The 230,686-nt window shown below is 67.8% G+C and carries 187 protein-coding genes and 3 pseudogenes (1 of these 190 only partly in view); 121 read left to right on the top strand and 69 right to left on the bottom strand.

The genetic code is table 11. The features are described 5' to 3' along the window. From ACWF99_RS14540 to ACWF99_RS14525, 4 genes are all read left to right on the top strand, one after another. Window positions 1-2,336, top strand: the 3' portion of a protein-coding gene (locus tag ACWF99_RS14540; protein ID WP_452536222.1) for an amino acid adenylation domain-containing protein. 5,179 nt of this gene lie to the left of the window's left edge; only the last 2,336 of its 7,515 coding nucleotides appear in the window; its start codon lies beyond the left edge, outside the window; its stop codon occupies window positions 2,334-2,336. 122 nt (window positions 2,337-2,458) lie between these two features. Continuing rightward, window positions 2,459-19,411 (top strand): amino acid adenylation domain-containing protein, encoded by a 16,953-nt coding sequence (locus ACWF99_RS14535; protein ID WP_452536220.1) that lies wholly within the window; start codon window positions 2,459-2,461, stop codon window positions 19,409-19,411. Window positions 19,412-19,679: 268 nt separating this feature from the next. Beyond that, on the top strand, window positions 19,680-20,702 hold the full coding sequence (locus tag ACWF99_RS14530; RefSeq protein ID WP_378632461.1) for an alpha/beta hydrolase: 1,023 nt from the start codon (window positions 19,680-19,682) through the stop codon (window positions 20,700-20,702). Between the two features lie 145 nt (window positions 20,703-20,847). Next, window positions 20,848-22,086 carry a TetR/AcrR family transcriptional regulator gene (locus tag ACWF99_RS14525; RefSeq protein WP_452536218.1) on the top strand — a complete coding sequence of 413 codons (1,239 nt, stop codon included), beginning with the start codon at window positions 20,848-20,850 and terminating at the stop codon, window positions 22,084-22,086. A gap of 4 nt (window positions 22,087-22,090) precedes the next feature. On the opposite strand, the gene ACWF99_RS14520 is transcribed toward ACWF99_RS14525, so the two are convergent. Then, window positions 22,091-23,602 carry an aldehyde dehydrogenase family protein gene (locus tag ACWF99_RS14520; protein WP_452536215.1) on the bottom strand — a complete coding sequence of 504 codons (1,512 nt, stop codon included), beginning with the start codon at window positions 23,600-23,602 and terminating at the stop codon, window positions 22,091-22,093. 311 nt (window positions 23,603-23,913) lie between these two features. Between ACWF99_RS14520 and ACWF99_RS14515 the strand changes: the two genes are divergently transcribed. Genes ACWF99_RS14515 through ACWF99_RS14505 form a run of 3 tightly spaced genes read left to right on the top strand, consistent with a single transcriptional unit; the run spans window position 23,914 to window position 26,566 of the window. Beyond that, window positions 23,914-24,915, top strand: a complete 1,002-nt coding sequence (locus ACWF99_RS14515) for an ATP-binding cassette domain-containing protein (protein ID WP_378632144.1) — start codon at window positions 23,914-23,916, stop codon at window positions 24,913-24,915. Next, window positions 24,915-25,724, top strand: coding sequence for an ABC transporter permease (locus ACWF99_RS14510; RefSeq protein WP_378632147.1), 810 nt, complete (start codon window positions 24,915-24,917; stop codon window positions 25,722-25,724). The genes ACWF99_RS14515 and ACWF99_RS14510 overlap by 1 nt, the downstream gene beginning before the upstream one ends. Next, a complete protein-coding gene (locus tag ACWF99_RS14505) occupies window positions 25,721-26,566 on the top strand; it encodes an ABC transporter permease (RefSeq protein WP_378632149.1) in 846 nt (281 codons plus the stop codon). The genes ACWF99_RS14510 and ACWF99_RS14505 overlap by 4 nt, the downstream gene beginning before the upstream one ends. A gap of 58 nt (window positions 26,567-26,624) precedes the next feature. Here the strand turns inward: ACWF99_RS14505 and ACWF99_RS14500 are convergent, their stop codons facing one another. The 4 genes from ACWF99_RS14500 to ACWF99_RS14485 all read right to left on the bottom strand — a co-directional run bounded on the left by ACWF99_RS14500 (window position 26,625) and on the right by ACWF99_RS14485 (window position 30,552). Continuing rightward, a complete protein-coding gene (locus ACWF99_RS14500) occupies window positions 26,625-27,809 on the bottom strand; it encodes a lycopene cyclase family protein (protein WP_452536212.1) in 1,185 nt (394 codons plus the stop codon). A 79-nt stretch (window positions 27,810-27,888) separates the two neighbouring features. Further along, the gene (locus tag ACWF99_RS14495; protein WP_452536210.1) at window positions 27,889-29,058 is read right to left on the bottom strand and encodes an ABC transporter permease; all 1,170 of its coding nucleotides are present in this window, start codon (window positions 29,056-29,058) and stop codon (window positions 27,889-27,891) included. A 70-nt stretch (window positions 29,059-29,128) separates the two neighbouring features. Next, entirely contained in the window at window positions 29,129-30,010 is an 882-nt protein-coding gene (locus tag ACWF99_RS14490) for an ABC transporter ATP-binding protein (RefSeq protein WP_452536208.1), read from the bottom strand. 65 nt (window positions 30,011-30,075) lie between these two features. After that, the gene (locus ACWF99_RS14485; protein WP_378656580.1) at window positions 30,076-30,552 is read right to left on the bottom strand and encodes a hotdog fold domain-containing protein; all 477 of its coding nucleotides are present in this window, start codon (window positions 30,550-30,552) and stop codon (window positions 30,076-30,078) included. A gap of 558 nt (window positions 30,553-31,110) precedes the next feature. On the opposite strand from ACWF99_RS14485, the gene rpsJ reads away from it, so the two are divergent. The 13 genes from rpsJ (at window position 31,111) to ACWF99_RS14420 (ending at window position 37,128) form a co-directional block, all read left to right on the top strand. Continuing rightward, complete coding sequence (rpsJ, locus tag ACWF99_RS14480; RefSeq protein ID WP_040804197.1) at window positions 31,111-31,416, top strand: 30S ribosomal protein S10; 306 nt, start codon at window positions 31,111-31,113, stop codon at window positions 31,414-31,416. Between the two features lie 14 nt (window positions 31,417-31,430). Further along, window positions 31,431-32,096, top strand: coding sequence for a 50S ribosomal protein L3 (rplC, locus tag ACWF99_RS14475; RefSeq protein WP_378915814.1), 666 nt, complete (start codon window positions 31,431-31,433; stop codon window positions 32,094-32,096). Continuing rightward, entirely contained in the window at window positions 32,093-32,767 is a 675-nt protein-coding gene (rplD, locus tag ACWF99_RS14470) for a 50S ribosomal protein L4 (RefSeq protein WP_101464455.1), read from the top strand. The genes rplC and rplD overlap by 4 nt, the downstream gene beginning before the upstream one ends. Then, entirely contained in the window at window positions 32,764-33,069 is a 306-nt protein-coding gene (gene rplW, locus ACWF99_RS14465; RefSeq protein ID WP_056818486.1) for a 50S ribosomal protein L23, read from the top strand. Before rplD ends, rplW begins: the two co-directional genes overlap by 4 nt. 32 nt (window positions 33,070-33,101) lie before the next feature. Then, window positions 33,102-33,938 carry a 50S ribosomal protein L2 gene (gene rplB / locus ACWF99_RS14460; protein WP_056818484.1) on the top strand — a complete coding sequence of 279 codons (837 nt, stop codon included), beginning with the start codon at window positions 33,102-33,104 and terminating at the stop codon, window positions 33,936-33,938. Between the two features lie 14 nt (window positions 33,939-33,952). Then, window positions 33,953-34,234, top strand: a complete 282-nt coding sequence (gene rpsS, locus ACWF99_RS14455) for a 30S ribosomal protein S19 (RefSeq protein ID WP_056818481.1) — start codon at window positions 33,953-33,955, stop codon at window positions 34,232-34,234. Next, complete coding sequence (rplV, locus tag ACWF99_RS14450) at window positions 34,231-34,632, top strand: 50S ribosomal protein L22 (RefSeq protein WP_067448312.1); 402 nt, start codon at window positions 34,231-34,233, stop codon at window positions 34,630-34,632. The genes rpsS and rplV overlap by 4 nt, the downstream gene beginning before the upstream one ends. Beyond that, the gene (rpsC, locus tag ACWF99_RS14445; protein WP_378632162.1) at window positions 34,633-35,427 is read left to right on the top strand and encodes a 30S ribosomal protein S3; all 795 of its coding nucleotides are present in this window, start codon (window positions 34,633-34,635) and stop codon (window positions 35,425-35,427) included. 3 nt (window positions 35,428-35,430) lie between these two features. After that, the gene (gene rplP, locus ACWF99_RS14440) at window positions 35,431-35,847 is read left to right on the top strand and encodes a 50S ribosomal protein L16 (protein ID WP_056818475.1); all 417 of its coding nucleotides are present in this window, start codon (window positions 35,431-35,433) and stop codon (window positions 35,845-35,847) included. Then, window positions 35,847-36,086, top strand: coding sequence for a 50S ribosomal protein L29 (rpmC, locus tag ACWF99_RS14435; RefSeq protein ID WP_056818473.1), 240 nt, complete (start codon window positions 35,847-35,849; stop codon window positions 36,084-36,086). The genes rplP and rpmC overlap by 1 nt, the downstream gene beginning before the upstream one ends. Then, window positions 36,083-36,352 (top strand): 30S ribosomal protein S17, encoded by a 270-nt coding sequence (gene rpsQ / locus ACWF99_RS14430; protein WP_056818470.1) that lies wholly within the window; start codon window positions 36,083-36,085, stop codon window positions 36,350-36,352. The genes rpmC and rpsQ overlap by 4 nt, the downstream gene beginning before the upstream one ends. A gap of 117 nt (window positions 36,353-36,469) precedes the next feature. Then, the gene (locus ACWF99_RS14425; protein ID WP_452536205.1) at window positions 36,470-36,694 is read left to right on the top strand and encodes a ribbon-helix-helix protein, CopG family; all 225 of its coding nucleotides are present in this window, start codon (window positions 36,470-36,472) and stop codon (window positions 36,692-36,694) included. Beyond that, complete coding sequence (locus tag ACWF99_RS14420; protein ID WP_452536203.1) at window positions 36,691-37,128, top strand: PIN domain-containing protein; 438 nt, start codon at window positions 36,691-36,693, stop codon at window positions 37,126-37,128. Before ACWF99_RS14425 ends, ACWF99_RS14420 begins: the two co-directional genes overlap by 4 nt. 27 nt (window positions 37,129-37,155) lie before the next feature. Here ACWF99_RS14420 and ACWF99_RS14415 read toward each other — a convergent pair whose 3' ends face one another. The 5 genes from ACWF99_RS14415 to ACWF99_RS14395 form a co-directional block, all read right to left on the bottom strand. Continuing rightward, a complete protein-coding gene (locus tag ACWF99_RS14415; protein WP_452536201.1) occupies window positions 37,156-39,183 on the bottom strand; it encodes a hypothetical protein in 2,028 nt (675 codons plus the stop codon). 135 nt (window positions 39,184-39,318) lie between these two features. Then, window positions 39,319-40,155 carry an SDR family oxidoreductase gene (locus tag ACWF99_RS14410; protein WP_452536199.1) on the bottom strand — a complete coding sequence of 279 codons (837 nt, stop codon included), beginning with the start codon at window positions 40,153-40,155 and terminating at the stop codon, window positions 39,319-39,321. 192 nt (window positions 40,156-40,347) lie between these two features. Next, window positions 40,348-41,082 (bottom strand): CPBP family intramembrane glutamic endopeptidase, encoded by a 735-nt coding sequence (locus ACWF99_RS14405; RefSeq protein WP_378632174.1) that lies wholly within the window; start codon window positions 41,080-41,082, stop codon window positions 40,348-40,350. 126 nt (window positions 41,083-41,208) lie between these two features. Further along, complete coding sequence (locus tag ACWF99_RS14400; protein ID WP_452536197.1) at window positions 41,209-42,150, bottom strand: RluA family pseudouridine synthase; 942 nt, start codon at window positions 42,148-42,150, stop codon at window positions 41,209-41,211. Between the two features lie 70 nt (window positions 42,151-42,220). Next, complete coding sequence (locus ACWF99_RS14395) at window positions 42,221-42,796, bottom strand: putative glycolipid-binding domain-containing protein (RefSeq protein WP_378632179.1); 576 nt, start codon at window positions 42,794-42,796, stop codon at window positions 42,221-42,223. Window positions 42,797-43,203: 407 nt separating this feature from the next. On the opposite strand from ACWF99_RS14395, the gene ACWF99_RS14390 reads away from it, so the two are divergent. After that, a complete protein-coding gene (locus tag ACWF99_RS14390; RefSeq protein WP_452536194.1) occupies window positions 43,204-45,036 on the top strand; it encodes an ABC transporter ATP-binding protein in 1,833 nt (610 codons plus the stop codon). Further along, complete coding sequence (locus tag ACWF99_RS14385) at window positions 45,033-46,769, top strand: ABC transporter ATP-binding protein (protein WP_452536192.1); 1,737 nt, start codon at window positions 45,033-45,035, stop codon at window positions 46,767-46,769. Before ACWF99_RS14390 ends, ACWF99_RS14385 begins: the two co-directional genes overlap by 4 nt. Window positions 46,770-46,812: 43 nt before the next feature. On the opposite strand, the gene ACWF99_RS14380 is transcribed toward ACWF99_RS14385, so the two are convergent. The 3 genes from ACWF99_RS14380 to ACWF99_RS14370 all read right to left on the bottom strand — a co-directional run bounded on the left by ACWF99_RS14380 (window position 46,813) and on the right by ACWF99_RS14370 (window position 49,316). Further along, complete coding sequence (locus ACWF99_RS14380; RefSeq protein WP_378632188.1) at window positions 46,813-48,024, bottom strand: pyridoxal phosphate-dependent aminotransferase; 1,212 nt, start codon at window positions 48,022-48,024, stop codon at window positions 46,813-46,815. Window positions 48,025-48,098: 74 nt separating this feature from the next. Further along, window positions 48,099-48,518: a TIGR03667 family PPOX class F420-dependent oxidoreductase gene (locus tag ACWF99_RS14375; protein WP_452536190.1), complete on the bottom strand. Its 420-nt coding sequence runs from the start codon at window positions 48,516-48,518 to the stop codon at window positions 48,099-48,101. 90 nt (window positions 48,519-48,608) lie between these two features. Beyond that, the gene (locus ACWF99_RS14370; RefSeq protein WP_378656609.1) at window positions 48,609-49,316 is read right to left on the bottom strand and encodes a siderophore-interacting protein; all 708 of its coding nucleotides are present in this window, start codon (window positions 49,314-49,316) and stop codon (window positions 48,609-48,611) included. A 105-nt stretch (window positions 49,317-49,421) separates the two neighbouring features. On the opposite strand from ACWF99_RS14370, the gene ACWF99_RS14365 reads away from it, so the two are divergent. Next, on the top strand, window positions 49,422-50,693 hold the full coding sequence (locus tag ACWF99_RS14365) for a SidA/IucD/PvdA family monooxygenase (RefSeq protein WP_378632462.1): 1,272 nt from the start codon (window positions 49,422-49,424) through the stop codon (window positions 50,691-50,693). Window positions 50,694-50,753: 60 nt separating this feature from the next. Here ACWF99_RS14365 and ACWF99_RS14360 read toward each other — a convergent pair whose 3' ends face one another. Further along, window positions 50,754-51,416: a GNAT family N-acetyltransferase gene (locus ACWF99_RS14360; RefSeq protein ID WP_452536188.1), complete on the bottom strand. Its 663-nt coding sequence runs from the start codon at window positions 51,414-51,416 to the stop codon at window positions 50,754-50,756. Between the two features lie 256 nt (window positions 51,417-51,672). Here ACWF99_RS14360 and ACWF99_RS14355 point away from each other — a divergent pair, with 256 nt between their 5' ends. The 5 genes from ACWF99_RS14355 to ACWF99_RS14335 are packed head-to-tail and all read left to right on the top strand — an operon-like array spanning window position 51,673 to window position 66,686. Beyond that, a complete protein-coding gene (locus tag ACWF99_RS14355) occupies window positions 51,673-52,425 on the top strand; it encodes a thioesterase II family protein (protein ID WP_378656614.1) in 753 nt (250 codons plus the stop codon). Next, window positions 52,422-53,735: a beta-ketoacyl [acyl carrier protein] synthase domain-containing protein gene (locus tag ACWF99_RS14350; RefSeq protein WP_452536185.1), complete on the top strand. Its 1,314-nt coding sequence runs from the start codon at window positions 52,422-52,424 to the stop codon at window positions 53,733-53,735. Before ACWF99_RS14355 ends, ACWF99_RS14350 begins: the two co-directional genes overlap by 4 nt. After that, the gene (gene nbtC / locus ACWF99_RS14345) at window positions 53,728-56,868 is read left to right on the top strand and encodes a nocobactin polyketide synthase NbtC (protein WP_452536183.1); all 3,141 of its coding nucleotides are present in this window, start codon (window positions 53,728-53,730) and stop codon (window positions 56,866-56,868) included. The genes ACWF99_RS14350 and nbtC overlap by 8 nt, the downstream gene beginning before the upstream one ends. 13 nt (window positions 56,869-56,881) lie before the next feature. Further along, entirely contained in the window at window positions 56,882-62,026 is a 5,145-nt protein-coding gene (locus tag ACWF99_RS14340; RefSeq protein WP_452536181.1) for an amino acid adenylation domain-containing protein, read from the top strand. A gap of 43 nt (window positions 62,027-62,069) precedes the next feature. Then, entirely contained in the window at window positions 62,070-66,686 is a 4,617-nt protein-coding gene (locus tag ACWF99_RS14335; protein WP_452536179.1) for an amino acid adenylation domain-containing protein, read from the top strand. Between the two features lie 94 nt (window positions 66,687-66,780). Here the strand turns inward: ACWF99_RS14335 and ACWF99_RS14330 are convergent, their stop codons facing one another. Beyond that, a complete protein-coding gene (locus ACWF99_RS14330) occupies window positions 66,781-67,659 on the bottom strand; it encodes an NAD(P)-dependent oxidoreductase (protein WP_452536177.1) in 879 nt (292 codons plus the stop codon). A gap of 49 nt (window positions 67,660-67,708) precedes the next feature. Between ACWF99_RS14330 and ACWF99_RS14325 the strand changes: the two genes are divergently transcribed. Next, window positions 67,709-68,110, top strand: coding sequence for a MerR family transcriptional regulator (locus ACWF99_RS14325; RefSeq protein WP_378632214.1), 402 nt, complete (start codon window positions 67,709-67,711; stop codon window positions 68,108-68,110). A gap of 49 nt (window positions 68,111-68,159) precedes the next feature. Here ACWF99_RS14325 and ACWF99_RS14320 read toward each other — a convergent pair. From ACWF99_RS14320 to ACWF99_RS14300, 5 genes and pseudogenes are all read right to left on the bottom strand, one after another. Then, window positions 68,160-68,542 (bottom strand): annotated as a pseudogene (locus ACWF99_RS14320) (VOC family protein). A 152-nt stretch (window positions 68,543-68,694) separates the two neighbouring features. After that, window positions 68,695-69,183 (bottom strand): SMI1/KNR4 family protein, encoded by a 489-nt coding sequence (locus ACWF99_RS14315; protein ID WP_452536174.1) that lies wholly within the window; start codon window positions 69,181-69,183, stop codon window positions 68,695-68,697. Window positions 69,184-69,203: 20 nt separating this feature from the next. Further along, on the bottom strand, window positions 69,204-71,471 hold the full coding sequence (locus ACWF99_RS14310; protein ID WP_452536617.1) for a toxin glutamine deamidase domain-containing protein: 2,268 nt from the start codon (window positions 71,469-71,471) through the stop codon (window positions 69,204-69,206). Window positions 71,472-71,839: 368 nt separating this feature from the next. Then, window positions 71,840-72,367: a hypothetical protein gene (locus ACWF99_RS14305; RefSeq protein ID WP_452536172.1), complete on the bottom strand. Its 528-nt coding sequence runs from the start codon at window positions 72,365-72,367 to the stop codon at window positions 71,840-71,842. A 100-nt stretch (window positions 72,368-72,467) separates the two neighbouring features. Then, window positions 72,468-73,019, bottom strand: a pseudogene (locus ACWF99_RS14300) (toxin glutamine deamidase domain-containing protein); the annotation flags it as partial. Here ACWF99_RS14300 and ACWF99_RS14295 point away from each other — a divergent pair. The 4 genes from ACWF99_RS14295 to ACWF99_RS14280 all read left to right on the top strand — a co-directional run bounded on the left by ACWF99_RS14295 (window position 72,906) and on the right by ACWF99_RS14280 (window position 75,323). Further along, window positions 72,906-73,331 carry a hypothetical protein gene (locus tag ACWF99_RS14295; RefSeq protein ID WP_452536170.1) on the top strand — a complete coding sequence of 142 codons (426 nt, stop codon included), beginning with the start codon at window positions 72,906-72,908 and terminating at the stop codon, window positions 73,329-73,331. The pseudogene ACWF99_RS14300 and the gene ACWF99_RS14295 sit on opposite strands and share 114 nt — an antisense overlap. Before the next feature lie 211 nt (window positions 73,332-73,542). After that, complete coding sequence (locus ACWF99_RS14290) at window positions 73,543-73,998, top strand: hypothetical protein (protein WP_452536168.1); 456 nt, start codon at window positions 73,543-73,545, stop codon at window positions 73,996-73,998. Between the two features lie 327 nt (window positions 73,999-74,325). Continuing rightward, window positions 74,326-74,826 (top strand): hypothetical protein, encoded by a 501-nt coding sequence (locus tag ACWF99_RS14285; protein WP_452536166.1) that lies wholly within the window; start codon window positions 74,326-74,328, stop codon window positions 74,824-74,826. Between the two features lie 92 nt (window positions 74,827-74,918). After that, the gene (locus ACWF99_RS14280; protein ID WP_452536164.1) at window positions 74,919-75,323 is read left to right on the top strand and encodes a hypothetical protein; all 405 of its coding nucleotides are present in this window, start codon (window positions 74,919-74,921) and stop codon (window positions 75,321-75,323) included. A 72-nt stretch (window positions 75,324-75,395) separates the two neighbouring features. Here ACWF99_RS14280 and ACWF99_RS14275 read toward each other — a convergent pair. The 7 genes and pseudogenes from ACWF99_RS14275 to ACWF99_RS14245 form a co-directional block, all read right to left on the bottom strand. Further along, window positions 75,396-75,845: pseudogene (locus tag ACWF99_RS14275) on the bottom strand (WXG100-like domain-containing protein); the annotation flags it as partial. Then, window positions 75,845-76,165: a hypothetical protein gene (locus ACWF99_RS14270; RefSeq protein WP_378656646.1), complete on the bottom strand. Its 321-nt coding sequence runs from the start codon at window positions 76,163-76,165 to the stop codon at window positions 75,845-75,847. The pseudogene ACWF99_RS14275 and the gene ACWF99_RS14270, both read right to left, overlap by 1 nt. Beyond that, window positions 76,162-76,677 carry a YbaB/EbfC family DNA-binding protein gene (locus ACWF99_RS14265; protein ID WP_378632231.1) on the bottom strand — a complete coding sequence of 172 codons (516 nt, stop codon included), beginning with the start codon at window positions 76,675-76,677 and terminating at the stop codon, window positions 76,162-76,164. The genes ACWF99_RS14270 and ACWF99_RS14265 overlap by 4 nt, the downstream gene beginning before the upstream one ends. Before the next feature lie 88 nt (window positions 76,678-76,765). Continuing rightward, on the bottom strand, window positions 76,766-78,115 hold the full coding sequence (locus tag ACWF99_RS14260) for a SagB family peptide dehydrogenase (protein WP_378632234.1): 1,350 nt from the start codon (window positions 78,113-78,115) through the stop codon (window positions 76,766-76,768). 39 nt (window positions 78,116-78,154) lie between these two features. Further along, window positions 78,155-79,132, bottom strand: a complete 978-nt coding sequence (locus ACWF99_RS14255) for an ABC transporter substrate-binding protein (protein ID WP_378656651.1) — start codon at window positions 79,130-79,132, stop codon at window positions 78,155-78,157. Window positions 79,133-79,213: 81 nt separating this feature from the next. Then, window positions 79,214-81,250: a M13 family metallopeptidase gene (locus ACWF99_RS14250; protein ID WP_452536162.1), complete on the bottom strand. Its 2,037-nt coding sequence runs from the start codon at window positions 81,248-81,250 to the stop codon at window positions 79,214-79,216. A gap of 98 nt (window positions 81,251-81,348) precedes the next feature. Further along, window positions 81,349-81,792, bottom strand: a complete 444-nt coding sequence (locus tag ACWF99_RS14245; protein WP_452536160.1) for a hypothetical protein — start codon at window positions 81,790-81,792, stop codon at window positions 81,349-81,351. Window positions 81,793-82,059: 267 nt separating this feature from the next. On the opposite strand from ACWF99_RS14245, the gene rplN reads away from it, so the two are divergent. The 4 genes from rplN to ACWF99_RS14225 are packed head-to-tail and all read left to right on the top strand — an operon-like array spanning window position 82,060 to window position 83,503. Continuing rightward, window positions 82,060-82,428 carry a 50S ribosomal protein L14 gene (gene rplN, locus ACWF99_RS14240; RefSeq protein ID WP_056818394.1) on the top strand — a complete coding sequence of 123 codons (369 nt, stop codon included), beginning with the start codon at window positions 82,060-82,062 and terminating at the stop codon, window positions 82,426-82,428. Between the two features lie 2 nt (window positions 82,429-82,430). Beyond that, window positions 82,431-82,748, top strand: a complete 318-nt coding sequence (gene rplX / locus ACWF99_RS14235; RefSeq protein ID WP_056818391.1) for a 50S ribosomal protein L24 — start codon at window positions 82,431-82,433, stop codon at window positions 82,746-82,748. 1 nt (window position 82,749) lies between these two features. Continuing rightward, window positions 82,750-83,313: a 50S ribosomal protein L5 gene (gene rplE / locus ACWF99_RS14230; RefSeq protein WP_056818389.1), complete on the top strand. Its 564-nt coding sequence runs from the start codon at window positions 82,750-82,752 to the stop codon at window positions 83,311-83,313. Between the two features lie 4 nt (window positions 83,314-83,317). Next, window positions 83,318-83,503: a type Z 30S ribosomal protein S14 gene (locus ACWF99_RS14225; RefSeq protein ID WP_056818387.1), complete on the top strand. Its 186-nt coding sequence runs from the start codon at window positions 83,318-83,320 to the stop codon at window positions 83,501-83,503. Window positions 83,504-83,533: 30 nt separating this feature from the next. On the opposite strand, the gene ACWF99_RS14220 is transcribed toward ACWF99_RS14225, so the two are convergent. The 5 genes from ACWF99_RS14220 to ACWF99_RS14200 all read right to left on the bottom strand — a co-directional run bounded on the left by ACWF99_RS14220 (window position 83,534) and on the right by ACWF99_RS14200 (window position 87,892). Further along, window positions 83,534-83,749, bottom strand: coding sequence for a hypothetical protein (locus tag ACWF99_RS14220; RefSeq protein ID WP_378632244.1), 216 nt, complete (start codon window positions 83,747-83,749; stop codon window positions 83,534-83,536). 13 nt (window positions 83,750-83,762) lie between these two features. Then, window positions 83,763-84,422, bottom strand: a complete 660-nt coding sequence (locus tag ACWF99_RS14215; RefSeq protein ID WP_378632246.1) for a Uma2 family endonuclease — start codon at window positions 84,420-84,422, stop codon at window positions 83,763-83,765. A gap of 79 nt (window positions 84,423-84,501) precedes the next feature. Next, the gene (locus ACWF99_RS14210; RefSeq protein WP_452536158.1) at window positions 84,502-86,067 is read right to left on the bottom strand and encodes a protein kinase domain-containing protein; all 1,566 of its coding nucleotides are present in this window, start codon (window positions 86,065-86,067) and stop codon (window positions 84,502-84,504) included. After that, complete coding sequence (locus ACWF99_RS14205) at window positions 86,064-86,594, bottom strand: sensor histidine kinase (RefSeq protein WP_452536615.1); 531 nt, start codon at window positions 86,592-86,594, stop codon at window positions 86,064-86,066. The genes ACWF99_RS14210 and ACWF99_RS14205 overlap by 4 nt, the downstream gene beginning before the upstream one ends. After that, complete coding sequence (locus ACWF99_RS14200; RefSeq protein WP_452536157.1) at window positions 86,522-87,892, bottom strand: hypothetical protein; 1,371 nt, start codon at window positions 87,890-87,892, stop codon at window positions 86,522-86,524. The genes ACWF99_RS14205 and ACWF99_RS14200 overlap by 73 nt, the downstream gene beginning before the upstream one ends. A gap of 212 nt (window positions 87,893-88,104) precedes the next feature. Between ACWF99_RS14200 and ACWF99_RS14195 the strand changes: the two genes are divergently transcribed. After that, complete coding sequence (locus tag ACWF99_RS14195; protein ID WP_452536155.1) at window positions 88,105-88,893, top strand: pentapeptide repeat-containing protein; 789 nt, start codon at window positions 88,105-88,107, stop codon at window positions 88,891-88,893. Window positions 88,894-89,073: 180 nt separating this feature from the next. Next, complete coding sequence (locus ACWF99_RS14190; protein ID WP_378632256.1) at window positions 89,074-89,286, top strand: hypothetical protein; 213 nt, start codon at window positions 89,074-89,076, stop codon at window positions 89,284-89,286. On the opposite strand, the gene ACWF99_RS14185 is transcribed toward ACWF99_RS14190, so the two are convergent. Further along, on the bottom strand, window positions 89,279-90,838 hold the full coding sequence (locus tag ACWF99_RS14185; protein ID WP_452536154.1) for an alpha/beta hydrolase: 1,560 nt from the start codon (window positions 90,836-90,838) through the stop codon (window positions 89,279-89,281). The two genes, ACWF99_RS14190 and ACWF99_RS14185, sit on opposite strands and share 8 nt — an antisense overlap. A gap of 458 nt (window positions 90,839-91,296) precedes the next feature. On the opposite strand from ACWF99_RS14185, the gene ACWF99_RS14180 reads away from it, so the two are divergent. The 14 genes from ACWF99_RS14180 (at window position 91,297) to ACWF99_RS14115 (ending at window position 103,013) form a co-directional block, all read left to right on the top strand. Beyond that, the gene (locus ACWF99_RS14180; RefSeq protein WP_452536613.1) at window positions 91,297-91,953 is read left to right on the top strand and encodes a YoaK family protein; all 657 of its coding nucleotides are present in this window, start codon (window positions 91,297-91,299) and stop codon (window positions 91,951-91,953) included. Window positions 91,954-92,220: 267 nt separating this feature from the next. Next, window positions 92,221-92,619, top strand: coding sequence for a 30S ribosomal protein S8 (gene rpsH / locus ACWF99_RS14175; RefSeq protein WP_056818383.1), 399 nt, complete (start codon window positions 92,221-92,223; stop codon window positions 92,617-92,619). Between the two features lie 15 nt (window positions 92,620-92,634). Then, window positions 92,635-93,174, top strand: a complete 540-nt coding sequence (gene rplF / locus ACWF99_RS14170) for a 50S ribosomal protein L6 (protein ID WP_378632260.1) — start codon at window positions 92,635-92,637, stop codon at window positions 93,172-93,174. Window positions 93,175-93,176: 2 nt separating this feature from the next. Then, a complete protein-coding gene (rplR, locus tag ACWF99_RS14165; protein WP_266296784.1) occupies window positions 93,177-93,584 on the top strand; it encodes a 50S ribosomal protein L18 in 408 nt (135 codons plus the stop codon). Between the two features lie 31 nt (window positions 93,585-93,615). Next, window positions 93,616-94,275: a 30S ribosomal protein S5 gene (rpsE, locus tag ACWF99_RS14160; RefSeq protein ID WP_378632262.1), complete on the top strand. Its 660-nt coding sequence runs from the start codon at window positions 93,616-93,618 to the stop codon at window positions 94,273-94,275. A 1-nt stretch (window position 94,276) separates the two neighbouring features. Then, window positions 94,277-94,456, top strand: coding sequence for a 50S ribosomal protein L30 (rpmD, locus tag ACWF99_RS14155; protein ID WP_056819257.1), 180 nt, complete (start codon window positions 94,277-94,279; stop codon window positions 94,454-94,456). 2 nt (window positions 94,457-94,458) lie between these two features. Beyond that, window positions 94,459-94,902 carry a 50S ribosomal protein L15 gene (rplO, locus tag ACWF99_RS14150; protein WP_101464424.1) on the top strand — a complete coding sequence of 148 codons (444 nt, stop codon included), beginning with the start codon at window positions 94,459-94,461 and terminating at the stop codon, window positions 94,900-94,902. 164 nt (window positions 94,903-95,066) lie between these two features. Then, window positions 95,067-96,389 (top strand): preprotein translocase subunit SecY, encoded by a 1,323-nt coding sequence (gene secY, locus ACWF99_RS14145; protein ID WP_378632265.1) that lies wholly within the window; start codon window positions 95,067-95,069, stop codon window positions 96,387-96,389. Then, complete coding sequence (locus ACWF99_RS14140) at window positions 96,386-96,931, top strand: adenylate kinase (protein ID WP_378632266.1); 546 nt, start codon at window positions 96,386-96,388, stop codon at window positions 96,929-96,931. Before secY ends, ACWF99_RS14140 begins: the two co-directional genes overlap by 4 nt. A gap of 26 nt (window positions 96,932-96,957) precedes the next feature. Continuing rightward, window positions 96,958-97,755, top strand: coding sequence for a type I methionyl aminopeptidase (gene map / locus ACWF99_RS14135; RefSeq protein WP_378632268.1), 798 nt, complete (start codon window positions 96,958-96,960; stop codon window positions 97,753-97,755). Between the two features lie 74 nt (window positions 97,756-97,829). Continuing rightward, window positions 97,830-98,915: a BMP family lipoprotein gene (locus tag ACWF99_RS14130; RefSeq protein ID WP_452536152.1), complete on the top strand. Its 1,086-nt coding sequence runs from the start codon at window positions 97,830-97,832 to the stop codon at window positions 98,913-98,915. A gap of 11 nt (window positions 98,916-98,926) precedes the next feature. After that, complete coding sequence (locus ACWF99_RS14125; protein WP_452536151.1) at window positions 98,927-100,444, top strand: ABC transporter ATP-binding protein; 1,518 nt, start codon at window positions 98,927-98,929, stop codon at window positions 100,442-100,444. Between the two features lie 8 nt (window positions 100,445-100,452). After that, complete coding sequence (locus ACWF99_RS14120; RefSeq protein WP_452536150.1) at window positions 100,453-101,730, top strand: ABC transporter permease; 1,278 nt, start codon at window positions 100,453-100,455, stop codon at window positions 101,728-101,730. Continuing rightward, the gene (locus ACWF99_RS14115; protein WP_452536148.1) at window positions 101,727-103,013 is read left to right on the top strand and encodes an ABC transporter permease; all 1,287 of its coding nucleotides are present in this window, start codon (window positions 101,727-101,729) and stop codon (window positions 103,011-103,013) included. Before ACWF99_RS14120 ends, ACWF99_RS14115 begins: the two co-directional genes overlap by 4 nt. On the opposite strand, the gene dtd is transcribed toward ACWF99_RS14115, so the two are convergent. Together dtd and ACWF99_RS14105 are read right to left on the bottom strand one after the other, a co-directional pair. Then, window positions 103,014-103,457: a D-aminoacyl-tRNA deacylase gene (gene dtd / locus ACWF99_RS14110; RefSeq protein ID WP_378656724.1), complete on the bottom strand. Its 444-nt coding sequence runs from the start codon at window positions 103,455-103,457 to the stop codon at window positions 103,014-103,016. A gap of 97 nt (window positions 103,458-103,554) precedes the next feature. Then, window positions 103,555-105,090, bottom strand: coding sequence for a hypothetical protein (locus ACWF99_RS14105; RefSeq protein WP_378656679.1), 1,536 nt, complete (start codon window positions 105,088-105,090; stop codon window positions 103,555-103,557). 220 nt (window positions 105,091-105,310) lie between these two features. Between ACWF99_RS14105 and ACWF99_RS14100 the strand changes: the two genes are divergently transcribed. The 3 genes from ACWF99_RS14100 to ACWF99_RS14090 all read left to right on the top strand — a co-directional run bounded on the left by ACWF99_RS14100 (window position 105,311) and on the right by ACWF99_RS14090 (window position 108,493). Continuing rightward, the gene (locus ACWF99_RS14100; protein ID WP_452536146.1) at window positions 105,311-107,251 is read left to right on the top strand and encodes a hypothetical protein; all 1,941 of its coding nucleotides are present in this window, start codon (window positions 105,311-105,313) and stop codon (window positions 107,249-107,251) included. Continuing rightward, on the top strand, window positions 107,248-108,048 hold the full coding sequence (locus ACWF99_RS14095; RefSeq protein ID WP_452536145.1) for an ESX secretion-associated protein EspG: 801 nt from the start codon (window positions 107,248-107,250) through the stop codon (window positions 108,046-108,048). Before ACWF99_RS14100 ends, ACWF99_RS14095 begins: the two co-directional genes overlap by 4 nt. A 124-nt stretch (window positions 108,049-108,172) precedes the next feature. Further along, complete coding sequence (locus ACWF99_RS14090; protein ID WP_378632285.1) at window positions 108,173-108,493, top strand: WXG100 family type VII secretion target; 321 nt, start codon at window positions 108,173-108,175, stop codon at window positions 108,491-108,493. 12 nt (window positions 108,494-108,505) lie between these two features. Here ACWF99_RS14090 and ACWF99_RS14085 read toward each other — a convergent pair whose 3' ends face one another. From ACWF99_RS14085 to ACWF99_RS14070, 4 genes are read right to left on the bottom strand one after another with little or no spacing between them, the layout of a single operon-like run. After that, complete coding sequence (locus ACWF99_RS14085; RefSeq protein WP_452536144.1) at window positions 108,506-108,952, bottom strand: TY-Chap domain-containing protein; 447 nt, start codon at window positions 108,950-108,952, stop codon at window positions 108,506-108,508. Further along, complete coding sequence (locus ACWF99_RS14080) at window positions 108,949-109,434, bottom strand: DUF6301 family protein (RefSeq protein ID WP_378632291.1); 486 nt, start codon at window positions 109,432-109,434, stop codon at window positions 108,949-108,951. The genes ACWF99_RS14085 and ACWF99_RS14080 overlap by 4 nt, the downstream gene beginning before the upstream one ends. Then, complete coding sequence (locus ACWF99_RS14075) at window positions 109,431-110,540, bottom strand: hypothetical protein (RefSeq protein ID WP_452536142.1); 1,110 nt, start codon at window positions 110,538-110,540, stop codon at window positions 109,431-109,433. Before ACWF99_RS14075 ends, ACWF99_RS14080 begins: the two co-directional genes overlap by 4 nt. A 28-nt stretch (window positions 110,541-110,568) precedes the next feature. Next, the gene (locus ACWF99_RS14070) at window positions 110,569-110,952 is read right to left on the bottom strand and encodes a hypothetical protein (protein WP_378632296.1); all 384 of its coding nucleotides are present in this window, start codon (window positions 110,950-110,952) and stop codon (window positions 110,569-110,571) included. Between the two features lie 315 nt (window positions 110,953-111,267). On the opposite strand from ACWF99_RS14070, the gene ACWF99_RS14065 reads away from it, so the two are divergent. From ACWF99_RS14065 to ACWF99_RS13995, 15 genes are all read left to right on the top strand, one after another. Next, complete coding sequence (locus ACWF99_RS14065; RefSeq protein ID WP_452536140.1) at window positions 111,268-127,698, top strand: WXG100-like domain-containing protein; 16,431 nt, start codon at window positions 111,268-111,270, stop codon at window positions 127,696-127,698. Between the two features lie 22 nt (window positions 127,699-127,720). Then, window positions 127,721-128,470 carry a toxin-antitoxin system YwqK family antitoxin gene (locus ACWF99_RS14060; protein WP_378632301.1) on the top strand — a complete coding sequence of 250 codons (750 nt, stop codon included), beginning with the start codon at window positions 127,721-127,723 and terminating at the stop codon, window positions 128,468-128,470. A gap of 16 nt (window positions 128,471-128,486) precedes the next feature. Beyond that, entirely contained in the window at window positions 128,487-129,686 is a 1,200-nt protein-coding gene (locus ACWF99_RS14055) for a hypothetical protein (protein WP_378632304.1), read from the top strand. A 97-nt stretch (window positions 129,687-129,783) separates the two neighbouring features. Continuing rightward, window positions 129,784-130,260: a YbaB/EbfC family nucleoid-associated protein gene (locus ACWF99_RS14050; protein WP_101464408.1), complete on the top strand. Its 477-nt coding sequence runs from the start codon at window positions 129,784-129,786 to the stop codon at window positions 130,258-130,260. 175 nt (window positions 130,261-130,435) lie between these two features. Then, window positions 130,436-132,193, top strand: a complete 1,758-nt coding sequence (locus tag ACWF99_RS14045) for a hypothetical protein (protein ID WP_378632309.1) — start codon at window positions 130,436-130,438, stop codon at window positions 132,191-132,193. After that, complete coding sequence (locus ACWF99_RS14040; protein WP_378632312.1) at window positions 132,190-132,972, top strand: ESX secretion-associated protein EspG; 783 nt, start codon at window positions 132,190-132,192, stop codon at window positions 132,970-132,972. The genes ACWF99_RS14045 and ACWF99_RS14040 overlap by 4 nt, the downstream gene beginning before the upstream one ends. A 29-nt stretch (window positions 132,973-133,001) precedes the next feature. Further along, on the top strand, window positions 133,002-133,334 hold the full coding sequence (locus ACWF99_RS14035; RefSeq protein ID WP_378632314.1) for a hypothetical protein: 333 nt from the start codon (window positions 133,002-133,004) through the stop codon (window positions 133,332-133,334). A 25-nt stretch (window positions 133,335-133,359) separates the two neighbouring features. Beyond that, window positions 133,360-133,656, top strand: coding sequence for a YbaB/EbfC family nucleoid-associated protein (locus ACWF99_RS14030; RefSeq protein ID WP_378632317.1), 297 nt, complete (start codon window positions 133,360-133,362; stop codon window positions 133,654-133,656). A gap of 100 nt (window positions 133,657-133,756) precedes the next feature. Continuing rightward, window positions 133,757-134,068: a type VII secretion target gene (locus tag ACWF99_RS14025; protein WP_378632320.1), complete on the top strand. Its 312-nt coding sequence runs from the start codon at window positions 133,757-133,759 to the stop codon at window positions 134,066-134,068. 32 nt (window positions 134,069-134,100) lie between these two features. Further along, the gene (locus tag ACWF99_RS14020) at window positions 134,101-135,435 is read left to right on the top strand and encodes a hypothetical protein (protein WP_452536136.1); all 1,335 of its coding nucleotides are present in this window, start codon (window positions 134,101-134,103) and stop codon (window positions 135,433-135,435) included. Between the two features lie 28 nt (window positions 135,436-135,463). Next, on the top strand, window positions 135,464-135,766 hold the full coding sequence (locus tag ACWF99_RS14015) for a PE family protein (protein WP_358062216.1): 303 nt from the start codon (window positions 135,464-135,466) through the stop codon (window positions 135,764-135,766). Beyond that, window positions 135,766-136,746, top strand: a complete 981-nt coding sequence (locus ACWF99_RS14010) for a PPE domain-containing protein (RefSeq protein ID WP_378656712.1) — start codon at window positions 135,766-135,768, stop codon at window positions 136,744-136,746. Before ACWF99_RS14015 ends, ACWF99_RS14010 begins: the two co-directional genes overlap by 1 nt. Then, window positions 136,743-137,534, top strand: a complete 792-nt coding sequence (locus ACWF99_RS14005) for an ESX secretion-associated protein EspG (RefSeq protein WP_378632328.1) — start codon at window positions 136,743-136,745, stop codon at window positions 137,532-137,534. Before ACWF99_RS14010 ends, ACWF99_RS14005 begins: the two co-directional genes overlap by 4 nt. 42 nt (window positions 137,535-137,576) lie before the next feature. Further along, a complete protein-coding gene (locus ACWF99_RS14000) occupies window positions 137,577-137,906 on the top strand; it encodes a WXG100 family type VII secretion target (RefSeq protein WP_101464399.1) in 330 nt (109 codons plus the stop codon). Between the two features lie 32 nt (window positions 137,907-137,938). Beyond that, entirely contained in the window at window positions 137,939-138,232 is a 294-nt protein-coding gene (locus ACWF99_RS13995; RefSeq protein WP_378632332.1) for a WXG100 family type VII secretion target, read from the top strand. 307 nt (window positions 138,233-138,539) lie between these two features. Here ACWF99_RS13995 and eccE (ACWF99_RS13990) read toward each other — a convergent pair whose 3' ends face one another. Next, window positions 138,540-140,279, bottom strand: coding sequence for a type VII secretion protein EccE (gene eccE, locus ACWF99_RS13990; RefSeq protein WP_452536134.1), 1,740 nt, complete (start codon window positions 140,277-140,279; stop codon window positions 138,540-138,542). Window positions 140,280-140,397: 118 nt separating this feature from the next. Between eccE (ACWF99_RS13990) and eccB (ACWF99_RS13985) the strand changes: the two genes are divergently transcribed. Further along, window positions 140,398-141,906, top strand: coding sequence for a type VII secretion protein EccB (gene eccB / locus ACWF99_RS13985; RefSeq protein WP_378632335.1), 1,509 nt, complete (start codon window positions 140,398-140,400; stop codon window positions 141,904-141,906). Between the two features lie 49 nt (window positions 141,907-141,955). On the opposite strand, the gene eccA is transcribed toward eccB (ACWF99_RS13985), so the two are convergent. After that, window positions 141,956-143,797, bottom strand: a complete 1,842-nt coding sequence (eccA, locus tag ACWF99_RS13980; RefSeq protein ID WP_378632337.1) for a type VII secretion AAA-ATPase EccA — start codon at window positions 143,795-143,797, stop codon at window positions 141,956-141,958. A gap of 157 nt (window positions 143,798-143,954) precedes the next feature. Between eccA and eccD (ACWF99_RS13975) the strand changes: the two genes are divergently transcribed. From eccD (ACWF99_RS13975) to eccCa (ACWF99_RS13965), 3 genes are read left to right on the top strand one after another with little or no spacing between them, the layout of a single operon-like run. After that, window positions 143,955-145,415 (top strand): type VII secretion integral membrane protein EccD, encoded by a 1,461-nt coding sequence (gene eccD / locus ACWF99_RS13975; protein ID WP_378632338.1) that lies wholly within the window; start codon window positions 143,955-143,957, stop codon window positions 145,413-145,415. Next, window positions 145,412-146,824 (top strand): type VII secretion-associated serine protease mycosin, encoded by a 1,413-nt coding sequence (mycP, locus tag ACWF99_RS13970; protein WP_378632340.1) that lies wholly within the window; start codon window positions 145,412-145,414, stop codon window positions 146,822-146,824. The genes eccD (ACWF99_RS13975) and mycP (ACWF99_RS13970) overlap by 4 nt, the downstream gene beginning before the upstream one ends. Before the next feature lie 8 nt (window positions 146,825-146,832). Beyond that, window positions 146,833-150,900, top strand: coding sequence for a type VII secretion protein EccCa (eccCa, locus tag ACWF99_RS13965; protein ID WP_452536132.1), 4,068 nt, complete (start codon window positions 146,833-146,835; stop codon window positions 150,898-150,900). 8 nt (window positions 150,901-150,908) lie between these two features. On the opposite strand, the gene ACWF99_RS13960 is transcribed toward eccCa (ACWF99_RS13965), so the two are convergent. Then, on the bottom strand, window positions 150,909-151,508 hold the full coding sequence (locus tag ACWF99_RS13960) for a GNAT family N-acetyltransferase (protein WP_378632343.1): 600 nt from the start codon (window positions 151,506-151,508) through the stop codon (window positions 150,909-150,911). Continuing rightward, window positions 151,505-152,314: a GntR family transcriptional regulator gene (locus ACWF99_RS13955; RefSeq protein ID WP_378632344.1), complete on the bottom strand. Its 810-nt coding sequence runs from the start codon at window positions 152,312-152,314 to the stop codon at window positions 151,505-151,507. The genes ACWF99_RS13960 and ACWF99_RS13955 overlap by 4 nt, the downstream gene beginning before the upstream one ends. A gap of 281 nt (window positions 152,315-152,595) precedes the next feature. Here ACWF99_RS13955 and ACWF99_RS13950 point away from each other — a divergent pair, with 281 nt between their 5' ends. Beyond that, complete coding sequence (locus ACWF99_RS13950) at window positions 152,596-152,988, top strand: DUF4254 domain-containing protein (protein ID WP_378632346.1); 393 nt, start codon at window positions 152,596-152,598, stop codon at window positions 152,986-152,988. Window positions 152,989-153,041: 53 nt separating this feature from the next. On the opposite strand, the gene ACWF99_RS13945 is transcribed toward ACWF99_RS13950, so the two are convergent. Next, on the bottom strand, window positions 153,042-156,107 hold the full coding sequence (locus ACWF99_RS13945) for a nucleotide-binding protein (RefSeq protein ID WP_452536128.1): 3,066 nt from the start codon (window positions 156,105-156,107) through the stop codon (window positions 153,042-153,044). A gap of 337 nt (window positions 156,108-156,444) precedes the next feature. Here ACWF99_RS13945 and infA point away from each other — a divergent pair, with 337 nt between their 5' ends. From infA to ACWF99_RS13890, 11 genes are all read left to right on the top strand, one after another. Beyond that, entirely contained in the window at window positions 156,445-156,666 is a 222-nt protein-coding gene (gene infA, locus ACWF99_RS13940) for a translation initiation factor IF-1 (protein ID WP_003418601.1), read from the top strand. A gap of 145 nt (window positions 156,667-156,811) precedes the next feature. After that, the gene (rpmJ, locus tag ACWF99_RS13935) at window positions 156,812-156,925 is read left to right on the top strand and encodes a 50S ribosomal protein L36 (RefSeq protein WP_056818299.1); all 114 of its coding nucleotides are present in this window, start codon (window positions 156,812-156,814) and stop codon (window positions 156,923-156,925) included. A gap of 180 nt (window positions 156,926-157,105) precedes the next feature. After that, window positions 157,106-157,477, top strand: a complete 372-nt coding sequence (gene rpsM, locus ACWF99_RS13930; protein WP_067448181.1) for a 30S ribosomal protein S13 — start codon at window positions 157,106-157,108, stop codon at window positions 157,475-157,477. Window positions 157,478-157,486: 9 nt separating this feature from the next. Beyond that, window positions 157,487-157,900: a 30S ribosomal protein S11 gene (gene rpsK, locus ACWF99_RS13925; protein WP_019045110.1), complete on the top strand. Its 414-nt coding sequence runs from the start codon at window positions 157,487-157,489 to the stop codon at window positions 157,898-157,900. Window positions 157,901-157,924: 24 nt separating this feature from the next. Further along, window positions 157,925-158,530 (top strand): 30S ribosomal protein S4, encoded by a 606-nt coding sequence (gene rpsD, locus ACWF99_RS13920; RefSeq protein ID WP_378632347.1) that lies wholly within the window; start codon window positions 157,925-157,927, stop codon window positions 158,528-158,530. 91 nt (window positions 158,531-158,621) lie between these two features. Next, complete coding sequence (locus tag ACWF99_RS13915; protein WP_056818293.1) at window positions 158,622-159,680, top strand: DNA-directed RNA polymerase subunit alpha; 1,059 nt, start codon at window positions 158,622-158,624, stop codon at window positions 159,678-159,680. Between the two features lie 21 nt (window positions 159,681-159,701). Then, window positions 159,702-160,214, top strand: coding sequence for a 50S ribosomal protein L17 (gene rplQ / locus ACWF99_RS13910; protein ID WP_378661942.1), 513 nt, complete (start codon window positions 159,702-159,704; stop codon window positions 160,212-160,214). A 91-nt stretch (window positions 160,215-160,305) separates the two neighbouring features. Beyond that, the gene (gene truA / locus ACWF99_RS13905) at window positions 160,306-161,118 is read left to right on the top strand and encodes a tRNA pseudouridine(38-40) synthase TruA (protein WP_378632471.1); all 813 of its coding nucleotides are present in this window, start codon (window positions 160,306-160,308) and stop codon (window positions 161,116-161,118) included. A gap of 304 nt (window positions 161,119-161,422) precedes the next feature. Then, on the top strand, window positions 161,423-162,400 hold the full coding sequence (locus ACWF99_RS13900; RefSeq protein WP_378632350.1) for an AraC-like ligand-binding domain-containing protein: 978 nt from the start codon (window positions 161,423-161,425) through the stop codon (window positions 162,398-162,400). A gap of 246 nt (window positions 162,401-162,646) precedes the next feature. Next, a complete protein-coding gene (locus tag ACWF99_RS13895) occupies window positions 162,647-163,597 on the top strand; it encodes an AraC-like ligand-binding domain-containing protein (RefSeq protein ID WP_378632352.1) in 951 nt (316 codons plus the stop codon). A 168-nt stretch (window positions 163,598-163,765) separates the two neighbouring features. Beyond that, window positions 163,766-164,713 (top strand): nitrilase-related carbon-nitrogen hydrolase, encoded by a 948-nt coding sequence (locus ACWF99_RS13890; protein ID WP_452536126.1) that lies wholly within the window; start codon window positions 163,766-163,768, stop codon window positions 164,711-164,713. 38 nt (window positions 164,714-164,751) lie between these two features. Here the strand turns inward: ACWF99_RS13890 and ACWF99_RS13885 are convergent, their stop codons facing one another. Beyond that, on the bottom strand, window positions 164,752-166,128 hold the full coding sequence (locus ACWF99_RS13885) for an ATP-binding protein (protein ID WP_452536124.1): 1,377 nt from the start codon (window positions 166,126-166,128) through the stop codon (window positions 164,752-164,754). A gap of 279 nt (window positions 166,129-166,407) precedes the next feature. Between ACWF99_RS13885 and ACWF99_RS13880 the strand changes: the two genes are divergently transcribed. Next, on the top strand, window positions 166,408-167,373 hold the full coding sequence (locus ACWF99_RS13880; RefSeq protein WP_452536122.1) for a helix-turn-helix domain-containing protein: 966 nt from the start codon (window positions 166,408-166,410) through the stop codon (window positions 167,371-167,373). Between the two features lie 406 nt (window positions 167,374-167,779). Here the strand turns inward: ACWF99_RS13880 and ACWF99_RS13875 are convergent, their stop codons facing one another. Continuing rightward, the gene (locus ACWF99_RS13875) at window positions 167,780-168,115 is read right to left on the bottom strand and encodes a metal-sensitive transcriptional regulator (RefSeq protein ID WP_378632361.1); all 336 of its coding nucleotides are present in this window, start codon (window positions 168,113-168,115) and stop codon (window positions 167,780-167,782) included. Between the two features lie 134 nt (window positions 168,116-168,249). Here ACWF99_RS13875 and ACWF99_RS13870 point away from each other — a divergent pair, with 134 nt between their 5' ends. Beyond that, window positions 168,250-169,056 (top strand): S-methyl-5'-thioadenosine phosphorylase, encoded by an 807-nt coding sequence (locus tag ACWF99_RS13870; protein ID WP_378661961.1) that lies wholly within the window; start codon window positions 168,250-168,252, stop codon window positions 169,054-169,056. On the opposite strand, the gene ACWF99_RS13865 is transcribed toward ACWF99_RS13870, so the two are convergent. Continuing rightward, entirely contained in the window at window positions 169,057-170,013 is a 957-nt protein-coding gene (locus tag ACWF99_RS13865) for a GAF domain-containing protein (RefSeq protein ID WP_452536610.1), read from the bottom strand. A gap of 130 nt (window positions 170,014-170,143) precedes the next feature. On the opposite strand from ACWF99_RS13865, the gene ACWF99_RS13860 reads away from it, so the two are divergent. Further along, on the top strand, window positions 170,144-170,704 hold the full coding sequence (locus ACWF99_RS13860; RefSeq protein ID WP_378661967.1) for an NADPH-dependent FMN reductase: 561 nt from the start codon (window positions 170,144-170,146) through the stop codon (window positions 170,702-170,704). 48 nt (window positions 170,705-170,752) lie between these two features. Here the strand turns inward: ACWF99_RS13860 and eccE (ACWF99_RS13855) are convergent, their stop codons facing one another. After that, window positions 170,753-172,396, bottom strand: a complete 1,644-nt coding sequence (gene eccE, locus ACWF99_RS13855) for a type VII secretion protein EccE (RefSeq protein WP_378661969.1) — start codon at window positions 172,394-172,396, stop codon at window positions 170,753-170,755. A gap of 113 nt (window positions 172,397-172,509) precedes the next feature. On the opposite strand from eccE (ACWF99_RS13855), the gene eccB (ACWF99_RS13850) reads away from it, so the two are divergent. Beyond that, window positions 172,510-173,988: a type VII secretion protein EccB gene (eccB, locus tag ACWF99_RS13850; protein ID WP_378632370.1), complete on the top strand. Its 1,479-nt coding sequence runs from the start codon at window positions 172,510-172,512 to the stop codon at window positions 173,986-173,988. Here eccB (ACWF99_RS13850) and ACWF99_RS13845 read toward each other — a convergent pair. The 3 genes from ACWF99_RS13845 to eccD (ACWF99_RS13835) form a co-directional block, all read right to left on the bottom strand. Continuing rightward, the gene (locus tag ACWF99_RS13845) at window positions 173,985-174,752 is read right to left on the bottom strand and encodes a potassium channel family protein (protein WP_378632372.1); all 768 of its coding nucleotides are present in this window, start codon (window positions 174,750-174,752) and stop codon (window positions 173,985-173,987) included. The genes eccB (ACWF99_RS13850) and ACWF99_RS13845 overlap by 4 nt on opposite strands. Window positions 174,753-174,814: 62 nt before the next feature. Beyond that, window positions 174,815-176,233, bottom strand: a complete 1,419-nt coding sequence (gene mycP, locus ACWF99_RS13840; RefSeq protein ID WP_378632373.1) for a type VII secretion-associated serine protease mycosin — start codon at window positions 176,231-176,233, stop codon at window positions 174,815-174,817. Continuing rightward, window positions 176,230-177,696, bottom strand: coding sequence for a type VII secretion integral membrane protein EccD (gene eccD, locus ACWF99_RS13835; protein ID WP_378632375.1), 1,467 nt, complete (start codon window positions 177,694-177,696; stop codon window positions 176,230-176,232). Before eccD (ACWF99_RS13835) ends, mycP (ACWF99_RS13840) begins: the two co-directional genes overlap by 4 nt. Window positions 177,697-177,882: 186 nt before the next feature. On the opposite strand from eccD (ACWF99_RS13835), the gene eccCa (ACWF99_RS13830) reads away from it, so the two are divergent. The 4 genes from eccCa (ACWF99_RS13830) (at window position 177,883) to ACWF99_RS13815 (ending at window position 184,846) form a co-directional block, all read left to right on the top strand. Further along, a complete protein-coding gene (gene eccCa / locus ACWF99_RS13830; RefSeq protein WP_378632377.1) occupies window positions 177,883-181,920 on the top strand; it encodes a type VII secretion protein EccCa in 4,038 nt (1,345 codons plus the stop codon). After that, window positions 181,917-183,347, top strand: coding sequence for a type VII secretion-associated protein (locus tag ACWF99_RS13825; RefSeq protein WP_452536120.1), 1,431 nt, complete (start codon window positions 181,917-181,919; stop codon window positions 183,345-183,347). Before eccCa (ACWF99_RS13830) ends, ACWF99_RS13825 begins: the two co-directional genes overlap by 4 nt. Then, window positions 183,344-183,904: a hypothetical protein gene (locus ACWF99_RS13820; RefSeq protein ID WP_378632381.1), complete on the top strand. Its 561-nt coding sequence runs from the start codon at window positions 183,344-183,346 to the stop codon at window positions 183,902-183,904. Before ACWF99_RS13825 ends, ACWF99_RS13820 begins: the two co-directional genes overlap by 4 nt. 96 nt (window positions 183,905-184,000) lie before the next feature. After that, on the top strand, window positions 184,001-184,846 hold the full coding sequence (locus tag ACWF99_RS13815) for a hypothetical protein (RefSeq protein ID WP_452536118.1): 846 nt from the start codon (window positions 184,001-184,003) through the stop codon (window positions 184,844-184,846). A gap of 125 nt (window positions 184,847-184,971) precedes the next feature. Here ACWF99_RS13815 and ACWF99_RS13810 read toward each other — a convergent pair whose 3' ends face one another. The 8 genes from ACWF99_RS13810 to ACWF99_RS13775 form a co-directional block, all read right to left on the bottom strand. After that, the gene (locus ACWF99_RS13810; protein ID WP_378632386.1) at window positions 184,972-185,262 is read right to left on the bottom strand and encodes a WXG100 family type VII secretion target; all 291 of its coding nucleotides are present in this window, start codon (window positions 185,260-185,262) and stop codon (window positions 184,972-184,974) included. 38 nt (window positions 185,263-185,300) lie between these two features. Continuing rightward, window positions 185,301-185,624, bottom strand: a complete 324-nt coding sequence (locus ACWF99_RS13805; RefSeq protein ID WP_067448143.1) for a WXG100 family type VII secretion target — start codon at window positions 185,622-185,624, stop codon at window positions 185,301-185,303. Between the two features lie 379 nt (window positions 185,625-186,003). Next, on the bottom strand, window positions 186,004-187,566 hold the full coding sequence (locus ACWF99_RS13800; protein WP_452536116.1) for a serine/threonine-protein kinase: 1,563 nt from the start codon (window positions 187,564-187,566) through the stop codon (window positions 186,004-186,006). A gap of 78 nt (window positions 187,567-187,644) precedes the next feature. Then, window positions 187,645-188,835: a DUF7373 family lipoprotein gene (locus ACWF99_RS13795; RefSeq protein ID WP_378632391.1), complete on the bottom strand. Its 1,191-nt coding sequence runs from the start codon at window positions 188,833-188,835 to the stop codon at window positions 187,645-187,647. A gap of 58 nt (window positions 188,836-188,893) precedes the next feature. After that, a complete protein-coding gene (locus ACWF99_RS13790; protein ID WP_452536115.1) occupies window positions 188,894-190,120 on the bottom strand; it encodes a DUF7373 family lipoprotein in 1,227 nt (408 codons plus the stop codon). Between the two features lie 196 nt (window positions 190,121-190,316). Continuing rightward, window positions 190,317-191,549: a DUF7373 family lipoprotein gene (locus ACWF99_RS13785; RefSeq protein ID WP_452536113.1), complete on the bottom strand. Its 1,233-nt coding sequence runs from the start codon at window positions 191,547-191,549 to the stop codon at window positions 190,317-190,319. Then, window positions 191,546-192,739 carry a DUF7373 family lipoprotein gene (locus ACWF99_RS13780; RefSeq protein WP_452536111.1) on the bottom strand — a complete coding sequence of 398 codons (1,194 nt, stop codon included), beginning with the start codon at window positions 192,737-192,739 and terminating at the stop codon, window positions 191,546-191,548. Before ACWF99_RS13780 ends, ACWF99_RS13785 begins: the two co-directional genes overlap by 4 nt. 71 nt (window positions 192,740-192,810) lie before the next feature. Further along, window positions 192,811-194,010, bottom strand: coding sequence for a DUF7373 family lipoprotein (locus tag ACWF99_RS13775; RefSeq protein ID WP_452536110.1), 1,200 nt, complete (start codon window positions 194,008-194,010; stop codon window positions 192,811-192,813). A 143-nt stretch (window positions 194,011-194,153) separates the two neighbouring features. Between ACWF99_RS13775 and ACWF99_RS13770 the strand changes: the two genes are divergently transcribed. Then, the gene (locus ACWF99_RS13770; protein ID WP_452536109.1) at window positions 194,154-195,476 is read left to right on the top strand and encodes an FHA domain-containing protein; all 1,323 of its coding nucleotides are present in this window, start codon (window positions 194,154-194,156) and stop codon (window positions 195,474-195,476) included. Window positions 195,477-195,591: 115 nt separating this feature from the next. Here the strand turns inward: ACWF99_RS13770 and ACWF99_RS13765 are convergent, their stop codons facing one another. Further along, the gene (locus tag ACWF99_RS13765; RefSeq protein WP_378632407.1) at window positions 195,592-197,037 is read right to left on the bottom strand and encodes a neutral zinc metallopeptidase; all 1,446 of its coding nucleotides are present in this window, start codon (window positions 197,035-197,037) and stop codon (window positions 195,592-195,594) included. Between the two features lie 107 nt (window positions 197,038-197,144). Here ACWF99_RS13765 and ACWF99_RS13760 point away from each other — a divergent pair, with 107 nt between their 5' ends. The 6 genes from ACWF99_RS13760 (at window position 197,145) to ACWF99_RS13735 (ending at window position 204,354) form a co-directional block, all read left to right on the top strand. After that, window positions 197,145-199,700, top strand: a complete 2,556-nt coding sequence (locus tag ACWF99_RS13760) for an ATP-binding cassette domain-containing protein (protein ID WP_452536107.1) — start codon at window positions 197,145-197,147, stop codon at window positions 199,698-199,700. A 145-nt stretch (window positions 199,701-199,845) separates the two neighbouring features. Beyond that, window positions 199,846-201,204: a hypothetical protein gene (locus tag ACWF99_RS13755; protein ID WP_452536105.1), complete on the top strand. Its 1,359-nt coding sequence runs from the start codon at window positions 199,846-199,848 to the stop codon at window positions 201,202-201,204. 176 nt (window positions 201,205-201,380) lie between these two features. Further along, window positions 201,381-201,824: a 50S ribosomal protein L13 gene (gene rplM / locus ACWF99_RS13750; protein WP_194825954.1), complete on the top strand. Its 444-nt coding sequence runs from the start codon at window positions 201,381-201,383 to the stop codon at window positions 201,822-201,824. Further along, complete coding sequence (gene rpsI / locus ACWF99_RS13745; protein WP_378632416.1) at window positions 201,821-202,345, top strand: 30S ribosomal protein S9; 525 nt, start codon at window positions 201,821-201,823, stop codon at window positions 202,343-202,345. Before rplM ends, rpsI begins: the two co-directional genes overlap by 4 nt. 142 nt (window positions 202,346-202,487) lie before the next feature. Further along, window positions 202,488-203,825: a phosphoglucosamine mutase gene (glmM, locus tag ACWF99_RS13740; RefSeq protein ID WP_378632418.1), complete on the top strand. Its 1,338-nt coding sequence runs from the start codon at window positions 202,488-202,490 to the stop codon at window positions 203,823-203,825. 166 nt (window positions 203,826-203,991) lie between these two features. Next, window positions 203,992-204,354, top strand: a complete 363-nt coding sequence (locus ACWF99_RS13735; RefSeq protein WP_378662011.1) for a hypothetical protein — start codon at window positions 203,992-203,994, stop codon at window positions 204,352-204,354. On the opposite strand, the gene ACWF99_RS13730 is transcribed toward ACWF99_RS13735, so the two are convergent. Further along, complete coding sequence (locus tag ACWF99_RS13730; RefSeq protein ID WP_378662014.1) at window positions 204,351-204,776, bottom strand: hypothetical protein; 426 nt, start codon at window positions 204,774-204,776, stop codon at window positions 204,351-204,353. The two genes, ACWF99_RS13735 and ACWF99_RS13730, sit on opposite strands and share 4 nt — an antisense overlap. Window positions 204,777-204,779: 3 nt before the next feature. Beyond that, a complete protein-coding gene (locus ACWF99_RS13725; protein ID WP_452536608.1) occupies window positions 204,780-206,366 on the bottom strand; it encodes an ABC-F family ATP-binding cassette domain-containing protein in 1,587 nt (528 codons plus the stop codon). 198 nt (window positions 206,367-206,564) lie between these two features. Here ACWF99_RS13725 and ACWF99_RS13720 point away from each other — a divergent pair, with 198 nt between their 5' ends. The 5 genes from ACWF99_RS13720 (at window position 206,565) to ACWF99_RS13700 (ending at window position 209,612) form a co-directional block, all read left to right on the top strand. Then, window positions 206,565-206,756: a PspC domain-containing protein gene (locus tag ACWF99_RS13720; RefSeq protein ID WP_063057023.1), complete on the top strand. Its 192-nt coding sequence runs from the start codon at window positions 206,565-206,567 to the stop codon at window positions 206,754-206,756. Between the two features lie 91 nt (window positions 206,757-206,847). After that, window positions 206,848-207,156: a DUF6802 family protein gene (locus ACWF99_RS13715; protein WP_056818233.1), complete on the top strand. Its 309-nt coding sequence runs from the start codon at window positions 206,848-206,850 to the stop codon at window positions 207,154-207,156. Between the two features lie 130 nt (window positions 207,157-207,286). Then, window positions 207,287-207,601, top strand: a complete 315-nt coding sequence (locus ACWF99_RS13710; protein ID WP_067448407.1) for a type VII secretion target — start codon at window positions 207,287-207,289, stop codon at window positions 207,599-207,601. A gap of 48 nt (window positions 207,602-207,649) precedes the next feature. After that, window positions 207,650-209,245, top strand: coding sequence for a hypothetical protein (locus ACWF99_RS13705; RefSeq protein WP_452536102.1), 1,596 nt, complete (start codon window positions 207,650-207,652; stop codon window positions 209,243-209,245). A gap of 73 nt (window positions 209,246-209,318) precedes the next feature. Further along, complete coding sequence (locus ACWF99_RS13700) at window positions 209,319-209,612, top strand: hypothetical protein (protein ID WP_452536101.1); 294 nt, start codon at window positions 209,319-209,321, stop codon at window positions 209,610-209,612. A 77-nt stretch (window positions 209,613-209,689) separates the two neighbouring features. Here ACWF99_RS13700 and ACWF99_RS13695 read toward each other — a convergent pair whose 3' ends face one another. Beyond that, the gene (locus tag ACWF99_RS13695; RefSeq protein ID WP_452536100.1) at window positions 209,690-210,544 is read right to left on the bottom strand and encodes a poly(ethylene terephthalate) hydrolase family protein; all 855 of its coding nucleotides are present in this window, start codon (window positions 210,542-210,544) and stop codon (window positions 209,690-209,692) included. Window positions 210,545-210,580: 36 nt separating this feature from the next. On the opposite strand from ACWF99_RS13695, the gene glmS reads away from it, so the two are divergent. Next, complete coding sequence (gene glmS / locus ACWF99_RS13690; RefSeq protein WP_378635306.1) at window positions 210,581-212,461, top strand: glutamine--fructose-6-phosphate transaminase (isomerizing); 1,881 nt, start codon at window positions 210,581-210,583, stop codon at window positions 212,459-212,461. 36 nt (window positions 212,462-212,497) lie between these two features. On the opposite strand, the gene ACWF99_RS13685 is transcribed toward glmS, so the two are convergent. Continuing rightward, window positions 212,498-212,920 (bottom strand): plastocyanin/azurin family copper-binding protein, encoded by a 423-nt coding sequence (locus ACWF99_RS13685; RefSeq protein ID WP_378635309.1) that lies wholly within the window; start codon window positions 212,918-212,920, stop codon window positions 212,498-212,500. A 71-nt stretch (window positions 212,921-212,991) separates the two neighbouring features. On the opposite strand from ACWF99_RS13685, the gene ACWF99_RS13680 reads away from it, so the two are divergent. The 7 genes from ACWF99_RS13680 to tsaD all read left to right on the top strand — a co-directional run bounded on the left by ACWF99_RS13680 (window position 212,992) and on the right by tsaD (window position 219,470). After that, on the top strand, window positions 212,992-214,440 hold the full coding sequence (locus ACWF99_RS13680) for a bifunctional ADP-dependent NAD(P)H-hydrate dehydratase/NAD(P)H-hydrate epimerase (protein ID WP_452536097.1): 1,449 nt from the start codon (window positions 212,992-212,994) through the stop codon (window positions 214,438-214,440). A 20-nt stretch (window positions 214,441-214,460) separates the two neighbouring features. Further along, window positions 214,461-215,624 carry an alanine racemase gene (alr, locus tag ACWF99_RS13675; protein WP_452536096.1) on the top strand — a complete coding sequence of 388 codons (1,164 nt, stop codon included), beginning with the start codon at window positions 214,461-214,463 and terminating at the stop codon, window positions 215,622-215,624. Beyond that, the gene (locus tag ACWF99_RS13670) at window positions 215,621-216,697 is read left to right on the top strand and encodes an alpha/beta fold hydrolase (protein ID WP_452536094.1); all 1,077 of its coding nucleotides are present in this window, start codon (window positions 215,621-215,623) and stop codon (window positions 216,695-216,697) included. Before alr ends, ACWF99_RS13670 begins: the two co-directional genes overlap by 4 nt. Beyond that, window positions 216,690-217,145, top strand: coding sequence for a tRNA (adenosine(37)-N6)-threonylcarbamoyltransferase complex ATPase subunit type 1 TsaE (gene tsaE / locus ACWF99_RS13665; RefSeq protein ID WP_452536092.1), 456 nt, complete (start codon window positions 216,690-216,692; stop codon window positions 217,143-217,145). The genes ACWF99_RS13670 and tsaE overlap by 8 nt, the downstream gene beginning before the upstream one ends. A 65-nt stretch (window positions 217,146-217,210) precedes the next feature. Continuing rightward, entirely contained in the window at window positions 217,211-217,903 is a 693-nt protein-coding gene (gene tsaB, locus ACWF99_RS13660) for a tRNA (adenosine(37)-N6)-threonylcarbamoyltransferase complex dimerization subunit type 1 TsaB (RefSeq protein ID WP_452536090.1), read from the top strand. Between the two features lie 29 nt (window positions 217,904-217,932). Continuing rightward, entirely contained in the window at window positions 217,933-218,427 is a 495-nt protein-coding gene (gene rimI / locus ACWF99_RS13655; protein WP_101468212.1) for a ribosomal protein S18-alanine N-acetyltransferase, read from the top strand. Further along, window positions 218,424-219,470 carry a tRNA (adenosine(37)-N6)-threonylcarbamoyltransferase complex transferase subunit TsaD gene (gene tsaD, locus ACWF99_RS13650; protein ID WP_378635322.1) on the top strand — a complete coding sequence of 349 codons (1,047 nt, stop codon included), beginning with the start codon at window positions 218,424-218,426 and terminating at the stop codon, window positions 219,468-219,470. Before rimI ends, tsaD begins: the two co-directional genes overlap by 4 nt. Window positions 219,471-219,540: 70 nt before the next feature. On the opposite strand, the gene ACWF99_RS13645 is transcribed toward tsaD, so the two are convergent. Then, window positions 219,541-221,022: an Hsp70 family protein gene (locus ACWF99_RS13645; protein WP_452536089.1), complete on the bottom strand. Its 1,482-nt coding sequence runs from the start codon at window positions 221,020-221,022 to the stop codon at window positions 219,541-219,543. 351 nt (window positions 221,023-221,373) lie between these two features. On the opposite strand from ACWF99_RS13645, the gene groES reads away from it, so the two are divergent. After that, window positions 221,374-221,673, top strand: coding sequence for a co-chaperone GroES (gene groES / locus ACWF99_RS13640; protein ID WP_056818214.1), 300 nt, complete (start codon window positions 221,374-221,376; stop codon window positions 221,671-221,673). An 84-nt stretch (window positions 221,674-221,757) separates the two neighbouring features. Further along, window positions 221,758-223,368, top strand: a complete 1,611-nt coding sequence (gene groL / locus ACWF99_RS13635) for a chaperonin GroEL (protein WP_378635326.1) — start codon at window positions 221,758-221,760, stop codon at window positions 223,366-223,368. Window positions 223,369-223,489: 121 nt separating this feature from the next. On the opposite strand, the gene ACWF99_RS13630 is transcribed toward groL, so the two are convergent. The 3 genes from ACWF99_RS13630 to ACWF99_RS13620 all read right to left on the bottom strand — a co-directional run bounded on the left by ACWF99_RS13630 (window position 223,490) and on the right by ACWF99_RS13620 (window position 224,800). Continuing rightward, window positions 223,490-223,741 carry an RskA family anti-sigma factor gene (locus tag ACWF99_RS13630; protein ID WP_378635329.1) on the bottom strand — a complete coding sequence of 84 codons (252 nt, stop codon included), beginning with the start codon at window positions 223,739-223,741 and terminating at the stop codon, window positions 223,490-223,492. A gap of 1 nt (window position 223,742) precedes the next feature. Further along, entirely contained in the window at window positions 223,743-224,360 is a 618-nt protein-coding gene (locus ACWF99_RS13625) for a sigma-70 family RNA polymerase sigma factor (protein ID WP_378635331.1), read from the bottom strand. 146 nt (window positions 224,361-224,506) lie between these two features. Then, window positions 224,507-224,800 (bottom strand): WhiB family transcriptional regulator, encoded by a 294-nt coding sequence (locus ACWF99_RS13620; RefSeq protein WP_022567299.1) that lies wholly within the window; start codon window positions 224,798-224,800, stop codon window positions 224,507-224,509. Between the two features lie 620 nt (window positions 224,801-225,420). On the opposite strand from ACWF99_RS13620, the gene ACWF99_RS13615 reads away from it, so the two are divergent. The 3 genes from ACWF99_RS13615 (at window position 225,421) to ACWF99_RS13605 (ending at window position 228,089) form a co-directional block, all read left to right on the top strand. Further along, a complete protein-coding gene (locus tag ACWF99_RS13615; RefSeq protein WP_452536087.1) occupies window positions 225,421-226,254 on the top strand; it encodes a hypothetical protein in 834 nt (277 codons plus the stop codon). Window positions 226,255-226,411: 157 nt separating this feature from the next. After that, complete coding sequence (locus ACWF99_RS13610; RefSeq protein WP_056818204.1) at window positions 226,412-226,990, top strand: sigma-70 family RNA polymerase sigma factor; 579 nt, start codon at window positions 226,412-226,414, stop codon at window positions 226,988-226,990. Next, the gene (locus ACWF99_RS13605; protein WP_378635336.1) at window positions 226,983-228,089 is read left to right on the top strand and encodes an anti-sigma-D factor RsdA; all 1,107 of its coding nucleotides are present in this window, start codon (window positions 226,983-226,985) and stop codon (window positions 228,087-228,089) included. Before ACWF99_RS13610 ends, ACWF99_RS13605 begins: the two co-directional genes overlap by 8 nt. 169 nt (window positions 228,090-228,258) lie before the next feature. Here the strand turns inward: ACWF99_RS13605 and ACWF99_RS13600 are convergent, their stop codons facing one another. Continuing rightward, on the bottom strand, window positions 228,259-228,672 hold the full coding sequence (locus ACWF99_RS13600; RefSeq protein WP_022567296.1) for a DUF5319 domain-containing protein: 414 nt from the start codon (window positions 228,670-228,672) through the stop codon (window positions 228,259-228,261). 221 nt (window positions 228,673-228,893) lie between these two features. Here ACWF99_RS13600 and guaB point away from each other — a divergent pair, with 221 nt between their 5' ends. Beyond that, window positions 228,894-230,438, top strand: coding sequence for an IMP dehydrogenase (gene guaB, locus ACWF99_RS13595; RefSeq protein WP_378635339.1), 1,545 nt, complete (start codon window positions 228,894-228,896; stop codon window positions 230,436-230,438). Window positions 230,439-230,686: the final 248 nt, after the last annotated feature.

Genomic DNA, 230,686 nt, shown 5'->3' with positions numbered 1-230,686 from the left:
AGGCACTGAGCACCGACCTGGTGGTCCGTGACCTGTTCGAGGCGCCGACCGTCGGCTCGCTCGCGGCCCGCGTGCGTCCCGGTTCGGTGGCCGCGCCACGACCACCGCTGATTCCGGCGCAGGACCGTGGCGTCGTTCCGCTCTCGCCCGCGCAGCAGCGGATGTGGTTGCTCAACCGCATCGACCCCGACTCTCCGGCGTACAACATCCCGCTGGTCCTGCGGTTGCGCGGGGCGCTCGATACCTCCGCGCTGCGCTACGCCGTCGCCGATGTGCTCGAACGGCACGAGGCGTTGCGCACCCGTTTCCCGGCCGATGACGCCGACGCTGTTCCGTATCAGGAGATCCTGCCCGTCAGCGCGGTTCTGCCGACCGGCCTCGCGCTGGAGGAATGCGACGATCCACGTGACCGGGTGATGCGTTTGCTCGCGAGCGGTTTCGATGTCGCCGAGCGAGTTCCCTTGCGCGCCGGGCTGTTCACCTCGCCCGCAGACGACCCGCTGGCGGAGGAAGAGTACGTGCTCGCCGTGGTGGTGCAGCACATCATCGCCGACGGTGCCTCGCTCGCGCCGCTGGCCCGTGACCTCGTGATCGCCTATCGGGCCCGTGTCGAGGGACGCTCACCCGCCTGGTCGCCACTGCCCGTGCAGTACGCCGACTACGCGCTGTGGCAGCGCGAGGTGCTCGGCTCGGAAACCGACGAGAATTCCACCGCCGCGCGGCAGCTGGAGTTCTGGCGGCGCACACTGTCGGGGCAGGCGGGCACGGTCGAGCTGCCGCACGACCATCCGCGCCCCTCGCACGCCTCGCTGCGCGGCGCCGATGTGAGCACCACCCTGACCGCCGACGTTCATGTCCGCCTCGCCGAGATCGCCCGCAGGCACAACGCGTCGCTGTTCATGGTCGTGCACGCGGCACTGGCCGTGCTGCTCGCCCGGATCTCCGGCAGCACCGATATCGCGATCGGCACCCCGATCGCCGGCCGGGGTGAACCCGAGCTCGACGACCTGGTCGGCATGTTCGTCAACACCCTCACCCTGCGCACCGAGGTCGACCCGAGCCGCGGCTTCGACGAATTGGTCAGCACCGCACGCGAAGTCGGCCTCGCCGCCTTCGCCAACGCCGACCTGCCGTTCGAGCGCGTGGTCGAGGAGGTGGCCCCGACCGGCACCGTGTCGCACAACCCGCTGTTCCAGGTGGTGCTCTCCTTCCACAACAACGAGACCCCCGTGCTGCGCCTGCCCGGCCTCACCATCGAGGCGATGGACCTCGCGGCCCGGCCCGCCAAGTTCGACCTGCAGGTCAACATCGAACCGCGCCTGTCGGAGACCGGCGAACCCGATGAGATCGGCGTCGTCTTCACCTACGCCACCGACCTTTTCGACGAACACACCGTCGCCGCCTTCGCGCGCGGGCTCACCGAGATCGTCACCGCGGTCGCCGCCGATCCCACGGTGCGTGTCGGCGATATCGACCTGCGCGACGCCGGCGAACGCGAACGCGAACTGACGGCCGCGGCCTATGCCCCCGTGCCGTCGGCCAACGGTGCCGCGCTGGCGCAGGAGCTGGCCTCGGCCGTGGAGGAAGACCCGGACGCGCCTGCGCTCGAACTGGGCGAAGCGGCGATCGCCTATGCCGAATTCGATGCCCGCTCATCCCAATTGGCGCGTTCGCTGATCGCCCGCGGCGCCGGTCCGGGTACGGGAGTCGCGGTGCGGCTCGACCGAGGGGTGGACGCGGCGATCGCGACCTGGGCGGTGCTCAAGGCAGGCGCGGCGGTGGTGCCGCTGATGACGATGGACGCGCGCCCGCCGGGCAGCAACCTCGAGGTGAAACTCGGCCTGACCATCGACATCCTCGACGCCCCCGACGGGCTGGACTGGTACGACCTGGCCGACCCCGCGCTGCGCGCCGAACTGGCCGCGGAATCACCTCGTCCGATCGGCTACGCGCACCGCACCCGCGCCCTGCGCGGCGACGACGTGGCCTTCGTCGGCGGCGGTCGCACGCTGAGCTACGACGAGCTGGCGACCGCGGCCGAGCAGGTGGCCGAGCGCGCCGGGCTCAACTTCGAATCACGCACGCGAGCGGCGGGCCGACCTGATTCGGTGGCGGGCGTGCTCGAGATCGTCGCGGCCGCGATCGCGGGCGCGACGCTGGTGATGGGGGCAGACCAGGGGGGTGCGGACGAGGTGAGCCATGTGTTCACCGAGTCCGCGGTGGCCGTTGCCGAACCCGGCGACGGGACAGGTGCGAGGATTGTCGCGCTCAGTGAGATGATCGGCAACACCGGGCAGCCGCACGAGCGGCGCGCGGTGGTCGGGATGGATGGATAGGTGGAACGAACACTGGCTGGTCCGCTCGCGGTGCGGATGAGTGGCAGTGCGCGTCTGTATCGGTACGAGGTGTGCATGACCGGGCAACGGCAAGTCGACTCCGTCGATCGGACGGAACTGTCGTGACCCGGGCGAACCGGGCGTCCGGCGCCCGCGCCCGGCAGCGCGGGAAGTCGCTGCCGCAACTGCTGTCCGTGGCGGTGGAATCCAACCCCGGTGGGCTCGCGCTGTCGTGGGACGACGGCGTGTCCGCGCCGGTGCGCTGGACCTACGCCGAGCTCGACGAACGGTCCAACCGGCTGGCCCGGCTGCTGATCGCCCGCGGCGTCGGCCCCGAGGACGTGGTGGCCGTCGGTATTCCGCGTTCACCGGAATCGGTGCTGGCGATGTGGGCGGTGACCAAGACGGGCGCGGCGTTCCTGCCCGTCGACCCGAACTATCCACCTGCTCGGGTGAGTCACATGCTGGGCGATTCCGGTGCGGTGCTCGGGGTCGCGGTCGGCACGGCGATGGACCGGCTGCCCGGTGCGCTCGAGTGGTTGTGCCTCGATGACCAGGCCGTCCGGCGCGCTACCGACGACCAGCCCGGTGATCCGGTGACCTTCGCCGACCGGGTCCGTCCGCTGCGGCTCCAGCACCCCGCCTACATCGTGTACACCTCCGGTTCCACGGGTCTGCCCAAGGGCGTGGTGGTGACGCACGCCGGGCTGGCCGGGTACTGCGCCGAACAGCGCGCGCACTACGCGATCGAGCCGACCTCGCGCACGCTGCACTTCGCGTCGCCCTCGTTCGACGCGGCCGTGCTCGAACTGCTGATGGCGGTGGGCGCCGGAGCCGCCATGGTGCTCGTGCCCGCGAGCATTCTCGGCGGCGCCGAGCTGGCCGACGTGCTGCGTCGCGAAGCCGTCACGCACATGTTCATCACCACCGCCGCGCTGGCATCGCTGGATCCCGCGGGGCTCGACGCGCTGGCCGTGGTCACCACCGGTGGCGAGGCGTGCCCGCCGGACCTGATCCGGCGCTGGGCCACCGATACCCGCCGGTTCCACGACTGTTACGGGCCGACCGAGACCACCATCGTGACCAATATCAGCGCGCCGCTGGTGGTCGGCGACACGATGAACATCGGGGCGCCGCTGCGTGGGGTGACCGAGTACGTGCTCGACGAGCGCCTGGTCCGGGTGCCCGACGGGATGATCGGCGAGCTCTACATCGCCGGTCACGGGTTGGCGCGTGGCTATCACCGTCAGCCGGGTCTCACGGCGTCGCGCTTCGTCGCCGATCCCTTCGCCGGGGCCGAGGATCGGATGTACCGCACCGGCGACCTGGTGCGCCGCCGGGTGGACGGTGCGATCGAGTTCGTGGGACGCAACGACTTCCAGGTGAAGGTGCGTGGGTTCCGGATCGAACTGGGTGAGATCGACACCGTGCTCACCGCGCACGACACCGTCGACTTCGCGGTGACCGTGGGTCATGAACTCGACAACGGCACCACGATTCTCGCCGCGTACGTCCACGCCGCGCCCGGCGCGCGCATCGAGACCGAGCAGCTGTTCGAGCACGCCAAGGCCGGGCTGCCCGCGCACATGGTGCCGACCGCGCTGACCGTGCTCGACACCATTCCCCTGACTCCGGTCGGCAAACTCGATCGCACCGCCCTGCCCGTGCCCACCCTGCGTGCCGAGGAGTTCCGGGCGCCCTCGGGTGCGATGGAAGAGCTGGTGGCGCATGTCTTCACCGAATTGCTCGCACCCGAGAACCCGGTGGGCGCCGATGACGACTTCTTCGCCCTCGGCGGCAATTCGCTGCTCGCCACGCGAGCCGCCGCGCGCCTCGGAGCGGAGCTCTCGGCTCGGGTGCCCGCCGGCCACGTCTTCGAGAGTCCCACTGTCGCCGGTCTCGCCGCGCTGCTCGAACCGCTGAAGGGTGCGGGCGGCCACGCGCCCCTGGCACCGCGCGAACGCCCCGAGCTGATCCCGCTCTCGCCCGCGCAACAGCGGATGTGGTTCCTCAACCAGTTCGATCCGGGTTCGACCGCCGAGACGATCCCGTTCGCGCTGCGCCTGTCCGGACCGTTCGACGCGCGCGCCCTGCACGCGGCGCTGTCGGACCTGGTCGCCCGGCACGAATCCCTGCGCACCCTGTACCCGGTCCACACCGCCGAGGGGTACGAGGGAGGTGCCGACGGTGCGGTGGTGGACGGCGTCGGCCACCAGGTGGTGTTGCCGATGGCAGAAGCCGTACCCGATGTGCTGGTCGACTCGCTCACCGAGGACGAATTGCCGCTGTGGCTGGGCGAATTCGCCGCCACCGGGTTCGATGTCGCCGCCGGTGTGCCGTTCCGGGTGGCGCTGGCCGAACTCGGGCCGCACGATCACGTGCTCGCCGTGGCCTTGCACCACATCACCGCCGACGGCGCCTCGGTCGCACCGCTGCTGCGTGACCTGCTCGGCGCCTACCTCGCCCGCCGCAACCGATCGCGACCCCGATGGCAGCCGCTGCCGGTGCAGTACGTCGATTACACGCTGTGGCACCGCGAGCTCCTCGGCGCCGAAGACGACCCGGATTCGGTTGCCGCCGCCCAGATCTCGCACTGGCGCACGGCGCTGGCGGGACTGCCCGACCGACTCGACCTGCCGACCGATCGCCCACGCCCGCCCGTCTTCACCGGTCGCGGCGCCGAATTCGGGTTCCAGATCCCGGCGTCGGTGCACACGGCACTCGCCGCGCTCGCCCAGCGCAGCGGTGCCTCCGAATTCATGGTCGTCCACGCGGCCTTCGCGGTGCTGCTGGGCCGGCTCGCGCACACCGACGACATCGCCATCGGTACCCCGGTGGCCGGTCGCGGCGCCAGGGAACTCGACGACCTGATCGGCATGTTCGTCAACACGCTCGTCCTGCGCACGCACCTCGACCCGCGCGCGAGCTTCGCGGAGCTGCTGCGCGCGACCAAGCGCGCCGACCTCGCCGCTTTCGCCCATGCCGACCTGCCGTTCGAGCGCCTGGTAGAACTGCTCGATCCAGTTCGCTCGCAAGCCCATCACCCGCTGTTCCAGGTTGCCCTGTTCTTCCAGAATCTGGACCTGCCGAACCTGCGCCTGCCCGGCCTCGACGCCACCCCCGTCGAATTCGGCGGTGCGGTAGCGCGTTTCGACCTACAGCTCACGATCGTGCCGGGTGCGGATCCGACCGAGCCGATGGCCGCGTCGTTCAACTACGCCACCGATCTGTTCGATGCGGCCACCATCGAAATCCTGGCGGCCCGGTTCACCCGCCTGCTCGACGCGGTCGCCACCGACGCTGATCTCGCGATCGCCGAGATCGACCTGCTCACCGAGGTCGAGCGGGAGCAGAGCCTGGTGAGCTGGAACGAAACCCGGCATCCGGTGCCGCCGGAGCCGATGCTCGACGCGTATCGCCGTGCGGTGCAGACGCATCCGGATGCCACCGCGCTGGTCTACGAGGACACCGAGCTGACCTACCGGCAGTTCGACGAGCGCGTGAATGCCCTCGCCCGGCTGCTGATCGACCAGGGCGTCGGTCCCGAAAGCCTGGTCGGCCTGGCCATCCGGCGATCGCCCGACCTGGTGATCGGGATGTACGCGGTGCTCACCGCGGGTGGCGCCTACGTGCCGCTGGATCCCGGCCATCCGGCCGATCGCATCGCCTACATCCTCGACACCGCCCGCCCGGCCTGCGTGCTGAGCACCCGTGCCGACGCCGTCGAAGTCCCGCCCGGCACCTCACTGCTGTTGCTCGACGAGCTCGATGTCGCCGGCGTACCGGGTGATCCCGTCCTTCCGCCGGAGTTGCGCGCACCGCTGCACCCCGACCACCCGGCCTACGTCATCTTCACCTCGGGTTCCACGGGCAAGCCCAAGGGTGTCGCGATCTCGCACGCCGCCATCCACAACCAGCTCGTCTGGATGCTGGCGAAATACCCACTCGCACTGGGCGATGTGTACCTGCAGAAGACCGCGACCACCTTCGACGTGTCGCTGTGGGGCTACTTCATGCCGCTGCGGGTCGGCGCGAAACTGGTGCTGGCCACCCCGGACGGCCACCGCGACCCTGCCTATCTGATCGACCTGATCGGCAAGCACAAGGTCACCGTCACCGACTTCGTCCCGTCGATGCTCACGATGTTCGCCACCCAGGCGGCAGCTGTCGGTACGGACTCCGCGTCCGAAGGCAATGCCGACCTGGAGTCGCTGCGCGAGATCTTCGTCATCGGTGAGGCGCTGCCCGCGGAGACCGTCGACGCCATGGCCGCGGTCAGCTCGGCCAGGTTGCACAATCTGTACGGGCCGACCGAAGCCGCTGTTTCGGTGACGTACTGGCCGGCCCGCCCGGGTGAGCGCTCGGTGCCGATCGGCTTGCCGCAGTGGAACTCCCGCGTGTACGTTCTCGACGATCGGTTGCGGCCGGTGCCACCCGGTATCGCGGGCGAGCTCTATCTCGCCGGCGATCAGCTCGCGCGCGGGTATGTCGCGCGACCCGGTCTCACCGCCGATCGATTCGTCGCCGACCCCTTCGCCCCGGCATCCGGCATCGCCGCGGCGGGCGCTCGCATGTACCGCACCGGTGACCTGGTGGTGTGGCGTCGGCCCACGGCGAATGCCCCGCACCGGCTGGACTACCTGGGGCGCATCGACTTCCAGGTGAAATTCCGCGGACAGCGGATCGAACTCGGCGAGATCGAGACCGCGCTGCTCGCGCACGACTCCGTCAGCCAGGCAGTGGCATTGGTCGCGGCGACCGAGCTCGGTGACCAGTTGGTCGCCTACGTGGTGCCCGCGCCCGGCCACGCCGCCGAGCCCGACCGGCTCCAAGCCGCTGTCTCGAAGTCCTTGCCGGTCTACATGGTTCCGGCGTCGATCACCGTGCTCGACGAACTGCCGCTCAATCCCAGCGGCAAGCTCGACCGCAAGGCGCTGCCCGCGCCGAGCTTCACCACCCGTGCGTTCCGCGCGCCGAGCACCACGCAGGAGCGGCTCGTCGCCGATCTGTTCGGGGAAGTGCTCGGCCGCACCGACATCGGCGCCGACGACGACTTCTTCGTACTCGGTGGCAACTCGCTGATCGCCACCCGGCTGGTCGCCCGCCTCGGCGCCGCCACCGGTGGCCGCATCGCGGTGCGCACCCTCTTCGAAACCCCGACCGTCGCCGGGCTCGCGGCGGTGCTCGACCCCGGCGCGGCGGCGGAGCCGACCAGTGGCCTCGGCACCCTGCCCCGCCCCGACGAGCTACCGCTGTCGCCCGCCCAGCGCCGGATGTGGTTCCTCAACCGCTTCGACCAGGGCGTCGACGACGGAGCCGCCGCCTACAACCTGCCCTTCGCACTACGGCTGACCGGCGCCCTCGACGTCGCGGCCCTCACCACCGCGCTGCGCGACGTACTGGCCCGCCACGAGGTCCTGCGCACGGTCTACCCCGATACCGCCGACGGCCCGATTCAGCTGGTTCTCCCCGCTGACCAGGTCGACCTCGACGTCACTGCGCACCGGATCGGCGCCGGGCAGCCGACGGCAGGTGCGGCCGGATCCCCTGACTCCGCGAGCGCGCTGATCGCCGAGGTGACCGCGCTCGCGTCGACCGCGTTCGACGTGACCACCGAGGTTCCGTTGCGGGTCCGGCTGCTCGACATCACGGGGAGCGAACCCGACGCGCCCACGGAGTACGTGCTGGCCGTGGTGGTGCACCACATCGCCGCCGACGCCTCCTCGATGGCGCCGCTGGTGCGCGATGTGACCACCGCCTACCTCGCACGGGCCGCCGGACATGCCCCGGAGTGGGCAGCACTGCCGGTGCAGTACGCCGACTACGCGCTGTGGCAGCTGGATCGGCTGGGTGCCGAGGACGAGACGGATTCGGCGGCTGCCCGGCAGCTCTCGTTCTGGCGCTCCGAACTCGCCGACCTGCCGGATCTGCTCGAACTGCCCGCCGACTACCCGCGTCCCGCCGTCGCCTCCCTCGCGGGTGGACGGGTGCCGGTGCGCATCGACGCCGAGACGCACGCCGCCCTCGCGGCGCTCGCGCGCGACAGCGGCGCCACGGTGTTCATGGTGTTGCACACCGCTTTCGCCGTCCTGCTGGCCCGGCTGTCCGGTGCCGCGGACGTGGCGGTGGGCACTCCCGTCGCCGGACGCGGAGAGCGCGAACTCGACGAGCTGATCGGCATGTTCGTCAACACGGTCGTTCTGCGCACCCGCTACGACGGTGGCGCCACGTTCACCGAGCTGCTCGCCGCCCAGCGCACGAGCGATCTGGCCGCCTTCGCCGCGGCTGATGTTCCGTTCGAGCGACTGGTCGAGGTGCTCGATCCGCCGCGTTCCACCGCACGTCATCCGCTGTTCCAGGTCGGTCTGTCCTTCCAGAACATCGACCGTGCCGCACTGGAACTGCCCGGCCTGCGGATCGCGCCGGTGTCGGCGGAACTCGCTGTGTCGCAATTCGATCTGCATCTGATCGTCGGCGACGGTTACGACGCGAACGGGGCGCCCGCCGGCATCGAGGGTTTCTTCACCTACGCCACCGATCTCTTCGACGCCGCGACGGTGGCGGCCTTCGCCGACCGGCTGATGTTGCTGCTCGACGCGGTGGTGCGCGAGCCCGCCGTGGTGGTCGGTGATGTCGATCTGCGTACCGCCGAGGAACGCGCGACCGAAATCGTCAGTGGTGCTGCCGATCTCGCTGTGCCCGGCGGCACCCTCGCCGATCTGCCGTCGGTCGCCAGGCCCGAAGCTGTCGCACTCGTGGCCGATCTGCCCGAGGGTCGACTCGAACTCACCTACGCCGAGTTCGAATCACGGGTGAACAGGCTCGCGCGGCATCTGATCTCGATCGGGGTCGGCCCGGAGTCGCTGGTCGCGCTCGCGCTGCCACGGTCGATCGATCTCGTCGTCGCCATGTACGCGGTGACCAGGTCGGGCGGCGCGTACGTGCCGATCGACCCCGATCAGCCCGCCGACCGCACCGACTACATCCTGCACACCGCCGCGCCGATCTGCGTGCTCACCAACGGTTTCCGTACCGACGCCGCGCCGGTGGTGCGGGTAGACCACCCGGTGATCGCCTCCGCTGATCCCAGCCCGGTCACCGACGCCGACCGCCGCGCGCCGCTGCGGCCGGACAACACCGCCTACGTCATCTTCACCTCCGGCTCCACCGGCCGCCCCAAGGGCGTGGCGGTGCCACACGCGGCGGTGATCAACCAGTTGCAGTGGCTACGCGGTGAATTCGGCACGGACGCAGCCGATGTGTTCCTGCTGAAGACTCCCGCCACGTTCGACCTGTCCGTCTGGGAATTCTGGTCCGCCGCCGTCTGCGGTGGCCGCCTGGTGATCGCCGCCCCCGACGGGCACCGCGACCCCGCCTACCTGGACGCCCTGATCACCGACGCGGGCGTCACCACCCTGACGGCGGTGCCGTCGCTGCTCGACGCGCTGTCCGGGTACTGGGAGTCGTCCGCGCACGACGAGAACAACGGGCCGAGCCGGGTCGTGTCGTTGACCCGCATCCTCGCGATCGGCGAGTCCCTGCCCGCCGCGCTGGCCCAGCGCCTGCTGAAGACGCTGCCCGACACCAGGATCGACAACCTGTACGGCCCCACCGAGGCCGCCGTGTCGATCACCGACCACCGTGTCGGCCCCGCCGACGTGCTGACCGTGCCGATCGGCGCGCCCGAATGGAACAGCCGCGTCTACGTTCTCGACGAGCGCTTGCGGCCCGTAGCCCCCGGCATCAGAGGCGAGCTGTATCTCGGCGGCGTCCAGCTGGCTCGCGGTTACCTGCGCAAAGCGGCCCAGACCGCCGACCGCTTCGTCGCCGATCCTTTCGAGCCCGGTGCTCGCATGTACCGCACCGGTGACCTGGTCGCGCGCACCCCGCTGACCGAGGTGCCGGACAGCCTGATCCCAGCCGGTCGCGCCACTGCGGGACGCGGTGCGGGCGGTGGGCTGATCTACCTGGGCCGCAGCGACTTCCAGGTGAAGATCCGCGGATTCCGGGTGGAGCCCGGCGAGGTGGAAGCTGTGCTGCTCGGGCTGCCCGCGGTGACCCAGGCCGCGGTGCTCGCCCGGACCGACGCCCATTTCGGTGATCGACTGGTCGCCTATGTGGTCGGCGCGGATATCGATGTCGCACAGCTGAAGTCCGCGCTGGGGGACAAGCTGCCGATCTATCTGGTGCCCGACGCTTTCGTCGTCCTCGGGGAACTGCCGTACACCGTCAACGGCAAGCTGGATCGAAAGGCGTTGCCCGCGCCGGTCTTCGAAGCCGCCACCTTCCGCGCCCCGGCGACCCCGACCGAACAGGTGGTCGCCGAGGTCTACGGCGAGATCCTCGGCGTCGCCTCCGTCGGCGCCGACGACGACTTCTTCGCCCTCGGCGGCAACTCGCTGCTCGCCACCAGGGCGGCGGCCCGGATCGGGACGGCGCTCGATCGCGCGGTCGGCGTCCGATTGCTGTTCGAAGCGCCGACGGTGGCCGATCTCGCCCTGCGCGTGCACCGGTCGGACGAGGCCACCGCACCACGGCTGCTCCCCGGGCCGCGCCCGCAGCGGGTGCCGCTGTCGCTGGCACAGCAGCGGATGTGGCTGCTCAACCGGCTCGACCCCGACGCGACCGTCTACAACATCCCGGCCGCGATCCGCCTCACCGGTGCCCTCGACCTGGCAGCCCTCGGCCTTGCCGTCGCCGATCTGTTCGCCCGGCACGAGGTGCTGCGCACCCGCTACCCGGCGCGCGGGGACACGGCGGTCCAGGATGTGCTCGCGCCCGACGCGGTGCGCGTCGACCTGACCCCGGTCGAGGTCGCCCCCGACCATCTCACCGACGAGGTGCGCCGGATCGTCGCCACCGGGTTCGACGTCACCGCCGAGCCGCCGGTCCGCGTGCGGCTGCTGCGCCTCGGCGCCGACGATCACGTCCTGGTGTTCGTCGCCCACCACATCAGCGCCGACGGTTTCTCGATGGGGCCGCTCACCCGCGACCTGGTCCTCGCCTATACCGCGCGCACGGCAGGCTCGCCGCCCGCGTGGTCGCCGCTGCCCCTGCAATACGCCGATTACGCGGTGTGGCAACGCGACTCACTCGGCGACGAAGCCGACCCCACCTCCACGGCCGCCGCCCAGCTGGCCTACTGGCACGACGAGCTCGCCGGCCTGCCCGAGGAGATCGCGCTCCCCGCCGACCGTCCGCGCCCGGCGGTGCAGTCCTTCGCGGGCGCCACCAGCACCTTCGAGATCGACGCCGCACTGCACGCCGAGCTCGCCGGACTGGCCCGCGCGCAGGGCGTCACGGTGTTCATGGTCGTGCAGGCCGCGCTCGCGGTGCTGCTCGCCCGGCTCAGCGGCACCGGCGACGTCGCCATCGGGACCCCGATCGCGGGCCGTGGCGCCCGTGAGCTCGACGATCTGGTCGGCATGTTCGTCAACACCCTGGTGCTGCGCAGCCGGATCACCGAGAGCGATCCGTTCACCGCGCTGCTCGCGCGGACTCGCGACACCGACCTGCGCGCCTTCGCCCACGCCGACGTCCCGTTCGAGCGGGTGGTCGATGCGCTCCAACCCGCACGGTCGGCGGGCAGACACCCGCTGTTCCAGGTGGCGCTGTCGTTCGAGAACCTCGCCCCGGTCGCCTTCGAACTGCCGGGAATCACGGTCGGCGCGCTCGACGCCCGCACCGCCGAGGCCAAGTTCGACCTGTTGCTCACCGTGCGTGAGCAGCAGGACAACGGCGGCATGCACGCCGAATTCGCCTACGCGACAGACCTGTTCGATGCCGAGACCGTGCGGAGCTTCGGTGCGCGCTTCGTCCGTCTGCTCGCCGCCGTGGCCGCCGACCCCGATCTCGCCGTCGGTGATATCGACCTGCTCGACCCCGCCGAATTCCTCGCGAACATCACCTTCGCCGGCCCGGCGGCCGAGCCGGAACGCACCCTCGCCCAGCTGATGGACGAGGCGGTGCGCGCCGATCCGACCGGCATCGCCCTGCGCGGTGACGGGCGCGGATTCACCTACACCGAGCTCGATGCCGCCGCCAACCAGCTGGCGCGCGGTCTGATCGCCCGTGGCGCCGGACCGGAAGTCGCTGTCGCCGTGGCGATTCGGCGCTCGGTCGAATCGGTGCTCGCGGTCTGGGCGATCGCGCGCACCGGCGCGGTGATCGTCCCGATCGACCCCGGCTACCCGGCCGAGCGGATCAGCCACATGGTCACCGACTCGGGCGCGGTCTTCGGCATCACCCTCGCCGCCGAACTCGCCGGGTTGCCCACGCTGCCCGGCGACGGCGGCTGGGTGGCGCTCGACGATCGGGCGTTCACCGCCGAGATCGCCGGCTGTGCCACCGTGGGCCTGCGCGAGATCGAACTGCTCACCCCGCCGAGCACCGGCAACGCCGCGTACATGATCTACACCTCCGGTTCGACCGGACTGCCCAAGGGCGTCGTTGTCACCCATGCCGGGCTCGCCAACTTCTGCGCCGAGCAGAAACAGCGCTACCGCCTCGACTCCGCCACGCGCGCACTGGCTTTCGCCTCCCCGTCGTTCGACGCGTCGGTGCTGGAGCTGCTGCTCGCCATCGGCGGCGCGGGCACCCTGGTGGTCGCTCCGGCCGGATCCGTCGGCGGCACCGAGCTCGCCGAGCTGATCCGCACGGAGGGCGTCACCCACACCTTCCTGACCCCCTCGGTGCTGGCCACCCTCGACCCCGACGGCGTTCCCGGTCTGCGCGTCCTGATCGTCGGTGGCGAGCACGTACCCGCCGACCTGGCCGCCCGCTGGAACACGCTGCCCCAGCGGCACTTCCACAACGGGTACGGTCCCACCGAGACCACCGTCATGACCGCCATCAGCGACCCGCTGCAGCCGGGCGATCCCGTTCACATGGGCGGCCCGATCCGCGGCATCCGCGCCCTGGTCCTCGACGAACGCCTTCGTCCGGTCCCCGAAGGCGTCACCGGCGAGCTCTACCTCGGCGGCATCCAACTCGCCCGCGGCTACCACCAGCGCCCCGCTCTCACGGCAGCGCGCTTCATCGCCGACCCGTTCGGCCCCGAGGGCGCCCGCCTCTACCGCACCGGCGACCTCGTTCGTCGACGTGGCGATGTCCTGGAGTTCCAGGGCCGCAACGACTTCCAGGTCAAGATCCGTGGACTGCGCATCGAGCTCGGCGAGATCGACGCCGTGCTGGCCGCCGCACCCGGAGTCTCCTGGGTCGCCACGCTCGGCCGCGACAACGGCGCCGGCTCGACGATGCTGGTGTCCTACGTCCTGGCCGACGAGGGCCGAGCGCTCGATACCGCCGAACTCACCGCGCTCGCCGCGCAGGTGCTGCCCGACTACATGGTGCCCGCCGCGATCATCGTCCTCGACGAGATTCCGCTGACCCCCGTGGGCAAGCTGGATCGGCGCGCGCTGCCGGACCCGCTTGCCGCTCGCGGCGAATACCGCCCGCCCCGTACCGCCGCCGAGAAGACCATCGCCCGGGTCGTCGCCGATGTCCTCGGCCACGACCGGGTCGGTCTCGACGACGACTTCTTCGCTCTCGGCGGCGACAGCATCACCGCCATCCAGGTCGTGTCGCGGGCCTCGGCCGCCGGAGTGGTCCTGCGCCCGCGCGACCTGTTCGACGCGCGCACCGTCGCCGCGCTCGCCGGACGCGCCGACGTCGCCGTCGCACCGAGTGCGCCGTCGGCCACGCTCCCGCTCACCGCCACCGCCGCCCAGCTCACCGAAGCGGGCGAGGCCGCGGTCGAACCCCGCGCGGTACTGCTCGAAGTACCGGCGGACTGCCCGGACGAGGCCGTCGCGGCCGCCGCGGCCGCGGTGATGAACCAGCACCCGATGCTGTGGGCGCTGCTCGACCGCACCGGCGACACCCCGGTGCTGCGCATCCCGCCGCCCGACGAACGCATCGGCGGCGCCTTCCGCAGGCTCGACAACGAAGACGGTGAGTCCTCGCTGCCCGTCGACGACATCGTGGCCGCGGCCTCGGCAGCGCTCGATCCGGACGAGGGTCGCAATATCCACTTCGTCCTCACCGGCGACGCCGGTAGCTCGGCCACCCTGGTCGTTGTCGCCAATGCCCTCGTGCTGGACGAGAATTCGTGGCGCGCGGTGGTCGACCAGCTGACCACGGCCTGGAGCCGCGGCCGCCACGCCGCACCCGCCGCACCCGATGCCGGACTCGGCGACCTGGTACGCCATCTCGCGGAATACCCCTCCACCGCCGCCGCGCGGGCCGAACGCGCCTACTGGCATCGCGCGATCCGGTCCAGGGCAGGCGAATCCGCCGATCTGCACCTGCGCAACCGGGTCTCGCTGAGCATCACCGGCGAGGGCACCACCGCGGTGCGCACCGTCGCCGACGCCTACCGCGCCACCGTCGACGAGGTGCTGCTCACCGCCGTCGCGCTGGCCCTGCACACGGCCGCCGACACCGCCGCGGCACGGGCGATCGGCACGGTGGTGCGGCTGCGCGCCGACCAGCGCCTGCTCGGCCGGCCCGATGCGGAGAACGTCGTCGGCGGGTTCACCACCGACTACCCGCTCGCGCTGCGCCTGGACGGCATCGACGTCGCCGACGCGCTCGTCGGCGGTCCCGCCGCGGGAACGGCCCTGGCCCAGATCAAGGAACTGCGCCGCGCGGTTCCGGCCCGCGGTGCCGGTTTCGGCCTGCTCCGCTACCTCGACACCGAGACCGCCGACAGCGTGCGCACACTGGATCGCGGCCGATTCGCCGTCCGTCTGCGCGACCTGCGCCCCGCGCGCGTGCACACCGATGTGGCCGCCGACGACCTCGCCCTGGTGCTCACGGTCGACGCGACCGATGACGGCTTGGTCGCCCGATTCGACTACGCCACCGCCGTACTCACCGCGGACGCGGTCAAGACCTTCGCCGAACACTGGATCCGCGCGCTCGGCGGACTCGCCGAACACGGATTGCAGCCCGGCGCGGGCGGATTCACGCCGTCGGACTTCCCGCTGGTGCGACTCGGTCAAACCGAGCTGACGCGTCTGGTCCGCCGCTATCCGCTGCTCAGCGACGTGTGGCCGGTGACGCCGCTGCAATCGGGCATGCTGTTCCACGCGCTGCTCGCCGAGAACTCGGTCGACCCCTACATCACCCAGTTCGTTCTCGACCTCGATCTGTCCGTGGACGACGAGAAACTGCACGAGGCGGCACAGGCCGTGCTCGACCGGCACGACAACCTGCGCGTCGCGTTCGCCACCGATGCCGCGGGCACCCCGCTACAGGTGGTGCTCGACGACATCGACGTGCCGTGGCAGGTCATCGACACAGTGCTCGATGGCGCCCCTCCCGAGGGCCCTGCGCGCTCCGGTGCCGCCTCCGGGCCCGCCGGTCGGGGCGCGGAAGACGCCGTCTACCAGCGCATCCGCGCCGCCGATCTGGCCGCGCACTTCGACATGGCCACCGCGCCGCTGCTGCGGTTCACGCTGGTGCGCACCGCCGAGACCGCGCACCTGCTCGTCACCAGCCACCACATCCTGATCGACGGCTGGTCGACCCCGCTGCTGCTACAGGAACTGCTCACCGCGTATGTGGTCGGCGGTCGGAGCAGGCGCCTGCCCAAGGTCGCGCCCTACCGCGACTACCTGGCCTGGCTCATCGACCAGGATCTCGAGGCCGCCAGGACGGCATGGCGTACCGCGCTCACCGGCCTGGCCGAGCCCACTCCGCTCGCACCCGTCGATCAGGGCCGCGAGATCGCCACGGGCACAGGAGAAACCGGGTTCGCGCTCTCCCCGGCGGACACCGCCGCGCTGAGCGAGCTGGCCGCGAGCCTGGGCGTCACGGTGAACACCGTGGTCCAGGCGGCGTGGGGCCTGCTCATCGCACGGCTGGTGGATCGCGACGACGTGGTGTTCGGCGCCACCGTCTCGGGCAGGCCGGCCGAGCTCGACGGCGTGGAACGGATGGTCGGGCTGTTCCTCAACGCGATTCCCGTTCGCGTGCGGTTGCGTCCCGGCGATACCGTCGCCGAGCTGCTGCGCACACTGCAGGACGAGCAAGCCGCGCTGCTCGATCACCACTATCTGGGACTCGGTGAGATCCAGGAGATCGCGGGCATCGACGCGCTGTTCGACTCGCTCGTCGTCTTCGAGTCCTTCCCGGTCGACCGAGAAGGGCTGGCACAGGCCGCGTCCGGATCGGCCGCCGTCACCGGGATGGACGCCGCCAACGGCACCCACTACCCGCTCACCGTGCAGGTGGTCGCCGACGGGCAGCTCCGGGTCTCGGTGAAGTACCTGCGCGATGTGTTCGGCGAGGACACCGCCAACGCGCTGGCGCAACGCTTTTCGATGCTGCTGGCGAGGTTCGTCGCGAGCCCGCAGGCCAGGATCGCCGAGATCGATGTGCTGCTCGCGGAGGAACGCGCGACCCTGGCGGCCGTCAACGCCACCGACGCGCCCGAACTGCTCGACGAGGCGACCCTGCTGTCGCTGTTCGACGCGCAGGTCAGGCGCACGCCGCAGGCCACCGCACTGATCGACGGTGAAACCACCTATACCTACGCGGAATTCGACGAACGCGTGCGCGAACTCGCCGGTTTCCTCCGTGCGCAAGGCGCCCGGCCCGAGACGCTCGTCGCGGTCGCGATGCGGCGCGGCATCGACCTGGTGACCGCGATCTACGCGGTGCTGCGGACCGGTGCGGCGTACGTACCGGTCGACCCGGACCACCCGGCCGAACGGACCGAACGGGTGCTGGCTTCGGCCGCGCCGATCTGCGTGCTCGCCACGGCCGGTTTCACCACCGCCTCCGACATTCCCGTCATCGAGCTGGGCACTGTCAGTGGCGAAGCGGCGGAGCTCGAGCTGCCGAAGGCCGACAATCTCGCCTACGTCATCCACACCTCCGGGTCCACCGGCACGCCCAAGGGCGTCATGCTGACGCACCGGCAGCTGGTCAACCAGTTCCGCTGGGCGCAGCGCACCTACCCGCACGGCCCCGGCGACGTGGTCCTGCACAAGACCCCGGTCACCTTCGACATCTCCACCTGGGAGTTGCTGTGGCCGTTGCAGACCGGTGCCACGGTGGTGATCGCCGCCCCCGACGGTCACCGCGACCCGGCCTACCTGGCCGAGGTGATCACCGAACGCGCCGTCACCACCGTGCATTTCGTGCCGTCGATGCTGGATGCCTTCCTCGCCGACCGTGACACGGGTGAATTCCCCTCGCTGCGACGGGTGTTCGCGGCGGGCGAGGCGCTGACGTCCTCGACCGCCCGCCGGTGCGCCCAGGTGCTGCCCGCGGCGACACTGGTCAACTGGTACGGCCCCGCCGAAGCCGCCGTGGTGACCGCGGCGCAGGTAGAAGCTGGTCCCGCCGTGGGTATCTCGATCGGCATACCGGTCGCCAACACGCGCGTCCACGTGCTCGATCGGCAACTGCGACCCGTCCCGCTCGGTACCGCGGGGGAGCTGTACCTGGAAGGGGTGCAGCTGGCCCGCGGCTACCTCGGCGCGCCCACCCTCACGGCCGAACGCTTCGTCGCCCATCCCGGCGGCGGCAGGCTCTACCGCACCGGCGACGTCGTGCGCTGGACCACCGACGAGAGCCTGGAATACCTGGGCCGCAGCGACTTCCAGGTGAAGCTGCGCGGGCAGCGCATCGAGCTCGGTGAGGTCGAGGCGGTCCTGCGCGATCATCACAGTGTCCGGCATGCCGCCGTCGCGCTCGTCCACGGCCCGACGGGAGACCGCCTGGTCGGCTACGTGGTGCCGGTCGAACCGCCGGTCGAGGAAGCTCCCGCGTCGGCTCGACCGGAGGGCTATTCGATCGAAAGTGGCACCACTACCGCCGGTTTCGATCAAGTCGCCTTGCTCACCCACGCCAGGGCGGCGCTCCCGTCGTACATGGTTCCGGCGACCGTGGTGATCCTGAGTTCGCTGCCGCTCAACGCCAGCGGCAAGCTCGACCGCAAGGCCCTGCCCGTCCCCGCCTTCACCACTCGCGCCTACCGCCCGCCGACCACGCCGTTGCAGCGTGCCGTCGCCGAGGTCTACGCGGAGGTGCTCGGCGCGGGCAAGGTCGGTCTCGACGACGACTTCTTCGAACTCGGCGGCAACTCCCTGATCGCCACCAAGGCGATCAGCCGCCTGCGCACCAGGGTGGGCGCCGAGGTGCGGGTGCAGTGGTTCTTCACCGACGCCACTGTCGCCGCGCTGGCCGAACGGATCGACGCCACCCAGTCCGCCGGCGGCGATCGCGACCTCACCTCCGACCTCGAATCCGACGACGCCCTCGGCGTCCTGCTGGCCATCCGCAACCGGGTGCCGCACGGCACGGAGGCGGGCGGCGCGCTGTTCTGCATCCACCCGATGTACGGGCTGTCCTGGTGCTACGCCGGGCTGGCGCAGTACATTCCGGCGCGGCGGCCGATCTTCGGGCTCCAGTCGCCCGCGCTGAGCGAGGCGGGCTACCTGCCGGGCACGCTCGCCGAGATGGCGCGCCGCTACGCCGCCGAGATCAGGACCCAGCAGCCGCACGGCCCGTACCGGCTGATGGGCTGGTCGCTGGGCGGTGTGCTCGCCCACGCCGTAGCCACCGAACTCCAGGCGGCGGGGGAGCAGGTGTCGCTGCTGGCGATGCTGGATTCGCATCCCGACATCGATGTCCCCGATTTCCACACGGCCGTCCGCGACGCGCTCGCCGAACTCGGCGTCGACATCAGCACGGCGCTGCCCGCCGCGGGGGTGCGCGAACTCAGCGAGGACGCACTGGCCGCGCTGCACGCGATCATTCCCGCCAACATGGCCGTACTCACCCCCGAACGGGTGCGCCGGATCTATCGCAGCGCGGTGCGCTCGGCCGAGCTCATCGCCGAACACCGGCCCGCGGTGTTCCGCGGCAGGCTCGAGTACTTCAGCGCGCTCGGACACGAGGCGGCGGCGGCCAATTGGGCCCCGTATGTCGACGGCGCGGTGCGCGATCGGCCGGTCGCGGTGGTGCATGATCAGATGACCTCGCCGCAGGCACTGGCGGAGATCGGTCCGCGATTGGCGGAGCTGCTCGACGCCGGCGACCGCGCGGCCGGGGCGCGGTGACACAAACGCTGGTGCGCGGTGACACAAACGCTGGTGCGTGGCGACATGAACGCTGGGGCGCAATGACATCAGCGGTGCCGGTGAGGCATGATGTGACCGCGCTGCTGTAACGATTACCCCTGTTGTAACCACCGGATAACCCGTAGGGTCTGGCTGGTTGCAACTTCGTGCCCTGTCGGAGCACGGACCGAATCGGAATTCGAGACGAAGCGAAGGTGCGAAATTGATGCGTCGGCACACCCGGCGTCGTGGCTCCCGGGCCGCGGCGATGATCGCGGCAACGGCAGTGGCGGCGGGACTGATGTCCGGCATCGGTACGAGCCCGGCATCAGCTGACCCGATCATCGATTCCAAGAGCCTGCTCGCCAACCCGGTCTCCGAGGACGGCTCCAAGATCGTCAAGGCCGAAGTGAAGGACTCGCGCAGTCTGCGACTGCACGTGTACTCCGCGGCCATGGACCAGAACATCATCGTCGACGTGCAGCGCCCCGCCGACGCCTCGGTCCCGCGCCCCACCCTGTACCTGCTCAACGGTGCGGGCGGTGGCGAGGATTCGGCGTCGTGGGTGGCCAAGACCGACGCGCTCGAATTCCTCAGCGACAAGAACGTCAACGTCATCCAGCCGATCGGTGGCGCCTGGAGCTACTACACCGACTGGATCCACGACGACCCGGTCGTGGGCCGCAACAAGTGGAAGACCTTCTTCACCGAGGAACTGCCCCCGCTGGTCGACGGCGCGCTGGGCACCAACGGTGTGAACGCCATCGCGGGTCTGTCCACCTCAGGCACCACCGTGCTCGCGCTGCCGATCGCCAAGCCCGGCCTGTACAAGGCGGCCGCGGCGTACAGCGGTTGCGCGCAGACCTCCGATCCGGTCGGTTCGGAATTCGTGAAGGTCACGGTCGAGACCTGGGGCGGCGGTGACACCATGAACATGTGGGGTCCGCAGGGCTCGGAGGAATGGGTCAAGAACGACCCGTACGTGAATGCCGAAGGGTTGCGCGGCGTCGATCTCTACATCTCCACCGGCAACGGCCTGCCCGGCCCGTACGACACCCTCGACGGTCCGTACGCGCTGCCCGGCGCCTACGGTCTGGCCAACCAGATCGTCATCGGTGGCGTGATCGAGGCGGGCACCAACTACTGCACGCACAACCTGGCCAACCGGCTCAACGAGCTGGGTATCCCGGCGACCTTCAACTTCCGCCCCAACGGCACCCACTCGTGGGGCTACTGGAAGGACGAGCTGAAGCTGTCGTGGCCGACCCTGGCCCGCGGGCTCGGCCTGTAGACACCGGTTTCTCCCGAACCGCCCCGATAGCGAGCGCGTCGCTGCCGGGGCGGTCCCATTTCCTCGACCTGCCCTCGACGTTTGCGAATTGTGGTTAACTTAGGTTGACTGGACCAACCCGGTCCGCGCAACGGAAAGTGAGTGCATGGTCGCCGATCGCAGTGAGGCCGAACAGGCCCGCGAGCCGACGACCGCACCTGCCCGTGTCGTGCGCCGCAGGCCGAAGGACCGCAAGATGCAGATCATGCGGGCCGCCGCCCGTGCGTTCAGCGCGCGCGGCTACTACCCGGTCGGCGTGGACGAGATCGCCGCCGAGGTCGGCATCTCCGGACCCGCGCTGTACCGCCACTTCGCCAACAAGTACGCGCTGCTCGTCGCCGCCGCCGAGGAGGGTGCTCGGGGTTTGCGCGATGTCGCGGCAGCGGCCGACGACCCGTCGCTGAGCCCGGAAGCCAGGCTCGACGCGGTGCTCACCGCCGTCGCCGAACGCAATATCGACATCCGGCGCGAGGCCGGCCTCTACCGCTGGGAACGCCGCTACCTCGAACCCGACGACCGGGTGCGCATCCGCGCGTTCTATCGCGAACTCGAGGCGAACGTCGCCGCGCGGATCGCCGACGTCCGGCCGGAGGCGAGCGCCGACGACCGCATCCTGCTCGCCGTCGGCGCGCTGAGTTCGCTGGCCAGCATCGCCGCGCACCGCACCACCCTCTCGCACGGCCGCATGCTCGCGGTACAGCTCGAGATGGCCTGGGCGATTGTGCGCGCCGAGCTGCCGCCGACCCCCGCCGCGGCCGAGCCCGACAAGCAGCCCCGTGGCCTGCCGGTCACCTCGAAACGTGAACAGCTGCTCACCGAAGCGATCCGGATCTTCGGCCGCAACGGGTATCACGAATCCGGCATCGAGGAGATCGGCGCCGCCGTCGGCATCAACGCCTCCAGCGTGTACCGCCACTTCGACAGCAAGGCCGACCTGCTCGCGGCCGCTTTTCATCGCACCGCCGACCGGCTCGCGGTCGCGATCGGCGAGGCGCTGGCCGAGAGCGAGAACCGGGCCGACGCCGCCCGCCGCATCGCCGATCAGCACGCGCGCCTCACCTTCGCGACGCCCGAGATCGCGCCCGTCTACTACGCGGAGTTCAGCAACCTCCCGCAGGCCGAACAGCACCGTCTGCGCGCCATCCAGCGGCAGAACATCCTCGAGTGGGCCAACCTGCTCGACGGCGACCCGATCGAAGCCCGCTTCCGGGTGCACGCCGCGGTCGGCCAGATCATCGATGTCGGCCGGCTGCTGCGTTTCGACTCGCGGCCCGAACAGCTTGCCCGCCTTGCCGCGCTGACCGGCGCGGTGCTGCTCGGCAGCGGCTCGGCGGACGGGAACTAGCCGCTCAGCCGCGGCCGTGACGTAAACGGAACAGGGCTTTCGCCGTCTGCAAGTGCCCTGGCCTGCGGTCGAAGGTCGACAGCCGGATCGGGGCCCGATAGCGCCTGCGCGCGATCGACATCGTGCGGCTGTATTCGTACAGCCCGTGCTGACCGTGGCTGTGTCCCTGGCCGTATTCGCCGACACCGCCGAACGGCAGGGCCGGGATGCCGGTGAACGCGGTCGACGAATTCACCGTCACCACACCCACTTTCAGCTGTTCGGCGATGAGCTCCGCGCTGGGGATATCGAGGGTGAAGATGGTGACGGCGATGCCGTTGCCCGCCGCGTTCACCCGGGTGACCGCGTCGGCCAGGTCGGCGACCCGGTTCACCACGAGCACCGGGCCGATTCCCTCGCCGGTGATCGCGATGCTCTCCTCGGGAACCTCGGCCAGCACGATCGGCTCCACGTACGGGTCGCGGAACGAATCGAGCCCGCCGAGCACCGCGTGCCCGCCGTGGGCGAGCGCGTCACGGACCTGTCTGCGCACCACGTCGACCTGGGTGGCGTTGATCATCGGCCCGTAGGAGGCGCGGTTGTCGGCGCCGGGACGCAGCTTCGCCGCTCGCTCGGCCACCCTGGCCAGGAAGTCGTCGAACACCGAATCGGCGACATAACAGCGCTGGATGCCCGAGGAGTTCTGCCCGGCATTGGCCATCGCCCCGAACACCGCGGCCTCCGCGGCCGCGTCGAGCACCGCGTCGACGTGCACGATCATGCTGCCCTTGCCGCTGTTCTCCACCACCACCGGCGTCAGCGTCTGGGCGCACAGCGCGATCACCTCGCGTCCGCGCGCTTCGGGCCCGGCGTAGGCGATCTTGTCCACCTCGGCCTTGCACAGGGCGGTAGCGGTCCGCGAATTTCCGGTAACCGCTTGCAGTACGGGTTGTTCGGGCGAGACCGCGGCCCAGCTGTCGGCCAGCCAGGTGCCGACACCGGTACTGAGTTCGTGCGGGTTGAACACCACCGTGTTGCCCGCGGCCATGGCGTAGGCGATCGAACCCATCGGCGTGAACACCGGGTTGTTCCACGCGCCGAGCACGCCGATCACCCCCAGCGGCAGGTAGCCGACGGAGGCGTGCTGATTGCGGGTGAACCAGCCGGTGGACAGGCGCTTTCGGCCCAGTGTGCGCTCGGCGTTGCGGGCGGCCCAGTCCAGATTCTCCACCGCCAGCATCACTTCCAGAGTGGCGTCGGCCTCCGGTTTGCCGGTCTCGCTGCGCAGGAGTTCCACCAACTCGCCTGCGTTCCTGGCGATCTCGCGACGCCAGTCGAGGAGCAGGTGCTTGCGCTCACTGAACTCCAGTTCCCCCCACCAGTTCTGGGTGGCGCGTGCGGTGCGCACGACACGGGTGACCTCGGCCGTGCCCTGCACGGGATACTGCGCGAGCTGTTCACCGGTGCGCGGATCGAATGCCGTGAGCACATCGGATCGACCGGCGGGCGCGGCGGCGGTAGAAGCCGACTCGACCATGGTCACCTCCCCAAGATCGAACACGCCCGCACGCGGGCCGGTGAGACGAGTGTTTCCCCGCTGTCAGCGTATGGGCGCGCGGCCCGGCCGACAAGGTTCCCGCACTGCCCTTGCACTGCCCAGGTGAGCAACACCACAGCGCGCCGTGGGAAGCGCCCGGCAAACCGGGCGCATCAACGCAGACGGGGCCCGGAAAACCGCCGGACCGGTAACATCGCGCCGAACGGTATGGATCACTTACCGGGAAGAATTTATTCCGCGTGCGCTCGTCTCTTCCAGGGCCGTGCGCACCGGCCGATGGTGGAGAGTTGATGCCGAGTTCGATCTCAGGGGATTCGCCCGCAGGTGGCGTCGCGTCGAGCGACAGTGAACCCGCGGTGCTGGTGTCCGACGTGCGCAAGTCGTTCGGCGATGTGCACGCTTTGCAGGGCATCAGTTTCCAGGCCGACAAGGCCAGTGTGCTGGGCATTCTCGGACCCAACGGCGCGGGCAAGACCACCATGGTCAAGGTCCTGTCGACCCTGCTCCGTCCCGACTCCGGCACCGCCGTCGTCGCGGGGCACGACGTGCTCACCGACGCCGCGGGCGTGCGCCGCTCGATCATGATGACCGGCCAGTACGCCGCGCTCGACGAGAACCTGACCGGCCGGGAGAACCTCGAGCTGTTCGGTCGCCTGATGGGCCTGACCAAGTCGGCCGCCCGCAAGCGCGCCGAAGTGCTGCTCGAGGAATTCGACTTGGTGAGCGCGGGCAAGCGGGCCGTGCGCAACTACTCCGGCGGCATGCGCCGTCGCGTCGACATCGCCTGCGGGCTGGTGGTGCGGCCCGAGGTGGTGTTCCTCGACGAGCCGACCACCGGCCTCGACCCGCGCAGCCGCCAGGGCGTGTGGGATCTGGTGACCGCGCTCAAGAACCAGGGCATCACGGTGCTGCTGACCACGCAGTACCTCGAAGAGGCCGACGTGCTCAGCGACAACATCATCGTCATCGACAAGGGCACCGTCATCGCCGAGGGCACCGCCGACGAACTCAAAGCCAAGACCGGCGGCAGCTTCTGCGAGATCGTGCCGCTCGACCCGAGCCGCGTCCCGCAGACCGTCAAGGCCCTCGGTGACCTGGTACCGGCCGCTGTCGCCGCCGAGACCGACGGCGCCGACAAGGTGTCCATCCCCGCCCCCGACGGCGCCGCCACCCTGGCCGAGGCACTGCGCAGGCTCGACGCCGCGGGCATCGACCTGGCCGACATCGCGCTGCGCAGGCCCTCGCTCGACGATGTGTTCCTGTCGATCACCGGCCACTCGGGCGGCCACTAGTGAGCGTGTCCACCCCCGCGGCGAGCAGCCTGTTCGCCGAGCTTCCCGCTGTGCGCCCGAGCAGTTTCGCGCAATGGCGCGCGCTGACCGGGCGCATCGTGCACACCATGGCCACCAAGGGCGAGCTGATCGTCGCGGTGCTCACCCCGCTGGTGGTGACCGTGGCCTTCTACCTGCCGTTGCGGTACGTGATGAAGGTCCAGGGCATCGATTACGCCCAGTACGTGATGCCGATCGTCGTGCTGCAGACGATGGCCATGACGATGATGTCGAACGCCCAGCTCGCGGCGTTCGAAGCGCTCACCGGATTGAGTACCCGTCTGCAAACCATGCCGATCGGTTCGCTGGTTCCGCTGATGTCGCGTATCTGCGCGGGTCTGGTGCGATCGGTCGTCTCCCTGATCGCGACCGTCGGGTACGGCTATGTGATCGGGTTCCGGTTCACCGGCGGCTGGTTGCAGGCGCTCGCGTTCTGCGGATTCGCGCTGACCGTCGGCGTGGTACTCACGCTCGGCGCCGACGCGCTCGGCAGCCTCACCAAGAACCCGGAGGCGCTCAGCCAGGCCCTCACGCTGCCGATTCTGATCTTCGGCATGATGTCGACCGGTTTCGTGCCCGAGGCCAGCTTCCCGTCGTGGGTGCGGCCGTTCGCGCGCAACCAGCCGATTTCCCAGTTCGCCCAGACGCTCAGCGATATGGCCGCGGGTCATCTGAGCTGGGCAGGCACATGGGTCTCGCTGGCGTGGCTCGGCGGACTGGCTGTTTTCTTCCTCCCACTGGCTGTGTGGGCGAGTGTGAGGCGATCATGACGACAATCGAGAAGGCCTCTGTCGAGGAGGCCGCGGCCGACCTCCCGGTGGTGCACACCAAGCCGGAGGGTTCGGTGTCGGTGTGGTTCACCCACAGCCTGATCCAGACCAAGCGTCTGCTGATGGTGTGGTTGCGCGACCCGTCGACGACCATCCAGACCATCGCCTACCCGGCGGTGACCCTGCTGATGTTCCGGATCGTGCTCGGTGACTCGATCACCGCGGCCACCGGCGCCCCCAGCATCTACGGCCAGGCCGCGCTGCTCACCTTGGTCGCGGCCATGACCGGTGCGGTGGTGAGTGCCCTCGGGTTCAAGCGCGAGAAGGCTTCGGGGCTGCTCAGCCGGTTCTACACGATGCCGCTCAACAAGGCCTCGCTGCTGACCGGCCGGCTGCTGGCCGAGATGCTGCGCATCCTGCTCACCACGCTGATCGTGCTGCTCGTCGCGGTGCCGCTCGGGTTCCTGTTCATGGAGGACCCGTTCGCCAATATCGCGCTGGTCCTGGTTCCGGTGCTCTTCGGCATCGGGTTCGCGGTGATGGTGACCGCGCTGGCCACGATCACCGAGGGCGTGATGCTGATCAGCCTCATCGGCATCCTCAACACGCTGCTGATGTTCTTCAACACCGGCTTCGTCCCGGTCTTCGCCTACCCGACCTGGTTGCAGGACGTGGTCGCCAATCAGCCGATGAGCTGCGCCATCGATGCGATGAAGGGCCTGTCCTACGGTGGGCCGGTCGCTGAACCGCTGCTGAAGACCGTCGCCTGGACGGTCGGCATGGTCGCGGTCTTCGCCTACCCGGCGATCGTCGGCTACAAGAAGGCCGCCGAGTCGTCCTGAGACCCGGACCACCTCGCTTCTGATCGCCGCCACGAACGTCGTGGCGGCGATCAGTGCGTTACCGGCTGGGGGAGTCGGCGTCGGCGGGAGTGAAGGGGTAGTCGAGCCAGCGGTCGCGGTTGGTCCAGCCGACGAGGTCGTAGCGCCAGCGGAACGGCCAGGTGTGGGCCACGGTGTTGAACAGCACGGCGCCGAGGGCGGTGTAGTCGTCGTGGGCCGAGAGCAGGGCCCGCTGACCGCGTTCGGATTCGGTGAAGAAGGCGTCGAACATGGCGATCGACTGATCGGTGGTGAGCCGGCCCAGACCCCACAGACCACGCATGCGCATCCAGTAGACGGCCCTGGCCTGCCACGGCCAGAGGGCTCCGATCGGGTCCTCACCTCGCTGGACCGCGGCGACGGCGGTGTCGGCCAGCGCGAGAGAGTCGGCCACGCTGTAGCCGGTGCACGGGTGCATCATCCCGCCGCGCGAGCCGAACGGCACCGCGATCGCCGTGCCCTTCTTCGGGGGCCGCTGATCCAGGGGATAGTGGGCAGCTTCGTGCGGTTCGTCGCCGGTGAGCTGGATACCGTGTGCCGCGAGTCTGTTCAGCGTGCGCTTGCGTAACTCGTGCTGCGGCATCCCGCCACGTAACCCGAGGCTCGTCTCCTCGAAGATCACCGTCCCGTCCCCGAGCGGTACCGCGTAGAGGAACGACGGCGGCTCGTCCGGGCCCGCCCCGTTCTCCGGCCGCCAATCCAGCAGCAGCCCCTCACCTTCGGCGACAATCGGTGCCGCGGTCTCCGCGTCCACGAAGATCCCGTGCGCCGAGGCGGCCCTGCGCTTGCCCAACGTCGGCAGCCCCCGGGTATCGAACACCGCCCCCGCCGAGATCACCGTCCCGTCCGCGAGTTCCACCTCGTGCGCGTCCACCCGGCGCGCCCGATCCGCGAAGACGGTCGCGTCGTCCAAGGCCAACGCGGCGTGCAGCCCAGCCTTGGAGAGCACGCAATACGGCCGCTCGATCCGATGCTTGCCCTTGGTCCACACTGTCGGCGCCGCGATGCGCTGCGCGATCGCACTCGCGGGCAGCCACTGCGGCAGCTCGTCGATCCAGCAGGAGAAGGTCGGCGGGAACAGCCGCTCCGGCCGCGGATCCACCGCGGCCACCCGCAACCCGGCCACCGCGGCCCGATGCGCCAGCCCCCGCCCGGCCGGCCCCAGCCCGACCACACAGATATCGAATTCCCGCACAACACTCACGTCCGCATTCAATCGGCCCCACCCATCGCCACGCAAGCATCAGTGACCCGGTCGTCACACCGCCTCGACGCCGCGATTCCTAGTCCTCCAAGGCCAGGGCCTGGCGCATGGTCAGGCGAGCTTGGGTCTGCATCAGCGAGCGGCGGTAGATCTTCTCGGCGACGACGACGATCCCGTAGGTGGCGATCGCCATCAGGGCGAGGGCGATGAAGGGTTCCCACCAGGCGGCGGTGCCGTCGGCCAGGCGGGCGGGCATGGCGACGATGGACATGATCGGGATATAGGAGCCGATGACACGGGCGGTGCCGGTGAGGAAGATGCCCGCGAACAGCACGATCATGATGAGCAACCCGAGCGGAGTCGAGGTGGACTGGAGGTCTTCGCTGCGAGTGGCGAGCGCGCCCGCGACGGCCCACAGGCTCGCCAAGGCGAGGAAGCCGACGAGGAAGAAGACGATGAACCAGCCCGCGGCCCCGGCGATCTGGCCCAGCTGAGCACCCTTGCCGGTCGCCGCCAACCCGACCAACCCCGCCCCGACGAACAGAGCCAACTGCGCGAACGCCAGTGCCGCGTTGCCCACGACCTTGCCGATCAGCAACTGCCGCAACGGCATCGCACTGGCCAGGATCTCCACGATGCGGTTCTGCTTCTCCTCGACCACACTCTGCGCGATGGACATGCCGAACAGCACCGACGCCAGATAGAAGAGGAACGCGAAGACGAACGAGACGATCTTGGCCAGGCCCGGGTCGATCGAGCCCTTCTCGAGCAGGTCGTAGCTCACGGTCGCACCGCGGGCCAGCTCGTCGAGCGAGACGCCGGCGGCGGCGGCATTGCGCTGCAACGCGATCTGCTGTGCGGCGGCGGTGATGTAGGTGGTGGCGTTGTCGTCCTCGGCGGTCTTGCCGATCAGCTGCCATCCGCTGGATTCGGCGGGGACCAGGCCCACGTCGACCTCGTCCTCGCGGACCAACTGCTCGACCGCGGCCCGGTCGGCGACGGGTCGCGCGATGAAGCTGGTGTCGGTTCCCGCGTTCGAGGCCAGGGTGTTCGCCGTGTCGAGCACGACCGAGGTGTCCGAACCGGCGATCGCCACGTCGATCTTGTCGGGCCTGCTGCTGAGAAACCCGGTGAGAACCAGCGACGCGACGATCACCACGAGCGTCACCACCGTCGAGATGACGAAGTTGCGGTCACGCAGCTTCACCGCGATCTCCCTCGCGGCAACGATCCGCCACACGCCGCTCATGCTGCATCTTCTCGGCATGAGCGGGCGCCTTCCGTGGCCACGCGAGCTACCGCCTCCAGGCGCTGACCTCTCATGCCGTCACCTCCCGGTAGATTTCGGCGACCGTCGGCCGGACCGTGGTGAACTCCCGCACCGACCCTCGCGACAACGCCTCCTTCAGCACCCCATCGGTGCCGCCGTCGGCGACCTCGAACAACACGCCCGGCCCGGCACTCTCGACCACGCGAACCCCTGGATACTCCCGCAGCCATCCCGCGTCACCGTCGACCACCAGCCGATACCGCGAGCCGTTGCCGCTGGACCGCAACTCGTCGACCGAGCCCTGCCCGACCACCCGGCCCGATGCGAGCACGACCAGCTGATCGCACAGCCGCTCCACCAGATCCAGCTGATGCGAGGAGAACAGCACCGGCACGCCCTGATCGGCGTACTCGCGCAGCAACTCCACCATCGAATCCACGGCGAGGGGGTCGAGGCCGGAGAACGGTTCGTCCAGGATCAGCGCCGTCGGCTGCGCGATCACCGCCGCCGCGATCTGGACGCGCTGCTGATTGCCCAGCGACAACGATTCGAGCTTGTCCTTGCCGCGCGCGCCCAGATCGAACCGCTCCAGCAGGCTTTCGGTACGCGCCTTGGCCTTGTCGGCGGGCAGTCCACGCAAGCGCGCCAGGTACACGAGCTGGTCGAGCACCGGCTGCTTGGGATAGAGCCCCCGCTCCTCGGGCATATAGCCGAACGAACGCCGGTCCAGCTCGGTCACCGGCCGTCCGTCCCACCGGATCTCGCCGGACTGAACGGCCAAGACGCCCATGATCATTCGCATCGTGGTGGTCTTGCCCGCCCCGTTACCCCCGACGAACCCGGTCAGCGCACCGGGCAGGACGGCGAACGACACGTCGTCGACCGCCACGTTCTCCCCGAACCGCCGCGTCACATGGGCGACTTCCAACATCGAACTCCCCGTCCTTTGTTGCCTGGCCCACAACCGTACCGGTGCCGCGGTTCACGTTGCCGCGATCAGAGTGGCGACACCCAGGTGGTGATGTCGGCGTGCACGACCTCGATGCCGTCCTTGTCGTAGATCGAGACGGGGACGGTCAGTTCCTGGCCCTTGGTGATCGCGGCGAAGTCTGGGATCTCGTCGAGCTTCGCCACCGCGCGCAGGCCGGATTCCGCCTTGGCCAGGTACTGGACGTTCATCGACTTGGGGATCCAGCGGTGGGTGGTGGGCACGGTGGCCTCGCTCAGCATGCCCATCGCCACTTCGGCCAGATTGCAGGCCGCGATCGCGTGGAAGGTGCCGAGGTGGTTGTGGATGCCGAACCACTTCGGGGAGGTCACCTCGCAGACACCGGGCTCGAGACGGACCACCTGGGGGAGCACGGTGCCGAAGTAGGGGACCCGGGCGACCATACCGAGTGAGAACAGCGCGTGCCCGATGCGATTGTCGGGCAGCTTCTTCCAGCCGCGGTAGGTCGCGGTTTCCTGTGTCATGGGCACTATCTTACTCAAAAGTAAGTTATGTGGTAACCCTCCGGTGGCCGGGCGGGGCGACGAGCCAGCTACCATTCATCGGTACAGCCCAGCCGGCGGTGCGGTCGAGGTGGAAGCCCCTGTGGGGGCGTGATCGATACCTCATGACCCCCGATTTGAAGGACGTCGTCGGCATGGTGCATACTGTTCGGGTTGCCTTGCGCAGGATTGTTCGACTCTCCGGAGCGGATACCTGAACAAGGGGAGCAGTAGTTTGTATCTCGCCGGTTCGCCGGTGTGGATACGTTCGGAACCACGCACTTCCGGCCCATGGTGAGCAATCGACCGGGGTCGGAGATTAAGAGTTAGGGCGACACGCCCGACCGCGTGGACCGGAGAACCATGACAGATGAACAGCGGCGAGGACTAGGTAGTGCCTTTGTGGCGCCCTGGTTGCGGGTCTTTCAGTGGGAAACCACGCTGAGGCGTCTTCTTTGTGGTTCGGGCTGTGCAAATTGAGGGTGGTGCGGGAGCTAGCTCCTGTGACCACGAAGGAAAGCGGAGAAAAGGACACTTAGCGTGGCGGGACAAAAGATCCGCATCAGGCTCAAGGCCTATGACCACGAGGCGATCGACGCGTCAGCGCGCAAGATCGTGGAAACGGTGACCCGCACCGGCGCCCGTGTGGTCGGGCCTGTGCCGTTGCCGACCGAGAAGAACATCTACTGCGTCATCCGTTCGCCGCACAAGTACAAGGACTCGCGCGAACACTTCGAGATGCGCACGCACAAACGCCTCATCGACATCCTCGACCCGACGCCGAAGACGGTTGACGCGCTCATGCGCATCGACCTCCCGGCCAGCGTCGACGTCAACATTCAGTGACGGGGACTCGAGACATGACTGACAACAAGAACCGGCCCGCAGCCGGCATCCTGGGCACCAAGCTCGGCATGACCCAGGTCTTCGACGAGAAGAACCGCGTAGTCCCGGTCACCGTCATCAAGGCGGGCCCGAACGTGGTCACCCAGATTCGTACCGTGGAGCGCGACGGCTATTCGGCCGTGCAGATCGCTTTCGGCGCCATCGACCCGCGCAAGGTGAACAAGCCGACTTCCGGCCAGTTCGCCAAGGCCGGTGTCACCCCGCGCCGCCACGTCACCGAGATCCGCGTCGCGGATGCCTCCACCTTCGAGATCGGCCAGGAACTCTCGGCTGATGTCTTCGAAGAGGGCACCTACGTCGACGTGACCGGAATCAGCAAGGGCAAGGGCTTCGCCGGCACCATGAAGCGTCACGGCTTCAAGGGCCAGGGCGCCTCGCACGGTGCGCAGGCTGTGCACCGTCGCCCGGGTTCCATCGGTGGCTGTGCCACTCCCGGCCGCGTGTTCAAGGGCATGCGCATGTCGGGCCGTATGGGTAACGACCGCGTCACCACGCAGAACCTCTCGGTTCACAAGGTCGATGCCGAGAACGGTTTGCTCCTGGTCAAGGGTGCTATCCCGGGCCGCAAGGGCAACATCGTGATCGTCAAGAGCGCCGTGAAGGGTGGTGCGCACGCATGACCAGCCTCGACAAGAAGGCCAACCTGACGCTGACCGTTAAGGCCGCAGGCGGCAAGACCGAAGGCACCGTCGAACTCCCCTCGGAGATCTTCGACGTGACCGCCAACGTCGCGCTGATGCACCAGGTCGTCATCGCTCAGCTGGCCGCCGCTCGCCAGGGCACCCACTCCACGAAGACTCGTGGCGAGGTCTCCGGTGGTGGCAAGAAGCCGTACCGCCAGAAGGGCACCGGCCGCGCCCGTCAGGGCTCGACCCGTGCGCCGCAGTTCGCCGGCGGTGGCACCGTCCACGGCCCGCAGCCGCGTGACTACAGCCAGCGGACCCCCAAGAAGATGAAGGCCGCCGCCCTGCGCGGTGCCCTCTCCGACCGGGCCCGCAACGAGCGCATCCACGTGATCACCGAACTGGTCTCGGGTCAGAACCCGTCGACCAAGATTGCCAAGGACTTCCTGGCCGAGCTGTCGGGCCGCAAGAAGTTCCTGGTCGTCGTCGGCCGCGAGGACGTCGCCGCGTGGAAGAGCGTGGCGAACCTGCAGAACGTGCTGCCGATCGCCCCGGATCAGCTCAACACCTACGACGTGCTCAACAGCGACGACGTGGTGTTCAGCGTCGAGGCCCTGAACGCATTCGTTCACGGTCCCGCCGAGGCGGCCCAGGAGGAGAGCAAGTGAGCACCATCGCCGACCCCCGCGACATCCTGCTCGCACCGGTCATCTCGGAGAAGTCCTACGGGCTGATCGAGGAAGGCACCTACACCTTCCTGGTGCACCCGGACTCGAACAAGACGCAGATCAAGATCGCCGTCGAGAAGGTTTTCGGCGTCACGGTCACCAGCGTCAATACCGCCAACCGTCAGGGCAAGCGCAAGCGGACCAAATTCGGTTACGGAAAGCGCAAGGACACCAAGCGCGCACTCGTGACCCTCTCGGCCGATAGCAAGCCCATCGAGATCTTCGGAGGACCGGTCGCGTAAGCGCCTGGGACTCCAGAAAGCGAGAAGAACTCATGGCAATCCGTAAATACAAGCCGACTACGCCGGGCCGTCGTGGCTCCAGCGTCTCGGACTTCGCCGAGATCACCCGGTCGACGCCGGAGAAGTCGCTGCTGCGCCCGCTCACCAAGTCCGGTGGTCGTAACGCGCACGGTCGCATCACCACTCGTCACCGCGGTGGCGGTCACAAGCGTGCCTACCGTCTGATCGACTTCCGTCGGCTGGACAAGGACGGCATCCCGGCCAAGGTCGCTCACATCGAGTACGACCCCAACCGCACCGCCAACATCGCACTGCTGCACTTTGCCGACGGCGAGAAGCGCTACATCATCGCGCCGAAGGGCATCAAGCAGGGCAGCCCGATCGAGTCCGGCCCCACGGCCGACATCAAGCCGGGTAACAACCTGCCGCTGCGCAACATCCCGACCGGTACCACGATTCACAACGTGGAGCTGCGTCCGGGCGGTGGCGCCAAGATGGCTCGTTCCGCTGGAATGAGCATTCAGCTGCTGGGCAAGGAAGGGCCGTACGCGACCCTTCGTATGCCTTCGGGTGAAATTCGCCGTGTCGACGTGCGCTGCCGCGCCACCGTCGGCGAGGTCGGCAACGCCGAGCAGTCGAACATCAACTGGGGCAAGGCCGGCCGTATGCGCTGGAAGGGCCGTCGCCCTACCGTCCGTGGTGTCGTCATGAACCCGGTCGACCACCCGCACGGTGGTGGTGAGGGTAAGACCTCCGGTGGTCGCCACCCGGTCTCCCCGTGGGGTCAGCCTGAGGGCCGCACCCGCAAGCCCAACCGCCCGAGTGACAAGCTCATCGTTCGCCGTCGTAAGACCGGCAAGAAGCGCTAAGGAGGAGGTAAGAAATGCCACGCAGCCTCAAGAAGGGCCCGTTCGTCGACGACCACCTCCTCGCGAAGGTGGACGTGCAGAACGAAAAGGGCACGAAGCAGGTCATCAAGACCTGGTCGCGTCGCTCGACCATCATCCCCGATTTCATCGGGCACACTTTCGCCGTCCACGACGGTCGCAAGCATGTCCCGGTGTTCATCTCGGACAACATGGTCGGCCACAAGCTCGGTGAGTTCGCGCCGACCAGGACGTTCAAGAGCCACGTCAAGGACGACCGGAAGAGCAAGCGGCGATGACTGAAACCATTCAGAACCCGACTGCACGCGCAACCGCCAAGCACGTTCGGGTCACCCCGATGAAGGCCCGTCGAGTCGTGGACCTGGTCCGCGGCAAGAGCGTCGAGGACGCGCTGGCGATCCTGCGGTTCGCACCGCAGGCTGCCAGCGAGCCCGTGGCCAAGGTCGTGGCTTCGGCCGCGGCGAACGCCGAGAACAACCTCGGCCTCAACCCGGCCACCCTGGTCATCTCGACTGCTTTTGTCGACGAGGGCGCCACCATGAAGCGTTTCCAGCCGCGGGCCCAGGGCCGTGCGTTCCGGATTCGTAAGCGCACCAGCCACATCACCATCGAGGTCGAGAGCGTGCCCACCACCGGCGCTGCCACTCGTAGCCGCCGGAAGGGAGGGGCAAAGTAAATGGGACAGAAAATTAACCCCCATGGCTTCCGCCTCGGTATCACCACCGACTGGAAGTCGCGTTGGTACGCGGACAAGCAGTACGCGGAATACGTGAAGGAAGACGTTCAGATCCGCAAGCTTCTCGCCACTGGCATGGAGCGGGCCGGCATCTCGAAGGTCGAGATCGAGCGCACCCGTGATCGCGTCCGTGTGGATATCCACACCGCGCGTCCCGGCATCGTGATCGGTCGCCGTGGCGCGGAAGCCGACCGCATCCGCGCCGAGCTGGAGAAGCTCACCAAGAAGCAGGTTCAGCTGAACATCCTCGAGGTCAAGAACCCCGAGTCGGATGCGCAGCTGGTTGCTCAGGGTGTTGCCGAGCAGCTGTCCAACCGTGTGGCGTTCCGTCGTGCGATGCGTAAGGCCATTCAGTCGGCCATGCGTTCGCCGAACGTCAAGGGCATCCGTGTGCAGTGCTCGGGCCGCCTCGGTGGCGCCGAAATGTCGCGCTCGGAGTTCTACCGTGAAGGTCGTGTTCCGCTGCACACGCTGCGTGCGGACATCGACTACGGCCTCTACGAGGCCAAGACCACTTTCGGTCGTATCGGTGTGAAGGTCTGGATCTACAAGGGTGACATCGTCGGTGGTCGTCGTGAACTGACCGCCGCCGCCACCGCTCCGGAACGCCCGCGTCGCGAGCGTCCGAGCCGCCCTCGTCGGTCCGGCGCCACTGGCACCACCGCGACCAGCACCGAGGTCGGTCGCGCCGCCACTGCAGTGGCGGAGGCTCCGGCAGAGAACAAGGAGGGCTGACGCATGCTGATGCCCCGTAGGGTCAAGCACCGCAAGCAGCACCACCCCGGTCGCTCCGGCATGGCCAAGGGCGGCACCGCGGTGGCCTTCGGTGAGTACGGCATCCAGGCTCTCGAGCCCGCCTACGTCACCAACCGTCAGATCGAGTCGGCGCGTATCGCAATGACCCGCCACATCAAGCGTGGCGGCAAGATCTGGATCAACATCTACCCCGACCGTCCGCTCACGAAGAAGCCGGCCGAAACCCGCATGGGTTCCGGTAAGGGTTCGCCGGAGTGGTGGGTCGCGAACGTGAAGCCCGGTCGGGTCATGTTCGAGATGTCTTACCCCAACGAGGAGACCGCTCGTGAGGCCCTGCGCCGCGCGATGCACAAGCTCCCGATGAAATGCAGGATCGTGACCAGGGAGGAGCAGTTCTGATGGCTACCGAAACACCGGCCGCAGAGCTCCGTGAGCTCAACGAAGAAGAGCTCGTGGCACGCCTGCGCGAGTCGAAGGAAGAGCTGTTCAACCTGCGCTTCCAGATGGCGACGGGTCAGCTCGACAACAACCGTCGACTGCGCGTCGTCCGCCACGAGATCGCGCGCATTTACACGGTCATGCGTGAGCGCGAGCTCGGCTTGGCCACGGCGCCCGCTGGCAAGGGAGATGCGGCATGAGCGAGAACACCGAAGAGCGCAACAGCCGCAAGGTTCGCAGCGGCTACGTTGTGTCCGACAAGATGAACAAGACGATCGTCGTCGAGCTGGAAGACCGTCACCGGCACAAGCTCTACGGCAAGATCATTCGCACCACCTCCAAGGTGAAGGCGCATGACGAGAACGAGATCGCCCACGTCGGCGACCACGTTCAGCTGATGGAGACCCGTCCGCTGTCGGCCACCAAGCGCTGGCGTCTGGTCGAGGTCCTGGAGAAGGCCAAGTAAGGTCCCTCCTCGATCCATCGAGATCGTTGTAGTACGAAGGCCCGCTTCTTTGGAAGCGGGCCTTCGTTGTTTCATCGATTCTCCTGATGTGGTGTCATCCTTGATACCATTGGTTCCATGGCGTGGACTATGCGATTGACCGGTGAGGATGAGGCTGCGCTGGCGACACAGGCCAGCGACGAAGGTCGCTCGAAGAACGAGATCATGCGCGATGCGCTGCGCGCCTACCTGTTGCGGAATCGACGGTGGGACCAGCCGCTGATCAACGATGACGAGACGTTCGACCTAGGTGGACCGATCGGTAAGGACGAGATTCGTGATGCGATGAATCGCACCGCATGATCGTCATCGCGGACACATCCGGTTTGCTCGCGATGTTCAACCGCACTGATCCTGAGCACTTCGCGGTGCGCCGCGCCGCCGATTCCGCCAGCGCGGTGGTGGTCAGCCCGTTAGCGCTGACTGAAGTGCATCATGTCGCGAGCGTTCGTGGCGGACGCAAGATCGCTGACCGGATTCTCGGTTCACTCGCGGAACGCATCGCGCAGACCCGCATCGTCCTTGCCGAGGTCGCCGCCGAACAGTTGAACGCGGCGATCACAGTTCGTGCCACTTATGACAGCTTGGATCTTGATCTGGTCGATGCGGTGTGTGTCGTAGTGGCAGCTCAGTACGACACGGATGCGATCCTTACCCTCGACCGTCGAGATTTCCGAGTGTTACGCCCGCTCAACAACTACCCGGCATTCCGCTTGTTCCCCGACGATTTCGAATGAACCGATTCGCTCCGTACAGCTGGGCTGTCAGCCGGTGAAGGCGTAGGGCTGGCGGATCTTGTGGGCGAACTCGACGATGTTGGTGACCGTGCTGCTTGGAACGCCGACTTCGCTGCCGATGCTGCGGGCCGACCAGGACTGGTCGGTGAGCTCGAGGATCTCTTCGATCTGGCCGACGGTCAGGCGCAGGGGGCTGCGGTGGGCGACCTGGCGGGCCAAGGCGCGGACCTCGGTGTCTTCGTCGAAGTCGAGGTCTTCGAGAGCCGGGAGATCGCCGTCGTCTTCGTCGGGGAACCCCGGGTCGGCTTCGTCTGAGGCGGCAGCGGGGACTGGGTCGAGGGTTGTCGTCGGATGCGCGGTAGCTGAGGTCGGCTCAGGCGCCGACGCTGCAACGGTGGAATCAATCCGCTCGGGGGCTGCGGCGTCGGCCTGCTCGGGGAACGAGGCGGTGGCGTCGACTCGCTCGGGGGTGGGTTCTGTGTGCTGTGCCGGTTCCGGTTGCAGGACCAGTTGCTCTGCGGGTTCGGCGGTGAGGGTCAGTTGTTCCGGTTCTGCGGCGGGAGGCTGTGGATCGTTGTGCACCGCTACCGGATCGGTGATCGGTGGAGTGTCGCCATCAGGGTCACGGGCGACGGTGCCGGCGTGCATCGTCGCCTCGGGAACCGGGTCGGTACCGGTTGCTTCGCCCGCAGGGGAGTGCGCGGCGGTGGTGACCGGTATTCGACGCAAGGTCGAGGCAGCGCCGTTGATCCGGGTGGCGTGCTCGGTGCCGTTGCGGCGATGATCGGCTGCCGCCTTGTGGATGAGTTCGAGAGTGCCGGGGGCGCTCGGCTTGTCGGTGGAGGGGCGGCGCAGGCCGTGCGGGTAGGTACGTTCGGCCGCGATGGTTGCGGCCTCGGCGACGGCAGGTTCAGCGCTCGGTGCCGGGGTATCGCGGACCACCGGCTCCGGGACAGACGGCTGGGCAGGTGGATCGACAGCCTCGTCGGCGGAGACCGAATCCGCTGTCGTGGCGAGGCGTGCTGCCACGTCAGGACCGTTGGTTCCGGCAGCCGTGACGGGCTCGGGCTTCGCGGAGGTCTGAGTGTCCTGCGCCTCGGCGGCATAGACAGCGGTCGAGCCGACTACAGCCAGATGGTTGAGCGGCGATCGGAGTTCGGGCGCAACGCCGTTCATCACTCTCTGGCCGAGGGCCTGCCTGTCGTCACCGAGCGAGTCGGCCTGCTTCAGTGGCAGTGCGGTGATCCGTTCGGCGGCGGAATAGGCGGTATCGCCGGGTAATTCGACGGAGGCGCTCTCGATCAACGTCGCGTACCGGGCCGAGACCCACGCGTGCAACCAGATCACTACACCCACCATCACCGGGGCGATGGCGAATTCGGCTGCGCGACCGAAGGATCCGGCGGCCACGTGGGGGCCCGCGTTCAAGGCGATGGTGGTGCCGAGCAGGGCGAGTTCGAACACGATCACCTTGCCGCGCTCCAGCTCACGTCCCCAGCGGGCCGCGGTGGTCGCGGTGACCATGATGACGATGATCGGGATCGAGATCATCGCCTCGATGCCGTAGCTGAGCCAGTACAGCGGGTCGCTCATGTCGCCGCTGGGCACGAGATTGCGTTGCACGTTGACCCCGGCCCACACCATGCCGAGAACGACGACCCCGATCAACGCGCGCGATGACCATTCCGACCGCCGGTACAACTGGGCCAGGCGCGCGTCGGCGCTCGACACCCGTCGTCGTGCGGCCAGCGCCTTGCGATGCCAGCGCGCGTCGGCTTCGTCGGTGCGGCGGATGAGGGCGCTGGTGCGGCGGTCGCGTTGTTCGGCGGCGAGCTCGTCGCCCACGGCGCGCCGCCGCTGTTTGCGCCGCTGCGTGCGAATCCATTCGGCCAGTTCCCGTTCGGCGCGGATCTCGTCGTCGGAGAGCGCGTCGTAGAGGGCCGTGTCGTGTTGGAGGGGGAGCTTGTCGCGGGCCGTGGCGACCTGCTGGGCGAGCGCCGTGATCTCGGTGTTCGGCGCGATCGCGGCATTCTCGCTCAACCGATCGTCGGACATGTCGCGCCTTCCGCCACTCGAACATATGGACTATCGAACATATGTGTGATTGCCAGAGAGCGTAAACGCCGACCGTGCCCCGGTCAACGACAACGAGTCGATTCCGCCGAATCCCCGGCGGCGACACGCCGGATTTCAGGAATCGGATTTGCCGTGGAGCAGCCGTTTCTCATACGACGCGCGGCGCGACGATCCGGCCACCGCCGCAACCTGATTCGGTACTGTCCGCCGCAAGACGAAGTCGCGCAACCACTGTGGCAGCGCACCGGACAGACCGAGTAGCGGCCCGAGATGCGAGGGCAATGTCACCTCGAATCGCGGCCGTGCGACAACGTCGAGCACTGCCGTGGCGACATCGCTGGGCTGGAGCAATTGTGCCGCGCCCGTATCGGTTCCGGCCGCCAATTCCGTATCGACCACCCCGGGCATGACCGCGGTCAACCGCACGCCGGTCCCGCGCAATTCCTCCCGCACCGCGCTGAGATAGCCGAGCACTCCGTGTTTGGTCGCGGCATATGTCGCTTCACCGGCGGGGGAGACCTTGGACGCGATCGACGCGATGGTGACAATATGCCCGCGCCCGCGTGTCCGCATCGCCGGCGCCGCCAGCCGCACCCCACGGATCACTCCGTGCAGATTCACCGCGAGCATGCGCGCGGTCGCGCTGTCGGGCTCGGCGTCGAACGACCCGACCCACATCACCCCGGCATTGTTGACGAGCACGTCGACCGGGCCGAGGATCGCCTCGGTGACGGCGAGGAAGTCATGAAACGACCGCTCATCGGTCACATCGAGTTCGCACCCGTGCACGGTTCCCGGTAGCCCGGCCGCGGCTTCGCGCGCCGCGCTGCCCGAGAGATCACCGAGACACACCCGAGCCCCCGCGACCGCGAACTGCCGCGCGATCTCCAGCCCGATCCCAGCGGCACCGCCGGTCACCGCGACGACCCTGCCGGTGTGCGTACGTTTCATGGCGGACATGCCCTCTCGGTGGATACCGCTACATCTGGCATGTCCTCATGCCAGAAATTGTCGCCAGTATTCCACGCCATCACAACGCGGCGATAGCCTCGGCGGCGACTTCTGGACACTCGATCATCAGGCGCCGGCGGCGTTCGACTTGTGCACAACCCCCGGAGTTCGACCGCCCGGCTCGGGTCGGCTTCAGCGCAGGGCGGTGTGCCAGACGACGGCGGCGGCGAGTGCGCCCGCGCCGTTGAGCGACCAGTGCAGGGCGATGGGTGCGAGGAGGCTACCGCTGCGGCGACGCAGCCAGGTGAACACCACGCCCGCGGCGGCGGTGGCCGCGACGGCGAGTGCTATCCCGGCCATTTGGCCGAGCACGCCGCCGCCGACGATGCTGGACAGTCCCTTGTTGCCCGAGGTGAGGCCGAACGAGGACGCGATGTGCCAGAGGCCGAACATCAGCGATCCGGCGGCGAAGAGCCCGCGGACACCGAGGACCCGGTCGAGGGTGCCGTGCAGTACCCCGCGGAAGGCGAGTTCTTCGGGGATCACAGTCTGCAACGGGATCACGATCATCGACGCGATCAGTGCGCCGGAGATCGTGGCATAGCGATCGGCGAGGAAGAACGGCCTGGTGAGCGGCAAGAGAGCACCGATCGCGACCGCGGTGAGCACGATCCCGACGGCACCGAGCGCGTACACCGTCCCGCGCTTCCAGTGCCTGGGTGACAGCCCGAGTTCCGCCCAGCCCAGCCCCCGCTTGCGCATCAGCGCCAAGAGCGCGAACGCCGCGACGGGAACGGTGACGATATTGGCCCACGCGGTCGTGAAGTGAGCGATCAGATTGGTGCCCGCCAGCACGACGACGACCACCGCGATATCGATGTAGGCATGGAGCTTCGGCCGGGAATCGGCGACGGCGGGTACGGGCACCCGACCGAGTGTACGGAAATATCACGAAACGAAAACGGTCCGGTGAATGCGCGAAAACCCGCTCCCCCCGCGTTGAGCGGCCCGGAACGAGCCCACCAAGATCGACAGCCGGCGCGGTGCTGTGAGCTACTCGACAGCCGACCCGGACCATCCGGCCAAATCGGTCCAGGCCTGCAACTCGCGCCGCGTCACGAACCGTCGCGGGACCCCGCTGATCGGATCCGTGAATTCGAGCGAGGCCGCCAGCAATTGCAACGGCCGCGTGTAATCGTCGACCGATTTATCGGTGATCACGGGGTAGAAATCGTCGCCGAGAATCGGCACGCCGAGCCCGTTCATATGCAGGCGCAGCTGATGGGTTCGCCCGGTGTGCGGGCGAAGGCGGTAGCGCCCGAGCCCGTCGCGATGTTCGACCAGTTCGACCTCGGTCTCGGCGTTGGGCTCGCCGTCCACCTCGAAAGCGGCGAGCACCTGCTTCTCCTTGATGATCCGGCTGCGCACGGTCCGCGGCAGCTCGAGCGCGGGATCGTAGGGCGCGATGGCCTCGTATTCCTTGCGCACGGTCTTGCGGTGGAACATCGTCTGATAGGCGCCGCGCCTGGCCGGATTCACCACGAACAGCAGCAGGCCGGCGGTGACCCGGTCCAGTCGGTGTGCCGGGATCAGGTCGGGTAGTTCGAGCTCGTTGCGCAACCGCACCAGCGCCGTTTGGAGAATGTGCTGACCGCGCGGGATCGTCGCCAGGAAGTGTGGCTTGTCGATCACGAGGATGTCGTCGTCGCGGTGCACGATCCCGATCTCGAACGGCACCTCGGTCTCGACGGGCAGATCGCGGTGGAACCACACGGCGCCGCCCGGCACGAACGGCGCGTCCGGTGTCAGCGGACCTTCCAGATCCACGATCTCGCCCGCCACCAGCATCGCGTCGATCCTGGCCGGATCCACCCGCGGCAACCGCTCGACGAGGTGATCGCGCACGGTCGTCCACTGCCCGTCCTCCGGGAGCCGGAGTCGGGCGGGATCGAGGCCGTGCCGTTTCGGCAGCGGCGGCTGCTGCCTACGTCGCATAGGAAGAAGTGTTGTCGAGCCGGTGGCGCCGGGTGCTGTCGGCCCCTCGGAACCTGCTCGACGTCGTGGATCACGCGGTGCGTGTGGCCAGCCCTGGGTAGTCGATGATCAGACCCGACTCGTCGTAATCCAGGGTGGCGTGGAAGTCGAATTCGGGCGCGCGGTAGTCGTAGCGCTGACCTACCCCGTCGGCGATCCGGCGATAGTGCTGCGGTAATCGGGCCGCGGTGAGGTCGGCGGCGCGCACATAGGCGGCGGGCGCGTCGGCACTGTCGCCGACCGCGAGCCCGAGGCGATGCACCGGCAAGGCGTTGGTGAACGCCGACGCCTCGAGATCGATATCGAGGCACCCGTCGAGCTCGGGCGCGACCGTGCCGTCGACCTGCCAGCGCCCCAGCCCATCGGACTGCACGGTCACCGACCGCCTGCCCTCGGGATACCGCCCGACGATCTGCGCCGACCGGGTGTGCCAGCTCCCGTCGAGCCGCAGCCGATAGTCGATCACCCAGGTGATCCCGTCCTCGACCGCCGTCGCGCACCCTTCGACGAGAACTCCGCGCGCATCATCACGGAAATACGTGACCTCGAATCCGGTACGCGCCTCCCGGTGTAACCAGGCGGCAGAGGAGGGCAGCGGAGTGAACATGGGAAACGCATTCCCGCAATTCCGTCGCTCAATCGCTAACCCGCCCGCTGATCGAGCACCATCAGTTTCGCTTCGACAAGGACTTGACGCGCACGCCGTCGCACCCGGCACAGGTCGACGCTGCATTCGAGATGTATCTGCATCGCCCGATGCGCCTGTTCGGACGACAGCTTTCCGGGGTCGGAATGGCAATCGGCGATTGCTGAAATGATTGACGTGACAAACATTTTCGTTCTCCCACCGCTACACGAGATCAAGAGGTAGAGAGGAAATTACGCCCGAAAGAGTGAATTGCCGACGGGTTGACGGGCAGTTCACACAACCTTCCCCGATCGTCCACAAGCACTCAACTTAGGCTAACCTACCTTGGCGGAGTTGCCGCGGACAGGTCGAGAGGCGAGAACGATATGACGGTGCAGGTAGCGCCGCCGCCGGGGGCGGAGTCGGGGAACCGGCTGCCCAAGGCGGCAGCGAAAGCGCAGAAGCAGCGGGAAGCGCTGGCGCGCAAGGAGATTCTGGCACCGGTATCGGGGATGCTCACGGTGGCGAGCCTGATCGTCGCGCTCGCCTCGGTGTGCTCGGTGGTCCCGTTCCTGCTGATCGTGGCGGCCTGCCGCGAACTGCTGAACTCCCCGGTCGACACCGACCGGGTGTGGTGGCTGTTCGGCGCGGCCGTGATCGTGCTCGTCGTGCGGGCGTTGCTCCAGGTCGTGGCGCTCAGCTGGTCGCACGCGGTCGACGCCGGCTACCAGCTCACGCTGCGCAGGCTGCTCGCGGCCAAACTCACCCGGGTGCCGCTTGGCTGGTTCGGCGAGCGCAGCTCCGGTGAGGTCAAAGGCTATCTGCGCGACGATGTCGACGCCCTGCACTTCCTGGTCGCCCACGCCCGCCTCGATTTCATCGGCGCGCTGGTGGTCCCGCTGGTCACCCTCGGCTACCTGTTCACCGTCGACTGGCGACTCACGCTGGTACTGATGATTCCGCTGATCGCCTACATGATCCTGTTCAGCAAGATCATGGACCGCGACGGCCGCGATCGCCTCGCGGTGTACACCCGGTGGGAGCGTCGTCTGTCCGCCACCACGGTCGAGTTCGTCGACGGTATCCAGGTGGTGCGGGCATTCGGTCAGGCGGGCAAGGCGCACAGGGAGTTCCAGGACGCCGTCGAAGGTCAGGTCCAGGCGGCGCATCGGATGAAGACGCCGATCATTCGCGTGCAGGCGGCCTCCGACATCGTGGTGATGCCCGTGTTCGTCATGCTCGTCGTGGTCCTCGGTGGCCTCGCCGGGGTGGGCCTCGGCTGGGTGGAACCGCTCGATCTGCTGCCGTTCCTGCTGGTGGGGCTGGGTATCGGCAGTTCGCTGCTCGGCCTCGGCTACGGTTCGCAGGCCCTGCGCGCCGGTGGCGCCGCGGCCCTGCGCCTGCACGAACTCCTGCAGACCCCGGAACTGGAGATCGCCGAAACGCCCGCGGGCGCGCAGACCGGCATCGTGCGTTTCGACGGTGTCGAGTTCGCCTACCGCACCGGCCATGACGTGCTGCGCGGCATCGACCTCGAACTGACCCCCGGCACCATCACCGCCCTGGTCGGTCCGAGCGGTTCCGGCAAATCGACCCTGGCGAAGCTGCTGCCGCGTTTCTACGACGTGAGTGCGGGGCGAATCACCATCGACGGCCGCGACATTCGCGAATTCACCAGCGAAGAGCTCTATCGCACGGTCGGATTCGTGTTCCAGGACGTGCGCCTGATCCGCGGCACGATTCGCGAGAACCTCCTGCTGGCCCGCCCCGACGCGGACACCGAGGCCATCGAACACGCCACCAGGGCCGCTCAGATCCACGACCGGATCCTGGCGCTGCCCCGTGGCTACGACTCCGAGATCGGCGTCGACGCCACGCTGTCGGGCGGCGAGGCGCAGCGGCTGTCGATCGCGCGCGCACTGCTGGCCGACACCCCGGTCCTCGTCCTCGACGAGGCGACCGCCTTCGCCGATCCCGAATCCGAGGCCGCCGTCCAGGACGCACTGGCGGCCCTGGTCGCCGGGCGCACGGTGCTGGTCATCGCGCACCGCCTGCACACCATCACCGGAGTCGATCGAATCCTGGTGCTGGACAACGGAACTCTGGTCGAACAGGGCACGCATGCCGAACTGCGAGCTGCCGGTGGCCTGTACCAGCAACTGTGGGAGATCAACGAAGCTGCCCTCGGCGCGCTCGCCCTGGTGGAGGAAACACGATGATTCGCAAGGTTTTCCGGCTCGTCCCCGACGAGTTCGCCCCCCTGATCTCGCGGTTGCTCGGCGTGATCGTGGTGCAGGCGCTGTGCCAGGCCATCGCGTATCTGCTGCTGGTTCCCGTGCTGGAAGCGCTGTTCGGTGACGATCTGAACGGTGCGTGGCTGTGGGCGCTCGGCATGGCCGTCGCCGTGGCCGGTGTGGTCGTCTTCGGTTACCTGCAGGCCGTGATCGGTCTGCGGATCGGTCTGGGCATGCAGCGCGGTCTGCAGACCCGGCTCGGCGATCAGCTCAACGCGTTGCCGCTGGGCTGGTTCGAAGATCGGGACGCGGGCCCGCTCTCGCGGGTGATGGTCGAGCAGGTGCGCGAGATGCAGGGCCTGATCGCCTATCTGCTCGCCAAGGTGCTCACCGGCATCATCGTGCCGCTGGTCGTCGCGATCGGGATGCTGTTCATCGACTGGCGCGTCGGCGTGGCGATGTTGCTCGCCGCACCGGTGCTCTACCTGGTGAACAATCTCGCCAATCGCGCCTACACCGGCGCCGACGCCCGGCTGCACGCCGCCGCGGCCGAGGCCGATTCGCGGGTGGTGGAGTTCGCGCAGGCCCAGCCGGTGCTACGTGCGTTCGGTGCGGTCGGCGCGGGGAACAAGAAGCTGGATTCGGCGCTGGTGCGGCAACGTTCGGCCGTGCTGAAGATGATGGTCGCGACCGTGCCGGGGCTGACCGTGTTCGCGCTGTTCGTGCAGGCGGTGTTCCTGGTGCTGGCGTACATCGCGGTCGTCCAGGTGACCGATGGCGCGATCTCGGCCGCCGCGGCGATCGCGCTGATCGCGGTGAGCGCGCGTTTCATCGAACCGGTGAACCAGGCCGCCCAGCTGGGTACGGCCCTGCGCTCGGCCGCCGCGGCCGCCGACCGCATCACCGACCTGCTCGCCGAATCGCCCCTGCCCGCCGCGACCGAACCGGTCACCCCCGGTGCGCCCGCAGTGGTCTTCGACGAGGTGAGCTTCGGCTACCGCCCCGGTGAACCGGTCCTGTCGGACCTGACCTTCACCGTCCCCGCGGGCACGACCACCGCCATCGTCGGACCCAGTGGTTCGGGCAAGACCACGCTGCTGCGCTTGGCCGCCCGCTTCTACGATGCCGACTCCGGCGCGGTCTCGGTGGGCGAACACGATGTGCGCAGGCAGCCTTCGGACACCCTGCTCGACCAGCTCTCGCTGGTCTTCCAGAACGTCTACCTGTTCAACCGCTCGGTCGCCGACAACATCCGCATCGGCAAGCCCGACGCCACCGACGACGAGCTGCACCGCGCGGCGGTGGCGGCCAGGGTCGACGAGATCATCGATCGCCTCCCGGACGGTTTCGACACCACCGTCGGCGAAGGCGGCACCTCGCTGTCGGGCGGTGAGCGTCAACGCGTTTCGATCGCTCGCGCCCTGCTCAAGGACGCCCCGATCGTCCTGCTCGACGAGGCGACCAGTGCGCTGGACCCGCACAGCGAGGCCGTGGTGGTCCGTGGCATCCACGAACTCACCAGGGACAAAACGGTTCTCGTCGTGGCGCACCGTCTCTCGACGATCGCCCATGCCGACCAGATCCTCTTCCTGGACAAGGGCCGGATCGCCGAACGCGGTACGCACGCGGAACTGCTCGCGCTGAACGGTCGCTACGCCGCGTTCTGGAACGAGCGCGAGCGGGCAACTGGCTGGCGCCTGGAGCCGGTCTCCGCGTAGACGCCAGGGCCTCGGCGGTGTCGCGACACCGCCGAGGTCGAGTTCACTGGTGGTAGGTGGAGAGGAATTCGCCGATCCGGCCGATGATCTGGTCGAGCTCATCGGCCTGCGGCAGGGTGACGATGCGGAAGTGGTCGGGGGAGGGCCAGTTGAAGCCGGTGCCCTGCACGACGTGAATCTTGGTGGCCAGCAACAGGTCGAGCACGAACTTCTCGTCGTTGTCGATCCGGTAGGTCGCGCGGTCGAGCTTGGGGAAGGCGTACAGCGCGCCCTTCGGCTTCACACAGGACACACCCGGAATCGCGTTGAGAGCGGTCCACGCGCGATCACGCTGTTCGAGTAGTCGACCACCGGGCAGAGTGAGTTCGTGGATGCTCTGGTGCCCGCCCAGCGCCGCCTGCACAGCCTGCTGTGCGGGAACATTCGCGCACAGGCGCAATCCCGACAGCATCGTCAGGCCCTCGAGGTAGCTCTCGGCATGGCGGGTCGGTCCGGAGACGGTGAGCCAGCCGGAGCGGAAACCGGCGAGCCGGTAGGCCTTGGACAAGCCGTTGAACGTCAGGCACAGCAGGTCGGGCGCGAGCGAGGCGGTGACGGTGTGGGCGACGTCGTCGTAGAGGATCTTGTCGTAGATCTCGTCGGAGCAGACGATCAGATTGTGCTGGCGGGCGAGTTCGAGCATCTGCTCGAGCACCTCGGTCGGATACACCGCGCCCGTCGGATTGTTCGGGTTGATGATCACGATGGCGCGCGTGCGGTCGGTGATCTTGGCGGCGATGTCGGCGATGTCGGGATACCAGTCGGCGCTCTCGTCGCACAGGTAGTGCACCGCCTTGCCGCCGTTGAGGTGCACGGCGGCGGTCCACAGCGGGAAATCCGGTGCGGGGACGAGGACTTCGTCGCCGTTCTCGATGAGCGCGGTCATCGCCATCATGATGAGCTCGGACGCGCCGTTGCCGAGGAAGACGTTCTCGATATCGAGGTCGTCGACGCCGCGGCCCTCGTAGTACTGCACCACCGCGCGCCGGGCGGGCAGCAACCCCTTGGAGGTCGCGTAGCCCGCCGACGACGGCAGGTTGGCGATGATGTCGCGCAGCAGCTCCGATGGTGCGTCGAAGCCGAACTGCATCGGGTTACCGGTATTGAGCTTGATCACCCGGTGTCCCTCGACCTCGAGCCGAGCGGCGTGCTCGGCTATCGGGCCGCGGATCTCATAGGAAACATTCGCGAGCTTGCTCGACTGTTTGAACTGCATGTCGGCTCCCCACCGTGATACGGACGGAGCTCGCCACAGTACTCGCCGGGTTCACGCGCACGCACCGCGGCAGTTCAGAAGCCGCGCAGGCGGTCCGGGGCGACGCGGATCGGCACCGAGTAGGCCGCGAAGAATTCCGATTCAGTCATCTTGATGTCGACGAAGCCCCTGGTGTATTTCCTTGCGTAGTGGGCGATCTCGTCCTCGGTGGGCGCCTCGTTCACGCGTGCCGTGCCGGTGAAGACGGCGACCTCGCCACCGTCGTCGGTGGCGTTGAAGTTGAGCGCGACCCGCGGATTGCGCGCGAGGTGCCGCAGCTTCTTGGCCTCGGGCATGGTGAAGATGAGGAACTCGTCGTTCTCCCAGTGGAACCACACCGGGTTCGGCTGCGGGGTGGTGTCCGCGCCGATGGTGGTCAACCAGATCACGTGTTCCTTGGCCAGCCGCTTGCCGACCTCTTCGCCGAAGGGGGTAGCGGCATCGAGAATGGACACGGTGCTCTCCTCGCAGGCAGGGGACAACTTCCATCCCTTACCCTCGCGGAAATCCGGTCGGCCCGCCACCCGCCTCGCGGAACGGTCCGACTACTTCCAGTAGGCCTGCGACTTGATCGAGGTCTTGGGCAGGGCGTGCTGGGTCTTGAGGGTCTTCACGATCGAGCGGGTGGTGTGACCGTCGCAGGTGACCCAGCCGTAAGTGCCGGGGACGCAGGTTATTTCCTGGGCGGCCTCGCGCAGCAGGCGGCCGTCGTCGACGCGCTGGAGCCAGGTGAGGGTGTGGTGGGGCTTGTTGTTCACCGGGATGGTCTTGTCGGATTCGTACTGCCATTCCAGCCAGACTCGCGCGGGGGTGTCGCCGATGGCGTCGAGCAGCGAGTTGATGGCGGGCAGGGAGGCGGTGTCGCCGAAGATGACGTACTCGCTCGGGGTCTGCTCCGGGAGCTGGAAGTCCGAGCCGAGCACGGTGGCGTCGAGCAGGTCGCCCGGCTTCGCGCGGCGGGCCCAGTCGGCCGCCGGACCGTTGTGCAGAGCGAAGTCGATGCTCATGGTGTCTTCGTCGGGGTTCTGGTCGACCAGGGTGTAGCCGCGGTGGTGCAGCTTGTCGCTGGTCGCGTCGGGGATCCACAGGCGGATCCACTGGGTGGGGTGCACCGGGTGGTCGGCGAGCAGGCCGCCGGCGGTGAAGCCGATGCGGATGAACTTGTCGGTGATCTCCTCGTTGGAGGTCACTGTCAGCCGGTAGTCGGCGCCGCCCCAGGCCTTGGTTATCAGACCGTTCAATCCCTTACCCATGGTCGTTAGGTTAGCCTAACGACACTTGTTTGTCTGCTTCGGTGGTTAAATAAGGTAAGCCTATGCAAATATGGGCTGGTGCGTGAGAGAGTGGAGAACGAACCGGTGGAAACCCTCCTGGTAGTCGGCGCTGGGCCGAAAGCCCTTGCGGTGGCGACTAAATCGCACGTTCTGCGCTCGCTCGGAATGCCCGCTCCGCGCGTGGTCGTGGTCGAGGCGCATGCCGTCGGCGGCAACTGGCTGCCCACCGGCGGCTGGACCGACGGACAGCACCGCCTGGGCACCAGCCCCGAGAAGGACATCGGCTTCCCGTACCACTCCACGTGGGCGCGCGGGCGCAACCGCGATATCGATCACGCGATGGCCGCCTTCAGCTGGACCACGTTCCTGATCGAACACGGCACCTACGCCGAGTGGATCGACCGCGGCAGGCCGAGTCCGCAACACCACGTGTGGGCCAAGTACCTGCAGTGGGTCGCGAAGTCCATCGACCTCGAGCTGGTGCTCGGTCGTGTGGAGAGGATCGGTCACGGCGATGGTGAGCAGTGGCAGGTCGACGTGGTCGATGCCGACGGCGCGCAGAGCCGCCTCACCGCCGACGGCCTGATGATCACCGGCCCCGGCCGCAGCAGCCGTGCCCTCCTCGACCATCCCCGTGTGCTCAGCATCGCCGAATTCTGGGACCGGGCAGGCAAACGCACGCTGCCCGCCGCCTCGCGCGCCGCGGTGATCGGTGGCGGCGAGACCGGCGGCTCGGCGCTGGACGAGCTGGTGCGGCACGAGATGCTCACCATCTCGGTGATCTCCCCGCTGGCCACCCTCTACACCCGTGGCGAGAGCTTCTTCGAGAACTCGCTGTTCAGCGATCCCGTGAAATGGGCGGCGCTGAGCATCCAGGAACGCCGCGACGTGATCCGGCGCACCGACCGCGGGGTGTTCTCGGTGCGTGTGCAGGAAAGCCTGTTGGGCGACAACCGCGTTCATCACCTGCAGGGCCGGGTCACCAAGATCGCGCCGCAGGGCGAATCGCTGGCCTTGACGCTGAGCAACGAGTTGCGCGCCGACCAGGTCCACAACTTCGACCTGGTGGTGGATGCCACCGGTGGTCAGCCGCTGTGGTTTCTCGAGATGTTCGATCAGCGGACCGCGGATCTGCTCGAGCTCGCCGTCGGCGGTGCCTTGACGCAGTCGCGGATCGAGTCGTCGATCGGCTACGACCTGGCGGTCACCGGGCTCGGCGGCAAGCTCTACCTCCCCAATATGGCCGCGATGGCGCAGGGGCCGGGGTTCCCGAACCTCAGTTGCCTCGGCGAACTTTCGGACCGGGTGCTGCAAACGGTGCCTGCTCGGGCGCGCGCCACCGCTGGCGCTCGCTGAGTGCGCACGAAAGAGCCCCTCCCGATCGAGAACTCGACGAGAGGGGCTCTTTCTTTGCGCTCAGCGTGGTGCGACTACGTCTTCCGGCGTGCGCGGCACGTACTGCAACGCGATCCGCCGGTCGGGTCGGACGTCGATCTCGCCGATCGACTGGAACCCGGCCTTGGCCAGGCTGCGAGCGATCGCCACGTTGCGGTGGTCGGGATCGCCCAGGACGCGGCGGCACGCGGGATCGGCCGCGAAAACGGCGGTGGTCATGGTGGAGATCCAGGCCGACATGATGCCCTTGCCGATCACCGCGGTGTCGGCGGTGGCGATGTGGAAGCCGACGTCATGGGGATCGCTGTCGTAGAAGCGGCCGATCTCGTCCTTGGCGGCGCGGTAGAACTCCAGGTAGGCGATATCGCGCACCCCGAGTTCGGGCTCACCCAGGACGGCGAGGTCCAGGCTGAGAATGCACGGGCGGGAATAGGTTCCGGCCAGCTGGGCGCGGAAGTTCTCGCGGCGGCGATCGGCGTCCCAATCCTGTTCCCACGATTCGAGCAGGTGCGGGCGGGCCATCCATTCGGCCAGCAGTTCGGGGTCGGTGCCGTCGGGATCGGCCAGGCGCAGGCTGAACGGCGCCGCGAAGACGGGCAGCACCGGCGCGGGCGCGGCGGCCACCTCGGCGGGCAGATCGGTCTGCTCGCGGGGCAGCGGGGTGGGGGTCCCGACGGGGTTCATCTACTCGGTGCTCCGTTCAATCGTAACCTTGGTCACCTCGATTGGTAAGGCTAGCCTATACTAATGGCTGGGTGTTACTGTTGCCCGACCGATCGCCCGGTGATAGCCGGGCCGTTCCCGATTCGGGTCGGATTCGGATGCAACAGGATTCGCCCCGATCCCGGACGACAGCGCCGGGCGGGCCCGTGCGTGAGCGCGGCGTTTGGATAGTGCGAAACGGCCGCGCGGCTTTGCGTGGCCGGTGAGGGAGAGCGACATGGCAAGAGAACTCGGCTGGATCAGGCAATTTCAGGCCCCCAGGACCGATTCCCTACCGCCGCTGATCGTCTTCCCGCACGCGGGCGCGGGCGCCTCGGCTTATCGGGTGTTCGCCAAGCGTATGGCCGCCGACTTCGACACCGCGATCGTCCAGTACCCCGGCCGTCAGGACCGCGCGCGGGAAGCCGCCGCGCAGACCCTGCCCGAGCTGGCCGCCGGCGCCTTCGAGGCGTTCCGCGACTCCGCCCACAACACCGGCGCACCGCTCACCGTCTTCGGCCACAGCATGGGCTCCATCGTCGCGTTCGAATTCGTCCGGCTGGCCGAGGCCGCGGGGTTGTCCGTGCGTTTGCTGGTGGTCTCCGCGGCCGCCGCACCGCACCGAATCGCCGAGCTCCCCGCGCATCCCACCGAGGACGACGAATTGCTCGACCACATGGCCACGCTCAACGGCACCGGCGCCGACGTGATGGCCAGCCGTGAGGTGATGCGGATGGCGCTGCCGGTCCTGAAGGCCGATTACCGCGCCTTCGACGCCTACTCCTGTGGTCCCGACGTGGCTGTCGCGACGCCCGTGCTGGTGCTCGGTGGCGATGACGATCCGTTCGTCGGGCCGCGCGACCTCTACGGCTGGGACCAGAGCACCACCGCCGAGATCGAGGTCAACCTGTTCGAGGGCGGCCACTTCTACCTCGACGAGAACATCGACGGCATCGCCGAGGCGCTCGTCGGCAAGGCGCTCGCGCGATGAACTCCGATCCCATCGTGATCGTCGGGATGGGTGTCGAGGCCCCCGGCGGCGTCGAGACCCTGCCCGACTTCTGGTCCGCCCTCGCTTCCGGGCGTGAGCTGATCGGCCCGTTCCCGCGCGATCGTGACTGGCCGCTCGACGAGCTGTTCGCCCTCGGCAGGCTCGACGGCTGGGCGCCGGTTCGTGACGCGGGCGGGTTCCTCGACGGCGCGACCGACTTCGACGCACAGTTCTTCGGCATCACCCCGCGCGAAGCGGTGGCGATGGATCCGCAGCAGCGAGTGGCCATGCGGGTCGCGTGGCGTGCGCTCGAACACGCGGGCATCAATCCCGGTGCGCTGGACGGTGATTCGGCCGGTGTGTGGATGGGCGTCTCGACCGTCGAATACGGGCCACGGGTGGGCTCGGTGAACGAGTACAGCGGCTATCGCGCGACAGGGACCGCGCTCGGCGCGGTGGCCGGGCGCATCTCCCACGGACTCGGCCTGATCGGTCCCTCGATCAGCGTGGATACCGCGTGCGCGTCGTCGCTGACCGCCGTGCACCAGGCGGCCTCGGCGATCCGCGCGGGCGAGTGCGAGTGGGCGCTGGCCGGCGGAGTGTGCGTGATGGGTTCGCCCGGCGCGTTCTACGAGTTCTCCAAGAACAACGCCCTCGCCACCGACGGCCACTGCCGTTCCTACGCCGCCGACCCCACCGGCACCCTCTGGGCAGAGGGTGCGGGAGTCATCGTGCTGGAACGGGAATCGCGGGCGAAGGCGCTGGGTCACCGGATCTACGGGCAGCTGCTCGGCTCGCGGGTCAATCACAACGGTTCCGGCGCCCCGATCGCGGTGCCGAGCGCGGGCGCTCAGCAGCGGCTGATCGAGGACACGGTCGCCGCGGCCGGGATCAGCGTCGACGACATCGGCCTGATCGAAGGGCACGGCACCGGCACCGCCGTCGGCGACCCGCTCGAATTGACCGCGCTGGCAGCGACTTACGGCAACCCGGACCGCACCGACGGACCCCTGCTCGGCTCGGTGAAGTCCAACACCGGCCACGCCCAGGCGGCCTCGGGGATGCTCGGGCTGATCAAGGTGCTGCTGTGCGGTGCACACGGCGCGATCGCGCCGAGCCTGTGGGCAGACGCGCCGACCACCGAGATCGACTGGGACGCGACCAGTTTGCGTCTGGCCGCCGAACTCACCGACTGGGCGCCGCGCGCGGACGGCCTGCGCTATGCCGCGGTGTCCTCGTTCGGTGTCGCGGGAACCAACGCGCACGCCATCGTCGGCCTGCCGGTGCTGGAGGAGACCAACCATGGCTGAGTACCGCTTGCCGGACGGCAGCGTTCCCGTCCTGCTGTCCTCCGACAGTGCCGACGGACTGCGCGCCGAGGCGGCCGCCCTGCGTGAATATGTTGCCGCGCACCCCGAGGCGAGCGCGCAACGATTGTCGGACATGTTGTTCCGCACCCGCGTGCCCCGTCGTCGCCGGGCGCTGATCCTGGCGTCGCCGACGGGGCCGACCGACGAGCTGGTGTCCGCACTCGACGCGATCGCGACCGGCTCCGAGCACGCACTCGTCGTGCACGGCGACGTGCCGGCGAGCGCGCGCCGGATCGGGTTCGTCTTCCCCGGCCAGGGCAGTCAGCGGCCCGGCATGGGCGCCACGTTCTACGAGCTGTCGGCCGACTACCGCGCGGTGGTCGACGAATGCGCCGCCATCCACGCCGAACGCTTCGGGCATTCCCAGCCGCTGCACTATCTGCTCGGCGACGAGGGGCAGTACGAGGACACGGTGTGGGAAGTGCAGCCCGCGTTGATGTTCCACATGACGGGCCTGGCCGCGGTGTGGCGGGCGGCGGGGGTGGATCCGCACGCGACCATCGGCCACAGCCAGGGCGAGCTCGCCGCGGGCGCGGTCTCCGGCGTGATGACGCTGCGTGACTCGGTGCTCGCGGTGACCCATCGCGCCCTGCTCGCGGACCGGCTGTCCCCGCGCGGCTATTCGATGGCGGTCTTCGGGATGGACCGCGAGAGCGTGGAAGCGCTGATGGCGCGGCACTCGGGGTGGGCCGAGCTCGCGGTCGTCAACTCGCCGCACATCATCGCCATCTCCGGTGAACGCGGCGCCGTCGTCGATCTGGTGGCCGCCGCTACCGCGCGTGGCCAGTTCGCGAGGGAGATCCGGGTCGCCTTCCCGGCACACACCTCCATCGTCGCCGAAGTGCGGGCTGATTTCGAAGGCTTCCTCGGTGACGAGATGAGCACGCCGAACTTCACCGCGTCCGAGATCGCCTGCTATGGCGCGACTCTCGGCGAGCCGATCACTCCTGACCTCAAGCAGGAGGAGTACTGGTTCTGGAATCTGCGCAATCGTGTTCGGTTCGACCGGGCCGTGGTCAGCGCGGGTAGCGATGGCGTCGACCTGATGATCGAGGTCGCCGAGCACCCCGTGCTGCAGCTGGCCATCCAGGAAAACCTCAGCCTGGTCCCGAACCGTCCCGGTGTGCCCGCCCGTGATTTCCGTGTCCTCGGCACGTCGCTGCGCACCGCGGAGGGGCTCTCGGAGTTCACCCGCAATCTCGCCCAGGTCGCCGTCCTCGACATCGACTACCGCTGGGACGCACTGCGAGTCGACGACACCGTCACCCTCCCGTTGCGCGACTTCCCGCACACCGTGACCAACGCCAAGCGACTGTGGGCTCCCCTCGGCGCCCATGAGACCCCCGCCGAACTCGTGGTCTCCACCTCGAAACCGCAACGGCTGGTGGAACAGTGGATCCCGGTACAGCGTCGCGCGCTGACCGCGCCGCGCAGCCTCCTCGTCGTCGACCACACGGGTGAATGCGCCGAGCTGGCCGCCGCCCTGGTCGCCGCCGCGGACCGCCACGGCGCCGACGCGCGCGTCATCGGAGCCGGCACGCCTTCGGGCCAGGACAACCGGGACCGGGCTGTGGGGACCGCTGACTCCGTGGTCGTGTTGCTGCCCGCTTCCGGCGACGACGACAGCGCCGGTGCGATCGACGCGCTGGCGCGGTTCTACGCCGAACGCGCCTGGGCCCCGGCGTTGTCCGCGCTGCGTCCCGGTGGCGAGTGCTGGCTGCTGACCGTCGGCGGCGAGACCGTCCACGACGGTGATCCGATTCCCGGGCTGTTCCAGTCGGGCGTGAGCGCCGGATTCCGCAGTGTGGGTATCGAGAACCCGGGAATCCTCTTCCGGCACCTCGATCTGGCCGCGAACGAATCCGCTCCCGCCCAGGCCGCCAAGATCGTCGGTGCGGTGCACTCCAGCGGGGAAGCCGAGCTGGCGCTGCGCGCCGGCAAGCTGTTCGTCAAGCGCCTGGTCGTCGATACCACCGATGAAACCGGCTCGCTCGGAACAGATCTCGATCACGTGGTGATCGTCGGTGGTACCGGTCAGCTGGGTCTGCGGTTCGCCGATCAGCTGGCGCGTACCGGAGCGGGCCGTGTCACGCTGCTGAGCCGCAGCGGTGAAACCGAGGCGCTGGCACCGGAACTGGCTCGGCTGCGCGGTATCGGCGCGACCGAGATCGTGGTGCGGTCGTGCGATGTCAGCGAGGTCGACGCCGCGAAGGCGTTCGGTGCCGAGATCGCCGATCGCCCGGTCGACCTGGTGATTCACGCCGCCGTCAACTATGTGGACGCCGAACTCGACCAGATCACCGACGACGCCGTGCGCACCGCCGCCGCCGCGAAGCTGCGCGGCCTGGACAACCTGATCGACGCGGTCGCGCTGACCGTGGACTGCCGGGTCCTGCTGTGCTCGTCGATGGCGGCGACGCTGGGCGGACGCGGGCAGGTCCTGTACGCGGTGACCAACCGCATGCTCGACGTGGCGGCCCGCAGGCTGCGCGCCCGTGGCATCGCCGCCGCGAGCCTGCAGTGGGGGCTGTGGAGCGTGGCCGGCCCGCTCGACGATGCCGGGTTCGCCCGGGTCGAGGAGGCCGGCGTGTTCCCGATGGTGCCCGCGGATGCGATCGAGGCCGGGCTCGCCGCGCCGGTGCGCGACGGCATGATCATCGCCGCCGACTGGGACTTCCTGCGCGAGGTGCTCGGCGCGTTCGGCCAGGCCAGCGTGCTCACCGGGCTCGAATCCGCCACGCCCGCACCGCAGGTGGCACCGGCGCCCGCAGAGACGGTGAGTGCGGTTCCGGCGGCCGTGGCCGCTGCGGCGCCCGCTGCGCCCACCGACAGTTTCCCGCTCGACCTGCGTATGCGCACCGAATTGCTCAAGGTGATCGGCGGTGACAGCGCCGAATCCATCGACGCCACCATGCCCTTGGTCGCGCTCGGTCTCGATTCGTTGCAGGCCTTGGACTTCCGCAAGCGCGTGAAAGCGGAACTGGATCGCGATCTGCCGGTCGCGGCGATTCTCGGCGGCGCATCGCTCGACGATGTCGTGCTGCTCATGGCACAGAACACCAACCAGGGCTGAGGGGCCGAAGAACATGTCTGACACCGAAGCCACCCTGTCCGTCGCCGAGCGCCGCAAACTGCTGCTCCAGCAGAAGCTGCGCGAACGCGGCATGGCCGTGGTGAACGCCGAACCCGTCGCCGTAGCGCGTATTCCGGTGGGGGAGCGGCGCCCGCTCACCCCCGGCCAGCGCCGCATGTGGTTCCTGCAGACCCGCGACGCCGACGACACCGCCCTCAACATCTGCGTCGCCTACCGCCTCACCGGCCCGCTCGACGCCGACCGTCTGCACGCGGCGTTCGACCAGGTGGTGGCTCGCCACGACATCCTGCGCACCACCTACGGCGCGGACGTCGACGGCACGCCGTACCAGGTGTTCGCCGCCGACGTACAGGCCGAATGGTCGACGCACGACCTCACCGAGCTCGCGGAGTCGGGTCGTGACCTGCGGGTGGAGGTGCTGGCCCAGCGTGAGTTCGGTCGTCCGTTCGCGCTCGGCACCGAACTCCCGCTGCGCGCCACGCTGATCCGCACCGGGACCGACGAGCACGTCGTGCTCCTCACCATCCACCACATCGCCTGGGACGACGATTCCTGGGCGGTGTTCTTCGCCGAACTGAACGCCGCGTACCGGGCCGGGCAGCCCAGCGCCTCGCCCGACGAAGCGAACGCGGCCGAGGGTGGCGGCGCCGGCCGTGACACGGTGCAGTTCGCCGCGATCGCGTCGACCGAGGAACCCGCCGAGGCCGATGTGGCGTTCTGGCGCGAGGCCCTGCGCCCGCTGCCCGAACCCCTCGAACTGCCGGGCTCCGCCTCGGCCACCCCCGGCCGCAATGCCCAGCGCCGCACCCACCGTCTGCCGGCCGAGCTCGTCACCCGCACCGAACAGTTCGCCCGCGAACAGGCCGCGACCCCGTTCATGGTGCTGCTCGCCGGTTTCGACGCGCTGATCCACCGCTACACCGCCGTCGACGACTTCCTCGTCTCCATCCCGGTGACCGATCGCCCCGCGGGCACCGAACAGCTCATCGGCTATTTCGGCAATACTCTGCTGCTGCGCGCCACCATGGGCGCCCATGCCGACTTCGCCCAGCTCGTCGCCGCGGTCCGCGACACCTGCACCGGTGCCTTCGCGCACCGTGGCGTCGGTATCGATCGTGTCGTCCGCGAGGCGAACCCGGATCGGGTGGCAGGCCGCGACGGCTTGGATCAGCTGGTCCGCCTCGGTTTCTCGGTGCGCAAGAGCGCCGACGGTTTCGCCCTCGACGGCGTGAGCTCCACCCAGCTCGAACTCGGCGCGGCGAGCGCGCAGGTGCCGTTGGCGCTGGCCATCGTGCTCGAGGCCGACGGCACCGCGGTGGTGGAGGCCGAGTACCAGACCGATGTGCTGGCCGAGGCACTCGTCGACCAGTTGCTCGCGCACTTCGGTCAGCTCCTCGACAGTGCGTTGCGCGAGCCGCGACGCAGGCTCGCCAACCTCGACATGCTCGGTGCCACCGACCGCGCGGCCCTGCTGGATCGCTCGCACGGCGCCCTCGTCGACGAACCGGCGACCACCCTGGTCGCGCTGCTGGAATCGGCCGCGGCGGCCGCGCCCGACGCGCTCGCACTGCTCTCCGATGACACCGAGCTCACCTACGCCGCGCTGCACGCGCGCGCGAATCGCCTGGCCCACTGGCTGATCGGGCAGGGCATCGGTACCGAGGACCTCGTCGGCCTTCGCTTCGGCACCTCGGTGGAGTTCATCGTCGCCGTGCTCGCCGTCCTGAAGGCCGGTGGCGCCTATCTCCCGATCGATCCGGCCTACCCGCAGGATCGCATCGAGTACCTGGTCGAGGACGCGAACCCTCGATTATTGCTCGGCGCAGTCGAATTGGCTGCTGCCGAGGAGATGGCGGCGGGGCTCCCCGCGACCGCGCCCACCGATGCCGAGCGCCTGCGTCCGCTGCTCCCGGCGAACCTGGCCTACGTCATCTACACCTCCGGCTCCACCGGCAAGCCCAAGGGTGTTCCGGTGCCGCACAACGCGATCGCCGAACACATCGTCTGCTTCACCGCCGACTGGAACATGACCGCCGCCGACCGCCTGATGCAGTCGTCGTCGGTGAGTTTCGACGCCTCGCTGGTCGACATCGCGATCACCCTCACGGTCGGTGCGCAGCTGATCGTGCCCAAGCCCAACGCTTTCCGCGATATCCGCTACGTCGCCGACCTCATCACCCGCCGCCAGGTGACGGTGCTGCACATGGTGCCGTCGATGCTGAGCACGTTCCTGCTGCTGCCCGAGATCAGCGAATGGCAGTCGCTGCGCCAGATCCCCGTCGGCGGCGAGGCGCTGCCCGGCGAGGTCGCGGACCGGTTCTTCAACACGCTGGAGGCCGAACTCCGCAATCACTACGGACCGACCGAGGCCGTCGTCTGCTCGACCCATATGCCGGTCGCGGGACCGCAGGGCACCGGCGTGGTGCCGATCGGCATCCCCAACCGCAACGTCTACACCTACGTCCTCGACGAGGCATTGCAGCTGGTGCCCGACGGCGTCGTCGGTGAGCTCTACCTCGGTGGCGACCAGCTCGCCCGCGGCTACCTGGACCGTCCCGCGCTGAGCGCGCAGCGTTTCGTCGCCGACCCGTTCGCCGCGGCCGAGGGCGGCCCCGCGATGGGTGCCCGCATGTACCGCTCCGGTGACCTGGTGCGCCGCAACACCTTCGGCGAGCTCGAGTTCGTCGGCCGCGCCGACGAACAGGTGAAGGTGCGTGGTTTCCGCATCGAGCTCGGCGAGGTCGAGGCCGCGATCGCCGTGCATCCCGCCGTCGCCCACTGCGTGGTCGTGGTGACCGAAGACCCCGCCATCGGCGCGATGCTCGCCGCCTATGTGGTGCCCGCCGAGGGCACCGTCGACCTCGAACAGGTCCACGCGTTCGCGGCAGGCGGACTGCCGGAATACATGGTGCCCAGCGCGTTCGCGGTGATCCCCGAGATCCCGCTGACCGTCAACGGCAAGCTCGACAAGCGCGCCCTGCCCGCGGCGACCCCCGCCGTGGTGCGCACCCACCGCGCCCCGGCCACGGCCACCGAACGCAAGGTGTGCGCCCTGTTCGGCGCGCTGTTCAACCTCGACGAGGTCAGTGCGGAGGACTCGTTCTTCGAACTCGGCGGGCACTCCCTGCTCGCGGCCCGCCTGGTGGCCCAGGTCCGCGCGGAGTTCGGCATCGAACTCGACGTGCGCGTCGTGTTCGACAGCCCGACCCCCGCCGCCCTGGCCGCAAACCTGGTCGCTCGCTTCCTGGCGGAGTTCGATATCGACCTCGACGCCGTCGACAACGATGTCGAGGACGCCCCCGCCGAGAGCGCGCCCGCGGAAACCGCGACGGCGGATTCCGCGACCGCCGGACCGGTGCGGTCCACTCGCCCCGCGATCGGTACGCGCCCGCGCGGCGAGCGCGTTCCGCTGTCGTACTCGCAGCTGGCGATGTGGTTCCAGTACCGGATGGAGGGTGCGGGCTCGGTCGGCAACCTGCCGCTGGCCCTGCGCTTCGACGGCGCACTCGACATCGCGGCCCTGCGTGCCGCGCTCGATGACGTCGTTGCCCGGCACGAGTCGCTGCGCACCACCTTCCCCGAACACGACGGCGTGCCCTACCAGGTGGTGCACCCCGCCGCCCCGGTCCCGCTGCCGGTGCGCGAGATCGCCGCCGACCAGCTCACCGAGGCACTCGCCGAGATCGCCGACTACCACTTCACCCTCGACGGTGAGCCGCTGATCCGCGCCGAACTGCTCGTGCTCGACGCGGGCGCCCACGTGCTCTCGCTGCTGGTGCACCACATCGTCGCCGACCACGCCTCCTTCGGCGTGCTGCTCGACGACCTCACCGCCGCCTACCGGGCTCGCAGCGAACAGGGCGGCGCCCCGGACTGGGCGCCGCTGCCGGTCCAGTTCGCCGACTACGCGCTGTGGCAGCGTGAACTGTTCGACCAGGCCGCGCCGAGCGCGTTCGCCACCGACCAGATCGAGTACTGGCGGGCCATGCTCGCGAACGTTCCCGAGGAGATCGCGGTCGCCCACGATCGGCAGCGTCCGCCGGTGCTCGGCAAGCGCGGCGAGGTGGTGACCTTCTCGCTGCCCGCCGCCGTGCGCTCCGGGCTCGAATCGCTCGCGGTCCGCAGCGGCGCCACCGAGTTCATGGTGTGCCAGGCCGCGGTCGCCACCCTGCTGCACACCCTCGGTGGTGGCACCGACATCACCCTCGGCACTCCCGTCGCGGCGCGCACCGATCCGGCGACGACGGCGCTGATCGGGTTGTTCGCCAACATGGTCGTGCTGCGCAACGACCTGTCGAACGCGCCGACGTTGCGCGACACCGTGGTTCGGGCCCGCAATGTGGTGCTCGATGCCAACGCCCACCAGGAGCTGCCGATCGAGCGCCTGGTCGAAGCGCTCAACCCGCGTCGGTCGCGCTCGCGGAACCCGTTGTTCCAGAGCATGATCCACTTCCGCGGCGCCGACTGGGCACCCACCACGCTCCCGTTCGCTACCTCGGGGGAGAGCACCGTCACCGTGCTGCCCGCCGACTTCGACGTCTCGTTCCTGGATCTGAACCTGAGCCTGAACGTGACCGCCGACGGCGGCATGGACGTCCGCGTCGTCGTCAACGCCGATCTGTACGACCCGGCCACGGCCGCGCTGATCGCCGACGCGCTCGCCGCCACGCTGCGCGCCTTCGCCGAAACGCCGGATCTGCCGGTCGCCGACCTGCGTGTGCTGCCCGCCGCGGATCTCGAGCGTCTGCTGGCCACCCCCGCCCCGGTGGCCGCGAGCGCCGTCGCCACCGGTGCGGCGACCGACTCCGACACCGAGCGCACCCTGATCGCGCTGATCGAGGAACTGCTCGAGATCGACGACGTCGTCGGCGAGGACAACTTCTTCGCCCTCGGCGGCGACAGCGTCATCTCCATCCAGTGGTCGGCCCGCGCCGATGCCCTCGGCCTGCCGCTGTCACCGCAGATGGTGTTCGAATGCGCCACGATCACCGAACTGGCCGCTGCCGTCGACGCCGCCGCCGGTGACGCGACGCAAGCCGATGAGCCCGAACAGGTTTCGCACGCGCCGATGAGCGCGTCGGGCCTGGAATCCGACGCCCTGTCCGCGCTGACGGCCGCCTGGTCCGCGCAGGGATGAGCACGAACGTCGGGATGAACGAGCAGTTAGGAAGGGACGCAGCATGAGTGCGCCGCAGATCGAAGACGTACTCGCGCTGAGTCCGCTGCAGGAGGGGCTGTTCTCGCTCTCCCGGCTCACGGGCACCGAGATCGACCTGTACACGATGCAGTTCGTGGTCGATATCGACGGCCCGCTCGACACCGGCCTGCTGCGTCGCAGCGCACAGGCCATGCTGGACCGTCATCCGAACCTGCGTGCCGCGTTCTGGGACACCGACGTGCCCAAGCCGGTGCAGATCATCCCCTCGCGCGCGGAGTTGCCGTGGGCCGAACGAGACGCGCTCACCACGGAATTCGAGGCCATCGCCGAATCCGAGCGACGCGTCCCGTTCGCGCTCAGCCGCGGTCCCGCCCTGCGGGTGCTGCTGCTCGACGTCACCGACGCGCCCGAGCCGCGCAAGCGGATGATCCTCACCGCGCACCACATCCTGATGGACGGCTGGGCGGTCGCGGTGTTCTTCACCGAACTGCTCGCCGTCTACCGGGCGGGCGGCACCCTCGACGGTCTGCCCGCGCCCCGTCCCTACCGTGACTACATCGGTTGGCTCGGTGCGCAGGACCACGACGCCGCGGCCCGCCGCTGGGCCGAGTACTTGCAGCAGGTCAGCGCACCGCTGGTATTGGCCGACGGCACCGGCGATCGCGGCTCCGCGGTTCCGCAGACCACGCGACTCCGGCTGTCCGCCACCGAAACCGACCGGCTGCAACAGTGGGCGCGCACCAACGGGATGACGCTGAACACCGCCGTCCAGTTCGCCTGGACGCTGCTGCTCGGCCGCATCACCGACCGTCGAGACGTGGTCTACGGCACCACCATCTCCGGCCGCCCCGAGAAGCTCGCGGGCGTCGAGGGCATGGTCGGGCTGTTCATCAACACCGTCCCGGTCGTGCACCGCCTCGACTCCGCCGAGCCGGTCGTCGCGCAATGCGCACGCCTGCAACGCGATTCGGCAACCATGCGCGACATCGGGTATCTCAGCCTGTCGACCCTGCAACGCGCGGCCGGTCACGGCGCCCTGTTCGACACCCTGTTCGTGTTCGAGAACGCCCCCATCGACGACGCCATCCAGACGGTCACCGCCCCCGACGGCGCCCGGTTCCGGCCGATCGAGATGGAAAGCCTCGCGCACTACCCGCTCACGGTCGTCTCCCACCTGAGCGACGGCGAACTGCTCGTCCTCGTCGAAGCGATTCCCGCGCTCCTGGGACACCTCGACCCCGCCGACCTCGGCGCCCGGATGCTGACCGTCCTGCGCACCCTGCCGACCCTCGACGCCTCCGCGACCACCGATGCGATCGACCTGCTCACCGAGGCCGAGCACGCCGAACTCCGCAGCGCCGCAACGGATACCACTGCGCCGCCGACCGCCACCCCGTGGGAACTGTTCGAGCGGCAGACCACCGCCACCCCGGACGCGATCGCCCTCACCACCACCTCGGGCGAGGTGTTCACCTACCGTGCGCTGCACGAGGAAGCCTGCCGGTTGGCCGGAGAGTTCGCCGCGCACGGTGTCGGCCCGGAAACCGTTGTCGCCCTGATGCTCCCGCGCAGCCCGCGCTCGATCATCACCATCCTGGCGACGTTCGCCGCGGGCGCGGCGTACGTCCCGGTCGACATCACGCTCCCGGCTGCCCGGATCGCCTCGATTCTGCGCCAGTCGAACCCGGTCCTCGCCGTCGTCCTCGACCGAGATCGGACGCTGCTCGACGGCTTCACCGAGCCTGTCGCCGACACCACGGCCGACCGATCGGTGCCGGTATTGGCGCTCGACGAGCCTGCCGTCATCGCGCGGGTCGCGGCCCGGCCCGCACAGGCCCCAGCGGTGAATCGCGAACTCGACCACAGCGCCTACATCATCTTCACCTCCGGCTCCACCGGCGAACCCAAGGGCGTCGTCGGCACGAACGCCGCCCTGGCGGGCTACTTCGCCGACCACCTCGAGCGCTTCTACCGCCCGGCCATGGAAAAGCTCGGCCGCCCCCTGCGGATCGCGCACGCCTGGTCGCTCGGCTTCGATGCCTCCTGGCAGCCGATGGTCGGGTTCTTCGCCGGGCAGGCGCTGCACCTGTTCGACGCCGAGGAGATGCGCGACGCGCACCGAATCGTCTCCGGCATGGCCGAATTCGACATCGACATGATCGACACGACCCCGTCGATGCTCGCCCAGCTGGCGGCGGCGGGCCTGCTCGATCGCGAACTGCCGGTGCTGGCTCTCGGCGGCGAGGCGATCGACACCGCCCTGTGGGCGCGGTTGCGCGCGCTCCCCGCAACGGCTGTGTACAACTGCTACGGACCCACCGAGACGACGGTCGAAGCGGTGGTCGCGCCCGTCGCCACCTCGGAAATCCCCACGATCGGCACCGCCAACGGTGGCATGGTCGGCTACGTGCTCGACTCCCGGCTGCGACCGGTCCCGCAGGGCATCGTCGGCGAGCTCTACCTGTCGGGCGTGCAGCTGGCCCGCGGCTACCTCGGCAAGCCCGCCATCACCGCGGACCGTTTCGTCGCCGACCCGACGCGCCCCGGTGCGCGCATGTACCGCACCGGCGACCTCGTGCGCCGGCTCCCGGGTGGCCGCTTCGGTTACCTCGGCCGCGCCGACGCCCAGGTGAAGGTGCGCGGCTATCGGATCGAGGTCGGTGAGATCGAGACCGCGCTGCGGCGTTCGGCCGATATCGACACCGCCGCGGTGACCGTGGTGCGCCGTGCCGGTGGCGCCTCGCTGGTCGGCTTCGTCGTCGGCAAGGCCGGACGGGCCGTGATCGTCAGCCGCGTGCGTGCCGATCTCGCGCAACGCCTGCCCGCGTACATGATTCCCGCGCGGATCGTCGTGATGGACCAGCTGCCGGTGAACGTCAACGGCAAGCTCGACAGTCCCGCGCTGAACGAGCTCGCCGAGCAGTCGCTGTCGGTCGCCGACAGCAACGCGGCCGCCGAGACGCCCACCGAGATCGCGCTCAGCGAGCTGTTCGCCGAACTCTTCGACGGCCGTGCGCCCGGCATCGACGCCGACTTCTACGAACTCGGCGTCGACAGCATCGTCGCGATCTCGCTGGTCAACAAGGCCCGCCGCCGCGGCCTCGCCCTCAATCCGCGCATGGTGCTGGCCTGCCCGACCATCCGCGAACTCGCCGCCGCCGTCGATGACGCACCGGCCGCCGCCGCGCAGTCCGGCGCCGACGCCTACGGTGTGGTCCCGCCGCTGCCGGTGGTCTCCTGGATGTACGAATACGGCAACTACCGCCGCTTCACCCAAGCCGCGCTCCTGCGTCTGCCTGCCGGAATCGACCGTGCGGCACTGGAATCCACTCTCCAGGCGCTGCTCGACGCGCACGACACCCTGCGCGCGGTGCTCACCGATACACCGGACGGCCCGCGCATGGTCACGCGCGCGCCCGGCGTGGTGAACGCCGGCGACCTCGTCATCGAAGCACCGCGAGGGCTCAGCGGCACCGAACTCGACACGGCCATCACGAAATACGCGCGGATCGCCAACGACGCGATCGACCCGCGGGCCGGGGAAATGGTTCGGGCAGTGTGGTTCGCGGGTGATGCTGCCGAAGTCGCAGGCGCGGCTGATCCGGCCGGCGTGCCGGGCTCCGGCGCCGATGACGACATCCTGCTGCTCGCGGTGCACCACCTCGCGGTCGATGTCGTGTCCTGGCACATCATGCTCGATGCCCTCGCCGCCGCCTGGCAGCAGATCCAAGCGGGCGTGACGCCGAAGATGCTGCCCGAGTTCACCTCCTACCGGCAGTGGTCCGAGGCCATGTGGCAGCGCGCTTCCGCACCGGAAGTCCTTGCCCAGCGCGACTACTGGGCCACGCAGGTCAGAGAGCCCGACTCTGCCCTCGGCTCCCGGCATCCCGCACCGGCCACCGACACCTGGTCCAGCCTGCGCGTCAGCACCGTCGCGACGCCGGTGGCGGTCACCGACCGTCTCCTCGACCGCGTCGGCAAGGACGAGGGTGTCCGCGAGTTCCTGCTCACCGCCCTCACCATGACCATGGCCTCGCTGCACGCCGACAACGGAAACGACCCGGCCGCAGGCGCCTTGATCGCCATGGAGGGTCACGGCCGCGCCGACACCACCCTCGGCACCGACACGGCCAACACCCTCGGCTGGTTCACCAGCGTCTTCCCCGTCCGCCTCGGCGTCGGTGACAACGCGGTGGATATCGCACGCGCGCAAGCGGACCCGGCTGCCGCCCGTGCTCTGCTCGGCTCCGTCTCGACGCACCTGCGCGAAATCCCCAACCAGGGATTGGATTACGGTCTGCTGCGCTACGTCAACCGCGCGGCGGAACTCCGGTCCGCCGCCGAACCCCAGGTCGAATTCAACTACCTCGGCCGAATCGACCTCAGCGGCAACGAATCCGACCCCTGGTCGCTGCTCGTCGGCGAACACGACACAGCGCTTCCGCTGGACCCGGAACCAGACCTACCCCTGCGCTACGCGGTCGACGTCATCGCGGGCATCGGCACCACCCCCGAAGGTCCGGCCCTGACAACCAACTTCCGCTGGAGCGCGTCCCTGTTCACCGAAGACCAGGCCGCGCGCTTCGCTGAACTCTGGGAGCAGGCCATCATCACGCTCGCCGACGTGGTGAACGGGTAGGACGCCGAGGCTGGGCGATGCCGGTGCTGCGTGGCCGCATCGTCGCTTCTGCACGCGGAGTCAGCCGGGCTGGCTCTCGCTCACACGGTGCGCGTCAGTCGGTGCGCGGCTTGGCGAACTCTTCGATCAGCACGGGATACTGTTCACCGCCGTGACCTGCGGCGATAGAGCGGTCTGCCATGGCCTTGAACAGCTTCGGGAGCTCGGCGTTGACGCCGAGCGCCTCGCACTCCTCGATCAGGTGCGCCATCGTTCGCGCGTCGGTCTCCAGGGCCGCCACCGTGGCGGGATAGGAACCGCTGTCGATCTGCTCGGCGTACCCGGGCAGCCAGGTGGCCACCCCGGCCGCCATCATCTGCGCGAACGGGGCGAACGTCGCGGCGTCGACACCGGCGGTTCGGAGCATGGCGGTGCCCTGGAGCCAGGCGTTGAGGACGCTCCACATCATGGTCAGACCCGCCACGTCGTACAGGGCCGCTAGGCCGTGGTCGGCGCCGAGATAGGTGACGGTGCCGAGTGCCTCGAGGGTTTTCCGGTGTGCGTCGAAGTCGGCCTGTGGACCGCTGTGCAGAACTACCGCGTCGGGAGTTCCGATCGCCTGCGGGATGGCCATGATCGCGCCGTCGAGGTAGCGGGCGCCGCGCTGTTCGAACCAGCGGGCCGTTTCGCGGGCCTGGGCGGAGTCGCCCGAGGTGAGGTTGAGCAGGGTCGTGCCGTCGACATCGCTCGCGGCGAACAGATCGCGCACGGCCGGGTAGTCGGTGACGCAGACGATCGTGATCGCGCTCGCCCGCAGGGCGGCACCGATGGTCGGCGCGAGTCGCGCACCCTCGGCCACCAGCCGGTCGGCCTTGGCGGGCGTCCGATTCCAGACGGTGGTGGGATGCCCGGCCGCGAGGAACGCGCCGGCGAGCGATCGACCCATGAGGCCGAGCCCGATGACAGTCACAGGTGTTTCGGTTGCGTTGTGCATGGCAGCATCATCAACGTTGATACCGGTATGAAGGTCAAGTGAGGTTGCGATGCGAATCGGCGAACTGAGTACCCGCACGGGCGTCAACGCCCACCAACTGCGCTACTACGAAGCCCAGGGCCTGATGGTCGCCGAACGCAGCCCGAACGGCTACCGCGAATACGACGACACCGCCCCGCTACGCGTGAAACAGATCCGCCACCTGCTCGGCGCCGGCCTGTCCTCCGAAGACATCGCCTACCTCCTACCCTGCGCGGAAGGCGAAACCCCCACCCTCCCCGCCTGCCCAGACCTGCTGTCCGCCATGCGAACCCGCCTCCACCGCCTCGACGACCAAATCGACCGCCTCACACAATCCCGCGACGCCCTGGCCGTCTACATCGCCGCCGCCGAACGCACCACCAGCGACACCTACCCACCCTTCGACGGATCCGACCCGATCCCCGCCTGAGCGATGGCCGTCGGCCGGAGCCGGTCGGTAGACCCGAACGCCGGGTGGCTCAGGCTGTCCCCACACGCCGCCGCAACAGACAGAATTCGTTGCCCTCGGGGTGTCGGCCAGCACGTGCCAGGTTTCGGCGCCGGTCTGTCCGATGTCGACCTTGCGGGCGCCCGCACCGAGCAGACGTTGAAGTTCTTCGTCCTGATCGCGGTCGGTCGCGTTCACATCGAGGTGCATCGGCAGTTTCCCCCGCCTGGGGTCGGTGCTCAGGCTGAACAACAGAGTGGGTTGCGGTCCGCCGAATTCGGTTCCCGGCGCGCCGATCTGGACGTCACCCTCGTCCCGGTCGAGGACGACATAGCCGAGCACTTCGCACCAGAAGCCCGCCAGCAGTTCCGGGTCGGCGCAATCGATGACGAGTTCGGTGATCTTGCAAGCCATGAACGCGACCCTACGCCCGCACCCGACCCCTCACGCCTGGTGAACACCAGCCTTGGGCCAGACCCCATCGGCCCGATGCCCCCGTATCGCCATCCCCGCCACCCGCACCCCCGGAAATCAACGCCTGGAGTTCGGCATCGATCCGGTTCACCTCAGTTGCCATGCATTCGATTTCTCAGCTCGATCGCGCGGGGGAGCTCCTCGGCGAGAATGTTGATCCAAGCGGTGAAACGGGTAGTGCTTTTTCGGAGAGGTCTGTCGCCGGTGTAGATCCAGAAGTACGGGTCAGGATCTTCCAGGTCCTCCTGGCGAAAAAAGTTGAACATGTAGCCCTGGTGGGTTTGGAAAATGAACGACTCGGCAAACGGTGTGAAATCTTCGTGGTAGTCGTCCTCGACAATTTCGCGGGCAATTTCCTTTCCTTCGAGCAGCCAGTCGTAGTCCCACTCGCCACCACGGTTGAGCCAGTATGGATCGCGGCCGCCGAATAACAAGAATTCCCTATAGGATTCGGGTATGTGCGATACGTGTTGAGCCTCCATCAGGGAATCAACCTCTTGCGGGGTGCATCCTTTGATGGCTTCGGGGGCGACGAGACCGGATTCCGTCAGCGGTCGGGCAATATCTTGTATGTACGTCATATTGTATTCCTTCGCGCGAGTTACAGTGTCGGTCTATCGCGACGCAGCGGGGGGTACGGGAGGACATAGTACACTTCTACTTCGATGTTCGGATACATCCTCTGAAATGCGCGAATTGTCGGATTGCATGATTGGCAGGGCTCTTGTTCGGAGAAAAGTCGGACGCGGCCCGATACCTGATTTTGATTGTTCTCATCCAGCGGGTACTGCTCGCTGAGCTGTGAATGGAGATGCTCGAGCAGGTTGTTTTCCGCATCATTCCTTCGAATCTCGTCCTCGCTGATATCGGGAACGATCGAATTGTTCTGCGAGGGGGGAGCTATCGGTGGAAGTTGCGTGCCGGCCGCTGCGTTCCTGGACACGTCGGCAGTGCCGCTGAATCCGGCGAATGTTCCGGTCTGCTCTCCGACCGTGAAATCCAGCGCACCGCCCATCGTCTTCCATCCGACGTTCGCGGCGCGCCTGGCCAGCCTTTGGAGCTCGACCAGATCGGACACCTCGGCTGCCGCGGCATCCACCATGCTGAACCTGGGCTCGCGTTCGAGGTCATCGTCTGAACGACCCGTGTCGGGGTCTCCCGCATCCGGTCGAAGAACACCGGTAGGGGTATCGTCGAGCCCTCGCTGATCCGATGCGGTCGGACTGACTAGTCCTCGATCGCCCCGTCCGTCGGCCAACTCTGTTGCCTGCGGTTGAGCCACTGGGCTTTCGAGATCACCAGTGAGTCCATGGGTCCGCGTCGATCCCTTTTCAGGGTTTGTTTGTTGAACGTCAGCTGGTACGTCTCGGTTTGTTCCGGCGGATTGATCAACGACGTCACGGTCACTTGGTAGGTGATCGTTTCGCTGTTCTCCGTCAGTCGATGGAACGCCGCCCGTCGGCGTTTGGGATAGATCTGACGCCCGTTCACCGGCTGACCGGTCTCGATCGCCTGGTCGTACGTCTCGCCGATCGTCCACGGGTGCAGGCTGGGGTGCACTGTCACTACCCCGGTCTGTTTGTCCAGGACGTAGCTCGTCTGGCCGAGTCCCTGGCCCGCTGCTTTCTGTTCCGGGCTCAGCTCCGGTCGGCACACCCACCCGTGGTTGAACTCGATCACCGAGAAGGTCTGGGTTGGAAACGCTTCCGCTAGGAATTCCCGCACTTGTTCCTTGGTGACCAGCGGTGGAACCGGCATTGGCTACTCCTTGGGTATCGACGGGCATCGACCAGAGTTCGACCGACCCGCTGGTCAGGTTGTGCGGTGGCGTGTCCGAGTATTCGGATGTCTGCGGATCCCACCACACCGGACCCGCAGCGCCGTGCGGATAGACGATGACGGTCGCGTGGGAACCGTCGATCGTGGGCGAACCGTCCGACTCGTACAGCAGTTCACCAGTCTTTTCGTCTCGCGCGTGCCAGGTGTTGACGACCAGCGCTGACGCTCCTGGACCCATGCTGCGAATCTGGTCGTGCAGCGCCTGGAACTGAGCCGAGACCGCAAGGTTGCTGTCACCGAGCTGCCACGAACCGCCCAACCAGGCGGTTGCTCGATCGATCCCGCTTTGCTCGCCTGACCGGGTGTCGAGGTTCCCGTCGGCGTCGAGGTCGGGCCAGCGCGGTGAACCGACTTCGGGCCTGCCGTTGAACGATGACAATGCGGCCAGAGATCCGTCGAGGCAGTTGTTGCTCCTGCCCTGAACGCTCGGCCCGCCATCGTTGATCAGGCGCCCGTAGTCGTTGGTCCGCGGGTCGGCGCCGACCAAGAACCGGTTGCCATCTCGCAGAGCATCTTCCACGTCGTGCTGGTACTCGGCGTGTTCGAGGCTGTCGAGCCGCTCGGGTCCCTCGACACGGGTATCCGGGAGACCGTCGAGAGCTGCCGGTGTATTGGCGCGAGCGATGCTGTTGCTCAAATCGCGGATGTCGTCCACATCCAGGTCGGTGCCGCCGGGAGGCAGTCCGAGCTGTTCTCGCAGCAGCTCGGTGAGGGTGTCGAGGTCGGCGTCGACAGGCGTGCTGTGGGGGTTGGACGGATCGAGATCGATGGTCATGTCCGCCGCTGCAGGGTCGCTGACCGGGACCAGGTCGACCATCATCCAGTCGCCGGACAGGAGTTGCTCGCCTCGGTTGAAGTGCAGGTCGACGGCGAGTTGGGCCTGCTCCAGGAGCGCTTGGACGACCGCCGGATCGAGGTTGCCGGTTACACGGACGCCGACTCGGAGCACCGACACCGGCGCCGCGAAAGCGGTGGTGAATCTGCCCCAGGTGAAGCTGCGTCCACCCTGTGGGTTGGCGACCTGGCGCACTCCTCCGTCAGGATGCTGGGAACGCAGGTTCTCGCGCGCTGCGCGTGACTGATTGGCGTTGTCTACTTGCTGTGGTGTCGGGGTTGATTGCGCCGGCGTAGACGACTGGTGAGCAGCGGGCGTTGTGCTGTTGACAGGTGCTGGTGAGGTACCCGGAGTCGTGGGTGGTGTGGTGGTCGACGGAGGCAGCGAAGTCGGGGTCTGGCCGGCGGGCTGGGGTCCCGGAGTCTGATTGACCGATGACTGTGACGTCGGCGCCGTGGTGCCGTCTGTCGCTTGGGGTGCGGTTCCTCGAGTAGTTGGCGCTCCATCGCTGGGTGAGGCTGGGGGTTCGGTCGCCGCAGGGGTGGAATCGCTCGGTGAATCGCCTACTGCTCGATCGTTCCCTCCGCGGGCCACGTCCCCGTGTTCCGGCTCTGCTCGTACGCCCATGACGTCGCTACTGCCGAGACTCGGTCCGTGGGCCGGTGGCGTATCGGATTCTTGGTGATCTCGACTTCCTGAGTCATTCCTGGATCGTCCGGGCTCTCCAAGAAGGTCAGGTGTACTCGGTACACGATCGTGTTCTGGTCCTCGAACCGACGAGTCAGGTGAATTCGGCGCTGTTTCGGATGGATCTGGTAGCCCTGGGGTGGCAGGCCCGCTTCCGTCGTCGCGTCGAATTCCTCCGCGATCACCGGCATCGCCATGCTCGAGTGCGCCGTGATCACCCCCGTATGTTTGTTGATCACGTAGTTCCCCAAGCCCATTCCCCTCTGGGCGTCCTCCTCCGGCGACAGCATCGGCTGACATACCCAGCCGTGCTTGCTCTCCAGGATGCTGTACTCCTGGCTCGGACCGAACACTTGGGCCAGCAAATGTCTGGCCTGTTCCCGGGTGGGTACTGGTTCCGCCATGGGGCGATCCTCCGTTTGCGTCGATGGGTATGCACTCCAACGCCGCTGAGTCGTTGGTCAGGTATGCCGGTGGAGCATCGAACGTTTGCCCGGACTGCGGATCCCACCACACCGGTCCTGTCGCTCCCGGCGGGAAGACGATCACTGTCGCGTGACCGCCGCGGAACACCGGTGAGCCGTCGTTGTTGTAGAGCTTGTTGCCGTTCTGATCGCGCGCATGCCACCTGGTCCCGACCATGGCCGCGGAACCAGGACCGAGTCCGGCGATGTAGTTGTGCAACGCCTGGTACTGGTCCGGAATCGGCATTCCAGAATATGACGCCCAGTTCGCGCCCAGGCAGGCTGCGGCACGACTGCGACCGTTCCATTCTCCTGACACGTTGTCCAGCTGCCCATTCGGCAATTGGTCGGGCCACCGGGGCGCGGACACGCGAGGGAGGCCGAAGAACGACGACAAGGCGGAGAGCGAGCAGTCGAGGCAGTTGTTGCCGCGGCCCGGGACAGTACGCCCGCCATCGTTGGTCAACTGTCCGTACGGATGGGTGCGTGGGTCCGCGCCTTGGATGAAGCCGTTGCCCGCGCGGAGCGAGTCTTCGATCCGAGTCTGGTGCAGGGGATCCTCGACGTCGGCGAGTTCGCGATGATCGATCACCCGGGAATCGGCGGGATCAGCGATTCTCGACGGTGTATTCGCGCGGGCGATGTCGTTGCTGATTTCGCGAAGATCGTTCGGGCTGAGGGATTGTCCGGTCGGCGCTGGGAACAGCCCCATGTGGTCACGGAGCGTGTTGGCGATGCCGGCAGGCCGACTGGGATCCAGGACCGTATCGGCGGCCGCGGCGTCGGTCGTGAACTCCACATCGACCAGGAAGCGGTCACCGCTGAGCAAGGGACTGCCGTTGTTGAAGGTCGCGTCAACGGTCGCCTGGATTGCCTCCATCGCCAGGCTCAGGTCGTTGGGTGACATCAAGTGGGCGTTGGGGATGTGGGCGCGGATTGTGGCGACGGCTACCCACCGGTTGCCGCCCAGGTGGAAGCGGCGGATTCGGTAGGCCGGTGGACGCTGGACGAACGGGCTCCGATTCGCGTCGACCGCGGTGGTACGTCCATCCTGAGATGGCACGCCGCGCAGCGACTCACGGAGTTCGCGAGCCTGACTCGTAGGTGGCTGGCTCGTGTTGTTCGGTGTGCTCGGGTTGCTCGTCGGTGTCGAGTTGTGCCCGAACGGGTGGTGGGTGTTCGGTGCGGTCGGCGGGGTGGGGTTGGTGCCGAGTTGCTGCTGGGTCGGCGAAGACGGCTGGTGTGGGAGCGGCGCGCTGGCGGCGTTCGGGGTGTTCGACGGCGTTGTAGTCGGTGGGGGCGTGGGTCGCGGGGTTCCGGTGGTTGCCGGGGGTGTTGTGGTCGATCGGGGCGATGACGGTGCTGACGGTGGGATTTGGCTGATCGGGGGCGTCGACGTGGACGTCGGTGTGGCAGTGGGTGGCGGGGTCGATGTGGTGGGTGTTGTTGTGGGGTTTGTGGTTTGGGGAGCTGTCGCGGTGGTGGCGGTCGCTGTCGATGTGTCTGTGGCGGACGGACGGGTGGTGTCGGCTGGGGTGTGGGCGGGGTTGTTCGGAGGGGTTGTCGGTTGAGAGGTTGTGGAGAGTGGCGAACCGGTAGTTGCGGCGGGGGTCGAAGTCGGTGATTGCTGTGGGGCCGACTCCTGTGTGGTGGGTGTCGATGTGGTCGGTTGTTGGGTGGTCGAATCCGGCGTGTTGGTGGGGGCTGGTGTCGTGGGTTGGGGATTCGCCGGTGATGTGGGGGTGGTGTCGGCTCGCGCGTTGTCGCTCGGAGTCGGGTTCTGTTGTCCGGTAGCGGTATTCGGGGCCGTATCGGTGGGGACGTTCGGCTGGGTCGAGGAATCCTGGTTCGGGAGGTCCAGCGAGGAGCCGGTGGGGTTGGGCGCTGGGGTGTCGCCTGTGGGCGATGTGTTCGTGGGGTTGTTCGAGGGCGAGGTGTCGCCGGTAGACGGTGTTTCGGTGGGGGCGTTGCTGTTCGGGGCCGATGGCGAATCGCCGGTCGGGGTTGTCGCGGTGGGGGTGTCGCTGCTCGGGTTCGATGGTGTGGTGTCGCCGGTCGGTGGGGTCGGGTCGGACCCGTTGCCGTTCGGGCTGGACGGTGTCGTGTCGCCGGGGGAGGGGGATCCGTTGGACGAGGGTGCGGTTTGCCCGGCGTCGGTGGATCCGTTGTTGTTCGGGCTCGACGGTGTGGAGTCGCCAGTAGGCGAAGTCTCGTTCGCGCCATTGCCGTTGGGGCTCGAAGGCGTGGATTCTCCCGAGGTGTTGGGCGAACCGTTTTGTGGGGTTGCGCCGTCCCCGGTGGGAGCGGTGGATGCTGGGTTCGTCGACCCGCCGGTGTCGCCGTTGTTCGGAGTCGCCGGCGCGTTCGGGCCGGTGTTGTCGGATGCGTTCGGGCTCTGATCACCGGACGGGGTATCGGTCCCCGCGGGCGTGGTGGAACCGGGAACGTCGGTGCCCAGATCGGGAACGGTGGGGGCCGTGCTGTTTCCACCGTGACTGCTGGATTCCAGCGCGCTCTGGACGCCACCCGCTCCAGCGCTGGTGAAGGTGTCGACGCCTACATCCAGCTTGAATTCCTGGCCGAGGAAGGCCGCACCGACTCCTGCGGTGGCGACCTGGGCGGAGAGGTCGGCGCCCAGTTCGGTGACGGTGCCGCCGACTACCTTGCCCGCGAGTTTGCCCGTGGTAGAGGACGCGACATCGCCGAGCGCGCCGGTGCCGCCGCCGAGCAGGCCGCCTGCCGCGCCGCCGACCGCGCCGCCGAAAGTGGCCAGGCCCAGATCGGTCCAGCCGAATTTGTCGGTGGAGCGGTCGCCCTTGGCTACCTGGATCAGCCGCGCGCCGAGATCGGTGCCGCCTTCCTCGAGTGCTTCGAACGCGGCGCCGCGCAGGGCTAACCGGGCGGCTGCCTTGGCGGCGCCGCGGGTGAGCATGCGGGCGATGAGCTGCTTGATCGCCACCCGCACCGCGACTTGAGCGGCCACCCGGGCGGCCACACCGGCGACGGCGCCGACACCTGTCCACGAGGTCGCGATCGCCGCACCGATCTCCACCGCGGCGATGACCATCGTCGCGATGATCACCAGTTTGGTGTGCTCGATATCGTTGGCGCCGTCTTCGAGTAGTTCGGCCTGTTTCGCACACCACTTGCGAACAGCGGTGAAGGTCGCTTCGTCGCCCGACAGCAGCTTGTCGCGGTAAGCGGTGATGGCGGTGTGGGTTTCGCCTTCGGATAGCGCCGTCAGGGCGGCGTTCAGCGCGAGGGCGGCGCTGTCGTCGACCGTGTCGAGGGTGTTGGCCATAGCGGTCCACCCGTCGGCGACCCGGCGCATCGCCGTTTCGTCACCTTCGGGCCAATCACCCGCGCCGAGAATGTATTTGGCTACCCAGGCGAGCTCGTCGGGGATCTCGATGCCCACTACAGCGACCCCGTGGCCTTGTCGATCTCACCGGCGCGCGTCGTGTCCTGGGTCTGTAGCGCTTCGGCGACCTTGACCATGTTCTCGCCGAGTTGGGTCATCACCGTCGCCAGGCCGGTCACCGCCTTCTGGCCGGGCTCGACGCCGGGGGTGTAGTTCTTGGCGAAGGACTGGCCGATCTCGTCGCTGCCCCAGCACTCACCCTCCGCCGCGATCACGGCCGCCAGCTTCTGGGCGCCGGTGGTGATCGTGTCGGCGACCGAGGTGAACGACGGCTGAGTGCCGCGCAGCGCTTGCGGGTCGGCTTTCAGCGAGCTCATCGGAGGTATCCGCGGTTGCGGAAGTATTCGCCTTCTTCGTCGTCGGTGTCATCGACGAGGCTGTGGGGTGAGTCGGTGACCGGTTCGGGGGCCGGTGGCGGGGGCGGGGTCAGCTGGGCGATGAGGTCTTTCATGCTGGGGGCGCCCGGGATCAGGTCGGGGAGGTCCGGCATATTCGCGCTCAGGTCCGACAAGGGCGCGAGGGCTTGCTGCTGGGTCTGAGCCGCTTGGGCGGCCACCTCGGCGATCGCCTCGGTGACCGATCGCCCGAGGGACGCCGGGGTCGACCGTTTGAAGGCGTCCGGCTCGAGGTGGACCTCCGAGATCCCCGCGATGGTCCCCGAGGCGCGGACCAGCCCGTCCGCTGACCAGGCGGTCACGAGCTGGGTGGCCTGGGACCGGGCGTCGAGCAGAGCCGACTTCTCAGCAGTGAAGGTATCCAGCATCGAATCGATCTGCGCACGCAAAGCGTTGTTCGACGCCTGTGTCGGCGCCGACCAGTCCTCGTTCATGAGACCCTCGATCTGTCGGAATGCACGTCATATGGTTGGACGCGCGAGACCCGTCGAGGGTTGCATGGTGTGACGCAGATCTCTACCGCTAGTGGGCCGGTGAGCCCACGATGATGCTGCCCACGTTGCACTCTTCGAGCTCGTCGAGGCCGGTGGCCGCGGCGAAAGCGGAGGTGTCGCTGAAGCCCTGGGCGACGACGCCGAGGTGCATGGCGGTGGCGGCCAGGTAGACGGTCTGCATGAGGACGCCGACGTGTTTGAGGATGTTGGCGTAGGCGACCTGTTCGTAGCTCCACATGACGCGGCCCGCACGGGCCGAAACCAGCAGCAGGACTTGCGGTTGCGCGCCGCCCGCCAGGGTCGCCGAGGTGGATTTGAGAAGCTTCTGGACGGCGGGGGCGTCGGCGGGCGCGACCGGGCGCAGGGCGTGGTCGGCCGAATCGTAGTGGTACATGCCGTTTTCCAGGCCCGCGACATTGCGCACCACGGGGTAGATCTCGAGTTCGTAGGCGCCGCCGCCGGAGGGGTAGGGGCGGGAGCCGTCCTCGCGGGTGCGGGCGGTGCGGAACAGCAATTCGCCCAGCTGCACCGAGGTGATGGGGGCGGCGTCGTCGAAGGCGCGGGTGGAGACCCGGTCTTCGATGGTGGCGGCCAGACTCGGATCGGACACGCGCAGCGACACCAGATCCGGCGCCGCCAAGGCGACCGGCTCGCCGTCGAACGACGCGCGGCGCAGGGGCAATTCGGGGAACTGGCCGTCGGCCCAGCGGGTGGGGCCGAAATCGTCCCAGGTCACCGTCCGGGCACCGAGGGTGCTGCGGCGGTGGAACCACAGGTCGGGGGTGTTCCAGGAGCGAGTGGTGAACTCGCGCTCTTCCTCGTCGCCGTCGACCAGGAAGCCGCACCACTGCAGATCGGCCATGAACTGGGTCTTCACGGTGGCGGGCACCGGTGAATCGGCGGCGAGGGGGCCGTCGAGCAGGGCGAGCAGGCGCGGGTCGTGGATGCGCAGGTCGCACCACGCCTGCGGGTGTTCGAGGACGAAGCCCTGGTTGTCGCGGTGCAGGACAGCGAATTTCGACAGAGTCGCCGACCAGGTGGGCAGGGCCACCGTGGGGCGCGGCGCGGGGTCGGCGAAGGGGCGGATGCTGTAGAGGTCGCGGCCGCCGTCGCGGACCGTCACCGAGAGCCAGCCGCCGTCGGTGAGCTTGCGCATCAGGGCGGTGATGTCGTCGCCGGCTGCCGCGGTCGCCATTTCCGCCGCGGTCGCCGGGCCCTGGTTCAGGGTTTTCAGCGCTTGCAGCGCCCCCGCGCCAAGACCGGTCAGCTTCTCGTTGCGCGGCGGGTTGAGCAGCACCGCGCCGACGGGAGTCGTCAGGCAGGTGACGCCCGCGCGCAGGGCGAATCGGGTCTGGGCGGGGTAAGCGGAGGCGAGCACGGTGAAATCCTCGGGGGTAGAACCGGTCTGGGGCAGAGCCTATTTCGCGGCGGCGGCGAACGCGGGCTCGAGCTTGTCCAGCATGTACGGCACCGACAGTGCGCTGGGCTGGTTGATCGCGCTGATCTCCTGCGTGGTCAGGAACACGACCGAACCCTTGCGCACCGACGGCAGATCGGCGTAACCCGGCAGCTGCCGGTACTTCTCGTCGAGGCCGGGGGAGTAGCCGGCCAGCAGCAGGTCGGCGCTGAGCTCGTCGACCTTCTCCGGCGACAGCGCCAGGCGGCCCTGATTGGCGGGCAGCGCGGTGAGGTTGGCCGGGATGCCCATGCCGAGTGCGGTGAACACCTTGGCCGAGCCGTCGTTGGGGTCGGTGAGCACCATCAGCTGCGCGGGGCTGGCGAGCCAGGTGCTGGCGAAAGTCTTGCCCTTCAGGCCGGGGTTGGCGGTGGCGATGGCGGCGACCTTGTCGTCGACCTTCTTGATCACCGCGCCCGCGTCGGACTCCTTGTGCAGCACCTTGCCCAGCGCGGTGACCTGGTCCTGCCACGGGGTGACAGCGTCCTTGGTCAGCGCGGGCAGGGTGGGGGCGACCTTGGACAGGTCGTCGTAGGTCTTCTGATCGGCGATGAACGGGTCGGCCAGGATCAGGTCCGGCTCGAGCGCCGCGACCTGCTCGGCGATATTGCCGGTGGTATTGAGGGCGGTGGCCGTCTTCAGGGACTCCGGCGTCCACGGCGGGGTGCTTTTGGACACCGCGGAGACGTTGTCGATGTAACCGACGGGGACCACGCCGAGGGCGAGGGAGCTGTCGAGCCACTGGTTGCCGAGGGCGACGATCTTCTTCGGGGTACCGGGGACGGTGGTCTCGCCGCGGGCGTGGGTGATGGTCACCGCTTCGCCCGAGGCGGCCTCGTCCTCGCTGGAACCGCAGGCCACGACACCGAAGGCGAGGGCACCGGCGAGCGCGGCCACCGCCGCGCGCCGCCAGCCGCGCGAAGTCCGAACAGTCGTCATGGGTACACCCTCCGTAGAGCAAGTTCCAGCGTAAGTCAGCCTAGGCTAACCTACGTCGCTTTTCGGCGGGAAGCTGTGCCCTTACAGCGTGACGCGCTGGTCCTGTGGCATGAACAGCTTGTCGCCCTCCTTCACCTCGAAGGTGGTGTAGAACTCGCCGATATTGCGAACCACCTGGTTGCAGCGGAACTCGTTGGGAGAGTGGGTGTCCTGCAACCCCTGCAGCGTCGCTTCCTCGGTCTGCTTGTCGCGCCACTGCCGCGCCCACGACAGGAACATCGTGCGGAAATCGGGCTGCTCGCCGGAGCGCTGGGCGACCTTCTGGTAGGCGGCCAGCGCGATCTGCAGGCCGCGCAGGTCGGCCAGGTTCTCGCCGACGGTCAGCGCGCCGTTCACGTGCTGACCCTCGGGCGCGCCCTCGGGAACGAGCACGTCGTACTGGGCGATGATCTGCTGGGTCTTGGCGTCGAACGCCGCGAGATCCTCGGGCGTCCACCAGTCGCGACGGTTGCCGTCGCCGTCGTACTTGGAGCCCTGGTCGTCGAAGCCGTGCCCGATCTCGTGGCCGATCGTGGAACCCACCGCGCCGTAGTTGACCGCGGCCTGGGCGTCCTTGTCGAAGAACGGGGGCTGCAGGTAGGCGGCCGGGAAGACGATCTGGTTGGTGGTCGGGCTGTAGTAGGCATTCACCGTCTGCGGCGACATGCTCCACTCCATCTTGTCCACCTCGGTGCCGAGGCGGGCGAACGCGCGCTTGGACTCGAACGTGTTGATGGCCAACAGGGATTCGATCAGCTTGCCACGGGTGACCTGCACCGACGAGTAGTCGACCCACTTGTCGGGGTAGCCGATCTGGGCGACGATCTTGTCCAGCTTGGCGATCGAGGCGTCGCGGGTCGGCTGGGTCATCCAGCTCGAATTGGTGAAGTTGTCGCGGTAGGCGGCGGTGAGGTCGGCGACCATCTCCAACGCGCGTTCCTTGGCCGCGGGCGGGAAGTGCTTGTCCACGTACAGCTTTCCCAGCGGTTCGCCGAGATTGTCGTCGACCACGCCCACCGCGGAGCGCCACATCTCCGGCTTCTCCTCGATACCGCTCAGCACCCGGCCGACGAACTCGAAGCGCGCGTCGGCGATGGCCTTGGGCAGGAATCGCGCGTAGTTGTTGGCGACATGCAGCTTGAGGTAGTCGCGCCACTGGGCGATATCGACCTCGCCCCACAGCTGCGCGGCCGCGGTGACGAAGGACGGCTGGCCGACCACCATCTTGTCGAACAGCGACTTGGGCCGGTCGGTCATGCCCGCCAGCCACGGATCCCAATCGAACTGCGGGCCGAGCGCGGTCAGTTCCTGCCAGCTCATCAGGTTGTAGGTGGCATCGGTGTTGCGCAGGCGAACGCTGTCCCAGTGCCCGGCGGCGATGCGCTTCTCCAGATCGACCGTCCGCTGCGCCACCCCGGCCGGGTCGGGCAGGCCGAGGCCCGCGGCCAGTTGTTCGAGGTAGATCTGATAGCCCGCGAGCTGGGCGGCGAACTCGGGCTTGCGGTAGTACTGCTCGCCCAGGGTGAGCCCGGACTGGCCGACGCTGGGGATATAGGCCTTGGAGTTCTTGCGGTCGATCCCGATGCCCATCCCGATCAGCCCGGCGATGGGCGCCTCGGCCATCACCCTCGCCAGCTCCGGCTTGCCCGCGGCCTTGTCGATCGCGGCGAACAGGCCGTTGAGCGGCGTGATGCCGAGTCGCTCGATCTCGTCGAGGTCCAGGCGCGCGTCGTAGAGATCCTTGATCTGCTGGGCCTCCGAGCCGTGCTTCGGATCCTTGATGCCCTCGATGATCGCGCGCAGCTGATCCAGGGTCCGGTCGTTGGCGTCGGTGATCGCGCCGACCGAGGCCTTGTCGGGCGGGAGCTGGTAATCGCGCAGCCAGGCGCCGTTGACGTGGCGGTACAGATCGTCCTGCGGGCGGATGGTGGGGTCGCCGCCGCCCAGGTCGACGCCCGTGAGCTGGACTTCGGTGGGTTCGGGCGAGCACGACGCCAGCGCGGCGGCCACGGGCACCAGGCCCATGGCGATCAGGAATGCGCGGCGGTCGACCACCGACGGACGACCGGACGATGTCACAGGACTTCCTTCCCCGATGCGGCAGCCGCACCCTGCTTGTTGCGATCCAGCTAGCTCGCACAGGCTACCGGCGCGACGCCGTCTCGGTGGGGTGGTGGCTAGGAAGACAGGCTCGAGCTGCCTGTCGCCAGGTCGCAGGCGAGTCCGCTGCCCGCGTTCAGGATTCGCATGACCGTCGGCACGCGCTTGGTCACCAGCGGTGTGCCGGTGGCGTGCAGCAGCAGTGACAGCTGCACCTCGACCTCGGTTTCGACGTGGTAGAACGCCGTGGCCTTGGCGACGGTGACGCCCGCGACGTTCACCTCGAGGTCGACGGTGTCGCTGGCGAAGAACTTGCCGTTGGCGAGGAAGTCGACCTGTGCGCCGACATAGTTGTCGAGGCCGACGACGTCGATCTTGGAGGTGCAGCCGACGGTGAGCGTGTCGGTGAGCATGTCGATGACGGGGCCCGCGCTCGCGTGCGGTGCCACCATGGTGACGACGGTGGCGAACGCGGCGGCCGTGGTCGCGAGCCGGTGCTTCATCGGCAGGGTGATGTTCATGGCGGGACGTTAGCAACGGGTCGTGCGCGACGAAGGTGGTTTGAAACATATCCACTTCAGACTGCCCGGCGCACCCCGATTCGGTTCGTCCTGGAGGTTCACCTACACTAGAACGGTTGCCTGCGGGAGCTATGCCCCCGCAATCCGGCAGTGAACCCCCAGTGGAAGGTATTTCCGCTGGCAGGCGCGCGTCCGGAGGGTGACTGACCATGTGCGTCGGGTCGGCAATCCGGCGTACGTATACATCCAGGTCCAGGAGGTGCTGAAGTGATTCAGCAGGAGTCGCGACTGCGCGTCGCCGACAACACCGGAGCGAAGGAAATCCTTTGCATCCGCGTGCTCGGTGGCTCGTCGCGTCGCTATGCCGGTATCGGTGACATCATCGTCGCCACCGTGAAGGACGCCATCCCCGGCGCCAACGTGAAGAAGGGCGACGTCGTCAAGGCTGTCGTCGTTCGCACGACCAAGGAGCGTCGTCGTCCGGACGGTTCCTACATCAAGTTCGACGAGAACGCTGCCGTGCTGATCAAGCCGGACAACGACCCTCGTGGCACCCGCATCTTCGGCCCCGTCGGCCGCGAGCTGCGTGACAAGCGCTTCATGAAGATCGTTTCGCTGGCCCCGGAGGTGCTCTGACTATGAAGGTGCACAAGGGTGACACCGTGCTCGTCATTTCGGGCAAGGACAAGGGCGCCAAGGGCAAGGTCATTCAGGCCTTCCCGGCGACCGGCAAGGTTCTCGTCGAAGGCGTGAACCGCATCAAGAAGCACGTCGCGGATTCCGCGAACCAGCGTGGCGCGTCCTCGGGTGGCATCGTCACCCAGGAAGCCCCCATCCAGGTTTCCAACGTGATGGTCGTCGACTCCGACGGTAACCCGACTCGCGTCGGCTACCGCACCGACGAAGAGTCCGGCAAGCGCGTCCGGATCTCCCGTAAAAACGGGAAGGACATCTGACATGACCACCTCTGAGCAGACTCAGCCCCGGCTGAAGGCGCGCTACCGCGCCGAGATCAAGGACGCGCTGAACGGCGAGTTCGAATACGCCAACGTGATGCAGATCCCCGGCGTCGTCAAGGTCGTCGTGAACATGGGTGTCGGCGACGCCGCCCGTGACGCGAAGCTGATCAACGGTGCCGTCAAGGACCTCGAGCTGATCACCGGCCAGAAGCCCGAAATCCGTAAGGCCACCAAGTCGATCGCGCAGTTCAAGCTGCGTGAGGGCATGCCGATCGGCGCGAAGGTCACCCTTCGTGGCGACCGTATGTGGGAGTTCCTGGACCGTCTCGTGTCCATCGCGCTGCCCCGTATCCGCGACTTCCGCGGCCTGTCGCCGAAGCAGTTCGACGGCAACGGCAACTACACGTTCGGCCTCAGCGAGCAGTCGATGTTCCACGAGATCGACGTGGATTCCATCGACCGCCCGCGCGGTATGGACATCACCGTGGTCACCACCGCGACCAACAACGAAGAAGGCCGCGCGCTGCTGAAGCACCTCGGCTTCCCGTTCAAGGAGAACTGAGCACATGGCTAAGAAAGCACTGCGCATCAAGGCGGAGGCCAAGCCTAAGTTCGCCGTCCGCGCCTACACCCGCTGCCAGCGTTGCGGTCGCCCGCACGCGGTCTACCGCAAGTTCGGCCTGTGCCGCATCTGCGTCCGCGAAATGGCGCACCGCGGTGAGCTCCCGGGCGTGCACAAGAGCTCCTGGTGAGCTTGCGCTCCTCGTGAGCGCACCCGCCGCCTAGGCGAATACGAAGCAAGGCACGGACTCTCGACGGAGTCCGTGCCTTGCTGCGTTTGTGGGCATCTCAGTCGATGCGTTGAAGGGCTGCCCGGTGAGGTCGATCTCCCCACCGGCGACCAGGGCCCGCATGCGGGCGATCGCCTCGACGCGGCGGCGGCGATCGATGATCTCGCGCAATGCGGCGTTGACGGTGTCTTTTTTCGGGCTACGCATTCTGCGCTCCGGTCTATGTCAGAAATTCAAGGTCTGCCCAGGAGAGATCAATGACGAACGGGTGGTCGAAGTGGATCCCGTCGGAATCCTTGGGGGTCCATTCGCCGACCAGTAGGTAGTTGGCCGGATGTAGTGGCCGGACGCCTGCCGGGAGGGCTCCGTGGCTGGTCTCCAACGCGAATATCCGGACGCTCTCGATGGCGCTGTGCTCGCCGCGCAGCTTGACCTCCCAGTACCAGGGGATCTTCGCCCCCGCGTAACGAGCCTTCTTCGCCTCGATGTCGCGATCGGTGTTCGAAGGGGACAGCACCTCGCCGACCATCACGGCATCATCGCCGCGCACATAGGAATAGGCCTTCCCGAGGCAGCGGTGAATCATGAAATCCGGCGTGACGAAGTCGGAGCGGCCGTGGTCGCCGAAGAAGACGTTGGTCTCGGTGCGTACGCTCCAGCACTGCCTCGGGTCGATGCCCATGGCGGACTTGGCTGATTGTCGAAGACCGTTCCAGAGCAAGTTGCTGAATTCCTGATGCTCGCCCGGACCACGGCGAAGCCAGACCACGCGACCGGCCCACAGTTCGATCTGTCCGGCAACTTCCTCGGGGAGCTCCTCGAGCTGCTCCCATGTCATGAATTCAGGCAGGTCGGGGCGCTGGTGATGCGCGTTCGTCATGGCTCGATGATAGTCCGACGCCACTGTGTCCATGCTTCGTCGAGTAGCCGCGCGACGGCGTCGTAGTGCCTTCGTGCGTTCAGGTGCAGACCCGTAAGTGGGTGAGTACCGCTAGGACGCGGCGGTGGTCGTCGGGTTCCGGCTGTAGGCCGAGTTTGACGAAGATGCTGCGGACGTGGGTTTCGATGGTGCGTTCGCCGAGGAACAGGGCGGCGCCGATCGCGCGGTTGGAGCGGCCTTCGGCCATGAGTCGCAGGACTTCTCGTTCGCGGGTGGAGAGCGCGTCGAGTGGGACGGCGCCGTGGTGCGGTCGCGAGACCAAGCGGCCGACCAGGTCGGGATCGATCGCCGAGCCGCCCTCGGCGACCCGGTGTAGGGCTGTCACGAACTCGTCGATGTCGGAAACCCGGTCTTTGAGCAGATAGCCGAGGCTGCGCGCGCCGCCCGAGAGCAGGTCGAGAACGCTCTCGGTTTCGATGTACTGCGACAGCAGCAGCACCGCCGTCTCGGGAAAGTCGCGACGGATGACTACGGCGGCATCGATGCCCTCGGTGGTGCAGGTCGGTGGCATCCGGATGTCGACGACCGCGACATCGGGGCGGTGCCCGCGGACCAGGCTCAACAGTGCCGCGGCATCGCCCGCCTGTCCGGTTACTTCCATGCCCTCGTCCTCCAGCAATCGGGCGATTCCCTGCCGGAGCAGCGCCGAGTCGTCGGCGAGCACCACGCGCAGGCGAGGTGCGGTCGGCGCCTGGTGGTGGCGGCCCGTCGCATGTTCGGCGGTGGCGTCGGCCGCCGCGGTGAGTACCGCCCGCGCGGCGGCCGCGAACGTGCCGCAGTCCGGATAGCGGTCGCCAGGGAGCTTGGCCATCGCCCGGGCGATGACCGCGTCGAATGCCCTCGGCAGGGTGTCCAGCAGCGCGCTCGGTCGTGGAATCGGGGCGTTGAGGTGGCCGTTCAGAATGGCCGCTCGACTCGGTCCTGGATAGGGCGGGCGGCCGGTGAGCAGATGAAACAGTGTGCAGCCCAGCGAGTATTCATCGGCCTGATGATCGATGGTTCGTCCTTCGATCTGTTCGGGGGCCGCGTAGCGGATGGTGGCGACCATCATCCCGGCGCTGGTGAGGTGCACGGTGTCGTCGAGCGCTTTGGCGATGCCGAAATCCGCCAGGAGCACCCGTTCGGGCTCGCCCGGCTGGTCGGGCGCGGCCAGCAGGATGTTCGACGGGTTGACATCGCGGTGGTATACACCTGTCCGATGCGCGTAGTCCAGGGCCGCCGCGACCGTTTCAGCAATGCGCACGGCCCGCTCCGGCGCTACCGGCCCGTCCCGCACCAGGCGCGCCGCATCGGTCCCCGGCACCAACTGCATCGCGATCCAGAGGCGATCGCCCTCGCGGCCACGGTCGTAGACCGCCACGATGGCGGGGTGCTCCAGCCGGGCGGCGTGGTCGGCTTCGAACTCGAATCGCGTACGGACGTAGTCGTCTGTGGTCAGCGAGGGATGCAGGATCTTGAGTGCGACAGTGCGTGGCAGTGTGGGGTGCCGCGCCGCGTAGACACAGCCCATGCCGCCTGCGCCCAGCACCTGCTCGATGGTGTAGCCCGCGAACACGGTGCCTGGTTCCAGGTCGCACCCTCTCATGCGTCACCCCCGCGAAGTGGAAGGGTGGCGGTGAGGACTGTGCCCGCGCCGGACGAGCTGTCCACCCGCAGGTGCCCACCGAGCGCCGCAGCTCGATCACCCAAGCCACTCAGGCCGCCGCCGGGTCCGACCTGGGCTCCGCCGCGACCGTCGTCGGTGATCACGAGCCGCACGGCTTCGTCGACGATGCCGACCTGGATATCGACGTGCGTGCCGTCGGAATGTTTCGCCGCGTTGGTGACGGCCTCGGCGGCGATGAAGTACGCGGCCAGCTCCACCCCGGCCGGTGGCCTCGGAACCAGTGTGCCGTGGATCCGTACGGCGATCGGGGCGCGTTCGGCGAGTGAGGTCAGCGCCGCCGTCAGACCGCGTTCGGCGAGGATCGGTGGGAACACGCCCCTCGCCAGCTCACGGAGCTCGGTGAGCGCGGTGTCCAGTTCGGCGGCGCCGAGCGTCACCAGATCACCCCGTGTTTCGGTGTCCGCTGTGCGCTGAGCCCGACGCAGCAGGAGGGCCGCGGCGACCAGACGTTGTTGCGCACCGTCGTGCAGATCGCGTTCGACTCGGCGTCGCTCGGCGTCGCCGGCTGCCACGATGCGCTCGCGCGAGCGACGTACCTCGGCGAGCTGGGCCTGCAGATCGTTGCGCAGCCGTTCGTGATCGAGGGCGAGTTCGGTCGCGCCGCGTACAGCGGCCAGCAGTTCGGGTTCGGTCTGTAAATGCTTGTCATAGACAAGGGCGGCAGTCGGGGCGCCGTCCCGCTCGAGGATCGTCGCCACCCGGTGACCTGTGCCGCGCGGCAGTACCCTGGCGATGCCCGGTCGTCGACGTAGCCGCGTCGCTCGGCGTCGAAGTTCCACAGTGCCAGGGTGGGATCGTGCAGTGCGCGCCGCAGTGCCTCGACGAAACCCGAACTGATCGGGGTCGCGCCGATTTCGACCATGGCGTCACCGACCGCGGTCCTGGCCATGCGATACCGGACCTGCCCGAACGCGATGGCCATCGGTAGTAGCACCATCGGGATGTAGCGCAGATTCAGCGTCCAACCGTGCAGCGAACCGGGGAATCGGATCGCGGTCAACATGACCCACAGGACGCTCACTCCGGCGACCGTCGCGAGCACCATGATGGGGGCGAAGCCCGATCGATACGCCGCGGTGCCGGATCGCCACCGCTTGATCACGACGACGATGGCAGTGACGGCGATCAGGAAGGCGAATGCACCGACGATGAGCTGGATTCGATCGGCGAGAACCGGATCGTGGCGGATCAGCAATAGGTTGACCGAGGTCGATCGGTGCGGTGCGGGCACCTCCCGCGGATCGAAGAACATCCACTCGGCCGACACACCGAACACGGCCAGCGCCCAGCACAGCCGGACGTACCGGCGTTCCCACGATTGTCGCAGCCGACCCGACGGGAAGCCGAGCAGCACCGGAATCATCACCGGCAGATAGATATTCGTCAGGACTGCACCAGCGGTGAACAACACCGGGTCACTGGACCTGCGGACGCCACAGGCCAGCCACACCAAGCCCGCCACCACGAACAGCGGACCGGCCAGCTCGTGTGGCCGCTTGGTCCAGGTGAACAGTCCCGACGCCACGAATGATGCCCCGGTCAGCAGGAACAGCACGAGCTCGACCTGCCCGAACTTCGGCGAATGCTGAGCCGCCGAGAAGGCTTCGCGCGGGCCGAGCAACAGGATTCTGGCCGGGTCGTAGAGCGCTACCTCCGACCAGTCCACCGACAACACCACGGCGACGCTCAACGCGGCGGCACTGGCCGTCACACCACCGATGAGCGCGATCGAACGAGGTGTCATCGAACAGCCTCCAACTACCCGACCTCTTCAGGATCCTCTGCCGGAAACCCACACACAACCATCCACTCAATCCGTGCCGGGACTGGGCTGATCAGCGACCGGGTGTCCCTAGCTCAGCACAGCACAACCGTGCTCCCCCGTAGGGATCTCAGTACCTGCCCGGACGATAAGACTGCTGTACAGAACCTATTTTTGAAGTGTGTTACTGACTGGTGGCACGCCGACACCGCCACCATCGGGCGGCACATCTCGAGGAGAAGGTCATGACAAAGAACGTGGACAAGAAGGCAGCGCTGCGAGTTTCTGCCGCCCGTCGGCCCGCTGTGCTCGTGTTGAGTGTGGTGTTGGCCGCCATGGGGCTCGGGGCGACCGCCTCGATGGCGAGCGCCGCGCCGAAACACGGCACGTGCACAATCGTCGCCAACCCTGAGTTGGCGGGACGCAAGACGTCCTGCCACGGTGCGAACCTGTCCGGCGAGGATCTGCGCGGTCACAACCTTTCCTTCGCGGACCTGTCCGGGGCGAACTTGTCCGGCGCGGATCTGCGTGACGTGGACCTGTTCATGACGAACTTGACCAGTGCGAACCTGACCGGTGCGAAGCTGTCCGGGGCGAACCTGGGGCTCGCGAACCTGGTCACGGCGAACCTGGAAAATGCGAATCTGACTGGCGCCGACCTTCGATTCGCCGACGTGACCCGGGCCAACTTCACCAACGCGGTCGTGAACGAAGCCTCGGGGCTGGTACCAGGCCCCAAGGGGCCGCGCGGCCAGCAGGGGGAGCGGGGTCGTGTCGGACCGGCGGGACCGGCGGGACCGGCGGGACCGCAGGGCGCGCAGGGGGAGCGTGGCCCCAGAGGGCACCAAGGGGATCGGGGCGAGCCAGGGCCTCCGGGCCGCGACGGCTTCATGGGGTGCACGCTGCACAATCACGTCGACGCGTTCGGCAACTTCACGCACTCGGATTGCGCAGAGATCCATGTACCACCCGTGATCAATTAGGAGGGTCGAGCTGACGCCACTGTCCTCGGATCAGTCGGCGACCAGTTCTTCTCGGCGGGCACGGACTACTTCAGTGAAGTCCGTGCCCTCGCGCATTTCCATGTTGTGAGCTGTCACCAGCGCTGGATGAAATATATGCATTTCACTCCAAGGGTGAGGGCTGATGTGTTCTCTTGGCGCATGAAGAAGTTCGCCACAGTCGCTGTTCTTTCCGTCGCGCTCCTCGGGGCGCCCGCTGTTGCATCCGCCGCCCCCAGCGCCGGTTCCGGGTCCGGGGGTGGGTCGGGGTCGTCGGAGACGGAGTTGATCTGTTCGCCGATCGCGCAGTTGTTGTTCGCCACGGGGAGTGTGGAGAAGCCGCCGCTCTACGACCTGCTCTGCCTGCTCAGCTGAACGGGGAGCGGTCGATTCCGCAGCTGACGCCGGCGGGCGGGAGCTGGGCGGTGAACAGGTAGTCGCGTTTGAGGTGTTCGGCGCAGGTGCTCTGGACGTACATGGAGCTGTGGCCCGCGCCTTCGATCACGACTACTTGGGCCCGGTTCAGTTGGGCCGCACCGGCTTTGGCCCCACGCAGTGGGGTGGCGGGATCGTATCGGCTGTTGAGGACGAGGATCGGGGCGGCGGTTTCGCGGTTCCACGGGCCGGTGTAGCGGTCCCGGTCCTCGGCCTGCCAGAAGGCGCAGGGGGTGGCGTTGAAGACGGCGATCCGGCCGAAGTAGCGGGACTGGAAGTCTTCGGCTGCGGCCACCCGGCTGTAGACAGCGGGGTCGGTGGGGACGGTGCTGTCGGAGCATTGGATGGTGTAGAAGGCCTCGACGCGATTGGCGGGGTGGTTCTCCGCGAAGAGGGCGTCGGGCACTCTGGCGGGCAGGACGGTTGCCGCGTCGAAGAGGTTCTGGAGCAGGATCGCCAGGTCGGGGTAGGTGTCGGGGCGGGAGAGGCTGCCCGCGGCACTCACTATCTGGGAAAAGGTCCACGGCGTGCCCGCGACCGTGATCGGCGCGAGGCGGGCTCGCTCGGCCAGCGTGATCCACTTGAGTTTCGGATCGCCCGCGGCGAACGCGCAGCCTGGACCCGCGGCGGAGCAGTCGCGCAGGAAGGTGTCGAAGGTTTCGGCGATGCCGGCGGCTACGCCCTGGCGGGTGTCGAGCGGCAGATTCATGCCGTCGGCGCCGTGGCCGTTCACATTGCCCTCGAAGTCGAGCGAACCGTCGAACGCCATCGCGCGGACCCGGCCGGGGAACATGTTGGCGTAGACCGCGCCGACCTGGGTGCCGTAGGAGATGCCGTGGTAGGTCAGAGCCTCATCGCCGACCGCGCGGCGCAGCAGGTCCAGGTCGCGGGCGGTGTTGGCGGTGGAGGCGTGGCGCAGGATCGGCCCCGCGTGCTGAGCGCAGCGGGTCGCGATATCGGCCGAGGCGGCGAAGAACGCGGGCTCGTCGCCCGGATCGGTCGGTGTGCCGGGGAAGGAACCGAGGTACGCGGCCTGCTCTTCGGCGCTCGGGAAACACTGCGTGCCCGCGCTGCGCGAGACCGCGCGCGGATCCCAGGAGACCAGGTCGAAGCGGGCGCGCAGTTCGTCGGAGAACAACCACGGCCAGCGGGCCCGTTCGCGTAAGCGGTCGACGCCGGAGGGTCCGGGCCCACCGAAGTTGACGAACAACGTGCCGATGCGGCGTGCGGGATCGGAGGCGGGCAACTTGATGACAGCCAGGTCGATCTGCGTGGCCTGCGGGCTGTTGTAGTCCATCGGTACCTGAGCCAGCGCGCATTCGAACCCGTCCGCGCAGGACTCCCATGCCAGTGCCGGGGTGGCGGCACCCTCGGCGAGCTGGTCGACATAGGGATCGGCCCCAGCGCGCGCGGGCGTGACGAGCGCGCCGATCCCGAGCAGTACGGCGAGCAGATAAGCCGAGCTCCGGCGGCGTGCACAGTGGGAAGACAACAGCCGAGCCTCCTGCGCGGATCCGACGAACCTCGCGAAGCTACCACATTCGTGAGCAGCGCTTACTAACGCAAAGTGGTTGGTATCGAACACAATTCGATCGGTGGCGCGGGCCGCACGGCATCGCGTGCCGGCATCGTCGCAGGTCGCCGCCTTCCTCGGGCGTCGGTCGATGCGGTCGTCCACGGAATTGTCTTCGAATTTTCACGGTTACCGCGGCATTACCGGCTCCTCATATTCCTGTGTCTTTCCCGAGAATGTGATCTCCATGCTGGTCGATAATTTATTTCGTGGCTACTGTCGGGGTCGTTGCATGACAATGCGGCGTGCAGATGGGCGTCAGTGTCGATCCCTTGCCGAGTGAATGCAGAGGATGTGAGTTCGTGACCCTGACCACAGAAAACAAGCCACGTGACGTGGCCCACCGGGTGTCTCTGCGGGGAATTCCCGCCGGCGCGATGCCGATGGTCGCGTTTCTTTCTATTTTGGCCGGATTTATCGGAGCGGCGGCCTATACGCATTCCGCCGGATATTTCGTGACATTCATGACCGGTAATACCGAGCGCGCCGTTCTCGGCTGGTTCGACAATGATCAGCTGCTGGCCACCGGGGCGATCACGCTGCTTTTCTCGTTCGGCCTCGGTGTGTTCGTCGCCTCGCTGCTGCGACGGCGGCTGTGGCGGCGCGGTCACTACGGTGCGTCCGTGGTGACCACCGTGGCGCTCGCCGTGGCCGCGGTGGTCGACTTCGCCCTCGACCGCACCGGCGGCCAGGAGGTGGGGTTCATCCCGATCGCGTTCGTCGCGTTCGCGGTGGGCGCGCTCAACACCGCGTTCGTCAAGAACGGCGAGACCAGCGTTCCGCTCAGCTATGCCACCGGAACGGTCGTGAAACTGAGCCAGGGCATCGAAAGTCATGTCAGCGGGGGTAGTGCGCGCGATTGGCTCGGCTACGGCATGCAGTACGCGGCGTTCGCCGTCGGCGCCCTGCTCGGCGGCTTGATGAGCACGGTGGTGGGTGGTGAGATGATGCTGATCGTCGCCGCCGTTGTCTCGGCCGCGGCGATTCTGATCACCTACAAGACGGGTGGGAGGGCGGCCCACACCGCCGCGTGACGGAGATCGCCCCGGTCGGTCGGCCCCCGAGTTTGGTCCTGACCACGGCATTGCCTACACTAGAGCGGTTGCCTGGGCAGATCTGTGTCCGCTGCGCGCTTCGGCGCGGGTGGGACCGTGCCAGGCGCCGAGAGCTCGCAAGAGAACTCATCCGGTCGGTAAGTGCCGACCGGACCAGCCGAATTGTTGTAGGCCCACGGTCGACCGCGTGAGAGTGCGGGAGATGTTGCATGGGAACCGCAGCGAGAAAGGTGTCGAGGTCTAACCATGACCATGACTGATCCGATCGCAGACTTCTTGACGCGTCTGCGCAACGCCAACTCGGCGTACCACGATCAGGTGAAGGCGCCCCACTCGAAGATCAAGGTGAACATCGCCGAGATCCTCAAGCGTGAGGGCTACATCGCCGATTACCGCACCGAAGACGCGACCGTTGGCAAGGCCATCGTCGTCGATCTGAAGTACGGCCCCAGCCGTGAGCGCAGCCTGCAGGGCCTGCGTCGCGTCTCGAAGCCGGGTCTGCGTGTGTACGCGAAGTCCACCAACCTGCCCAAGGTCCTCGGCGGCCTCGGCGTGGCGATCATTTCCACGTCGACCGGTCTGCTCACCGACCGTCAGGCGGCCAAGCAGGGCGTCGGGGGCGAAGTCCTCGCCTACGTCTGGTAAGGGAGGTCAGGACTAATGTCGCGTATTGGTAAGAAGCCCATCGAGATTCCGGCCGGCGTCGACGTCAACATCGACGGCCAGGTTGTCACGGTCAAGGGGCCCAAGGGCACCCTCTCGCACACCGTGGCCGAGCCCATCATCGTCACCAAGGGTGAAGGTAATGAGCTCGAGGTTGCTCGTCCCAACGACGAGCGCGCGAACCGTTCGCTGCACGGCCTTTCCCGCACCCTGATCGCCAACATGATCGAGGGTGTCACCAAGGGCTACGAGAAGAAGATGGAAATCTTCGGCGTCGGTTACCGCGTTCAGGCCAAGGGTTCGAACCTCGAGTTCGCCCTCGGTTACAGCCACCCGGTGCCGATCGAGGCCCCGGCAGGCATCACCTTCGCGGTGGAATCGCCCACCAAGTTCTCGGTGTCCGGAATCGACAAGCAGAAGGTCGGTCAGATCTCCGCTGTCATCCACGGACTGCGTAAGCCCGACCCGTACAAGGGCAAGGGCATCCGCTACGCCGGCGAGGTCGTTCGCCGCAAGGTCGGAAAGACGGGTAAGTGATCATGGCGCAAACTGCTAACCAGAAGGCGAAGCGGATTCCGCTGGGCAAGGACGCTTCCACGAAGCGTCGCCTGTCGAAGACCCGCCGTCACTTCCGTCTTCGTAAGAAGGTCGAAGGCACCACCGAGCGTCCGCGCCTGGTGGTCAACCGCTCCGCGCGGCACCTGCACGCTCAGCTGATCGACGACTCGGTGGGCAAGACCATTGCCGCCGCTTCCTCGATCGAGGCCGACGTGCGTGCGCTCGAGGGCGACAAGTCCGCCAAGGGCGCGAAGGTCGGTCAGCTGATCGCCGAGCGTGCCAAGGCTGCCGGTATCGAGGCGGTCGTGTTCGACCGTGGTGGTCACGACTACCACGGCCGTATCGCGGCGCTGGCCGATGCCGCTCGTGAAGGTGGGCTGAAGTTCTGATGACTGTTATTTCGAACGGAAGGAACGTCTGATGCCGGGACGTCAGCGGCGTGACGGCGGCAACGGACCCGCCGGACCCAACAGCAACTCCAACAGCAACGCCGGAGGCCCCGAGGGCAACCGTCGTGGCGGTGGCGATCGTCGCGGTGGCGGCGACCGTCGTGACAACGCGGCCGAGAAGAACCAGCTCGAGCGCGTCGTCGCGATCAACCGTGTCTCCAAGGTCGTGAAGGGTGGTCGTCGCTTCAGCTTCACCGCCCTCGTGATCGTCGGTGACGGCAACGGTCTGGTCGGCGTCGGCTACGGCAAGGCCAAGGAAGTTCCCGCGGCCATCCAGAAGGGTGTCGAGGAGGCTCGCAAGAGCTTCTTCCGCGTCCCGATGATCGGCTCGACCATCACTCACCCCGTTCAGGGTGAGGCGGCGGCCGGTGTGGTCATGCTGCGTCCGGCTTCGCCCGGTACCGGTGTGATCGCGGGCGGCGCGGCTCGCGCCGTGCTCGAATGCGCAGGCATTCACGACATTCTGGCCAAGTCGCTCGGTAGCGACAATGCGATCAACGTCGTTCACGCGACGGTTGCCGCGCTCAAGATGCTCCAGCGTCCCGAAGAGGTTGCCGCTCGTCGCGGTCTGCCGATCGAGGATGTCGCTCCGGCGGGCATGCTGCGTGCGCGTGCAGGACAAGGAGCCTGACATGGCTGATCTCAAGGTGACTCAGATCAAGAGCACGATCGGTGCCAAGTCGAACCAGCGCGACAGCCTGCGGACGCTTGGTCTGCGGAAGATCCGCCAGTCGGTGGTTCGTGAGGACAACGCTCAGAACCGCGGTCTGATCAACGTCGTGCGCCACCTCGTAACAGTTGAGGAGGTCTAGACATGACCATCAAATTGCACCACCTGCGTCCCGCCCCTGGCTCCAAGACCGAGAAGACCCGTGTGGGTCGCGGTGAGGGTTCCAAGGGTAAGACCGCCGGTCGCGGTACCAAGGGCACCAAGGCACGCAAGAACGTCCCCGCGGCGTTCGAGGGTGGCCAGATGCCGCTGCACATGCGTCTGCCGAAGCTTCGCGGCTTCACCAACCGCTTCCGGGTCGAGTACCAGGTTGTCAACGTTGGCCGCATCGCCGAGCTGTTCCCTCAGGGCGGCGTCATCGGTAAGGCAGAACTCGTCGAGGCCGGCGCCGTTCGCAAGAACGAGCTCGTCAAGGTTCTCGGCGACGGCGAGATCGGTGTCGCCATCCAGGTGACCGCCGACAAGGTGACCGGCTCCGCCAAGGAGAAGATCACCGCCGCCGGTGGCACTGTCACCGAACTGGCCTGACGGTACTGTAGTCAGCAGCTGACACCGGACGAGTCGCGAGCTCGTCCGGTGTCACTGTTAGAGTTCCAAGTGTTGTCTGCCAAGCTCGTCATCGGCTGACGATTCCACATGCTGTCCAGTGGTTCAGTCGCATGGCATGACCATGTCGTTCGCCAGGAGGATTTGTGCTTTCCGCCTTCGTATCGGCCTTCCGGACTCCGGACTTACGGCGGAAGATTCTCTTCACGCTGGGGTTGATCGCGCTGTACCGGTTGGGTGCCGCGCTGCCGTCCCCCGGCGTCGACTACCGCGCGGTCCAGGACTGCGTGAAGCTGGTCTCCGGTGGTGAATCCGCCGGTATCTACCAGCTCATCAACCTTTTCTCCGGTGGCGCACTGTTGCAGCTGTCGGTGTTCGCGATCGGCATCATGCCGTACATCACCGCGAGCATCATCATCCAGCTGCTGACGGTCGTCATCCCGCGGTTCGAGGAACTGCGCAAGGAAGGCCAATCCGGCCAGACCAAGATGACGCAGTACACCAGGTACCTGTCGGTCGCGTTGGCGATCCTGCAGGCCACCGGTCTCGTCGCGCTCGCCGCGCGAGGTCAGCTGCTGCAGGGCTGCCAGCAGGAAATCCTCGCCGACACCAGCATTTTCGGCATGATCATCATCGTCCTGGTGATGACCGCCGGTGCCTCGCTGGTCATGTGGTTCGGCGAGCAGATCACCGAGCGCGGTGTCGGTAACGGCATGTCGCTGCTCATCTTCGCCGGTATCGCGGCGCGTATCCCGCTCGACGGCAAGAGCATCCTGGATACCCGCGGTGGTCTGGTCTTCGGTCTGGTGTGTGCCGCCGTCCTGGCGATCATCGTGGCCGTGATCTTCGTCGAGCAGGGTCAGCGCCGGATTCCGGTGCAGTACGCCAAGCGCGTCGTCGGTCGCAAGATGTACGGCGGTTCATCGACGTACCTGCCGTTGAAGGTCAACCAGGCCGGTGTCATCCCGGTGATCTTCGCGTCCTCGCTGCTCTACCTACCCAACCTGGTCGCGCAGCTCACCAACTCGAATACGGCGACGGATCCGAGCTGGTGGCAGGAGATCATCCAGAAATACCTGGTGAATCCGTCCAACCCGGTCTACATCGCGATCTACTTCGCGCTGATCGTGTTCTTCACCTACTTCTACGTCGCGATCACCTTCAACCCGGAGGAACGCGCGGACGAGATGAAGAAGTTCGGTGGCTTCATCCCGGGCTACCGGCCCGGTAAGCCGACCGCCGACTACCTCAACTACGTCCTGAGCCGCATCACCCTGCCTGGCTCGATTTACCTCGGTCTGGTCGCCGTGCTCCCGAACCTGTTCCTCGACATGGGCAATTCGGGTGCGGTCGCGAACCTGCCGTTCGGCGGTACCGCGGTGCTCATCATGGTCAGCGTGGGTCTCGACACGGTCAAGCAGATCGAGAGCCAGCTGATGAATCGAAATTACGAAGGGTTCCTCAAGTGAGAGTTGTTCTGCTCGGTCCGCCGGGTGCCGGCAAAGGTACTCAGGCCGTCCTGCTGTCAGAGAAGCTGGGCGTTCCGCACATCTCCACCGGAGACCTCTTCCGCGCGAATATCAGCCAGCAGACCGCCCTCGGTCGCGAGGCGCAGAAGTACATGGACGCGGGCGACCTGGTCCCCAGCGACGTCACCAACCGCATGGTCGAGGCGCGTGTCGGCGAGCCCGACGCCGCGAACGGTTTCGTGCTCGACGGTTACCCGCGCACGGTCGATCAGGCCGACGCGTTGAAGAAGATCCTCGAGCACAACGGCACCACGCTCGACGCGGTGCTGTGCTTCGTGGTCGCGGAGGACACCGTGGTCGAGCGCATGCTCGCCCGTGGGCGCGCCGACGACACCGAGGACGTCATCCGCAACCGGCTGCGGGTCTACCGTGAGGAAACCGAGCCGCTGCTCGAGCACTACGACGGTCTGGTCGTGACCGTCGACGGCATCGGTGAAGTCGATGAGGTCAACGCGCGGGCGCTGAAGGCGCTCGGTCAGTAATCAGCGGATCGGAGTACTGAGGCCGGATGGTCTTCAACCGTAAGAAGAAGGTCGTGCCGTTCCGTTCGGCGGGCGAGCTGGATGCCATGCAGGCAGCCGGCGCGATCGTCGGTGCCACGCTGGTCGCCGTTCGCGCGGCGGCCAAGCCCGGCGTCTCGACGCTGGAGCTCGACGAGGTCGCCGAGGCGACGATCCGCGACGCGGGCGCTGTCCCGTCGTTCAAGGGTTATCACGGGTTCCCCGGCTCGATCTGTTCTTCGGTCAACGATCGTGTGGTCCACGGGATCCCCTCGGCGAGTGACATTCTCGTCGAGGGCGATCTCGTGTCCATCGACTGCGGCGCCATCCTCGACGGCTGGCACGGCGACTCGGCGTGGACGTTCGGCATCGGCACCATCATCGAGGCCGATGAGTTGCTGAGCGAGGCCACCAGGCTCTCGATGGAGACCGGCATCGCGGCGATGCTGCCGGGCAACCGGCTGACCGACGTCTCGCACGCCATCGAGCTGGGTACGCGCGCGGCCGAACAGGCGCACGGCCGGCAGTACGGCATCGTCGACGGTTACGGTGGCCATGCCATCGGGCGCGAGATGCACATGGATCCGTTCCTGCCCAACGAAGGCGCGCCCGGTAAGGGCCCGCGCCTGGTGGTCGGGTCGGTGCTGGCGATCGAGCCGATGCTGACGCTCGGTACCACCGAGACCAAGACGCTCGATGACGACTGGACCGTGGTCACCACCGACGGGACGCGCGCGGCGCATTGGGAGCACAGCGTCGCTGTCACCGAAGACGGGCCGCGCATTCTCACGCTGCGCCCGGAGTAGTTCACCGACGGCTTTTCGGTGAAGTAATCGTTCTAATCAGTCTGGTCGCCTGCGCGATCCTGTATCTCTGAGTGATGAGATCCCGGATCGCGCTGGTCGCCGTCGGTTGCGCGGCCTCGGCCTTGCTCGTCGGCTGCGGTGAGCCGCCGCCGGACGCGCGCTATACGGGATCGGGCAACACCTACGGCACCGCGAACGCGGGTTTCGAGACCTGCATGGTGACCGACGCGGGCGGCGTCGACGACAAGTCGTTCAACGAATCCGGCTGGAACGGGGTGAAAGCCGCGATCGACGCCAACCCCGGCGTCTACGGTTCCTACCGACAATCCAACAGTTCCGCCGACTACGAACCCAACCTGCGAGCCTCGGCCGACGACGACTGCGATCTGGTGATCGGCGTCGGCGGCCTGATGGCCGAGGCGGTGGCACAGGTGGCCGCGGAGTACCCCGATCAGCGTTTCGCGATCGTCGACGCGCACGTCGAGCTGGACAATGTCTACTCGATGGAGTTCAACGCCGCCCAATCCTCTTATCTGGCAGGCTATCTCGCGGCGGGAGTGTCCAAGACCGGCCGGGTCGCCACCTGGGGGGGCATGCAGATTCCCGCGGTGACCATCTTCATGGACGGGTTCGCCGCCGGAGTGGCCGGGTACAACGCGGCGCACGGGACCGCGATCGCCGTGCTCGGCTGGGATGTCGAGGACCAGAACGGTTCGTTCACCGGCAATTTCGACGATACGAGCGCGGGTCGCTCGATCACCGAGAACTTCATCGCCCAGGGCGCCGACGTGATCCACCCGGTCGCGGGACCGGTCGGCATGGGTGGGGCGTCCGCCGTGCAGGACTCGCCGAACGTATCCATGATCTGGGTGGATTCCGATGGCTACGAGGCGGTTCCGGAGTACCAGGACATCATGTTGTCCTCCTCGATGAAGGACATCTCCGCCGCGGTGCGGGTGGCGATCGACAATGCCTTCGGCGACGGCGTCAAGGACGGCCGGTACGTGGGCACCCTGGGCAATGCCGGGGTCGGGCTCGCGCCGTTCCACGATTTCGACGCGAAGGTGCCCGAGCCGCTGAAGCGGGAGCTCACCACTCTTCGGCGCGACATCGTCGACGGCAAGATCGTGATCAATTCCCCGGCCGCCCCGAAGCTGTAGAGGACAGGCGCATGCGACTCGAAGCACAGGGACTGACCAAGGCATTCGGAACGTTTCTCGCCGACGACAGCGTCGATCTGGTGGTCGAACCCGGCCAGGTGCACGCGATCCTCGGCGAGAACGGCGCGGGCAAGTCGACCCTGATGAACATGCTCTACGGCATCCTCGAACCGACCAGCGGTCAGATCCTGATCGACGGCGAGCCGGTGCGGCTGCGATCGCCGGGCGACGCCATCGCCGCCGGAATCGGCATGGTGCATCAGCATTTCAAGCTGGTCGGGCCGTTCAGTGTCGCCGACAACGTGCAGCTGGGTCGCGAACACGTCAAGCGGGGCAGCCTCGATCGGGCGACCGCGCGGCGGGCGGTGCTCGAGGTGTCCGAGCGGTACGGTCTGGCGCTCGATCCCGACGCGATCTGCGAGGACCTGCCGGTCGGCGTGCAGCAGCGCGTCGAGATCGTGAAGGCGCTGTCGGGCCGGACCGATCTGCTGATCCTGGACGAGCCGACCGCCGTGCTCACCCCGCCCGAAGTGGCCGAGCTGCTCGGGATCATCCGCAATCTCACGGACTCGGGGATGTCGGTGATCTTCATCAGCCACAAGCTCAAAGAGGTGAAAGCGATCGCCGACACGATCACTGTGCTGCGGCGCGGGAAGGTCGTGGCCGAGGCGTCGCCGCAGGACAGCGAGGCCGAGCTGGCGGCGGCGATGGTCGGGCGGTCGGTCGTGCTCACCGTGGATCGCCCGCCCGCGCAGCCGGGCGAGATCGCGCTGGACATCAAGGATCTGACGGTGCTGGGCGAGCGGGGGACGCCGATGCTCGATGGACTGAGTTTGGCTGTGCGGGCCGGTGAGATCGTCGGGTTGGCCGGGGTCGAGGGCAACGGGCAGACCGAACTGGCCAGGGCGGTGCTCGGCACCATCACGCCCGAGGGCGGGTCGGTGGAGATGAGCGGGACCCCGGTCACCGGATGGAACCCGTATCGGCGGATCGTCGCCGGGCTCGGCTATATCCCGGAGGATCGTGGCCGCGACGGGCTGGCCGCCGATTTCACCGTCGCCGAGAACCTCGTCCTCAATCAGTACCGCGACAAGCCGCTGTCGAATCACGGGGTGGTCGACGCGGCGGCGGTGCGTTCGCTGGCCGACAAGGCCATCGCCGATTTCGACATCCGTACCAGGGGGCCGGGGGAGCTGGTGTCGGCGCTGTCGGGCGGCAATCAGCAGAAGGTGGTGATCGCGCGCGAATTCTCCAGGCCGCGTTCGGTTCTGATCGCCGCGCAACCGACGCGAGGAGTCGACGTCGGCGCCATCGAGTTCATCCATCGCCGGCTGGTCGCCGAACGTGACTCGGGGACAGCGGTTCTGCTCATCTCCGCGGAGCTGGACGAGATCCTGGCCCTGTCCGACCGCATCGCCGTGATCCACAACGGGCAGATCGTCGGCGTCCTGGCCCCGGACACGCCACGCGAGATCATCGGTCAGCTGATGGCAGGCCATCGTCCCGCCGATCCGGCACCCGCGAGCTGAGGACACCCATGCCGAGTACGACCATCGAGCCGGACATCGACTCCCCCGGCGAGCGTAAGCCAGAAAAGCGCGACGTAGGCCGCACGTTCGTGGGGTACTTGACCGAGGCCAACAGCGTGATGGTGACGATCTATTCGTTGCTGCTGGCCTTCGCGATCGGCGCCCTGTTGATCATCGTCTCCGACGCGGCGGTGCGGGGTGCCTGGGGCTACTTCTTCAATCGCCCCGCCGATGCGCTGAGTTTCTCGTGGCAGGCGGTGAGCGCGGGATATCGCGACATGTTCGAGGGCGCGATCATCGACTTCGGGCGGGTGAGCCAGTACACCGACGGTGACGCCACCCTGGCCCAGGTGCTGCGCCCGATCTCGGAGACGCTCACCTACGCGACCCCGCTGATCTTCACCGGGCTCGCCGTCGGTCTGGCGTTCCGGGCCGGACTGTTCAATATCGGCGGGCACGGGCAGTTCATCCTCGGCATGCTCGGCGGCGTGATCGTCGGGTTCGCGCTCGACCTGCCGCCGCTGCTGCATGTTCCGCTGGCCCTGCTCGCGGGGGCGCTCGCCGGCGGTGTGCTCGGCGCCATCCCCGGTGTGCTCAAGGCGAAAACCGGCGCGCACGAGGTGATCTCGTCGATCATGCTGAACAATATCGCCACCTATTTCCTGCTCTGGGCGTTGAGCACCACGTTCATCCACTCGACGACCTCGCAGGAACTGGTCTCCAAGCAGGTGGACTTCTCCGGCCGATTGCCCCGGTTGCTCGGCTGGGCGGGCTCGGGTCTGCGGGTCAGCGTGGGGCTGTTGCTCGGGCTGGCGCTCGCGGCCGGAATCTGGTGGCTGTTGCGCAAATCCACCTTCGGCTACCGGATCCGGGCGGTCGGCGCCAATACGCACGCGGCGGAGACGGCGGGTATCGATATCGGGCGCACGTTCATCACGACGATGGCGGTGTCGGGCGGGCTGGCCGGGTTGGGCGGTGCCGCACTGGTACTGGGACTCAACCCCTACACGGTGAATCCGGGTACGGTCGCCGAATTCGGGTTCGACGGGATCACCGTCGCGCTGCTCGGGCGGGCCCATCCCGGCGGCATCGTGGCCGCCGCACTGCTGTTCGGTGCGTTGAAATCGGGCACGCTGCACATGCAGCCCGCCATTCCGGTCGAGATGTCCACGCTGTTGCAGGCGGTGATCGTGCTGTTCGTCGCCGCGCCCGCGCTGGTGAAAACCCTGCTGCACCTGCGCACACCGCGCGGTGGTCTCAACACTCTGGAAGCGAGGGGCTGGTGAGTACCACCACCGCGTCACCGGCCGTCACGGCCGAAGCCGTCCGGCACAATGTGGCCGGGGTGGTGCTCATCGTGCTCGGCATCGGTCTCGGCGTCCTCGGCCTGCTGTTCGTCGAGGGTGGGCGCACGACCACCTTCCGGTTGGATCAGACCGTCGAAAGTGGTTGGACCGTCGACACTCTCACGATCGTGCTGGTCCTGAGTGTGGTGACGGTGGTGCTCGGTGGGGTGCTGGCGGCGCGGCCGCTCTCGCGGCGCGCGCACGGGGCGATCGTCGGCATCGCGGTGGCGGCCCTGGTGATCGCGGCGCTGTCGTGGGTGGTCACGCCGGGTGTCGGCTTCCCGGTGGAGTTCGTGCTGGCGTCGACGCTGTTCCTGGCGCTGCCGTTCATCTTCGGTGCGCTGTCCGGCGTGGTCTGTGAACGGTCGGGCGTGATCAACCTCGGCATCGAGGGACAGTTCCTGGCGGGCGCGTTCACCGCGGTGCTGTTCTCGTCGATCATGGGCAGCCCCTACGCCGGGATTCTGGCCGCGGTGATCAGCGGCATGCTGTCGACGCTGCTGCTGGCCTGGCTGGCGACCCGCTTCGAGGTGAACCAGCTGGTCACCGGTGTCATTCTCAATCTGCTCGCGCTGGGGCTCACCGGCTTCCTGTTCGAACGGCTCATGCGCATGGACCATTCGCTCAACCAGCCGAGCACGGTGCCGCGCATCGGTGGGTTCCTCCACGACATCGGCCTGGGCTTCCTGACCGACATCCCGGTGCTCGGGCCGGTGCTGTTCGACCAGAACCTGTTCGTCTATGTGGCGCTGGCCTGCGTGTTCGGGCTGTCGTATCTGCTGTTCCAGACCCGCTGGGGCCTGCGCACCCGCGCCGTCGGCGAACATCCGGCCGCGGCCGACGCCGCGGGCATCGACGTGAACCGCCTGCGCTTCTGGAATGTCACCTGTGCCGGCGCCCTGTCGGGGTTCGGCGGCGCCTTCTTCACCATCGCCAACAACGTGACCTTCAGCAAGAACATGACCGCCGCGCTCGGCTTCGTGGCCTTGGCGGTGATGATCGTCGGCCGCTGGAAGCCGGTCGGCGCCCTGCTGGCCGCCCTGCTGTTCGGCTTCTCCAGCGCCCTGCAACGCTTCCTCAACACCATGCCGGGCAACCCGATCCCCACCGAGTTCCTCGGCATGCTGCCCTACATCGTCACCCTGGTCGTGGTCGCCGGATTCATCGGAAAGGCGGTCGCACCCGCGGCCGACGGCATCCCGTACCGGCCGGGCGACAAGTAGTCAGCCTTCGAGCAGGACGGTGACCGGGCCGTCGTTGGTGAGTTCGATCTGCATGTGGGCGCCGAATTCTCCGGTGGCGACGGTGGCGCCCAGTTCGCGGAGTGTTTCGGCGAAGGTGTCGACGAGGGGTTCGGCGAGGGAGCCGGGGGCGGCGGCGTTCCAGGACGGGCGCCGGCCCTTGGCGGTGTTGGCGTAGAGGGTGAACTGGCTGACCACCAGGATGGGGGCGTCCAGGTCGGCGGCGGAGCGTTCACCGTCGAGGATGCGCAGGCGATAGGCCTTGTCGGCCAGAGCTTTCGCGGTGGCCGCGGTGTCGGTATGGGTAGCGCCGACGAGGGCGAGGAGGCCGTGGGGGACACCCGTCGCCGCCGGATCGATGCGGCCGACCACCTGATCGTCGACGCTCACCTGGGCGCTGGTCACACGTTGCAGCAGTACTCGCACAGTTCCGATCATGCCGGGTGACCGCGCCGGGCGGCATCCCGGGGCGATGTATCCGTCGGTGCGATCAGCACGGGTCCACTGGTCACAGCGTGCCGATTCAGTCCTTGCCGAAGAAGAGGATATTCGGGCCGTAGTCGGTGAGCGGGGCCTTCTCCGCGGACTGGCGGATGCCCGCGCCGGGGAGCTCGGTGACCTTGGCGAACATCTCGGCATTGCCGAAGGCGGCTCTGACCTGGGTTTCGGAGGCGTAGTCGGCGCCGTAGTCGGCCAGGGTCGCGAAATCCAGGGGGGCCAGCGGGGTCTCGAGGGGTGCCTGGCCCGCCGGCCTGCCGAGCGCGGCGTACTGGGTGGCGACGCCGTTGTCGTAGAGGCACAGTTCGTAGGAGATCTTCTCGATCGTGGCGACAGTGAGGACCGGCCATTTCATCGAGAGGGCCACGGCGAGTGGGTGTTTGCCGAGGGCGCCGATCTCCCAGTTGAGGCTCTTCACCGAAATCCAGCTGCCCGAAGACTTTTCGACGAGCACCACATCGGCGCCGAGCTCGGTCTCGAGGTTGGTCTTGGGTTCTTTGACGCCCCAGTGCTTGTCGTGCACCCCGGCGAAGCGGCCTGCGTCGACGGGATTCGCGCCGTCCTGGGCGTACGCGGCGACGATCGCGGCGCGTACCTGGTCCAGCGCGTCCGGCGCCGAGCACCGGACGGCGATCGCGCCGTAGGTCGCGGAGATCTCGACCGGTCGCGACGGCGGCTCCGGCATCGCCCCTGCCGCAAGGGGTTTGAGACCGACCAGGGCCAGCCGCCAATTGATCTCGTCGATCGTGGCCAGGTCGCCACCCGACTGGTACAGGATCTGCTGCTGGGTGAGCCGCCCCGCGCGTTCGAGGGTCGGTGCGCCCAGTTTCACCAGCGCCTGCGTGGTCTTGACGGTGAGATCGAGCTCCTCGACCCGGGTTTCCCGCAGTTTCGCCGTGCTCGCGGTGGTGGTCACCTCGGAATACAGGGTGCGGTAGCTCGCGATGGCCTGCTTGCGTGAGCGCCCCACCATCAGGGTGCGCAGCAGAGTGCTCAGACTCGCCAGGTACTTGCCCGGTTGTTCGGAAGCGCGCGCGTACATCGCCGCCCGAATCCGGACCGCCGACTCACTGGCCGCCACCGCCGCGTCGTGATCGAGCCGCATCAACCACACACCGCACTTGGACAAACCGTCGGCGCACATGGCCGAAACATCCGGGTAGTCCTGCGCGACCTGCCGATACGCCGAACAGGCGCTGCGAATGGTGTTCGTCGCGAGCTGCCGGTGCCCGACCAGCCGTGTCGCCTGCTCGAACAACCGCAACGCGTCCTGCAACGCACCCGCGTACTCGTAGGAGACGTACCCCCCGACCAGCCAGTGCAGCCGGATCGCCACCGCTTCCTGCGCGGGCTCCAGCGCCTCCGCCGTGCGGTCGCGCCCCGACGGATCATCCCTGGTCGTGAGCAGACCCTGTGCGAGCTCGGTCAGTGATCCGGCCAAGCGCAGGTAGTCGTCGGCGTGCTGGCTGCGGGTGTTGGCGCGATTGGCTGCCACGCGCCGTTCGAGGCCGCTCAGATCGGTCATGAGCAGTTCCATCGCGACGTCAAGCTGGGCACCCATCGTTCGTTCGTTCATGGCCGTCCGGCGGCCGCTAGCGCTTTGATCGAGTCTGTCACAGATCGGTGTCGGCTGCCGGATCGTTCGCCGGAACCGGCTGTTCATCCGGCATCGGTGCCGGTGTTTCCTTGGTGCTGTGCATATTTCGCATTGCTCACTAGAATGCGATGCGATCGAGTCGGCTGCGAGAGTCGGCGGTGGGGTGCTTCGAGGAGCGGTTAGCGTGGGCGATTCTCCCTGGTCAGGACTGGCCAGTAAGGCAAAAGTCAAGGTCGAGACGGGAGCCGCGCTCGAGGCGGCCAAGGCGTGCAGTACGGCGATCGAGGTGTTCAAGGGTTGCCAGAATCTGTTCCGCGACCACGACCTCAACAACTACGACGAGTCCAAGCTGGGCGGCAGCCAAGTCGACGCGGGTCCGCCGCTGCGGACCAAGTTCATCTCCGAGGCCACCCAGGCCAAGGACCTGCTGGGGCGCTATATCGACTCGCTCGAAGACCTGGTCTCGATGTTCAAGGCCGCGGGCGAGTCCTACACCGACACCGACAAGGGCTCCGGCGACAACATCGCCGCGCTCAAGGGTGATCTGAAGAATGTGAACTCCTCGCCGGGTGCCAAGGATATGAAGGGCGAGGTCTCCCAGGCCGGTGGTTACACTCCGGCCCACTGGGAAGTCGATGTCAAGGTGCGGCAGGGCACCGGCATGGAAATCAAGATGGAGAAGCACAACTACGACATCGAGACCGCGAACGTGCCCAAGCACGCGGGCACCGCGACGGCGGAATCGGGCGGTGTGCGGATACCCGTCCGCGCCGCGGACAACATGTCCTGGCGTGACATGTACGACCTCGGTCAGCGGCTGTCCTGGCAGGAGGTGGCCAACGACGCTCCGATCTGGGAGGCGATGGCCCATGCCGTGCACGGCGCCGCCTACAACCTCGAGCAGAAGCTCGGTGAGATCACCCGCGACCGGTGGGAGAGCCAGGGCGGTGACGCCGCGTTCGCCGCGATCTCCACGTTCGGCAAGTCGGCGATGACCGCGAGTGACTCCTTCACGATGATGCAGCAGAACCTCGAGTACACCGCGAACTGGTTGTACGCGACCAAGGTGTCTATGCCGATCGACAAAGAAGACAAGTGCGACGACGATCTGCAGGAGAACCGCGATCGGTACAAGCGCCACTACGTCGACGGTGTCGGGCAGACCGAGAAGCTCTTCCCCGCGGCCGCGGAGCCCGCGGCGCCGAAGGGGCCGGTGAAGCCGCCGGAGAACAACAACAATAATAACAACAACAATAATAATAATAATAACGGCAACAGTAATAACAACGGCAATAACAATGCCGGTGGTAACAACAACTCCGGTGGTAGCGGAAATTCCGGTGGCAGTGGCAATTCCGGGGGTGGGAGCCAACAGCAGGCGACGTCGCCGGCCGCCGTGGCTGCCCAGCAAGCGGCGCAGCAAGCTGCCCAGCAGGCGGCCGCGGAGCTGCAGCAGAACGGCACCAACGGTTCGCAGCAGGGCGCGAACGGTCAGACGGCGGGTTCCATCGGATCGAACGGATCCACCGGGTCGTCGGCAGGGTCGAGCGGGTCGGGGTCGGGCGACATGTCCAGCATCCTGTCCTCGGTGATGTCGGCGGTGACGTCCGCGGTGTCCTCGCTCACCCAGGCGCTGCCCTCGCTGGCCACCGCGCTGCAGCAGGTGTCCGCCGACACCAGCGGTACCGGCGCCACGTCGGGCCTGCCCGATTTCACCCAGCTGGGCAACCTGTTCGGGCAGTTCCCCGACCTGACCGAACTGCTGTCGCAGTCGCCCGAGATCAACCAGCTGATCGCGGACAACCCCGCCCTTTCGCCGCTGGCGGAGTTGCTCGGCATCGATACCGCGACGACGGCCGTCGACGGAGCGGGACTGCCGCAGGAGAGCACCGAAACGGCTGCGGGCGAAGCATTCCCGCGTGCCTCGCTGCCCGACTTCTCCAATCTCTCGGGTCTGGGCGAGGTCGTCACTCCGCTCACCGGCCTGCTCGCGGAGTCGATGGCGACCGAAGCGCCCGCGCAAGTGGTGGAAGCGCCCGCGCAAGTTGTCGAAGTGCCGGTCGAATCCGTGGAAGTCGGCGCCGCCGGCTCGCTCGCGCACGCGCGGCCGGAGGCGCAGGCGTGACGCGCAAGTGGGAGCTCACCGACATCGAATTCCGGGTGCTGTGGCAGCGATTCGTCGGCACCGATCTGCCGCGTCCGCTCACCTTCCAGACCAGGACTCGCCTGCACGAGGACTACGAGGAGGAGAAGTACCAGGTCTGGCAGCGTCTGCAGCACACGGTCGATCCGACGCTTCGCTCGGTCTTCGATGTGCTGGAACGGCCGGAAGTATATGTGCGGCTGCGTGGTTGGAACGATCGTGCGCGTGACGACGCCGACCAGTGGCTCAAGGCCAGGGCCGCGCGAGCCGGTGCCAACGGATACCTGGTCTACCAGCTCCCCGGTGAAACCCCTACCCACAGTGGTGGTTACACGGTGGTCGACATCGGTCCTCACGGTCTGGCCGACGCCATCGTCGACCTGATGCCGACCACCGGTGCGGGCACGGGCGGGATGATCCCGCTGCTCACCGACGCGAGCGCAGGCGCCGGCGACGAGTACGGGCAGCGATCCTCGATGTTCTTCGAAGAAGCCGACACCTCGATCGTCGAGCGCAGCACCGAGTTCTTCAACCGTTCCGCCGACCGCACCGGAACCATCAACATCCTGCAGAATCAGTCCATGTTCGGCTCGCGCGGGATGCATCGCGACATCCTGGTGTGGCGCGATCTTCCCGACGACGGACGCTATGTCATCGAACTCCCCAGCGAGAATCCCATCGCCACCCCGATGTCGCGATCGGACCTGACCGAGAAGGTCAACACGTCCATCCAGCGGATGATGTCGCGCGTGGAATCGCATTGGGAAGCAAGCGCATAGGGGCCGCGAGGTACCCACCGTTCACAGCGCTTTCATCCCGGGTTCGTTCCGTCGTGCGAGGCTGTTGCGCACGCGAAAGAGTTGTGGTGTGCTCAGAGCCACCACTCGTGGAGGGATGAGGGCGATGGGCACCTTCGAGTACGACGCCGACGATTTCCGGACCGCGGCCGGAAAATCGCGCAACGTCAGCACGCAACTCACCGGCATCATCAATACGCTGAACAGCTCGCTCAACGGCCGCGGAAACGTCTGGGGCAACGACAAACTCGGTCAGAGCTTCAACGACGGCCCCGGCGGCAACGACGGTTACGACTCCTCGTGGACCAACACCAGCGACAACGTCAAGACGATGGCGAAGTCCATGGGCGAGTTCGCCGACGGTCAAACCGAAAGCGCCGACTACATCGACAAGATGGAAAAGGGCAACCGCGACGGCTTGAAGTAGCCGCGCAGTCGGTCAACTCGCGTCCGGGATACCGAGGCCCGGCAGATGCAGGCTGCTGTTTCCGGCACGCTCGACCCAGCCCTGGTAGACCAGCGTCAGCGGGGAGTCGATGCCGAAGCCGTCGCGGAGTCCGGTGACGGTGATCGCGGCGAGCCGGCGGTAGGCGTCGGTGTCGACCGGCCAGGGGAATTCGGCCCACCAGTTGTCGCAGTGGTCCTGGTCGGGTTGGCGCCAGCCGGCCCGGGTGATAGCTCGCCAGCCTGCGTCGTCGGGGCGGGATGCCGGGTCGAGCCAAGCGTTGCCGGGGAGTTCGGCCAGGACCGATTCGCTCGTCTTGCGAAATTGTGCAAAGCGGCGCGAACCGGATGGTGCCACTTCGCCGATCACCAGAACTGTGGTGTCGGGGGCGGCGGCGAGCTCGTTTGCCAGCCCACGGGCGAACTCTTCCCAGTCGGTCACAGTAGGCCCTGGTTGTCGAGTTGGAGGTTACGGTCGTCTGCGGCGAGGCGGGTATTGGTGACCAGGTTCAGCCAGATCGACGCGGTGGAGAGGATGAGGACGACGGTCGTTTCGGCGCCTGCCCATCGAATTTGCGGGGTCGGTGCTTTGACCTGCGCGGTCGGCTCACCGAGGCGCTCGCTGATCGCCTGCGCGTAGTCGACGAAAGCTGTTTTCACTGCGTGCTTTTCGCTCGCCTCGGCGTAGTCGGTGAGCTGCAGCTCGATGCGGGTTACATCGCCACTTTTGGCTTGGATGGTCCCGCTGTCGGGGCCGAATCCGGTGTCGAGCATGATTCGGCGCGGTCGGCTGGAGATGGTGTGCCAGCCGAATTGTTCGACAATCGAGGGGGCATCGTCGATGTTCCATGACCAGTCGAGGGCGGCCAGTCTGTCGGAGAGATCGGCGGCGTCGGCGGATGGCATCGTTCGCCATGTGGTCATTCGCTTGCCTTCCTGTTGTCTTGGAGCGCGAGGCCGGTCATGGGAGCCGCGAGTGCGCCATCCTCATCCCATTGACGTCGGAGTAACAGCCGGTGGTGTCTGTCGTAGTGGTGTTCTTCGCTGATCCGGCCGTCGGGGCGGTACCGGTACCAGGATCCGATGGGGCCGGTGGGGCTGTTGACACCTTCGTGGCGGACCTTCCCCTTGACTGATTCGGTATAGAGGCCGTCGGGATAGCCGTCGCGATAGTCCTGGATGTATTTGGGGGCGTGGACTCGTCCGGTGAAGGGGTGACCGTTGTGCTGGAGGGCACCGGATTCGGCGGCTGTGAGCGTGGGATCGTCATGGGCCAGGTCGGGGTGTGTCTCGGCGGGGTAGGCGGTGAGCTCGCCGTTGTCGTCCCAGCGCTGTTGGCGGAGAGTCTTCCCGGAGTCGTCGGCGATCGCACGGTGTCGTGGTGTGCCGTCCTGGTTCCAGGTGATCTGAAGACCGATGGGGTTTCCCCGGTGATTGACCCAGGCGTGGTCGCGTGCGCCGTCCCAGTGCCAGGCGAATTCAGGCCCGTCGCGGTAGCCGTCGAGGTGCCATTCGATTTCTACTATGGGCCCGTCCGCGTAGTTGTAGCCGTATCCGACCGCTTGGCCGGTAAACGGTCGGCCGTGGTAGGTGTTGAGGCCGTCGTGGTTCTTGTCGTAGACGAGTCCGGGGTCTTTGTGGTTGACGGCGCTCGGGAGGAGGGGTTTGGCAAGGGCTGCGGCGTCGAAGTCTTCGACGAGAACTCCGGCGGAGTCCCAGCGTTTACGGTGTTGGAGATAGCCGCTCGTGTCGTAGTTGTCTTCTTGGATGAGCGTGCCGTCGGGGGACCAGTAGCGCCAGTCGTCGTACTTGAATCCGCGCCTGTACCAGCCTGAGTGCCGCCGTGTTCCGTCCGGATACCAGGCGGTGCAGCTTTGTTCGCGGTAGCCGTTCTCGTAGGAAGTGTTTTCGATTTCGGTGAAGTCGGGCAGGTATTCGACTGTTTCACCGGTGAATGGTTCGCTGCGGTAGTAGACCCGTCCGTCCACCGTGGTCAGTTCGGGGTCATTGATGTCGATGAACAGCGACACGCGACTTTCCTTCCCGCTCATTCGCTTCTCAGAAATAGGACAGGAACGCCGCGTCGAAATCGGGGTCGCGGGTGTCGAAGTTCTGGGGAGCGTAGTCGAGGGCGCGGACGTGTTCTATGAACTCGGTGGGCAGGACGAGAGCCTGCTCGGCGAGGTACTTCAGCGAGTCCTCGCGCCAGATCCAGACGCCGTCGGAGTACAGGGAGGGGCCGCCCTCGATGTCGGCGTCTCTGGTGAACAGGTCGGGGGATTCGCCCATGACGTCGAAGATCGCGCGAACCTTGCGCATGTAGTTCAGAATCCGGTCGCGGTCGCCCTCGACGGTACCGGTGGGCGCGTCGAAGACCGAGGGCAGCTCGTCGTGCCCGCGCTCGTACATCTCGCGGTACATGGCCACCGGCTTCAATTCCATTGCGTGCGTCCCGTTCTCGATATCATGGAGTCTGTGTCCGGCTCGGCGTGCTCGTCGGCTCGGGGTGCCCCGTCGTGCCAGCGCTTCGGCGTGCCCCGACCCCGATCCTTCGCCCGCACCGGCTGGTCGTCAAGTCGCCCGCGCGGGGTTCGTTCCGGCTGCCTGGCGTTCATTCTGTCGTCACCACGGATTCGTCGGTAGCTGTCACTCTGTTGCGCAGGCGAACGAGTTGTGGTGTGCTCGACCGGGCATCACTATTGAGGGATGAGGGGCGATGGCGACGTTCACGGGCTCGAGTTGGTGACGTAGCGCTCCATGATCGATCTCCCATCTGGGCTGCATTGGCTCTCGATTCTTGCCGGCATGGAGTGGCCGGAGGGCAATGAAGACGAGATGTGGGCCATGGCCGAGGACTGGCGCACGGCCGCAGACAGTCTTCGTGGCCTGGTAGACGACGTCGATGCCGCCAAAGATGCTGCGTTCAAGGCGTATCCGCAGGGCGACGGCGTCGAGGACATGCTCAAGGCCTTCGAGGGGATGGCCCGCGGCGATCAGTCGGTGACCAAGCTGGGCGAACTGTTCGACATCCTCGGCGACTCGGTGTATCAGACCGGCACCGAGATCGAATACACCAAGATCATGTTTCTGTCGTCGCTGGGCTTGCTGGCGCTGGAAATCGCTGCGGCGTGGATCTTTCCGCCGACGGCTCCCGCGGTGGAGGCCGCCGCGATCGGCGTAACCCGCGTGGTGGCGCGAGGAATCTTCGGACGCGTGCTGGCCGCGATCCTGCGGCACGGCGCGAAGGCCGTGATCACCCGGGTCCTGAAGTTCGTCGGCCAGCACGTGGCGATCGACACGGCGCTGGGCACCCTGCAGGAACTCGGCGTCCAGCAGTGGCAGGTGGATCAGGGCCACCGCAAGGAGGTCGACTGGAACCAGGTCAAGGCGGCCGCGGTCTCGTCCGCCGCTGGTGGTCTGGCGGCCGGTCCGTTCGGCAACTTCCTCGGCAAGCGGCTCGGCGACGGCATGTCGCCCTGGCTCAAGGGCGCGATCACCGGCACCGGTGCCGGTCTGGTCGGCGCGGGCGGCGGCATGCTCGGCCAATTCGGGTACGAGGGTATGACCCAGGGGTGGGATCAGGCCTGGAACAACCTGAAGACCGCGGCGTCCGACCCGCTGATGTGGAGTGCGGGCGCCACCAACGGCGGGCTCTCGGGACTGAACAAGGCCGGGGCGAATTCCGCGTGGTCGGCGATGAAGCCCGGGTTGTTCGAACGGCCCAGCTTCAGCTCGCAGGTTCGCGATGCCATGTCCGGCCACGACCTCGGAACATTCGGGCAGAACGACGGTGCGGGCGGCGACGGGTCGTCCAACCGTCCCGGTGGTGAGGGCGAGAACCGGGCCGGAGCCGACGACGAGGCGACCGGTGCCGGTGGCGACGACGGCGTGCGCGCGGGTGCGGGCGACGACACCATGGGCGGCGAGGGCTCGGGCGAGTCGCGAGCCGGTGCGGGTGACGACAGTCAGTCGATGCGCCCCGCGGGCAGCACGCAGTCGCCCGAGAGCGAAGCCCAGGGGCCGACGAATTCCGAAGAGGGACGGGCGAATCAGCAGTCCGGCGACGACGGGCAGTCCTCGGCCGAAGGCGGTGCGGCGGCTGGGCGCCAGGACTCCAAGCCCGAGGTGCAGGGCGGCGAATCGCAGGCGGGCGACGGTGGTCGTCAGGACGGAGGCGGCCGTGCCGAAGGGGAAACCCCTGCGGCGCAGTCGGATTCCGGGCAGGACAAGTCTCGGGCCGGAGAGGCCGAGCAGGCCGATGGTGCGAGCGTCGGCGAGGGCACGCGCACCGACGCGCAGTCGAGTGGTCAGCCGGTCACTCAGGTCAACGACACTCCGGCGACCAACCGGGACACCGCGACGCAGGCCGGGGCGCCGGTCGGCGCCGGTATGACGGGTGCCGGTCCCGCGGCGACGGCGGGGCCCTCGCCCGCCGCGACCGGTCAGGCGCCGGTCACCAATCAGGCCGCGACGCCGACGACCGGTCAGCCCGCCGCGAGTCCCGCTCAAACACCCAGTGCCCCGGCGCAATCGACGCCGCAGCAGTCCACTCCGGGCCAGCAGTCGACGCCCGCGCAGGGTTCGCAGCCCGCGGCCCGCCCCGGCGCGCCGGAAGTCCGCGCGGGGCTGACCGACGGCGTGCAGCCCGGATCCGACATTCGTTCCGGCGCACCGGAAGTCAGAACCGATAACCCGACTGTCGACGAGTCGGGGGTGGCGGACCCGCAGGGCACCGCCGAAGATCCCGGTGCGACGGGTCGACCCGACGGTGAGAGCCGCGCGGGTGTCGGTGAACAGCGCGGCGCCGGTGTGGCCGAGACGCCGCTTCAGGGGTTGCAGGCTGCGCCGGGCGAAGCGCCGCCGACCCGCGCGGGCGAGCCCGAGGCAACCGCCGACCGGACTCGGGTCGGCGATTCCGAGGTTCGGCCGGAGGCCGATCCGCTGGCCGAAATTCCGCCGGTGGTGCCGATCGTCGGTGCGGATCCGGGCGCGAGCGCGGCTCGGCCGGGCCCGGAAACGGGTCGTCCCGGGCGAGCGGGGGCCGACGACGCCGCCTCGCCGCGGGACCGCGCCGACTCCGGCGATGATCGCAGGCAACCGCAGCCCGACGACAACGACAGCGGCCCGGTCTATGACACCCAGCTGCCCAACGGCCAAGGCGTCGTACACCATCCGACCGGCACGGCTATCGGTGAGGACGCCCGCACGCACCGGGTGAGTGAGAACGTCCGCAACGACGGCTCCCACGACGTGGTCGTGCACGGGCGGCGCGACGGTTCGGTGACTCCGAGCAACGGGGACCCGGTCCACCCGCGCGACATCGTCGACGCGATCCGCAGCAACCCGAATTACGTTCCAGGAACGCCTATCCGGCTGCTCTCCTGTCACGCGGGCAACAGCAAGGGCTGGGCGCAGTACATCGCCGACCAGCTCGGCGTCGATGTCACCGCGCCGACCGATCGAGTCGGTGTGCGGCGCGAGCCCGGCTCCGATCCGGTGATCGATCGCGGTGGCCAGTGGCGCACGTTCAGCCCGGAGTCCGCGACGACGCCGAGCGATACACCCTCGCCCAGAACGGATTCCGATCCGTCCGATACTCGCGATCGCGACACTCTCGACGGCGACGGACCACCACTGGATCGCGAGCTCGTCGACTTCATGAGCGACCAGGACCCGCCGACCCGCCCGACCGCGATGTCGTTCCTCCAACCCGAACCGGGGACCGTCAACGCACCGTTCAGCCGAACGCCCGGTGTCGACGCGCATCTGCTGGGCGTGCTGGATCCGAACGACCCGATGGTGCAGACCGCGGGCGATCCACCCCGGATCACCCATGTCGGCGGGGAGCCGATCGACGAGTTCTCCCACCGGCTCAGTGCCGAGCGCGGCCAGGCGTTCGTCGACGCGTCCACGCCGGACGCGGCCTTGGTCGCCGACTACGAGCAGCACAAGGCCCAGCAGAAGGCGCTGGAAACCGCGAAGTCCGACAAGGGCCGGGCGGTGCGCGATGCCGCGATGGCCCTCAAGGACGCCCGGACAGCACACACCCGCGCTGTCGAGGCCGCCGCGGACGCACGCAACCGCGGCGCCGAGGACGCCGACGCGCTCGACCGCGCCGCCGAGGAGGCCGCGGACGGGGTGCAACGCGCGGAGGCAGGCGTCGCGGACGCCAAGGAGCAGGCCGCGGCGGCCAAGACCGCCCTCGACAACTTCCTGGCCGCCGACGCTGCCGAATCCGAGGCGGGCAATTCGCCCGCCAAGCGCTTGGAGAAGGCCGAAGCCGAGCGGCTGCCCGGCAAGCGGCGGGGCCACGTCACCTCCATCACCATCGACCGCCTGACCGGTCGCGTGTACGAAGCCGCCAACGGCACCTCCGAGCAGCGCATCCACCCCAGCGAGCTGCACCCGACGCTGCACGACAACGTCGCCCGCTACCAGGACCCCACCGACGCCTACCACAACGGGCGCGACCAGGCCCATTTCCCGCACGCGGACAACCCGCTGGGCCACGCCGAAGTGCGCGGCACCAACGCCGCCCTGCACGATCGGGAACTGCTCAACCAGCAGCGTGACCCCGGCGATCAATTGCCGACCGACTTCGACGGCCTCGCCTCGATCCTCAATTCACCGTTCGTCCCCAGCCGTGGCGTCGAAGCACCTTGCTGTGCGAACTGCACCCGGGTGGTGCAGGGCACCGAGAGCACCGCGGGCCACATCATCGACGAAGGGGCACCCCGGGTCGACCCGCTGCGGCACGCCGATCTCGAACAGGCGGCCAGGGACGGCAATCCCATCGAACCCCGGTTGGTCTCACCCGAATATCCGGAGACCGACTTCATGGGCGACGACGATGATGTCGCGGGTCCGGATCGCGGGTCCGACGATTCGGTGCCGCCGGGGATGTTCCGTGGGGAAGATGGGCTGTTGCACCGGCCCGGGGATCGAACAGACAGTTATCGGGATCCGGATGGGACCTGGCATCACGTCGATGACCCGGCGGGCACCAAGCGCAATGTCAACTTCGGCCTGCACGGGCCCGGCGGGGCGTTCGTCAAGGATCACCTGAGCAGCGCCGACTACCTGTACGACGCGATGAAGGGCGATTCGGATTCGCACGAGATGCGCGATCCGGACCGGGCCGCCGAGCTGGAAGCCGCGTCGGAGCGGCGCCTCGAACTGCAAACCGAACGTGACGGCGTTCGGACCGAGCTCAAAAAGCTCATGGCCGAGTTCGAGATCAAAGAGGCGAAAGAGCTCGCTCCCAAGCGTCTTTCCGAAGCGATCCAGAACCTGCGTCAGGAAATCCGGTCCGATGCCACACTGAGCCCGGACGAACGGACCGCCAGGCTCGAGCTGCTCGGCGATCTGGAAGACACCGCCACCGACTACAACGATCTCGGTCGCGAGATGATCGAGGTGTCAAAGACGCTCGGCGAGGTGGCCGGAATCGACTTCGCGCTCGATCCGGATGCTCGCCCGCGTGCCGTGCTGCTGACGCCCTTCGAAGGTGCGTTCGACGGTGCCGGTGTGGTCGACATCGCCGCCTACGTGCCGCGCGCCGACGCGGACTCGGCGCCGACCCTGGTCGTCGTGGAGGCCAAGGGTGTGGGCTCGGTCCTCGGCGGCTCCAAAATCGCACAGGCGGAGCAGGGTTCGCCGGAATACCTGCGGCGCACCTTGGACATGGATCGCAATCTCGCGCAGATCCTCAACGAGACTCCCGACCAGATGGTGGCCCGGGGCATCGACCCCGACAGCGCCGAGGGTCGCGCGCTGACCGACGCCGTCGCCGACCTGCGGCAAGCGATGGAAGACGGCACCCTGCAGGTCGAGTACCGGCTGGTACATACTGCCGCCGACGGAACAATCACCGTCACCGAGCTGCTGCTCCAGCGCGACGGCGTGAATGTGCTCGCCGATGTTCCGTTGCCGTTCGGCGCCGATCCGAATGCGCTCGACCGTGGCGACGACTCGCGCGACGACGACATCGATTTCATGGATGACGACGATCTGCCGCCCAGCGATACACCGGATTCACCGGACAGCGATCCGCCTGAGCTCGCCCCCGCGATGTCGAAGGTCCAACCTGTGCCCGCCGTCGGCGAAGAGCTGGGGTCGAGCGATATGCCCGCCGCGAAGGCACACCTGCTCGGCGAGCTGACCGGAGACATAGTCCGGGATGGCGACGGTTACATCACCAAGGTCGACGGTGAGTACGTCGACGAACTCGTGCGCCGGGTGGCTGCCGAGCGGTTGCCCTTGTACGCGGCGGTCAGCGAAACGGCGGACCGGCAGAAGGCTGCCGATATCGCGGCGACCAAGCCAGAAAAGGCCCGTCTCGCTGACGAATTGGACGCCGCCAAGCGTGCGCGAGGCATCGCGAATCGCAATCTGAAAGGTGCGGCGCCCGAGGATCTCAGTACCTTGACCGAGATTCGCGACCAGGCGAATGAAAAGTTCGAAGCCTTGGAGAAGAAGGCCGCGGCGGCGAAATCCGCGTTCGGTGAGGCGAATGGGCGGGCGAACCCGATCGGACCTGTGGTGGCCGTCACGATCGATCGTCTGACCGGGCGCGTCTATGAAGCGGCGAACGGCGCGCCGGAATCCGGCCTCCGCGTCCCTGACCTCCACCCGAGGTTGTACGAAAACGCCGAAGCGACCGGTCAAGATATGGCCGAGCTGGCCAAGGGCAACAAGGACGCGAGGGTGTGGGATCACGGCGACGATCCGCTTCGCCATGCCGAGGTTCGCACGACCAACGAAGCGCTGCACGATCGCGAACGAAACGGTGAGCGCACCGATCGCGCCTCGATGGCGGCGCTCGTTCACGCACCCATGAATCTCAAGTCGGCCGAAGGCGTCGTGTGCTGTGCGAACTGCACCCGAATGGTTTCCGGGACGGAGAGCGCCGAGGGCTTCTCCCGCAGGCATGCCGAGGGTGTGCCGCAAGACATTGTCGACGCCGAACTCCGCGCCGACCTCGAAGGCTCGGCGAATCCGGATGGCACGCCGAGGAAGCCACCCCTTGTCTCTTGGGACGGTGCGCTGCGGGCCGATACCGACTTCATGGGTGACGAAGACGGCGAAACACGGAACCGGAAACCGGATTTCGCTGACCCGGAAGCCGAACCGGCACAGCGTGAGGTGCGGGTCGAGCTCGGTGCCAACGGAGAAGTCGTCGCGCTGCACATTCAGCTGGCCGACGGGCAGTGGGTGGTCGCGCGTAACGACGGCGACGAGGCCACGCGGAATGTGCCCGTGCGCAACGACGCGGACATTCCCGAAGTCGACACCCGGAATGCCTTGCGGAAACTGGTCGACGATCTCAACGCCGGGTATCAGGGGCTGAATCTCAAGTACCCGTCCGGATCGGGTCTCGACGGACGCGGGCAGACCGCGTTGCGCGACGGCGTCAGTGGCGGCGCGCACCTGCTGACCGACCCGCCCGCGCCGCCGGCACCCGCGCAGCCCGCGCCGCCGGTGGACGGTCCGATGATCAGCGAACCGCCGCCCGGCGCAGGAGATCCCGCGTTGAACGTGGCGCGGATCGGCAAGGAAGGGCTCACCTGGTACCACAACCGTGAGCACATTCCGGTGATCGGCGGAGTGCTGGGACGCGAGGCGGATTCGGCGGGCAATTACCGCCCGGTGTACTACCCCGACGGCACCGAATACCGGCCGTGGATCTCCGATGCCGATCCGAACGCGGTGCGCGAAACCGTGCTCAGCGAGCTGCGGGCCAACCGGATGGACGCCGACGAGGTCCGCGACATCCTGAAGGAACTGTTCGCGGACGCCCGCGATCCGCGGTTGCGCCAAGACCTGATCGACGATCTGGAATTCAACGGACTCATCGACACCGACGAGGCGCGGGCGATGGAGGACGCGCCCGTTCCGCCCGCCGAGACGCCGCCGGAGCAGCAGGGTCCGCCGCCCGAGGGTGAGACGCTGGCCGAGATGGCCGAGCGGCTCGGTATCGATCTCGACGGTGAGGGACCCCGGGATGTGCGCCGGGCGATCGATCTCCAGAGCCACCGGCTGCTGCGCGAGATCGGTGCGATCGAGGGCCTGGCCGACGCGGCACGCCGAGCCGACGAGGAACAGACCCGCCCGTATCGGCGCGCCGATCATCCCGCCGACCCGGCGCCTGCCCCTGACGACCGGACGCTGCACGGTCCTGACCGCTTGCGCGAGATCGAGTCGGACGAACCACGGGACGACGCCGACTATTACGACGACGACGAACCGGGCGGCGCCGAGCCGTCGCGCAGTCACTGGGGCGACACCAGTGCCCCACGCCCGGTGCCGTTCTCGCGGGAGGTCAGCTTCCTCGACAAGGATCCGCTCGGCCGGTTCCTGCGCGACCTGATCGTCGCCTTCGAGGGCGTCACCTCGCTGCGCGACTACGACCGGGTCGGCAACGGCGCGGACCGGCTGCCCGAATGGGCCAGCTTCTCCGACGATCGGGAGCCGGGCCGGGACGAGGCGCGGGCCCGCGAGTTCTTCGAACACGCACTGCGCCGCGACCAGCTGCGTGACGAATTGTCCGGCTGGGCAGCGATGTTCGGCCGTGACCTCAGTGATCTGTCCGGCGATCGGATGGAACCGACGCTCAACGAGCTGCGTGACGCGGCTCGGCAGCGGGCCCAGAACCTCGCCGATTTCATCGCTGCCGCGCAGCCGATCCTTCAAGGTGACGGCGCCGAACCGGTGGGCAAGTCCTACGGTGATCAGGTCGCGCGGGTGCCCGATGCCGACGGTGGGCCGGACCGGTTGCTGGTCGTCGACGGTGCGCTCGACCGTGAGGAGGCGCTGGCCCGCGCGCTGCGGGACAACCCGGAGCTGGCGATCGACATCGACAACGGGGTGCTGCGGCCCGACTTCCGGGCCGTGCACGCCGACGGCGCGGGCAGGCAGTTCCTCGATCCGGTGGCGACCCCGGAGGTGCAGCACATTCGGCGCACTGTGGACGGCGCCGAACTGCAGGTGACGATGATGCGCGGCGAGGACGGCGAGTGGCGCCCGGTCCAGGCGACACCGGAACCGCCGCCCGCCCCGCGCGACCGTGCGGACATGGTGCGCGACATCGTCGATCTGGCAAGGCAACTCGGTTTGGGTCCGGCCGCGCTGCACCCGGACAATATCGACGCCACCATCCGCGCGCTGCACCTGGACAACGCGGTGCGCGCCGGGCAGGCCGAGGCGCTGTTCGATTACGCCCGCACGATGGCCGACATCGAGACCTTCTACCTGATCGGCGACGCGCGCGATCAGCTGACATCGCGGCTCGGTATCGCGGAGGGCGAGCTCACGCCGAGACGGATCGCCGAGGCCCTGACCGATCCGAAACAGCGGCGCGGCAAACGCCAGCAGCAGTTCGAGGACCTGCTCGACGGGCAGCAGCGCGAACCGAGCAAGACCGCCGGTTACTCTCAGCAGCTGCGCAACGTCGACGCGGCCGCGGTCAAGGCGGCGCAGGAAGCGCTGATCAAGGCGCTGAGCCCGGGAAATCCGGAGGCGCTGCGCCCGAAGGTCAGCAAGACCGACTCACTCACGGGCCGGTCGAAGGTCGGCCCGGCCGACAGCGGCATCGATCCGGCCAAGCTGCGCAAACTCGTCACGCGGATGCACCGGCTCGGCGCGGGCGACCACGCGCGAGGGGCGCTGGCCGCCTACGCCGACGCGCTGATGCGCATCGACCCGTACACCGATCATCCCGCGGGCACCAGAGCGGCTGATCCGCGCACCACCGGCGATCCGCACATCTACGACCGCAACGCGATCCACGGCCTGCGCGATGTGGTCGACGCCGCCGAGCCCGGTGCGAATCCCGTCGATTTCGCCGCCCAGGTCGCCGGCAACATCGCCCGCTCCTATGGCGCGGACGAGCCGGTCGGCCCGAATGATCCACGGCCACAGCCGAATCGAGACTGGGCGCGCTTGGTCGGCGTGGATGTGTCCACCGCCGACGGCGCGAAGTTCGTCGAGATCTACGAGGCCTACCGCGACGGCAAGATCGAGAAGCACGAGGGCCTGAGCCCGGAGAAGCTGGCCGCCGAGATCGCGGCCATCCGCGAGGAGATCCGCCTCAGGACCGAGCAGCTCGAGCAGCTGAAGGCGCTCACCGACGAGTTCTACCGGCCGGTGGCCGACCTGCCGCCCGCCGAGGGAACGCCGGCCAGGGAACACCCGGGGTCGCAGCCCGACGCGTTGCCCGAGGGGCGGCGCGGACTGCCCGCCGGGCCGGAGGGTGGCAAGCCGGGCGGGGGTCCGCGACCGGTTGGCCCGCAACCGGATTCGGGCCGCCCCGATTCCGAGGTGCTGCCCGAACGCGGCCGCGACCTCGACGATCGGGCCGATGCGAAGCTCGACCAGACCATGCGCAAGCTGGACGAGGTCGCCGACGAACTGGCCGAACCGATTCCCTCGCTGGACGACCTGGTCGGACCGGGTGATCCGGTCGATCCGCTGGCGATGATCGACGACGCCGTCGAACGCCAGAACAAGCTGCACGACCAGGCGGACGAGCGCCGCGCCAACGGCGCCGATGCCGCGCTGGAGGACACGCTGCGTGATCTCGACGGTGTCGACGAGGACCTCGCCGCGTTGGAGTCGTACCTGCGCGCCCAACGGGATTTCGACGCCGCGCAGGCGGAGATCGCCGCCAGGTTCGAGGAACTGGCTGCCAGGGACGCGGAGGCCGCCGCGCGGCGTGGCGATGACGCCGAGGCGGATTTCGCCGTACGCGCGGCCGACCTGGCCGCGCTCGAGTCCTACCTCGCCGCGCAGCAGCAGTTCGACGCGCTGCGTGCCGAACTCGCCGAGGCCGCGCAGACACGGCCCGACGAGCTCGACGCCGAAGCGTTGGCCGACGCGCAAGCCCTCGAGTCGTATCTGCGGGCGCAGCAGGAATTCGATGCTGCCCGTGCGGAAATGGCCGCCCGGTTCGCCGCCGCGGTCGAACGGCAGGGCGCCTCGACGCCGGACAGTGGGAACGGGTCGACAGGCGAGAGCGGCAACGGCTCGCGTGCCGAGGGTGCTTCGCGTGAAGACGACGGTTCGCGTGACGATGACGACGATTCGGGTGATCCGCCCGCGGCGCAGACGGCGCCCGGCGGCCCGCCGTCCAAGCCGCCGTCGCGTCCGCCGACCGCGCCGAGCCCGGAACCCGAAGAGCCGGCCAAGAATTCGTCGCCACTGGATTTCGGTCTGCCCAAGACGCCCGCCGAACTGGCCGTACCCGGCGACGCCGTGCTGGATCAGCCGGTCACCGACGGTGTCGACGCCGGTGACGAACCCCAACGCGCGTACCAACGCAGAGACTTCCTCAACGATGTCCACCAGTTCCTCCAGGAACTCAGCGATCTGCCGCCCTCGGTAACCGCCGACACGCCACCACTCACTCCACAGCAGGCCGAGCAGATCCGCGTACTCGCCGACGCCCTCGGCCTCGGTGACGCGCTCACCGGCCAGCGTGATCCGCTCGGAGCGCTCGCCGAGATCGCCGATATGGCGCGGGCCCGCGGGTTCCTCGACAGCGCACTGGATCCCGACGCCGAACTCGGCACACCCATGCGGTATCCGGACGACTACGAGCCGCTCGACGTCGACGAGTTGCAGGACGGGCTCGACCACTGGCGGGTCGAGGGCGATCCGCAGGTGCGTGCCGAGATGGCCGAGGAACTGCGGCTGGCCGGACTCGACGACGCACGCCAAGCCCTCGGCGCCGATCCGGAGCCGAACCCGCAGGCCACGCCGCTGCACCCGTCCTCGATACTGCCGCCGGAAGACGGTGCCCGTCAGCCGGGCGGGCCGAGGATCGAGCCCGCGCAGCAGGCGATGGATCGCCTGGCCGCCAGGTTCGGTGTGGATCTCACCGATGCGGGCTCACTCGATGCCGCACGGTATCGCCAGTTGCTGCGAGCGGGTGCGGTCGAGGCGTTCGCCGCCGCGGTCCGGCATGCCGAGGCCGCCACCGATCCGCGGCAGCGGGCGCTGCGCGAGGCCATCGCCCGGCGCTGGGCGGCCCGGCTGGGACTGCCTGCCGACCCCGGTCTCGTCCGCGCCGCCGACGACATCAACCGGTTGCGCGCAGGGGTGACGCGCGACGCCGGTGATATGGCGCACCTGTATCAGATGGTGCGCACCGAGCTCGACGACCGCGTGCTGTCGCTCGACGTCGACGGCGACAAGATGCTGGTGCGGCTGGTGGCCGACGGGCCCGACGCCTGGCATCTGGAACCACTCGCGCGCATCGAACCGAAGCCGTTCACCACGACCGCGGACAAGGCGGTCGAGGTGCCGCCGAAGAAGAACTGGCTGCGCAAGCTGTGGGACCGGCTCGTCAATCGCGGTTACTACGGCGACAATCCGAAGTATCCGTCCGGATCGAGCATGGACGGTGCTGGTCAGTCGATGCTCGGCCACAGTGCCGGGCTGCCGTTGACCACGGTGAAGGACTCGACGCCAGGTCAGCCAGGCGGCGAATACGACCAGCTGCAGATCAAGTTCAATCCGGCGCGCATCCTCAAAGAGGGTGTGCTCATGTGGCAGAACCGCGAGCTGGTGCCGATCCTCAAGCACCTGTCCTCGCGGATCGCCGATCAGGCGGGCGAATTCCTGCCGCTGCGCAATCTCGACGGCAGCGAGTACAAGCCGTGGATCTCCGATGCCGACCCGCAGCTGCGCCGTCAGATCGAGCAGGACCTGCGCGACGCGGGGCTGGAGCATCTGCTCGAACCGGAGAGCTTGTCGCCCGAGGAGCTGGCTGCGCGGGAGCCGAAGCAACTCGCGGACTCCGATGAGCCGGTGCAGATTTCGAGCGAGGGCGAGGAAGTTCCCGCCGTTGCCGAACCGCTGCCGCCGTGGCTGCAGGATGTGGTCGACGCGGTCAACGGACGCATCTCCGATGCGACCGTGCTCGAGGCGCTCGCCCGCGAACTCGGGGTCCAGCTCACCGATTTCAGTGAAGAAGGGCTGCGCAAGGCTGTCGCCGAGGCCGAATACCGGTTGCTGCGCCGCGACGGTGTGATCCAGGCGCTGGAAGCGGCCGCGCGATTCTTCAACGCCGAGCACGCGGACATCCCGTTCCGGCCCGCCAACTTCCACAGCAAGGACCCACTCGGCGCCTACCTCAAGGAAGTCGTCGCGGCCAAGGGCGACGAGTTCAGCTTGCGAATGCTCAACTGGCGCGGAGTGAACAACGGCGGCGAATGGGTCAACATCTGGGGCGATCTCAGCGACGACGGCGGCGATCCGACCGTTCACGCCGAGGACGCACGCAAGATCTTCGACGACGCGCTGCGCCGCGCCGGACTGCGTGACGAACGGTCCACCTGGGCACACCTGGCCGGGGCGGACCTGGAGGCGCTGGTCAACAATCTCGACGGCGAGATCGCGAGGCTGCGCGGGCAGCTGGACGACAACGTCGGCGTGCTCGGTGAATTCACCCAGCGGGTAGCCGATTTCAACGACAGCGACAGCGGCGACCGGCTCGTGGTCGACACCGACAACGGCAAGATCGCGATCGTCGACACCGGGGCCGGACACGAGGCCGCGCTGGCCCGTGCGCTCGCCGAGGCCGACGCCGACTTCATCGACCGGCTCAACCGTGGCGAGGTCGACATCGAGATCCGGGTGGTCGGCATCGACGACGGCGGCCGCGTGCACATCCTCGAGGTCGACGCGCCCGAGGTGCGGCACCTGCGCACCGAGGTGGACGGGCGCACGGTCGACGCGACGATGGTGCGCGACGGGACGCAGCCGTGGCGGATGATCGAGCGGCCGCCCACGGGCACCGAGCCGGCCGCCGACCTTCCCGCCGTGGCGAATGACACGAATCAGCCTGTGCCGGAACCTCGTTCGCTGGCCGAACTCAGGGCCGACATCGCCGAGGTGGCGCAGGGGCTCGGCATCGACGATCCGTCGAACCTGTCGGGGGAGCAGCTCGACGCGCTGCTCGCCGAGCAGGAACGCGCCAATCAGGTGCGGGCCAGGCAGGTCGAGGGGCTGGTCGACTACGCGCGCAGCGCCGACGCGATCGACAACTTCAACGCGCTGCACAATGCGCGCAGTGCGTTGGCACTGCGCTTCGGGGTCACCCCGGAGGCGCTCAGCCCGGAGGCGATCGCCCGTGGGCTCGCCGACCCGGCGACGCGGGTGGAGCTGCATCGTCAGCGGTCGGCGAACCTCACCGATTACGCGAAGCTGCTGCGCGCACTCGACCCGGCGGCCGTCGACGCCGCCCGTGACGCGCTCGCCCCCCATCTCGGCCTGCCGCGCGGTGCGCTGCCGCTCGACGCGGCGGCGCTGGCCGAGGCGTTGTCCAACCGGGCCGCGCGCGGTGAAATCGACGATCTCCTCGGGCCGCTCGCCGACTACGTGCGGGCGCTCGCGAAGGTCGATCCGTACGCCGACAACCTGGTCTACAACCCGGACACCGACCCGCGCGCCATCGGCGACGACCCCCCGGTGCACTTGCGCGATGCCCTCGACTTCCTGCGCGAAGTGGGCGCCGACGACCTCGGCAACCGGTCGCCGCTACCCGCCGCCCCCGAGGACGCCGTCCCCGGACCGAGCCGCGACCACGCGCGTCTGCTCGGCGTCGACCTGACCGACGCCGACGACAAGCGGGTGGCACAGGTCTACGAGTGGTTCCGCGACGGCCGCATCGACAAGCACGAACGCCTGACCCTCGAACAGCTGGCGCGGGTGCACGAGGAGATCCGCGACGAGATCCGGCAGCGCGCCGCCGACATCGCCCGCCTGCGCGAGCTCCTCAACGAACCGTTCGTCACCGACCCCGAGATCGACGCGCCCACGCCCCCACCCGCGGTGGACGGTGGGCCGACCCACGGTGCCCCCACTCCGGATTCCCCCGCACTGCCCACACTTGATCCCGCCACGCCTGCGCGCCCCGGTACACCCGCGCCGCCGGCGTTGTCTGTGGGTCCGGATGTCAACGGCAACAACCAGGTTCCGCCGGCGTTGCCTGCGGGTTCGGATTCCGATGGCAACAACGAGGTTCCGCCAGGGTTGCCTGCGGGGCGGGATGCTGACGGCGACAACCAGATTCCGTCGACATCGGGTGTGGGGCCGGATGGCAACGGCAACAACAAGGTTCCGCCGGGTTCGTCCGCCGGTCCGGATATCGACGGTGAGAACAAGGTTCAGCCGGGTGCTGGTTCGCGGCAGGATCCGGGCTCCGACCCGGCTGCCGAGAACGCTGACTCCGGGCTGCCGACACAGAGGCCGGGATCGCCGGATCCGAGCGAACGAGTGGGCCAGAGAGAGCGCGGCGACCTTGGCGACCCGGCGAATTCGCCGACTCCGCGCAGGGTCGGCCCGGTGGGCGCAGACCCGGACGTCGTTGCGGGCGAAGTCGATCCGAGCGGAGACGTCGGCGCGGGTCGGACCGGCGACGGCAGTGCGGCTGGGCAGGCTATCCCGCGTGAGCCCGAACCAGTGGGTGCTGGCGCGAATGTAGTGGTGGGCGAAGCTGATCCGAGCAAGCCGACATCGGGCGTTGACCGGGGCGACACCGGCCGGGCCGAACAAGAAGGTTCGGAGGCGGGCCAGGGTACGCGTCGGCCGTCGGTGGACGATCCGGATTCGGGTGTCGATGACGGCGAGCCGACCACGGCCGGAGACTCGGACAAAGGTGGAGACAACGCTGATTCGGGGGATCCGGACAAGAGCTTCGACCTGGATCGGGACGGTGATGCCGACGGGGACAGCCAGGGTCCGCCGCGGTCGCCCGATGGTGAGGGGCGGCCGGGAGTGCGCAGGCAATTGCCGGGGTCGGCGATGCGTTCGCACATTCCGCATCCGCCGCACGAGTACGAGGTCGAGCTCGACGTGCCGGTGTTCGACGCCGTCCAATGGCCGGTGCCGCCGCTGGCGCTGACGCCGGAGCCACCGCTGCCGCCGGAACCGCCGCGCCAGCCGGAACCGCCGTGCCCGCCGAGCCAGCCGGAACCGCCGTGCCCGCCGGATCAGCCGAATCCGTCCGTGCCACCGAAACCGCCTGTGCCGCCGGGCGAACCGCTGCCGCCGGTTCCGCCCATGCCACCGTTGCCGCCTGCGCCGCCGGAACCGCCGCTGCCGCCTGTGCCGACGCTTCCGCCGCTGCCACCCGTGCCGCCGGTACCGGCTGAGCCGCCGCTTCCACCTGTGCCGCCGTGGCCGACGGAGCCGACGCCGACTGAGCCGACGCCGAACGAACCGACAGTGCCGTCGTGGCCGGTCCAGCCAACGCCGCCCGGCGGAAATCCGAGTCTGCCGTCTCTTCCGCCGTGGGGAACGCAACCCCCTGGCTCGGGTATGCCGGATCAGCCGGGAGGCGGTCAGCCGTTCCCGCCAGGCAATGGTCAGCCCTATCCGCCGGGTAGTGGCCAGCCGTACCAGCCGGGTAATGGTCAGCCGTTCCCGCCTGGAAGTGGGCAGCAGTACCCGCCGGGTAACGGTCAGCCGTTCCCCGGTAGTGGTCAGCCGTACCCCGGTAACGGTCAGCCGTACCCACCTGGAAGTGCTCACCCGTACCCACCCGGCAACGGTCAGCCGTACGCGCCGGGCAACGGTCAGCCGTACGCGCCGGGCAATGGTCACCCGCCAGGTAGCGGCCAGCTCTACTCTCCGGCGAACGGGAACCCGGCCCTCGACCAATCCGGTTGGCAGCAGCCGGGTACCGGCAATCCGCAGGGTGGTGCGCCGATGTATCCGCCGCCCGCGATGCCGCCTGCCGGTGGGCAGGGCGATGCCCGCAGGCCGTATCGGCCGGAGTATCAGCCGCCGACCGAGCACATCGTGCTGCTCGTCCGTCCGTACGGCGGTGGCGTGCTGGCCGAGTTCGATCCGCGGTCCGGCTCGTTGCGGCCCGCGGCGCCGGGACAGCTCGGTGCCGACGGCCTGTACGCCGATCTCGGTGGGGTGACGGTGATCTTCTATCGGCTCGCCGATCGGCTGATGGTGCAGGTCGGCGCTCAGCCGATCGAGCTCACCTGGGCCGCGCACGTGGGCTGGGAGCGTTCACGGCAGCGGATGACGCGGTTCACGGTCGCGGTCGACGGCAGGCCGATGGGTGAGCTGATCTACCGTTCGCTGCCGCCGGAGCTGGACCTCGGCCTGCTGATCCGTAACGTGGTTGCCGATCCGGCGGGCCGGATGACAATCTTCAGCGACCGAGTCTGATGCGATCGGAGAGGTTTCGAAGGTGAGTGACGATCCGATCGAACTGAGCGATCCGGATGTGGCGATCGACGCGGCGACCGGCAGGTTGTCGTATCGGGGTGAGCCCTACAGCGGCGCGGTGACCCAGACCCGCCCCGACGGCAGCTGGCGCGAGTACTGGAGCTACGACGACGGCGACCGCGACGGTGACTGGACGGGCTGGTACCCCGACGGCACCATGCGCTACAACGGCGAGTTCTACCGCAACCGGCCCGTGGGCACCTGGCAGGAGTGGTATCCCGACGGCGCCCGCCGCTTGGAGGACGTCTACGACATCGAGGGCACGCTGCTCACCCACTCGGTCTGGAACCAGGCGGGCGAGGTGATCGAATTCGAGGACGAGCGCACCCGCAAGGGCATCGCGGCCGACGCGTTGCCCGCGGACGATCCCGCGTTCCGCTGGGACGACGAGGAAGGCCGTCTGTACTACGGCGACGAGCCGTTCACCGGCAGGCAGTTCCGCCGCCCGGCACCGAGCAGCCCCATCACCGAACTGGCCGGCTACACCGACGGCTACCCCGACGGTCCGACGCGCGGCTGGTACCTCGACGGCACCCCGCGCTACACCGGCGAGTACGCCGATCGGCACGAGGTGGGCCGCTGGCGCACCTGGTTCCCCACCGGGAATCGCAAGGAAGAAACCGTTTTCGCCCCCGACGGCGCGCTGCTCACCCGGACCGTGTGGGACGAGGCAGGCACCGTAACCGCGCGGTACGGCGAGAACCAGGACTAGGCAACAGGAGTGCGCAGTGGCTGACGAGCTGGCCGGGGATCCCGATGTCGGATTCACCCTCACCACGGTGGTGGCCGACGACGACGGGATCACGGATCGGGCCGCCGCCCTGAGTCATCGCATCGCGAAAACGCTGGCGGCGCTGGGTCCGCCGGGCTGGACCAAGGTCGAGGCTTCCTTCGCGCTGACGGCGGCGGCCGAGGTGTCGATGGTCGTGTTCCACGATGAGCAGGAGCGTTTCGCCCGGGTGTTCCCGAGCCCGGAACTGCTGGATCTGCTGCGTGAGCACCGGCACCTGTCCGCGTCGATGGGCGACGGGCCGTGGTGGCGCTACCTGCTCACGCTGAGCAACGCGGGCCGGATGAACGTCGAATTCGACTACGGCGACGACCCGTTCCCGGACGACCAGCTCTTCCCGCCGACGGTGTACCGCACCGACATCGAGATCTATCCGCGCGATCGGCTGCCGATCTGGCTGGCCGCCTACATCGGTCACGGTAACCGGCAGATCCGCACGCCGCTGGCCGCGGCCGAGCAGGCGCGTGCCGATACCGCGGCGGGCCGCACCGCCATCGGGTCGGCGCCGGACGTGGAATTCCCGCCGCTCGATCTCCTGGCCCGCCGGTGGGCGCTGATCGCCGCCGCGTTCGTCGCGATCGGCTCCAAGTGGGGACCGCGCGTGACACCGGCCTTCCATGTCTTCGAAGGCTCGAAACACAGCGGCTCCACCCTGTGTCTGCTCCCGGGCGATCGTGCGGTGCTCTCCGGCGGGGTATGGGACGCACCGGAACTCGACGCCGTCTACAACAAAGACCTCCCGATGCCGCAGTTCTTTCTCGGGGCCCCCGACTGGGTCGCCGAGCCGGTGATCAACCGCCGCGCCGAGAACGGTCTGCTGAGTTTCTGCTACTGGTGGGAGGGCGGCCGCTGGTATCGGGGCGCGTCGGCGGGCGCCGACGCGCTCACGTCCGCCGTCCCCGGGATGTGGGACACCAGGACTGTCGTCGACGTGCTGACCGGCTTGCTCGGCGCGAAAGCGGGTCAGGCGCAGAAGGAAGCGGTCCCCGGCCTGGTCGAGGCCGCCGAGCGTGGGGCTGTGGCCAGGGAGGCGTTCACCCGCGTCTTTCCCGACGATGTCTACAACGTCGATTCCGCCTGGTTCCAGCTGAATCTCGCCGGTTCGGCGGGCACCCACACCGTCGGCCTGGCGACCTGACCTACGGCGTCGTGCTGTTGCGTGGGTGTGGCAGTTGTGGTGTGCTCGCTAACCGACGGGCTGGGCGCGACGGCCCGCGAGTCGGAGGGAACCGGGAATGGCCAACGAGCACGCCAAGGCACAGATGGCGGACATCCTCGAGACTGTCCAGACCCAGATGCGTGCGATCGCGCAGGTCCAGCAGGACCGCGCCAAGATCATCGCCAGCGCCACCGTGCGCAAACGGGTGACGGTGACGGTCAACGCCGACTACAAAGTCATCGAGACGAAGTTCACCCCCGACATCGACGACCTCACCTACACCGAGATCGCCAAGGCCGTGACCGAGGCCGCGCAGCAGGCCTCGGTGGAGGTGGCCCGCAAGACGCAGGCGCTGATGGCGCCGATCCAGAGCGAACGCGCCCGCCTGCCGAAGATCACCGAATTGGTCGACGACATGGACGGTTTCGCGATTCCGCAGCCGGTGGAAGCCTCGCTGGAGCCGCCCAACTCGCCTGAGCGGGAACGACTCTCGACCGACGAAGAAGACGGATCCCGAGATCCGTCGCGGCCCGCTACCGACGCGGGCTGGTGATCGCGATGGCCGGAGATGGTCGAACCATCGCCACCAGTGAGATCGCTGCTGTACATGCGTAATTCATGTGACAGACCGTAGAATCGTTAGCAAGCCGTGCGAATCGGCGGTGTCGTGGTAGCGGTGCCAGGCGGGGCGCGAGGCGACACCGGTACGGACAGGGAGGGTCGACTTCATGACGGGACCATCGGCGCAGGATCAGTGGGCGGGGCTGCGTTCGGCAGCCTCGGACGGATCGCTGATGCTCGAGCCGTCGGCGTTGCCGAACCTGGTCGAAGCCGCCAACAACGCGCGCTACTGGGTCAACTCGGTGAAATCCCAGGTGGACATGGTCTCGAACCTGCCCGAGTTCTCCTCACTGGAGTCGGGCAAACAACTGTCGAAGCAGTTCGAAGGCAAGGCCGGTCAGCTGCAGACCGTACTCGGTAAGCACGAGACGGTCCTCGACAATGTCGCCAACACCTTTCTCGACGCGGCCCGGCATTACAAGGGCGCCGAGGACGGCAGCAAGGTGGATCTGGACGCGCTGCGCACCAAGATCGAGCAGGGCAGAAGCGCCGGCATGGCCAAGACGCCGCTGCCGCCCACGGTCCTCCAATTCCCGGCGGTGGCGACCGCGGTCAACCTGCCGAAGGTCCTGTCCGACGGAAAGACCTTCGATCCGGCCGGAATGAAGGCGGAGGGCCCCGGCGGCTACAACTACAACGAACTCCAGGCGATCATGAATTCGCTGTCGACGGTGCCCGGAAATCTGGCCCACACCGCGTTGTATTGGGGCAGGCTGGCAGGTTGGCTGAAAACGGGTTTCGACGACCTGAACGCCAAAGTCGAAGCGAGCAAGAAGAGCTGGACCAGCCCGGGCGGCGCCACGCGCGCCATGTCGGCGATGTCGGCCTACCACGAGGCCAACGGACTGCTGGTCGATCAGACCAAACAGGTGGCCGCAGCGCTGGATTACACCGTCGGCTGGATCAATGCCACCTCCAAAGGGCTGGCGACCGCGCTCATGTTGCCCCGGTGCTACTCCGATCCCAACGGCTCGCAGGCACAGGCCGACAAGGAGGCCTGCGCCAAGAACGGTCGCCAGGTCATGTGGAACACCTACGTTCCCGGACTCAACAGCACTACGAGCCACATTCCCACGCTGCCCGATCCGACCGCGCCGTCCTCCGGAAACGGAACCGGGAACGGGAACGGGAACGGAAACGGCAACGGAAGTGGGAACGGCTCCGGAAACGGCAGCGGGAGCGGCTCCGGTTCGGGGAGCGGGTCGGGTTCGGGCGACACTTCCGCCGCGTTCAAGAAGGCCATGGCGGAGCTGCAGGAGCAGAAGTCCGGTAGCCAGCTGGGTAACGGCAGCGGGGATACCACGGGCAACGGCTCGCTGGGGTCGACCGGTTCGACGGGTTCGACGGGGTCGTCCTCGACCGATCAACTGACCTCGGCCCTGCAATCCGGTCTCGAACAGGCCAGTTCCGCCGCGCAGTCGGCCGTGGAACAGGCGACCTCGGCCGCGGAACAGAGTGCCCTGGCGGGTATTCCGAGCTCCGCGGCGCTCGGTTCCCTGCAGGACCAGGCCAAGAAGGCGCTCAGCGCGGCGAGCAAGGGCGGCGGTGGCGGCGGAGGCTCGGGTTCCGGCGGCGGTGGCGCCGGTGCGGGCGCCGCGCCGCTGTCGCCGAGCCTGGACAGCGCGTCCAAGCTGTTCCCGCGAGCTTCGGCCACCACGGGTATGGAGGGCTTCCGCACGGGCGTCGCGTCGTCGGCGGCCGGCTCGCCGATGGGTGGTATGCCGATGTCGCCGATGGGTGGCGCCGGCGGTGGTCAGGGCCAGCAGAAGGAACACAAGCGGGCCGACTACCTCGACTCGACGACCCACCTGGACGAAGCGCTCGGTGACGCGCCGATCGTCGCGAGGCCGGTGGTGGAACAGTGACGCCCACCTGGGAATTCACCGGCGACGAGTTCGATGCGCTGTGGGCAGGCATCGACGAGGAGTACATGCCGGACCCGTTCATCCACAGCAGTGAGCCGAGCACCTCCGATGAGGCGGAGTTCACGCTGAAGCACAACTGGATGACGATCAAGCAGCGCTGGGGGCACGAGCTCGACGACATCATCGAGGTGCTCACGCATCCCGATATCCGGCTGATCGTGCGCGGGTACGGCGGTGGTGAGCGACTCACCGATCCCGCGTTCTCGGTGCGTATGCTCGCCGCGCGCAAGGGCGACGTGGGCTATCTGGTGCGCCAGCGCCCTGGCCGAACCCTGTACCACGCTGAGGGATTCGTGATCACCCGCCATGATGCGCTGTCCCTCGGTGACGTCGTCGCAGGCCACCTGCCCCAGGCGGACGCGGGGCGCAGCCAGGAGATCCGCCTCGACGAACCGGCCGACGACCAGCTCGATCACTCGTACGGCCGCTCGCTGGTTCAGCACTACGACGACGATGCCGCGGTGCGGACGTTGACCTTTCAGCAGGCGCCGCTCGACCGCGACGGCTTCATCGACATCGAGCAGGGCTGGTCGCGATTCGGTCCGCGCGGCATCGTGCGCTTGCGGCTGGGCTGGCGCGACCTGACCGATGACGGTCGCTATGTGCTGGTGCCCGGCACGCCGCGGGTGGCTGTCGGCGCCGATCGCAGGCGGGTGGTGTCGCTGATCAACACTCAGATCGCGGAAGTTGTCAGAGCCATCAGGGACGATCGGGCGTAATGATGCCGGGCCAGACGGAAGGGGGAGCTGTGGACGAGTTTCCGACCGAGTTCAGCGCGTCGTCGGTGACGGGCGCGATCGTGGTGCGTACCACCGAGCAGGGACTGCCGGTGGGGATCACGGTGGATCGCGAACAGGTCCGCCGCGACCCGGCCGAGCTGGCCGCCGAGATCCTGCGGTTGTGCCAGAAGTCGGCGAAGCGGGCGGGTCTGGCACGGCGTAATCAGCTGGCGGAGGCGGGGTTCGACCCGGCGCTGCTGGCGGCGACGGGACTGCCCACCGAGGCCGAGGTCGCGGCGGCGGAAATCGTCGAGGAGCAGGAATACGACACCGAGCCGGACAGCTGGCTGCGGTCGGTCTAGCGAGCGAAGAGGGGAGGACAAGGCGATGGTCGAGACCATGGACGAGCTGATCGCGAAGGTGCAGGGTCAGCTCTATCGGTTGCAGGATCTGGCCGATGCCACCAACGGCATCCGGGCGCAGGAGGTTTCGCCCGACGGCGCGGTGACGGTGACGGTCGACGGCGCGGGCGCGCTGGTCGGGCTCGAGTTCAGCGCGGCGATCGCCAAGTTGTCACCGGCTGATTTCGAGCGCGTGCTGGTACAGACCGCGCGGGCCGCCGCGCATCGCGCCTTCGGTGAGCGAGCCGAGCTGGTAACGGCGTACAACCGGGCAGGCACGTGAGATTCAACTGATCTTCACCGCAGATTTGTGTGGTGTCAGGGCCGGACGGGTAGATAAAGTAACGAAACACCATGGGCTGTTTCGAGATTGGACGATAGCCATGAACCATGTTGCGGTAGTTCCGGACGCAGTTCGTGCGTACGCGGGTGCCTCGGCCACGATGGCGGCGGGGGTCGCCCAGGCGGGCGCGGTCGACCAGGTCGCCACGATGGCCGCCGCGGTGCCCGTGTTCGGCCTGATCGGCCAGGAATTCCTGATGTCGTTCGCGTACGCGCAGGCCAACCACCTCACCTCGGTGGCCCAGCTGGCCGCGGTGCACGCGGGTACCGCGTTGACCGCTACCCAGGCCGCCGCTACCTATGAGGGCGCCGACGGCGCGTCCAAGCTGGGTATCTCGGCGGTCGATCAGTAGCGATGACGTATCCAGGGGGAGATTCGGCCGGCGTGGCAGCGTCGGTCGATCCGACTGTGCTCGAGGTGCTGCGCGGTAGTTCGTTCGCGCCGATGCTCGATCAGCCGGTGAGTCAGGTGCTCGGCTCGATGGGGTTGCCGCAGCTGCCGCAGCTGCCCGAGTTCATCCAGCTGCCGGAGATGCCCGCGCTGCCGACGATCGATCTGACGGCGCTGATGCAGCCACTCACCGAGCTGGCCTCCGCGTTCGGCACCGGTGCGCTCGGGAGCACCGGCGCGACCTCGGGCACCGGCACGTCGAGCAATCCCGCTGAGGCACTGACGAATATCTCCTCGGTGCTCGAGACCGTGATGTCGCTCGGCTCGACCGCGCTGCAGACGGTGATGCAGCTGTGGCAGAGCTCCGCGGCGACGGAGGCGACCACCAAGGCGACCGCGGCCCAGGCCGACGGCGCCAAGCTCGCCACCCAGAGCACCCAGGAGAAGGCCGTGCTCGCCCAGGCGGCGGGCAATGTCGCCGTCGGCGGCGCCAAGCTGGCCGCGGTGATCGCCCGGTACTCGGCCACCCTGGCGCTCGCTCCGCTCTACGTGCTCACCCCGGGTGGTCAGGCGGTGCTGATCGCGGCGACCATGGAGGCGATGGCGGAGGGTCTGGCGATCACCGCCGAGACCAAGGCCGAGATGGTGGCGCGCAGCGGCGAGATGGTGCAGGCGGGTGAGAAGGTCGAGGTGACCAACGCGCCGTCCGGTGTCGACGCGGGCAGCGAGTCGCTGAGTCAGCTGATGAGCCTGATCACGCCGTTGATCAGCACCGCGAGCACCGCGGTCTCCTCGCTCGGTTCGCTGGCCGAACAGGTGAGTTCGCTGTCGACCAGCACCACCGGCTCGACGACCACCGGCACCGAGATCTCCGCGACCGGTGAGGAATCCGCCGAGGAACTGGCCGCCGCGAGTGGTGCAGGCGGGGGAGGCGGTGCGATCGGTGGGGTCGGTGCGATCGGCGGCGCCGGGTCGTCGTCGTCACCACTGAGTCCGTGGCAGGGCGGTCGCGCCAGTGGTCTGTCCACTGTGGGTGCCACCGGCGCGGTCGGTGGCGCGGGCGGCACCACCTCCGGCGGCGCGAACATGACCACGGCATCGGCCGGCGGCTCGTCGCCGGGAATGATGCCGATGGGCGGTGCCGGTGCGGGCATGCCGATGGCGCGCGCGGTGGAGGGCGGCGGCAACGAGGCCGTGCACTCGCAGCTGGTCACCGGAAATCACGGCGACGAAGTCGTCGGCCAGATCGCGGGGGTGGCGACCCCGGTCGTCGGCGCCGCCGAACCGGTGGTCACCGAAGCTCCGCCGGACAAAGAACTCTCACTGTGACGCGGCACGACCATGACAGGAGTGGCAGATGAGTAACACCTTCGAATTCGATTCGGCCGCGGCGAGCAAAGCCGCGGCAGCGCTGGACGGCATCGCCGACCGGCTCACCACCGAACTGACCGCCGTGGCACCGGCGCTGCACGTGGCACCGGCCGGTACCGAGGAGGTGTCGGTGCGCGCCGCGAACACGGCCAACGGCGTCGCCGACGACTACCTGACCGGAGCCGAAGCGGGTGCGCACGAGATGAACAAGCTCGCCGCCACCCTGCGCGCGCAGGTGAGCGAGTTCGACCAGATGGAAACCGACAACACCAGCGGCTTCAACGGATAATGATCGAACCACCGCAGCCCGGCTTCACCGGAGTGGTGTGGGAGGCGCGCGAGCCGGACAAGCTCGCCACCGACCTCACCGCCGGTGCCGGACCGATGCCGATGGCCGACGCGGCCGCCGCCTGGACGCGGCTCGCCGCGGCCTTCGGCGCGGCCGTGCTCGACTACGAGCAGGTGCTGCAGACCTTGCGTGGTTCCTGGAAGTCCGGGAGCAGCGAGCTCGTGTGGGAACGGATCTCGACGCTGCGCGAGTGGTTGCTCGAGACCGCGGCGGCCGCGACCGCCAACGCGGCCAGGATGCAAGCCCAGGTCCTCGCCTACGAGGTGGCGGCCATCGCCATGCCCAATACCGCCGACATCGCCGCGATCACGGCGATGCAGCAGGCACTGGAACAGGTCGGCGCCGCCCTCGGTGCGCCGATCAAGGCCATCGCGGCGCAGACCGACGCCGATGCCGACATGGCCAAAGCCGTTGCCTCCCGGGTGATGCGCAGCTACGAGGCGGCCACCGAACCGCTGGCGACGCCGTGGTTGCACGCGCCGCCGCCGCCGATCGCCCCGGAAGCCGCGCTCACCGGCGAGAAGTCGGGCCAGAGCGCGTCGCCGACGCCGACGGCCGGGGCGATGCCCGGGATCGGCGCGATCGGCCTCGGTGCGCTGCCGTCGATGCCGGCTCCGGTGCAAACCGCGTACCGCGCGCCGACTTTCGTTCAGTCCGCGACCACGGTGAATGCCACGACGCAGGCGGCCCCGGTCACCACCACCCCTGCCGGCCAGTCCGCGCCGCTCGTTCCCGGCGCGATGGCGCAGGGCGGAGGCCAGGACTCGGCTGCCCGCTTCCCGCGCGCGGGCCTCGCCTACGAGGAGTCCGACCAGCTGGTCGCTGAAGGCGAGATCCAGGCCGCGCCCGCGGTGCTCGGCGTCGCCGAGCGAGCCGCCGCGCAGACCGGCGGCACCGCCACCGCGGAGGGACGGCCATGACCACGCTCACCAACGACGCGCTGCTCGCGGTCGCCGACCGGCTCGGTGTGCAGACCCTGCCGCTGGTGCTCGCCGTCGGGCCGCAGCAGGACACCTTCGACGCCTGGCGCGCGGCCCGCGACGCCGCGGTCGCCGAACTCACCGCCACCGGTATCTTCGACAGCTACGGCGATGTCGAACCCGACCTGGCGGGCGCGCTGCACACCCTGGCCCAGCCCGACGCCGAACTCGTCGCCCGTGGCTACGGTGACGACGGCAGGCGGCGAATCTGCCTGGCCCGCCGCGGTTCCGGTCACGCCAGCGCGGTACGCACCGGCGAGACCTTCGAGATCGCCACCGATGCCATCGACGGATCCGACCGCGAACTCGCCCGCCTGCTACTGGCCGCGCTGCCGACCTGCGCGCCCGCCGAGGTAGCGCCGGTGAGCGTCGCGGCCGACGACCTGGCGGCGCGCCTCGACGCGGCCGACACAACTTCCCAGTACGTGGACGCGATGTATGCGCTCGGTATCGACGCGCACCAGGCGACCGTGCTCGGCGCGGCCTTCGGCACCTGCCATGGCTACACCGAGATCGTCGCCGTAGTCCACCACGACGGGCTGACCACCCGAGCCCCTGGCGCGGTCGCGGTGTACGACACCGCGCGCGGCCGGATCGTCGTAGCGCCGATGACGGCGCCCGACGGGCAGGTGTGGTCGACCATCACGCCGGGCACCGATCACCGCCTCACGCAGGCAATCGGTGCGCTCCTCGAGGGGCTTCCCGGTGGGGGGTGGCGGCCAGATTAAGCCATCTCTCGTTTCAACCATCAAGTAGGAAAGGTTCGGCACATGCCCCCTCAGGGACCAGTAGGTGTAGAAGCCGGCGGCGTAGACGGCGTCGTCTCCAAGCTCGAAGGCAGCATCAACAACCTCCGCACGTCGGTCAGCCAGATCGATGACGCCGCCCAGGCCGTGCTCCGCGGCTGGAAGGGTGACGCCTCCGACGAGTTCGTGAAGGTCGCCCAGGCCTGGCACGACGAGTCCGACGCGCTGAACAAGAAGTTCGACCGGCTCACCGAAGCGGTCAGCTCCGGTAAGTCCACGCTGGTGAACATGGACAGCGCAGGCCTGTCCGGTGGTGGTTCCACCGGCGGCGGCAGCAGCTACACCAATCTCTGACCGCGAATCAGAAACGAACAGGAACTGAGCTCATGACCATTCTTTATGATCCCGCGGCGATGAACGAGCTGTTCAGCGACCTGCAGACCTACGGCGGGAAGATGAAGGGCGAAATCGACGAACTCGAGGGCGCCGCTTCGGATTTCCGCAACAACCTGCAGGGTGACCAGGCGATCTCGACCTTCGACACCGCGCACAAGAACGTCACCACCGAGCTGACCGACACCCTCGACAAGCTCGACAAGCTCGCCGCTCAGGTCGAGTCCGCGCTGAACCGCGCACTCGAGGCCGACGGCAAGGTCGGCGACGGTTTCGCTGATTTCTAGGAGCTGAGTTATTGGAGCGCTGGCGCGCTCGAGCGCGGCCCCTGAGGGGCCACCCGAAAAACGGGGCGGGACTCGTGCCTTCGGCACTTTGTCCCGCCCCGTTTTTCGGGCGGCCGGGCCGCTACGCCCGCTGCGCGGGCGAGGGCCTCCTAGAGGTCGGCCCCGTGGGGGTTGGGTTGTGCGGGTCGGGCTCGTACGGGGTGGACCTGTGCGAGGTCGGCCCGTAGGGGGTTCGGTTGTGCGGGTGGGTGGCTGGTGCTGGGTTCGCGGTGCGGTTTTCCGAACTGGGTGTGAAGTCGGGCAATTCTCAGCGGGCCGCGAGTGATTCGCCGATGTAGTGCATTTCGTCGGGGGTGGTCACCATCGACACTGTCGCACTGCCGGTGCTGGTTCGGACCGTGATCCGGTTCGGGGCGTACGGGTCCTGGATGAGGGTCACGTCGGGCGGCAGCGCGTCCGGATCGCGTTCGGTGGTGCGGATTTCGACGAAGGTCGCGCCGCCGAGATGGGTTGTCGGCGCGATGCCGTCGAACACCAGGACGGTGGTGGTCGGGTACGGGGCCGCGGGGACGGGTGGCGGGCCGGGGGGTGCCTGTGGGGTCGCGCCCGCGGCGCGCGGCGCGATCGACAGCAGTTGGGGGGTGGCCAGATTGGCGACCATCGACTGCCATGCCTGCGGGCGTGAGGTGTGCACGACGGCGTGCGCGCCGAGTGCGGTGGCCCGCAGGACCACCTGCTGAGCCAGGTCCAGGTTCCCGATCACGTCGACATGGCGGGTGCCCGCGCCGATCAGCGGGACGGCGATGCCCTGGCCGCGTTCGTCGGCGCCGATCAGCTGGCCGCAGCCGGTCGTCGGCACGGCGATATCGGTGAGTGCGGTGAGGGTGCCCCGGTAGCCGTCCCGGCCGCCGAGGGCATCGGCGGCGCCGATGGGCAAGGTGTCGAGCAGGATTCGGCGCTGGCTGCCCGGGAGTTCGCGCAGCCCGGCGATCGGCGCCTTGTCGTAGGGCTCCACCGAATCGAAGCGGACGACGGCGTTGAGCACGACGGTCCCCGCCTTGTCGTCCGCCCGGCCGATCCGGCCCGCGCCGGGATGCAGGCGCAGGGTGACGGTGGTCGACAACGTGGGCAGCGACCAGATCTCGGCCAGTCCGTTGGTGCCGATCATCGGCGCGGTGAGCTGGTAATGGGTGAGATGCCTGCCGTACTCGGATTCCAGGCCGTGCGCCGACTCGGTCAGCCGCAGCGGGTCGAAGCCGTAGGACAGTTCGCGCAGCGCGCTGTTCATCTCGGTCGCGGTGAGCACCGCGGCGTCGATGCCCTGGGTGGCCAGCCGATTCGCGACCCGGCGGGTGGCGATGATCATGGTGCGCAGCGCACCGGTCGCACCGCCGCCACGCTTGTCCACCGCGGTCGCGTTGGCCACGGGGTCAAGGCGCAGCACGAGCCAGCAGGTGCGGTGCGCGATGGCGGGCAGCGGGCCGAGAATCCGGTTGTACAGCTGTGCGGCCGCACCGGTGCCCGCGGTGCGCGCGCCGGTGGAGATCACATCGATGCTCACCAGCCCCACATCGAATTGCTCGAGGCAGCGCGCCACTTCGGTGAGCGGGAGCAGCTGGTCGGCACTGAGCGAGCCGCGACGCAGCAGAGTGAGGGTGTCCGGCGGCGGGTCGATCCGCAGCATGGTGAGCAGCAGATCGCCGTCCCAGCGCACCCCGCAACCGCCGCCCTCCGGCAGCGGTACGTCGAACGCGGGAGCCCGATCGAGGGTGTCGGCGCGGCCGCGCAGCCGACGCGCCAGCCAGTCACCGATCCGGACCGCCGGGGGCCGTCGCCGGATCGGCACGAGCCCGATCAACAGCACGAAAGCGGCGCCGCCGATCGCGCCGTAGACCGAATCCGTCGTCGCCAGCACGATCCAGGCCACGATCGCCGCGAGTATCGCGGTGGGCACACACGCACGCAGCGGGTACATCCGGAACAACCAGAATTCCGGGTCACGCAGGGTGTCGTAGACGTGTGCGCTGCCGGTTTGCCCGGCGTTCATACTGTTGTTCAAAGCCGTTGTCCCCGCTTGGCGTACGTCGAATCATGGTGAAGGACAAGTTCCGGATTTACGGTACCGTGTCCGACGAGATGGTGATCAACTCAGCAATGGAGTCCCTGTGCCGGCACAGCTGACAACCAAAGCCCAGGTCAATGGTTATCGCTTTCTGCTACGCAGGCTCGACCATGCCCTGGTCCGCCGTGACGTGCGCATGTTGCACGATCCGATGAAGTCGCAGAGCCGGTCGCTGATGGTCGGCGCGGTCCTCGGTCTGATCATCGTGGCAGGGGCGGCCATCCTCGGCTTTCTGAAACCACAGGGCGCGATCGGCGACGCGCTGATCGTCACCGGGAAGCAGAGCGGCGCCATGTATGTGGTCGTCGAGGCGAAAGAGGGCGAGAAGACCCTCCACCCGGTGCTCAATCTGGCCTCGGCCCGGCTCATCGCCGGCGACGCGCAGGCGCCGAAATCGGTGAAGGACGACAAGCTCGGTTCGATGCCACGTGGTCCGCTGCTCGGCATTCCCGGCGCCCCGGCGGCCATGCCGGGTTCCAAGCAGGGCTCGAGCTCGAATTGGACGCTGTGCGAGACCACCCCGCTCTCGGCCGCGGGTAGTGCGTCCGGCGCGGGCGGCGGCCTCACCACCGCCATCGTCGGCAAGCTCGAGACCGGCGACCGGATCGGCGCGGTCGGCGCCGACGACGCCATGCTGATGCGCCACAGCGACAAGACCTTCCTTCTGTACAAGGGCGCGCGGGCCGAGGTCGACCCGACCAACTCGGTGCTCGCCCGGACACTCGGGCTGACCGGTCAGCAGGTCCGCCCGATCGGTAGCGCGGTGCTCGGCGCCACCACTCAGGCCCCGCCGCTCGCCGTGCCGGCCATCGAGCGCGCGGGCGAACCCGGCCCCGGCAAACTGTCGAATGTGCCGATCGGCGGGATCATCTCGGTGACCGGCGTGGAGGCCGCGGGCAAGGAGACGATGTACGTGGTGCTCGCCGACGGCGTACAGCGCGTCTCGGAGTTCACCGCCGACCTGCTGCGCAACGCCGATTCGCGGGGGATGCGCGAGATCGCCGAACTGGCGCCGGATGTGCTCGACCGGATGCCGATGCTGCACACCTTGCCGATCGACGCCTTCCCCGAGCACAAGCCGCGGATCCTGTCCGCCGAGGACGCCCCCGTGGCATGTGTGAACTGGGCCAAGGATCCCGGTGAGGCCACCGCGCAGGGCAAGTCGGTGGACGGGCCGACCGAACGCGCCACGGTGACGTTGCTCGCCGGAACGAAACTACCGCTGGCCGGATCGGCCAAGCCGGTGACGCTCGCGACCGCCGACGGTTCGGGCAACCGAATGGATGCCGTGTACCTGGCGCCGAGTACCGGCGAATTCGTCCAGGTCACCGGCGTCGAGCCCGGGAGCTTGCGGCGGGAATCGCTGTTCTATGTGGCCGACAACGGGATTCGCTACGGCATCCCCGACGCCGGTACCGCCGCGGTGCTCGGCCTCGGTGACAAGCCGAAGCTCGCGCCGTGGTCGATCATCGGCCAGCTCGTCCCCGGCCCGACGCTGTCCGCGAAAGATGCGCTGACCAGCTACGATTCGCTGCCCTCGGCCAGTAAGTAGCCGAAAGAGCGGGGCCTGGAGCGCATTCGCACCGGGCCCCCTTCGGCGTTCAGCTCAGGTTCGGGATCTGTCCGATATTGAGGGTGGCGACGATCCCGGCGAGCGCGGTCCGCATGTCCGGCTCCTCGATGCGCATCAGCACGTCGTCGTCGACCTCGGCCAGATCCAGCCCCTCGGTATTGGCCAGCCGGAACTCGCGTTCCTCTTCCGCCGACTCGATCACATTGCGGATGAAGCGACCGTTGCCTGCCAGGTCCACACCGCGGCGCGGTTGCCCGCTCTGGTCGGTGCTCTCCAGGTTGTAGAGGTAGTCGCAGGTCTCGATCAGGGTGGCCAGCGACTCCGGCGACAGTTGTGAATCCCGGCTGTTGGCGACGATTTCGCCGATCTGCCCGAGTTCGGCGGCGGTGTACGACGGGAACTGCAGACGCTTGGCGAAGCGCGAGGCCAAGCCGTCGTTGGCGGCGAGCAGCCGGTCGATCTCGCCGTCGTACCCGGCGATGATCACCACGAGGCGGTCGCGGTCGTTCTCCATGCGCGCCAGCAGCGTGTCCACGGCCTCGCGACCGAACGCGTCACCGCCCGAAAGCCCGGTCTGGATCAGCGTGTAGGCCTCGTCGATGAACAGCACGCCGTCCATCGCGCTGTCGATCAGCTTCTCGGACTTGATCGCCGTGCCGCCGAGGTTCTGGCTCACGAAGTCGACACGCTTGGCCTCGACCACCTTGTCGGTCTTCAACAGTCCGACACCGCAATAGATCTTGGCGACCACCCGCGCGATGGTGGTCTTACCGGTACCGGGCGGACCCGTGAAGGCCAGGTGCTGACCACGGGACTGACTCGACAGGCCCTTGCCCGCGCGGATCTTGGCCAGCTGCGCCGAGGACTGCAACTTGGCCACCTGGTTCTTCACCGAGGCCAGTCCGACCTGCTTGTCGAGCTGTGCGCGTGCCTCGGCGAGCACGGTCTTCGCACGGTCCTCCGCGGCGGCCTCGTTCATCGACGCCAGGGTCGGCGCCGAGCCGGCATCCCACTTGTCGGTGCGCGCGTCGATCACCTCGCGGCTGGTGACCACGATCCGGAAGGTGCGGTCGCGCATGGCGGTCGTGTTGGCGGCGAAATCGGGCAGCTGCGAGTAGACCTGCTCGAACAGCTTCTGGGCCTCGGCCTCGTTACCCGATTCCCGCAGGCACAGGCCACGGTTGTACATGGCGGTGAACTTGGCCGACGGAATCGGGCCCGCCTCAGCCTGTTCCATCCGCCGGATCGCCTCGCCGAACAATCCCAGCTGCGCGCAGGCGGTGCCCACCATCACGTTCGCGCCGGTGGCGAGGTAGGGGTCTTTCCAGCTTTCCGAACCGGCCAGCACGGTCATCACATCCGACCACCGCTGCGTGTTGTAGTGCAGGATGCCGCGGATGTAGGCGCTGATCCGATCGTCGATCTGCTTGTCGGGGTCGTCAGCGCGGCCGCCGCGCAGCTTCGCCAGTTCGTCGAGCACCTGCTCGGCCTGGTCGTAGTCGGTGTCCGCGATCAGCTGCGATGCCCAGGCGAGCCAGATCTCGGTGAGCCCGGCCAGCGGGTAGTCGATGTAGAGCCCGGGCAGGAAGCGCCCGGCCATGGCGCGGGGTGCCAGGCCGATCCTGCGCTGCTCGCGGCCGAGTGAATCAAGGCTGGTGCGGTGCAGATTGAACAGCACCTCCTTGGTCACCTCGCCGGCTGCCGCGCGGCCGAGCCACGCGTCGCACATCGAGGAGTCCCATTCCGTCGCGCGCTGGAAGGCCAGCTTCGCGTACTCCTCGTCGCGCGCGGACTCCTGACCGTCGATGGACAGACCGAGCGAGAGGACGCCCGCGTCGAAGGCGCGTTGAGCCTGGCGAATGTCTGGCATGTGGTGTCGGACCCCGAAATCTTCCTCTGATGGACAGCTGGTGTTCAATCCGGCGGCAGGACTTCGATCGCGCCGGTTTGCCCTGTCCGTTAGATTAGGTAACGCTGCCGTGTGGTCGCAACGGAAGTAGTCAGCTACGACTGAGAGTTCATCACTGGTGTCGACGTTGTTAGGCAATGAGCCCGAACTATGCCGAGTTTCAGTGATCGGGGGTGATACGCAGCTCGACATAGGTCTGCCCGCCACGGTTCCGATCGCCGGATTCATCGGTGATCTGGTGGCGCTGATCCGTTCGCGGGATCCGCGCCTGCCCGAAGGCGACGAGGACTCCGCTCCGATCCGCGCCCAGCACTGGACGCTGGCGCGACTCGGGCAGGACCCGCTCGCACCGAGCCGCACGCTCACCGAGGCCGAGGTCTACGACGGTGAGCTGCTGGTGCTGAGCCCGGTGACCCGCCGGGAGTCGCCCGCGCTGTTCGACGACGTCATCGACGCCGTATCCCGGCTCACCGCAGGCGAGTTCCGCGGGTGGTCCGGATCGGCGGCCCGCTGGACCGGGCTCGTGCTGGCGACCGTCTCGATCATCGCCGCACTCGCGCTGTTGATCGTCTCGCGCACCCACACCGATCCGCTCGCCCCGGCGTTCGCACTGCTCGGCACCGGGATCGCCGCGTCCGCGGCGGCCGGAATCGCCGCGCGGAAATTCACGGATTCGATTACCGCGAACTGGCTTTCGCTGGACGCGCTGCTGCTGTTGTTCGGCGGTGGTGCGCTGGTGGTGCCGGGCGTGCTCGGGGCGGGCAGCCTGTTGCTCGGCAGCGTGATGCTCCTGGTCGCCGCGGTGATCGGGTATCGGGTCACCGGAATCGGAGCCGGATTGTTCGCCGCCGCGATCACGCTCAGCGTGTTCGGCGCGGTGTCGGGTGCGATCTATCTGATCTGGCATCCGGGGCTGGCCAAGCTGTTCGCCGGGGTGCTCGTGGCAGCGGTGATGCTGCTGTCGTCGGTGCCACGGCTGGCCGCGGTGACGGCACGGCTGCCGATTCCGCCGGTGCCGACCGCGGGCGGGGCGATCGACCCCGCCGATCACGAACAGCGGCCCACCATCGAGGGTGTCGGCGCAGTCGGCGCGATCGCGCTGCCCTCGGCGGCCGGGCTCGGCGAACGCGCCCGGGTCGCGAATCAGATCCAGACCGGGCTCGTCGTCGCCTGCGCGCTCGCCGCGCTGATCGGTGCCGTCGGCGCGGCCGACCCGTTCGGCTCGTTCCACTCCGGCGGCGTCGCCCTCGCGGCGGTCGCGGGGATCGTGCTGTGTCTGCGCGGTCGCTCCTACGCCGACCTGGTGCAGGCTGCCACGCTGATCATCGCGGGCGCGCTCACCCTGCTCGCGTTGCTCTCCGGCCTCGGCCTCGGCCACGAATCGCTCGAATTCGTCGCGGTGGCACTGCTGTTGGCGACCGCGGGTGCTGTCATCGGGTTCGGCGTCATCGGACCCCATGTCGAAGTGACACCGGTGACGCGGCGGATGATCGAGATCTTCGAGTACCTGTTGATCATCACGATGATCCCGCTCGCGCTGTGGGTGATGGATGTGTACTCGACCGCCCGCAACATATGACCGGCGCAGCCATGCGGCGCGCGCTGCTGCGGCTCACCTGTGCGGCGACCGTGCTCGGCACCGTCGCCGGATTCCCGATGCCGGCGGGCGCCATCGCCCCGCCCCGGATCGATCCGGGCGCGCTCGACGCCGCCTTGGCGCTGAGCGGTAGACCGGCTCCGCTGGAGGCGACCGAACAGCGCGAACTGTGCGCCGAACCGGTGCTGCGCGGCAACGCGCCGGTCGAACCGCCGATGTCGCAGCAGGTCCTCGATCTGCCCTCGGCCTGGCAGTTCAGCCGGGGAGCCGGGCAGAAGGTGGCCGTGATCGATACCGGCGTCAACCGGCATCCGCGCCTGCCCGCGCTGCAAGCGGGCGGTGACTACGTGAGCGATACCGACGGCACCGTCGACTGCGACGGCCACGGCACACTGGTGGCGGGCATCATCGCCGCCCGGCCCTCACCCGACGACGCGTTCGTCGGGGTGGCCCCGGACGCGGAGATCCTGGCCATCCGCCAGCTCAGCCTCGCCTACGACCGCAAGGACCGGGCCGGTTCGGTCAAGGAGGACGGTGCGCTGCGCAGCGACGGCTACGGCAGTGTGCTCACCCTCGCCGGTGCGGTCGTGCGCGCGGTGGACATGGGCGCCACCGTGATCAACATCTCCGAAGTGGCCTGCACCGCAGCCGGTTCCAATACCGCCGACGGCGCGCTCGGCGCTGCCGTGAAGTACGCCTACGACCGCAATGTGGTGGTCGTGGCGGCGGCGGGCAATGTGGAGCAGGGCGGGCCGTGCCAGAACCAGAACGAGGGATCCGGCTGGAGTTCGGTGACCACTGTCCCGTCCCCGGCGTGGTTCACCCCGTACGTGCTGTCGGTCGGTTCGGTCGACGCCGACGGCCAGCCCTCGGCGCTGTCGCTGCGCGGGCCGTGGGTCGGGGCCGCCGCGATCGGCCGCAACATCGTGTCGCTGGACAGCAAGCCCGGTGGCACCGGGCTGGTCGACGGCGTACAGACGATGGAGGGTGTGCAGCCGGTCGACGGAACCAGTTTCGCCGCACCGTATGTCGCCGGATTGGCCGCGCTGATCCGGTCACGCTTCCCGGAACTGTCCGCCCAGCAGGTGATCGAACGGATCACCCGCACCGCGCACGCACCGGGGCGCGGCCGTGACGATGCCATCGGCGCCGGTCTGATCGACCCGCTCGCGGCGCTCACCGCACCGTTGTCCGCCGAGCCGCCCAGCAGGGGCGCCGACGTCGGCCATCCGATCGCCGAACCCTACGCGGCGCCGGAACCGGATTCCCGGCCGCGCCAGGTCGCGATCGCCGGATCGCTGTTCCTGTTGGCCGCCTTGGGAATCGGCGCCGCGTTCGGGTTCCCGTTCCGCCGCCGCGGTGTTGACCTCAATCAGGAATTCGAGGAGTAGAGGGTTCGATGGCAACCGAAGGTTTCGTCCGTCGCCCCCGGATCGCGCCGCCGCGCGCACCGGGCGGTGAAGTAGCGCTCACCCCGCCGCCGGAGATCCAGCGTGCCATCCCGTCGCCGCTGATGATGAAGCTGATGCCCGTCATCATGGTGGTCGCGGTGGTCGGCATGATCGCGATGATGGTCACGATGGGCCGCAATCTGCTGGCCAATCCGATGATGATGATGTTCCCGATGATGATGCTCATGTCGATGGTCGGCATGATGGCGGGCATGCGCGGCGGTGGTCCCAAGCGTGCCGTCGAGCTCAACGAGGAACGCAAGGACTACTTCCGGTATCTCGACCAGGTGCGCAAGGACGTGCGCACCACCGGCACCAAACAGCTCGAGACGCTCGGCTGGAGTCATCCCGAACCCGCCGATCTGCCCTCGCTGATCGGTAGCAGGCGGATGTGGGAGCGCCGCCCCAACGACCCCGACTTCGGGCATGTGCGAGTCGGCGTCGGCAGCCACCGCCTCGCCACCAAGCTGGCCCGGCCCGAAACCGGCCCGCTCGAGGATCTCGAACCGGTGTCCACGGTGGCGCTGCGCCGTTTCGTCCGCACGCATTCGGTGGTGCACGAACTGCCGACCGCGGTCTCGCTGCGGGCCTTTCCCGCCATCAATATCGGCGGTGACCTCGACGAGGGCCGCGAGCTGGTGCGGGCCATGCTGATGGAACTGACCACCTTCCACGGGCCGGACAATCTCGTCGTCGCCATCGTCTGCGCCGATCCCGATACGCATTGGGCCTGGGCGAAATGGCTTCCGCACGTGCAGCATCCGTCGGTGCGCGACGGACTGGGCTCGGCGCGGATGATGTACACCTCGCTGGGCGAGCTCGAATCGGCGTTGCAGGCCGAGCTGATGGAACGCGGCCGGTTCATGCGCAATCCGCAACCCACCCAGGGCCGGTTGCACCTGGTGGTGGTGATCGACGACGGCTACATCAGCGGTAACGAGCGCACCATCAGCGAATCCGGCCTCGACTCGGTGACCGTGCTCGATCTGACCGCGCCGGAGAACGGACTCGCGGCGCGCCGCGGCCTGCAACTGGTCGTCGCCGACGGCGCGGTGTCGGCGCGCAGCGCCGCCGGGGTGGAACGGTTCGCCACGGCCGACGAGGTCAGCCAGGCCGAGGCGGCGGCCTTCGCGCGCTCACTCGCCCGCTACCGGCTCGCGACGGCCGCGCAGATCGTCAGCCTGGGGGAGGGCACCACCAGCGACCCCGGCCTGATGGCCCTGCTGCGCATTCCCGACGCCGCCCAGATCGACCCGGCCAGGGTGTGGCGACCGCGAACCGCGCGGGAACGTCTGCGGGTGCCGATCGGTATCACCCCGGACGGCACGCCGGTCGAGATCGACATCAAGGAGTCGGCCGAGAACGGCATGGGCCCGCACGGCCTGTGCATCGGCGCCACCGGCTCGGGTAAGTCGGAATTCCTTCGTACGCTGGTACTTTCGCTGGTCACCACGCACTCGCCGGATGCCCTCAACCTGGTCCTCGTCGACTTCAAGGGTGGCGCCACGTTCCTCGGCCTCGACTCGCTGCCGCACGTCGCGGCCGTGATCACCAACCTCGAGGACGAGCTCTCGCTGGTCGACCGTATGAAGGACGCGCTCGCCGGTGAGATGAACCGCCGCCAGGAGCTGCTGCGCTCGGCGGGCAACTACGCCAACGTCACCGACTACGAGAAGGCAAGGGCGGCGGGCGTTCCGCTCGATCCGCTACCCGCGCTGTTCGTGGTGGTCGACGAGTTCTCCGAATTGCTCTCGCAGAAACCCGATTTCGCCGAACTGTTCGTGATGATCGGCCGTCTCGGTCGCTCGCTGCACGTGCATCTGCTGCTGGCCTCGCAGCGCCTGGAGGAGAACAAGCTGCGCGGCCTGGAATCGCATCTGTCCTACCGGATCGGTCTGCGTACCTTCTCGGCCAACGAATCGCGCGCGGTACTCGGCATCACCGACGCTTACCACCTGCCCAGCGTGCCCGGCGCGGGCTACCTGAAAAGCGATGCCTCCGAACCGCTTCGGTTCAACGCCAGCTATGTCTCGGGTTCCTATGTCGCGCCGGTCGGCACGGTCATCGACGACGACGGCGCGCCGGTCGGCGGGCAGCGGCCCGTGGTGTTCACCGCGGCCCCCGTCGAAGCCGCGGAGCTCGAGCCGGAACACGAGGAGACCGACCCGATCCTGCGCGGTCGTCCGGAACTCCCACCACCGCCCCCACCCGGTGGCCAGAGCGCCGAGGAGGGCATCCCGGATTCGTTGCTCGACGTGGTGGTCAAGCGGCTGACCGGGCACGGAAGGCCCGCCCACGAAGTGTGGCTGCCACCGCTGGAGGAATCGCCGACCGCCGACATGCTGCTGCCCGACCCCGACTGGCGTTCGCCGGTGAACCGGCACGGTCAGCTGTGGATGCCGATCGGTGTCATCGACAAGCCCTACGAGCAGCGCCGCGACGTGCTCACCATCAATCTCGCGGGCGCCCAGGGCAATGTCGCGGTGGTCGGTGGCCCGCAGTCGGGCAAGTCGACCACCTTGCGCACGATCATCCTGGCCGCGGCCGCCACGCACACGCCCGAGCAGGTGCAGTTCTACTGCCTCGACTTCGGTGGTGGCAGCATGGCCGGTCTGGTCGGGATCCCGCACGTCGGTTCGGTTGCCGGTCGTCTCGACGGCGATCGGGTCCGGCGCACCATCGCCGAGCTCACCACCCTCATGCGGCAGCGCGAGGAACGGTTCGCCGAGCTCGGTATCGAATCCATGGCCGAGTTCCGCCGGCGCAAGTTCTCCGCGCTCGAGGCGCGACAGATCAACGGGACCACCGCCGCGCCGGGCGACCTGCTCGCCGCGGACCAGTTCGGTGACGTGTTCCTGGTGATCGACGGCTGGGGCGCCATCCGCGAGGAATTCGACATCCTCGAACCGCTGATCAATGCCATCGCCACCCAGGGTCTTTCCTTCGGCGTCCACCTGATGATCGGCGCTTCGCGCTGGGCCGAGATCCGGCCGGTCGTCAAGGACCAGGTCGGTACCAGGCTGGAGCTGCGTCTGGGCGATCCCGGTGACTCGGAGATGAATCGCCGCACCGCGCACCAGGTTCCGGTCGGGAGGCCGGGTCGCGGTCTCACCCGCGAACAGTTGCACATGCTGATCGCGCTGCCCCGCCTGGATTCGGACTCCGACCCGTCCACGGTCGCCGACGGTGTCACCAGGGCGCGGGAAGAGCTCATCGCGCTGTATCCGGGACGCCGTGCCCCGCAGGTGCGCATGCTGCCGCTGAGCTTCCCGCGCGACGAGGTCGTCGCCACCGCCAAGGGGCAGGGCGTGAAGCTCGACCGCAGCAAGGTCGTCGTCGGTCTCGGTGAGTCCGAATTGCAGCCGCTGGTGCTGGATTTCGGTCTCGAACCACACTTCATGGCCTTCGCGGACGTGGAATGCGGCAAGACCACGCTGCTGCGCAACATCGTGATGAGCATCGCCGAACAGTCCGACGCGTCCGAGGCGCGGGTCATCCTGATCGACTACCGGCGCACCATGCTCGGTGTGCTCGAGGGGGATCAGCTGGCCGGATACTCGACCTCGTCACAGACCTGTGGGCCGATGATCGCCGAGGTCGCGGGCTACCTGGCCAAGCGAATTCCGGGTTCCGACATCACCCAGCAGCAACTGCGCGAACGCAGCTGGTGGTCCGGCCCGGAGATCTATGTCGTCGTCGACGACTACGACATGGTGGTCACCGGATCGGTCAATCCCTTCGCCCCGCTGCTCGAATACCTGCCGCAGGCACGCGATATCGGCCTGCACCTGGTCGTCACCCGCCGCATCGGTGGCGCGTCGCGTGCGCTGTACGACCCGGTGCTCGGCGCGATGAAGAACCTGTCGGTGCAGACGCTGATCATGAGCGGTTCCCGGGACGAGGGAAAGCTGATCGGCGATGTTCGCCCGAGCAAGATGCCGCCCGGCCGAGGCACGCTGGTCTCCCGGAGCCAGGGCATCGAACTCGTGCACATCGCCGACCTGCCACCGCTGTAACCCCGCGGTCAGCCGGGAAAGCGATCCATCAGCGGCAGTGCCGGGACGGAACGCCGGTGGGCCGCGCGGCGGACCGGCGGACCGCACCAGCTGTCGGTGCGGCGTTCGAACAGCGCGCAGGACGGGCCGGTCGTCAGTGGGTCGGCGATGCGGGCCAGGGTGAAGCCGGCACGGCGGTAGTAGTCGTGCAGGTGGCGGTTGGCGGTCCAGGCATCGAGGCGGACCCAGTCCCGGTGCTTCTGGTCGGCCAGCCGCGCGGCGTGGGCGAGCATCCGGTGCCCCACCTGCATACCCGCGAACCGCAGGTCGACGATCATGAAATGCACGATCACCGACTCGGCCAGCTCCCAGGCCGACCACAGTCCGGGATCGGCTCGCTGGTTGACCGTGATCGTCCCCGCGGGCTCACTGTCGACCTCCGCGATCCACGTCTCACCGCGATCCAGCGCCCGCCCGACCGCCCCGGCGAAGATCTCGATCGGTCGGCCGCGCCCCGCCACCGTCCACTGATCCGACCCGCGTGCCGTCAGCCACGACGTGCGCTGGACGCGCAGGCGGCAGATCAGCGGCAGGTCGCCCAGGGTGGCCGGGCGCAGGCGCACCGTCATGGCAGCGCGACGGCCAACCGGGGTGCGATGCCCAACGTGCGGGCGATGACGTCGGTGCCCGTGGTGTCGCCGAGCTGATAGGCCAGCTGGTTGCGGCCCGCCAGGGAACGGTGGCGGGTGGCGCGGGTGACGCGTTCGTGGTTGGCGCCGATGCGCAGATGGTCGAGCAGGACGGTGCCGGTGGCTACGCCGAGCACTGCCGCTTCTTCGGCGGTGGCGGCGCGGGCCAGCACGGTGTCGCGGTGGGCGGTCTCGCCGTAGCCGCGGTCGGCCAGGCGACGGGTGGTGCCCTCGGGGATGTCGTGTGGTGAGTCGATGCCCGCGGCTTCGGCGAGGTCGCGGGGGTAGAAACTCACCTCCCACGACCACGGTTCGTTGTCCAGGTACTGCACGACCGTGCGCGCGAGCACCCAGGAATCGGCGGCGACACCGAGCCAGCGTGCGACTTCGGTGTTCGCGGGTTCCATCCTGGTGCTGAACTGCTTGGACGGTTCCCGGTTGGCCGCGCGCGCGATCTCCTCGAAGATGTCGTGCGCCGACCTGGGCCGATCGCGCCGGATGTGGTCGGTGACCACCGACTCCAGGACTTCCTGGTTGCGCACGATGGTGCCGCGGGAAGTCGCTGTGTAGACGAGATTTTCAGCGACGAGCACCTGAATCGCGTTGCGTGAGGTGGTGATCGAGACCTGCATCTGATCGGCGAGCTCGGAGTGGCTGGGTAGCCGGTCGCCCGGTTTCCATGTGCCCGCGTGGATCTCCTCACGGAGGAGGTTCGCGATCCGGAGATAGGTCGGACCGTCCGCCATCATGCTCCTCGGTAGGTCGTGCAGGTAACGAAGTGTACTCGTATCGGTTACCTACGGCCGAGTAATGCTTGACAGAAAGCTTGCGAGGTTTATTGTAATGAACGTCCTGATCCGGTGCTCTGCGGCGATGACGGCGAGGCAATGTGGCTGGTTCGGAGAGTTCAACAGTTGTCATGGCTTTCCCCGACACAGTGCGGAGTGTCGATTCCGCCGGGCTCCCGGCAGCTACCGGTCTGTTACCCCTCTCCGACATTCTCGTCCGGGCGTGTCGTGGACATCGGGTGGTCGGGGGACCGCTGCTGTGGTTCGCGCGCGATCTGGCCGTGCTGCACGAGAAACGCATCGTCGGGCGCGGGGGCCGAGTCGACACCGATCCGGTGGTCCTGCGCGAAATCGACTGCCGGCGTAGTGAACTGGTGCTGGCGATCGACGACTGGGTGTTGCGGTCCATCCCGCAGCACCGCCTCGGCGCCACGCTGCACACGGAGACCGTCGGCGCGGTCATCGACCGCATGGCCGAGGCTTCCGTGCGAGCGCACCACGCCCTGATGACGCTGGCGGCCAACGACGAAATGCTGCACTGCGCGTGGCATCACCTGGCCGAACTGGCCGACGCCTACGACGATCTGGTGCGTGACGTACTGGCCGGGCGCAGGCGGCTGCCCGAGTGGTGAGCTAGCACTTCGACCGCACACCACGTCCGCGGTGCACACCGCGGACGTGCGTGTCAGCCGAGCCGGTGGTGGTGGACGCCGAACTCGTCGGCCACCGTCGCCGCCAGTTCCACATACGCGCGCTTGGTGGTCTTGTGCAAGCGGTGCAGGTCGATCTCGGCGCCCTCGGAGAGGTGCTCGTCGAACGGGATGATGTGAACGGCGCGGCAGCGGGACAGGAAGTACTCGCGCAGCTGCTGGACGCCGACGTTGGGTGAGCCCTCGCGCGGGAGGTTGATCACGACCACCGCGTTGCGGACCAGGTGGTCGTGGCCGTGCAGGGACAGCCAATCCAGGGTCGCGGCGGCGCTGCGGGCGCCGTCGATGGCGGCCGAGGAGATGAGCACGAGCGAATGGGCGAGGTCGAGGACGCCGCTCATCGCCGAGTGCATCAGACCGGTGCCGCAGTCGGTGAGGATGATGTTGTAGAAGCGCTGCAGAATGCGGGCCACGGCCCGGTATTCCTCGTCGTTGAACGCTTCCGACGCGGCCGGATCACGCTCGCTGGCAAGGACTTCCAGGCGACTCGAGCCCTGGGAGGTGTGCCTGCGGACGTCGGAGTAGCGCTGGATCGCCGGGTCGAGCAGCAGATCGCGCACGGTCGAACGGGTCTGGATGGCGACGCGCTGCGACAGGGTGCCGAAGTCGGGGTTGGCGTCGACGGCGATCACTCGGTCGCCGCGGATCGAGGCGAAGATCGAGCCGAGACCGGTGGTGGTGGTGGTCTTGCCGACGCCGCCCTTCAGCGAGAGGACCGCGATGCGGTAGTCGCCGCGCACAGGCTGGCGGATCCGGGCCACGAGTTCCTGCAGGCGCAGCTCCTCTGCGGACATCCCCGGGTTGATCGCACCGCCGGACACGTGGTGCACGGCCTTGCGCCAACCACTGCCGGGGGCCTTCTTCGCGCGCTTGACCGGGACGTCGTCGAGCGAGGGCTGGTAGCCCTGTGGCTGTGCGCCCCAACCCGGTTGGCCGTAGGGCTGCTGGTGGCCCTGCTGGTAGTTGCCCGGCTGCTGGTACTGCTGCGGCGCGTTCGGCTGCTGGTACTGCTGTGCGTGCGTGCCGTCGGGCTGGTACTGCGGACCGGGCCCGCTGGGCTGGTTGTACTGCTGTGCCGGTGGGCCGTCCGGCTGGTACTGCTGGCCGGGGCCTTGCGGCTGCTGGTACTGCTGCGCGGGCGTGCCGTCGGCTTGGTACTGCGGTGCTGGACCGTTCGGCGGGAACTGTTGCTGCGCCCCCTGATTCGGCTGCTGATACTGCGGAGCGGGGGAGCCGTCGGGCCGATACGGCGGTACGGGAGCGCCGTCGGGCTGCTGCGCGGGTGCGGCATCGGGCCGATACTGCGGTGCCGCGCCGTCGGGCCGCTGGGCGACGCCGTCGGGACCGTACGTGGGCAGACCGTCGGGCTGCTGGTGCTGGGCCGGGGTGCCGTCGGGGCGGGGATACGGCGACGCGGTGTCGGCCGCCTGCACGAATTCACCCGAGCGATAACCGGTCTGCGCGGCGCGTGCTTGTTCCGCGGGGTCGGTGCCACCCTGCCGACCCACCTGACCGTGCTCACCCGGCGCACTGCCGTGTAGCCGTGGATCGTCGGACCGGTACACCTCGGTCCGCCCATCCGGCGCATGCGTCGGCGCGACCGGTGCCGGATCACCGGGGACCGGGTTGTATTGCGTCGCGGGGTAAGCCGACGGCGGCACGCGCTCGCCCGATGCGTACGGCGACCGCTGCTCGGTAGCCGGTGGCTGCTGCGGAGCTACGGACTCGCCGGAGCTGTACGGCGACCCGTGTCGTGGCGCGATCGCGTCCTCGTCGGGCGCGGACAGCCCGTCGGCCGAGTGGCGCGCACCGGTTGCCGCCGATTCGGTGGACTCCGCGGCGGTCGTCGCCGTGGTCGGTTCGGGCACCTCGGCGGTTGACGGACGAGGCGGTGTGGCCTGCTCGGTCTCCTGGAACGACGATGCCGAGGAAGGCTGTACATCGGCCGACTGCTCGACCTCGCCGGGCGCGGGTATCGACAGTGCGTCCGTGCTGGGTTGTTCGACAACATCACGCGCGGTGACCGGCGATGGCGCCGGGTCCGGTTGCTCGGCAGCGACTGGCCGCGGTTCGGCGGGGGTCGGCCGCGGTTCGGCGGTGGTCGGCTGCGGCGGGACGGTCAGGCGCGGTGGGGCCTGGGTCGGCCGCGCGGGCGGGTCCGGCAGGGGAGGGGGCGGGGGAAGGTCGGGACGCTGCTGGTTCGGGCCGAGCGGGGTGAAGCCGGTCGACGGTGGCGCGGGCGTGCGGGTGGGGAGCGCGTTCGCGGCGTGATCCACCGCCTCGCTGATCGGCGCGGGTATTGCCGGGCCCGCGTGCGCAGGCCCGCTGATGGGTGCGGGCGGGAGCGGAGGGGGCGTACCGGTGGATGCCGGTGCGTGATCCGCCGGTGGCCGACCCGACGACCACGGAGCCGCTGTCGACGCCTGACCGCCGGCCCACGGCGCCGGATCCGCGGCCGAGGGCCCCGGAATCGACGACGGACCGCTGGTGTCCGGTCGCGGCGCCGGATCGGCCGGCGGCGGTGGGCTGACCGGCGGAGTCAGCGGGTTCGGGGCAGCCTGCCACCCGGCGCTGGGCTGTGCGGGCGCGGCCTGCTGGTGTGGCTGCTGGTATTGCGACGCATCGCGGCCGGCCTGGGGTGCGGGCTGCTCGTAGGTGGGCTGCGGACGCGGTTGCTCTTCGCGGCGGGGCTGCTGGTGGGACGGGCCGGGGATCAGCGGGTCGGCGGGCTGCTGCGGGGTGGACCAGCCGGAACCGGACTGATGGGTCGGCTCGGCGGGGCGGCGCTGGTCGACAGCCTCGCCCGGACGTGGGGTGGCTGCCTCTTCCTCGGATTCGCGATCCTTGCGGCGGCGCCTGCCCTTTTCCTTGCGCGGCGCGTCGTCACCGCGCCCGCCCATGAAGCGGCGGCGTTTGGGTGCGTCGTCGATCTCGTCGTCCTGGGGCAGGTTCTCGACCGGAGCCTCGTAACCGACCTGTGTGACGTCGCTCTCCGACAGCCACGGCGGCAGCATGGGGAGGCTGTCGTTGTTGCGGCTCACCGGCACGCCTCGCTCACCAGGGTCCCCCGATCTGATCGACCCACTTCTCCGACGCCGGTGAGTTTACGCGACAACCCCCACGGCGTGGTGGCCGCCCGGTGGCTGGACACCGTGCTCAGGGCGGCGCGCTCGCAGGCCTCCCGATTGTGCGGCACGGGGCCCGGTCAGGGTGTACGGTTCGGGGCACTTTTGCCTCTGGCCGCCCGGCCCGGTAAGCTTGAGCGGCGGTGCACCTATGCGCCGACTGTTCGCATGCATGTCGACGGGCTCTTGGTCGACGCCACACACGCGGACGGCCATCAAACTCAGGTTGAGCGTAACCGGGATCGCGGAGGATATGGCGAAGAAAGACGGGGCCATCGAGGTCGAGGGTCGAGTTGTCGAGCCGCTGCCCAATGCGATGTTCCGGATCGAGCTCGAGAACGGTCACAAGGTTCTCGCGCACATCAGCGGAAAGATGCGGCAGCACTACATTCGTATCCTTCCGGAAGACCGCGTTGTCGTCGAGCTGTCGCCGTACGACCTCTCACGCGGCCGGATTGTCTACCGCTACAAGTGATGCCTGACGGCGTCGCGAGCCTCACCGGCGCGCGGCGTCGCACAGTGTCCCGGCAACGGGACGCACACCAGACTTCCCCAGTCCTCTGGCTGGGGAAAAACTGTGTTCACACCACCTGTGTGGACCAATACAAGATTGGACTGACGTGAAGGTTAATCCGAGCGTCAAGAAGATCTGCGAGAAGTGCAAGGTGATCCGCCGTCATGGTCGGGTCATGGTGATCTGCGACAACCTGCGCCACAAGCAGCGTCAGGGCTGATACAGCCTCACCACCGGGCACCGATCGTCTGATCGGACTGACCGAAAGAAGCACTCCCAGTTCCAGCGCGCACGCACTTGTGCGCGCCATCCACCGGCACGGAGGCCGGTGCCCCCACCTTTGTAAAGACGGGGGGACGGACGGGGAGCAGACCTCCGCAACCATTAAGGAACCTGCCACATGGCACGTCTGATGGGCGTTGATCTCCCGCGCGAAAAGCGCATGGAGATCGCGCTGACCTACATTTTCGGAATCGGGCGCACCCGCGCCACCCAGATCCTGGCCGAGACGGGCGTCAGCCCCGACCTGCGCTCCAAGGACCTGAACGACGACGACCTGGCGAAGCTCCGCGAGTACATCGAGGCTTCGGACTACAAGGTCGAAGGTGACCTGCGCCGCGAGGTTCAGGCCGATATTCGTCGCAAGATCGAGATCGGCTGCTACCAGGGCATCCGCCACCGTCGTGGCCTGCCCGTTCGTGGTCAGCGCACCAAGACCAACGCGCGTACGCGCAAGGGTCCGAAGAAGACCGTCGCCGGCAAGAAGAAGTAGGGATAGCGTATGCCTCCGAAGAGCCGGGCCGCTGGCCCGAAGAAGACTCAGAAGTCGCGTCGCCGGGACAAGAAGAACATCCCGCACGGCCACGCGCACATCAAGAGCACGTTCAACAACACCATCGTCTCGATCACCGACCCCGAGGGCAATGTCATCTCGTGGGCGTCGTCGGGTCACGTCGGTTTCAAGGGTTCGCGTAAGAGCACCCCGTTCGCCGCGCAGCTCGCTGCCGAGAACGCTGCCCGCAAGGCGCAGGAGAACGGCGTCAAGAAGGTCGACGTGTTCGTGAAGGGCCCGGGTTCGGGCCGCGAGACCGCGATCCGTTCGCTGCAGGCCGCCGGCCTGGAGGTCGGCTCGATCTCCGATGTCACTCCCCAGCCGCACAACGGCTGCCGTCCGCCCAAGCGGCGTCGCGTCTAATAGCGGGAAAGGAAAAAGCTCAAAATGGCACGTTATACAGGCCCCATCACCCGCAAGTCGCGTCGTCTGCGCGTCGACCTCGTCGGAGGCGACCAGGCGTTCGAGCGTCGTCCTTACCCGCCCGGCCAGCACGGCCGCGCGCGGATCAAGGAATCCGAGTACCTCATGCAGCTGCAGGAGAAGCAGAAGGCTCGCTTCTCGTACGGCGTCATGGAGAAGCAGTTCCGTCGTTACTACGAAGAGGCCAACCGCCTCAAGGGTAAGACCGGCGACAACCTGCTCCGTCTGCTCGAGTCGCGTCTGGACAACGTCGTGTACCGCGCCGGTCTGGCCCGTACCCGTCGTCAGGCCCGTCAGCTGGTCAGCCACGGTCACTTCATCGTCAACGGTGTCAAGGTGGACGTCCCCAGCTTCCAGGTCTCCCAGTACGACATCATCGATGTCAAGGAGAAGTCGCTCCCGACGCTGCCCTTCCAGGTGGCTCGCGAGACCGTCGGCGACCGCCCGGTTCCCGGTTGGCTGCAGGTCGTCCCCGGCCGCCTGCGCATCCTGGTGCACCAGCTGCCCGAGCGCGCGCAGATCGATGTGCCGCTGCAGGAACAGCTCATCGTCGAGTACTACTCGAAGTAATCGCTTAACGGTGGGGGTCGCTACGCGGCGACCCCCGCAATCACTGACGAGGCATCAAATAGCGGATGCCCTGAACAGGAAGTAGATCCTCATGCTGATTTCCCAGCGTCCGACACTGACCGAAGAGGTTGTGGCGGAGAACCGCTCGAAGTTCACCATCGAACCCCTCGAGCCGGGCTTCGGTTACACCCTCGGCAACTCGCTGCGTCGTACCCTGCTGTCCTCCATCCCGGGGGCCGCGGTCACGAGCATCCGCATCGACGGCGTCCTGCACGAGTTCACCACCGTCCCCGGCGTGAAGGAAGATGTCACCGACATCATCCTGAACCTCAAGGGCCTGGTCGTGTCCTCCGAAGAGGACGAGCCGGTCACCATGTACGTGCGTAAGCAGGGCCCGGGCACCGTCACCGCCGGTGACATCGTTCCGCCTGCCGGCGTCATCGTGCACAACCCGGACATGCACATCGCCACCCTGAACGACAAGGGCAAGCTCGAGATCGAGCTCGTCGTCGAGCGGGGCCGCGGTTACGTGCCCGCCGTGCAGAACAAGGCGACCGGCGCGGAAATCGGCCGGATCCCGGTGGATTCGATCTACTCCCCGGTGCTCAAGGTGACCTACAAGGTCGAGGCCACCCGTGTCGAGCAGCGCACCGACTTCGACCGTCTCATCCTCGACGTGGAGACCAAGAACTCCATCACGGCTCGGGACGCGCTGGCTTCGGCCGGTAAGACCCTGGTCGAGCTCTTCGGCCTGGCCCGTGAGCTCAACGTCGAAGCCGAGGGCATCGAGATCGGCCCCAGCCCGGCCGAGGCAGATCACATCGCCTCGTTCGGTCTGCCGATCGAGGACCTGGACCTCACCGTCCGGTCCTACAACTGCCTCAAGCGCGAGGGTGTGCACACGGTGGGCGAGCTCGTTGCCCGCACCGAGTCGGACCTGCTCGACATCCGCAACTTCGGCCAGAAGTCCATCGACGAGGTGAAGGTCAAGCTGCACACGCTGGGCCTCTCGCTCAAGGACAGCCCGGCGTCGTTCGACCCGTCCTCCGTGGTGGGTTACGACGCGAGCACCGGAACGTGGAGCGACAGCGGCACGTTCAGTGATACCGACGGCGGCGAGCAGGACTACGCCGAAACCGAACAGCTTTAATACGCCCAGGAGAAACCCACAATGCCCAAGCCCAAGAAGGGCCGCCGGTTCGGCGGCTCGGCGTCGCACCAGAAGGCGATCTTCGCCAACCTGGCCACGGCGCTTTTCGAGCACGGTCGGATCACGACCACCGAGGCCAAGGCCAAGGCGGTGCGTCCCTACGCCGAGAAGATCATCACCAAGGCGAAGGGCGGCAGCCTTGCCGACCGTCGTGAGGTCATGAAGGACATCCGCAACAAGGACGTCGTGCACGTCCTGTTCGCGGACATCGGCCCCTCGTTCGAGGGTCGCGAGGGTGGCTACACCCGTATCACCAAGGCGCTGCCGCGCAAGGGTGACAACGCGCCGATGGCCATCATCGAACTCGTCCGCGAGAAGACCGTGACCAACGAGGCCGATCGGGCCCGTCGCGTCGCCGCTTCGCAGAAGACCGAAGAGGCTCCGGCCGCTGAGGTCGAGGAGACCGTCGCCGACGAGACCGTGGCTGACGCCCCGGCCGCCGACGAGGCCACCGAGGACAAGAAGGACGCCTGATTCTCAGGAGTTCTGCCGAGCCCGTCACCCTTCGTGGGTGGCGGGCTCGGTTCTTTTCCGCGTGCGAATTCAGGAGGATGGCATGACTCGGGTGCGGCTCGGGATCAGTTATGACGGCACCGATTTCACCGGCTGGGCACGTCAGCCGGGGTTGCGCACCGTGCAGGGCGTGCTGGAGGAGTCGCTGTCGAAGGTGTTGCGTGAGCCGCTGCAGCTGACGGTCGCAGGCCGCACGGACGCGGGCGTGCACGCCGAGGGACAGGTCGCGCACTTCGACACCGAGTCCGAGTTCGATGCCGACAAGTTGCTGTACCGGATGGCCAAGTTCCTGCCCAAGGACGTGCGGATCACCGAAATCCGTACCGCTGCGCCCGAGTTCGACGCCCGCTTCTCCGCGATGCGCCGCCACTACGCTTACCGGCTCACCACCGCCCCTTACGGCGCCCAGCCGTTGCAGGCGCGCGGGGTGGTGCCGTGCAAGCCCGGCGTAGACCTCGAGGCTATGCGCGCCGCTTCACGAAACCTGTTGGGCCTGCACGACTTCGCCGCCTTCTGCCGACGTCGCGAGGGCGCGACCACCATCCGCGAACTCCAGCGCTTCGACTGGGAACGTGACGGCGACCTGCTCACCGCCTACGTGAGCGCCGATGCCTTCTGCTGGTCGATGGTCCGCAGCCTCGTCGGCGCCGTCCTCGCGGTCGGTGAGGGCCGTCGCGCCCCCGAATGGACTACGTCCCTGCTCGCCGAGACCGCACGTTCCAGCTCGGTGACGGTCGCTCCCGCCCACGGTTTGAGCCTCATCGCCGTCGACTATCCGGCCGACGCCGACCTCGCCGCACGTAATGTCCAAACCCGGGAATCCAGAACTGTACCGGTGCCCGAAGGCGGTTGCTGCGGCGATTAATAGCCGTATCCATTCACCGAATTTGTGACACCTGAACTGTCGAGTGGCGATCCGATATTTGTTCGAGACTTTTCCCTACTCGAAGAAAATAAGGAAAATTTCTTGTCTCGGCCGCCGAGTTGTGGTGGTGGCGCTCACGTTATCGGTGTGGTAATCGGTGGCGATGCTAGATTTCCCAGACGATGGATACTTCCTCGGCCACCTCATTCGACGAGTGGCAGCGATCATGGCGGAGACACGAATGGCGCCAGCTGAATTCGGGGCGAGCATGCGCCCTGTCGCGTTGGAATAGCGACGTCGGGCGATGACGTCGTTCGAAGGTTTTCCCGAGATCTGCTCGACCGCGCAGATCGCGGTGCCGGACGCTTTCGCGCACTGGGAACAGCTGGTCGCCGGCGCTATCACCGAGGTGTCGATCGCGCCCACCGTGTCGCGCCCGTTCGAGGGGCGGATCAGGTCGGCCGACTTCGGGGACATCTCCGTGGGCACGGTGGTCGCCGAGGGGCACGAATTGCGCCGTACGCGTAGGCATATCGCCAGGGCCGACGATTTCCACGTCATCGGTAGCGTGGTGCTCGCCGGCCACGCCCAGGTGGAGCACGCGGGCAACCGCGTCGAGCTGGCACCGGGCGCGATGATCTTCTATGACACCTCGCAGCCGATTCGGTGGCGCTCGGAGGGCCTGATCGAGGATCTCACGGTTCGGGTGCCCCGGCAGCAGGTCGTCGACCACCTGGGTATCCGTGCCGATGTGCTGCCTGCCGGGATGGTGATCGGGGAAGGCGGCGTCGGGTTCATGCTGGCCAGATTCTTCCGCCAGGTCGCCCAGCTGCACAGCACCGATCCGGCGGCGGCGGCTGTGCTCGCAGGCAGCGGCATCGACCTCCTCGGTGCGGCGGCCACCATCGCGGCGGGTGAGCGGCCCGGCCGGGCGCAGATCGCGGCGGTGAACGGGCAGCAGGTGCTGGACTATCTGCGCGCCCATTTCACCGACCCCGAACTGACGATCGAGCGGATCGCGGACGGCTGCCGGGTGTCGCGGCGCACGCTCTATCGGGTGGTCGCGGAGTTCGAGGGCGGGCTCGGGGCGGTCCTGCGCGGAATGCGGTTGGAGCGGGCGCGGGTGTTGCTCGTGGCGAGCGACTTCCGTTCGATCGCGGCGGTAGCGACCGCGTCGGGATTCGCCACCGAGCGACAGTTCTATCGTGCGTTCCAAGCGGCGACGGGCATGACGCCGGGTGAATACCGAGTAGTAGCTCGTTCCGGCGCCGATATCGGCTGACGATTTCCGTCAAGCCGGGTTAGGTGATGTGCCTCACATGGATGTTTCATATTGAAAGACTCATGACGGTTATCCGCTGGAATCGGCGGTGCTAGACGCATTTCCGATGTCGACAAACCATCCCATTCGGAAACAGTTGATGGAAATTGGACGGTTGATCTGGCAGGCTCGGCCACGGGCGAGCCCGACGATTGTGCGACGCCAACTGTTTGCTGTTCGACTCGGATAGGGAGCGAGGTGGTTGGCATGGAGATCGCGCAGACCCGCGCCGGAGCACGTGAATCGTTTGCCGAATGGGAGTCGCTGCTGTCGGAGAGTTACGTCCCGCTGATGGCGGATCCGAGCGGAGACGGCACCTTCCACGGCCGCATCGAGCGCAGCAGTCACCCCGGCTTCGATCTGTCGACGGTCCGCGCGAGCGGCCAGCGCATCCGCCGCACGCCTCGCGGGATCGCCAAGACCGACGGTGAATTCCTCCTGGTCTCTATCCTGACCGAAGGCTCCGGACTGCTGCACCAGGACGATCGAGTGGCCTCGGTCCGCCCCGGCGACATGGTCTTCTACGACACCTCGCGCCCGTACCACTGGGACCTGGAGGGTCCGTGGGCGCAAGTCGTGGTGCAGACGCCACTCGAGGTCCTGCGCCAACAGCTCGGCCCGGGCGGATCCCCGTTGCCGACCGCGGTGACGGTCACCGCCGACAGCGCGGGTGGGGTGGTCGCAGGCTTCTTTCGCGATCTGGCCCGCATCCAGCAGAGCGCTCCCGGCCATGCGACTGTCCTGGCCGACAACGGTGTCAAACTGCTCGCCTCCGCGGTCCGGCTGGCCTCGGGCGAAATCCCGTCGGGTCAGCCGGCGCAGGCGCTGTCCCGCGAGCAGGTGCTGTCCTTCATGCGGACCCGGTGCGCCGACCCGAGCCTGACCGTCGACGACATCGCCCGTGCCTGTCTGGTATCGCGTCGAACGCTGTACCGGCTCTTCGGTGATGTGGAAGACGGACTCAGCGCCGTGCTGCGGCGCATGCGGGTGGAATGCGCGCGCACCCTGCTCACTCGCGACCCCGGCCGCGCGACGGCGACGGTCGCGCTCGCGTCCGGCTTCGCCTCCGAACGACACTTCTTCCGGGCCTTCCGGCTGGAGACGGGGATGACTCCCGGCGAATTCCGCATGCTCGCGTCGAGCGCGCTGACTATCTGATACCGCCGTTCTCACGCGATATTTCGGTAGACCTCGGCGAAACTCATCGCAATCGGCGGATTGGCACAAACGGTCAGTCGGCTGGCACAGGATGACAGTTTGTGTGGCGCCATTCTGCGAGAGAGTGAATTGAACACTCTTCACTGGTTGAGCGGACAAGGGGGCACGATGAGTCGGGTACGCGTGGCAGCGGTGCAAGCCGAGCCGAAGTGGTTGAATCTGTCTGCCGGAGTCGAACAGACAATCGAATACATCGCGTCGGCCGAACGCGGCGGCGCGCAAGTGATCGCTTTTCCGGAGACATTCCTGCCCGGATTCCCGTGGTGGATGTGGCTCAATTCGGTCGATTGGGGTGAGGAATTCCTGGCCAGGTATCTGGCCAACGCGCTGACCGCCGACGGTCCCGAACTGCGTGCCATCGCGTACGCCGCCCGGCGCACGGGCGTGCACGTTTCGATCGGCTTCGCCGAGCGGGCCGGACACGAGGTCTTCATGTCCCAGGCGTTGATCGATGCCGACGGCACCATCGCCGTCGCTCGCAAGGCGGAACCGACCGGGCTCGAGCGCACTGTCTTCAATGCCTCGCCCGGTGGGGGACCGCTGGTTCGTGACACCGTGCACGGCCGGATCGGCGTCCTCGGCGGCGCCGATCATCTCCGCGCCGACCTGCGTGGACAGATGCACGATCAGCGCGAGCAGCTCCACGTCGCCGCCTGGTCGGGCTTCACCGTGTACTACGGGGAGGGCAAGGAATGGGGGCCCGACCTCAATACCGCTGCCAGCGTTCGCTACGCGATGGACGGATCGACCCATGTCGTCGCGCCCGTCGCGGTCGTGCCGGTGGCAGGCTGGGAGGTCGTCGACGCGCGGATGCCGGAGCGGCGCCTGCTGCGTGGTGGTGGCGGCCTCTCGCGAATCTTCGGTCCCGGTGGACTCGAACTCGCCGCACCGCTGGCGGAAGGCGAAGAGGGACTGCTCTACGCCGATCTAGATCTCGGCCGCACCGTGCGCCCGGCCGCCGCGGCCGCGCCCCGCGGTGAGCGCTTGCCGGTCCGGGGGCCGAGCGGTCGGATCGTGCGGCGTGAGCCGGTGCGCGTCGGCCTCGCGGGGGCCTGAGGCGACGGCCGCGAACCACAGTGCGACGAAGCCGGACGTCATCGCAGCGGCACCGAGACATCGGCGCCCGCTTCACGGGTCAGCCGGGCGTTCACCTTGGCCAGGGCGGGCGTCGGGACGAATCCGCCCGCCAGCAACGCCTCACCCTGTCGGAACCAGGGCGCCTGGGCGAGCAGGCCGCTCGGCGCGTAGCCGAAGTAGGTGCCGAGTTCCTCCAGGTCGGATGGGGAGGTCATCTTCATCAAGGCGAGGTTGTCGCACTGAGAGATGATGCCGGGGTGCACCTTTGACGGGCGCTGTGTCGACAGCAGCAACCACAGACCGAATTTGCGCCCCTCGGCGGCGATCTGGATCAACCGCTCGCGCACGGCGACGGCCACCGGCGATTCGAGCCGGGGCGAGGCGAGGTTGTGCGCTTCGTCGATCACCAGCAGAACCGGGCGGCGTTCCTCGCGTTTGGCCCACAGATCGTCGAGCAGCGACAAGGCGACGACGAGTTGCTGTGCGGGCGTAGAGAATCCGCCGAGATCCAGGACCGTCACATCGGGGCGATCGGCGACGATCTCGGTGACCGCCTGGTCGGTTCCCGCCCAGACCTCCCAGTCGAGCAGTCCCAGATTCTCCACGCGCATCGCGAGTCGGCGGCGAGCCGTGTTCTCGACGGCACGCAGGTTGTCCAGGACATCGTGGACTTCGCCGGACATCGCCGACGACAGATGGATCAGTTCGTTGAACTCCTCCCTGTCGGCCACCGGATCCAGCTGCAGCACAGCGGCCTTCGAGGTCAAGGGCATGTCGATGAACTTCGCCCGCAGGCGACCGGGTGGCTCCGATTTCGGTCGCAGGACGCGGATATCGCGCTCGCGCAGGGCCTGCGCGGTGGGGCCGGTGGCGCCGGGGATCACCTCGCCGATGCGGACGAAATCGGAATTCGGGTCGAAGATGACGATCGGCAGCGCGGTGTGCGCGATCAGCTGCTCGAGGACGACGCCGAGCGCGTAGGTCTTGCCGGAACCGCTCTGGCCACACCAGAACGTGTGCCGGTTGAAGCGGGTGGGGAGCAGTCGGGCGGGGCCGCCGGGCGCCGACAGACTCACGCCGACCTCGAGTTCGGCGCCGGTGGTGTGGTGGAGCGCGGCGACGGTGTCGCGATCGGCGGGGCCGATCTCCCCGCCGTCGAAGGCGTGACTGGCTCTGGTGTCGATCCCGTCATCGGTGAGTTCGCCGATCAACCTGCCGCGTAACCCGACGGGCACGGTCGCCGTACGCTCCTCGACCAGCCCGAGCTGCCTGCGCCCCGCGCAACTGACCACGATCAGGGATCCGGCGGGGAAGGAGCTGGCCGCGGCGTTCTCGACGACGAACGAGCGGCCGTCCTCGGAGCGCACGGACAGGACAGCGGATTCGGCAGACATGGATGTGTCCTCCCGGTGGCGCGTCGACGAGCATCCTGCTGGCAACCACCAGTAAACACGGCCCGGTCACGTCTTCCGGTACCGCGCGCACGTGTGTCGGGTGCTGTCTGCGGCCCTCGTACCGGAGTGTGCTGAAAGAGGCTTGCGCAGTGAGGTTTTACCTGGTCAAGGCCGAATGCAAGTACATTTGCAATTGCATTCGAGGCGCGGAGCGGGGGTATTCTTCTGGGCGATGCCGCAGTGACGGCAGCACCCGATTCTCGTTTCCGGAGGTCGCCTGTGGCGAACGAAACGACGACGCTGGAGTTCTCGGCGCCGACACCGCGCAGTGCGGAGTTCGAGGAGTGGGAAGCGTTGATGACGAAGACGTATTTCCCACTCGCGCTCGATCCCACATTGGACGCGCCCACGTTCGGCAGGCTCACCAGCAGTCCCTTGCCCGGAGTCGCCGACTTCTCGCTGACCGCGCTCGCGGGCGGGAATCAGGAATTCCGGCGCACCAAGACGCATGTGGCGTGTGCCGACGAGGAATACCTGCTGGTCAGCATTCAGGTCGCCGGTCGTGCCCGGCTCACCCAAGACGGCCGCTCGGTGCTGCTCAAGCCGGGAGAGATGACATTTCTCGACACCGCGCGACCCTCGCTCTGGCACGACAGCGTGTCCTACGAGCAGGTGCTCGTGCGAGTGCCGACGCGACTGCTCCGCCTGCAGCCGGGTCTCGCCGAGGTCCGCATACCGACCGCCACCGCGATTGCTCCGGACAGCCCGGCGGGCGTGGTGGCCACCTATTTTCGTGAGCTCGCCCGGGTCCGCGCGCAATCGCCCGCACAGGCCGACATCCTGGCCAGAAGTGCGCTCGACCTCCTCGGCTCGGCGGTGCTGCTCGCCGCGGGGAGCGAACCTGTCGATGCCCCTGCTGACGCGCTCAGTCGCGAACACGTCATGGTCTACCTCCGAAAGCGGTGCACCGACCCGGAATTGACCGTCGACGAGGTGGCCGCGGCCTGTCACATCTCGCGCCGCACGCTGTTCCGAATCTTCGACGGCACCGGCGACAGCCTCAGCACCACCCTGCGCAGATTGCGAATCATGCATGCGCGAAAGCTGCTGGCCCGCACGAGAAGCCACCCACCCGCAGCGGTCGCTTACGCCTCGGGATTCGCCTCCGAACGGCACTTCTATCGGGTGTTCCACCAGGAAACAGGGATGACGCCCGGCGAATATCGGCAGTCGCACATCGGCTGATCAACGTGGCACTGATTGTCAGAGGCTTGGCGCGGGAGGACTGCCAGCACGATCGTTCTCGCAGCACACTGGATCTCGTCGGACCAGTGCGTACGAGGAGCGATCACGATGGCCGACGCCACTGGAACGTGAAGTCTTCGCCGGCGGTGTAGCGCCGTCGGCGGTTTACCACACCGAACTGGGCCGGGTCGGCGTCCTGGGGGGAGTCGACCACGTGTGCCCGGACCGGCGCGTGGACCTGTGGCGGGAGCAGGTCCACGTCGCCGCGTTCTCCGGATTCACCGCGTAAGTCAGGGCTGCTGTTCGCCGATCTCGTAGTCGGCGAGGCGACGAAGCCGCGGACCGGATTGTCTGCGGACAGGGTGACGGTTCGGCTCGCGGGCTCACTGGCGATTTCGTGAGTCGGTCAGGATCTGACCAACCGGGCGATCGCGTCGGTGGCCTCTTTGATCTTGGCTTCGGCCTCGGGTCCACCGGCGATCGCCGCGTCGACGACGCAATGTGAGATGTGATCCTCGAGCAGCCCCATCGCGACGGCCTGTAGTGCCTTGGTCATGGCGGAGACCTGGGTGAGGATGTCGATGCAGTACTTTTCCTCTTCGACCATCCGCTGGAGGCCGCGCGACTGACCCTCGATGCGGCGCAGTCGCTTGAGGTAGTCGTCCTTGGCGGTGATGTAGCCGTGGCCTGCGTGGCCTGCGTGCTCGCCGCCGGTCGCGGTGTCGGGGGTGGGTGTTGTCACCGTAGGTCTCCTCGCCTGCCTGGTAGCTCGCGTGGCGAACTAATACCCCCCTAGGGTACAGTTTCGCGGTCGAAATGTCAGGTGACAGGTCCCCGGTGCTGCGCGCGGACGGCCCGGGCGGAAGAATCGGCGCTATGAGTTCGCTTCCCCGGCCCGCACTCGCCGTCATCGGCGGCAGCGGTTTCTATGACTTCTTCGACCACGACGCGGTGCACGTCGAGGTCGACACACCGTATGGCGCGCCGAGTGCGCCGGTCGCGATCGGGGAGGTCGAGGGCCGCGCCGTCGCCTTCCTGCCCCGGCACGGCAAGCAGCACGAGTTCGCGCCGCACACCCTGCCCTACCAGGCGAACATGTGGGCGCTGCGTTCGCTCGGGGTGCGCCGGGTGTTCGCGCCGTGCGCGGTCGGCAGCCTGCGCGCCGATTGGGGTCCCGGCACCGTGGCGGTGCCGGACCAGCTCGTCGATCGGACCTCGGGTCGCCCGCAGACCTACTTCGACGGCGGCGGTGTGCACGTCTCCTTCGCCGATCCCTACTGCGATGATCTGCGCGCCGCCGCGGTGAAGTCCGCCGGTGACCTTCGGGTCGAGGATTCCGGCACGATGGTCGTCGTTCAGGGCCCGCGCTTCTCGACCCGCGCCGAGAGCCGCTGGTTCGCCGGGCAGGGCTGGGACCTGGTCAACATGACCGGCCACCCCGAGGCTGTTCTCGCTCGCGAACTCGAAATGTGCTACGCGGCAGTCGCTCTCGTCACCGACTTGGATGCCGGCCTGGAAGAGGGCGACGGTGTGCACGCAGTCGATGTGTTCGCCGAATTCAAGAAGAACCTCGGACCCTTCAAAGAGCTCATGCGACGTGCGGTCACCGCGGTCGACGACACCGACACCTGCGAGCGCTGCCGCGTACACGCCGGGGTGTCGCTGCCCTTCGAACTGCCCTGATCACCCCGGCTGCGCGGTGACCTGCAACTGAGCGAGCAGGAAAGCAGGCGCCGCGCCGCCGCCGGGCAGCGGTGACACCTCGACGTCGACGGTGAGCCAGCCACCCGCCTCGGCGGCCAGCCGTAACCCGCTCAACCCGGCGCGCGTGGCACCGGCCAGCACCTCGGCCCGCAGGGCGGCGATTCGGGGCCGGTCCTCGGGATGCGGGACGGTTCGCTCGTCTACCCCGCGCCATGTCAGCCCCGGCACCGGCTCGGTGACCCAGCGCACCGCGCGCACCTGGGCGGTGTCGACGATGACCAGGTAGAGGCCCGGCTGGGACTCGCGCAGCAATTCGAGCGTCGCGGCCTCGAACGACTTGTTCTGTGGGGCAACACTGTCGGTGACATCGACGGACACTCCGCGCCACGTGAACCGCTGCTCGGCGTCGCCGTTGCGCGCGGCCACCAGCAGCGAACGCGGGCCGATCGCCGAATGCACGGTGGCGACGCCCGACCACCTGCTCCGAGGTTCCGAACGGTACAGCGCGGCAACGAATTCCAGTGCGCGATCGAAACGCTCGATCCGCTCGAACGGCTCGGCACCGCTGTATTCGACCGGGGCCGAACCGAAGTGGGGTCCGAGCCCGGCGGGATGAGTGCGGACCACGCGGGCGTACGCGTCGACCTGGAACGGGGCCACGCGAAGCTCGTCGGCCGGGACCTCCGGCCCCACCCACACCTTCACCGCATGCACGGACGAGTCCGGCCACAACACCGGCACGGCCCGAAATCGCAACTTCGACCAGGGGTTGCGCGACTTCGGCAACATCTGCTCCACCGGCGTCCCGGTCTCGTGCGCGGCCGCGATCAACGGCTGCAACCGGGCCGGAACAGCCCGCTGATACGACGCCCATTCGCGCGGCGTGGTACCCGCGGTCAACATCGACCAATCCCGCGACGTCCCCAACGTCTCCACCAACTGCCAACGTCCGATAATCACCCGTGCGACCCCCTGCGCCCCATGAACGAAACCGACAGCCCTATGGTGCACGAGCCGACCGGCGGCTCCGGTACCGGGGCATTTCGGGGTCGATAAGCTCGGCGGCATGAATGCACCGCTGCGGTTGGAGATCATCGTCGCCAGCACCCGGCCCGAGCGATTCGCGCCCGTGGTCGCCGGCTGGCTGGTCACCGCGCTGGGGGAGCGGCCGGAATTCGAGGTGGGGGTGCTCGATCTGCGGGATCTGGCGTTGCCGGTGGACCTCACCGAGACGCCGGAGGTCGAGGCGTTCCGGGCCAGGCTGGCCGGTGCGGACGCGTTCGTCGCCGTCACCTCCGAGTACAACCACGGGTATCCGGCTTCGCTGAAGACCGCGCTCGACAGCGCCAAGCACGAGTGGCGGGCCAAGCCGATCGGGTTCGTCTCCTACGGCGGGTTGTCGGGTGGGTTGCGCGCGGTCGAGCAGTTGCGTCAGGTGGTCGCGGAACTGCACATGGTGTCGGTGCGCGAATCGGTGAGTTTCGCCCAGGCCAAACGCCGCTTCGACAAGGCCGGCATGACCGACGACGCCGCCGCGATCGACGCATGCGACCGCATGCTGAACCAATTGTCCTGGTGGGGAACGACTTTGCGGGCAGCCCGCACCGTGGAACCGTATCCGGGCTGAGTCTGCCGTGGCATCACCCGCATGGTGACGCGAGCTACGGCGAACCGATCAGGCCGACGCCATCGCGCGCTGACCACGCGGCTGGCCGATGTAGGTCGACTCGCGCGGAATCGATACCAGCGTGAGGTTCACCCTGGTCGTTCCCGTGCGCAGCACCACGCGGTTGCCGATCGCTCCGGGCTGGAAGATCTCCAGGTCGGGGCGAGAAGCGGGCCAGCCGTTCGGATCACCGGTGAGGTAGATCGTGGTGACACCGGCGTGCGGGGCGGGCGCGAGCACACCGTCCACCACCGTCGCGGTGAAACCCGCGTCGGACTGGTGGGTTTCGACGGCGATGGTCAGCCGCTCCGGATTGCCGACGGTGGTCACCAACTGCTCCCAGGCCTGCGCCCGGTCGGTGCGCACCAGCACCCGCTCGCCGACAGCCAGCGCGCGGAACACCAACTGCTGGGCCAGGTACAGCTCACCGGCGACGTACACGGTGGAGATACCGGCGCCGACGATCCTGGTGGCGACGCCGTTGCCCTCGTCGTCGGAGCCCAGCAGCTGCCCGCAACCCGACGACGGAAGATGCAGTGCGCCGATGACGTCGATCGGGTACTCGATGGTCGGGATCGTGTCGTCGACACCGGGCACCGCGATCGGCAGGTGCGCCAGCAGCGCGTCGCGATGACGACCGCTCATCGACACCATGCCCTTGGACTTGGTCTTCTCGGGCAGCTCGCGCGCGGTCAATCGCCATGCGGCGCCGACACTCACGGATTCGGCGTCGCTACCGGGACGCAACCGCACCGCGACCGTCGTCCCCCGCGACGGCGCGACCCACAGCTGCGCGAGCAGATCCGAACCCAGCTGCTTGGGATCCACCGCACTGCCGATGTTCACCGCGTTGCCGATCTCGGCGTACTTCCATCGCTGACTCAGCGTGCGCGGATCGAGACCTGCGGTGATCTGCTGAACGGCCTTGCGGATCTCCGGTGCGGTGAGGATGCGCGCATTGCAGTCGGCGTCTTCGAGCGTGCGCATGATCCGCTGGGTGGCGATGGTGACCGAGCGGGAAGCGCCGTCGGTGCCGCCGCCACGACGAGCCGTCGCGTCCGGGCAGGCCACCGCGTCGAAGCTGATGGCGAGCCACACGGTGCGGTGCGCGGTCGCGGGCAGCGGGCCGAGCAGCGATTCGTAGATCGCGCCCGCGGGTGTGCCGGACCGGCTGCGGTGGCCGTGGCTGATGATGTCGATCCCGCTGAGCAGGATGTCGTGCTGGTGGAGGCAGGCGGCCAGTTCGGGCAGCGGCAACAGGTGCGAGGCGTGCACGGCGGTGCGAGCGATTCGGGTCAGCCCGCCGCGCGGCGGCAGCACCTCGACGACGGTGACCACGCGACTGCCGTCCCAGTACAGGCCGAGCGAGCGCCCGTCGGTGTCACGGAAGTCGACGGTGTCGCCGAGTGTGTAGTCGCGCTTGGCGGAATACCGGCGGATGGTCGAGATCCAGTCGAGGATCGTGCGCTTGCCGATCGGGATCAGCGGCAGCAGCGCCACCACGACGGCGATGGCGAGCGACGTCAGCGCATCGATGCGGCAGATCAGCGCGACAACCCCCGCGATCAGGCCGAGGACCTGCGCAATGAGTAGGTGCGGCAGCGAAATCCGACCGAACAGCGGGCGCGGTCCCGCCCCGGTGAACTCAGCCATTCGTTCCTCCCCCAGGTACCCATTTGTCGATCGGCCGATGGCCGAATGCGAACAACTGCTGCCGGGAACTGTACTGTGTTGCCCGGACGAGAGCACTGTTCGGGGGAGGAACCATGCCTTCAAAACCCACAACGCGCTGGCAGGTCAGCGGATACCGCTTCCTGGTGCGGCGAATGGAGCACGCCCTGGTGCGCCGGGATGTGCGCATGCTGCACGACCCGATGCGCGCGCAGACCCGTGCCTACGTGGTCGGGCTGGTGCTCGGCATCGTCGTCCTCGCAGGGTGTGGTGTGCTCGCGCTGCTGCGCCCGCAGGACAAGATCGGCGACAGCAAGATCCTGATCGCGAAGGAATCCGGCGGCGTCTACGTGGTCGTCGACAATGTGGTGCATCCCGCGCTGAACCTGGCCTCGGCCCGGCTGGCGGCCGGTGAGGCGTCGAAGGCAGCGATCGTCAAGGAGTCCGAGCTCGGGAAAAAGCCCCGCGGGCAGCTCATCGGCATTCCGGGCGCCCCGTCGTCGATCCTCTACGACAAGGGCGGCAAGGGCCGCACCTGGACGGTGTGCGATCAGCTCAAGTCCGACGGCACAGCGGATCTGACCACGTCGGTGCTCGCCGGTGACCCGAATCTCGGCGCCAAGGCATCGAAGGTGGATGCGGGCAAAGCCATGCTCGTGAAGGGCAAGGACGCCGTCTACCTGGTCTACGACGGCAAGCGTGCGCGCGTGAAGATGGACGATCCGGCCGTCACCCACGCACTCGGCATCACCGGCGTGACTCCGCGCCCGATCGGCGAGGGTCTGCTCAACGCGATTCCCGAAGTGCTGCCGCTGATCACGCCGGTCATCGACAACCCCGGTGGCACACCGACTTACAACGTGAGCGGCCACAAGATCGGTGACGTGGTCCAGGTGTTCAACGAGCCCAACCAGAACTATGTGGTGCTCCAGAACGGGCTGCAGGAGATTTCGGCGCTGACCGCCCAGATCATCCGCAACTTCTATCCGACCATGATGAACGGCACGACTATTCAGTCGACCGACCGCACCTACGCGACCATCGTCCAGACGTTGAAGGTGCAGGACTACCCGCGCGAGCGGCCGACGCTGATCACCGCCAAGGACCAGCCGGTCAGCTGCATGTCGTGGAAGCCGATCGCGGGCGCCACCGACAACACCGACGCAACCGCACGCGCCGAGCTGACCTTGCTGACCGGCATCGATCTGCCGATCCCGGACAAGGCGAAGATGGTCGACCTCGCGCAGGCCGACGGCGCGGGCCCGAACGCGGACACCGTCTTCATTCCGCCGGCGTCCGGCGCCTACGTGCAGTCCACCGGCATCGAACCGAACAGCCGCCGCAAGGACAGCCTGTTCTACATCGCCGATACCGGCGTCCGCTTCGGCGTCAAGAACGCCGACGCGGTCAAGGCGCTCGGCCTGGAGGAAGTCAAGGCCGAACCGGCGCCGTGGCCGATCATCGGACTGCTCGCGGGTGGGCCGACGATGGGCCGGGAAGAGGCGATGGTCGCGCACGACGGTGTCGCGCCCGATCCCTCGCCGGCCAAAAAGCCTGTCGCCACGGTCAATTAGTCGGGTAGGGCTGCCGACTTCGCGGAATCGGAGCGAAGTTCGGCGACCTCGGTCCGTAAGGCTCTGACCTCCTCGACCAGTTCGCGGAGCATGCTCTCGGCGCGGTCGGCGGCATCGTCGACGGTCTTGAGCTGTTCGACGACCCAGCTGGTCATGGTGCCGATGGCGAAGGAGATCAGGCCGATGCCCAACGTCATCAGCACCAGCGAGACCAGTCGGCCCTCGGTGGTCACCGGGTAGACGTCGCCGTAGCCGACCGTGGTCACCGAGACCGCCGACCACCACAGTGCGTCGCCGAAGGTCTCGATCTTGGAGTCGGGTGCGCCGTATTCGGCGTCGAAGAAGGCCAGACTCGACAGCAACAGGATCAGCAGGGAACTGGTGGCCACGAAGGTCACCAGGCGGGTGCGCGGGTGCGTCGCGCGGTTGAGGGCATCGAGCAGCAGCAGCGAAGCACGGAGCAGACGCAGCGGACGAAACGGCGGCACGAGCACGACCAGCAGGTCTAGTGGGTGCTTGCGGACGAAGCGCAAACGGTCGCCCGAGAGCCGCAATCTGACCACGAAATCGACGAAGAACACCGCCCAGATCGCGATATCGGCCAGCACGAGGCTGGTGTCGAGCCGCGGTGACACATCGGTATCGAGCACCCGCCACGCGTACATGATGACGAACACCACCGCGAGCGCCATCAACGGCAGATTGGTCGCGCGCTCCCACCGCTGCCTGCGGGTGAGTGGACGGTCGGTTGTTGACGAATTCATGCGGCTACCTGGGTCGACGGGCTCTGGCCCGCCGACCGTACCCTGCTCTTTGGTCGAGCAGGTCAGAGATCGTCGGCCGACATCCCGAATTTGCGCCGGATCGGGAACGACGCCAGTACGCCGAGGACCAGGATGAGGCCGATGGCGCCGGAACCGATCAGGGCCACGTTGCGCGCGGTGTTGTCCGCGGGCGGCGGCGGTGCGGGCACCGCGAGCTGCAGGCTGCGCGCCGGGCTGGCCTGCTTCGGCGGAAGTTCCCTCGGCACTTCGTTGGTGAGCGCCGCGACGGGATCCACTGCGCCGTAACCGATGTACGGATTCCAGCCCTCTGCCGGTGCGTGGGCCGTGGCCTGCAACCGCTGGATGACCTGCTTGGCGGTCAGGTCCGGGAACCTGTCGCGCACCAGTGCGGCGACGCCGGCGACATACGGCGAAGCGAAACTTGTTCCGCTGTAGGCCATGTACTTGCCCTGGTTGTCGTACTTGCCGTCGGAGATGCCGGTGGTCCTGGCATCGAGGGACGTAATGCCTTCTCCCGGTGCGGCAATGCCGACCCACGGACCGGGCACGGTGAACGACGACGGTGCGCCGTTGGCGCTGATGGAGCCGACCGAGAGCACATATTCGTCGTACCAGGCGGGATTCACATAGGTGCGGATCGTGCTCCACAGATCTTGTGCGGGTTTGAGCGGGTCGGGCCCGGGATTGCCCGACTTGCAGGCGTTGTCGGAGTTACCCGCCGAGCTGACGATCACCACGTCCTTCTCCAGCGCCGCGTACCGCACAGCTGCGCCGAGCGCGCCGAACGCCGCTTCGTTGGCCGGGGAACCGCTGTTGCAGGCGACGAGCGAGATGTTGATGACGCGGGCGCCGAAGTCGGCTGCCCGCCGGATCGCGCTCGCGAGTGAGGAGACCTTGCCGTAGCCCTCGGGAAAATCGTCGGGCCCTTTGTTCCGGCCCGCGCCCTCGGACTGGTAGAGGGAGCTGGTCTGGCGAATGCTGAGGATGCGGGCCTCGGGCGCGACACCGGAGAAGCCCTGGTTGTCGATCTTGGTCGCGCCGATGATGCCGGCGACGACCGTGCCGTGCACGTCGCAGTCCTCGGTCCCGTTGCCGCCCGCGGCCACGTAGTCACCGCCTGCCCACAGATCGGGCAGGCGGGGGTGGGGCTCCACGCCGGTGTCGATCACCGCGACGAGTTGTCCTGCGCCACGCGAGAATTCCCACGCCCGCTCCAGATCGAGGGAGCGCTGGCTGGGAGGAATCACCGCCGTCGCCGTACTCGCCTGGGTGCGGAAGCACAGTCCGTTGGTACCGCTGCCGCGTTCGGTCTTGTCCGGCGGCGCGGCGGGATCTCCCGCGGGCAGCATTCCGGGGTCGATGGCCGGCGGCCGGTCCGCGTGCGCTGTGCCGTAGAGACCGAATCCGGCGTTCAGACCGACGACCAGAGCAACGGCCGTCAGTCGAAAGCCGAGCCTCACAGCCCGCGAACCAGCGAGTAGAGATCGGCGACCCAGAACACCAGCGGCAGCACCGCGGCGACGAACGCGTACTCGAGCAGTTCGACGGCCCGGCGCATCGGCGGCGTCGCGGACTGGTTCGGCACGATCAGGCCCATCACCAGCGCCGAGATCAGAATCACCAGCGCGGCACCGAAAACGACCAGCGGCTGGCGCATTTCGAGCGCGACGCCCACCAGCATGATCAGCACGATCGACGAGCCACCCGCGATCAGCACGATGGCCTGTTCGGCGCCCGCGTAGGTGCGGCTGCGGAACATCAGTACCACCGCGCACACCAGCGCGAGCGAGATGCCGGGCCAGTAGGGATCTTCGGAGCCTGCGTCGGTCGCCAGCAGCGCGCCGGCGACGGTGACCAGCGTGGTCGCGCTGACCAGGCCGGCGAGGTAGTTACGGGCCCGCTCCGACCGCGCCCGCAGGGCATCGAGGGTCGGCAGGGCGCGGTGGTCGTCCGGATCGTCCTCGGTCGGATCGATCGGGGTGCCGGGGGAGGGGACCGGCGGCAACGGCAGTTTGGCCAGCAGCATCGAAACACGCGGCGCGAGTGAGAGTCCGGCCAGTCCGAGCGCGGCGACGGCCGCGCCGATCGCCTTGACCGGCTGATCGGTGAGCAGCCCCACCAGGGCCGCGGGCACGCCGAACACCGAGACGGTCGCCGCGCCGATGAACAGCGCGAGGCCGATGCCGGTGACCCGCCAGGCGAGCACCGCGATGGAACCGAGCAGCGCGAATCCGAGCAGCAGATGCGCCGCGCCGTAGTGATCGGGCACCAGCAGCATGCCGCCGGTGAACGCGGTCGGCAGCGCGCAGCCGGCCAGCACGAGCGCGGCCGAGGCATCGCGGTACATGCGGCTCAGCACCGTGCCCGCCACCACGCAGAGGATCGCGACGAACAGTGCGAGCGACCCGGAAACCCAGAACGGCAACGCATCCGGCGCGGCCAGCAGGCCGAAGCAGCCGACCAGCATGGTGAGTGCGGCGAGCACCGAACCGGTGACGCGGGCGGTCTTCGGCGTCCAGCTGCGGTAGTGCTCGGCGTCGGCGACCGCGACGTTGTACATGATGTCGTCGAACAGGGGCGTCGGCGCCGCGTGCGATGCGCTCTCCAGCATCAGCAGTTCGCCGTCGCGCACGCCTTGTTCGCCGAGGCTGAGCGAGTTCGAGAACGGGGGGTGGCCGATGCGGGCGAGCACCCACTCGGCGGGTTCGTAGCGTTCGCCGTCGTTGTCGAAATCATTCGAGCGGCTGTGCTGCGCGACCATGTCGACCACGCTGGGGATGACGAGGGCGACCGGCACGTCGACCGGAATAGCCATGTCTACCTGCGTGTGCTTGGCCAGGATGGTTACTCGGGCAAGGTCCGGCGCGCGAACGATGCCGCGTGCGGAGTCCTCTTCCACATGATCGAGTCGCGCGTGCGTCAAAACTCCCCCAGTTCCGTCTCTACCTCGTGTTTCCGCTCGACCGCTCACACGGTCGACAGTTTGCGGAACCCACCGTTCGGACAGCAGAATGCCTGACGAACCATACGACATGTCGGCCGCGACCTCTACACTGAGCCCGTCGCGACGACAGATGAGCGAGTAGTCAAGCAGGGGGAGTCTTCGACCATGAGCACCGTCAGGTTCCAGCGCCGTGCCCGGCGCGAGATGCCGCGTACACCGGGTGGCGAGGTCACGCTGCAGCCGCCGCCGGAGATCCCGCGGATCACCCCGGGCAACCTGCTCGCGAAGCTGATGCCCGTCGTCATGGTCGTCGGCATGGTCGGCATGATGGCGCTGATGTTCACCCAGGGCAGCGGCATGCTGTCCAACCCGATGTCGATGATGTTCCCGATGATGATGATCATGTCGATGGTCACCATGTTCGGGCAGGGTGGTGGCAAGGGAGCCAAGGCCGCGGAAGCCAACGAGGACCGCAAGGATTATCTGCGCTACCTCGATCAGGTCCGTAAAGACGTCGACGAGACCGCCAAGCAGCAGCGCGCCGCCGTCGAGTGGAGCCACCCCGAGCCCGGCCTGATCTGGATGCTCGCGGGCACCAGCCGGATGTGGGAGCGCCGTTCCGGCGACAAGGATTTCTGCCACGCGCGCATCGGCCTCGGCGGCCAGCGCCTGGCGACCAGGCTGGTAGCCCCCGAGACCGGCCCCGTCGAAGAGCTGGAGCCCATCGCCGCGGTGTCGCTGCGCCGTTTCGTGCGCGCGCATTCCACGGTTCCCGATCTGCCCACCGCCATCGCGGTGAAGGGCTTCGGCACCGTCGCCCTCGACGGCGACCGCGCCCAGGCGCGCGACATGACGCGTGCGATGTTGTTGCAGCTGTGCATGTTCCAGGCGCCCGACCAGGTGCTCGTCGCCGTGGTCTGTGGCCCGGACACCGCCCGCGAGTGGGAGTGGACCAAGTGGCTCCCGCATACCCAGCACCCCGATTCCCAGGACGGCATCGGCACCCAGCGCATGTTCTACGGCTCCATCCGCGAGGCGATGAGCGGCCTGCATCCGCTGCTCGGCAACCGGGTCCGCTACTCGCGTAACCAGCCGAACAACCCGAACATGGTGCACGTGGTGATCGTCGTCGACGGTGGCCTGCTCGAGGCCGAGGACGACCAGCTGCGTGAGTCCGGGTACGAGGGCGTCACCATCATCGACCTGTGCAATTACGCACCGCGCCTTGCTGTTTCCCGTGGCATCAAGATGGTCGTCGAAGACGGCGAGTGCCTGGGCCGCGGTGCCACCGGCAACCAGGAACGCTTCGCCACCATCGACCGGGTCAGCGCCGAGCAGGCCCAGCAGCTCGCCCGCAGGCTCGCGCCCTACCGTGCGGCCACCCAGCGCAGCAGCGATGTCGAGACCGACGAGACCGAGACGATCTCCACCTGGTCGCAGCTGATGAACCTGGGCGATATCGGCAACTTCAACCCGGCCAGCGCCTGGCGTCCCCGCTACGGCCGCGAGCGTCTGCGCGTGCCGTTCGGCATCGGCGCCGACGGCGCACCGGTGGAGCTCGACATCAAGGAAGCCGCCGAGAACGGCATGGGCCCGCATGGCCTGTGCATCGGCGCGACCGGTTCCGGTAAGTCGGAGTTCCTGCGCACCCTGGTGCTCAGCCTGCTCGCCACCCACTCGCCCGACCAGCTCAACCTGGTCCTCGTCGACTTCAAGGGTGGTGCGACGTTCCTCGGCCTCGACGGCGTTCCGCACGTCGCCGCGGTCATCACCAACCTCGAGGACGAAGCCGACCTCGTCGACCGTATGAAGGACGCGCTGGCGGGCGAGATGAACCGTCGCCAGGAAGTCCTGCGGCAGGCGGGCAACTTCGCCAACGTCTCCGAATACGAGAAGGCCCGCGCGGCGGGCGCCGACCTCGACCCGCTGCCCGCGCTGTTCGTCGTGCTCGACGAGTTCTCCGAACTGCTCACCCAGCACCCCGATTTCGCGGAACTTTTCGTGATGATCGGCCGCCTCGGTCGCTCGCTGCAGGTCCACCTCCTGCTCGCCTCGCAGCGTCTGGAAGAGGGCAAGCTCAAGGGCCTGGAATCGCATCTGTCCTACCGCATCGGCCTGAAGACCTTCTCCGCCAACGAGTCCCGTCAGGTCCTCGGCGTCCCCGACGCCTACAACCTGCCGAGCACCCCCGGTGGCGGTTACCTGAAGTCCGATTCGGGTGAGATCCAGCGCTTCCAGGCTTCGTACGTGTCGGGTCCCTACGTCGGTGGTGGTTCGGCCCGCGAGGTCACCAGTGCCGGCATCGTCGGCGGCGAGATCGACGTCAACGCCCGGCCTTTCGCCGCGACCCACGTCGGCTTCCGCGCCGCCGATCGGGTTCCGCTGCCGGTGGAGGCCGAGTTCGAGCCGGAACCGGTCGGCGACGACAACGAGCAGATGTCGAACCTGAACATGCTGGTCTCGCGCATCTCGGGCCACGGCCGACCTGCCCACGAGATCTGGTTGCCGCCGCTCGACGAAGCGCCGACGATGGATCAGCTCGTGCCGCGCTCGATCCTCACCGGCGAATTCGCCGCGATCGCCACCCTGCGTGCCCCCATGGGCATCGTCGACCGCCCCTACGACCAGCGCCGCGACCCGTTCGTGGTCGACCTGTCCGGTTCGCGAGGCAATGTCGCGATCGTCGGCGGTCCGCAGTCGGGCAAGTCGACCGCCCTGCGTTCGATGATCATGGCGATGGCGTTGACCCACACCGCCGAGCAGGTGCAGTTCTACTGCCTCGATTTCGGTGGTGGCACGCTGACCAGCCTGCAGGGTCTGCCGCACGTCGGTTCGGTGGCAAGCCGCCTCGACGAGGACCAGGTCCGGCGCACCGTCGCCGAGATGACCACGATCGTTCGCACACGTGAGGCGAAGTTCCGTCAGCTCGGCATCGAGTCGATGGTCGAATTCCGTCGCCTGCGTTCGATGGACCCGGCGTCGAGCCCGGCCGCCCAGGGCGCGCACGAGGATCCGTTCGGTGACGTGTTCCTGGTGATCGATGGCTACGGCTCGATCCGCCAGGACTTCGACGCGCTCGAGCAGGTCATCATGAACCTTGCGGTGCAGGGTCTTTCGTATGGCGTGCATGTGGTGATCGCACTCGCCCGCTGGGCGGAAGCCCGCCCCGCGCTCAAGGACCAGATCGGCACCCGCATCGAGCTGCGCCTCGGCGATCCGATGGATTCCGACCTCGGCCGCAAGTTCGCGTCGCTGGTTCCGCAGGGCCGTCCCGGCCGCGGTATGACCGCCGAGTGCCTGCACATGCTCACCGCGCTACCGCGGATCGACGGCTCCGCCGATCCGTCCAATCTGGGCCAAGCGGTGTCGTCCGCGGTCGAGACGATCGCCCGGATGACGCCGGGCCGCCCCGCACCGCAGGTCCGCATGCTGCCCGATCAGCTGCCCCGCGAACAGCTGCTGTACCTGGCGGGCAACTGGCCCTCGCGCGTCGATCCGGCGACCAAGTGCCTGCGCATCCCGATCGGTATCAACGAGGCCGAGCTCGCTCCGGTCTACATTGATTTCGCGGAAAGCCCGCACTTCATCATCATCGGCGACTCCGAGTCCGGTAAGACCACGCTGTTGCGCTCGATCATCGAGGGCATCGCCGCGTCGAACACCCCCAACGAGGCACGGTTCATCGTCGGCGACTACCGCCGCTCGATGCTGGGCATCATCCCCGAGGGTTACCAGGCCGGATATGGTTCCACCGCACCGCAATTCACCCAGAACATGGCCGACCTCGCGGCGTATGTCGCCAAGCGGACCCCCGGTCCCGAGGTGACGCCACAGCAGTTGCGTGAGCGTTCGTGGTGGACCGGTCCCGAGCTGTATGTGCTCGTCGACGACTACGACCTGGTGGCCACCTCGTCGGGCAACCCGGTCTCGGCGCTCGTCGAGCATCTGCCGCACGCCCGCGACCTCGGTTTCCACCTGATCATCGCTCGCCGCTCCGGCGGAGCCAGCCGTGCCATGTACGAGGCGACGCTGGCGCGGATGAAGGACCTCGGTTCGGCCGCACTGGTGATGAGCTGCAGCAAAGACGAAGGCGTCATGGTCGGTACCACGCGTCCCGGCCCCAAGCCCGCCGGGCGTGGCACCTTCGTCACGCGTAATACCGAGGGCCTGGTCCAGACCGCCTGGATGCCGCAACCGGAATGACCGTCGTCGAGCTCGTTGTCAGCGAAGCCAAAGTGTGGGCGCGTGGCGCCACCACCCATTGGGATGTCGCGCCGTCGGTCGTGTTGGGCAGCAACGGTTCCGATCTCGTCGTCGGCGAGCCGCTGATCCCGCCCACCCAGGCGGTGTCGGTGGTGCAGTACCTGGCCGGTGGTGTGCTCGCGTTGCCACCTCGGATGCCGACGGTGAGCCAAGCCCTGTCCGCGCTGCTCGCGGCGATCATGGACACCCTGCGGGTGACGCCGCTGTGTGAGCGGATCGTCGTCGTGCATCCCACCTCGTGGGGACAACCCGAACTCGATCTGTTCGATACCGCCGCACAGCAATTCACCCACGAGGTGGCGTTCGAGGCCTGTGCCCTGCGGGCCTCGGCCGTCGATGTCACCGCCAGTCGTAGCCGCCGCACCGCGATCATCGAGTTCGGCATGCTGTCGACCTCGGCGTCGTCGGTCACCTACGACACGTACGGCACCCACGTTGAGGCGGTCGAGGTCGAACCGAACCTGGCTGCCTCCGAACTCGCCGACGAGGAAGGATTCGGCCGGCTCACGGCACTTCTCGGCCGCCTGCTCGCCGATCGCCCCGCCGACGTCGTCCAGGTGTTCGGCGCCACCGATCCGGCGGTACTGGCCGCGGTCACCGCCGCAGTCGAAAGCGCGTGCGGTGCGGGCGTGCCCGTCAGCCCGCTGACCGGAACAGATCTGGCGCGCCCGACTCAGAAGACCCCCACCTACACGCCGAACATCCCGCCCGCGGCCGAGTGGATGCAGCCCCTGCGCGAACGTGCCGCGGCGACCAACCCGGTCGATCGCCGCCCGCTCTACATCGGCGCGGCGGCTCTCGCCGCTGTTGTCGCCGCGGCGGCGATCGGTGGCTTCTTCCTGTTCGGATCCGGTGACCAACAGGCCACTGCCGCCGTCGCGACCACCTCGGCCCCCGTGGTGACGAGCGCAGCGCCCCAGCCCACGTCGGCAAAACCGAAGCCGAAACCCACCACCGAGACAGTCGGCCGAGTCGTCGTCGAGATCCCTGTGGGCTGGCACCGCACCACGGCCACCGACTCCCGCGCCGACCTCGTCCCCGACGACGCGGCCCGCCACCGCATCACCATCACCCAGAAACCGGTCACCCCCGGTGCCGGCTACGACGAGGTCGCCGCCGACCTCAGCGCCCAAATCGCCAAAAAGCCCGCCGGCACCGTCACCCCCGTGCGCCGAGACGTAGTCTTCGCCGGCCGCCCCGGACTCTCCTACGAAGAGCGTCCCGCCGACGGGTCAACGGTTCGCTGGCAGGTCCTCGTCGAACGCGGAGTCCAGGTCAGCATCGGTTGCCAGTACGCCGAAAATGGTTGGGCCGGTGTGATGTCCGCCTGCGAGCAGGTCGTCGGAGGCGTCCACGTCGGGGCATGAGCCGCGTCCTCTTCGCCACACTCCTGGCGTCCTGCACTCTGGCATGCACCCCGGCCGAGCTGTCGACATCCAGCGCGCCGTCGTGCCCTGCCGACCTACCGTCAGCCACCACAGCCAACCCCGCCGGCTTCACCATCCATGCCCCGCAACCCCCGGGCTGGTCGACCCAGCCGGTCGAAGGCGGCGGTCTCGTACTCCACCGTTTCGAAACCATCGAAGGCGCCGACCCACCCTTCGGCATGGCCACGGTCACCGTCACTACCTTCAGCCCGGCGAATACCGCCGACGCCGCGAGTAACACCCTGCGGATCCTGCGCCCCCACGAATCCGACTGGCATCGAACACGTTCCGAAGAAGTGCGGATCTGCGGTACCCCCGCCCAGCTCACCACCGGAACCACCGCCAACTCCCACCACGACTACCTGGAGTTCGCCTACCCGGTGGGCGACAAGTTCTACCCCATCCGAATAACCACCCAAACCCCCATCGCCAATGTCCCCCGCTACCGCTCGGACCTGGACACGATCCTGAGCGGTGTGCGGATCAGCGAGCGGTAGCGGATTGCCTCGATTCGGGTTCGGCGGCGTGCGCAAGTACGCTCGCACCGGGTCGCCTGTGTACCGCCTGCGGCCTGCGAATCGGGAGGGGAAACCATGACTTATCCACCGCCGCAGCAAGGTCCGGGTTGGGCACCCGGTCAGGGTGCGCCGCAGCAGTATGCCGGTCAGCAGCCGTATCCGCCGATGCAGCCGCCGCAGTACGGCTCGCAGCCGCATCCGCAGCCGGGTGGTCAGCCCCACCCGCAACAGGGTTGGGGTCAACCACCGCAGCAGGGATGGCCCCAACCGCCGCAGCCGAACCCGTGGTGGAAATCGCCCCTAGTATTGGTCGGCGGCGCTGTTGTCGTCATCGGTGTGCTGGTGGTCGGGGTTGTCGCTGTCGCCGGCGGAGGCGACGACGAAGCGGCAACGGTCGCAGCACCCCCATCGTCGGTCCAGGAAGCGCCCGCGGCGCCCACCTCTGCGAAGAGCACCTCCAAACCCGCACCGACGACGACCAAGGCGGCCCCGCAACCTGTTTCGTCCGACGCCAAGATCGTCCTCGAAGCATTGCCCGCGCCCCTACGCGAAGTCGTCGCCGTCAACAACATCACCGAGAAGGCCCCGATCGGCAACGACCCGTACGCGGTCCGAGTGGTCTTCACGGTGCCGGCCAAGAACGGCTTGACGGTAGGCCTGCTCAGAACAGCCGTCGACATCGACCGCTACCCGATCGCCTGGATCGACACCAACCCGGACAAACTGCTCCGTCAGTGGAGCAGTCAGCACCCGGAATGGCTGATGGACAAGGGCGAGAAGAAGTTCCGCATCGATGACACGATCCCGGGTGGCGGGGCCACCGTGGAAACCTTCAACACGGCGACGAAGCTGTACACGGTGATGTCAGGGTTCAAGGACAAAGATGCTGCGTTGAAATACCTCGAGCGCGCTGGGTTCTAGGTAAACCGAGTCCCGGCCGGGTAAGCAAACCGCAATAGCGCCAGCAGTGGCGTTGGTTCGAGATCTTCTGCAGTAGAAACAATTCGAGCCCCCGAGCAGTAGCTCGGGGGCTCGAAAGGTGTGGCTCAGAACAGGCCGGCGAGGGCCGTGTCCGTGCTCTGCAGGTCGGAGTTACCGCTACTGACGAGCTTCGCGGCACCGTCGAGCGTGGTCTGCAGCTGCACCGAGTGGGTGTCCCAGGTCGCCTGCAGGGTACGGAACGCCTCCGAGGCGCTACCTTCGTCCCAGCTCTCGGCGACAAACTTCGCAACTTCGTTCTTGAAGTCTTCGAGCATGTTCTGGACGCCCTGCGCAGCATTCCGAATTTCATCGGCAGTGGCTGCGACCTCGCCGAACTTGGCAGAAATATTGGTCATGAGGTCTCCTTCGAATCAGTCGAATGTGTGAGTGAGGACTACAGTGCGGGGAGGTCGAGGCTCGACGTGTGCGACGCCACGGTGTCGCGGAACGCTTCGTCAGCGTTCGTGAACTTCCCGCTGGTGGTCATCAGGTTCTCGACGGTCTGCAGAAGCTTGTCGTTCAGCTTGTCAGCCTGGAAGTAGTACCGCTCCATGAACGAGTCGAACGCGAACTTCGCCTCACCCGTCCACGTGGCCGTGAGCTGGTCCTCGAAGGTCTTGAGGTCCCGGATTGCCTTCACGAGCGCGGCGTGCTTGTCTTCGCAGCCGTGCGCGAACGTCTTAACGGCTTCCGCGTTGACTGACGCTTTCACTGCCATAGTGGATCCTCTCCGAATGGGTCAGGTCGCGATGCTCCGCGGCATTCGACCTCTTCATCTAGTTGGACGCGAGCCGCGAGCGATCGGTTCCATCCAATTTTCGAAAGGTCTCGGACGTCCCCGTTCACCGCCATCCGCGGTGTTCGTCGTACTGCCGGTTCGTCCGGACGAACCGGTGGCGACAGTGTCGATGGCCAGTGCAAACGTCGTCGTCGCAACTGATGGCCATCGTCGCCGTGGTCCCCCCTCCTCCCCATCGCAGGCTGGTCGCGCTGCGGGCACGGCAACTGCCGTGGACCTTACCGCACCTTGGGGCGCGTGGCCATGTCCGATTCCTACCACCGCTGGTGCTGCTCCTGCCGCATCACCGGCGGTCGGACTACTTGATCTGCGTCTGCAGGACGGGAACGACCTTGTCGATCAGTGTCTGTTCAGAGCTCATCGACCAGTTCCTCATCGCGGCCACCGCTGCGGGGTCATCGATGACGATGACTGTTGCCCGCGAACTGGTGATCGCGGAGGGTAACCCGAGCAAGCCGCCCCCACCGGCTTTGGAATCGCTTCGGACAGCCAGGATGTAGCCGTTGGTGACATTCGAAAGTGCCGTGTAGCGATCGTCTTTGCCGATCGGGCGGGGCGAGGCTTCGTCACCGTTCTTCGCATAGGTCGGGCTGTAGATGAGGCCGAGGTCGCCGAGAAATCTGGTTTGGGGTGAAGGCGACAGGAAGACACCCATCCCCGGGTCGAAGGAGTTCGCGCCGGCGTCGAAGACATCCACCATGAGAATCGGCTTCCCTTCGAATGCGGGATTGTCCTTGCGTGACTTCTCGAGTGGCGTGAGCACCTTCGACGTCGAGGTGACCGATGTCGACGCGGTGGCACCGGGATCATCCTGCAGGGCAACGATTCCGATGGTCGCGGCGGCCGCAGTCGCTGCGACCACGGCAGTGACAGCTATCCACTTGCCACGGTTGTTCGGCCTCAACGGTCCGGGCGCGGTCGGCACGTGCTGCTGGGTGTAGTAGTGGGAGCCCGTCTCCGGACGGAGGACCTGAATCGGATAGGTCGGTGAGGTGTTTGTCGACACCGGATTGTGGCCCGGTGTCAACGCGGCGGCCGCCGCGTCGGTGAACTCCCGGCAGGTGCTGAATCTTTCGGCGGAACTTTTCGCCATCGCACGCGCGAATACGTGGTCCAACGCCGGGGGCAAACCAGGGTTCACCGCGGTGGCTCGCGGCGGCGGTTCGTGTAGATGCCCCATCATCACCATGGCCGGTTGGGCTGCGGGATAAGGGTTCTGTCCGGTCAGCAGCTTGTAGAACGAGCAAGCCAAGCTATAGATGTCGGCTCGGTGGTCGAGCGCGCCACCCGACAGTTGCTCCGGCGGTGCATAGGCGATCGTTGCGAGGAAGCTGCCGGTTTGCGTGAGCTCGCTCGCATCGTCATTCGACTTCGCGACACCGAAATCCGTGAGGAAGACTCGCTCGTCTTCATCCCCGTCGGTATTCGACAGCAAGAAGTTCGCGGGCTTGACGTCTCTGTGTAGCAAGCCTTTTCGGTGTGCGTAGTCGAGACCTTTCCCGACTTCGGTCACGATTCGCAGCGCTCGGAGCGGCGTCATCGCGTGACGATCGCGAGCGATCTCCGCCGACGCGTCGGTTCCGGGCACGTATTGCATCGCGATCCACAGCTGCCCGTGCTCTTCGCCACGGTTGTACACCGACACGATATTCGGGTGATCGAGCCCGGCGGCGAGGTTGGCCTCGCGTTCGAACCGTGCCCGGAACTCGTGGTCACGAGAGAGTTCCGGACTCAGCACCTTTAGCGCGTCCATTCGGGGAAGACTGGGGTGTTTTCCCAGGTAGACGGTGCCCATACCGCCTGCGCCGAGGACCCGATCGATTCGGTATCCGCCGACGATGGTGCCAGGACTCATCGCCATACTGACTGTCTCCTGTCCTGCATCAGCGAGGCGCTCTTTCTCTTCGTTTCAGAGTATGTCGGGTGGGCAAACCGGGCGCTACTGACTGTTCGCGAGGAGCGCGTATTGGGCGGCAGCCCGTTGATGAGCATCGCGTAGCTGGTCGGCTTCGACCGTGGCGGTGTAATTGCGGTAGGTGACAACACACCGGAACCGCTTCTTCTCGATGTCATCGGTCGACTTTCCTTCGCCGCATTTCGCGTCGGGTAGAGCGGCAGGTGCGTCCGCGACACCAGGGTAGACGCCATCCAAGATCGTGGACGCGAGGCGGCGTGCGGCCTCGGCGTCGCGAGTTCGAAACAGCATCGAGGTGGAAAACGAGCCCGCGTAGCTGAGCGAGAAGCGGTCGAGTCCGACCTCGGTGAGGGTTTGTTTCCACAGGGCTGTGTTGGCAACTTGGTGTAGGAAGCCCTGCATGGTGTAGGAGCCCTGTTTGCCAGGATCGGGTAGCCCCATCGCGTTGGGGTTGAAGGTGCGCCTGAGCATCCCGTCCGGATCATTCTCCAGGAACAGCACTTCTTCCGCAGTGAGCGGCTCGAGCGCGTCGAGGCGGGGAAGCTGTGCGGCGTAAGACTTCTCGGCCAAATCCTTGAGGGCAGCGAGATCGGGGGTGGTATGGCTGAGGTACAGGCTGATGACGTAGTTGCCTTTGGCCATCACGGAACCGATGGTGGCGACGCCGGGGCGCCAGTGTGTGTGCGCCTCGGGATAGCTGGGCAGCGCGATCTTCTCGTTCTTATCCGCAGCGACGGCGAAGTCCGCCTCTTCGATCTCCGTAGCAGCCTGTTTCGCTATCGTTTCACTCGGAAACTGCATGACCGCGACGGTGGTGAACGATTGCCCGTCGACCTTCTTGCCTGACTTATCCGGCTCCTTGTCAACGCTGCCAGAGGCGAAGCCGAACATCATCTTGTTCCGTTCGAGAACCGGCTTGGTGACGTCGGCCAGTACGGTAGTAGCCTTCGCTGCGTCGACAAACGGAACTGACCCGGTGCTGTATTTGAATCGAGGGTCGATATCCATGCCGGTGACGACATTGTCGGACAACCGCATAACCGCAAGTTTAAGTCCACCGCTGAGGTCGTTCTGGTAGGTGTATCGCATATCCAGCGGAGTGGTGGAATAAGATCCGACATCGAGCTTGCGAACATCGAGTTCAGCAGGAATCGAAGAGCCTGTTACGGTGGAGCCGCAGCCGGCGACGGAGAGTGCGGTGACGATCGTGGCCATGCATACCGAAAGGCGTGTTGTCCGCGAAAACATCGGTGGTCTCTGGTCCATTTCTTCTCTACTTACTCTTCGCCAAGATGGAATATTGCGCCGATACCCGCTGATGCACATCCTTCAGCTGTGACGCCGCGACTTCAGACGAATACCTTCCGTAGGAGACGGAGCAGTAGAATTTCACTGCGTACGCGGATGGTCCGATATATTCCTTGCAGAGTGCGTTGGGAAGGTTCTTCGGAGGTTCCACGCGGCGGAAGAACTTGGATACTTGCCCGTGCTCTTCGGCGATTCGCTGTGCCCCCTGTGCATCGCGGGCGCGGTACACGAAGTCCCCCTGCCACGAGATCCGGTCCACGCCGGTTTCCTCGAACAACTTGGCGTCCGATTCCGGGGCTCCCGAGATATGAAGGCCTCCGTGTCGGGTATATACGCCGGGTATGCCGCGTTGTGCGCCGTCGATTCCTACCGTCGGCAATGCTAATCCGAGCATTCCATCCAGGTCAATGTCGGAATCCATCAGCTTGTCGAGGCGCGGCGGCGAGTAGTCTTTCAGTCCAGCGGATATTTTGCTGATACTTTTTTCGGCTCGAGTCGCCAGCTTCTCGCTGTCGTGGGTTTTCAACGTGGACATGACATTGTCGTAAAGATAGGTGGCGATGACGTACCTGCCAACAGCGATCCAGGAGTGAAACATCCCCGCCTCCCCTGGATTTACATGCGCGCGCGCTGCCGGATATTGCTTGATCTCCACAACAGTGTTTTCTGGAGAGGTTCCGAATTCCTCGGTTGCCAAGATATCGGCTGCGGCGAGTGCTTCTTGTTCGCTGTCGAAAAGCATGACAGTATTGTCGAGCTCCTGCGAGAGGTGCCCCTTCGTGCTTGTTTGTCCGGTGCTGACGAAACCGCCGATGAAACCCTTGATTGATTCGTTCAATCTATTGGGATCGGCTTTCATGCGCCCCTTGATCACGCTGGAGCCGAAGTCGGTGAACAACCGAACTGCACCTGACATCGCCGGTGGAGCGACGATGACTGCGGGGTCGATTTCCATCGGAAGCGCGATGTAGTTCGCCATTCGCATAGCTTCGACTGCGCGGGCTTGTTCGAGGCTGGTGACCTTGCCGTAGACCTTTGGCTCAGTCTTGAGGTTGCCGACATCGAGGCTGCTCAGATCGATTTGCGCTGTTGCTGCGGTATCCGCTGCCTCCGGCGAGTCGCCACATCCGGCGGTTGTGGCGACAGTCACGGCTACCCCGGCCGCGAGCAGCACTGCGCTCGTTTTCCTCATGCATTCCCCTCCGTAACGAACCACCGAGTCCGCGCGACTCGGTCGCAGCACTTCGGGGCTCTTGCCACCCCGCCAGCCAAGCGCTTCAGAGAAGATAGCACTCAGGCACCGGTCGCGCGCTCGGCGCTGGTGGGCCTCCTTGGAGCCGATCGTCGATGCTGTGGGACGTGTGTGGTCGGGTTCCGAAGAAGGCCGGTCACCGTGCGTTGGCGAATAGTGCATATTGCGCGGCCGCACGTTGATGGGCGTCCAAAAGCTGGTTGCCGCTGACTATTCCGACGTATTCGTTGTAGGCGAGGATGCAGCTGAAGCGTTTCGCCGCACCGGTGCGTTTGTTCTCCACACAGGCGGCGTCGGGGAGGTTGGGTGGGTTGGCGGCCTCGGCTTCTACCTGCCAGGGGAACAGCTTCTCGGTGACCGCGCGTCGGGCGGTCTGCTCGTCGGGAGTGCGCACGGCGATCGTGCCCCAGGACAAGGCCACCTGCTGGGCGCTCATCTTGGTGAGCTGCTCGTCGACGTAGTGGCGATCGGTGGGGAGCTGGTCGCCCGCGTAGTGCAGGATGCCGTGTTTGCCGGTGACCACGTAGTAGCCGGAGCCCTCGGGGTTGGCCAGCTGGTCCGGGTTGAGGGTGCGCATCAGGAGATGGTCGGGGTCCCACGGCAGTGTCATGACCTCTTCGTCGGTCAGCGGCGTGGTGTCGGCGAGTGCCTCGATCTGCTCGGTGAAGGCGTTCGAGGCGAGGGTGGTGAGTGCTTGCTGGTCGGGCGTGGGCACCGAGAGCAGGAAGGCGATCACGTAGGGGCCGTGGGGGAGCACGGTGCGCAGGAAGGGTGAGTCGGGACGCCAATGTGACAGGGCCGCAGGGTGTCCGGGGATGGCGACGGGTTGGTTGCGGCCTTCCTTCATGGCGAGGTCGGTGTCGTAGAACTCTTTCGCGGCGGCGGCCGCGCGGTCCGCGTCGGGGAACTGCAGGACCATCGTGGTGGCGGTGAGCCTGTTGTCGGCCTTCTTCGTCGGCCAGTCACCGTAGGTCTCGACGCGCGAATCCTTGGCGGCCCCATTGGATTCGAAGCCGTACAGCATCTTGTGCTTCTTGGCGATCGCCGACATCGCGGGCTCGTCGCCGAGAGCCGAGGGCATCACGCCGGCGGAGACGGTGGTCGCGCGTTTGCCGTAGGTCATCTGGGCGTCGATGTCGCGGGAGTTGATCACATAGTCGGCGATCCGCATCGCCGCCACCTCGTACATCTCGTAGAACGGCGGGACCGGGTCGTCGTCGTGGGCGTTGACCGGCTCGGTCGGGTACGAACCGACGTCGAGATTGCGAACATCCATCTCGCCGGGCAGCGCCTGCCCGGACAGGGTGGAGCCGCAGGCGGTCAGGACGGTGGCCAGCGAGGCGGCCAGCACGGCGTATCGGATTCTCATTTCGCGTTCACCAACAATGCGTACTGGGCCGAGATTCGCTGCTGGGCGTCGAGCAGCTGGTTCGACCAGACATAGGCGGCGTAGCGGTCGTAGGACACCGCGCAATAGAAACGGATCGCGATCCGTTGTTTCCTGCCGATGTATTCCTTGCACTGGGCGCTCGGCAGGTTCTTCGGTGCGGCGGAGGCGGTGAATTTGCGGGTGACGCCGCCGAGCTCGTCGCGGACACCCTGGGCGCCGGCGATGTCGCGGGCCCGGTAGACCTCGGCGCCGTCGTTGGCGTAGAGGTCGATGCCGAAGTCGTCGATCATCTTCGCGGTGCTCACCGGGTCGGAGAGGAAGTGACGGGCGGTGCGGCCCGCGTAGACACCGGGTGGGTTGATCCAGGAATCCTCGCGAGGGCGGGGCGCGGTGCGGCCGAGCATGCCGTCGCGATCGCGCTGCAGGGTCATCAGTTCGGTGCTGGGGGTGGGAGTGAATTTCGCGACGGCGGGGACGATCGTGTCGAGGCTCTTGCGGGTGAGGTCGAGCAGCGCTTGCTTGTCGACCTTCTCCAGCCAGATCTTCAGGTAGTCGTAGAACCAGGTGTAGATCACCAGATGACCGGTGGCGAACCAGGACCCGATCGACTGCTGGTCGGGCTGCCAGTGCGCGATCGCCGCGGGATAACCGGGGATCTCGATGCGCTGGTTGTTCGGGGCGTAGCCGAAATCGAGTTTCTCCAGCTCGGCGGCGGCGGTGGTGGCCTTCTGCGCGTCGGGGAAGATCATCACCGCGTTCACCATGTCCAGGCCCATATTGCTGGGCTTCGTCTCCGCCGAGCTCACGAATCCGCCGATGAAATCGGGGGCGACCTCGGCGAACCGGTCGACGGCCATGATCTTGCCGAGCGCGGCTTCGGCATCGAGGAACACCGACGCGATCGACGGATTGGTGTGGACGAACCGTGGATCGATATCGGCGGGCGTCGGCACGAAGTCGCCGAGGCGTTCGGCTTCGATGAAGCGGCCCTGATCCAGGTTGGCGACCGTTCCGACCTGGCGGGGCTGGGTCGGATAGTTGCCGACGTCGAGAGTGGCGAGGTCCACCGGGGCGTCGGTGGCGGCGATCTCATCGGGACCACCGCAGGCCGTGACGACAGTGGTCAACAGTGCGGTCGCCAGGACGCAGACGACTTTTGCGGCTCGCAACTCATTCCTCCCCGAAACGATTGTCGGCGGAATCCTACGTCACCGCAATCGAGGAGTGGGGCCGAGCGAACTCACAGGCTGTTGGCCAGCAGGGCGTACTGGGCGGTGATTTTCTGGCGGACCTCGGGCTCACCGTCGGCGCTGACCATGGCCAGGTAGCGCTTGTAGGCGACATAGCAGCGGTAGACGTAGTCGTCTTCTTTGTTGCCGTTGTCGTTGAGTTTCAGGCAGGTCGCGGTGGGGACGTCGGCGGGGGCGGTGATCGGGTCGTAGTGGCCCGCCGAATCGATGAGGCCCTGCATGAGCGATTGCGCGGCGGACTGGTCGCGTACCCGAGTGACGGCGCCGCCCTCGACCACCGCGTGGGCTTCGACTCCCGTTGCGTCGACCAGGTTTTGGCGGGCGGTGAGGTCGGCTGCCTTGTTGACGAGGTGCTCGGGAGCATACGAGGCGAACGAGAACTGGCCGGGGCTCATGGCGGCGCGGTCGCCGACGACCGCGCGGGCCAGGAGTCCGGCGGGGTCTACCGGGAGGTCGGAGATCTTCTCGGTGGGTGTGGGGTCGAACTTCGCGAGCTGGGCGAGTTCGGCGGCGAGATTCTTGTCGACCCAGGAAGTGAGGTCGGCCGCGTCGGCCCGGGGCCGCTGGATGAACAGCGAGATCACGAACTCTTCGTGGGCGAGGAAGGCGCCGATGGTGGGCACACCGGGGCGCCAATGGACGTAGGCGTCGGGATATTTGGTGGAGGCGAGTTTGCGGTTGTCGGGGGAGACGGCCAGGTCGACGTCCTCGAGTTCCCGCGCGGCGAGAGTGGCGGCCGCCGCGGTGGGGAAGCGGAACAGCGCCGTGGTCAGCGCGGTCGCGTCGGGACCGGGACGGGTCTGGCCGTCTGGATCTGCCTTGTCGGCGCCGAGCGCGACATAGCCGGTGACGAATTTGCGGTTCTCCAGCACAGGTTTGGAGACGTTGGCGACGAAGTCCAGCGCGCGTTCGATATCGGGGACGATCACGCCGCCGCGTCCGTGCGAGAGCGACGGATCGATCCGCACCGCGGGCACCACGGCCGCCGACATCCGCGCGCCCTCGACGAGCGCGCCCCGGTCGCCCGCGGTGTCGGTGTAGGTGTGCCGGTCGGTGGCGAAGGTCCCGGTCTCCAGGCCGCGCACATCGGGCTCACCGGCGACGGGTGTGCCGCTGACGGCACAGCCGGACAGGACGATCAGAGCCCCACCCCAGGCGAGCGCGATGCGAATTCTGGTCGAATCGATCATCAGGTTCCCCTCGATGTTCCTCCCGCGACACCTATGAAGTTACCGGACCTACCCCGCCCAGGGGGACCTGATCGGGGTGCTTGCCATAGTCTGGGTGACATGGCGACCCTCCTGCTGTGCAGTTCCGGTGGAGGCCGATACCTGTGAGGGATCGGCAGGTCGAAGTGGTGCTCGGAAGTCACGCGGTCGCACGGGTCGCGGGCGCGGTGATCGTGGTCGCGCATCGCGGGCAGGGCAAGCTCACGCCCGGCGATACCGCGGCGATCGCGCTGGAATCGCTGGCGGAGTTGGTGCGTGACGCGCACGAGCAGGCGCCGTCGGGCCCGGGTTCGGTGGTGGCGCGCGAGGCGACGCGGTGGCTGATGAAGTACGCCGAGCAGATCTCGCCGGGCGTGCCGATCGATTTCGGGGTGCTGTCGGCCGCCGACAACGGTGGCGTGGCGATCTTCCTGCACGGTTCGGTGACGGCGGTACTCGCCGACGACCACGGCCCGGAGTACTACCGCGGTAGTGACGCGGCGTTCACCGTCGACCGGGTCGCCTCCGAGCCCGCGAAGGCGGTCGCGCTGTTCGTCGACGACGCCAAGGGCCGCATCCCGGATCTGCCGCCGGAGCGCGGAATCGGTTGGCTGGTCGAGGGAATCGCGCAGGCCGGCGGGGCCGTGATGTGGTCCAACGATGTGCGCAGCCGGGTGCGAACCGCGGAACCGGTGGGCCAGACTCGCAGGCCGCCACCGCCTACCGCGCGTATCGACCGGGAACCGCGGGCGGCGCAACCGGATTCACGACCGTCCGAGCAGCCCGCGACGGGAATGCAACCGGCGACCTCGATGCTGGACGCTGTCACCGGCACCGCGCACGGCACGGTCGACGCCCCCGTCGCCGACCCGCACAACGCCGAAACCCGGCTCTCCGGAACCAATCCCGCACCCGAACCCGACCCCGACCTGCAGCGCAGGCTCGAGGCTACGGCCAAGTCGACGGTGCTGGCGGTGAAGGTGATGGGATTCAAGTGCGCGCGTGCGCATCCCAGTGATCCGCGCTCGGCGTTCTGCACGGTGTGCGGCATGCCGGTCGATCAGACCCAGGCGCTCGCCGAGGTGGTCCGCCCGCCGCTCGGCATGCTCGTGCTCGACGACGGCATGACCTATCTGATGGCCGCCGACGCGGTGATCGGGCGTGATCCGGAGAACTCCGACGCCGCCCAGCGTGGACTCATCCCGCTGCGCATCGACGACACCTCAGGCGGCATGTCGCGCGCGCATGCCGAAGTGCACCTGGTGAATTGGGACGTGCAACTCATCGATCGCGGTTCCACCAACGGAACGCGCAGCCGCCACCCCGGCTACCGCGACTGGGTCCGCCTCACCCCGAATCAGCCGATGGTGCTCGTCCCCGGCACCGAGGTGATGATCGGCAACCGGGTGCTGCGCTACGAACCGGCCGCACCACCCCCGTTCGGCTGACAACCCTTCGCCGATCGCATTCCCAGCCCGCACATCCCGACCCAGAGGAGGGATCCGCCGCGCAGCGACGGGACACAAGGGGCCGCGAACTCGAGCGCGCCAGCGCTCCAATAACTCAGCTGTAGCGTGACAGGCAGGTGGTTTCGCCGTTGAGGACGCCTGCGCGGAAGGCATCCACGCGGGAGAATCCGCTGGGCACCGTGTTGCCCTCGGTGTCGCTGGCCGCCAGTCCGTCGGTGAGCAGGCCCGAGACCGCTTCGTCGAGGTCGCCCGCCGACAGCTGGATGTCGCCCTGGCTCACCGGACGGCCGGGCTGGGCGAGTTTGCCGGTGACGACCCCGGACAGGCAGGCCGCGCGCAGACCGGTCTTCGCGCCGGTCAGCTGCTGGCCGTGACCGCGCTGCACGGCCAGGGTGTAGCGGGAGATGAACACGACGTAGCCGTTGTAGTCGCCGCTGACCTTCACCGGCAGCGGGCCGTCGTCGTCGGTGTCGGTGGCGCCGCGTTCGGCCAGTCCGGGTACATCGGTGGCGATGGTGTTCTTGGCGGGGCAGTAGGTGACCGGTTCGGTGACCGCGCCGTCCTTGCAGTCGATGCGCGAGCCCGCGTAGTCGTAGGTCGGCGCGTCCTTCACCGGCAGGATGGCCTGGAGCGCCTTGCTCAGCTCGACGAGATTTTCCTTGGAGACGGGGTATTCGCCGCGACCGCTGTCGCCGGAGAAGCTCTGCGGGAGAGACCCGCGGCGCGAGTCGATCTCGTCCTCGTCGATGCCCTTGCAGCCGCGCGGCCCGTCGGTGAACCCGATCTGGACCGCGGTGACGCGCTCGAAGGCCGAACCGTGCACGCTCTCCGGGTCGTCGGGATCGGAGTCGCGAATCGAAACAGTGGCGGCCAGAACGGAATTCAGGCCGTCGGAGGTGTTGATCGTGAAGTGCTTCGATTTGCCTTCCGCGACGTGGCGCATGAACGCGCCCGCGAAGCAGTCGGCCTGCTGCTCTTTCACCAGGACCGGCGTCTTCTTGGTGACCATCTTGGCCATGCTCTGGATGGCGTGGCCGTATTCGTGGGCCAGCACCATCACCACCGACATCGTGCCGAAGGTCTCGCTCATGGTGGGCAGCAGCATCTCGCGGTCCCAGCCGATCGAGTTGTCGCTGCGGCAGTAGGCGGCATTGACCAGGTGGTAGGTGGTCTCCTTGCAGAATTCGACCGCCTGGCTGCGGGCGGCGCGGGCGTTCCAGGAGATCAGCTTCTCGACCGGGTCGAAGGTCTCGCCGGGGAATTCGGTTCCGAAGCCCGCCTGCCAGTAGGACTGGATGTCGTCGATCGCGTTGAGCGCCAGTTTGTCCACCTCACCGCCGTCACCGTTGGACGCGGTGAGGGGCGAATCGGGGACGCCGGTGCGCGGACCGTTCGGACCACCCGTGGTCGGCAATCCCGCCACCTGGAACGGATCGTCGTAGATCGAGACCCCGTGTCCATCGATCGCCCGCGTGCACCCGACACCCATCAGCGCGCATAGCACGACAGAGATCGCAACGAACACTTGGGCTTTCGGCATACGTCCCCCTGGTCGGCCGGATACACGTGCAGGTCGATCGCCGGATCGGGCGCAAAGCCGTCTCGGGGGCACCGCCGATGTCCGGGCGATGGCATAGTATCCGCTCCATGTCTTCACCGGGGGCGCAGACCATCACCGTGCGCCATGATGGAACCGAACGAGTCTTCGAAGCGAGCCAGCAGATCACCATGGGCCGCGCGCCCGAGGTCACCCTGTTCGTGGACAGTCCGCTGGTCTCTCGTGTGCACGCCACTCTTCGATTCAGCAACGGCGCGTGGGTACTCGCCGACAACGGCAGTACCAACGGCGTCTTCGTCGACGCGCGCAGGCTCAACCAGCCCGTCTCGATCGACCGACCCACCCAGGTGCGCCTGGGTGACGCGATCACCGGGCCGCTGCTGCACCTGGTCCCCGCGGCGCCTGGGGCGCGCCACGCGGCGACCATGGTCGCGCCGCCGTCACAACCACAGCACCAGCCGCAACCGCACCAGCCGCAACCGCACCAGCAGCAACCGCACCACCAGCAGCCGCGACCGCAGCAGCCGCATCCGGGCTTCCAGCCGCCGTCGCGCCCACAACAACAGCAACCGCAATACGTTCCCACCTCACAGCTGCCCGCGCAGCCGCAGGACAACATCAATATGACCCGCCGCGCCGATTCGTCGATGCTGCCGCCGGTCCGCAAGGCCGCCTCGACCGAACCGGTCGCGCGCGGTGACCGCATTCCGCCCGGCGGCCTGAGCATCGGCCGCACCTCGGACAACCAGATCGTCGTCAACGATCCGCTGGCTTCGCGTGCGCACGCGAAGCTGCTCGCCTCGCCCGAGGGTCTGGTCATCGAGGACCTCGGCTCGGCCAACGGCACCTTCGTCAACGGTCACCGCCAGCAGCGCTCGGTGCTGCGCGAGCGCGACATCGTCACCATCGGCAACATCGACTTCGTCGTCACCCAGGGCGCGCTGGCGCATCGGCAGAAGCCGGTCGCCGAGCAGGGTCTGTCGGTGCACGGGGTCGGGTTCACCGTCGAGAACAACAAGCAACTGCTCGTCGACGTGAACATGACGGCGGGGCGTGGCACGTTGACCGCGCTGATCGGACCGTCGGGCGCGGGCAAGTCGACGCTGTCGAAGCTGATCGCGGGCAATACCCAGCCCTCCGGTGGTGTGGTGACCTTCGAGGGTCGCAACCTGCACGCCGAGTACGAGGCGCTGCGTTCGCGCATCGGCATGGTGCCGCAGGACGACGTGCTGCACCGTCAGCTCACGGTCCGCCAGGCGCTCGGCTTCGCCGCCGAGCTACGGCTGCCGCCCGATACCACCAAGTCCGACCGGCAGAAGGTGATCGACGGTGTGCTGCAAGAGCTTTCGCTCACCCAGCACGCCGACACCCGGGTGGACCGGCTCTCCGGTGGTCAGCGCAAGCGCGCGTCGGTGGCGATGGAACTGCTCACCGGTCCGTCGCTGCTGATCCTCGACGAGCCGACCTCGGGTCTCGACCCGGCGCTGGATCGGCAGGTCATGCAGATGCTGCGCGAACTGGCCGACGCCGGTCGCGTGGTGATCGTGGTGACGCACTCGGTGGCCTGCCTGGATATGTGCGACCAGGTGGTGCTGCTGGCCCCCGGCGGTAAGACGGCGTTCGCCGGTCATCCGGGTGGGGTCGGCGCGGCGATGGGGACCAGCGACTGGGCGGAGATCTTCGCCGAGGTCGCGGCCAACCCTGATCAGGCCTTCGCGAAGTATCGGTCCCGGCAGGCCTACGTGCCGCCACCGCCGCCCGCACAGCCCAACCGCGGCAACGTGGGCGCGCCGCCGCAATCGAGCGCGATGCGGCAGTTCAGCACGTTGGCTCGCAGGCAGTTGCGGTTGATCTTCTCCGACCGGGGATATCTGATCTTCCTGGTGGTGCTGCCCTTCATCCTCGGCGCGTTGTCGCTGGTGGTGCCGGGTAGTGACGGGTTCACGGAGGGCGCGCTGGTGCAGCTGCCCGACGGGTCGTTCGGGCGGGAGAGCGGCGGTGAGGCCCAGCAGTTGCTGGTGGTCCTCATCCTCGGCGCGTGCTTCATGGGCGCCACGCTCAGCGTGCGTGACCTGGTCGGCGAACGGTCGATCTTCCAGCGTGAGCGCGCGGTCGGCCTGCTGCCCTCGGCATACCTGATGGCCAAGATCGTCGTGTTCAGCGTGACCGCGTTCCTGCAGTCGGCGGTCCTGATCGGTATCACGTTCATCGGGAAGAAGGCGCCGGGCGCCGGTTCGCTGATTCCGAGCGGCAGCGTCGAGCTGTACTTCGACATCGCGATGACCGCGGTGTGCTGTGTGGTGTTCGGCCTGCTGATGTCGAGCCTGGCCAAGTCCAACGAGCAGGTCATGCCGATGCTCGTGGTGATGATCATGGTGCAGCTGGTGATGGCGGGTGGCCTGATCCCGGTGACCGACCGGGTCGGCCTCGAGCAGATCTCGTACCTGTTCCCCTCACGCTGGGGTTACGCGGCGGGCGCGTCGACGGTGGATCTGACGAAGCTGGTCTTCGGCTCGCAGGACGACCCACTCTGGGGGCACAGCGCGGGGATCTGGATCCTGGACATCGTGATGCTCATCGTGATCACCTCGATCCTCGCCCTGATCACGTGGAGCCGACTACGACTGAAGAAGTCACAGGCATGAGCGGTCAGCGCCCGGAGACGGTAGCTCGCGTAACCACGCGGGGCGCCTGCGCATGCCTCGATGCGCACCGCATGATCCGCCAGGTCAGCATCGTTTCGGTGGGCAAGCTGCGCGTGTCTGTCGCCGACCGGGCACACTTGATCCTGTGACCGTTCGAGTTGGGGCCCTGCATCTGGGGTGGGACGTGGTGTCCGTGGCCGCGGGTGGCGGCGCGACCCCGGTCCGCCCGGTACAGGTCGAGGGCACCTACACCCCGCCCGCCTACCTGCTCGCCGATGCCGCGGGCAGGTTGCACACCGCCGGTGTCGACCGGCAGCGCCCGGACCTGGGGATGGCGATCGCCGATGTGCGCGACATCCTCGGCCACCCACAGATCGTGATCGCCGGCGCCACCTGGCCCGCCGAACTCGTCTTCCGGGCCAGGCTCTACAACCCGCTGGCCGCGATCGGCAAGTACCTACAGGGCAAGCCGCAGCTGGTCGCGCTGCCGTATCCGGACAGCTGGCCAGAGGACAAGGTCGAGGTGTACGCGGCGCTCGTCGAGCAGCTCGACGTGGTCGTGGAACCGCTGCCCGAAAGTGTCGCGCTCTCGGGTTATGTGCGCGCGCTCGGCCTGGTCTCCCCGCCCAGCGAGCGACACCGCACCGGCATCGGCGCCACCGGGATCTACTCCGACGGTCGCTCGCTGCTGGTCGTCGCGGTGCACGGCGACGACGAACAGCCGACCGAATCGACGGAGGTCTCGGTCAGTGCCGAGGCGCTGCGCGACGCCCGCACGGCCGACAATGTGGTGATCGAGGCGATGGCCGCGGCCCGCTCGATCGGCGCGGACACCTCGACGGTGCTGCTCGCGGGCAACGTCTGCTTCAACGACGCGCTGCGCTTCGCCTTCCAGAACCATCTGGGCCAGCGCCTGCACGTGGCCGACCATCCGATGCACGCGCTGGTCCTCGGCGCCGCGCATCTGCTGGTCACCGAGCCCGACCTCGACGACGAGGAGGACGACTATCCGGACTCGGGGCATCCGGGTCAGGCAGTCGCCGCGCAGGTCGGGTGGGGCGCCCAACCCACCGCACCGCCCACCGCCCAGCCGCCCGGACCGGCCGGGTTCGTCGCCGGTCCGCCCGCCGCGCAACCGCCGCAGCCGTCAGGTCCACCTGCTCGCGCGCCGCGGCACGCGCTCGAACACGACGATGCCGAGGACGACGACCGCCGCGGCAAACTGCTCGGCAAGGTGAAGAAGGGCTTCTTCGGCACCCCGGCCGTGGTCGGCGCGCTGGCGCTGGTCGCACTCCAGCCGGATCCCGCCGTCGCCTCGGCCGCCGAACCGGTGAGCTGCGCGTTCACTCCGTACGCGAACACGGTCCCGCGCGAGGGCATCGAGACCGCGCGTGGCCTGCTGGTCGACGACTCCGCCTGCGTCACCCCCGGCATCGATACTTTGCGCTACCTGATCCCCGGTCCCGCGCGTGCGACCGACCCGGGTCCGCCGGTCGTGATCTAGCCTCGCCCGATTACGGGTCGGTGATGCGTGGCTGGTATCGTTGCCCGTTGGCGTGTGGAACGCCGAACCGTTCGCGGATCGGCGTCTCCTCGATGTCCTGGGTCTCCACCGGCCGCCAGGACAGCCTCGATCCACACATCAGGGCCGGCAACACCGACGACAGACAGGGAACGACTGTGCCTACGTACAGCCCCAAGGCGGGTGACGTCACCCGCAAGTGGTACGTCATCGACGCCACTGACGTAGTCCTCGGCCGTCTCGCCGTGCAGGCCGCTGGCCTGCTGCGCGGCAAGGGCAAGCCGACCTACGCACCCCACGTCGATGGTGGCGACTTCGTCATCATCATCAACGCGGAAAAGGTTGCCATCTCCGGCAACAAGAAGCAGGACAAGCTCATCCACCACCACAGCGGACACCCGGGCGGCCTCAAGTCGCGCACTGTCGGCGAGGTGTTGGCGACCCGTCCCGATCGTCTCGTGGAGAAGGCCGTCAAGGGCATGATCCCGAAGAACAAGCTGGGTAACGCGATCGCGGGCAAGCTGAAGGTCTACGCAGGCCCGAACCACCCCCACGCCGCGCAGCAGCCGGTTCCGTTCGAGATCAAGCAGGTGGCCCAGTGACCGCTCCTGAAGAGTTCGCAGCCGAAGAGTTCGACGCCACCGATGAGGTCGTCGTCGAGATCGTCGAAGACGGCGAAGGCTACGCCGAAGGCGAGTACGTCGAAGAAGAGCTGGCTTTCGAGCCGCTCGGCCTCGACCGCCCGGTGCAGACCGTCGGCCGTCGTAAGGAAGCCGTCGTTCGCGTTCGCATGGTGCCCGGTTCGGGCAACTTCGAGCTCAACGGCCGCACCATCGAGGATTACTTCCCGAACAAGGTGCACCAGCAGCTCGTGAAGTCCCCGCTGGTCCTGGTCGAGCGTGTCGAGAACTTCGACATCTACGCTCGCCTGGTCGGTGGCGGCCCGTCGGGTCAGGCAGGCGCCCTGCGTCTGGCCATCGCCCGCGCGCTGATCGTGGTCACCCCGGACGACCGTCCCGCCCTCAAGCGTGCCGGCTTCCTGACGCGTGACCCGCGTGCCACCGAGCGTAAGAAGTACGGCCTGAAGAAGGCCCGTAAGGCGCCTCAGTACTCGAAGCGCTGATTTACGCACCGTCGACCGCCGTCTTCGCTTACTTTGGTGGAGACGGTACGGTCGGCGGAGCACGTGTGCGAGAGCAGGCTTCCAGCACGGCTGGTCGCCTGCTCTCGTGCTGTAAACGGGGACCTACGACGGGTAGAGGTTTATGGGACGGCTGTTCGGCACAGACGGTGTTCGCGGGCTCGCCAACGAGTCGCTGAGCCCGGAACTGGCGATGCGCGTCGCCGCCGCGGCGGCGCAGGTGCTCTCACGCGGCAAGAAGCGCCCGGTCGCGGTACTCGGTCGCGATCCCCGCGCCAGCGGCGAGATGCTCGAGGCCGCGGTCACCGCGGGCCTGACCTCCGTCGGCGTCGATGTCCTCTCGGTAGGCGTGCTGCCGACTCCGGCCGTGGCCTACCTGACCGGCCTGTACGACGCGTGCTTCGGCGTGATGATCTCCGCCTCGCACAACCCCATGCCCGACAACGGCATCAAGATCTTCGCGGCGGGCGGGCACAAGCTCGACGACGCCATCGAGGCCCGGATCGAAGCCCTGATCGCCGAAGGCGTCACCGTGCGCCCGACCGGTGCGGGCATCGGCCGCGTGCGTGGCGACTACACCGTCGAGGGCACCCACGAACGCTATGTCGAGCATCTACTGGAATCCACCGGGCAGGACCTGTCCTCGCTGACCGTCGTCGTCGACTGCGCGCACGGTGCGGGCGCCGAGGTCGCCCCGCAGGTGTACCGGGAGGCGGGCGCGACGGTGATCGCGATCAACGCCGAACCCAACGGGCTCAACATCAACGACGGGTGCGGTTCCACGCACCTGGACACCGTGCGGCGCGCGGTCCTCGACCATGGCGCCGACCTGGGCATCGCGCTCGACGGTGACGCCGATCGTTGCCTCGCCGTCGATGCCGCGGGCGAGATCGTCGACGGTGACGCGATCATGGCGGTGCTCGCGCTGGCGATGCGCGACGCGGGCGAACTGGTCGATGACACCCTCGTCGCCACCGTGATGAGCAACCTCGGCCTGCACATCGCGATGCGCGCCGCCGAGATCACCGTGATCACCGCCGCTGTCGGCGATCGGTACGTGCTCGAGGAGTTGCGTCGCGGCGGATACAGCCTGGGTGGGGAACAGTCCGGGCATGTGGTGTTCCCGCGGTTCGGCACCACCGGGGACGGGGTGCTCACCGGCCTGCGGTTGATGGCGCGGATGGCGCAGACCGGGCGCTCGCTGGCCTCGCTGGCCTCGGTGATGACCACGGTGCCGCAGGTGTTGATCAATGTCGCGGTGTCGGACAAGGGTGCGGTCGCTGTCGCTCCCGAGGTGCTGGAGGCTGTCGCGGAGGCCGAGCGAATCCTCGGGGATACCGGGCGGGTTCTGTTGCGGCCCAGCGGGACCGAGCAGCTGGTGCGAGTGATGGTGGAGGCCACCGATCCCGCGCAGGCGCGTCAGCTGGCCGATGATCTGGCCAAGCGGGTCGCCGCGGTCTAGTCGCCGGGACCCGGACGACGGGTCGGCGATCGGTGCTGTGGCGTGTTCCACCGGGCCCCACTAGTATCGGGATACGCCGTCTGGACCTGTGTGCCCCGTGGCGCGTGTGTGCTGCTCGGCGCAGGCGGTTATTTTGGCGCGCAGCACGATTCGAAGGGGGCCGATCATGGTTCCGCCGCTGCCTGCCCGCAACTACCAGGACCAGTACCCGTACGAGTACGGCGAAGCCGACCAGCCGCACCGCTGTGGTGGGGCCTGCGGGCGACCGGGGTGCCGCGAAGTGCCGCAAGGGTATTCGCACACGGTGCCGATCCGGGACGAAGGCTACGGGCAGTCCGCCTATGAGCCGGTCGCCGAGGCGCCACGCACCCGCGCGTTCGCGGCGCCACGGGTGCCGCGCTCGCGATCGTTCATCGCGGTGGTCGCCGTGCTCGGTGTCACCTTCGGCGTCGGCCTGATCGGGGCCAAGCTCGGCTCCGACATCGACCTGTTCGGTGCGGCCGAGCCCGCTGTGGTGCAGTCGCTCTAGAACTGTCCGACGACGAATCCGCTGAACAGCACCCCGAAACCACCGATCTCGCCCACGATCAGCCCGTACATCGACAGCCGTAGTTCGGCGGGAATCTTCCCGTCGAACTGGTTGGTGGTGTCCCGGCGCAGCCCGTGCAGGGCGTAACTGGCGATCGCACCGGCGAAGAACGCGAGTACCACGAGGTCGGCGGTCAGGTTGACGATCGTCGGCCAGGCGCTGAGCTCGGTGAACACCGCGAGCAGGATCCCCGCGAAGGAGTACATCAGCGCGGCGCGGTGGGCGATGTCGACATAGACGTGCGCCGCGCCCTCAGTCCGGATGCCGTGGTACTTCCACACCCCGAGCAGCAACGCGCTCAGGAAGAGGAATCCGGTGACGAGCAGGGTGATTCGGGTGTCGATACCTAATGCGTAGTCCATGCGTCATTCCTCGCTGAGAAGCCCACCGGACATGTGCCAACGACGGGTCGCACGAACAGAATCCAGCATCCGGCGATCATGCGTCACCAGAATCAAGGTGCCGGTGAAGGATTCGACGGCCTGTTCGAGCTGTTCGATGGCTGGCAGGTCGAGGTGGTTGGTCGGCTCGTCGAGAACCAGCAGGTTCACCCCGCGCGCCTGGAGCAGGGCCAGGGCCGCGCGGGTGCGTTCGCCGGGGGACAGGGTGTCGCACGCACGCGTCACGTGCGGCCCGCGCAGGCCGAATTTGGCCAGGAGCGTGCGGACTTCGGCATCGGGCCAGTCGGGCATCGCCGCGGCGAAGGTGTCGGCCAGGGCGTCGTCACCACGGAACAGCCCGCGGGCCTGGTCGACCTCGCCGATCTCCACACCGGAACCCAGCGCGGCCGAACCGGTGTCCGGGGCGATCTTGCCGAGCAGCAGGCCGAGCAGGGTCGACTTGCCCGAGCCGTTGGCGCCGGTGAGCACGATCCGGTCGGCCCAATCGATCTGGGTGGTGATCGGGCCGAGCGTGAACTCGCCGCGCGTGAGGGTGGCGTTGTTGGCGGTCGCGACCACCGCGCCGCTGCGTGGGGCGGTCGCGATCTCCATCCGCAGCTCCCACTCCTTGCGCGGCTCGTCGACCACGTCGAGGCGTTCGATCCGGCGCTGGGTCTGGCGGGCCTTGGCGGCCTGCTTCTCGGTGGATTCCGCGCGGGTCTTGCGACCCATCTTGTCGGAGTCGTTCTTGCCCTTGCGGCGGGCGTTGCGCACCCCGTGCTCGAGCCAGTTGCGCTGCATCTGCGCGCGCGACTCCAAACCCGCTTTGGTGTCGGCGAATTCGTCGTAGGCCTCGCGGGCGTGCTTGCGGGCGATCTCGCGTTCGGCGAGGTAGGCGTCGTAGCCGCCGTCGTAGAAGCCGGTTTGCTGCTGAGCCAGATCGAGTTCGAGAACGCTGTTCACCGTGCGCGCCAAGAACTCTCGATCGTGGCTGATCACCATCAGCGGTACGCGCACCCCGGTGACGAACCGTTCCAGCCGGTCGAGGCCGTCGAGATCGAGGTCATTGGTCGGCTCGTCGAGCAGCAGGATGTCGAAGCGCGACAGCAACACCGAGGCCAACCCCGCGCGGGCCGCCTGGCCGCCGGACAGGCCCGTCATCGGGGTGTCGAGCCCGCCGGCCAAGCCGTGGGTCAGCCCCAGGTCCGCGGCGACCTCTTCGGCGCGCTGATCGAGGTCCGCGCCGCCCAGCGCCAGCCAATGTTCCAGCGCGGGCGAGTAGTCGTCGTCGCCACCGTCGCCGAGGCGTTCGGCCGCCGCGTCCATCACCTGCTGAGCGTGTGCGACACCGGTTCGGCGCGAGAGGAATTCGAGCACCGTCTCGCCCTCGATGCGCTCCGGTTCCTGGGTCAGATAACCGACGGTCGCGTCGGGCGGGCTCAGCGCGATGGTGCCCTCGCCCGGCTCGCGCTCGGCCAGCATCCGCAGCAGCGTCGACTTGCCCGCGCCGTTCACCCCGACCAGCCCGATCACATCGCCGGGGGCGAGAGTGAAATCGAGGTCGGCGAACAGGGTCCGTTCGGCGTGCCCCGCGGAGAGGCCACTGGCGTGCAATGTCGTGCTCACCTCGACAATTGTGCCCGTCTCGGGGTCTGACCCTGAGGTCGGGGCCTGTCGAAATCAGGGTGCGGGTGGGTCTGTGGACCGATGCGGGCGAGGGTGCTCCGACGGCACAGTGGAGACATCACCGCTCCACAGGAAGGCAACACCATGACCGCCCCCGCCCGCCGCCTCACCCGTTCGACCAGCAACAAGTGGATCGCAGGCGTCTGCGGTGGCCTCGCCGAACGCTACGGCTGGAACCCCAACGTCGTCCGCCTGGTCTTCGTCGTCTCCTGCCTGCTGCCCGGCCCCCAGTTCCTGATCTACCTGGCGATGTGGATCCTCATCCCGAACAAGTAGCCCCGAACCCCCCGGCGCCCGCTCGCGGATGACAAGATGGTGGCAACCCCGCCACGTCGTCATCCGCGAGTTTTCCGTTGGAGGAGCAGTCATGGTCACCTCGGGTGAGTTCCCCGGCCTCGGCCTACCCGACATCGACGCCCACTCGTCTCTGGGCGGCCTCGGCCCCGTCGAGCTGAACAACCCATCCCTCGACCTCGACCACGACGGCGTCGTCGACTCCCTCTCCACCGGCGATGCGGACTCGACCAGTATCTGGTCCGACTACGACCATGACGGCCTCGCCGATCACGTCACCGTCGTCGAGGAAGACGGCGACTACGCCGCCTGGGAATACCACCGTCATCCCGACGGCACGTCGGAGTGGCGCAAGACCGACCAGGGGAACCTGGAGAAGTAGCGCACCAGGGTGCCGCTGTGATCGAATCCGAGCACAGCGGCATTCGTCGTGTGATCGTGGAACCGATCCCGGTCGTGGCGCGTCTAAGGGAGTAGTGCGCCTGCCGGCGCTTGACCAGAAGGAGGGGGAAGTGGGCGATTCAGTAACGGTCGATCCGACGGCTCTGCGTAAGGCTGCGTCGAACCTGAAGGCGTCGGCGGCTGACATCGGGACGTGCTCCGCCGACGTCAAGGGCTGGTCCTTCACCGCCGCGCAAGCCGGTCGTGACTACGGTGCCGAGGGGACGAAGGTCGGGGGCGTGATCGGCAAGGTCGAGACGTGGTTGAAGAACTGGCAGACCGCGATCGACAAGACGGGCGTTCAGTTCGGTACCAGTGCGGATACGTACGCGACGGTCGACGATGCCAACGTCAAGAAGATAACGGCCGCAGGGGTGAACCTTTGATGCGCGCATTCGTGTGCACCTGTTCGGCCGCGGTGTCCGGGGGCGTTCATGGCTGACTCTCCGACCTGGGCCAGTATTCCTACCGGTGGTAGCGCAGACGAGATGCTCGACCTCGGGGCGGAAGGTTTGCAGTATTTCGTCGAATACCTACCTCGCTATGGAAAAGCATCAGCGGTTACGCACGCTCCTGCTAGGTCAGAACTGCTGGCGGGGGCTAACGGGAATTTCGATTCGATCTATGCGAAGTACGACACCGAACGTGGTATGGATATCGCGGCAATCGATCGGATGTCCGCGGCTTTGTCCAAGGTGATGGCTAAATTGCCCGGGGAGATCGACGATCAGCGGCGGCAGCTCTCGGCATTGCCGTCGATATGGCAGGGTCAGGCGGCTGACTCCGCATCAAATATGCTGAATGCGCAGATTCTCCGTGCTGAACAAGATCGCATCGAAGCCGCGACGATATCGCTCGAGCTCAGCTATGTTTCGACGGCGCTGCGAACTGCCGTTCGGCACAAAGCGGTTACGGTCCAGAGCTTTTGGTCTCCCAATACGCCTGACATACCGCAGCAGAACAGCAGCGGGATGAGCCGCACTGCGATCGATGATTACATACAAGAGGTCTCATCCAACCCAGATTCTGATGCGGGCAAGAAGGCCAAGCAGTGGCTGGTTGATATCTTCATGCCGCACGTCACCGCAACATACGATAAATTCGTTCAGCTATGCAAGGAAGTCGACACCGAGGTCCGCCGGATTTATGGCGTTCTTGTCGAAGCCTTGAACGGACTGGATACCGGCGCATATCCGATGCCGCAGGATTCCAGCAAGCCGCAGACACCCGTGACGACGGAGCAGCAGCCCCAGACGAAAGATACGTCGAAGGGTGACACCTCGACTGGTGGAACACCGTCGACAACGGAGGACACGTCGACCAAGGCGGCGACCACCGAGGACCCGTCGACCACCAAAGACGACGATGACGATGACGATGATGACGGCGACATCACCGACACGATCAGCGAAATCACCGATACGGTCAGCGAAGTGATGACCGGTCTCACGTCGCTCGTGTCATCGGTGAGTGAACTCGAATCGCTCGTCACGAGCACGGCGGAGACGATCAGTTCCGGCCTCACCTCGCTCAGTACCTCGGTGCAAGAGGGTTTCGCGTCGATTTCGAGCCAGTTGAGCAGCTTGATGTCCGGTGGCGCGACATTCGATCTGAACGGCACCCAGGTCAGTGTGGGAACCGATGCGAACGGCCAACTCACGGTGAGCACCACCGACGCTGCCGGAAACTCACACGAATACGGCATGACGCTCGATGCGAACGGCATCCCGGTGATCAGCGACGAGCAGACCAGCGGCGAAATCGGTTCGGGCACACCGGAGACCGGCACGGGCCAAGGGCCGACCGGTCTCGAAGACACTGAGGAGGGGACATCCTCGGGTGCGACACCGAACCCGACCGGTTCTCTCAACGCCAAAGGCTATGCCGCGGAGAACATGCCGGGTGCGGGCTCCACGCCGAGTGCGGACAACGAGCCCGACGGTGAACATTGGGCGGAGCAGTATCCGGTGAGCCAGCAACCCGATCCGGGTGACTCCGGTGCGGTCCTGGCGGAGGCGGGCCCGCTGTGAATCAACGAATTGAGGGGGTTTCGCCATGAGTCGATCGCGGATCGAAGAAGGCGCCTACGATTTCCTTCGCCGGGTGCAGATTCTGGACTACGAGTACGACGAGATGCGCAACAGCCTCGCCGTGCACAACAACGGTCACGAGATTCTCGCCGAGATTCAAGCGGTCAGGGAGCGCGAAGCTGCCGAGGCCGAAGAGCGGGCACGGCTCGAAGCGGAGGAACGCGAGCGTCAAGAAGCCGCGGTCAGGGAGCAGCGCGAAGCCATCGCACGGTCTATCGCCGCTCGACGGGCCAATGACCGCGCTGCTCCGCTGGATGACGACGATCCCGAAGCCGAGTACTACCAGCGCAAGAGCTGGCTGGTCTGAATCGCCGGCGCGACGCCGAATACGGAGGGTGATCGCGCCGGGCCGACGTCGTTCGGACGGCCCGGGGGCTTCTTTCTCTAGCCGCGGATGAGCTTGGCGACCGTGCCGATGGACAGCTTGGGCGCCTCGACCTCGACCTCGGCGTGGGGGTCGACGACCTTGATGTGGGGGATCTCGGCTTCCGGGTCGGCGAAGGCCGCGTACTTCTTGTCGGCGAGGAGGGTGGCGAGCAGGTAGCCGGTGACCAGGGCTCGGGTGGCCTTGTCGGTTTTGTGTTCGTAGCGGCCCGCGCCGAGGGCGGCGAAGAGGCGGCGGCCCTCGATGATGCCGTTGTGGGAGGCGCCGCCGATGGTGCGCAGGATCGACGGGCCCGACCAGGCGGCGGCGAGGGCGCGGGCGTTGGAGCTGACCGAGTCGAGATCGTCGCCGGTCAGGATCAGGCCGGGCGCGTCGATGTCGGGGGCGATGTTCTCCGCGGCGGGGGAGGTGGGGGCGGGGAAGAGCGCTACGACGGCGGCTACCCGGCGCTGAGCCGCGGCGATCACCGCGGCGCCTGCCCCCATGCCGTGGCCGGCGAGGGCGAGGCGGTCGGGGTGGACGCTGATGGTGCCGTCACCGAGGCGGACCTTGCTGACGATGTCGAGCGTGGTGAGCAAGTCGGTGCCGAGGTCCAGATGTGACGGAATCGGGCCACGCTCGGTATCGGGCGCGGCGACCACGAAACCCCACGACGCGATGTGTTCGAGCAGGCTCTTGTAGTTCTCGGCGCTGGTCAGCCAGCCGTGCGCGAACGCGACAGCGGGCAGGTTCAGCCCGGACTCGGGCGTGTACACCACACCCGGCTGACCTGCGATCCCTAAGTTCCCACGCAGCACCCGGTGGGGGCCACGCACGGACAGGGTGCTCACGAGCGATTTTGCAGACACCGACACGGCGAGAAGAGTATCCGATCAGTAGGGTGGGGGACCATGTGCGGAATCGTGGGGTACGTCGGATACCGGGATGCGCTGGGCGTTGTCGTCGACGCGCTGCGACGCATGGAGTATCGCGGATACGACTCCGCGGGGGTCGCGATCCTCGATGGAAACGGTGCTCTCGCGGTCGAACGTAAGGCCGGGCGGCTGGCCAATCTGGAAGCCGAACTGGGCGAGGCGGGGACCGAGCGTTTCGCCGGTTCGACCGGGATGGGGCACACCCGCTGGGCCACCCACGGCGCGCCGACCGACCGCAACGCGCACCCCCACCGCGACATCTCCGGCAAGCTCGCCGTCGTCCACAACGGCATCATCGAGAACTTCGCGCCGCTGCGCCGCGAGCTCGAGGACGTGGGCGTCGAGCTGCTGAGCGACACCGATACCGAGGTCGCGGTGCATCTGGTTTCGCGCGCGTACGCCGACGGCCCCACCGCGGGCGACTTCACCGCGAGTGTCCACGCCGTGTTGCAGCGGCTCGAGGGCGCGTTCACGCTCGTGTTCACCCACGCGGACCATCCCGGCACGATCGTGGCGGCGCGCCGGTCGACGCCGCTGGTCGTCGGGGTCGGCCAGGGCGAGATGTTCATCGCCTCCGACGTCACCGCGTTCATCGAGCACACCCGCGAAGCGGTCGAGCTCGGGCAGAACCAGGCCGTGGTGATCACGAAGGACGGCTACAGCGTCACCGACTTCGCGGGCAACACCGACGGGGTGGTCAGCCGGCCGTTCACCATCGACTGGGACCTCGCCGCCGCCGAGAAGGGCGGCCACGACTACTTCATGCTCAAGGAGATCGAGGAGCAGCCCACCGCCGTCGCCGACACCCTGATGGGGCATTTCGTCGTCGACGAGAAGGGTGGCCGGATCGTCCTCGACGAACAGCGCCTCGCCGACCAGGAGCTGCGCGAATTCGACAAGGTGTTCGTCGTGGCGTGCGGCAGTTCCTACCACGCGGGCCTGCTCGCCAAGTACGCGATCGAGCACTGGACCCGGGTGCCGGTGGAGGTGGAGCTCGCCAGCGAATTCCGTTACCGCGACCCGGTTCTCGACCGGTCGACGCTGGTGGTGGCGATCTCGCAGTCCGGTGAAACCGCCGACACCCTCGAAGCGGTGCGCCACGCCAAGGAGCAGAAGGCGCGCGTGCTGGCCATCTGCAACACCAACGGGGCGCAGATTCCGCGCGAGTCCGACGCGGTGATCTACACGCGGACCGGGCCCGAGATCGGTGTCGCCTCGACCAAGGCGTTCCTGGCTCAGGTGGCCGCCAACTATCTGGTCGGTCTGGCCCTGGCGCAGGCGCGCGGGACCAAGTACCCCGACGAGGTGGCTCGCGAGTTCGCCGAACTGGAATCGATGCCGAAGCTGATCGCCCGGGTGCTCGAGACCGCGCCGCAGGTGCGGGCCATCGCGCGCGAGCTGGCGCACGTGCCGACGGTGCTGTTCCTCGGTCGCCACGTGGGTTACCCGGTGGCGCTCGAAGGCGCGCTCAAGCTCAAGGAACTGGCCTACATGCACGCCGAGGGCTTCGCCGCGGGCGAGCTCAAGCACGGGCCGATCGCACTGATCGAAGAGGGCCTGCCGGTGATCATCGTGATGCCGTCGCCGAAGGGGCGGGCGGTGCTGCATTCCAAGCTGCTCAGCAACATTCGCGAGATCCAGGCGCGCGGTGCCCGCACGATCGTGATCGCCGAAGAGGGCGATGACACCGTGCGCCCGTTCGCCGACGACCTGATCGAGATCCCGGCCGCCCCGACCCTGTACCAGCCGCTGCTGTCCACGGTGCCGCTGCAGATCTTCGCCGCCGAGGTGGCCCAGACTCTGGGCTACGACGTGGACAAGCCCCGCAACCTGGCCAAGTCGGTCACCGTCGAATAGGGACCGGGTGCCGGCCTCGACGCGAGGCCGGCAGGGTCACTTGACGGTGATGGATCCGCGCATGTCGGGGTGCAGGGTGCACATGTAGCGGTAGGTGCCGGCCTGGGTGAAGGTGTAGGACCATTCGCCCTTGTCGAAGATGGGGCTGTTGAGGCCCATCGCCTTGTCGCCGATGCCCTGCACGTTGTGCGGGACCTTGTCGGAGAACTTCCAGGTCACCGTCTCGCCGACCTTGATGGTGGCGTCGGCGGGTGCGTATTTCATGTCGCCGACCTCGACCGTGAGGTTGGTCGGGGCGTGCTGTTGGGTGGTCGTGGTGGTGACCGGGCGGGGTTTGCGGGTTGTGGTGGTGGCGGCGTTTCCCGAGTCGCCGGAACAGCCGGCGGACACCAGGGCGGCGGCCACGACTATTCCGGCGGCAAACCGGGCGGATGCGGCGCGGTGACGAACCATCGACATGGGTGTGGAGCGTAGTCTGCGAGCGACCCCGGGCCGGTCGGCGGCCCGTTTCGGGCAGCTGGGAGGCGACTATGTCGGATCGGCGTGGCTACTACACCGTCGACGAGGTGCGGGCGGCGGAAGCCGAGCTGTTCACGCGGGTGCCTGCGGGTATGCCGATGCGGCGGGCTGCCTTCGGGCTGGCCGGGGTGGTTGTCGACGAATTGCGGTCGCTGACCGGGGGCGTGGTCGGCCGAACCGTCGGACTGCTGGTGGGGTCGGGGGACAACGGCGGGGATGCGTTGTGGGCGGGGGCCTTCCTACGGCGTCGGGGCGTCCGGGTGTCGGCTGTTCTGCTGAATCCTGAACGGGCGCATCGGGAAGGGCTTGCTGCGTTGCGGGCAGCTGGGGGCCGGGTGGTCGATCGGCTCGATGGTGTCGATCTGGTGATCGATGGGATCGTGGGGATTTCCGGACGGGGGCCTTTGCGGTCCGGGGCGTCGGAAATAGTTGCTGCCCTGGATGTTCCGATTGTCTCGGCAGATCTGCCCAGTGGAGTCGATCCGGATACGGGGGCGGTGGATGGACCCGCGGTGACGGCGGATGTGACGGTGGCGTTCGGTGCCTATAAGCCGGTACATGCGTTGGCGGTGCCTCGGTGCGGGCGAATCGTGTTGGTGCCGATCGGGTTACGTCTTCCGGAGGCTGGGCTGGTGCGGCTCGATCCAGGAGCGGTGGGGGCCGGGTGGCCGGTGCCGGGGCCTGCTGACGACAAATACAGCCAGGGAGTGACGGGGGTTTGCGCGGGCAGTGCGAAGTACCCGGGGGCGGGGGTGTTGTGCACGGGCGCCGCAGTGGCGGCGACCTCGGGGATGGTTCGGTATGTGGGGTCCGATACCGAGGTATTGGAGAAGTTCCCCGAAGTTGTCGCCAGTTCGTCGATTTCGGAGACCGGGAGGGTGCAGGCCTGGGTGGTCGGACCGGGGGGTGGTACTGATCCGGGGGCCCGGGATCGGTTGGCCGAGGTGCTGGGTACTGATCTGCCGGTGTTGGTGGATGCGGATGGGTTGACGATCCTTGCCGAGGAACCGGGGCTGGTTCGGGGGCGATCCGCGGTGACGGTGCTGACGCCGCATGCGGGGGAATTCGCTCGGCTGACCGGTGGTGCGGTGGGGGCGGATCGGGTGGGGGCGGTGCGAAGGCTCGCGCAGGAGTGGGGGGTGACGGTTCTGCTCAAGGGCCGGGCGACGGTTGTCGCCTCGCCGGGGCAGCCGACGCTGGTCAATGACGCAGGTGGGGATTGGGCGGCCACGCCGGGGTCGGGGGATGTGCTGTCGGGGATTATCGGGGCGTTGCTCGCCGCGGGGTGTGCGGCGGGGTGGGCTGCGGCTGCCGGAGCTCGGGTACATGCGTTGGCGGCGAATCTGGCCGCTCATGAGGGTCGGGCGGCGGGGGCGCCTATTTCCGCTACGCCGTTGCTGGGGCATGTTCGGGAGGCCGTGCGGGTGTTGCGGGAGGTCGGTGGGGGCGAGGGTCGGTAGGCCCGGGACGGAGCCCAGGTATGGCGGATTCGGCGGGTCCTGGCACGATCGGGGGTGTGAATGCGCAAGTGGAGACGGTCGTCGACTTGGATGCCATTGCTCACAATGTGCAGGTGTTGCGGGAGTACGCGCACGGGGCCGCTGTGATGGTGGTGGTCAAGGCCGACGGGTACAACCATGGGGCGGTGGAGGTGGCTCGGGCCGCGTTGGGGGCGGGTGCGCGGGAGCTGGGCGTGACCACCGTGGGGGAGGGACTGGCTCTGCGGGCGGCGGGGATCACGGCTCCTGTGCTGTGCTGGCTCAATACTGTCGACGCCGATTACGCGGGTGCTGTGGCGGGCGATCTCGAGATCGGGGTGTCGTCGCTGGCGCAGTTGCGGGCGGTGGAGCGCGCCGCGGTGGCGACGGGGCAGACCGCGACGGTGACGTTGAAGGTGGATACGGGGCTCAATCGCAACGGGGTGTCGGTGACCGAGTATCCGCAGGTCCTGCGTGCTGTGCGGGCGCTCGTCGACGGGCAGGTGGTGCGGTTACGGGCGATCTTCTCCCATCTCGCGCACGCCGATGAGCCGGGGCATCCGATGGTGGATCGGCAGCGGGACCGGTTCGTCGAGGCGATCGCGCTGGCCAAGGAGCACGGTCTCGAACCCGAACTCGTGCACCTGGCGAATTCGGCGGCCACCTTGACCAGACCAGATCTGCGGTTCGACATGGTTCGGCCGGGTATCTCGGTGTACGGGCTCTCGCCCATACCGGAGCTCGGACAATTCGGTCTGAAGCCCGCGATGACATTCCAGGCGGAGGTCGCGTTGGTGAAAAAGGTGGCGGCAGGGGAGGGCGTGTCGTACGGGCACCGGTGGATCGCACCGCGCGACACCACGATCGCGCTGGTGCCCGCGGGATATGCCGACGGCGTATTCCGTTCGCTCAGTGGACGTTTCGAGGTGTGGCTGGGCGGAGCCCGACACCGTAATGTCGGACGGGTGTGCATGGACCAGTTCATGGTCGACCTCGGCGACAACGCGGGCGGCGTGCGGGAGGGTGACCGCGCGGTGCTGTTCGGCGGCGGCGCGGGACAGCCACACGCACTCGATTGGGCGCGGGCGCTGGACACGATCGACTATGAAGTCGTCTGCGCGCCGCGCGGCCGTGTGGTCCGCCGCTACGTGGGTACCGGCCGATGACCCGGCGCACGGTGATCCGCCGCGGTGGCCTGGCGACCGCCGGCCTGCTCGCGGGCCTCGCCATCGCCCACACCCTGCGCCAGATCGGCGCGCGAGTGATGTGGCCCGCCGAGCGTGACGAATACCGCGACGAGAACTTCGCCCTGATCGACGACGACGAACCGGGCATGGTGCTCGCCGACGACGGGGTGTCGCTGGCCACCCGCACCTACGGCGACGAGGCGGCCGAAGTCACGGTCGTCTTCGTGCACGGATTCTGCAACAGCATGGAGTCCTTCCACTTCCAGCGCCGCGATCTCGCGCGGCAGTGGGGGTCGAGGATGCGGATGGTGTTCTTCGATCTGCGCGGACACGGACGCTCCGGCACACCGAGTACCGAGAGCTGCACGGTCGCCCAGCTCGGCCGCGACCTCGCCACGGTGATCCGTGAGTGCGCGCCGACGGGGCCGGTGGTGCTGGTCGGGCATTCGCTCGGCGGAATGGCCGTGCTCGCGGCGGCCGCGCAGTTCCCCGAGCTGTTCGCGACGCGGGTGCGCGCGGTCGGGCTGCTGAGCACCGCCGCCGCGGAGGTGACCGCGACCGGGATCTCGCAACTGGTTCGGCATCCCGCGGTCGACGGCTTCCGGCTGGCGGTGCGGACGGCGCCGACGCTGGTGCAGTTCAGCCGCAGCGCGAGCAAGCACGTGGTGACGCCGATCCTGCACGTGAGCTCGTTCCACGGCCCCGTCAGTCCGACGCTGTCGCGATTCACCACGATGATGATCGACCGCACGCCCGTCGGCACCATCGAAAAGTTCCTGAAAGCGATTGAGCTGCACGATGAGTCAGCCGCATTGCCCGTCCTCGGCGAGCTGCCGGTACTGATCCTCGGCGGTGCGCACGACGTGGTGATCCCGTTCCGCAACTCCCGCGAACTGGCGGCGGAACTACCGGGCAGCGATCTGGTCCGGGTGCGTGAGGCGGCGCACATGCCGCACCTGCAGTTCCCCGAGGTGAGCCTGGCCGCACTCGACCGGCTGCTCGCGCGGGCGGGAATCATCGGCAACCGCGGCGAGGAGGCCGTCGGTGGTTGACCCGCACCAGCGCGTTCTCGACACCGTCGAGGACACCGAAGCATTCGGCCGCGAACTGGCGGCCACCCTGCGCCCGGGTGACCTGGTCGTGCTCGACGGCCCGCTCGGCGCCGGCAAAACCGCGTTGACCCGCGGAATCGCCGCCGGACTCGGTGTCGCGGGCCGGGTCAGCTCGCCGACGTTCATCATCGCGCGGGCACACAAGGCCGGAGTGCGGCCGGACGGCACGCCCGGGGTGGCGATGGTGCATGTCGACGCCTACCGCCTCGCGGGCGACCTCGACGAACTGGACTCGCTCGACCTCGACACCGACCTGCACCACGCGGTCGTCGTCGTGGAATGGGGCAAGGGGGTCGTCGAACACCTCGCTGACCGGCATCTGCGAGTGCAACTCGCCCGGGAGCCGGAATCCGATGTGCGCACGGCGATCTGGGAATGGATCGAATAACGCGCGATCATGCGCGCACCGGTGCGCGCCGAGCGCCGATACCACCCGGTATTGTTGAGACAATCATGCTCGTACTAGCAGTCGACACCGCGACACCCGCCGTTACAGCGGGATTGGTGCACCTGTCACCTGCCGGTGAACCCGGCACCCGCCCCGCCGTGGCGACGCTCGCTGCCCGCGTGAAGGTCGACGCCCGCGCGCACGCCGAGGTCCTCACTCCGCAGATCCTGGAGTGTCTAGCCGAGGCGGGGGTGCGCCGCGACGAGCTCGACGCGGTCGTCGTCGGGCTCGGACCTGGACCGTTCACCGGGCTACGCGTGGGAATGGCCACCGCGGCCGCCTTCGGTGACGCGCTCGGGTTACCCGTGCACGGGGTGTGCAGTCTCGACGCCATCGCCGCCGACACGATCGGTGAGAAGCGAGATCCCGGCGAGCTGTTGGTGGTCACCGACGCGCGCAGGCGCGAGGTGTACTGGGCCAAGTATCTGAACGGGGCGCGGGTCGCCGGTCCCGAGGTGAACAAGGCTGCCGACGTTCCGGTGGGTGAGGCCGCGGCGATCGCCGGGTCGGCCGCGCACGTGGACTTCTTCGATCTGCCGGTGCTGCCCAGCGAGACGCCCTCGCCTGCCGGGCTGGTCACCGTCGCGGCGTCGGCGCTGCTGGCGGGAGAGGCACCGCAAGCGCTGGTGCCGTTGTATCTGCGCAGGCCCGATGCGGTGGAGAACAGCTTCCGCACCCTCGACCGGACCGGGGCGTGAGTGCCGTGACCGAGTACCTGATCGCTCCCATGACCCTGCCCGACATCGACCGCTGCGTCGAACTCGAGCACCTGCTGTTCCCCGAGGACGACCCGTGGCAGGCGGTGTCGTTCCGGTCCGAGCTGGCCGGCGGGCACAACCGCTACATCACCGCGCGCACCGCAGACGGGGTGATGGTCGGCTACGCGGGTATCGCGCTGCTCGGTGACGACGCCCATCCCGAGGCCGAGGTGCACACGATCGGTGTCGACCCGGAATGTCATCGGGGCGGCATCGGCACGCTGCTGCTCGAAGCGCTGCTGGCGACGGCGGCCGAACGCGGCGGGCCGGTGTTCCTCGAGGTGCGCACAGACAACGCGCCCGCCATCGCGATGTATGCCAAGCACGGGTTTCACATCATCGGGCTGCGCAAGAACTACTACCACCCCAGCGGGGCGGACGCGTACACGATGCGCCGTCCGGAACTGACCGCCGCGGCCGATGAATGGGCCGCGCGCGGCCGGCAGGACGAGGTGTTGTCGTGATCGTCATGGGGATCGAAAGCTCGTGCGACGAAACGGGAGTCGGCATCGTGCGCCGTCATTCCGATGGCTCGGTCGAGCTGCTCGCCGATGAGGTGGCCTCGAGCGTCGACCAGCACGCCCGCTTCGGCGGCGTGGTGCCCGAGATCGCCTCGCGCGCACATCTCGAGGCGATCGTGCCCGCGATGCGCCGTGCGCTGGCGACCGCGGGGATCAGCAAGCCGGACGCGCTCGCCGTCACCATCGGGCCGGGGCTGGCCGGTGCGCTGCTGGTGGGGGTGGCCGCGGCCAAGGCCTATGCGGCGGCGTGGGATGTGCCGTTCTACGCGCTCAACCACCTCGGTGGGCACGTGGCGGTCGATACGCTCGAGCACGGGCCGATGCCGCCCGCGGTGGCGCTGCTCGTGTCCGGTGGGCATACGCACCTGTTGCAGGTCACGGATCTGGGTGAGCCGATCACCGAACTCGGCAGCACCGTCGACGATGCCGCCGGGGAGGCGTTCGACAAGGTCGCGCGGCTGCTCGGTCTCGGCTATCCCGGTGGGCCGGCCCTCGACGCTGCCGCCGGCTCGGGTGACGCGCGGGCGATCGCCTTTCCCCGTGGGATGACCGGGCCCCGCGACGCGCGCTACGACTTCTCCTTCTCCGGCCTCAAGACCGCGGTGGCCCGCTATGTCGAGGCCGCGCAGCGTCAGGGCATCACGCCCGACCAGCTGCCGATTCCCGATATCGCCGCGTCCTTTCAGGAGGCGGTGGCGGATGTGCTGACGATGAAGGCTGTCCGGGCGGCGACCGACGTCGGTGTCGACACGATCGTGCTCGGCGGCGGCGCCACCGCTAACTCGCGCATTCGATCACTGGCCGAAGAGCGGTGTGCTGCCGCGGGTTTGACGCTTCGGGTGCCCAAGCCACGGCTGTGCACGGACAACGGTGTGATGATCGCGGCGCTGGGCGCGCACGTGATCGCGGCGGGTGCGCAGCCTGCTGAACTGACTGTCGCCACCGATCCCGGGCTGCCGGTCTCGGTGAGCGCCCTGCGCGGCTAGCGCCCGTCCTGCCTGGTCGCACGGCACTCCTGAAGAACCCACCACCGGTCCACCCGGCGCAGTGCGCGTGCTAATCGGCTGGCGGTAAGGGGATTTCGTCTGTCGCGGTGGCCGACGGAATCGGGAGGGTGCTGTTGGCGGGGGCCTGCGTGGGCGAGGTATTGGGGGTGGAGGGACGTTGTCTGCCGCCGCCGGAGGAGCCGCTGTCCAAGGGGCCGCCGAGAGGAGACTCGGGGTAGGGGATCTGCGGGAGGTTCGGATCGGGGCGCAGGGTGGGGGCCGTCGTCGAGGTGGGCGCGGAGGGCGTGGTGCCGCTCGGGCTCGGCGCCCCGGTGGTGGCATTCGGTGCTTCGGTCGCGGGCGGGGCCACGGTGGCGCCGGTGCGTTCGGTGCTCTCGCGATTGGCGGGGGTGGGTGCCGGGGAGGGCACCAGCGGTAACGGGGATTGACGCACGGTGCTGCTCGTGCCGGCGGGGGTGACATCGGGGGCGTCGGGCGAGACTGCCTGCACGCCGTAGCCGATCACCAGGCCGACCACCACGACCGCGCCGACGAGGGTGCCGACGACCTTGGCGAAGGTGCCACTCGGTGCGTCGGCGTGCCCAACGCCCGGTAGTCCGGACGGTGCCGCGGCGTCGGCGACCAGCGCCGCGCCCTTGGCGATGACGGCCTCGGGGTCGGGCACGGTGAGCACGGGGACGTCGAGGCGCGATTCGAGAATGTCGATGACACACGGGATGTTGGCGCAGCCACCGATCACGGCGACGGCGTCGGGGTACTTCGGCGCGCGGGTGAACACCGACGACGAGAACAGCGCGATATTGCGCAGAAGGCCGTCGATGAGCTCCTCGAAATCGGGACGGGTGAGCTCCAGCCCCTGCCCCGCTACATGATCGATGGTGACGACGGGTGCCAGCGACAGGTGTTCCTTGGCCGCACGGCCACGGTTGGTCAGGGTGGTGCGGTTGGGCCGGGTGCCACGTCGGGCGTAGTGCAGGTCGACCAGGTGGTGGTAGATCAGCTCGTCGATCGCGTTGCCGCTCAGCGTCGGCGTCCGTTCGGTGTGCAGCACCACGTTGTCGGTGTAATCGGCCACGGTGACGGTGAGTCCGGTCGCGCCCAGGTCGATCACGGCGACGGTGGGGTAGCGGTCGAGCAGTCCGGTGTGGCGCAGATAGGCGAGGGCGGCGGCGCCCTCGGTGACGAGCCGCAGATCACGGTGGCGCGTGGTGGCGGCCCGAATGGCTTGTGCCTGTTCCTTGTTGCGGTAGGCGACGGCGACGCTGGTCGGTGGCCGTGACCGGGCCGACTCGGCGCGGCAGTGGCCGCCGGAATAGCGCCCGAGCGGTTCGCCTGCCATCGCCGCCTGTGACACCGGCAGCTGGGTGGTCATCAATTCGATCGAGGACGATACGAGATCGCCGAGATCGGAATGTGCCTCATCTGCGGAAACGACCCGGTAGTCGAAAGTCTGCTCGCCCGCGGGCCCCGTCGCGACCAATGCCGAGCACACCACCTCGTTCCCGGCCGAGATGCCGAGGGATGTTCGCATGTTCACCTCCCTTCAAGCCGATGGTGCTCTCCGAGCGGATGGCGCCTTCCTGTGCTATGTCACAGCCTGTTATGCGAACGTTACAGATTGTGGCAGGCGATGTGAAGATCACTGGCCAGTGTGGGCGTGTCGAAAATGCGACATCGGCAGAACCCGACCTTGAGTGCTGGCACTCTCGCGTATAGAGTGCTAGTCGGCACTGTGAAGCTGTACTTGTGCCAGTCGACTTCTGGGCTTCGGCTCCGGCACCCGCGACGACGGGGCTGTGCGCAGGGTCGCGAGCTGACCGAAACCCGGCCTGGGACACCAGTTCCGGACAACCGAATTTCCCCTGAAAGTGGAGGGCTCAACGTGGCGAGCGTGAACATCAAGCCGCTCGAGGACAAGATCCTCGTCCAGGCCAACGAGGCCGAGACGACGACGGCCTCCGGCCTGGTCATCCCGGACACGGCCAAGGAGAAGCCCCAGGAGGGCACCGTCATCGCCGTCGGCGCGGGTCGCGTCACCGACAAGGGTGACCGCATCCCGGTCGATGTCAAAGAAGGCGACGTCGTCATCTACAGCAAGTACGGCGGCACCGAGATCAAGTACCAGGGTGGGGAATACCTCATCCTCTCGGCGCGCGACATCCTGGCCGTCGTCACCAAGTAAGGCCAACGCCGCATCAGCGTTCCGCCCCGGCGTCTTCACAGGCCCGGGGCGGATTGCGTTCACAAACAGGAGCTGAATCCTCTTATGCCCAAGCAGATCGAGTTCGACGAAAAGGCTCGCCGGGCTCTGGAACGCGGTGTCGACAAGCTGGCCGACGCCGTCAAGGTGACCCTCGGCCCCCGCGGCCGGCATGTGGTGCTGGCCAAGGCTTTCGGTGGCCCGACCGTCACCAACGACGGTGTCACCATCGCGCGTGAGATCGACCTCGAGGACCCCTTCGAGAACCTCGGCGCACAGCTCGTCAAGAGCGTCGCCACCAAGACCAACGATGTCGCGGGCGACGGCACCACCACCGCCACCGTGCTGGCCCAGGCGTTCGTGCGCGGCGGCCTGAAGAACGTCGCCGCGGGCGCCAACCCGATCACCCTCGGCCAGGGCATCGCCGCTGCCGCCGAGAAGGTGTCGGAGGTGCTGCTCGCGCTGGCCACCCCCGTCTCCGGCGAGAAGGCCATCGCCCAGGTCGCCACCGTCTCCTCGCGCGACGAGGAAATCGGCGACATGGTCGGTAAGGCGCTCACCACGGTCGGCAAGGACGGCGTCGTGACCGTCGAGGAATCCTCGACCACGAACACCGAACTCGTCATCACCGAAGGTGTGCAGTTCGACAAGGGCTACCTCTCGCCCTACTTCCAGACCGATCCCGAGACCCAGCAGGCCGTGCTCGAGGACACCTACGTCCTGCTGCATCGCGACAAGATCAGCTCGCTGCCCGATCTGCTGCCGCTGCTGGAGAAGATCGCCGAGTCCGGCAAGGCCGTGCTGATCGTGGCCGAGGACGTCGACGGCGAAGCGCTGTCGACCCTCGTGGTCAACTCGATCCGCAAGACCATCAAGGCCGTCGCCGTCAAGGCGCCGTTCTTCGGTGACCGTCGCAAGGCGTTCCTCGACGACCTGGCCGTCGTCACCGGTGGCACCGTGATCAACCCCGATCTCGGCGTCACCCTGCGCGAGGCCACCATCGAGCAGCTGGGTCAGGCGCGTCGCGTCGTCGTCACCAAGGACGAGACCGTGCTGATCGACGGCGCGGGCTCCGACGAGGACATCAAGGGCCGCAGCGCGCAGCTGCGTCGCGAGATCGAGGCCTCGGACTCCGACTGGGATCGCGAGAAGCTCGAAGAGCGTCTGGCGAAGCTGGCCGGTGGCGTCGCGGTGATCAAGGTCGGCGCTGCCACCGAGACCGCGCTCAAGGAGCGCAAGTACCGCGTCGACGACGCGGTCGCCGCCGCCAAGGCCGCGGTCGAGGAGGGCATCGTCCCCGGTGGTGGTTCGGCGCTCGTGATCGCCGCTGCCGCGCTGGTCGAGCTGCGTGACTCGTTCACCGGCGACAAGGCCGTCGGTGTCGAGGTGGTTCGCAAGGGCCTCGAGGCGCCGCTGTACTGGATCGCCAGCAACGCCGGTCTCGACGGTGCGGTTGTCGTCGCCAAGGTCTCCGAGGGCAAGGAAGGCTTCAACGCCGCCACCCTGACCTACGGCGACCTGCTCGCCGACGGTGTCGTCGACCCGGTCAAGGTGACCCGCTCCGCCGTGGTGAACGCCGCCTCGGTCGCGCGGATGATCCTGACCACCGAGAGCGCCATCGTGGAGAAGCCGGCTGAGGCCGACGACGACCACGGGCACCACGGTCACTCGCACTGAGTTGTCGGAGCGAACCGCCGCTGCGCGGCGAGACCCTCCTCAGGGTCGGGTCGTGCGTGGCGGGTTGGTGATATGACGAAGGCCCCCGGATCGCTATCGCGATCTGGGGGCCTTTCGTCGTTCAGCTGGCTACCGGGGGATCTTCGGCATCCAGGGCGGCCAGTAAACGGGCGCGCAGGGACGGTGGCGGTGGGGTGGGGGTTGCGGACGCGAGCTGGGCGAGAGCTTCGCGGGTACCGCGAACCTCTCGCAGGAACTGCGTACACAGGGTGGAGTCTTCGGTATCGATGATGGTCTGGATCGCGTGATGGTCTTCGTCGTCGATCAATCCGAGCGCGACGGTGTGCGCGAGATCGATCTGGGCTTCGTTCATCTCACGTCACCCCCAAACTTTTCTTCAGTCGTGTCAATCCGTCCCGAATTCGGGACTTAACGGTCGGTAACCCGATGCCGAGGTATGTCGCTACCTCCGCGTAGGTCCGCCCGCCGTAGTAGGCGAGCGAGATCGCCTCGCGCTGGGTCTCGGTGAGGGTCGAGAGTCCGCGCTGGACGGCCTGTTGTTCTAGTCTGCGTTCCACCTCCTCGGTGACCTCGTCGAATTCGTGTCCGAGCACCCGGATCCCGTACGCGACCTCGCGCTGGGTGTGGGCTTGCTCGGCGCGAACCCGGTCGACCGCGCGCCGGTGTGCCAACGTCATCAGCCAGGTCACCGCCGACCCCTTGGCGGGGTCGAAACTCGTGGCGGTACGCCAGATCTGGAGATAGACCTCCTGAGTGGTCTCCTCCGCGTACCCGGGGTCGTGGAGCACCCGCAGGACCAGGCCGAAAACGCGCGCGGACGTTCGGTCGTACAGCTCGGCAAAGGCCTGCTGGTCGGACAGACCGCATCGTTCCAGCAGTGCAGCTAGCTCGACTCCTTCGGCCGCGCGTGCGGTAACCGCAGAATCCACGCTCGGTGGAAAGGCTTCGCTTCGGAACCCATTCTGTGTCATCGGTCACGAATGTAGCCCGAGGCTATGACCTCCCGCGACCGGGGGTGCCTTTTATTCGGGTGCCAGCTGTTTGCTAGAGATTCGGCGCGCCACGGCCAGCGGATTGGAACAGATTTGCCAACCCGGCCAGACGGGCCCGGTTGGCCTCAGACGGCCATCCGTCGCCGGTTGCGGCGGGCGTGCATCTCGCGTTCGGTCTCGGACATGCCGCCCCAGATGCCATAGGGCTCGCTGACCTTGAGGGCATGGGTGCGGCACTGCATCAGCACGGGGCAGGCCCGGCAGATCTCCTTGGCGCGCATCTCGCGCGCCGTGCGGGCGCGGCCGCGTTCGCCGTCGGGGTGGAAGAAGACCGCGGAGTCCTGACCGCGGCACGAGCCACGCATCTGCCAGTCCCAGACATCGGCGTTCGGTCCGGGGAGGTGGGTGGGCATGGGCATGTGAACTCCTTGAGGCGCGAGCTCGTCAGCGTTGTCGAGCGAGTGGTGCGGCAGGTCTTCGCGCCACCCGATGGGGGTGGCCGGCTCGACGGTGCCTGACGGTGCCGCTCGGAGGTCGCTGCGATTTCGCGCGGCGCCAACCGTGGCGATGAGCTACGTTAGGTGCAGGCGGGAATTTCCGTCAATAGTTCGGCGCATGAGTTCAGTAAATCTGCAACGCTGAAATTTAACCTACTCACTATTTACATTTCACACCCGATCCCTCCATACTGTTTGGTTGGCTATGGATCGGGTGTCTTCGCGTTTCCGAGACATCCCATATTTTCCCAGGTCGCGCCGGTCGGGGCCTGGTTCGTGCCGGTGACGGCCAGGGTGGCCGGGTGTGCTGGATCACAACGGCCTCCGCCGCCGGACTGCGTGCAGATGGCGAAAACGGGGCGTGAAGGTTAATTGCGCGAAACGCATGTGAATTCGAGACTTTCCGGTAGTGGCATCGGGGAGCGGAGATTTACCTGATGGCAACATCGACACTCGAGAGAAATGCTGATTGTTTGCTGATTGCCCCTCGTCGATCCATAACATGGGAGCCGCCCGGGGTAGGTGGCGGCTAGAGTCTCGTCGTGCAGACAACGGCCTCACCCGCGGATATCGGTTCCGAAATACTCGTTTCGACTGCTTTCGGGCCCACTCCGGGCCTGGCCGCTGCGGAGTTGCCGGAGCCGGCGGACCCGTTGTCGCGGTGGTACCGCGCGGTCGCGCTCGGCGGACAGGGCCGCTACGCCGCCGCCCGTGCTGACCTGCTGATATCGGCCAGAACCGCGACCGATCCCGGCCTGAAATCCCTCGTCGAGAGCACCCGTGGATCGCTGCTGCGCCAGCTCGGCGATCACGCGGGTGCGGCAGCGTTCGACGGCCGCGCCGCGGCGATCGCACTCGGCGCCACCGGCGCGTCCCGTGCCGAGGCGCTCGCCGACGCGTACACGGGCCTGGCCGCCGATGCCCTCGGCACCGGTCGGCTCGCGCTGGCCCGCACGCTGCTCGGCCGGGTACGGCCACTGCTCGGCGCGGCACCTCCGCGAGCCGAGGTGCGCTGGCACTGGGTGCGCGCCGAGACCGCGCTCGCCGGCGGTGAAGCGGGCGAAGCACTGCGCGACGCGGTCGCGGCGGCCGAACTCGCCGCGGCGCTGCCCTCTGTGCGTCACCAGGTGAAATCGGCACTGCTCGTGGCGGCCGCGACAGCAGCGACCGGCGATCTCGCCGGGTCCGCCGAACTGGCCGTGCGAGTCGACGCGGACTGCCGCGAAAACGGCCTTCTCCCACTGCGATGGGCCACCGCGATGCTGCGCTCGGGAGTCGCCGAACCGGCTCTGGCGCACGACGCGGCGGGCGAAGCCGCAGATCATGGCGCCCGTCTACGGGCCTGGGGTGGGGACATCGCCCCGCTGGGTGCCTGATTCGCTCCAGATGATCTTTCTGAGAGCTCGGTTAGAAGCGACCACGCCCGCTGGCGGCCGATCCGGGGGTCGCTATTGTTAGTCCCGTTCCGCCTTTTCGGTGGAAGCTCGGTCACATTCGACCGCGCCACTCGTAACGCCAGGAAAATCTCTGACGATGACGCATATGGGCGAAGAGTTGGACCTCGCCGTCGCTGCGGCTGCGCAGGGCGACAGGACCGCTTTAGCTCGGGTATTGGAACTGGTCCGTCCCTTGGTAGTTCGCTACTGCAGGGCACGGATCGGAGCCGCGGAGCGCGGACAGCTCTCCGCGGACGATGTTGCGCAAGAGGTCTGTTTGGCTGTGATGACCGCCCTGCCCCGCTATCAGGATCAGGGTCGGCCCTTCATGGCCTTCGTGTACGGAATCGCTTCGCACAAGGTCGCCGACGCCCATCGCAACGCCGCCCGTAACAAGGCGGAGGCGATGGCCGAAGTACCAGATGTCATATCCACCGACCACGGGCCGGAACAGCGGGCTCTCGACTCGGAGACGAGCAGGCAGATGAACACTCTGCTGGCAACGCTCCCCGAGAAGCATCGAGAGATCCTGATCCTGCGTTTGGTCATGGGTTTGTCAGCAGAGGAAACCGCAGTCGCCGTGGGCAGCACGGCGGGGGCGATACGGGTTGCCCAGCACAGGGCACTCGCGAAACTGAAGTCACAAGTGGCGAGGGCAGGTGAAATGTATGGCTAGGGATGGCGAGCGCGGTCTAGGCGACCGGAAAGTTTGGCAGCGCGGATCGCACGACAGCGGTCCCTACGCCGCCGAGGACGCCGGTGACTCCGGGCCGGTCGACATTGCGGCGGTGCGCAGCGATGATGCGCTGATCGACGCGATCGCGAGCGATGGTCCGGTGCGTACCGACAGTCCCGAAGAGTTCCAGCTCGCGTCGTTACTCGCGGATTGGCGGGCCGACCTACTGGCCGAGCCGATGCCCGCGGGCCCTGATCTCGACACCGTGTTCGCGGCTGTCAATCAGGAGATCGGTGCGCGGCAGGTTCGAGTCGGAGCTTCCTCGCGCGGACGTCTACGACTGGTCCGCCCGATTTTCGGGGCAGCAGCGGCATTGTCGCTGGTGTTCGGCGGTATCACGGCCTTCGCTTACAGCGCGGCCCCCGGCGATCCGCTGTGGCGGGTCAAGGAGGTCGTGTTCAGCGAGCAGGCGCAGTCCACCGTCGTACAGTACGCCGACGAAGATCTGCTGGCCGCGCAGAATCTGCTCACCTCGGGCAATCCGGAACAGGCGAAGGCCAGGCTGGAACAGGCTTCGGCCAACGCAGGCCAGGTCGACGATCCGGCCAAGCGTGAGGATCTGATCGCGCGCTGGAACCTGTTGCGAGATCAGCTGATCAAGGTCGCCCCGGAGATCGGCGCGCAACTGCCGCCGACCACCACCGCGCCGGCCAAGCCGAGCTCGCCCGTCCAGGTCCCGCCGACGACGAATCCGGGCACCACTGCGCCGGTGGCGCCGACCGGTCCGGGAGCGGGTACCACCGATCCGTCGACCCCACCGCCGGTCATCATGCAGACCCCGGGCCCGGGCCCGGAAACCAAGCCGCTGGTTCCCGTCGAGCCGACGCAGCCGCCGGTCGAGCCGACACAGCCGCCGGTGACTCCGCCGGTGACTGTCGACCCGACCACACCGCCGACCACCATCGTCGAATCACCGCCGGTCGTCACTGTGCCGACGGTGGTCCCGACGTCCGCACCGCTGCCGAGCTTGCCGCCCACGCAGCAGGTGCCTCCGCCGGCGACCATCCTGCAGTCGCCGCCCGCGGTGCCCTCGCCGTAGCAGCACGATGAATTGAACAAAGACGAAGGCCCCGAACAGGTTCGGGGCCTTCGTCTTGTGCTGGGGGGATTTCCGGTGCGGGCCTGCGTAGTCCCCCACGCACGCGTGACCGAGAGTGGGGGAGGGCAGGCGCCGCGACGGACTCAGCTGTGCCGAGTCGCCGGAGAGCTCAGTTGTCGAACCCGTCGAAACCGTCGCCGTGGAACGCCTCGTTCATCGACGCGTCCGCGTAGCCGCGGCAGTAGTCCCACGTGACGTAGGCCTCGGGGGTGGGGTCGTAGGCGGGTTCGTGTGGACGGACGGTGCCGTCGACCAGTAGCTGTAGGAGGTTCGCCCGCAGCATGTCCCAGTCGTGGTAGTGATCTTGCCGACAATCCTCACAGCTGACGACCAGACCGCGGATACCGCGGTGGGCCAGCAGGGCTTCGTATACGGCGAGGTCTGCGAGATCTTCCTCGACCGCGAGGCGCTCATGAGGATCCAACGGCTCACCGGGCTCGATCGCATCGAGCGCGGCGGACGGGTCGGAGGGGTCTCCGGCGAAGGGATCCGGCGGCAGGCCAGGTGGTAGATGGTCACGCACATCCCCACGGTACGCAGTACTTGGTGCATCGCGCCAGCGATGCACCGGGCAAGTTTTGCGGAAGGGCTCACTTCACAGGCGTCTCCGGGCGCCGGATACCATGGAATACAGGCGTCGGCGACTTTGTTCCAGCCGACCATCCGAAAGCTTTTTCCGCTCGAGCACCGACGCACCGTGTCTACCGCGTCGGTAGCTATGACGACCAGGAGGGGTCGATCCGAATGAGTAATCCCGTGTCGGGCGAACGAATCGCGGTGCGCCCTCCTACGGGGGGCGACGATCCGACCAAGATCGCCATGCTCGGCCTCACGTTCGACGACGTGCTGTTGCTGCCTGCCGCCTCGGATCTCATCCCCAGCTCGGTCGAGACGTCCAGCAAGCTGACCAGGGACATCACCCTGCGCACGCCGCTGGTGAGCTCGGCCATGGACACCGTCACCGAGGCGCGCATGGCCATTGCCATGGCGCGTGCGGGCGGTATGGGCGTGCTGCACCGCAACCTCTCGGCCGCCGATCAGGCCGCCCAGGTGGAGACGGTGAAGCGCTCCGAGGCGGGCATGGTGACCGACCCGGTCACCTGTCGTCCCACCGATACCCTCGCCGAGGTCGACGCCATGTGCGCCCGCTTCCGCATCTCGGGTCTGCCGGTGGTGGACGAGACCGGTGCGCTGGTGGGCATCATCACCAACCGCGACATGCGCTTCGAGGTCGATCAGGACCGTCGTGTGGACGAGGTGATGACCAAGGCGCCGCTGATCACCGCTCGTGAGGGTGTCACCGCCGAGGCCGCGCTGGGTCTGCTGCGTCGCCACAAGATCGAGAAGCTGCCGATCGTCGACGGCAACGGCCGCCTGCGCGGGCTGATCACGGTCAAGGACTTCGTCAAGACCGATCAGTACCCCAACGCCACCAAGGACCGCGACGGCCGCCTGCTGGTCGGCGCCGCGATCGGTGTCGGCGAGGATTCCTGGTCGCGGGCCATGACGCTGGCCGACGCCGGGGTCGACGTGCTGATCGTCGATACCGCGCACGGCCACCAGTCGCAGGTGCTGCAGATGGTCGCCAAGGTCAAGGCCGAGGTCGGTGACCGGATCCAGATCGTCGGCGGCAATGTCGCCACGCGCGCCGGTGCTGCCGCGCTCGTCGAGGCGGGCGTCGACGCGGTGAAGGTGGGTGTGGGCCCCGGCTCCATCTGCACCACCCGCGTGGTCGCCGGTGTCGGCGCGCCGCAGATCACCGCGATCCTCGAAGCCGTGGCCGCCTGCAAGGCCGCCGGTGTGCCGGTGATCGCCGACGGTGGCGTGCAGTACTCCGGCGACGTCGCCAAGGCCATCGCCGCGGGCGCGTCCACCGTGATGCTCGGCTCGCTGCTCGCGGGTACCGCCGAGTCGCCCGGCGATCTGGTGCTGGTCAACGGCAAGCAGTTCAAGGCATACCGCGGCATGGGCTCCCTCGGCGCCATGCAGGGCCGCGGCCAGGCCAAGTCGTACTCCAAGGACCGCTACTTCCAGGACGACGTGCTCGCCGAGGACAAGCTCGTCCCCGAGGGCATCGAAGGCCGCGTTCCGTTCCGCGGCCCGGTCAACCAGGTGATCCACCAGCTCGTCGGCGGCCTGCGTGCCGCGATGGGCTACACCGGTTCGCAGAACATCGAGCACCTCCAGGGCGCGCAGTTCGTGCAGATCACCGCGGCGGGCCTCAAGGAGAGCCACCCGCACGACATCACGATGACCGTCGAGGCCCCGAACTACACCGGGCGCGGCTGAGTACAATAGATGCGTTTGTGCGCCGGGAGGTACGCTCCCGGCGCACAAGGGCAATGCAAGCAGGCTCCGAGTCCGCCGCCTACCGGCACTCCCGGCCCCGCACGACCCGACCTCGAGGAGGGTCCGCCGCACAGCGGCGGTTCGCGGCCGGGTCGCCGGGGAGGCGCCCCCGCCGGGGCGCCCGAGGGGCCACCGGGGGGGGCGGAACGGCGGGCCGGGGGGGGCGCCCAAGAGCGCCCCCCCCCCCA

The organism is Nocardia sp. NPDC055002, from assembly GCF_053608825.1.
The sequence above is the reverse complement of the archived record's forward strand: the minus strand, read 5'-3'. Positions and strand labels throughout refer to the sequence as shown.

What these genes read in the sequence shown, in the direction of transcription:
- ACWF99_RS14530 (WP_378632461.1), top strand. Translation starts at nt 19,680, where the DNA reads ATGATCGCGGCAACGGCAGTGGCGGCGGGACTGATGTCCGGCATCGGT.
- ACWF99_RS14525 (WP_452536218.1), top strand. Translation starts at nt 20,848, where the DNA reads ATGGTCGCCGATCGCAGTGAGGCCGAACAGGCCCGCGAGCCGACGACC.
- ACWF99_RS14520 (WP_452536215.1), bottom strand. Translation starts at nt 23,602, where the DNA reads ATGGTCGAGTCGGCTTCTACCGCCGCCGCGCCCGCCGGTCGATCCGAT.
- ACWF99_RS14515 (WP_378632144.1), top strand. Translation starts at nt 23,914, where the DNA reads ATGCCGAGTTCGATCTCAGGGGATTCGCCCGCAGGTGGCGTCGCGTCG.
- ACWF99_RS14505 (WP_378632149.1), top strand. Translation starts at nt 25,721, where the DNA reads ATGACGACAATCGAGAAGGCCTCTGTCGAGGAGGCCGCGGCCGACCTC.
- ACWF99_RS14495 (WP_452536210.1), bottom strand. Translation starts at nt 29,058, where the DNA reads ATGAGCGGCGTGTGGCGGATCGTTGCCGCGAGGGAGATCGCGGTGAAG.
- ACWF99_RS14490 (WP_452536208.1), bottom strand. Translation starts at nt 30,010, where the DNA reads ATGTTGGAAGTCGCCCATGTGACGCGGCGGTTCGGGGAGAACGTGGCG.
- ACWF99_RS14485 (WP_378656580.1), bottom strand. Translation starts at nt 30,552, where the DNA reads ATGACACAGGAAACCGCGACCTACCGCGGCTGGAAGAAGCTGCCCGAC.
- rplC (WP_378915814.1), top strand. Translation starts at nt 31,431, where the DNA reads ATGACTGACAACAAGAACCGGCCCGCAGCCGGCATCCTGGGCACCAAG.
- rplD (WP_101464455.1), top strand. Translation starts at nt 32,093, where the DNA reads ATGACCAGCCTCGACAAGAAGGCCAACCTGACGCTGACCGTTAAGGCC.
- rplB (WP_056818484.1), top strand. Translation starts at nt 33,102, where the DNA reads ATGGCAATCCGTAAATACAAGCCGACTACGCCGGGCCGTCGTGGCTCC.
- rpsS (WP_056818481.1), top strand. Translation starts at nt 33,953, where the DNA reads ATGCCACGCAGCCTCAAGAAGGGCCCGTTCGTCGACGACCACCTCCTC.
- rplV (WP_067448312.1), top strand. Translation starts at nt 34,231, where the DNA reads ATGACTGAAACCATTCAGAACCCGACTGCACGCGCAACCGCCAAGCAC.
- rpsC (WP_378632162.1), top strand. Translation starts at nt 34,633, where the DNA reads ATGGGACAGAAAATTAACCCCCATGGCTTCCGCCTCGGTATCACCACC.
- rplP (WP_056818475.1), top strand. Translation starts at nt 35,431, where the DNA reads ATGCTGATGCCCCGTAGGGTCAAGCACCGCAAGCAGCACCACCCCGGT.
- rpmC (WP_056818473.1), top strand. Translation starts at nt 35,847, where the DNA reads ATGGCTACCGAAACACCGGCCGCAGAGCTCCGTGAGCTCAACGAAGAA.
- rpsQ (WP_056818470.1), top strand. Translation starts at nt 36,083, where the DNA reads ATGAGCGAGAACACCGAAGAGCGCAACAGCCGCAAGGTTCGCAGCGGC.
- ACWF99_RS14425 (WP_452536205.1), top strand. Translation starts at nt 36,470, where the DNA reads ATGGCGTGGACTATGCGATTGACCGGTGAGGATGAGGCTGCGCTGGCG.
- ACWF99_RS14420 (WP_452536203.1), top strand. Translation starts at nt 36,691, where the DNA reads ATGATCGTCATCGCGGACACATCCGGTTTGCTCGCGATGTTCAACCGC.
- ACWF99_RS14415 (WP_452536201.1), bottom strand. Translation starts at nt 39,183, where the DNA reads ATGTCCGACGATCGGTTGAGCGAGAATGCCGCGATCGCGCCGAACACC.
- ACWF99_RS14410 (WP_452536199.1), bottom strand. Translation starts at nt 40,155, where the DNA reads ATGAAACGTACGCACACCGGCAGGGTCGTCGCGGTGACCGGCGGTGCC.
- ACWF99_RS14400 (WP_452536197.1), bottom strand. Translation starts at nt 42,150, where the DNA reads ATGCGACGTAGGCAGCAGCCGCCGCTGCCGAAACGGCACGGCCTCGAT.
- ACWF99_RS14395 (WP_378632179.1), bottom strand. Translation starts at nt 42,796, where the DNA reads ATGTTCACTCCGCTGCCCTCCTCTGCCGCCTGGTTACACCGGGAGGCG.
- ACWF99_RS14390 (WP_452536194.1), top strand. Translation starts at nt 43,204, where the DNA reads ATGACGGTGCAGGTAGCGCCGCCGCCGGGGGCGGAGTCGGGGAACCGG.
- ACWF99_RS14385 (WP_452536192.1), top strand. Translation starts at nt 45,033, where the DNA reads ATGATTCGCAAGGTTTTCCGGCTCGTCCCCGACGAGTTCGCCCCCCTG.
- ACWF99_RS14380 (WP_378632188.1), bottom strand. Translation starts at nt 48,024, where the DNA reads ATGCAGTTCAAACAGTCGAGCAAGCTCGCGAATGTTTCCTATGAGATC.
- ACWF99_RS14370 (WP_378656609.1), bottom strand. Translation starts at nt 49,316, where the DNA reads ATGGGTAAGGGATTGAACGGTCTGATAACCAAGGCCTGGGGCGGCGCC.
- ACWF99_RS14360 (WP_452536188.1), bottom strand. Translation starts at nt 51,416, where the DNA reads ATGAACCCCGTCGGGACCCCCACCCCGCTGCCCCGCGAGCAGACCGAT.
- ACWF99_RS14355 (WP_378656614.1), top strand. Translation starts at nt 51,673, where the DNA reads ATGGCAAGAGAACTCGGCTGGATCAGGCAATTTCAGGCCCCCAGGACC.
- ACWF99_RS14350 (WP_452536185.1), top strand. Translation starts at nt 52,422, where the DNA reads ATGAACTCCGATCCCATCGTGATCGTCGGGATGGGTGTCGAGGCCCCC.
- nbtC (WP_452536183.1), top strand. Translation starts at nt 53,728, where the DNA reads ATGGCTGAGTACCGCTTGCCGGACGGCAGCGTTCCCGTCCTGCTGTCC.
- ACWF99_RS14340 (WP_452536181.1), top strand. Translation starts at nt 56,882, where the DNA reads ATGTCTGACACCGAAGCCACCCTGTCCGTCGCCGAGCGCCGCAAACTG.
- ACWF99_RS14335 (WP_452536179.1), top strand. Translation starts at nt 62,070, where the DNA reads ATGAGTGCGCCGCAGATCGAAGACGTACTCGCGCTGAGTCCGCTGCAG.
- ACWF99_RS14330 (WP_452536177.1), bottom strand. Translation starts at nt 67,659, where the DNA reads ATGCACAACGCAACCGAAACACCTGTGACTGTCATCGGGCTCGGCCTC.
- ACWF99_RS14325 (WP_378632214.1), top strand. Translation starts at nt 67,709, where the DNA reads ATGCGAATCGGCGAACTGAGTACCCGCACGGGCGTCAACGCCCACCAA.
- ACWF99_RS14315 (WP_452536174.1), bottom strand. Translation starts at nt 69,183, where the DNA reads ATGACGTACATACAAGATATTGCCCGACCGCTGACGGAATCCGGTCTC.
- ACWF99_RS14305 (WP_452536172.1), bottom strand. Translation starts at nt 72,367, where the DNA reads ATGGCGGAACCAGTACCCACCCGGGAACAGGCCAGACATTTGCTGGCC.
- ACWF99_RS14295 (WP_452536170.1), top strand. Translation starts at nt 72,906, where the DNA reads ATGGGTGCGTGGGTCCGCGCCTTGGATGAAGCCGTTGCCCGCGCGGAG.
- ACWF99_RS14270 (WP_378656646.1), bottom strand. Translation starts at nt 76,165, where the DNA reads ATGAGCTCGCTGAAAGCCGACCCGCAAGCGCTGCGCGGCACTCAGCCG.
- ACWF99_RS14265 (WP_378632231.1), bottom strand. Translation starts at nt 76,677, where the DNA reads ATGAACGAGGACTGGTCGGCGCCGACACAGGCGTCGAACAACGCTTTG.
- ACWF99_RS14255 (WP_378656651.1), bottom strand. Translation starts at nt 79,132, where the DNA reads ATGACGACTGTTCGGACTTCGCGCGGCTGGCGGCGCGCGGCGGTGGCC.
- ACWF99_RS14245 (WP_452536160.1), bottom strand. Translation starts at nt 81,792, where the DNA reads ATGAACATCACCCTGCCGATGAAGCACCGGCTCGCGACCACGGCCGCC.
- rplX (WP_056818391.1), top strand. Translation starts at nt 82,431, where the DNA reads ATGAAGGTGCACAAGGGTGACACCGTGCTCGTCATTTCGGGCAAGGAC.
- rplE (WP_056818389.1), top strand. Translation starts at nt 82,750, where the DNA reads ATGACCACCTCTGAGCAGACTCAGCCCCGGCTGAAGGCGCGCTACCGC.
- ACWF99_RS14225 (WP_056818387.1), top strand. Translation starts at nt 83,318, where the DNA reads ATGGCTAAGAAAGCACTGCGCATCAAGGCGGAGGCCAAGCCTAAGTTC.
- ACWF99_RS14220 (WP_378632244.1), bottom strand. Translation starts at nt 83,749, where the DNA reads ATGCGTAGCCCGAAAAAAGACACCGTCAACGCCGCATTGCGCGAGATC.
- ACWF99_RS14215 (WP_378632246.1), bottom strand. Translation starts at nt 84,422, where the DNA reads ATGACGAACGCGCATCACCAGCGCCCCGACCTGCCTGAATTCATGACA.
- ACWF99_RS14210 (WP_452536158.1), bottom strand. Translation starts at nt 86,067, where the DNA reads ATGAGAGGGTGCGACCTGGAACCAGGCACCGTGTTCGCGGGCTACACC.
- ACWF99_RS14200 (WP_452536157.1), bottom strand. Translation starts at nt 87,892, where the DNA reads ATGACACCTCGTTCGATCGCGCTCATCGGTGGTGTGACGGCCAGTGCC.
- ACWF99_RS14190 (WP_378632256.1), top strand. Translation starts at nt 89,074, where the DNA reads ATGAAGAAGTTCGCCACAGTCGCTGTTCTTTCCGTCGCGCTCCTCGGG.
- ACWF99_RS14180 (WP_452536613.1), top strand. Translation starts at nt 91,297, where the DNA reads ATGCCGATGGTCGCGTTTCTTTCTATTTTGGCCGGATTTATCGGAGCG.
- rpsH (WP_056818383.1), top strand. Translation starts at nt 92,221, where the DNA reads ATGACCATGACTGATCCGATCGCAGACTTCTTGACGCGTCTGCGCAAC.
- rplF (WP_378632260.1), top strand. Translation starts at nt 92,635, where the DNA reads ATGTCGCGTATTGGTAAGAAGCCCATCGAGATTCCGGCCGGCGTCGAC.
- rplR (WP_266296784.1), top strand. Translation starts at nt 93,177, where the DNA reads ATGGCGCAAACTGCTAACCAGAAGGCGAAGCGGATTCCGCTGGGCAAG.
- rpsE (WP_378632262.1), top strand. Translation starts at nt 93,616, where the DNA reads ATGCCGGGACGTCAGCGGCGTGACGGCGGCAACGGACCCGCCGGACCC.
- rpmD (WP_056819257.1), top strand. Translation starts at nt 94,277, where the DNA reads ATGGCTGATCTCAAGGTGACTCAGATCAAGAGCACGATCGGTGCCAAG.
- rplO (WP_101464424.1), top strand. Translation starts at nt 94,459, where the DNA reads ATGACCATCAAATTGCACCACCTGCGTCCCGCCCCTGGCTCCAAGACC.
- map (WP_378632268.1), top strand. Translation starts at nt 96,958, where the DNA reads ATGGTCTTCAACCGTAAGAAGAAGGTCGTGCCGTTCCGTTCGGCGGGC.
- ACWF99_RS14130 (WP_452536152.1), top strand. Translation starts at nt 97,830, where the DNA reads ATGAGATCCCGGATCGCGCTGGTCGCCGTCGGTTGCGCGGCCTCGGCC.
- ACWF99_RS14125 (WP_452536151.1), top strand. Translation starts at nt 98,927, where the DNA reads ATGCGACTCGAAGCACAGGGACTGACCAAGGCATTCGGAACGTTTCTC.
- ACWF99_RS14120 (WP_452536150.1), top strand. Translation starts at nt 100,453, where the DNA reads ATGCCGAGTACGACCATCGAGCCGGACATCGACTCCCCCGGCGAGCGT.
- ACWF99_RS14105 (WP_378656679.1), bottom strand. Translation starts at nt 105,090, where the DNA reads ATGGGTGCCCAGCTTGACGTCGCGATGGAACTGCTCATGACCGATCTG.
- ACWF99_RS14090 (WP_378632285.1), top strand. Translation starts at nt 108,173, where the DNA reads ATGGGCACCTTCGAGTACGACGCCGACGATTTCCGGACCGCGGCCGGA.
- ACWF99_RS14080 (WP_378632291.1), bottom strand. Translation starts at nt 109,434, where the DNA reads ATGACCACATGGCGAACGATGCCATCCGCCGACGCCGCCGATCTCTCC.
- ACWF99_RS14070 (WP_378632296.1), bottom strand. Translation starts at nt 110,952, where the DNA reads ATGGAATTGAAGCCGGTGGCCATGTACCGCGAGATGTACGAGCGCGGG.
- ACWF99_RS14065 (WP_452536140.1), top strand. Translation starts at nt 111,268, where the DNA reads ATGATCGATCTCCCATCTGGGCTGCATTGGCTCTCGATTCTTGCCGGC.
- ACWF99_RS14050 (WP_101464408.1), top strand. Translation starts at nt 129,784, where the DNA reads ATGGCCAACGAGCACGCCAAGGCACAGATGGCGGACATCCTCGAGACT.
- ACWF99_RS14045 (WP_378632309.1), top strand. Translation starts at nt 130,436, where the DNA reads ATGACGGGACCATCGGCGCAGGATCAGTGGGCGGGGCTGCGTTCGGCA.
- ACWF99_RS14030 (WP_378632317.1), top strand. Translation starts at nt 133,360, where the DNA reads ATGGTCGAGACCATGGACGAGCTGATCGCGAAGGTGCAGGGTCAGCTC.
- ACWF99_RS14025 (WP_378632320.1), top strand. Translation starts at nt 133,757, where the DNA reads ATGAACCATGTTGCGGTAGTTCCGGACGCAGTTCGTGCGTACGCGGGT.
- ACWF99_RS14015 (WP_358062216.1), top strand. Translation starts at nt 135,464, where the DNA reads ATGAGTAACACCTTCGAATTCGATTCGGCCGCGGCGAGCAAAGCCGCG.
- ACWF99_RS14010 (WP_378656712.1), top strand. Translation starts at nt 135,766, where the DNA reads ATGATCGAACCACCGCAGCCCGGCTTCACCGGAGTGGTGTGGGAGGCG.
- ACWF99_RS14005 (WP_378632328.1), top strand. Translation starts at nt 136,743, where the DNA reads ATGACCACGCTCACCAACGACGCGCTGCTCGCGGTCGCCGACCGGCTC.
- ACWF99_RS14000 (WP_101464399.1), top strand. Translation starts at nt 137,577, where the DNA reads ATGCCCCCTCAGGGACCAGTAGGTGTAGAAGCCGGCGGCGTAGACGGC.
- ACWF99_RS13995 (WP_378632332.1), top strand. Translation starts at nt 137,939, where the DNA reads ATGACCATTCTTTATGATCCCGCGGCGATGAACGAGCTGTTCAGCGAC.
- eccE (WP_452536134.1), bottom strand. Translation starts at nt 140,279, where the DNA reads ATGAACGCCGGGCAAACCGGCAGCGCACACGTCTACGACACCCTGCGT.
- eccA (WP_378632337.1), bottom strand. Translation starts at nt 143,797, where the DNA reads ATGCCAGACATTCGCCAGGCTCAACGCGCCTTCGACGCGGGCGTCCTC.
- mycP (WP_378632340.1), top strand. Translation starts at nt 145,412, where the DNA reads ATGACCGGCGCAGCCATGCGGCGCGCGCTGCTGCGGCTCACCTGTGCG.
- eccCa (WP_452536132.1), top strand. Translation starts at nt 146,833, where the DNA reads ATGGCAACCGAAGGTTTCGTCCGTCGCCCCCGGATCGCGCCGCCGCGC.
- ACWF99_RS13960 (WP_378632343.1), bottom strand. Translation starts at nt 151,508, where the DNA reads ATGACGGTGCGCCTGCGCCCGGCCACCCTGGGCGACCTGCCGCTGATC.
- ACWF99_RS13955 (WP_378632344.1), bottom strand. Translation starts at nt 152,314, where the DNA reads ATGGCGGACGGTCCGACCTATCTCCGGATCGCGAACCTCCTCCGTGAG.
- infA (WP_003418601.1), top strand. Translation starts at nt 156,445, where the DNA reads ATGGCGAAGAAAGACGGGGCCATCGAGGTCGAGGGTCGAGTTGTCGAG.
- rpsM (WP_067448181.1), top strand. Translation starts at nt 157,106, where the DNA reads ATGGCACGTCTGATGGGCGTTGATCTCCCGCGCGAAAAGCGCATGGAG.
- rpsK (WP_019045110.1), top strand. Translation starts at nt 157,487, where the DNA reads ATGCCTCCGAAGAGCCGGGCCGCTGGCCCGAAGAAGACTCAGAAGTCG.
- rpsD (WP_378632347.1), top strand. Translation starts at nt 157,925, where the DNA reads ATGGCACGTTATACAGGCCCCATCACCCGCAAGTCGCGTCGTCTGCGC.
- ACWF99_RS13915 (WP_056818293.1), top strand. Translation starts at nt 158,622, where the DNA reads ATGCTGATTTCCCAGCGTCCGACACTGACCGAAGAGGTTGTGGCGGAG.
- rplQ (WP_378661942.1), top strand. Translation starts at nt 159,702, where the DNA reads ATGCCCAAGCCCAAGAAGGGCCGCCGGTTCGGCGGCTCGGCGTCGCAC.
- ACWF99_RS13900 (WP_378632350.1), top strand. Translation starts at nt 161,423, where the DNA reads ATGACGTCGTTCGAAGGTTTTCCCGAGATCTGCTCGACCGCGCAGATC.
- ACWF99_RS13895 (WP_378632352.1), top strand. Translation starts at nt 162,647, where the DNA reads ATGGAGATCGCGCAGACCCGCGCCGGAGCACGTGAATCGTTTGCCGAA.
- ACWF99_RS13890 (WP_452536126.1), top strand. Translation starts at nt 163,766, where the DNA reads ATGAGTCGGGTACGCGTGGCAGCGGTGCAAGCCGAGCCGAAGTGGTTG.
- ACWF99_RS13885 (WP_452536124.1), bottom strand. Translation starts at nt 166,128, where the DNA reads ATGTCTGCCGAATCCGCTGTCCTGTCCGTGCGCTCCGAGGACGGCCGC.
- ACWF99_RS13870 (WP_378661961.1), top strand. Translation starts at nt 168,250, where the DNA reads ATGAGTTCGCTTCCCCGGCCCGCACTCGCCGTCATCGGCGGCAGCGGT.
- ACWF99_RS13860 (WP_378661967.1), top strand. Translation starts at nt 170,144, where the DNA reads ATGAATGCACCGCTGCGGTTGGAGATCATCGTCGCCAGCACCCGGCCC.
- eccE (WP_378661969.1), bottom strand. Translation starts at nt 172,396, where the DNA reads ATGGCTGAGTTCACCGGGGCGGGACCGCGCCCGCTGTTCGGTCGGATT.
- eccB (WP_378632370.1), top strand. Translation starts at nt 172,510, where the DNA reads ATGCCTTCAAAACCCACAACGCGCTGGCAGGTCAGCGGATACCGCTTC.
- ACWF99_RS13845 (WP_378632372.1), bottom strand. Translation starts at nt 174,752, where the DNA reads ATGAATTCGTCAACAACCGACCGTCCACTCACCCGCAGGCAGCGGTGG.
- eccCa (WP_378632377.1), top strand. Translation starts at nt 177,883, where the DNA reads ATGAGCACCGTCAGGTTCCAGCGCCGTGCCCGGCGCGAGATGCCGCGT.
- ACWF99_RS13825 (WP_452536120.1), top strand. Translation starts at nt 181,917, where the DNA reads ATGACCGTCGTCGAGCTCGTTGTCAGCGAAGCCAAAGTGTGGGCGCGT.
- ACWF99_RS13820 (WP_378632381.1), top strand. Translation starts at nt 183,344, where the DNA reads ATGAGCCGCGTCCTCTTCGCCACACTCCTGGCGTCCTGCACTCTGGCA.
- ACWF99_RS13815 (WP_452536118.1), top strand. Translation starts at nt 184,001, where the DNA reads ATGACTTATCCACCGCCGCAGCAAGGTCCGGGTTGGGCACCCGGTCAG.
- ACWF99_RS13810 (WP_378632386.1), bottom strand. Translation starts at nt 185,262, where the DNA reads ATGACCAATATTTCTGCCAAGTTCGGCGAGGTCGCAGCCACTGCCGAT.
- ACWF99_RS13805 (WP_067448143.1), bottom strand. Translation starts at nt 185,624, where the DNA reads ATGGCAGTGAAAGCGTCAGTCAACGCGGAAGCCGTTAAGACGTTCGCG.
- ACWF99_RS13800 (WP_452536116.1), bottom strand. Translation starts at nt 187,566, where the DNA reads ATGGCGATGAGTCCTGGCACCATCGTCGGCGGATACCGAATCGATCGG.
- ACWF99_RS13795 (WP_378632391.1), bottom strand. Translation starts at nt 188,835, where the DNA reads ATGGCCACGATCGTCACCGCACTCTCCGTCGCCGGCTGCGGCTCCACC.
- ACWF99_RS13790 (WP_452536115.1), bottom strand. Translation starts at nt 190,120, where the DNA reads ATGAGGAAAACGAGCGCAGTGCTGCTCGCGGCCGGGGTAGCCGTGACT.
- ACWF99_RS13785 (WP_452536113.1), bottom strand. Translation starts at nt 191,549, where the DNA reads ATGAGAATCCGATACGCCGTGCTGGCCGCCTCGCTGGCCACCGTCCTG.
- ACWF99_RS13775 (WP_452536110.1), bottom strand. Translation starts at nt 194,010, where the DNA reads ATGATCGATTCGACCAGAATTCGCATCGCGCTCGCCTGGGGTGGGGCT.
- ACWF99_RS13765 (WP_378632407.1), bottom strand. Translation starts at nt 197,037, where the DNA reads ATGCCGAAAGCCCAAGTGTTCGTTGCGATCTCTGTCGTGCTATGCGCG.
- ACWF99_RS13760 (WP_452536107.1), top strand. Translation starts at nt 197,145, where the DNA reads ATGTCTTCACCGGGGGCGCAGACCATCACCGTGCGCCATGATGGAACC.
- glmM (WP_378632418.1), top strand. Translation starts at nt 202,488, where the DNA reads ATGGGACGGCTGTTCGGCACAGACGGTGTTCGCGGGCTCGCCAACGAG.
- ACWF99_RS13735 (WP_378662011.1), top strand. Translation starts at nt 203,992, where the DNA reads ATGGTTCCGCCGCTGCCTGCCCGCAACTACCAGGACCAGTACCCGTAC.
- ACWF99_RS13730 (WP_378662014.1), bottom strand. Translation starts at nt 204,776, where the DNA reads ATGGACTACGCATTAGGTATCGACACCCGAATCACCCTGCTCGTCACC.
- ACWF99_RS13720 (WP_063057023.1), top strand. Translation starts at nt 206,565, where the DNA reads ATGACCGCCCCCGCCCGCCGCCTCACCCGTTCGACCAGCAACAAGTGG.
- ACWF99_RS13715 (WP_056818233.1), top strand. Translation starts at nt 206,848, where the DNA reads ATGGTCACCTCGGGTGAGTTCCCCGGCCTCGGCCTACCCGACATCGAC.
- ACWF99_RS13705 (WP_452536102.1), top strand. Translation starts at nt 207,650, where the DNA reads ATGGCTGACTCTCCGACCTGGGCCAGTATTCCTACCGGTGGTAGCGCA.
- glmS (WP_378635306.1), top strand. Translation starts at nt 210,581, where the DNA reads ATGTGCGGAATCGTGGGGTACGTCGGATACCGGGATGCGCTGGGCGTT.
- ACWF99_RS13685 (WP_378635309.1), bottom strand. Translation starts at nt 212,920, where the DNA reads ATGTCGATGGTTCGTCACCGCGCCGCATCCGCCCGGTTTGCCGCCGGA.
- ACWF99_RS13680 (WP_452536097.1), top strand. Translation starts at nt 212,992, where the DNA reads ATGTCGGATCGGCGTGGCTACTACACCGTCGACGAGGTGCGGGCGGCG.
- alr (WP_452536096.1), top strand. Translation starts at nt 214,461, where the DNA reads ATGGCGGATTCGGCGGGTCCTGGCACGATCGGGGGTGTGAATGCGCAA.
- ACWF99_RS13670 (WP_452536094.1), top strand. Translation starts at nt 215,621, where the DNA reads ATGACCCGGCGCACGGTGATCCGCCGCGGTGGCCTGGCGACCGCCGGC.
- tsaB (WP_452536090.1), top strand. Translation starts at nt 217,211, where the DNA reads ATGCTCGTACTAGCAGTCGACACCGCGACACCCGCCGTTACAGCGGGA.
- rimI (WP_101468212.1), top strand. Translation starts at nt 217,933, where the DNA reads ATGACCCTGCCCGACATCGACCGCTGCGTCGAACTCGAGCACCTGCTG.
- ACWF99_RS13645 (WP_452536089.1), bottom strand. Translation starts at nt 221,022, where the DNA reads ATGCGAACATCCCTCGGCATCTCGGCCGGGAACGAGGTGGTGTGCTCG.
- groL (WP_378635326.1), top strand. Translation starts at nt 221,758, where the DNA reads ATGCCCAAGCAGATCGAGTTCGACGAAAAGGCTCGCCGGGCTCTGGAA.
- ACWF99_RS13630 (WP_378635329.1), bottom strand. Translation starts at nt 223,741, where the DNA reads ATGAACGAAGCCCAGATCGATCTCGCGCACACCGTCGCGCTCGGATTG.
- ACWF99_RS13625 (WP_378635331.1), bottom strand. Translation starts at nt 224,360, where the DNA reads ATGACACAGAATGGGTTCCGAAGCGAAGCCTTTCCACCGAGCGTGGAT.
- ACWF99_RS13620 (WP_022567299.1), bottom strand. Translation starts at nt 224,800, where the DNA reads ATGCCCATGCCCACCCACCTCCCCGGACCGAACGCCGATGTCTGGGAC.
- ACWF99_RS13610 (WP_056818204.1), top strand. Translation starts at nt 226,412, where the DNA reads ATGACGCATATGGGCGAAGAGTTGGACCTCGCCGTCGCTGCGGCTGCG.
- ACWF99_RS13605 (WP_378635336.1), top strand. Translation starts at nt 226,983, where the DNA reads ATGGCTAGGGATGGCGAGCGCGGTCTAGGCGACCGGAAAGTTTGGCAG.
- guaB (WP_378635339.1), top strand. Translation starts at nt 228,894, where the DNA reads ATGAGTAATCCCGTGTCGGGCGAACGAATCGCGGTGCGCCCTCCTACG.